This is a genomic window from Achromobacter sp. ACRQX (assembly GCF_022346505.1).
GTDB classification, from domain to species: Bacteria; Pseudomonadota; Gammaproteobacteria; order Burkholderiales; family Burkholderiaceae_B; genus Achromobacter; species Achromobacter animicus.
This window is the reverse complement of record NZ_JAKRML010000011.1, coordinates 1-164,471: the sequence shown is the minus strand read 5'-3', so window position 1 is coordinate 164,471 and position 164,471 is coordinate 1. Positions and strand designations below refer to the sequence as shown.

The 164,471-nt window shown below is 66.3% G+C and carries 160 protein-coding genes and 1 tRNA gene; 78 read left to right on the top strand and 83 right to left on the bottom strand.

The window, feature by feature from the left end:
• The first annotated feature begins 2 nt into the window (after window positions 1–2).
• From MHZ91_RS12990 to ccmI, 13 genes are all read left to right on the top strand, one after another.
• Window positions 3–323, top strand: coding sequence for a chaperone NapD (locus MHZ91_RS12990; RefSeq protein WP_239213958.1), 321 nt, complete (start codon window positions 3–5; stop codon window positions 321–323).
• Window positions 307–2,802 carry a periplasmic nitrate reductase subunit alpha gene (gene napA, locus MHZ91_RS12985; RefSeq protein ID WP_175138464.1) on the top strand — a complete coding sequence of 832 codons (2,496 nt, stop codon included), beginning with the start codon at window positions 307–309 and terminating at the stop codon, window positions 2,800–2,802. The genes MHZ91_RS12990 and napA overlap by 17 nt, the downstream gene beginning before the upstream one ends.
• 19 nt (window positions 2,803–2,821) lie before the next feature.
• Window positions 2,822–3,298 carry a nitrate reductase cytochrome c-type subunit gene (locus MHZ91_RS12980; RefSeq protein WP_056569896.1) on the top strand — a complete coding sequence of 159 codons (477 nt, stop codon included), beginning with the start codon at window positions 2,822–2,824 and terminating at the stop codon, window positions 3,296–3,298.
• Window positions 3,299–3,314: 16 nt separating this feature from the next.
• The gene (locus MHZ91_RS12975; protein ID WP_056569895.1) at window positions 3,315–3,953 is read left to right on the top strand and encodes a cytochrome c3 family protein; all 639 of its coding nucleotides are present in this window, start codon (window positions 3,315–3,317) and stop codon (window positions 3,951–3,953) included.
• A complete protein-coding gene (gene ccmA / locus MHZ91_RS12970; protein ID WP_239213956.1) occupies window positions 3,940–4,614 on the top strand; it encodes a heme ABC exporter ATP-binding protein CcmA in 675 nt (224 codons plus the stop codon). The genes MHZ91_RS12975 and ccmA overlap by 14 nt, the downstream gene beginning before the upstream one ends.
• Window positions 4,580–5,245, top strand: coding sequence for a heme exporter protein CcmB (gene ccmB / locus MHZ91_RS12965; protein WP_239213978.1), 666 nt, complete (start codon window positions 4,580–4,582; stop codon window positions 5,243–5,245). The genes ccmA and ccmB overlap by 35 nt, the downstream gene beginning before the upstream one ends.
• 7 nt (window positions 5,246–5,252) lie before the next feature.
• Window positions 5,253–6,077, top strand: coding sequence for a heme ABC transporter permease CcmC (gene ccmC, locus MHZ91_RS12960; protein WP_239213955.1), 825 nt, complete (start codon window positions 5,253–5,255; stop codon window positions 6,075–6,077).
• Window positions 6,074–6,256: a heme exporter protein CcmD gene (gene ccmD, locus MHZ91_RS12955; RefSeq protein WP_239213954.1), complete on the top strand. Its 183-nt coding sequence runs from the start codon at window positions 6,074–6,076 to the stop codon at window positions 6,254–6,256. Before ccmC ends, ccmD begins: the two co-directional genes overlap by 4 nt.
• Window positions 6,253–6,711: a cytochrome c maturation protein CcmE gene (ccmE, locus tag MHZ91_RS12950; RefSeq protein WP_218343432.1), complete on the top strand. Its 459-nt coding sequence runs from the start codon at window positions 6,253–6,255 to the stop codon at window positions 6,709–6,711. Before ccmD ends, ccmE begins: the two co-directional genes overlap by 4 nt.
• Window positions 6,708–8,720, top strand: coding sequence for a heme lyase CcmF/NrfE family subunit (locus MHZ91_RS12945; RefSeq protein WP_239213953.1), 2,013 nt, complete (start codon window positions 6,708–6,710; stop codon window positions 8,718–8,720). Before ccmE ends, MHZ91_RS12945 begins: the two co-directional genes overlap by 4 nt.
• The gene (locus MHZ91_RS12940; protein ID WP_175124117.1) at window positions 8,720–9,241 is read left to right on the top strand and encodes a DsbE family thiol:disulfide interchange protein; all 522 of its coding nucleotides are present in this window, start codon (window positions 8,720–8,722) and stop codon (window positions 9,239–9,241) included. Before MHZ91_RS12945 ends, MHZ91_RS12940 begins: the two co-directional genes overlap by 1 nt.
• A gap of 83 nt (window positions 9,242–9,324) precedes the next feature.
• A complete protein-coding gene (locus MHZ91_RS12935; protein ID WP_255809549.1) occupies window positions 9,325–9,783 on the top strand; it encodes a cytochrome c-type biogenesis protein in 459 nt (152 codons plus the stop codon).
• Window positions 9,780–11,096 carry a c-type cytochrome biogenesis protein CcmI gene (gene ccmI / locus MHZ91_RS12930; protein WP_239213951.1) on the top strand — a complete coding sequence of 439 codons (1,317 nt, stop codon included), beginning with the start codon at window positions 9,780–9,782 and terminating at the stop codon, window positions 11,094–11,096. The genes MHZ91_RS12935 and ccmI overlap by 4 nt, the downstream gene beginning before the upstream one ends.
• 36 nt (window positions 11,097–11,132) lie before the next feature.
• Here ccmI and MHZ91_RS12925 read toward each other — a convergent pair whose 3' ends face one another.
• The 4 genes from MHZ91_RS12925 to MHZ91_RS12910 all read right to left on the bottom strand — a co-directional run bounded on the left by MHZ91_RS12925 (window position 11,133) and on the right by MHZ91_RS12910 (window position 16,931).
• Entirely contained in the window at window positions 11,133–14,333 is a 3,201-nt protein-coding gene (locus MHZ91_RS12925) for a tetrathionate reductase subunit A (RefSeq protein WP_239213976.1), read from the bottom strand.
• A gap of 36 nt (window positions 14,334–14,369) precedes the next feature.
• On the bottom strand, window positions 14,370–15,404 hold the full coding sequence (gene nrfD / locus MHZ91_RS12920) for an NrfD/PsrC family molybdoenzyme membrane anchor subunit (protein ID WP_239213949.1): 1,035 nt from the start codon (window positions 15,402–15,404) through the stop codon (window positions 14,370–14,372).
• 19 nt (window positions 15,405–15,423) lie between these two features.
• Complete coding sequence (gene dsrO / locus MHZ91_RS12915; RefSeq protein ID WP_175124114.1) at window positions 15,424–16,197, bottom strand: sulfate reduction electron transfer complex DsrMKJOP subunit DsrO; 774 nt, start codon at window positions 16,195–16,197, stop codon at window positions 15,424–15,426.
• A gap of 185 nt (window positions 16,198–16,382) precedes the next feature.
• Window positions 16,383–16,931: a DNA-deoxyinosine glycosylase gene (locus tag MHZ91_RS12910; RefSeq protein WP_255809542.1), complete on the bottom strand. Its 549-nt coding sequence runs from the start codon at window positions 16,929–16,931 to the stop codon at window positions 16,383–16,385.
• A 171-nt stretch (window positions 16,932–17,102) separates the two neighbouring features.
• Between MHZ91_RS12910 and MHZ91_RS12905 the strand changes: the two genes are divergently transcribed.
• Complete coding sequence (locus MHZ91_RS12905; RefSeq protein ID WP_239213948.1) at window positions 17,103–17,966, top strand: pirin family protein; 864 nt, start codon at window positions 17,103–17,105, stop codon at window positions 17,964–17,966.
• 189 nt (window positions 17,967–18,155) lie between these two features.
• Window positions 18,156–19,130, top strand: coding sequence for a hypothetical protein (locus tag MHZ91_RS12900; protein ID WP_239213946.1), 975 nt, complete (start codon window positions 18,156–18,158; stop codon window positions 19,128–19,130).
• Window positions 19,131–19,308: 178 nt separating this feature from the next.
• On the opposite strand, the gene MHZ91_RS12895 is transcribed toward MHZ91_RS12900, so the two are convergent.
• Complete coding sequence (locus MHZ91_RS12895; protein ID WP_239213944.1) at window positions 19,309–19,692, bottom strand: cytochrome c; 384 nt, start codon at window positions 19,690–19,692, stop codon at window positions 19,309–19,311.
• 407 nt (window positions 19,693–20,099) lie between these two features.
• Here MHZ91_RS12895 and MHZ91_RS12890 point away from each other — a divergent pair, with 407 nt between their 5' ends.
• Entirely contained in the window at window positions 20,100–20,456 is a 357-nt protein-coding gene (locus MHZ91_RS12890; protein ID WP_239213941.1) for a hypothetical protein, read from the top strand.
• On the opposite strand, the gene MHZ91_RS12885 is transcribed toward MHZ91_RS12890, so the two are convergent.
• Entirely contained in the window at window positions 20,395–21,639 is a 1,245-nt protein-coding gene (locus tag MHZ91_RS12885; protein WP_239213938.1) for a GGDEF domain-containing protein, read from the bottom strand. The two genes, MHZ91_RS12890 and MHZ91_RS12885, sit on opposite strands and share 62 nt — an antisense overlap.
• 325 nt (window positions 21,640–21,964) lie before the next feature.
• Here MHZ91_RS12885 and MHZ91_RS12880 point away from each other — a divergent pair, with 325 nt between their 5' ends.
• On the top strand, window positions 21,965–22,483 hold the full coding sequence (locus MHZ91_RS12880) for an O-acetyl-ADP-ribose deacetylase (protein WP_239213935.1): 519 nt from the start codon (window positions 21,965–21,967) through the stop codon (window positions 22,481–22,483).
• Between the two features lie 90 nt (window positions 22,484–22,573).
• Here MHZ91_RS12880 and MHZ91_RS12875 read toward each other — a convergent pair whose 3' ends face one another.
• Together MHZ91_RS12875 and MHZ91_RS12870 are read right to left on the bottom strand one after the other, a co-directional pair.
• On the bottom strand, window positions 22,574–23,203 hold the full coding sequence (locus MHZ91_RS12875) for a class I SAM-dependent methyltransferase (RefSeq protein WP_239213971.1): 630 nt from the start codon (window positions 23,201–23,203) through the stop codon (window positions 22,574–22,576).
• A gap of 50 nt (window positions 23,204–23,253) precedes the next feature.
• A complete protein-coding gene (locus tag MHZ91_RS12870) occupies window positions 23,254–24,159 on the bottom strand; it encodes a LysR family transcriptional regulator (RefSeq protein ID WP_239213932.1) in 906 nt (301 codons plus the stop codon).
• A 108-nt stretch (window positions 24,160–24,267) separates the two neighbouring features.
• Between MHZ91_RS12870 and MHZ91_RS12865 the strand changes: the two genes are divergently transcribed.
• Complete coding sequence (locus MHZ91_RS12865) at window positions 24,268–25,146, top strand: aldo/keto reductase family oxidoreductase (RefSeq protein ID WP_239213929.1); 879 nt, start codon at window positions 24,268–24,270, stop codon at window positions 25,144–25,146.
• Between the two features lie 117 nt (window positions 25,147–25,263).
• Here MHZ91_RS12865 and MHZ91_RS12860 read toward each other — a convergent pair whose 3' ends face one another.
• Together MHZ91_RS12860 and MHZ91_RS12855 are read right to left on the bottom strand one after the other, a co-directional pair.
• A complete protein-coding gene (locus MHZ91_RS12860) occupies window positions 25,264–27,120 on the bottom strand; it encodes a phosphoenolpyruvate carboxykinase (GTP) (protein WP_175124104.1) in 1,857 nt (618 codons plus the stop codon).
• Window positions 27,121–27,261: 141 nt separating this feature from the next.
• The gene (locus MHZ91_RS12855) at window positions 27,262–28,899 is read right to left on the bottom strand and encodes an acyl-CoA synthetase (RefSeq protein WP_239213926.1); all 1,638 of its coding nucleotides are present in this window, start codon (window positions 28,897–28,899) and stop codon (window positions 27,262–27,264) included.
• A 154-nt stretch (window positions 28,900–29,053) separates the two neighbouring features.
• Here MHZ91_RS12855 and MHZ91_RS12850 point away from each other — a divergent pair, with 154 nt between their 5' ends.
• A complete protein-coding gene (locus MHZ91_RS12850) occupies window positions 29,054–29,785 on the top strand; it encodes a TetR/AcrR family transcriptional regulator (protein ID WP_239213923.1) in 732 nt (243 codons plus the stop codon).
• On the opposite strand, the gene MHZ91_RS12845 is transcribed toward MHZ91_RS12850, so the two are convergent.
• Complete coding sequence (locus MHZ91_RS12845) at window positions 29,749–30,660, bottom strand: SDR family oxidoreductase (protein ID WP_239213921.1); 912 nt, start codon at window positions 30,658–30,660, stop codon at window positions 29,749–29,751. The two genes, MHZ91_RS12850 and MHZ91_RS12845, sit on opposite strands and share 37 nt — an antisense overlap.
• A gap of 140 nt (window positions 30,661–30,800) precedes the next feature.
• Here MHZ91_RS12845 and MHZ91_RS12840 point away from each other — a divergent pair, with 140 nt between their 5' ends.
• The 5 genes from MHZ91_RS12840 (at window position 30,801) to MHZ91_RS12820 (ending at window position 35,702) form a co-directional block, all read left to right on the top strand.
• Window positions 30,801–31,595, top strand: a complete 795-nt coding sequence (locus tag MHZ91_RS12840; protein WP_239213918.1) for an enoyl-CoA hydratase/isomerase family protein — start codon at window positions 30,801–30,803, stop codon at window positions 31,593–31,595.
• 62 nt (window positions 31,596–31,657) lie between these two features.
• A complete protein-coding gene (locus MHZ91_RS12835; RefSeq protein WP_239213915.1) occupies window positions 31,658–32,935 on the top strand; it encodes a Zn-dependent hydrolase in 1,278 nt (425 codons plus the stop codon).
• A gap of 8 nt (window positions 32,936–32,943) precedes the next feature.
• On the top strand, window positions 32,944–33,279 hold the full coding sequence (locus MHZ91_RS12830; RefSeq protein ID WP_175124098.1) for a co-chaperone YbbN: 336 nt from the start codon (window positions 32,944–32,946) through the stop codon (window positions 33,277–33,279).
• 2 nt (window positions 33,280–33,281) lie between these two features.
• Entirely contained in the window at window positions 33,282–34,247 is a 966-nt protein-coding gene (locus tag MHZ91_RS12825; protein ID WP_239213968.1) for a DMT family transporter, read from the top strand.
• Window positions 34,248–34,349: 102 nt separating this feature from the next.
• The gene (locus MHZ91_RS12820; RefSeq protein WP_239213913.1) at window positions 34,350–35,702 is read left to right on the top strand and encodes a carotenoid oxygenase family protein; all 1,353 of its coding nucleotides are present in this window, start codon (window positions 34,350–34,352) and stop codon (window positions 35,700–35,702) included.
• Window positions 35,703–35,748: 46 nt separating this feature from the next.
• Here the strand turns inward: MHZ91_RS12820 and MHZ91_RS12815 are convergent, their stop codons facing one another.
• A complete protein-coding gene (locus MHZ91_RS12815) occupies window positions 35,749–36,633 on the bottom strand; it encodes a DMT family transporter (RefSeq protein ID WP_239213912.1) in 885 nt (294 codons plus the stop codon).
• Window positions 36,624–37,376 carry a GNAT family N-acetyltransferase gene (locus tag MHZ91_RS12810; RefSeq protein ID WP_239213910.1) on the bottom strand — a complete coding sequence of 251 codons (753 nt, stop codon included), beginning with the start codon at window positions 37,374–37,376 and terminating at the stop codon, window positions 36,624–36,626. The genes MHZ91_RS12815 and MHZ91_RS12810 overlap by 10 nt, the downstream gene beginning before the upstream one ends.
• Before the next feature lie 125 nt (window positions 37,377–37,501).
• Here MHZ91_RS12810 and MHZ91_RS12805 point away from each other — a divergent pair, with 125 nt between their 5' ends.
• The gene (locus tag MHZ91_RS12805; protein ID WP_239213908.1) at window positions 37,502–38,995 is read left to right on the top strand and encodes a PLP-dependent aminotransferase family protein; all 1,494 of its coding nucleotides are present in this window, start codon (window positions 37,502–37,504) and stop codon (window positions 38,993–38,995) included.
• Window positions 38,996–39,001: 6 nt separating this feature from the next.
• Here MHZ91_RS12805 and MHZ91_RS12800 read toward each other — a convergent pair whose 3' ends face one another.
• Both MHZ91_RS12800 and MHZ91_RS12795 read right to left on the bottom strand, forming a co-directional pair.
• Complete coding sequence (locus MHZ91_RS12800) at window positions 39,002–39,298, bottom strand: hypothetical protein (protein WP_175124093.1); 297 nt, start codon at window positions 39,296–39,298, stop codon at window positions 39,002–39,004.
• Window positions 39,298–39,930, bottom strand: coding sequence for a LysE family translocator (locus tag MHZ91_RS12795; protein ID WP_056569853.1), 633 nt, complete (start codon window positions 39,928–39,930; stop codon window positions 39,298–39,300). Before MHZ91_RS12795 ends, MHZ91_RS12800 begins: the two co-directional genes overlap by 1 nt.
• Window positions 39,931–40,083: 153 nt before the next feature.
• Between MHZ91_RS12795 and MHZ91_RS12790 the strand changes: the two genes are divergently transcribed.
• Complete coding sequence (locus tag MHZ91_RS12790) at window positions 40,084–40,905, top strand: DUF72 domain-containing protein (RefSeq protein ID WP_239213906.1); 822 nt, start codon at window positions 40,084–40,086, stop codon at window positions 40,903–40,905.
• A gap of 57 nt (window positions 40,906–40,962) precedes the next feature.
• Here MHZ91_RS12790 and gorA read toward each other — a convergent pair whose 3' ends face one another.
• Window positions 40,963–42,321, bottom strand: coding sequence for a glutathione-disulfide reductase (gorA, locus tag MHZ91_RS12785; RefSeq protein WP_239213904.1), 1,359 nt, complete (start codon window positions 42,319–42,321; stop codon window positions 40,963–40,965).
• A gap of 126 nt (window positions 42,322–42,447) precedes the next feature.
• On the opposite strand from gorA, the gene MHZ91_RS12780 reads away from it, so the two are divergent.
• Entirely contained in the window at window positions 42,448–43,071 is a 624-nt protein-coding gene (locus tag MHZ91_RS12780; protein WP_175124089.1) for a LysE family translocator, read from the top strand.
• A gap of 73 nt (window positions 43,072–43,144) precedes the next feature.
• Here MHZ91_RS12780 and MHZ91_RS12775 read toward each other — a convergent pair whose 3' ends face one another.
• Window positions 43,145–43,471 (bottom strand): c-type cytochrome, encoded by a 327-nt coding sequence (locus tag MHZ91_RS12775; protein WP_218343409.1) that lies wholly within the window; start codon window positions 43,469–43,471, stop codon window positions 43,145–43,147.
• Between the two features lie 71 nt (window positions 43,472–43,542).
• Window positions 43,543–44,625, bottom strand: coding sequence for a copper-containing nitrite reductase (gene nirK, locus MHZ91_RS12770; RefSeq protein WP_175124087.1), 1,083 nt, complete (start codon window positions 44,623–44,625; stop codon window positions 43,543–43,545).
• A gap of 191 nt (window positions 44,626–44,816) precedes the next feature.
• Between nirK and MHZ91_RS12765 the strand changes: the two genes are divergently transcribed.
• Window positions 44,817–45,566: a Crp/Fnr family transcriptional regulator gene (locus tag MHZ91_RS12765; protein WP_175138490.1), complete on the top strand. Its 750-nt coding sequence runs from the start codon at window positions 44,817–44,819 to the stop codon at window positions 45,564–45,566.
• Here MHZ91_RS12765 and MHZ91_RS12760 read toward each other — a convergent pair.
• The gene (locus tag MHZ91_RS12760; RefSeq protein WP_239213902.1) at window positions 45,563–46,402 is read right to left on the bottom strand and encodes an SUMF1/EgtB/PvdO family nonheme iron enzyme; all 840 of its coding nucleotides are present in this window, start codon (window positions 46,400–46,402) and stop codon (window positions 45,563–45,565) included. The two genes, MHZ91_RS12765 and MHZ91_RS12760, sit on opposite strands and share 4 nt — an antisense overlap.
• Window positions 46,403–46,513: 111 nt before the next feature.
• The gene (locus tag MHZ91_RS12755) at window positions 46,514–48,799 is read right to left on the bottom strand and encodes a nitric-oxide reductase large subunit (protein ID WP_191577076.1); all 2,286 of its coding nucleotides are present in this window, start codon (window positions 48,797–48,799) and stop codon (window positions 46,514–46,516) included.
• Between the two features lie 255 nt (window positions 48,800–49,054).
• Between MHZ91_RS12755 and MHZ91_RS12750 the strand changes: the two genes are divergently transcribed.
• The gene (locus tag MHZ91_RS12750; protein WP_239213899.1) at window positions 49,055–49,762 is read left to right on the top strand and encodes an aspartate/glutamate racemase family protein; all 708 of its coding nucleotides are present in this window, start codon (window positions 49,055–49,057) and stop codon (window positions 49,760–49,762) included.
• Window positions 49,763–49,796: 34 nt separating this feature from the next.
• On the opposite strand, the gene MHZ91_RS12745 is transcribed toward MHZ91_RS12750, so the two are convergent.
• Window positions 49,797–50,507 (bottom strand): Crp/Fnr family transcriptional regulator, encoded by a 711-nt coding sequence (locus MHZ91_RS12745; RefSeq protein WP_175124084.1) that lies wholly within the window; start codon window positions 50,505–50,507, stop codon window positions 49,797–49,799.
• Window positions 50,508–50,667: 160 nt separating this feature from the next.
• Between MHZ91_RS12745 and MHZ91_RS12740 the strand changes: the two genes are divergently transcribed.
• Window positions 50,668–52,323 carry an acyl-CoA synthetase gene (locus MHZ91_RS12740; RefSeq protein WP_175138493.1) on the top strand — a complete coding sequence of 552 codons (1,656 nt, stop codon included), beginning with the start codon at window positions 50,668–50,670 and terminating at the stop codon, window positions 52,321–52,323.
• 34 nt (window positions 52,324–52,357) lie between these two features.
• Window positions 52,358–54,127: an acyl-CoA dehydrogenase gene (locus tag MHZ91_RS12735; protein WP_239213896.1), complete on the top strand. Its 1,770-nt coding sequence runs from the start codon at window positions 52,358–52,360 to the stop codon at window positions 54,125–54,127.
• A gap of 33 nt (window positions 54,128–54,160) precedes the next feature.
• On the opposite strand, the gene MHZ91_RS12730 is transcribed toward MHZ91_RS12735, so the two are convergent.
• Entirely contained in the window at window positions 54,161–55,057 is an 897-nt protein-coding gene (locus MHZ91_RS12730; protein ID WP_175138495.1) for a LysR substrate-binding domain-containing protein, read from the bottom strand.
• Between the two features lie 125 nt (window positions 55,058–55,182).
• Between MHZ91_RS12730 and MHZ91_RS12725 the strand changes: the two genes are divergently transcribed.
• From MHZ91_RS12725 to MHZ91_RS12700, 6 genes are all read left to right on the top strand, one after another.
• Window positions 55,183–55,932, top strand: coding sequence for an SDR family NAD(P)-dependent oxidoreductase (locus MHZ91_RS12725; protein ID WP_218343403.1), 750 nt, complete (start codon window positions 55,183–55,185; stop codon window positions 55,930–55,932).
• A gap of 35 nt (window positions 55,933–55,967) precedes the next feature.
• The gene (locus tag MHZ91_RS12720; RefSeq protein WP_175138497.1) at window positions 55,968–56,957 is read left to right on the top strand and encodes a TRAP transporter substrate-binding protein; all 990 of its coding nucleotides are present in this window, start codon (window positions 55,968–55,970) and stop codon (window positions 56,955–56,957) included.
• 74 nt (window positions 56,958–57,031) lie between these two features.
• Window positions 57,032–57,562, top strand: coding sequence for a TRAP transporter small permease (locus MHZ91_RS12715; RefSeq protein WP_239213894.1), 531 nt, complete (start codon window positions 57,032–57,034; stop codon window positions 57,560–57,562).
• 13 nt (window positions 57,563–57,575) lie between these two features.
• On the top strand, window positions 57,576–58,835 hold the full coding sequence (locus MHZ91_RS12710) for a TRAP transporter large permease (RefSeq protein ID WP_218343401.1): 1,260 nt from the start codon (window positions 57,576–57,578) through the stop codon (window positions 58,833–58,835).
• A 28-nt stretch (window positions 58,836–58,863) separates the two neighbouring features.
• A complete protein-coding gene (locus tag MHZ91_RS12705) occupies window positions 58,864–59,727 on the top strand; it encodes a transketolase (RefSeq protein WP_239213891.1) in 864 nt (287 codons plus the stop codon).
• Window positions 59,724–60,734 carry a transketolase family protein gene (locus MHZ91_RS12700; RefSeq protein WP_175124075.1) on the top strand — a complete coding sequence of 337 codons (1,011 nt, stop codon included), beginning with the start codon at window positions 59,724–59,726 and terminating at the stop codon, window positions 60,732–60,734. Before MHZ91_RS12705 ends, MHZ91_RS12700 begins: the two co-directional genes overlap by 4 nt.
• A gap of 24 nt (window positions 60,735–60,758) precedes the next feature.
• On the opposite strand, the gene MHZ91_RS12695 is transcribed toward MHZ91_RS12700, so the two are convergent.
• Window positions 60,759–62,006 (bottom strand): MFS transporter, encoded by a 1,248-nt coding sequence (locus tag MHZ91_RS12695; protein ID WP_239213888.1) that lies wholly within the window; start codon window positions 62,004–62,006, stop codon window positions 60,759–60,761.
• 92 nt (window positions 62,007–62,098) lie between these two features.
• Between MHZ91_RS12695 and MHZ91_RS12690 the strand changes: the two genes are divergently transcribed.
• Complete coding sequence (locus tag MHZ91_RS12690; protein ID WP_218343399.1) at window positions 62,099–62,551, top strand: helix-turn-helix domain-containing protein; 453 nt, start codon at window positions 62,099–62,101, stop codon at window positions 62,549–62,551.
• A gap of 2 nt (window positions 62,552–62,553) precedes the next feature.
• Here the strand turns inward: MHZ91_RS12690 and MHZ91_RS12685 are convergent, their stop codons facing one another.
• The 4 genes from MHZ91_RS12685 to MHZ91_RS12670 all read right to left on the bottom strand — a co-directional run bounded on the left by MHZ91_RS12685 (window position 62,554) and on the right by MHZ91_RS12670 (window position 66,112).
• Window positions 62,554–63,504, bottom strand: a complete 951-nt coding sequence (locus tag MHZ91_RS12685) for a pyridoxamine 5'-phosphate oxidase family protein (protein WP_239213885.1) — start codon at window positions 63,502–63,504, stop codon at window positions 62,554–62,556.
• A 29-nt stretch (window positions 63,505–63,533) separates the two neighbouring features.
• On the bottom strand, window positions 63,534–64,187 hold the full coding sequence (locus tag MHZ91_RS12680; RefSeq protein WP_239213883.1) for a glutathione S-transferase family protein: 654 nt from the start codon (window positions 64,185–64,187) through the stop codon (window positions 63,534–63,536).
• A gap of 105 nt (window positions 64,188–64,292) precedes the next feature.
• Complete coding sequence (locus tag MHZ91_RS12675) at window positions 64,293–65,198, bottom strand: LysR family transcriptional regulator (RefSeq protein ID WP_239213880.1); 906 nt, start codon at window positions 65,196–65,198, stop codon at window positions 64,293–64,295.
• Complete coding sequence (locus MHZ91_RS12670; protein ID WP_239213877.1) at window positions 65,195–66,112, bottom strand: LysR substrate-binding domain-containing protein; 918 nt, start codon at window positions 66,110–66,112, stop codon at window positions 65,195–65,197. Before MHZ91_RS12670 ends, MHZ91_RS12675 begins: the two co-directional genes overlap by 4 nt.
• A 104-nt stretch (window positions 66,113–66,216) precedes the next feature.
• On the opposite strand from MHZ91_RS12670, the gene MHZ91_RS12665 reads away from it, so the two are divergent.
• Complete coding sequence (locus MHZ91_RS12665) at window positions 66,217–67,515, top strand: MFS transporter (protein ID WP_239213876.1); 1,299 nt, start codon at window positions 66,217–66,219, stop codon at window positions 67,513–67,515.
• Here MHZ91_RS12665 and MHZ91_RS12660 read toward each other — a convergent pair.
• Window positions 67,472–68,356, bottom strand: coding sequence for a LysR substrate-binding domain-containing protein (locus MHZ91_RS12660; protein ID WP_239213875.1), 885 nt, complete (start codon window positions 68,354–68,356; stop codon window positions 67,472–67,474). The two genes, MHZ91_RS12665 and MHZ91_RS12660, sit on opposite strands and share 44 nt — an antisense overlap.
• A 117-nt stretch (window positions 68,357–68,473) precedes the next feature.
• Here MHZ91_RS12660 and MHZ91_RS12655 point away from each other — a divergent pair, with 117 nt between their 5' ends.
• Window positions 68,474–69,148, top strand: a complete 675-nt coding sequence (locus MHZ91_RS12655; protein ID WP_239213874.1) for a flavodoxin family protein — start codon at window positions 68,474–68,476, stop codon at window positions 69,146–69,148.
• Here the strand turns inward: MHZ91_RS12655 and MHZ91_RS12650 are convergent.
• From MHZ91_RS12650 to hmpA, 6 genes are all read right to left on the bottom strand, one after another.
• Complete coding sequence (locus MHZ91_RS12650; protein WP_239213873.1) at window positions 69,088–69,909, bottom strand: AraC family transcriptional regulator; 822 nt, start codon at window positions 69,907–69,909, stop codon at window positions 69,088–69,090. The genes MHZ91_RS12655 and MHZ91_RS12650 overlap by 61 nt on opposite strands.
• Before the next feature lie 20 nt (window positions 69,910–69,929).
• Window positions 69,930–70,889: a proline dehydrogenase family protein gene (locus MHZ91_RS12645; RefSeq protein WP_239213872.1), complete on the bottom strand. Its 960-nt coding sequence runs from the start codon at window positions 70,887–70,889 to the stop codon at window positions 69,930–69,932.
• A 132-nt stretch (window positions 70,890–71,021) separates the two neighbouring features.
• The gene (locus MHZ91_RS12640; protein ID WP_239213871.1) at window positions 71,022–71,930 is read right to left on the bottom strand and encodes a DMT family transporter; all 909 of its coding nucleotides are present in this window, start codon (window positions 71,928–71,930) and stop codon (window positions 71,022–71,024) included.
• Window positions 71,931–72,136: 206 nt separating this feature from the next.
• Window positions 72,137–73,384 (bottom strand): D-amino acid dehydrogenase, encoded by a 1,248-nt coding sequence (locus tag MHZ91_RS12635; RefSeq protein WP_239213870.1) that lies wholly within the window; start codon window positions 73,382–73,384, stop codon window positions 72,137–72,139.
• A gap of 107 nt (window positions 73,385–73,491) precedes the next feature.
• Window positions 73,492–73,929 (bottom strand): Rrf2 family transcriptional regulator, encoded by a 438-nt coding sequence (locus MHZ91_RS12630; RefSeq protein WP_175185039.1) that lies wholly within the window; start codon window positions 73,927–73,929, stop codon window positions 73,492–73,494.
• A 59-nt stretch (window positions 73,930–73,988) separates the two neighbouring features.
• Window positions 73,989–75,206: an NO-inducible flavohemoprotein gene (gene hmpA, locus MHZ91_RS12625; RefSeq protein ID WP_239213868.1), complete on the bottom strand. Its 1,218-nt coding sequence runs from the start codon at window positions 75,204–75,206 to the stop codon at window positions 73,989–73,991.
• A 149-nt stretch (window positions 75,207–75,355) separates the two neighbouring features.
• Between hmpA and MHZ91_RS12620 the strand changes: the two genes are divergently transcribed.
• Entirely contained in the window at window positions 75,356–75,814 is a 459-nt protein-coding gene (locus tag MHZ91_RS12620) for a GatB/YqeY domain-containing protein (RefSeq protein WP_056569773.1), read from the top strand.
• A 111-nt stretch (window positions 75,815–75,925) separates the two neighbouring features.
• Here MHZ91_RS12620 and dinB read toward each other — a convergent pair whose 3' ends face one another.
• Entirely contained in the window at window positions 75,926–77,023 is a 1,098-nt protein-coding gene (gene dinB, locus MHZ91_RS12615; protein WP_175124061.1) for a DNA polymerase IV, read from the bottom strand.
• 75 nt (window positions 77,024–77,098) lie between these two features.
• On the opposite strand from dinB, the gene MHZ91_RS12610 reads away from it, so the two are divergent.
• Window positions 77,099–77,521: a PaaI family thioesterase gene (locus tag MHZ91_RS12610; protein ID WP_175138512.1), complete on the top strand. Its 423-nt coding sequence runs from the start codon at window positions 77,099–77,101 to the stop codon at window positions 77,519–77,521.
• 17 nt (window positions 77,522–77,538) lie between these two features.
• On the opposite strand, the gene MHZ91_RS12605 is transcribed toward MHZ91_RS12610, so the two are convergent.
• Window positions 77,539–77,994 carry a BPTD_2524 family lipoprotein gene (locus tag MHZ91_RS12605; protein WP_239213866.1) on the bottom strand — a complete coding sequence of 152 codons (456 nt, stop codon included), beginning with the start codon at window positions 77,992–77,994 and terminating at the stop codon, window positions 77,539–77,541.
• Between the two features lie 155 nt (window positions 77,995–78,149).
• On the opposite strand from MHZ91_RS12605, the gene MHZ91_RS12600 reads away from it, so the two are divergent.
• Window positions 78,150–80,066 (top strand): S9 family peptidase, encoded by a 1,917-nt coding sequence (locus MHZ91_RS12600; protein ID WP_175124058.1) that lies wholly within the window; start codon window positions 78,150–78,152, stop codon window positions 80,064–80,066.
• Here the strand turns inward: MHZ91_RS12600 and MHZ91_RS12595 are convergent.
• Window positions 80,056–81,285, bottom strand: a complete 1,230-nt coding sequence (locus MHZ91_RS12595) for a GGDEF domain-containing protein (protein WP_239213863.1) — start codon at window positions 81,283–81,285, stop codon at window positions 80,056–80,058. The genes MHZ91_RS12600 and MHZ91_RS12595 overlap by 11 nt on opposite strands.
• 613 nt (window positions 81,286–81,898) lie before the next feature.
• Here MHZ91_RS12595 and pgaA point away from each other — a divergent pair.
• From pgaA to pgaD, 4 genes are read left to right on the top strand one after another with little or no spacing between them, the layout of a single operon-like run.
• The gene (pgaA, locus tag MHZ91_RS12590) at window positions 81,899–84,301 is read left to right on the top strand and encodes a poly-beta-1,6 N-acetyl-D-glucosamine export porin PgaA (RefSeq protein ID WP_239213860.1); all 2,403 of its coding nucleotides are present in this window, start codon (window positions 81,899–81,901) and stop codon (window positions 84,299–84,301) included.
• Between the two features lie 21 nt (window positions 84,302–84,322).
• A complete protein-coding gene (gene pgaB, locus MHZ91_RS12585; RefSeq protein WP_239213857.1) occupies window positions 84,323–86,356 on the top strand; it encodes a poly-beta-1,6-N-acetyl-D-glucosamine N-deacetylase PgaB in 2,034 nt (677 codons plus the stop codon).
• Entirely contained in the window at window positions 86,353–87,690 is a 1,338-nt protein-coding gene (pgaC, locus tag MHZ91_RS12580) for a poly-beta-1,6-N-acetyl-D-glucosamine synthase (RefSeq protein ID WP_175138516.1), read from the top strand. The genes pgaB and pgaC overlap by 4 nt, the downstream gene beginning before the upstream one ends.
• On the top strand, window positions 87,687–88,133 hold the full coding sequence (gene pgaD, locus MHZ91_RS12575) for a poly-beta-1,6-N-acetyl-D-glucosamine biosynthesis protein PgaD (RefSeq protein ID WP_175124053.1): 447 nt from the start codon (window positions 87,687–87,689) through the stop codon (window positions 88,131–88,133). The genes pgaC and pgaD overlap by 4 nt, the downstream gene beginning before the upstream one ends.
• A 13-nt stretch (window positions 88,134–88,146) precedes the next feature.
• Here pgaD and MHZ91_RS12570 read toward each other — a convergent pair whose 3' ends face one another.
• Entirely contained in the window at window positions 88,147–89,397 is a 1,251-nt protein-coding gene (locus MHZ91_RS12570; RefSeq protein WP_239213854.1) for an MFS transporter, read from the bottom strand.
• Window positions 89,398–89,581: 184 nt separating this feature from the next.
• Here MHZ91_RS12570 and MHZ91_RS12565 point away from each other — a divergent pair, with 184 nt between their 5' ends.
• Entirely contained in the window at window positions 89,582–90,397 is an 816-nt protein-coding gene (locus MHZ91_RS12565; protein WP_239213851.1) for a helix-turn-helix domain-containing protein, read from the top strand.
• A gap of 97 nt (window positions 90,398–90,494) precedes the next feature.
• Window positions 90,495–93,113: a penicillin-binding protein 1A gene (locus MHZ91_RS12560; RefSeq protein ID WP_239213848.1), complete on the top strand. Its 2,619-nt coding sequence runs from the start codon at window positions 90,495–90,497 to the stop codon at window positions 93,111–93,113.
• Between the two features lie 56 nt (window positions 93,114–93,169).
• On the opposite strand, the gene MHZ91_RS12555 is transcribed toward MHZ91_RS12560, so the two are convergent.
• Window positions 93,170–93,883: a metallophosphoesterase gene (locus tag MHZ91_RS12555; RefSeq protein WP_175124049.1), complete on the bottom strand. Its 714-nt coding sequence runs from the start codon at window positions 93,881–93,883 to the stop codon at window positions 93,170–93,172.
• 191 nt (window positions 93,884–94,074) lie between these two features.
• Here MHZ91_RS12555 and MHZ91_RS12550 point away from each other — a divergent pair, with 191 nt between their 5' ends.
• On the top strand, window positions 94,075–95,247 hold the full coding sequence (locus tag MHZ91_RS12550) for a PepSY domain-containing protein (RefSeq protein ID WP_239213845.1): 1,173 nt from the start codon (window positions 94,075–94,077) through the stop codon (window positions 95,245–95,247).
• Window positions 95,244–95,441 (top strand): hypothetical protein, encoded by a 198-nt coding sequence (locus MHZ91_RS12545; RefSeq protein ID WP_175124047.1) that lies wholly within the window; start codon window positions 95,244–95,246, stop codon window positions 95,439–95,441. The genes MHZ91_RS12550 and MHZ91_RS12545 overlap by 4 nt, the downstream gene beginning before the upstream one ends.
• 168 nt (window positions 95,442–95,609) lie before the next feature.
• On the opposite strand, the gene MHZ91_RS12540 is transcribed toward MHZ91_RS12545, so the two are convergent.
• Window positions 95,610–96,434, bottom strand: a complete 825-nt coding sequence (locus MHZ91_RS12540) for an aldo/keto reductase (RefSeq protein WP_175185026.1) — start codon at window positions 96,432–96,434, stop codon at window positions 95,610–95,612.
• Between the two features lie 270 nt (window positions 96,435–96,704).
• Between MHZ91_RS12540 and MHZ91_RS12535 the strand changes: the two genes are divergently transcribed.
• On the top strand, window positions 96,705–98,510 hold the full coding sequence (locus MHZ91_RS12535) for an ABC transporter ATP-binding protein/permease (RefSeq protein WP_218343363.1): 1,806 nt from the start codon (window positions 96,705–96,707) through the stop codon (window positions 98,508–98,510).
• Between the two features lie 51 nt (window positions 98,511–98,561).
• Window positions 98,562–98,948, top strand: coding sequence for a Rieske 2Fe-2S domain-containing protein (locus MHZ91_RS12530; protein ID WP_175124044.1), 387 nt, complete (start codon window positions 98,562–98,564; stop codon window positions 98,946–98,948).
• A 78-nt stretch (window positions 98,949–99,026) separates the two neighbouring features.
• On the opposite strand, the gene MHZ91_RS12525 is transcribed toward MHZ91_RS12530, so the two are convergent.
• Window positions 99,027–100,010, bottom strand: a complete 984-nt coding sequence (locus MHZ91_RS12525) for a bile acid:sodium symporter family protein (protein ID WP_239213842.1) — start codon at window positions 100,008–100,010, stop codon at window positions 99,027–99,029.
• A 111-nt stretch (window positions 100,011–100,121) separates the two neighbouring features.
• On the opposite strand from MHZ91_RS12525, the gene MHZ91_RS12520 reads away from it, so the two are divergent.
• Complete coding sequence (locus MHZ91_RS12520; RefSeq protein ID WP_175124042.1) at window positions 100,122–100,964, top strand: LysR substrate-binding domain-containing protein; 843 nt, start codon at window positions 100,122–100,124, stop codon at window positions 100,962–100,964.
• A 7-nt stretch (window positions 100,965–100,971) separates the two neighbouring features.
• On the opposite strand, the gene MHZ91_RS12515 is transcribed toward MHZ91_RS12520, so the two are convergent.
• The 8 genes from MHZ91_RS12515 to MHZ91_RS12480 all read right to left on the bottom strand — a co-directional run bounded on the left by MHZ91_RS12515 (window position 100,972) and on the right by MHZ91_RS12480 (window position 108,297).
• Window positions 100,972–101,505 (bottom strand): OsmC family protein, encoded by a 534-nt coding sequence (locus tag MHZ91_RS12515; protein WP_239213839.1) that lies wholly within the window; start codon window positions 101,503–101,505, stop codon window positions 100,972–100,974.
• A 47-nt stretch (window positions 101,506–101,552) separates the two neighbouring features.
• A complete protein-coding gene (locus tag MHZ91_RS12510) occupies window positions 101,553–102,965 on the bottom strand; it encodes a cytochrome c (protein WP_239213836.1) in 1,413 nt (470 codons plus the stop codon).
• A gap of 17 nt (window positions 102,966–102,982) precedes the next feature.
• The gene (locus tag MHZ91_RS12505) at window positions 102,983–103,786 is read right to left on the bottom strand and encodes an ABC transporter ATP-binding protein (RefSeq protein ID WP_239213833.1); all 804 of its coding nucleotides are present in this window, start codon (window positions 103,784–103,786) and stop codon (window positions 102,983–102,985) included.
• A complete protein-coding gene (locus MHZ91_RS12500; protein ID WP_175138528.1) occupies window positions 103,780–104,796 on the bottom strand; it encodes an ABC transporter permease in 1,017 nt (338 codons plus the stop codon). Before MHZ91_RS12500 ends, MHZ91_RS12505 begins: the two co-directional genes overlap by 7 nt.
• Window positions 104,783–105,814 carry an ABC transporter substrate-binding protein gene (locus MHZ91_RS12495; RefSeq protein WP_239213830.1) on the bottom strand — a complete coding sequence of 344 codons (1,032 nt, stop codon included), beginning with the start codon at window positions 105,812–105,814 and terminating at the stop codon, window positions 104,783–104,785. Before MHZ91_RS12495 ends, MHZ91_RS12500 begins: the two co-directional genes overlap by 14 nt.
• Window positions 105,815–105,977: 163 nt before the next feature.
• Entirely contained in the window at window positions 105,978–106,304 is a 327-nt protein-coding gene (locus tag MHZ91_RS12490) for a hypothetical protein (protein ID WP_175138530.1), read from the bottom strand.
• Window positions 106,305–106,426: 122 nt separating this feature from the next.
• Window positions 106,427–107,305, bottom strand: a complete 879-nt coding sequence (locus MHZ91_RS12485) for an N-formylglutamate amidohydrolase (RefSeq protein WP_175124040.1) — start codon at window positions 107,303–107,305, stop codon at window positions 106,427–106,429.
• Window positions 107,306–107,307: 2 nt separating this feature from the next.
• Entirely contained in the window at window positions 107,308–108,297 is a 990-nt protein-coding gene (locus MHZ91_RS12480) for a tripartite tricarboxylate transporter substrate binding protein (RefSeq protein ID WP_218343361.1), read from the bottom strand.
• A gap of 105 nt (window positions 108,298–108,402) precedes the next feature.
• Here MHZ91_RS12480 and MHZ91_RS12475 point away from each other — a divergent pair, with 105 nt between their 5' ends.
• A complete protein-coding gene (locus tag MHZ91_RS12475) occupies window positions 108,403–109,338 on the top strand; it encodes a LysR substrate-binding domain-containing protein (protein WP_218343360.1) in 936 nt (311 codons plus the stop codon).
• Window positions 109,339–109,458: 120 nt separating this feature from the next.
• Here the strand turns inward: MHZ91_RS12475 and MHZ91_RS28355 are convergent, their stop codons facing one another.
• From MHZ91_RS28355 to MHZ91_RS12450, 6 genes are all read right to left on the bottom strand, one after another.
• On the bottom strand, window positions 109,459–109,674 hold the full coding sequence (locus tag MHZ91_RS28355; RefSeq protein ID WP_006388022.1) for a hypothetical protein: 216 nt from the start codon (window positions 109,672–109,674) through the stop codon (window positions 109,459–109,461).
• Between the two features lie 99 nt (window positions 109,675–109,773).
• On the bottom strand, window positions 109,774–110,880 hold the full coding sequence (locus MHZ91_RS12470) for an AGE family epimerase/isomerase (RefSeq protein WP_239213964.1): 1,107 nt from the start codon (window positions 110,878–110,880) through the stop codon (window positions 109,774–109,776).
• Window positions 110,881–111,027: 147 nt separating this feature from the next.
• On the bottom strand, window positions 111,028–111,240 hold the full coding sequence (locus MHZ91_RS12465; protein ID WP_006218759.1) for a hypothetical protein: 213 nt from the start codon (window positions 111,238–111,240) through the stop codon (window positions 111,028–111,030).
• Between the two features lie 327 nt (window positions 111,241–111,567).
• Window positions 111,568–111,792: a hypothetical protein gene (locus tag MHZ91_RS12460; RefSeq protein ID WP_175124037.1), complete on the bottom strand. Its 225-nt coding sequence runs from the start codon at window positions 111,790–111,792 to the stop codon at window positions 111,568–111,570.
• Between the two features lie 72 nt (window positions 111,793–111,864).
• Window positions 111,865–112,611: a sulfite exporter TauE/SafE family protein gene (locus tag MHZ91_RS12455; protein ID WP_239213827.1), complete on the bottom strand. Its 747-nt coding sequence runs from the start codon at window positions 112,609–112,611 to the stop codon at window positions 111,865–111,867.
• A 63-nt stretch (window positions 112,612–112,674) separates the two neighbouring features.
• Window positions 112,675–113,586, bottom strand: coding sequence for a DMT family transporter (locus MHZ91_RS12450; RefSeq protein WP_239213824.1), 912 nt, complete (start codon window positions 113,584–113,586; stop codon window positions 112,675–112,677).
• 160 nt (window positions 113,587–113,746) lie between these two features.
• On the opposite strand from MHZ91_RS12450, the gene MHZ91_RS12445 reads away from it, so the two are divergent.
• Together MHZ91_RS12445 and MHZ91_RS12440 are read left to right on the top strand one after the other, a co-directional pair.
• A complete protein-coding gene (locus MHZ91_RS12445; RefSeq protein ID WP_006226939.1) occupies window positions 113,747–114,217 on the top strand; it encodes an Lrp/AsnC family transcriptional regulator in 471 nt (156 codons plus the stop codon).
• Window positions 114,218–114,342: 125 nt separating this feature from the next.
• A complete protein-coding gene (locus MHZ91_RS12440; RefSeq protein ID WP_175124034.1) occupies window positions 114,343–114,576 on the top strand; it encodes a hypothetical protein in 234 nt (77 codons plus the stop codon).
• Window positions 114,577–114,672: 96 nt separating this feature from the next.
• Here MHZ91_RS12440 and MHZ91_RS12435 read toward each other — a convergent pair whose 3' ends face one another.
• Window positions 114,673–115,269: a YSC84-related protein gene (locus MHZ91_RS12435; RefSeq protein WP_175124033.1), complete on the bottom strand. Its 597-nt coding sequence runs from the start codon at window positions 115,267–115,269 to the stop codon at window positions 114,673–114,675.
• A 100-nt stretch (window positions 115,270–115,369) separates the two neighbouring features.
• Window positions 115,370–115,570, bottom strand: coding sequence for a hypothetical protein (locus tag MHZ91_RS12430; RefSeq protein WP_224776782.1), 201 nt, complete (start codon window positions 115,568–115,570; stop codon window positions 115,370–115,372).
• Between the two features lie 242 nt (window positions 115,571–115,812).
• Between MHZ91_RS12430 and MHZ91_RS12425 the strand changes: the two genes are divergently transcribed.
• Window positions 115,813–116,766 carry a succinylglutamate desuccinylase/aspartoacylase family protein gene (locus tag MHZ91_RS12425; protein WP_239213822.1) on the top strand — a complete coding sequence of 318 codons (954 nt, stop codon included), beginning with the start codon at window positions 115,813–115,815 and terminating at the stop codon, window positions 116,764–116,766.
• Window positions 116,767–116,805: 39 nt separating this feature from the next.
• On the opposite strand, the gene MHZ91_RS12420 is transcribed toward MHZ91_RS12425, so the two are convergent.
• Both MHZ91_RS12420 and MHZ91_RS12415 read right to left on the bottom strand, forming a co-directional pair.
• A complete protein-coding gene (locus MHZ91_RS12420; protein WP_239213821.1) occupies window positions 116,806–117,240 on the bottom strand; it encodes a GNAT family acetyltransferase in 435 nt (144 codons plus the stop codon).
• A gap of 259 nt (window positions 117,241–117,499) precedes the next feature.
• A complete protein-coding gene (locus tag MHZ91_RS12415; RefSeq protein ID WP_239213820.1) occupies window positions 117,500–118,414 on the bottom strand; it encodes a PhzF family phenazine biosynthesis protein in 915 nt (304 codons plus the stop codon).
• Window positions 118,415–118,664: 250 nt separating this feature from the next.
• On the opposite strand from MHZ91_RS12415, the gene MHZ91_RS12410 reads away from it, so the two are divergent.
• The 4 genes from MHZ91_RS12410 (at window position 118,665) to MHZ91_RS12395 (ending at window position 121,509) form a co-directional block, all read left to right on the top strand.
• Window positions 118,665–118,907 (top strand): CrpP-related protein, encoded by a 243-nt coding sequence (locus MHZ91_RS12410; RefSeq protein WP_239213819.1) that lies wholly within the window; start codon window positions 118,665–118,667, stop codon window positions 118,905–118,907.
• A 165-nt stretch (window positions 118,908–119,072) separates the two neighbouring features.
• Window positions 119,073–119,297, top strand: coding sequence for a CrpP-related protein (locus tag MHZ91_RS12405; RefSeq protein WP_239213818.1), 225 nt, complete (start codon window positions 119,073–119,075; stop codon window positions 119,295–119,297).
• A 247-nt stretch (window positions 119,298–119,544) separates the two neighbouring features.
• Window positions 119,545–120,066, top strand: coding sequence for an anti-virulence regulator CigR family protein (locus tag MHZ91_RS12400; RefSeq protein ID WP_239213817.1), 522 nt, complete (start codon window positions 119,545–119,547; stop codon window positions 120,064–120,066).
• Between the two features lie 171 nt (window positions 120,067–120,237).
• Window positions 120,238–121,509, top strand: coding sequence for a putative Na+/H+ antiporter (locus MHZ91_RS12395; protein ID WP_239213816.1), 1,272 nt, complete (start codon window positions 120,238–120,240; stop codon window positions 121,507–121,509).
• Window positions 121,510–121,677: 168 nt separating this feature from the next.
• On the opposite strand, the gene MHZ91_RS12390 is transcribed toward MHZ91_RS12395, so the two are convergent.
• From MHZ91_RS12390 to MHZ91_RS12350, 9 genes are all read right to left on the bottom strand, one after another.
• A tRNA-Pro gene (locus MHZ91_RS12390) sits at window positions 121,678–121,754 on the bottom strand.
• A gap of 243 nt (window positions 121,755–121,997) precedes the next feature.
• A complete protein-coding gene (locus tag MHZ91_RS12385) occupies window positions 121,998–122,423 on the bottom strand; it encodes a MerR family transcriptional regulator (protein WP_239213814.1) in 426 nt (141 codons plus the stop codon).
• 58 nt (window positions 122,424–122,481) lie between these two features.
• A complete protein-coding gene (locus tag MHZ91_RS12380; RefSeq protein WP_082579019.1) occupies window positions 122,482–122,820 on the bottom strand; it encodes an integration host factor subunit alpha in 339 nt (112 codons plus the stop codon).
• A 2-nt stretch (window positions 122,821–122,822) separates the two neighbouring features.
• Window positions 122,823–125,240: a phenylalanine--tRNA ligase subunit beta gene (pheT, locus tag MHZ91_RS12375; RefSeq protein WP_239213813.1), complete on the bottom strand. Its 2,418-nt coding sequence runs from the start codon at window positions 125,238–125,240 to the stop codon at window positions 122,823–122,825.
• A gap of 13 nt (window positions 125,241–125,253) precedes the next feature.
• Window positions 125,254–126,276 carry a phenylalanine--tRNA ligase subunit alpha gene (gene pheS, locus MHZ91_RS12370; protein WP_239213812.1) on the bottom strand — a complete coding sequence of 341 codons (1,023 nt, stop codon included), beginning with the start codon at window positions 126,274–126,276 and terminating at the stop codon, window positions 125,254–125,256.
• A gap of 77 nt (window positions 126,277–126,353) precedes the next feature.
• Entirely contained in the window at window positions 126,354–126,713 is a 360-nt protein-coding gene (gene rplT, locus MHZ91_RS12365) for a 50S ribosomal protein L20 (RefSeq protein ID WP_006218741.1), read from the bottom strand.
• A 17-nt stretch (window positions 126,714–126,730) separates the two neighbouring features.
• Entirely contained in the window at window positions 126,731–126,928 is a 198-nt protein-coding gene (gene rpmI / locus MHZ91_RS12360; protein WP_008159912.1) for a 50S ribosomal protein L35, read from the bottom strand.
• Between the two features lie 263 nt (window positions 126,929–127,191).
• Window positions 127,192–128,922, bottom strand: a complete 1,731-nt coding sequence (locus tag MHZ91_RS12355) for a YifB family Mg chelatase-like AAA ATPase (RefSeq protein ID WP_239213810.1) — start codon at window positions 128,920–128,922, stop codon at window positions 127,192–127,194.
• Window positions 128,923–129,039: 117 nt separating this feature from the next.
• On the bottom strand, window positions 129,040–129,315 hold the full coding sequence (locus MHZ91_RS12350; protein ID WP_239213808.1) for an accessory factor UbiK family protein: 276 nt from the start codon (window positions 129,313–129,315) through the stop codon (window positions 129,040–129,042).
• 674 nt (window positions 129,316–129,989) lie between these two features.
• On the opposite strand from MHZ91_RS12350, the gene MHZ91_RS12345 reads away from it, so the two are divergent.
• Together MHZ91_RS12345 and amt are read left to right on the top strand one after the other, a co-directional pair.
• Window positions 129,990–130,328: a P-II family nitrogen regulator gene (locus tag MHZ91_RS12345; RefSeq protein WP_006218735.1), complete on the top strand. Its 339-nt coding sequence runs from the start codon at window positions 129,990–129,992 to the stop codon at window positions 130,326–130,328.
• Window positions 130,329–130,356: 28 nt separating this feature from the next.
• On the top strand, window positions 130,357–131,595 hold the full coding sequence (gene amt, locus MHZ91_RS12340; RefSeq protein ID WP_175124021.1) for an ammonium transporter: 1,239 nt from the start codon (window positions 130,357–130,359) through the stop codon (window positions 131,593–131,595).
• Between the two features lie 194 nt (window positions 131,596–131,789).
• On the opposite strand, the gene ptsP is transcribed toward amt, so the two are convergent.
• The 6 genes from ptsP to thrS all read right to left on the bottom strand — a co-directional run bounded on the left by ptsP (window position 131,790) and on the right by thrS (window position 138,099).
• Entirely contained in the window at window positions 131,790–133,691 is a 1,902-nt protein-coding gene (gene ptsP / locus MHZ91_RS12335) for a phosphoenolpyruvate--protein phosphotransferase (protein WP_370647804.1), read from the bottom strand.
• Complete coding sequence (locus MHZ91_RS12330) at window positions 133,627–133,896, bottom strand: HPr family phosphocarrier protein (RefSeq protein WP_006387993.1); 270 nt, start codon at window positions 133,894–133,896, stop codon at window positions 133,627–133,629. The genes ptsP and MHZ91_RS12330 overlap by 65 nt, the downstream gene beginning before the upstream one ends.
• 108 nt (window positions 133,897–134,004) lie before the next feature.
• On the bottom strand, window positions 134,005–134,406 hold the full coding sequence (locus MHZ91_RS12325; RefSeq protein WP_056569684.1) for a PTS sugar transporter subunit IIA: 402 nt from the start codon (window positions 134,404–134,406) through the stop codon (window positions 134,005–134,007).
• A gap of 15 nt (window positions 134,407–134,421) precedes the next feature.
• Window positions 134,422–135,408 carry a glutathione synthase gene (gshB, locus tag MHZ91_RS12320; RefSeq protein WP_218343342.1) on the bottom strand — a complete coding sequence of 329 codons (987 nt, stop codon included), beginning with the start codon at window positions 135,406–135,408 and terminating at the stop codon, window positions 134,422–134,424.
• 166 nt (window positions 135,409–135,574) lie between these two features.
• A complete protein-coding gene (gene infC, locus MHZ91_RS12315; protein WP_076812461.1) occupies window positions 135,575–136,126 on the bottom strand; it encodes a translation initiation factor IF-3 in 552 nt (183 codons plus the stop codon).
• Window positions 136,127–136,146: 20 nt separating this feature from the next.
• On the bottom strand, window positions 136,147–138,099 hold the full coding sequence (gene thrS, locus MHZ91_RS12310; RefSeq protein ID WP_175124019.1) for a threonine--tRNA ligase: 1,953 nt from the start codon (window positions 138,097–138,099) through the stop codon (window positions 136,147–136,149).
• 562 nt (window positions 138,100–138,661) lie between these two features.
• On the opposite strand from thrS, the gene MHZ91_RS12305 reads away from it, so the two are divergent.
• The gene (locus MHZ91_RS12305) at window positions 138,662–139,375 is read left to right on the top strand and encodes a response regulator transcription factor (protein ID WP_175124188.1); all 714 of its coding nucleotides are present in this window, start codon (window positions 138,662–138,664) and stop codon (window positions 139,373–139,375) included.
• A gap of 29 nt (window positions 139,376–139,404) precedes the next feature.
• Here the strand turns inward: MHZ91_RS12305 and hemN are convergent, their stop codons facing one another.
• Window positions 139,405–140,835: an oxygen-independent coproporphyrinogen III oxidase gene (hemN, locus tag MHZ91_RS12300; RefSeq protein ID WP_239213806.1), complete on the bottom strand. Its 1,431-nt coding sequence runs from the start codon at window positions 140,833–140,835 to the stop codon at window positions 139,405–139,407.
• A 235-nt stretch (window positions 140,836–141,070) separates the two neighbouring features.
• On the opposite strand from hemN, the gene MHZ91_RS12295 reads away from it, so the two are divergent.
• The 10 genes from MHZ91_RS12295 to MHZ91_RS12250 all read left to right on the top strand — a co-directional run bounded on the left by MHZ91_RS12295 (window position 141,071) and on the right by MHZ91_RS12250 (window position 151,367).
• The gene (locus tag MHZ91_RS12295) at window positions 141,071–141,337 is read left to right on the top strand and encodes a hypothetical protein (protein ID WP_175124017.1); all 267 of its coding nucleotides are present in this window, start codon (window positions 141,071–141,073) and stop codon (window positions 141,335–141,337) included.
• 173 nt (window positions 141,338–141,510) lie between these two features.
• On the top strand, window positions 141,511–142,251 hold the full coding sequence (locus MHZ91_RS12290; protein WP_239213804.1) for a FadR/GntR family transcriptional regulator: 741 nt from the start codon (window positions 141,511–141,513) through the stop codon (window positions 142,249–142,251).
• Window positions 142,248–143,504 (top strand): Zn-dependent hydrolase, encoded by a 1,257-nt coding sequence (locus MHZ91_RS12285; RefSeq protein WP_239213802.1) that lies wholly within the window; start codon window positions 142,248–142,250, stop codon window positions 143,502–143,504. The genes MHZ91_RS12290 and MHZ91_RS12285 overlap by 4 nt, the downstream gene beginning before the upstream one ends.
• A gap of 307 nt (window positions 143,505–143,811) precedes the next feature.
• Complete coding sequence (locus tag MHZ91_RS12280) at window positions 143,812–145,389, top strand: ABC transporter substrate-binding protein (protein WP_175124014.1); 1,578 nt, start codon at window positions 143,812–143,814, stop codon at window positions 145,387–145,389.
• A gap of 100 nt (window positions 145,390–145,489) precedes the next feature.
• Window positions 145,490–146,497, top strand: a complete 1,008-nt coding sequence (locus tag MHZ91_RS12275) for an ABC transporter permease (protein WP_239213800.1) — start codon at window positions 145,490–145,492, stop codon at window positions 146,495–146,497.
• Window positions 146,494–147,333, top strand: a complete 840-nt coding sequence (locus MHZ91_RS12270; protein ID WP_056569649.1) for an ABC transporter permease — start codon at window positions 146,494–146,496, stop codon at window positions 147,331–147,333. Before MHZ91_RS12275 ends, MHZ91_RS12270 begins: the two co-directional genes overlap by 4 nt.
• A 9-nt stretch (window positions 147,334–147,342) precedes the next feature.
• Entirely contained in the window at window positions 147,343–148,983 is a 1,641-nt protein-coding gene (locus tag MHZ91_RS12265; RefSeq protein WP_239213798.1) for an ABC transporter ATP-binding protein, read from the top strand.
• A gap of 36 nt (window positions 148,984–149,019) precedes the next feature.
• Complete coding sequence (locus MHZ91_RS12260; RefSeq protein WP_056569641.1) at window positions 149,020–149,310, top strand: cupin domain-containing protein; 291 nt, start codon at window positions 149,020–149,022, stop codon at window positions 149,308–149,310.
• Between the two features lie 47 nt (window positions 149,311–149,357).
• Window positions 149,358–150,422: a histone deacetylase family protein gene (locus MHZ91_RS12255; RefSeq protein ID WP_239213795.1), complete on the top strand. Its 1,065-nt coding sequence runs from the start codon at window positions 149,358–149,360 to the stop codon at window positions 150,420–150,422.
• A gap of 45 nt (window positions 150,423–150,467) precedes the next feature.
• Window positions 150,468–151,367, top strand: a complete 900-nt coding sequence (locus MHZ91_RS12250; RefSeq protein ID WP_175138553.1) for a DMT family transporter — start codon at window positions 150,468–150,470, stop codon at window positions 151,365–151,367.
• Here the strand turns inward: MHZ91_RS12250 and MHZ91_RS12245 are convergent.
• From MHZ91_RS12245 to MHZ91_RS12215, 7 genes are all read right to left on the bottom strand, one after another.
• Window positions 151,339–153,555, bottom strand: coding sequence for a TonB-dependent siderophore receptor (locus tag MHZ91_RS12245; RefSeq protein ID WP_239213792.1), 2,217 nt, complete (start codon window positions 153,553–153,555; stop codon window positions 151,339–151,341). The genes MHZ91_RS12250 and MHZ91_RS12245 overlap by 29 nt on opposite strands.
• Window positions 153,556–153,655: 100 nt before the next feature.
• Window positions 153,656–154,669: a siderophore ABC transporter substrate-binding protein gene (locus MHZ91_RS12240; RefSeq protein WP_239213789.1), complete on the bottom strand. Its 1,014-nt coding sequence runs from the start codon at window positions 154,667–154,669 to the stop codon at window positions 153,656–153,658.
• On the bottom strand, window positions 154,666–155,442 hold the full coding sequence (locus MHZ91_RS12235) for an ABC transporter ATP-binding protein (protein ID WP_239213787.1): 777 nt from the start codon (window positions 155,440–155,442) through the stop codon (window positions 154,666–154,668). Before MHZ91_RS12235 ends, MHZ91_RS12240 begins: the two co-directional genes overlap by 4 nt.
• Entirely contained in the window at window positions 155,439–156,386 is a 948-nt protein-coding gene (locus MHZ91_RS12230; RefSeq protein ID WP_239213960.1) for an iron chelate uptake ABC transporter family permease subunit, read from the bottom strand. Before MHZ91_RS12230 ends, MHZ91_RS12235 begins: the two co-directional genes overlap by 4 nt.
• Window positions 156,386–157,327 (bottom strand): ABC transporter permease, encoded by a 942-nt coding sequence (locus tag MHZ91_RS12225; RefSeq protein WP_239213785.1) that lies wholly within the window; start codon window positions 157,325–157,327, stop codon window positions 156,386–156,388. Before MHZ91_RS12225 ends, MHZ91_RS12230 begins: the two co-directional genes overlap by 1 nt.
• Complete coding sequence (locus tag MHZ91_RS12220) at window positions 157,327–159,081, bottom strand: ABC transporter ATP-binding protein (RefSeq protein ID WP_239213783.1); 1,755 nt, start codon at window positions 159,079–159,081, stop codon at window positions 157,327–157,329. The genes MHZ91_RS12225 and MHZ91_RS12220 overlap by 1 nt, the downstream gene beginning before the upstream one ends.
• Window positions 159,075–160,862 (bottom strand): ABC transporter ATP-binding protein, encoded by a 1,788-nt coding sequence (locus MHZ91_RS12215; RefSeq protein ID WP_239213781.1) that lies wholly within the window; start codon window positions 160,860–160,862, stop codon window positions 159,075–159,077. Before MHZ91_RS12215 ends, MHZ91_RS12220 begins: the two co-directional genes overlap by 7 nt.
• A gap of 139 nt (window positions 160,863–161,001) precedes the next feature.
• Here MHZ91_RS12215 and MHZ91_RS12210 point away from each other — a divergent pair, with 139 nt between their 5' ends.
• Window positions 161,002–161,610, top strand: coding sequence for a TetR/AcrR family transcriptional regulator (locus tag MHZ91_RS12210; RefSeq protein WP_175184992.1), 609 nt, complete (start codon window positions 161,002–161,004; stop codon window positions 161,608–161,610).
• Here the strand turns inward: MHZ91_RS12210 and MHZ91_RS12205 are convergent.
• The gene (locus MHZ91_RS12205) at window positions 161,607–162,632 is read right to left on the bottom strand and encodes a LacI family DNA-binding transcriptional regulator (RefSeq protein WP_239213779.1); all 1,026 of its coding nucleotides are present in this window, start codon (window positions 162,630–162,632) and stop codon (window positions 161,607–161,609) included. The genes MHZ91_RS12210 and MHZ91_RS12205 overlap by 4 nt on opposite strands.
• Window positions 162,633–162,763: 131 nt before the next feature.
• On the opposite strand from MHZ91_RS12205, the gene MHZ91_RS12200 reads away from it, so the two are divergent.
• The gene (locus MHZ91_RS12200) at window positions 162,764–163,321 is read left to right on the top strand and encodes a TRAP transporter small permease (RefSeq protein WP_175138561.1); all 558 of its coding nucleotides are present in this window, start codon (window positions 162,764–162,766) and stop codon (window positions 163,319–163,321) included.
• 43 nt (window positions 163,322–163,364) lie between these two features.
• A partial coding sequence (locus tag MHZ91_RS12195) for a TRAP transporter large permease (protein ID WP_239213778.1) occupies window positions 163,365–164,471 on the top strand: 1,107 nt, incomplete at its 3' end.

Sequence of the window (164,471 nt, the reverse complement as noted above, 5' to 3'; positions counted from 1 at the left end):
CCATTCCCCCCAATCAGCCCGCCTCCGCGCCCTGTAGCGCGCCGCCCGAGCTGCACATCGCCAGCATGGTGGTGCATGCCGCCCCACGCCGGCTGGCGGACGTGCGCGGCGCGATCCTCGCGATCGGCGGCGCGGAAATCCACGGCGCTTCCGAGACCGGCAAGCTGGTCGTCACCCTGGAAGCCCCCTCTACCGAAGACATGCTTGCGCAGATAGCGCAGATCCAGCGGCTGGACGGCGTGCTGGCGTCGGCGCTGGTCTATCAGCATTCCGACACGCTTGCCGCGATGAATGAGGAGATTGACGATGTCCATGGCTCGTAGAGAGTTCATCAAGCAATCTGCCGCCGCCGCTGCCGCCACGGTAGCCGGCATCCCCATCGTGGGCTACACGCAGAACATCGTGACGGAATCGGAAGCCGCCAAGCTGAAGTGGTCCAAGGCGCCCTGTAGGTTCTGCGGGACCGGCTGCGGCGTGAACGTCGCGGTGAAGGACAACCAGGTCGTGGCGACGCACGGGGACTTCAACGCCGAGGTCAACCGCGGCCTGAACTGCGTGAAGGGCTATTTCCTGTCCAAGATCATGTACGGCAACGATCGGCTGACGACGCCGCTGCTGCGCATGAAGGACGGCAAGTACGCCAAGGATGGCGAGCTGGCGCCCGTGTCGTGGGACCAGGCGTTCGACGTCATGGCCGAACAGTTCAAGCGCGTGCTCAAGGACAAGGGCCCGGAAGCCGTCGGCATGTTCGGCTCGGGCCAGTGGACGATCTGGGAAGGCTACGCGGCGCTCAAGCTGATGAAGGCGGGGTTTCGGACCAACAACCTCGATCCGAACGCGCGCCACTGCATGGCGTCGGCGGCGGTGGGCTTCATCCGCACCTTTGGCGCCGACGAGCCCATGGGCTGCTATGACGACATCGAGAACGCCGACGCCTTCGTGCTGTGGGGCGCGAACATGGCGGAAATGCACCCCATCCTGTGGACGCGGGTGACCGACAGGCGGTTGAGCAAGCCCAATACCAAGGTGGTGGTGCTGTCCACGTTCGAGAACCGGTCGTATGAACTGGCCGACATCTCGCTGACCTTCACGCCGCAAACCGACTTGGCGATCCTAAACTACATCGCCAACCACATCATCAAGACCAAGCGCGTCAACCGGGAATTCATCGACGAACACACCCGGTTCCTGGAAGGCAACACCGACATCGGCTACGGCCTGCGTCCCGAGCACCCGCTGCAAAAGGCCGCCAAGAACGCCAACAACGCCGGCGGCTCGCGCCCGATCACTTACGACGAATACGCGAAGTTCGTCTCCAAGTACGACCTCGACTACACCGCCAAGCTGACCGGCGTGCCCAAGCGGAATCTGGAAGCCCTGGCCGAGCTGTACGCCGATCCGAAGATCCGTGTCATGTCGTTCTGGACCATGGGGTTCAACCAGCACACGCGCGGCGTGTGGGCGAACAATCTGGTCTACAACATCCATTTGCTGACGGGCAAGATTTCCACGCCGGGCAACAGCCCGTTCTCGTTGACGGGCCAGCCGTCCGCCTGCGGCACCGCGCGCGAAGTAGGTACGTTCTCGCATCGCCTGCCCGCGGACCTGGTCGTGACCAACCCGAAGCACCGGGCCCGCGCCGAGGAGGTCTGGGGGCTGCCCGACGGCACCATCCCCGAAAAGGTGGGCGCGCACGCGGTCTTGCAGAATCGCATGCTGAAGGACGGCACCATCAACGCCTACTGGGTGATGGTCAACAACAACATGCAGGCCGCGGCCAACATGTTGAACGAGGGCTATCCCGGCTACCGCAATCCGGCGAACTTTATCGTGGTGTCCGACGCCTACCCGACCGTGACCACGATCTCGGCCGACCTGGTGCTGCCCACCGCCATGTGGGTGGAAAAGGAAGGCGCCTACGGCAACGCCGAGCGCCGCACGCAGTTCTGGCACCAGTTGGTCAACGCGCCCAGCGGCGCGCGGTCGGATCTGTGGCAGTTGATGGAGTTTTCCAAGCGCTTCACCACGGACGAAGTCTGGCCGGCGGACCTGCTGGCCAAGAAGCCCGAGCTGCGGGGCAAGACGCTCTTTCAGGTGCTGTACGAAAACGGCAAGGTCAACAAGTTTCCGAACACGGAACTGGACCCGGAATACGCCAACGACGAGGCCAAGGCGTTCGGCTTCTACGTGCAGAAGGGCCTGTTCGAGGAATATGCGGAATTCGGCCGCGGTCATGGCCACGACCTGGCGCCGTTTGACACCTATCACCAGGTGCGCGGCCTGCGCTGGCCCGTGGTGGACGGAGTCGAGACGCGCTGGCGCTATCGCGAGAAGGCGGATCCCTACGTGAAGGTGGGCTCCGGCTTCAACTTCTATGGCAACCCCGACGGCAAGGCCAACATCTATGCCCTGCCCTATGAGCCTCCCCCCGAGGTGCCGGACGAGGAATACCCCTTCTGGCTGTCGACCGGCCGCGTGCTGGAGCATTGGCATTCGGGGTCGATGACGCGGCGTGTGCCCGAGCTGTACCGCGCCTTTCCCGATGCGGTGTGCTTCATGCACCCGGACGACGCGCAGGCCATGGGCCTGCGGCGCGGCGTACTGGTGGAGATTGCGTCGCGGCGCGGCAAGATGCAGACCCGGCTGGAAACGCGCGGACGCAACAAGCCGCCGCGCGGCCTGGTGTTCGTGCCCTGGTTCGATGCCGGCCAACTGATCAACAAGGTCACGCTCGACGCCACCGATCCGATCTCGTTCCAGACCGACTTCAAGAAGTGCGCGGTCAAGATCACCAAGGCTTGACGGCCCGACGGAGACGCTCATGAACATTCGCGCCACTTCGATCGCCCTGGTCTTTCTGATCGGCGCCAACGCCTGGGCCGCGCCGACCGATCCGATGATCGATCCCATGCGGGGCCCGACGCCCCTGACCGAGTCGGCCACGCCGCCGCTGATGCCCCCGGTGGAAAACCGCGACGTGCGGCGCATGCGCACGTACTCGATGCAGCCGCCCACCATTCCGCACAAGATCGACGGCTACCAGATCGACAAGAACTTCAACCGCTGCCTGGCCTGTCACGCCCGCGTGAACACCGAGCAGACACAGGCGGTGCCGCTGAGCGTGACGCACTACATGGACCGCGACAGCAACGTGCTGGCCGAAGTGTCCCCGCGCCGGTACTTCTGTCTGCAATGCCACGTGCCGCAAACGGAGGCCAAGCCGCTGGTCCCGAACAATTTCCAGGACATCGACGTGATCCTCAAGCGCCTATCTGCTCCGGCGCCCGACAAGAAGTAAGGGACAGGAGCCCGTCATGGTCAAGCTCATCAAGCGTTACTGGAACATCATCCGCCGGCCCAGCGTGCACTTCAGCCTGGGCTTTCTGACGGTGGGCGGGTTCATCGGCGGCATCCTGTTCTGGGGCGCGTTCAACACCGCCATGGAACTGACGAACACCGAGAAGTTCTGCACCGGCTGCCATGAAATGCGCGACAACGTGTACTCGGAGCTGAAGGGCACGATCCACTTCACCAATCGTTCCGGCGTGCGGGCGCTGTGCTCGGACTGCCACGTTCCGCACAACTGGACCGACAAGATCGCCCGCAAGATGCAGGCGTCCAAGGAGGTCTGGGGCAAGATCTTCGGCACCATCGACACGCGCGAGAAGTTCGTCGACAAGCGGCTGGAACTGGCGCAGCACGAATGGGCGCGCTTCAAGGCGAACGACTCGCTGGAATGCCGCAACTGCCACAACTACGAATACATGGACTTCACCCGGCAGAGCGTGCGGGCGCAGAACATGCACTCGACCTATCTCGCGGACCGGTCCAAGACCTGCATCGACTGCCACAAGGGCATCGCCCACACGCTGCCGCACATTCCGCCTGGCCAGACCTCCGAAGCGACGCCGCCGGCCAGGGCGTCCAACGAGGTGGCCAATGCGGCCCGCTGACGCGCCGCTGCCGGTGCTGAGCGCGCGCGGACTGGTCAGCCGGCGCGGCGGCCCCGGCGCGCTGGATTTTGATCTGCACGCCGGGCAGCTATTGAACGTGCAAGGCGCCAACGGCAGCGGCAAGACCAGCCTCTTGCGCATGCTGGCCGGCCTGCTGCGCCCTTTGGACGGCGGCATCTTCGACCCGGACGGCGACATCCGCCGTGATCCGTCGGCGCACTTTGCGCGCACGGCGTATCTGGGGCACGGCAACGGCCTGTCGGGCGACCTGACCGCGCTGGAAAACCTACGGTGCAGCCTGCATGTGGCCGGCACGCCGCGGCGCGACGACGCGATCGCCGCCTGCCTTGACGACTGGCGTCTGGGCGCCTGCCTGCACACGCCCGCCGCGCGCCTGTCGCAGGGCCAGGGCCGCCGGCTGGCGCTGGCCGCCGTGGTGCTGGGCGCCAAGCCGCTATGGCTGCTGGACGAGCCCGACGCGGGCTTGGACGCGGCCAGCCTGGAACAACTGGCGCAGGCGCTTCGCGCGCATCTGGCCACAGGCGGCGCCGCCGTCGTCGCCTCGCATCGCGCCCCCGGCACGCCTGCCCATCACACCCAAACCCTGAACATGGATGACTACGCGGATGCTGGCAACGCTGTCTCAGTTGGCATTGCGTGAAGTCCGGCTGGCCTGGCGTCGACCGGCGGACACGCTGGGCGCGACGCTGTTCTTCATCGTCACGGGTTCGCTGTTTCCGCTGGCGGTGGGTCCCGATCCCGTGCTGCTGCTGGCGATCGGGCCCGGGGTCTTGTGGGTCTGCGCCCTGCTCGGCATTTTGCTGAGCCTGCATCGTCCCTTCGCGCAGGACTACGACAACGGCGCGCTGGAGCAACTGCTGGTGTCGCCGCATCCGCTGCCGCTGCTGGTGGGCGTGAAGCTGGGCGCGCACTGGTTCAGCACCTGCGTGCCGCTGATTCTTGCCAGCCCGGTGCTGGCGCTGCAGTTTGGCCTGTCGCCGAACGCCATCGGCATCCTGGTGCTGTCTCTGCTGCTGGGCACGCCGACGCTGGCGCTGGTGGGCGGCCTGGGCGCGGCGCTGACGCTGGGCCTGCGCGGCGGCGCGCTGCTGCCGCTGGTGGTGCTGCCGCTGTACGTGCCGGTGCTGATCTTCGGCGCGGGCGCCGTGTCGGCCACGCATGCCGGCCTGGGCGCGGGGCCGCAGCTTTCGCTGCTGGGCGCCGGCCTGTGCCTGGCGATCCTGCTTTGCCCCTGGAGCGCGTCGGCGGCGCTGCGCGTGGCGCTGGACTGAGGTATCCATGCACAATCCCTCCACCTTCGACTCCCCTCGCGCCGCCCCCGCGCGATCCAGCTGGATGCGCTACGCGTCCCCGGCGCTGTTCTACCCGCTGGCCGGGCGGATGATTCCCTATCTGGGCGCGGGCGCTGCCCTCTTCGCGGCGGCCGGGCTGTACACGGGGCTGGTGGTCGCGCCTGTCGACAGCCAGCAGGGCGAGGTCTATCGCATCCTGTTCATCCACGTGGCCGCGGCCTGGATGTCGATGTTCCTGTACCTGGTGATGGCGGGCTATGCCGCGCTGGGGCTCATCTTCAACACCCGCCTGTCGTTCATGATGATGCGCGCACTGGCGCCCACCGGCGCGATCTTCACGTTCCTGACGCTGTGGACGGGCGCGCTGTGGGGCAAGCCGACGTGGGGCACGTGGTGGGTCTGGGACGCGCGGCTCACGTCCGAGCTGATCCTGCTGTTCCTGTACCTGGGCTTCATGGCGCTGCAGGCCGCCACCGACGATACGCAGCGCGCGGACCGGGGCGGCGCGATCCTGCTGCTGGCGGGCGTGGTCAACGTGCCGATCATCTACTTCTCGGTGCAGTGGTGGAGCACGCTGCATCAGGGCGCGTCGATCAACCTGACAACCGCCCCGAGCATGGCGCGCATCATGGTGACCGCAATGCTGCTGATGGTGGCGGCGTTCTGGCTGTACAGCGCAGCGGTCGCGCTGGCGCGCGTGCGCGGGATCATTGCAGCGCGCGAGCCGGGCGCCATTCAGAAGATCGCCGGACAGATGGGCGGCGGACAGCCGGGCGCATCGGCAAGCAGCGCCCGGACGGAGGCGCCATGAGCTGGGACACCCTCTTTTCGCTACAAGGCCATGGGCCGTACATCCTGGGCGCCTACGGCGTCACGTTCGCGTTGATGGCGTGGGAAGTGCTGGCGCTGTGGCGGCGCGCGCGTCGAAGCGGCCGGCGGCAGGAGGATGTTGGCAGCCCCGCCCGTGACGCAGGAAGGACGCGCCGATGAGCCCGCGCAAACGCCGCGCGTTCGCCATCGTGGGCGGCCTTGCCCTGCTGGGCCTGGCCACCGCGCTGGTGCTCAACGCCCTGCAATCGAATCTGGTGTTCTTCTTCAGCCCGACGCAGGTCATCGCGCACGAGGCGCCCGCCAGCGGCAGCTATCGCGTCGGGGGCCTGGTCGAACAAGGCTCGCTGCAACGGGAGGCCGACGGCCTGACGCTGCGCTTTGCCGTGACCGACACCGCCCACGCCGTGCCCGTCACCTATCAGGGCTTGCTGCCGGACCTGTTCCGCGAGGGCAAGGGCGTGGTGGTGGCCGGCAAGATGGGCGCGGACGGCGTGTTCCGAGCCACCGAAGTGCTGGCCAAGCACGACGAAAACTACATGCCGCCCGAAGCCGCCGACGCGATCAAGAAGGCGGAGCAACGAGCCGCCTCCACCCTGCAGGCGGAGGCAAAATGATCCCGGAAATCGGCCTTTTCGCCCTGATCCTTGCGCTGCTGGTGGCGCTGGCGCAGGGCATCCTGCCGCTCATCGGCGCTGCCACCGGCTGGCAGGCGGGACTGCGCGTGGCGCGGCCTGCGGCCATCGGGCAGTTCGGCCTGACGACGCTCGCCTTCGCCTGCCTGGCGTGGGCCTTCGTGCACAACGACTTTTCGGTCCTGTACGTGGCAGCAAATTCCCATGCAGACCTGCCGGCCGGCTACCGCTTCGCGGCGGTCTGGGGCGGGCATGAAGGGTCGCTGCTGCTGTGGCAGCTCCTGCTGACGGCGTGGACGCTGGCCGTGGCGCTGTGCAGCAAGCGGCTGCCCTTGGCTTTCGTGGGCCGCGTGCTGGGGGTAATGGGCTGGATCAGTGTCGGCCTGCTGCTGTTCATGCTGTTCCTGTCCAATCCGTTCGAGCGCCTGATTCCGGCCGCGATGGCCGGCCGCGACCTGAACCCGCTGTTGCAGGACCCGGGCATGATCGTGCATCCGCCCATGCTGTACATGGGTTACGTCGGCTTTTCGGTGGCGTTCGCCTTTGCCATCGCGGCGCTGCTGTCGGGCGAGCTGGACGCGATGTGGGCGCGCTGGGTGCGGCCGTGGACGCTGGCCGCGTGGACGTTCCTGACCATCGGCATCCTGCTGGGCAGCGCATGGGCGTACTACGTGCTGGGCTGGGGCGGCTGGTGGTTCTGGGATCCGGTCGAGAACGCCTCCTTCATGCCGTGGCTGGCAGGCACCGCGCTGATTCATTCGCTGATCGTCACCGAGCGGCGCGGCGCCTTCCGCAGCTGGACGGTGCTGCTGGCCATCTGCACCTTTTCGCTCAGCATCCTGGGCACGTTCCTGGTCCGCTCGGGCGTGCTGACCTCGGTCCATGCCTTTGCCGTGGATCCCGGCCGCGGCTTGTACATCCTGGCGTTCATGACGGTGATCGTCGGCGGTTCGCTCGCCCTGTACGCCTGGCGCGCGCCCACGGTCGGGCTGGGCGGCGGCTTTTCGCTGCTGTCGCGTGAATCGCTGCTGCTGTCCAACAACGTCGTGCTGACGGTCGCGGCGGGCTCCGTGCTGCTGGGCACGTTGTATCCGGTGGTGCTGGACGTGCTGGAGTGGGGCAAGATCTCCATCGGACCGCCCTACTTCGAAGCCGTGTTCGTGCCGCTGATGACGCCTGCGATCTTCCTGATGGGAGTGGGACCGGTCGCCCGCTGGAAACAGGCAGAGCTTCCCGACCTGGGCAAACGCCTGCGCGTGGCCTTTGCGGTCAGCGTGCTGACGGCGGTGCTTGTGCCGCTGGCGATGCCCGGCGCTTCGCGCTTTGGTTCCCCGATGATCGTGCTGGGCCTGTGGCTGGCCGCCTGGTCGGTCGCCAGCGCCGCGGCGCATGCCTGGCAGCGCCTGACCGATGGCGACGGCGAGTTGCGGCGGCGGCTGACCCGCCAGCCGCGCTCGTGGTACGGCATGCTGCTGGCGCACGCGGGTATCGGCGTCTTCATCGCGGGCGTCACGCTGGCCAACGGCTACGAGGTCAAACGCGAGCTTCGTGTCGACGTGGGCGCCACGCAGGAAGCCGGCGGCTACCAGTTCACGTTTGCCGGCATCGGCCCGGCCACCGGCCCCAACTACACCGCGCAGCGCGCCGTTTTCCAAGTGGTGCGCGATGGCAAACCCGTGGTCACGCTGTATCCGGAAAAGCGCCACTACACCGTGCAGGACATGGCGCTCAGCCAGGCTGACATCGACAGCGGCTTCACCCGCGACCTGTTTGTGGCGCTGGGCGAACCCGTGGCCGACAACGCCTGGACCGTGCGCATCCAGGTCAAGCCCTTCATGACGTGGATCTGGACCGGCTGCATCCTGATGGCGCTGGGTGGGCTGCTGGCCGCGGGCGACGGACGTTACCGCCGCGCGCGCGAGGCGCAGGCGCGCAAGGACGCGCACGCCGCCCTACCCGAGACCGCGGGCGCGGCACGGGAGGGCTATTGATGCTGCGCTATCTGCTGCCGCTTGCCGTATTCCTGGCCATGGCCGTGTTCCTGGCGAAGGGACTGTCGCGCGATCCGCGCGCGGTGCCGTCGGCCATGATCGACAAGCCCGCGCCCGCCATCGGCCTGCCGGATCTGCTGGAGCCCGGCAAGACACTGGACGTGGAATCGCAGCGGGGCAAGGTCTGGCTGCTGAATGTGTGGGCGTCTTGGTGCGGGCCGTGCAAGGACGAGCTGCCCGTATTGCGCGAGGCCGCGCAGCGCCATGGCATCGCGCTGTATGGGCTGAACTACAAGGACAAACCCGACGAGGCGCGGCAGTGGCTGGCGCGCAACGGCAATCCGTATCTGGCGTCGGCCAGCGACGTCGACGGGCGCGTTGGCATCGAATACGGCGTGTATGGCGTGCCCGAGACGTTCGTGATCGACGGCGACGGCCGCATCCGGTACAAGCATTTGGGGCTGATCACGCCGGAGCTATGGCGTACCCGCTTGCAGCCGGTCATCGAGGCGCTGCAATGAGGGCCCGGCGTGTGCAACGCCGTCCGTTGACGCCGTGGCATCGGCTGCCCCGCAAGCTGCTGACGGTCGCCATGCAGGTCGCCATGCAGGCCGTCCTGGTGACCGGCCTGCTGGTCACATTCCTGACCCCGACGCCCCTTCGCGCCGCGCCGGCTCCCTCACCCGTGCTGTCACCCGAACAGGAACAGCGCGCCGACAAGCTCGCGCACGGCCTGCGCTGCCTCGTCTGCCAGAACCAGACCCTGGCCGAATCCAACGCGCCCCTCGCCCTGGACATGCGCAAGCTCATCCGCGGCCAACTTGCCGAAGGCAAGACCGACACGGAAATCATGCGCTTCTTCGAAGAGCGCTACGGCGACTTCGTGCGCTACGACCCGCCCTTCAAGCCGATTACCTGGCTGCTGTGGGTGGGCCCATTCGCGCTGCTGGCCGTGGGCTTCCTGGTGCTGGTGCGCACGCTGAAACGGCGCGCCGGCACGCGCGCACCGCTGACCGCGGACGAACGCGCCCGCGCCGCCCGCTTCCTGGATTCCGGCTCATGACCACGCTTTGGCTCATCGTCCTGGCCCTGCTGCTGGCCACCCTGTTTTGCCTCGTGCCGCCGCTGCTGCGCCGCACGCCGGCCGCGGAGACCGCGTCGGACGCCAGCGTGCGCGCCTTCTATCTGGCGCAGCGGGAGCAACTGCAGCGCGATCTGGCTAACGGCGCGCTCAGCCCGCAGGCGCACGCCCGCGCCGACGAAGAGCTGCAACGCGATCTGCTGCAGGACCTGGCGATGCGCCGTGATCCCCGCGCACGGCTGGGCGGACAGCGCGCCGGCATTGCCGCGGCGTGCGTGCTGACGGTGGCCGTCCCGGTGGCCGCCGTGCTGTTGTACGGGCAGTTGGGCAATCCGCGCGCGGCGGCCACGATCGCCATGGCGCAAACGCCTGAACCCCATGCGCAGGAGGCGGACAACGACATGGCGCTGGCGATCAACGCGCTGGCCCAGCGCCTGCGCGCCTCGCCCGATGATGCCGATGGCTGGTACATGCTGGGCCGATCCTACGAAACGCTGGGCCGCTACAACGACGCCATTGCCGCGTATCGGGAGGTGCTGCGGCTGGTGCCCGGCCAGCCCGTGGTGCTGGCCGATCTGGCCGACGCGCTGCTGTCGACGCGGCAGGGCCAGCCCGACGAAGACTCCATCGCGGCCGTCGCGCAGGCGCTGCAGGCCGAGCCGGATCAGCCCAAGGCGTTGGCGCTGGCCGGCATGATGGCGCTGCGCCGCGGCGACGCCGCCGAGGCGCTGACGCACTGGGAACGGTTGCAAAAGCTGCTGCCGGCAGAGTCGGAGGCGGCACGGCAGATCCAGACGAATATCGCGCAGGCGCGCGCCATGGCGACGGGTGGGGCTGGGGGAGCGTCGGTGGCGGCTGCGTCGGGTAACTCGTCCGCATCGCCTGCGGTGGCGGGGTCGACGCCGGCTGCTTCCGCAACGCCCGCCGCTCCGGCCGCCACGCCCTCCGCGCCCGCCCGCCTCACCGGTCAGGCCCGCATCGCCGACACGCTGCGCGGCCAGGTCGCGCCAAACGACACCGTCTTCATCCTGGCGCGCCCCATGGAGGGATCCCGCATGCCGGTCGCCATCCTGAAGATGCAGGTTGCGGACCTGCCGCGGGCGTTCGTGCTGGACGACAGCACGTCCATGTCGCCGGATGCCACGCTGTCCAAAGCCGGCAAGGTTCGCGTGGAGATCCGCGTCAGCCGCTCGGGCAATGCTGCCGCCCAGGCCGGCGACCTGAGCGGCGTGCTGACGGACGTAGGGCCGCGCGCCGACGGGCTGGAACTGGTGGCTGACACCGTCGTGCGCTGACCGCTTCCGCCGTCAGCGCTTTCGGCTCACACCCGTTCAAACCCGCTCGATCCGCGCCGGCAAACCCTGCCGCACCGCCGCGCCCGATACCCAATCGATCCAGACGTTGGCATGCTGGCCGCGCGTCGCGTCCCCAAAGCCCAGATCGTTCAGATTGACCCCCGCCGCCAGCGCCGGATCGTGCGGCATCGGCTTGCCGTCGACGACATGCGCGCGCGCGCCCAGCTCGGTATGCCCGTAACCGTGCTCGATGCCCACCGCGCCCGGCTGAACCCCATCGCGCAGCAGGGCCAGCCCCGTCACCGACCCGCCCGGCGTCACGATGCGGACCGTATCGCCGTTGCGGATGCCCAGCCGTTCGCCGTCCTGCCGGCTGATCGACACGGGGTTGTGCGGATGCACCTGCCGCAGACGGTTCACGCCGATCGACAGCGAGCTCATCAGGTTGGACTTGAACGAGCTCAGCAGGAAGGGCCAGTCCTCGCGCGGGTATTCATCCCGCATATCGCGCCCGTCTGCCAGGCGCGTCGGATACCAGGTGGGACAGCCGCTGTAGCGCTCGCCCGTCATCGCGTGGCGGAACCCCGCCAATTCCTCGCTCCAGACATGCAGCGGCTTGGCGTAGGCCACGCGCGTGCGGCGCGGCTGTTCGCCGGCTTGCGTCCACGCGTCTTCCATCCGGTCGAAGCGCCCGCCCCGGCTCATCAGCATCGCAACCTGCCGCCATTCGCCCGGCTTGAGCTTGGTCTGCAACAGGTCGCGGTAGCGGTCGACGCCGGTCAGCGCCATGTCGTCGTCGCTGGCCTCCGGCACCGGACGTCCCGCCGCAAACGCGATGTTGGCCATGCCGCGCAGGAAGAAATCCTCGGGCGTGTCCAGCGCGTACTTGCCGCCGTCCTTGTCCGAGATGGCGCCCTCGCCAAACCCCGGCATGCCCAGGCGCTTGGCGCACGCGATCAGGAAGGTCTCCAGGCACACCGGCTCGTTCGTGGCGGTGCGCGACACGCGCGGCTGCACCGCAGGCCAGCGCACGGTCGAGGCCTTGGCCACCACGTCGGCCCACGGCGCGGACACGCCCCAGCTTTCGTACGTGACGGTGTCCGGCACGATGTAGTCGGCCAGCGCGTTGGTCTCGTTGATGAACGGGTTGATCGACACCGCCAGCGGCAGGATGCGCGGATCCTTCAGTTTTTCCAGCGCCACGTGGCGGAACCCGGCAATACCGTACACCGGGTTGCTCATGTGGTTGAACCAGACCTTGGCGCGATACGGATAGCCCGCCAGCGCCGACGCCAGCATCTCCGAACTGAGTCCGCCGGTGGCCGGATACCAGGGCGCCGCAGCCGGGTACGCTGGTTGGCCCGCGGCCTTCTTGCGCTTGAACTCGCTGGACTTCTCGTACGGAAAGCGGTTGCGCGACAGCGACACGCCTTTGGGCGAGGCCTTGTTGGCAAAGCCGGCGATGTTGTAGCGCGGCCCCATGCCGTAAGGCGGAAATGGCCCGGCATCCAGCACCAGTCCGCCCTCGACGTTCAGGTTGCCTACCAGCGTGTTCAGCATGGCGATGGCGTAGGCGGTGTAGAAGCCCGACCCGCTCATCGTGCCGCCGTGCGCATCGGCCACGGCGCGCTTGCCGTGGCTGGTGAAGCGTTCGGCCAGCGACGCGATCTTGGCCGCCGGCACCCCGCAAAGCGCGGCGTACTCGTCCAGCGTCTTGCGGCGCGACTCCTCGCGCAGCAGGGACAGCGAGGTCCGCACCCGCAGCGCCTCCGGGCTACCTGCCATGCCGGGCGCGGCGATGGTGTCGTCCACAAACAGTTCCGCCGACGACGCCGTCGTGTGCGGCGCCAGCGTGCCGTCGGCCAGACGCACGACATACACGTCCTCCCATTTCTCGTCCGCATCGGCCGGGCGCGCCCAGCCCATGTCGGCGCCACGCAGAAACGCGCCCAGGCGAGGATGGTCCGGTTCGGCCACCACCAGATGCGTCGCGTTGGTCCACGCCGCCTCGCCCGCCGCCTTCATGGCGTTCGGGCCGGGTTGCGACAGCATGCGCGCGTCGAAACGTTCGTTGTCCAGAATCCAGCGGATCAGGCCCATCGCCAGCGCAAGGTCGCTGGCCGGATTGACCGGCACCCATTCATTGCCCGATCCCGCCGACAGGCTGGACGAGGCCGGCAGCACGGGCGACACCACCACGTAGGTGAACGCGGCTTCCCCGGGCCGCACCCGCGCCTCGGCCAATTGGCGGGCCTGGCGCTGAAACGGATTGCCGGCCTGCGCCGGCGCCGCACCGATGAACAGCCCGAAGCGCGCGTTGTCCCAATCCGGCTTGCCGTGCGGCATGCCTTTCAGGTCGCCAAGCGCCGCGCCCGCGCCCACCCGGAAGCTCTGGCCGCAGTACGAGCCGTGATTGCTGAAGTTGACCGTGCCAAACGACTGCCCGGCAAAGCGCTGGATCAGCGGCGTGCGCCCTTCGTTGGACGCGTCGGTAAAGAGGAACTGGTTGACCTTCGCGCCGTACTCCGGATTGTCCGGGTCCAGCGGCGTCTCGCGGTCGAAGATCGCGCGCAGGCCGTCCACGTGGCCTTCGCCGAACAGGTCGCCGCCTTCACAGACTTCCTGCACCAGTTGCTCGAAGCTGATCGTCTGCCATTTGCCGTCGCCGCGCTTGCCGGCGCGCTTCATCGGCTGCAATACCCGGTACGGGCTGTCCATCTGCTCCAGCATGGCCGAACCGCGCGCACACGACGTGGCGCGCCCTTCGAGCCCGCTATCGCCGCCCAGTTGCGCATAGACATCGCGCACGGGCGTGTCCATCGCGGCGGGCCGCGTCGTGGCCAGCGGGTGGTACGGGTTGCCGGCCACGCGCAGGATGCGGTTCTCAGCGGTATCCACGCGCAGCCGCACACCGCATTGCGTCCAGCAGCCCAGGCAGCTCGACGGGCTGACGATCTGGCCCGGCTGGGCGCTCAGCGCACCGGTCAGCGGATCGATGCGGAACTCCGGCGTCAGCGAATTGCCCCGCACGGCGTGCGTCGTCGGCACGCCCGCGGTGCCCTGCGCCAGGCCCTTCACCGCCTTGACGACGGTGTCGCCATAGCCCGCCGCAAACGCCGCCATACCGCCGGCCACCATGCCGCCGCGCATCATCAGCTTGCGCCGTGCCTCGTCGCGCGGCTGGTCCGGGCCATCGTCAGCGCCGCGACGTTTGTGATCTTCGTGTTGCTTGTCCATTGCTTTCTTATCCATGTGCTTATCGTCTCGGCGCGCTCAGGCGGCCACGGCGCGTGCGCGCGCGGGGAAGATGTCCAGGGCCCAGGTGACGGCGGTGATCAGCGCCACGCACAGCCCCAACACGCCCACCATGCCGAGCAGCCCGTCGCTGCCCCACGGCATGTCGTACAGGTAGAGTCCTGCGCCGTACTTGGGCACGCCCTGCACGCTCATGAAAACCACCCAGCGGAAGATCCACGCCGCGCCCAGCATCGTCAGCGCCAACGCGGCCGACGGCAGCGGCGCCGCCAGCGTGCGCGCCGGCCGTTGCAACAGCCCGACGATGCAGAAGGCCGTGATCACGGCGCCCGCCAGGCTCAGGCGCCAGATCGGAAAGCCTGCGAACAGCCGCAGCGCCGCCTCGAAGGACGGATCCAGTCCCAGCAGGCCCAGCAGCACCCACGCCCCCGCGCCCAGCGCCATCATCACGACGGCGGTCACGCTCAGCCGGCGCAACATCTCCACCGGCAACGCGCGCAATCCGCCGGGCAGCCAGCGGCCCACCAGGAACATTGCACCCAACGCGCCCAGCCAGGCGGTCAGCGCAAAGTTCACCGGCAGGAACACGGTGTGCCATAACGGCCGCGAACGCAGCACCATTACCTCGGCCCCGGTGTAGACCAGGATGGACAGCGCCGACAGCGCCAGGGCCGCCGCCACCACCCGCAGCCACCCGATCCGCCCCCACCACCACGCCGCGCAGAACAGCAGCGCCAGCGTCACGAAGACCGGCAGCAGCAACGCCCCCAGCCACATCCACGACCATGGCGTGATGTGCGCATAGAAGTGCCAGAAACGGCCGGGCTGATGCAGGTCGGCCAGCAACGACACCGGCGCGGCGATGGCGCTGACCAGCAGCACCGTCACCGCGGCCGGCAGCAAGCGGCGCGGGGCGGAATCCGCCCGCCCGAACGTCGCAAAGGCGGCGGTCAGCGCGGTGGTCGCGCTGATGCCGATCAGAAAGAAATACTGCACGGCCCAGGGCAACCAGGCCGCGTCGTATACCGGCGTGAGCAATTCAGAAATTCGCATGAGAGTCTCCCCTTCCGTGTCAGTGACCGCCCGCCAGGCGCACGCCGGCCTGGCCGTCGACCTGATGCACGAACGCATCGGGCAGGCCGATGTAAAAGACGTGGGGATCGGTCTTCATCTCGGGCTTGAGCACCTTGATGTCGGCCTTGTGTTCGGCCAGCAGCCGGGATATCGCGCTGTCCGGATCGTTCATGTCGCCGATCACGCGCGCGCCGCCCACACAGCTTTCCACGCAGGCCGGCAGCAGTCCGGCTTCCAGCCGGTGCTCGCAGAACGTGCATTTGTCCGCAGTCTGGGTCTCGTGATTGATGAAGCGGGCGTCATAGGGACAGGCCTGCACGCAATAGCCGCAACCCACGCAGCGCGCGTTGTCGACCAGCACGATGCCGTCCTCGCGCTGGAACGTGGCCTGCACCGGGCAGACCGGCACACAGGGCGGCTTGTCGCAGTGGTTGCACAGGCGCGGCAGCATCACCATCGAACAGGGGCCGCCGGTGTCGGGCGTGACTTCGTACTGCAGGACGGTGGTGCGGAACTGTCCGATGGGCGGTACGTTTTCCAGCGAACAGCTCACCGTACAGGACTGGCAGCCGATGCACTTGCGCATGTCGACGACCATGCCGTAGCGCTTGCCGGCCATGCCAGGCCGGCGCGGCGGTTGGCCATTAAGACCCGGCGCGGCCTCGGCGTGGATGGGAATGACCGAGGCGGCGGCGCCCAGGCCTAGGAGCCCTTTCAGGAAACCGCGTTTGCCCGGGAGCGGCGTTTCCGGGGGGCTATGGGGGGTGTGCATCGTTAAACTCCGAAACGTTTAAGTGTTACGGAAATTAACTTATCACCTGTAGTTATATAGAGCCTTGATATCTGTCAATTGGGGGACGGAGTCGAGGCGGCGGTTGGGGGTTGCGCAGGCGCGGCTTGCGAAAGGGCTGCGCAGCGAATAGTCGGGGTTATGCCGCCTGACCGTGGCTTGCTGATTCAGCGCGTCGGGAATTTCAATGCCGGCGCCCACGCCGTCAGTTTCTGCTCGAAACTGGCCGCCGCGTGGGCGGGACTCGTCGAGGGCAGCTCGTAAATGTCGAGCCCGGGCGCCTGCAACGTCGGCAGCACATGCCGCCGGAACATTGCCGCGGCCTTCGCACCGTTGAAGCAGATGCGCCCGATGGACGGGTGAAGGCTCAAAAATGCCTGGAAATCGTTCGGCACCAGCGTATCGCCCCGGATGTCGGCATCCAGACTGCCCGGCCGTTCACAGGCCTGCAACACATCCCACAGCGCCACGCCGTTAGCCTGCAACGCACGCAAGCGCTCGTCGTAGGCCACGCCCGGATCAAACCCGAAGATCCGCGCTGCCAGGGGCCAGAACGCATTGCGCGGATGCGCGTAGTACTGCACCTGCCGCAGCGAGGCCACGCCGGGCATGGAGCCCAGCACCAGCACGCGCGCACCCTCCCCCACGACCGGGGCAAATCCCGTCACCACCGTCTCGCACCGCGCCGCCGCGGTTTCGTCCCTGATCTTGTCCATGCCCGGAAGGATACCTGCCCGGCGCGGGCGTGGCCTGCCGCCGCGCGATGATCGTTCGCCGCATGGAACAGTGCTTATCAGCCACGGGCACTACCGATATCGGCATTCCGCCCTTATCTTCTTGCCTATGACGAACGGCCCCGAAGGGGCCGCGCAACAGGAAACCTCACCATGAAGAAGATCCTCGGCGTGCACGCCAGCCCCCGTCCCCACTGGGTGGGCGACGGATTTCCGGTGCGCTCCATGTTCTCGTACAACGACAAGGGCCGCGACACCAGCCCGTTTCTGCTGCTGGACTACGCCGGCCCCGCCGAATTCGGCCCGGCCAACCAGCCCCGCGGCGTCGGCCAGCACCCGCATCGCGGCTTCGAAACCGTGACCATCGTCTACAGCGGCGAAGTCGAACACCGCGACTCCACCGGCAACGGCGGCGTCATCGGCCCCGGCGACGTCCAGTGGATGACGGCGGCTTCCGGCATCCTGCACGAGGAATTCCATTCCCACGCCTTCACCCGCACGGGCGGAAAACTGGAAATGGTGCAGCTCTGGGTCAACCTGCCGGCCAAGGACAAGAAGGCGCCGGCCGGTTATCAGGGGATTCTCAATGCGGACATCCCGGTCGTGGCGCTGCCGGATGACTCGGGTTCGCTGCGCGTGATCGCGGGCAGCTACGGAGGCCAGACGGGTCCGGCGCGGACTTTCACGCCGATGGATGTCTGGGATGTGAAGCTGGCCGCGGGTAAGACGGCGACCTTCCCGATTCCGGCGGGCCGCAACAGCATGCTCGTCATGCTGCGCGGCACGGTGCTGGTCAACGGCGAAGCTGTCGCGCGGGATGCGCAACTGACGCTCTTCTCGAAAGAGGGGGAAGACATCACGGTCGAAGCGAATAACGACGCCGTGTTCCTGATCCTGAGCGGCGAGCCGATCGATGAGCCGGTCGTTGGCTACGGGCCCTTCGTGATGAACTCGCAAGCGGAAATCGTGGAGGCGATCCAGGACTTCAACGCTGGGAAGTACGGGCAGATGCATTGAGGCGAACGCTCCGCCAGTGACCCCGCGCCCGCATGCCAGTTACCGGCATGCGGGCGCGGTCGCGTTTGGGGACCATGCAGATCATGAGGCGGCGCATCGCGGCGCGGTATGTCGTTCTGCGGCAGCGCCGTGCTATGGTCGATCCCTAATTCTTCCGCCGCTGTCTCTGGCCACTTCCGCACAACGTCGATGACCGCTCCCGCCCGCTCCCCCTGCTCTCTCGCTTTGCGCCTGGCATTGACAGTCGTCATCGTGCGCGTGGCCTACGCCGCGCTGCTGCAAGGCTACACGTTGATCGGATTGCCCGAATCCGCGCAACTGCGCGAGACGTTCAGCCTTCCGCAGTACCTGGTGCCATTTTTGGCAAACATCGCGGCCTCTTCCATTTTTGTCGGCTTGACCGTATGGAGCGCCACGCATCGCTGGCTGCGGCAGCAAAATACGCACGCTGTGAACGCGCCGGGAAAGCTTTTCGGCATCGTCATCATCTTGACGCTGGTGTTCTCGCTGGCCGTGTCGGCCCTCATGATCTATCTGCAAAGCGTGCTGGTCCTGTACGCCGCGCAACACGCTGGCACGGCCAACAAATTCTTGACGCTAGGCCTGTTCCTCGGTGCCCTGGCCGTTGCCTTGGAAGTCCTGGGCGCATATCTCGCCGTGCGCATCGCCGCGCGAACCGTGCAGCCTGCGGACCAAGCCGGTGGTCCAGCGTATGAACAACGCCACGCGGCCTGGAATGCCGGTTTGATGATCCTGGGCTGGCAACTGAGCGTGTGCATCGCCATGGGCAGCTACCTGAACGCGCAATCGCTCACCGTCGGCTGGCTGCAATACGCGCTCGGCTTCCTGATCCTGCCAGTTCTGCTTCTGGCGCTGTGCACCGTCGTCTGCCTGAGGATTCTGCCGCACCCGATCGGTGACGCGCGCCAAGGACGGGCAGTCGTCCTCGGTACGCTGGCGTTCTGGCTGGCACAGGTGCTGGGGGTTGGACTGGGCTTTCTGGCGATTCGGGCGATGACGTGGGACCAACTGATACGCGCCGCGGATTCCAATGTGGTGGCGGTGGTGATGCTCGTGGTTTATGCGGTGCTCTTGGTGCTGGGATGCAAGGTTGGGAAAATGACGCTTTATGGCGCTTCAAGAAGGCTAGTACCGGCTGGCTAAGCGCATTGGGCGAAAAATGCCGAAGTCGCTCAGTTTTGCCAGTACTCTAGTCTGAAAAGAAACGGCCTAAAAATCCATCGATGGCGGGAAAAGACCGGGATGACGATCGCGCATGTCCGCGAGCCGCCGCTGGTGACGGGCGGCTTCCACCCGTAGCAGTCAAACGGGCAACACATCATCACCGGCTCTTGGAAATCACATCGCTCATGTACTTGTTCAAATCTCGAAAATCCTGAACGGTCCAGGAGTGCGGTGCCAGCTTTACGCCGTTCTCCTTCAAAGTTCTCGGAATCAGGTCTCCGTTCGGACGAAGTATTACCGAAGAGACGATGACTCCCGGATAATCATTGAGTCGCTTTTTGAATGCAGCAGTCGTGAGGTCAGGCGTGGGAGGAGTGCTTTTCTTGGCCAACGGCCCCGTGCCTTTGATATCTGCACCGTGGCACATCGCGCATCTCTGCGTATAGAGATTCTTGCCGTTGATGTTCTGTGCGACGGATGATGTTGGTTGAGTCACCACCAACACTCCCAGCGCGGCGATGAGAAATTTTTTCGACTTCATTCGGTCCTATCGTTTCAAGAAGCCTGGTGGGGCGCCGAGTATAGACTCGTATGTACGGAATGGCTCGTCTTGGCCGATAGCCGACGTCGGATGGTATGCGAATGTCCGGATTCACATCCTTGCCCACGCTCCATCCCCAGCAGCGCCAGCACAAAGAGTCCGATCGTAGGCGGCCGCGCCCGCGGCGCCGCTGCCCGGGCAACGGCCGTGGCCGGGGTGGCTGGCGAGCGTGGGCAACTGCAAGCAAGGCACAGGGCTGCGACACGGCGAGGTCAACAGCCCTTGTGCACTGCGTTATCAGCCATAATCGGTTCAACCTCGCCCCGCGCGAAGGCAGGAGTTCCGCTTTCGCCCCCACATGAACCGGTAGCGGGTGGGCCGTAGCGTACTCAGTGCGGAGTATCTCGATGATGACACCGGAAACGCCAGACGAGGATTTGGTACGGCCCCGCAGCCACAGGTCACGCGACCTGCCCCAGGGCTTTCGGGCTGGATTGATTACGGCCATCACCGTATTTCTGGGCTTTTCGCTGGGTTTCCTGCGTTTCTGGGGCTTCGACGCGCCGGGCGATTGGAGCGTGTTATCCGTGCTGCCGGGCGTGTTCTTATTGGTCGCGATCCTGCTGCAGATCATTGCGCTTTGCCGCGCCTTGCGTTTGGAAGATGAAGCCGAGGATGAATACCGGAAAACCGTGCGATGGTTTATCTCGTCCGCGATACTGCTGTTGCTGGGTCTGACAGCGGCATTGTGGGAGGCGGCGTAACTCCGGCAATCGCCCTTTCGCCGTCACTACCGCCCACTTCCACCCGATTCCGCCCCCGAGCCTTCCCCCGATAAAGCGCCCCATCCGCCTCCCGGAGCGCCTCCTCCAAACCATCCGCTCCATGAAAGCGCGCTGACACGCCAATCGTGACCGTGCAGCGCAGCGGCTCATCGCCGCCGGTGACATGGATTGCCTGGCTTTCGATGCTGGCGCGCAGCCGTTCCGCAAGAACCATCACATCCGCCACTTCCGATTCAAGAAGCACGGCGACGAACTCCTCTCCGCCGGTGCGGCCGGTCAGATCTCCTCGCCGTACGCCGGCACGGAGCAGCCCCGCCACATGGCAGATCACCTCATCGCCCGCTTGATGGCCGTAGCTGTCATTGATCCGTTTGAAATGGTCGACGTCCACCATCAGCAAATAGGCGGGGACCGCATTACGGCCGTTGAAATACTGGGTCAGTGCGTCTGACAATCCCCTGCGATTGAGCAGATCCGTCATCGGATCGCGCGCCGCCATATTGCGCAAACTATCCGTCAGCCGGCGCAGCACGAGCCAGACAATGGAAGGCGGCACGATGGTGGCAAGCGTCGACATATAGATGTAGAAAATCATCTGAAACCGGCTGTCCATATGCAGCGCGTCCAGGCCGCCCTCCGTGATCTTCAGGAACTTCAGCGCGTTCAGCACACAGATTCCGCCGATCAGGCACGCGAAGAAGATCATCTCTGCGCGCAAGTCCTTGGCGAAGGTGCGCGTGCCGCACAGCACCGTAACGGTCATGGCGAAGAAGAGAAGCGTCGCCGACGCGGCCAGCATGGCGTATCGGGCTTCCGATCCGAGCTGCCATTGCACCAGCCACTGCAATAACCCATACACCAGGCAAAACACCGCCAGCGGCAACCACAGGCGCACCTGGCGTCCGAAGAATCGCATGGCGCCAAGCAGGTACGCGATTGGCGCGGCCAGGGTCAGGCAGTGATTGACGACGCTCATCAGGCTCCAGGCGGGACCGCCTTCGACCAGTTGCAGGATGTAGGCCGCCGCGAGCAGCAGATTGCCGACGGCGAAGACGTCCATCCCCATCCTGTTTTCTGGCAGGCGACGGCTGATAAGCAGGAACATGCCGGAAAAGCACAGCAGGTGTGCGCACAGCATGCCAACGAGCGTGGAGGCAACCATGAAAGGGACGTCGAGAGGGAAAGCGGATTTCCTGCGCCGGCGCCACTGGGCGGTGGTCAGCGATGGACACCCAGCGACCTGCGTGGGCGGCGCTCATTGTAGTCGGCGGGTATTGATCCCAGGAATTCGGCCGAGGGCGCCTGGAAATGGCGATAAAGTAGCCATCAAACACGCTCGGAATCGGCGATAAAGCAGCCGTCAGACACGCTCGGAATTGGCGATAAAGTGGCCGTCCGACACGTCGATGCGGCAGATGAGCCGGCGGTTGACCAGTTGAATGACGCGGGGATAATGCCGCTGCATTCCCGTCACGAGGAGAATTCAAATGCCCACCACACTGCGAGCCATCCGCTCAGACATCACCAAGCTTCAGGTGGACGCCATCGTCAATGCCGCCAATTCCTCATTGCTGGGCGGCGGCGGCGTGGATGGCGCGATTCATCGTGCCGCGGGACCTGATCTGGTGCATGAGTGCCGGCTGCTGGGCGGATGCCAGACGGGCGATGCGAAGGTGACCGGCGGATATCGGCTGCCCGCGCGCTTCATCATTCACACGGTGGGCCCGGTTTGGCGCGGGGGGAATAACCGGGAGCCGGCACTCCTGGCAAGCTGCTATCAACGCTGCATTGCGCTGGCGGAGGAAAAAGGCGTAGCTTCGATTGCGTTCCCCAGCATCAGTACCGGCATCTATGGCTATCCCATTGATTTGGCGGCGCAGATTGCGGTCGATACCGTTCGTGTAAGCCTGTCGAGGGATTCGTCAATTCAAGAGGTCATCTTCTGCTGCTTTTCGGACGCTGACCTGAGTCACTACGAGCGAGTGTTGAACCGGCCACCTGAATGACGCGACGCGAGGAGGCGGCCGCTCTGCCGTCTGCCCCCGGTTGCCTGGCCACGGGATCGCCGCTCATCGACCCCTTTCAGCTCCGCCCCGCTAATCCCGCCGGCGCCACACACTAGCCAGCCACGGCTGCTGCTCGCGCGGCAGTCCGTCGGGCCGGTAGTAATGCTCTAGCTCGTCGAATCCGGCGGCCTCCATCAGCGCACGCCAGCCGTCGAGATCGTGGTACGCCCCGTAGCGCCCGCGATTCCAGCCTTCCTGGTTGCCGCCCCGGGGATTGGAACTGAACAGCACGCCGCCTGGCCGCAGCGTTGCCCGCAGTTCCTTGAGCACGCGCGGCAGTTCCTGCCCCGGCACGTGAAAAAGCACGGCGTTGGCGAAGATGCCGTCAAAGCGCGCCGCGGGCAGTTGGAGCCGCAGGAAGTCCTGCTCCCAGACCTCGCACCCGCTTGCCGCACGCGCCATTTCCACGAAACGCGGCGTGCCGTCCAGGCCCACGGGCCGGTGTCCCATCGCGAGGAAGGTCTTCAGGTCGCGCCCCGGTCCGCATCCCAGATCCAGGATGTCATAGGGCGGCTGGCCGTCAATGTGCCGCAGCAAGGCGGCGATGTTCTGGCTGACGTCGTGGTCCCGCGTGCCGGCCTGGAAGGAATCTGCGTTCTCTTCGTAATGGGCGAGCGTCAGGGACGTGATCTTGGCGAGGTCTTCGGGATCCAGGTGCATCAGGCGATTGTGCATCAAACGGCGCGGGGCGGCGAGGCGGTGCGCGCCGCTCAACGAAACGGCCGCGCCTTGATGAAGTCGATCAGCGCCTTCAGCGGCGACGGCACCAGGCGGCGTCCCGAGTAGTACAGAAATGGCCCCGAAAACTGCGGCCACCACGGCTCCAGCACGGGCTCCAGCGCCCCGCTTTCAAAGTGCGGCCGCAGCCAGTCTTCGAACAGATACATGACGCCCGCCCCCGCGATGGCGACGTCGACGGCAAGATCGACCGCGCCGCCAATCTGCACGACCAACGGTCCGGACGCATCGATACGCACGGTCTCTCCGCCCCGCTCAAAATCCCACGCAGGCATCGCCCCGCTGGGAAAGCGGCCGCGCAGGCAGGCGTGCTGCATCAGGTCTTCGGGATGCGCGGGCCGCCCGCGCCGGTTCAGGTAGTCGGGCGAGGCGCCGGCTGCAAAGCGCTGCACGCGCGGGCCGATGGGCACGGCGATCATATCCTGCTCCAGCCGGTCGTCGTAGCGGATGCCTGCGTCGCAGCCGGCAGCCAGCACGTCGACAAAGCTTTCCTCGGCAACGACCTCCAGTCGGATATCGGGATAGGCCGCCAGAAAGCCGGGGACGATGGACGGCAGCACCAGCTTGGCGGCGCTGAGCGGCACGTTGAGCCGCAAGGTGCCCGCCGGCTTGTCGCGGAACCCGTTGACGGCGTCCAGCGCCGCCTCGACCTCGGTCAGCGCGGGCGCCAGCCGGGCCAGCAATTCCTGGCCGGCCTGGGTCAGCGCCACGGAGCGCGTCGTTCGGTTGAAAAGCCGCACGCCAAGCTGCGCCTCCAGGCGGCGCACGGTGTCGCTCAGGCGCGACGCGCTGGTGCCCGCCGTCCGGGCCGCTTCGCGGAATCCTCGCGCGCGCGCGACGGCGACGAAGGCATGGAGGTGATCGAGGTCAGTCGCCATTGTGCATTTTTCCGTACAAGCCGTGCGGATTGTATTGGCTTATCAGCCAGTGGCGAAAGCTCTATCGTTTGCCCATCCCCACTCCTTCACTGAAACAAGGAACCCGACATGACCCAACTCGCAGACAGCGGCACCTACTCCCTCGGCGCACGCCAGGTCTATCGGCTTGGCTATGGCGCCATGCAGCTCGCCGGCCCGGGCGTCTTTGGTCCGCCGAAGGACCGTGATGCCGCGCTTGCCGTGCTGCGCGACGCGGTTGCCGCCGGTGTGAACCACATCGACACCAGCGATTTCTACGGCCCGCACATCACCAACCAACTGATCCGGGAAGCGCTGGCCCCCTATTCCGACGATCTGGTGACCGTGACGAAGGTGGGCGCGGTGCGCGGCGACGATGCCTCGTGGAATCCCGCGTTCTCTGCCGAGCAGTTGACCCGGGCGGTGCACGACAACCTGCGCAACCTGGGCCGCGACGTGCTGGACGTGGTAAACCTGCGCGCCATGTTCGACGTCCATGGCCCGGCGGAGGGGTCCATCGAAGCGCCGCTGTCCGTGCTGGCCGGCCTGCAGCAACAAGGGCTGATCCGCCACATCGGGTTGAGCAACGTGACTGCCACGCAGGTGAAAGAAGGCCGCGGCATCTGCGACATCGTCTGCGTGCAGAACCAGTACAACGTCGCCCACCGGGCCGACGATGCCCTGATCGACGACCTGGCCCGCGAAGGGATCGCCTACGTACCGTTCTTTCCGCTGGGCGGGTTCAGCCCGTTGCAGTCGTCCATCCTGAACGACGCGGCTGCGCGGATCGGCGCCACGCCGATGCAGACGGCGCTGGCGTGGCTGCTGCGCCGCTCGCCGAACATCCTGCTGATTCCCGGCACGTCTTCGCAGAAACATCTGAAGGAAAACCTGGCCGCGGCGTCGCTGCAGTTGCCGGACGACGTGGCCAAGGCGCTGGACGGCATCGCGGCGAGCCAAACGGTTTAAGCCCGGCCTGGCAACCCTGAACACCGAGCGGACGCGCCTGCGGATTCCGCGGCCGGCAATAAAAAACCGCCTGCGTAAACGCAGGCGGGTTCGATCAACCGGTAACCATCAATGGCATCAAGCCGCCAGACGGCCCTCGATCTCGGTCTTGGTGGTGCGCAGTTCGTCGGGCAGGCCTTGCGACAGCTGACCGAAGAGCTCATGGTGCAGCGCCAGTTCCTCGCGCCAGGCGTTCTCGTCGACCGACATGACCTGCTCGAACTTGTCCGGGCTGAATTCCAGGCCGGTCCAGTCGATGTCCTGGTAGCTGGGGGACACGCCAAACACCTGATCCACGCCCTTGGACTGGCCGTCGATGCGGCCCAGCATCCAGCGCAGCACGCGCATGTTGTCGCCAAAGCCGGGCCAGACGAACTTGCCGTCCGGACCCTTGCGGAACCAGTTCACGCAGTAGATGCGCGGCAGGGTCGCGCCGGCGGCTTCGAGCTGCTTGCCCAGCTTCAACCAGTGGCCGAAGTAGTCGCTCATGTTGTAGCCGCAGAACGGCAGCATGGCGAACGGGTCGCGGCGCACCACGCCTTGCTGGCCAGCGGCCGCGGCGGTGGTTTCCGAGCCCATCGTGGCGGCCATGTAGACGCCTTCGACCCAGTTGCGCGCTTCGGTGACGAGCGGCACGGTGGTGGAGCGGCGGCCGCCGAAGATGAAGGCGTCGATGACCACGCCCTTGGGGTTTTCCCATTCGGGGTCGATGGACGGGCACTGCGCGGCCGGCGCGGTGAAGCGCGCGTTCGGGTGCGCGGCCTTGCGGCCGGTTTCGCGCGCGATTTCAGGCGTCCAGTCCTTGCCCTGCCAGTCCACCAGATGTGCCGGCGGCGTGCTGGTCATGCCCTCCCACCAGACGTCGCCGTCGTCGGTCAGCGCGACGTTGGTGAAGATGACGTTGGCCTTGAGCGTGGCCATGGCGTTGAAGTTGGTCTGCTCGCTGGTGCCCGGGGCCACGCCGAAATAGCCGGCTTCGGGGTTGATGGCGTGCAGGCGGCCGTCGGGGCCGGGCTTGATCCAGGCGATGTCGTCGCCGATGGTGGTGACCTTCCAGCCGTCCATGCCTTGCGGCGGGATCAGCATGGCAAAGTTGGTCTTGCCGCATGCCGACGGGAAGGCGGCGGCGACGTGGTACTTGCGGCCCTTGGGCGAGGTAACGCCCAGGATCAGCATGTGTTCGGCCAGCCAGCCCTGGTCGCGACCCATGGTGGACGCGATGCGCAGCGCGAAGCACTTCTTGCCCAGCAGCGCGTTGCCGCCGTAACCCGAGCCGTAGCTCCAGATTTCGCGGGTCTTGGGGAAGTGGACGATGTACTTGGTGGGGTTGCAGGGCCAGGCCACGTCGGCTTCGCCTTCGGCCAGCGGCTTGCCGACCGAGTGCAGGCACGGCACGAAGTCGCCGTCGGTGCCCAGCACGTCATAGACCTGCTTGCCCATGCGCGTCATGATGCGCATGTTCACGGCCACGTACGGGCTGTCGGACAGTTCGACGCCGATGTGGGCGATGTCCGACCCCAGCGGGCCCATCGAGAACGGCACCACGTACAGCGTGCGGCCGCGCATGGCGCCATCGAACAGACCGTTGAGCGTGTCGCGCATTTCAGCGGGATCGGCCCAGTTGTTGGTGGGGCCGGCGTCTTCGGCGCGGTCGGAACAGATGAAGGTGCGGTCTTCAACCCGGGCCACGTCGGACGGATCGGACCACGCGAGATAGGAATTGGGGCGCTTGGCGGGGTTGAGCCGGCGCATGGTGCCGGCCTGCACCATCTGCTCGCACAGGCGGTCGTACTCTTCCTGCGAGCCGTCGCACCACACCACGCGATCAGGCTTGGCCAGCGCGACGAAACTGGCGACCCAGTCGATCAGTCCGCGATGCTTGACGTACGCGGGCACGTTCAAGGCTGCCAATCCCCCGTCCAAAGGCTTATTCATTGGGGCTATCTCCATACTTTGGCTAAAGGTGATACGGCCCCAATTGAGAGGGGCCGTATCCAGTTTGCGCAATCATACTTGCAGCGCCGGGCAGCCAGTCAACCCATCCACATGGGCGAGATTGTCACCGGGTGAGTCCGCTTATGCGGGGTATCCGGCACGCAACTCCCTGCGAATGATCTTGCCGGTCGCGGTCGTGGGCAAACTGGTTACAAAGCGGATCGCGCGCGGATATTCGTGGGCGGCCAGCCGGGTGCGGACGTGCGCCTGCAGCGCCTTGACCAGCGCTTCGTCGCCCACCACACCCTCGTTCAGCACCACGAACGCCACCACGATTTCCGTACGCTCAGCATCCGGCATGCCCACCACCGCCGCCATGCGCACCGCGGGGTGACCGATGAGGCAGTCTTCGATGGGTCCCGGGCCGATCCGGTAGCCGGCGCTGGTGATGACGTCGTCGTTGCGGCCCACGAAGCGGATGAAGCCTTCCGGATCGCGCACGCCGATGTCGCCGGTCAGGAGGTAATCGCCGGCAAATTTTTCCGCCGTTGCCTCCGTGTTTTTCCAGTACCCCAGGAACATGACGGGATCCGGGCGCAGTACGCCGATGTTGCCCTCCTGTCCATCGGCCACTTCGGCCCCCCTGTCATCCACAATAGCGACCTGATGCCCGGGCGCGGCGCGGCCGATGGCGCCGATGCAGGGGTCGAACAGCGACGAGCACGAGGACACGATCATGTTGCATTCGGTCTGGCCGTAGAACTCGTTGATGGTCACGCCCAGCACGCGGCGGCCCCAGTCGATGAGTTCGGCCCCAAGCGATTCGCCGCCGCTGGCCACCGAGCGCAGCGCGCGCGGCCCGGCGTGGTCCGGCCAGTCGCAGCCGCGCATCATCTTCAGCGCGGTCGGCGGCAGGAAGGTGTGCGTCACGCCGTGGCGCGCCATCAGTTCCAGCGCCGAGGCGCCATCGAATTTTTCGAACCGCCGCGCCAGCACCGGCACACCGTGGTGCCACGACGGCAACAGCACGTCCAGCAGCCCGCCGATCCAGGCCCAGTCAGCGGGCGTCCACATCAGCACGGCGTTCTCGGGAAAGAACTCGTGCGACATCTCCACGCCTGGCAGATGGCCGAGCAGCACGCGGTGCGCATGCAGCGCGCCCTTGGGCTTGCCGGTGGTGCCCGAGGTGTAGATGATGACGGCCGGGTCGTCGGCGGCGGTCTCGACCGGGTCGAAGGCGTCGGATTCGAGCGCCAGGCTTTGGTGGAACGGCAGCGCGCCTACCGTAACCCCCGCGGCCCCCGCGTCCCCATCGATGCAATAAATCACTTTCAGGTCGGGCAGGCTGTCGCGGATTTCCAGCAGCTTGCGACAGCCTTCCGCGTCCGTGACGAGGGCCGACGCCCCGCTGTTGGCCAGCCGGAACTGGATGGCGTCCACGCCAAACAGCGTGAACAGCGGCACCGCCACCGCGCCCATCTTGTAAGCGGCGACGTGGGCGATGGCGGTTTCGGGCGCCTGCGGCAGGTAGATGGCGATGCGGTCGCCGCGCCGGATGCCATAGCGAGCCAGGCTGTTGGCGAACTGGTTGGACTGCGCCTTGATCTGATCGAACGTATAGCGCGTCTGCGCCCCGTCGCTCTTTTCATAGATCAGGGCCAGCCGGCCGCTGCCGTCGGCCCATTTGTCGCACACGTCGACGCCGATGTTGTAGGACGCGGGCACCTGCCACTGGAATGCGGACACGACTTGCGCGTAGGAATCTGCTCTGTGCAGCATGGTTGTCTCTTGATCGTTATGGTTGTTGCCATGAAAGGCCCGCTGCGGCGGCGGGTTGCCCCCCGCCTTGCCACGAAGTTGACCGTCGCTCAATAATAGGCCCTCGCGCGGACGGCCAGACAGGCCGCCCGCCCCTTTTTCGCCTGTAGCCTGCATGGAAAAAAGCCCAGCCGTCCCGATGCGCCGCCCGCCGGCCAGCGCCAAGTCCGAACAACGCATCCGCGACATCCTGCGGGTCGCGCGCCAGGTGTTCTCCGAAGCGGGCTTTCACGCGGCCACCACCACCGAGATCGCGCAGCGGCTGGGCGTCTCGGAAGCCACCGTCTTCACCTACTTCGGCGGCAAGCGCGAACTCTGCGTGCGCGTCATCAGCGACTGGTACGACGAAATCATCGCGCGGGTGGAGGACCACCTGCCGCATATCCACGGGGCGCGCGCCCAGTTGCATTACCTGGTCCACACGCATCTGCGCCATCTGCTGGCCGAAGGTCCGGGCCTGTGCGCCTTCATACTTTCCGAAGGCCGCGCGCGCAACGACGACTTCGGCGACATCTACGCCGACCTGCAGCGCCGCTACACCGCGCCGCTGATGCGCATCCTGGCGCAAGGCCAGGCCGACGGCGACATCCGCCAGGACATGCCGCTGCGGTTGCTGCGCTCGGCGGTGTACGGGCCGATGGAGCATGTGCTGTGGGACGCGATGCGGCGCGGCGCGGAGGTCAATGTCGATGTGGCCGCCACGGCCGACCAGCTGGTCGGTTTTCTGTGGCAGGCCCTGCAGCCGCCGCGCCAGGACGCCCTGGCGCTGGCGCAATTCCGGGGCGAAGTCCAGAACGCGCTGCATCGGCTTCAGTCTTCCGAAAACAGAGACGGCGGCACGTACTGAGGAAAGCCGTTGTAGGTCTCGCCGCGCTCGGCCGGCTGCAGGTTCCATGAATGGCGCGCGTTCGGCACGCCGCCGTCCACCCGGATCACGGTGCCATTGATGAACGCGGCCGCGGGCGACAGCAGAAAGACCACGGCGGCGGCCAGTTCGGCTTCGGTGCCAAAGCGCTGTAGCGGCACCTTGGTTTTCAGCTCGCGCAGCACGCCGCGGTAGTGCTCGTCGTAGCTGTCCATGCCGCTGGATGCAATCCAGCCCGGCGCCACGGCGTTGACGCGCACGCCGGCATACGCCCATTCGCAGGCGGCGGTCTCCGTCAGGTTCCACACCCCCGCGCGCGCCGCGCCCGAATGTCCCATGCCCGGCATGCCGCCCCAGATGTCGGCCAGCATGTTGACGATGGTGCCGCCGTGCTGGCGCATGTGCTGCGTATAGACCTCGCGCGACACAAGAAAGGTGCCGTGCAGATTGTTCTGCACGACGGCGTTCCAGCCATTGAGGCTGATGCGGTCCAACGGCGCGGGAAACTGGCCGCCTGCGCAATTGAAAACGCCGTTGATGCGGCCGTGCGCGGTCAGCGCGTCGGTGACGGCGCCGCGTACGCCGGCTTCGTCCCGGATGTCGCAGGGGTGCTGACTGATCCGATCGGCGGCCTCGGGATAGACGCGGACGATTTCCTCGGCCGCCGTGCGCAGTTTGTCCGGGTTGCGTCCGACCAGCGCCAAGCGCGCGCCGAGTGCCGCCAGCTCATGCGCGGTGCAACGGCCCAAGCCGCTGCCGCCGCCGGTGACCATGACCGTCTTGCCGTCAAACAATCCTGGCCGGAATACCGATGCGTAACGCTGATCGGCGGCGCCACTCCCCGCAGGCTGATTCATGTCTGTCTCCGAAAAATTTTTGTTGAGGATAACTCAATCCACCGAAAACAATCATCGCAACGCCGCGCTTTTGCCCATAGAATCAACCGAATCGATCGGAACACCTATTGAGCCATCATCAACAACACCGGAGACCGCGCATGACGCTGACCGAACCGCTGGACCTGACCATAGAAGGCCCCCTCGCCCGCCTGACGCTGAACCGGCCGGACATGCGCAACGCGTTCGACGAGACGCTGATCGCCGCGCTGACCGCCGCGATCCAGACTGCGGTCGATGATCCCCAGGTGCGGGTCCTGCTGCTGACGGGCGCGGGCAAGGCATTTTGCGCCGGCGGCGACCTGAACTGGATGCGCAAAATGGGCACGCTGACCGATGCGGACAACCGCAAGGACGCCACGCGGCTGGCGGACATGCTGCACGCGGTCTGGACCTGCCCGAAACCCATCGTCGCCTGCGTGAACGGCGACGCCTACGCGGGCGGGCTGGGGCTGGTGGCCGCGTGCGACATCGCGGTTGCGGCAGACAGCGCGCACTTCTGCCTGTCCGAAACCCGCCTGGGCCTGCTGCCCGCCACCATCAGCCCCTACGTGATCCGCGCCCTGGGCGAGCGCGCGTCCAACCGCTATTTCCTGACCGCCGAACGTTTCGACGCCGCGACCGCGCTGCGGCTGGGGCTGGTGCACGAGGTCGTCCCGGCGGCCCAGGCGCTTGAGGCCGCCGAAGCGCTCTGCCGCACACTGTGCGCAAATGGTCCGGGCGCCGTGCAGGCCAGCAAGCGGCTGGTGCGCGACTTTGCCGGCCGGCCGCTGGACGCCACCCTGATCGCCGACTCGGTCGAACGCATTGCGGCTATCCGTAGCACCGAGGAAGCGCGCGAGGGCGTGACGGCCTTTCTGGAAAAACGTGAACCGTCCTGGCGCGGCACGACGTAAGCGGCGGACAAGGACGCCGCGCCATTGATGCCATAATCCAGGGCGGATCTTCTGGAAGTCTCATGCCGCAAGCCACACCGCCCGCTTTTCCCCCGCTGAACGCCGAACGCCTTTGGTCGCGCGTCAACACTCTGTCCAAATTCACCCTGCCCGACGTCCCCTGGACGCGCCGCGCTTTTTCGCCGCTGTTCGATGACGCGCGCGCCTGGCTGCGTAGCGAGTTCGAAGCCGCGAGCCTGACCACGCGCCTGGACGCGGGCGGCAATCTGGTCGGCACGCGAAAGGGGCGCGATGCCTCGCGCAAACCGATTTCCACCGGCTCGCACTGCGACACCGTCATGGCCGGCGGCCGCTTCGACGGCATCATCGGCGTACTGGCCGGCATCGAAGTCGCGCACACGATGCAGGAACACGGCATCACGCTCGACCATCCTTTCGAAGTCATCGACTTCCTGTCCGAAGAACCCAGCGACTACGGCATTTCCTGTGTCGGCAGCCGCGCGCTGTGCGGCCAGCTCAGCGCCGACATGCTGGACGCGCGCAATCCGCAGGGCGAGACGCTGGCGCAGGGTATTGCCCGCATCGGCGGCGACCCGTCCGCACTCAACGCCCCGCTGCGCCGCGCGGGCGAAACCGCCGCCTTCGTCGAACTGCACATCGAACAAGGCCCCGTGCTGGAAAGCCGCCAGTTGCCGATCGGCGTCGTCACCAACATCGTCGGCATCCGCCGCGTGCAGATCGTGGTCGAGGGCCAACCTGACCACGCGGGCACCACGCCCATGGACATCCGGCGCGACGCGCTGGTGGGCGCGGCCCGCATCATCGACGCCGCCAACCGGCAGGCCAGCGCGGCCAGCGGCAATCCGCATTACGTCGTCGCCACCGTCGGCCGGCTGACCATGACGCCCAATGCGGCCAACGCGGTGCCGGGCCGGGTCGAGATGACGCTGGAAATGCGCAGCGACAGCAACGCCGTGCTGGACGCCTTTCCCGAAACCCTGATGGCGGGCGTGGCCGACGACCTGAAGGCGCTGCGCCTGACCGCCGGCTTCACGCAGCTCAGCCGCGCGCAGCCCACGGACTGTTCGCCGCTGGTCATGGACGCGGTCAAGGCGGCCGCCGACCAGCTTGGCTACGCGTCGATGCGGCTGCCCAGCGGCGCCGGCCACGACGCCGTGTACATGGCCCCCACCGGCCCCATCGGCATGATCTTCATCCCCTGCCTGAACGGCCGCAGCCACTGCCCCGAAGAATGGATCGAACCCGCGCAACTGCTGGACGGCACGCGCGTGCTGTACCAGTCGGTGCTGGAACTGGACCGCGTGCTGCGCGGCGCTTGAGACACACGATGGAACAGATAGAACTCAACGACAGCACCGCCGACCGCTTTCTGCTGGACGCGCGCGGCCTGTCCCTCATCGTCTTTCACAGCCGCACCTGCGGCACCTGCCGCGTGGCGCGGGAGCAGCTTCCGGGCGTGGAACTGCCGGTCGAGCGCATCTGCTGGATCGACGCCGGCGACAACCGCGGCCTGGTCGAGCGCTACGAGGTCTTCCACCTGCCCGCCATGTTCGTCGCCCGCGACGGCGCCTTTTATGGCCCGGTGCAAGCCTCGCTGGCCGAATGGGACCTGCGCCAGCAGATCGGCCTGGCGCTGGACAGCTATCCCGCCGAACTGCCGTGAGCATCACCGCCGCCAAGCCGCTGCGCCTGCCGCTGGACACGCTGGCCACCGGCGCCATGCTGGCGCTGTGCGTGTGCTGGGGCTTCCAGCAGATCGCCATCAAGCTGGTTGCGGACGACATCGCGCCCATCATGCAGATCGGGCTGCGCTCCACCTTCGCGGCCCTGGTGCTGGCCGTCGTGGTGTGGCGCGCCGAAGGGCAGCGCGCGTTCACCGACGGCACGTTCCTGCCTGGATTGATCGTGGGGCTGCTGTTTGCGGGCGAATTCCTGTTCGTCGCGCAAGGGCTGGTCTACACCACGGCCTCGCACATGTCGGTGTTCCTGTACACCGCGCCGATCTTCGCGGCGCTGGGCCTGCACTGGCTGCTACCCGAAGAGCGTCTGAAGCCGCTGCAATGGGCGGGCGTCGCGCTGGCCTTCTGCGGTATCGCGGTGGCGTTCCTGGTCAAGGGCGGCCAGCCGTTGGCGCACGACGGCGCGCGCAATATGCTGCTGGGCGACGCGATGGGACTGCTGGCCGGGCTGCTGTGGGGCGCCACGACGGTGGCGATCCGCAAGACGTCGTTGTCCGAAGCCGCCCCGGCCAAGACGCTTTTCTATCAGATGGCCGTGGCCTCGGTAGGCCTGTTGGCCTTTGCAGTCGCCACCGGCCATCATGGCATCCGCTATACCCCGGCCGCCGTGCTCAGCGTCGTGTTCCAGTCGGTCGTCGTCGCGCTGACCAGCTATCTGGCCTGGTTCTGGCTCCTGCGCCGGTATCTGGCGTCCCGCCTGTCGATCCTGTCGTTCATGACGCCACTGTTCGGCGTGAGCTTCGGCGTGCTGATCCTGGATGAACCGCTGGATGCGGGCTTCGTGATCGGCGCGGTGATGGTGCTGGCGGGAATCACGCTGGTCAGCGGGGCCGAAATGGTGCGGGAACGGCTGCGCAAGCGTCAGGCGCGGCGCAATTCCCATCATGGTTAACTCGGCTTTTTCCCGACGGCCCGGGCGGATATAACGGACTTTTGCCGCCCCCGGGCTCGCGGTGTCATCCAGCCCGGTGCGCGGCCTCGGCCTGGAGGTCACATGCAACCCTGGCACAGCGACAACCCCGCCCTGACCCGCGCGTTCGCGCCGGTCTTCGACGAACGCGACGACGCGGACCTGCCCATTGAAGGCGCCCTGCCCCCCGGCCTGTCCGGCGTCTTCATGCGCAACGGCCCCAATCCGCAATTCGAGCCCGGCCCGGGCTATTCCTATCCCTTCGACGGCACGGGCATGATCCACGCGATCTACCTGGACGGCGGCCGCGCGCGCTATCGCAACCGCTGGGTGCTGACTGCCGAACTGCAGGAAGAACGGGACGCCGGCCATCGCATCTACAACCCGACGTTCGGTCCGCCCCCCTACGCGAACCTGGCCAACACCAACGTGTTGCGGCACGCCGGCCGCATCCACGCGCTGTACGAAGGCGGCTGCCCGTACGAACTGGACGACGCACTGGGCACGGTCGGCGCCAACACATTCCAGGGCAAGCTCGCCGGCGCGTTCTCCGCGCACCCCAAGGTCGACCCGCTGACCGGGGAAATGCTGGCGATCAATTACGACCTCATGGCGGGCACGCTTGAATACATGCGGCTGGACAGCACGGGGCGGGTGGACCGCCAGGTCGCATTTGCATCGCCCTGGCCCGCGCTGGTTCACGACATCGGCCTGACCGCCACCGACGTGGTGGCGTTTGTGTGTCCGCTGGTGTTCGACTTCAGCCGCGGACCGGCGGCGCCCGGGTGGGAGCCGCAGCGCGGCACGCAGGTGCTGCTGGTGCCGCGCGACTGCACCGACGCGGCGCAGATCCGGTGGATCGAGGCCGACCCCTTCTTCAATTGGCACGTCGCCAATGCCTACGTGGACGGCAACGTGATCGAGGCGGTGCTGCCCTGGCACGATGGCTACGGGCCCACGTCGCGCAAGCGGCTGGAAATGCACCGGCTGCGCATCGACATGGCCAGCGGACGCGTGGACGACCAGACGCTGGACGACCAGCCCTGCGAGTTCGGCCGGGTCAACGACGCGTGGCTGGGGCGGCTCACACGGTTCTGTTATGCCGGCCTGCGGGATCCGCGTCCGGGCGAAACGCCGCAGCCGGGCGCCTTCGAGGCATTTGCACGCTATGACGTCGAGACGGGTGCGAAGACCGTGTACCGCCTGCCCGCCGGGCAGACCGCGTGCGAACCGGTGTTTGCCGCCGATCCGGCCGGCGCGGGTGAAGCGGACGGCTACCTCCTGAGCTTCGTGCACACGGAAGACGACGCGGGCGGCCGGTTCATCGTGCTGGACGCGCGCGACCTGGCTGCCGGGCCGGTCGCGCAGGTGCGCCTGCCGCGCCGCGTGCCCGCCGGGCTGCACGGATCCTGGATGCCCTCGCCCGCAGCCGCTTAGCCTCGGGTGCGTCGCTGACTTGGGTCAGATGCGCCACTGATCCAGGTCAGGCGCGCCGCTGACCCAGGTTCAACACGATCAGCCCCGCCCCGGCCATCACGAACGCAAACCCCCACCAGTCCGCCGGGGCCGGCCGGTCGCCCACCAGCGCCATCGCGCCCAGCACGCCCACGACCGGCACCATCAGCGTGGTCAGCGCGGCGACGGTTGCGCTGACACGCTCGCTCAGCACGAACCACAGCCAGTACGCGACCGCAGTGCCCAGGATGATGTGAAACGAGAGCGCCCCCGCGACGCTGGCGGTCCAGCCGTGCGTGGGAAAGGATTCGCCGGCGATCAGCGCGCCGGCCAGGGCGCAACCGGCGCCAACGACAAGCTGCCACGCCGTGATGACGATGCGATCGCCCGCGACGGGCCAGCGCTTCAGATACACCGTGCCGGCTGCCCACCCGAACGCGGCCACCAGCGGAAACACCAGCCCCTTGGCGGCGGCCACGTCGTTGCCGCCGAACACCGCCTGCAGCACCGGCCAGGCCAGCACCGCGACGCCGCACGCGCCCAGCAGCAGCGCCAGGCCGCGGCGGCGGTCCAGCCGTTCGCCCAGCACCAGCCACGCCAACAGCGCGGACATCATCGGCATGGTGAAAGTCAGCACTGCCGCGCGCGACGTGCTGGTGCTGAGCTGCGCCCAGGCCACGGCCAGATTGAAGACGGCCACCGCCAGGACGCCGCCCACCGCGATGCCGGGCCACGCGCTGCGTGGCGGCAAGAGCGGCAGCCGCTTGGCGCCCGCCAGCATCAACAGCAGCAGCGCGCCGCTGCCCAGTCCCAGCACGCGCAAGGTGAACGGCGGGAAGATCGACAGAATGATCTTCACCGCCGGCCAGTTCAGGCCCCAGAACAGGGCCAATGCCACCGGGATCAGGCGCACGCCGCGTGGTCTCCCCCAGCGTTGCTACCCCGCTCAGTGGCGATCAGCGATGCCAATCCCTGGCGCTGGTTGCCTTCGGCATCGAAGTTGTCCGGGCTGAGCCAGCGCTCGTACGCGGCGCGCAGCGCGGGCCATTCGCTGTCGATGATCGAGAACCACGCCGTGTCGCGGCTGCGGCCCTTGTAGACCGTGGCCTGCCGGAAGATGCCCTCAAAGCTGAAGCCCAGGCGCAGCGCCGCGGCGCGCGACGGCGCGTTCAGGCTATCGCACTTCCATTCGTAGCGGCGGTAGCCCAGTTCGTCGAAGGCACGGCGCATCAGCAGGTACTGCGCTTCCGTGGCGATGCGCGTGCGCTTGAGCTGACGCGAATAGGACACGAAGCCGACCTCGATGACGCCGTTGGGCGCGTCGATGCGCATCAGCGCCAGCGTGCCGACGGCGCGGCCCGTCGCAAGGTCGATGATGGCGTGGTGCATCGGGTCCGGGCTGGCCTGCGCGGCCTCGGCGAACGTCCGGTAGGCGGCCTCGTCGGCAAACGGCCCGACGCCCATGTACGTCCAGTCGCTATCGTCAGGCGCCTGGCTGAACGCCTGGTACAGATCTGCCGCGTGGCGCTCGGCCGACAGCGGCTCCAGGCGGCAATAGCGGCCCAGCGCGGGGTCGAGGGGCGGGCGCGGACGCGTGGTCCAGCCGGGCAGCGCCGGGCCGATGGGTTGCTGCAAATCGTTGGTGCGGGGTTGCATGCGGACGATGCCTCGGGAATCGGTTCAGGGCGCGCCGCCGACGGTGGGGCGCAACACCCAGGGCCTCACAATATCGGAACCGTGGCATCATAAAAAGCGCCACGAACCCGGAATTTAATAGGGCCATGATAGACACTCCCTTGCGCGATGCCACCGCTGCCCCGCTGCTGTCCAGTCCGCTTGCGCGTGGTCCGGGTTCGCTGCCACGCCAACGCCAGCTTATCCAGCGCCTCAAACAGGCCATTCTTGCCGGCCAGCTTCCCGCGGGCGGCAAGCTGCCGTCGTCCCGCGCGCTGTCCGAAGAATTGGATATCTCGCGCAATACGGTGCTGATCGCCTACGAGCAATTGACGGCCGAGGGCTACGTGATTGCCGACCGCCAGGGCACCCGCGTGGCGCCGCTGTCGGCCGCCGCCCGCAGCGCCGCGCGCGAGGCGGCCCCTCTCCCCGCGGAGCCGCCAGCCACCGCGCAGCGCCTCTCCCGCATCGTCTCCACGCGCTATACCCACGACGGTACGCTGCCGATGACGCCCGGCACGCCCGCGCTGACGCAATTCCCCGTGAACGCGTGGCGCCGCGCGCAGGACCGCGCCCTGCAGGCGGCGCCGGCCACCGCGCTGGGCTACGGTCATCCGGCCGGCGAACCTGCACTGCGCGAAGCCATCGCCCAATACCTGCGCGTGTCGCGCGGCGTGCATTGCGACGCCTCGCGCATCGTCATCACCGAAGGCGCACAGGGCGGGCTGGCGCTGTGCGTGCAACTGCTGACCAACCCTGGCGATACCGCCTGGCTGGAAGACCCCGGCTACCGCGGCGCCAAGTCCGCCTTCCATGCCGGCGACCTGAATGTGGTGGCCATGCGCGTCGACGCCGACGGCATTGTCATCCCGGAAAGCGCCTGGACCCGCCAGCCGCCTCGTTTGATCCAGACGACGCCGTCGCACCAGTACCCGACCGGTGCGGTGCTGTCGCTGACCCGCCGGCTCGATCTGCTGGAACGCGCGCGACGCGCCGGCGCGTGGATCATCGAAGACGACTACGACAGCGAATTCCGCCACCAGGGCGAACCGATCGCCGCGATGCAGGGGCTGCTGCCGGACGCGCCGGTGCTGTACGTGGGCACGTTCAGCAAGACGATGTTCCCGGCCCTGCGCCTGGGCTTTCTGGTGCTGCCCGAGGCCATCGCCCGCGAGGCCATGCCGTCCATCATCGAGATGCAGCGCGGCGGCCACCGGCTGGAACAGCTCGCCATGGCCGCGTTCATTGAAAACGGCCAGTTCTCGCGACATCTGGGCCGCATGCGGCGCCTGTACCGCGAACGGCAGGCGGCGCTGCGCGAGGCGCTGGCCGTGCATCTGGGCATCGAGCACGAGGTCTTGGGCGGGCACTGCGGCCTGCACCTGACCGTGCGGCTGCCGCCGGCCTATCCCGACACGGCGATCGTGGCCGAGGCGCGCAAGCTGGGCATGAATCCCGGCGCGCTGTCATCGTTTGCGCTGACGCCGCGCATTGAAGACAACGGCCTGGTGATCGGCTACGGCAACACGGGTGCGGAGCGGTTTCCGGCGCTGGTGCGCCGGCTGCGGGACGTGGCGCTGGCGGTGGCGAAAGCGGCTTAGGACGCGCTAGTCGACCAGCCCGCCCAGCACCAGCAGCGTCATGAACGCCCAGAACAGAAAACCCAGGATGGATCGCCGCAGCAGCGCCTTGATCGCGCCCCACAGGAACATCAGGCCCAGCGCCAGCAACACCAGATTGAAGATCGACGGGCTCATGCCCATCGCGCCGGCCAGCCCGCCATAGAAATCGGCCAGCGCGCCGCCCAGCCCGCCGAGCAGCCATTTGATCCCTGCAACGATGGCGCGCAGGCCCTCGCCAAGCATGCCGCCCAGCGTCGCGAAAAATCCGTCGTCGGCCGGCATCAGCGGCGCGTATCCACAAGCATGCGCACGGCCAGGCCGGCCAGCACGGTGCCCATCAGCCAGCGCTGCACCACCATCCACAGCGGACGGCCCGCCAGGAACCCGGCAATGGAGCCGGCCATGATGGCGATCAGGGCGTTCACCGACAAGCTGATCACGACCTGCGTCATGCCCAGCGCCAGCGACTGGGTGAAGACGCTGCCGTGGTCGGGCTGGATGAATTGCGGCAGCAGCGACACGTACATGACGGCGATCTTGGGATTGAGCAGATTGGTGAGCAGACCCATCGTGAACAATTGCCGCGGGCTGCTCTTGGGCAGGTCATGCACCTGGAACGGCGAGCGGCCGCCCGGACGGATCGCCTGCCACGCCATGTAGAGCAGGTAGAGCGCCCCGCCGATGCGCAGCGCGTCGTAGGCATAGGGCACAGCCATCAGCAAGGCAGTGATGCCGAACGCCGCACAGGCCACGTAGAAGATGAATCCCACCGCCACCCCGCCCAGCGAAATCAGGCCGGCCTGCGGCCCTTGCGAGATGGAGCGCGACACCAGGTAGATCATGTTGGGCCCGGGCGTGAGCACCATGCCCAGCGCTACCAGGGCGAAAGTCAGCAGATGTGTCAGGTCAGGCATGGAGTGCCGGCGCGCGCCGGTCAGAAGTCGGGTCGTGACTGCACACCTTAGCCGAAAACTGTATCGGAACAGCGGAATTTTCGGGCGGGGTTGGCGGCTCGTCGCGCCGGCGATACAGTGGACCGCTCGACCCCTTCCTGTGGAGCGCAGCCCATGCCGAAACGTCATCCGTCCCCGGCAGACAGCCCCGCCGCGATCCGAGTCGGCATCGGCGGCTGGACCTTCGAACCGTGGCGCGGCGTCTTCTATCCCGACGACCTGCCCCATGCGCGCGAGCTGGAATACGCCAGCCGGCAGGTCACGGCCATCGAGATCAACGGCACCTACTACGGCACCCAGAAGCCCGCCACCTTCGCCAAGTGGCGCGATGAAACGCCCGACGACTTCGTCTTTTCGCTGAAGGCATCGCGGTATTCGACCAACCGGCGAGAACTGGCGGGCGCCAAGGACTCGATTGCCAAGTTCGTGAACAGCGGCATCGCCGAACTGGGACCGAAGCTGGGGCCCATCGTGTGGCAGTTCGCGCCGACCAAACAGTTCGACCCGCAGGATTTTGGCGCCTTCCTGGAATTGCTGCCGGACAAGGTGGACGGATTGCCGTTGCGGCACGCGCTGGACGTGCGCCATCCCAGCTTTGCCTGCGAGGAATACGTGGCCCTTGCGCGCCGCCATCGCGTGGCGACCGTGTACACCGATAGCGACGAGTTTCCCGCCATCGCAGACCGGACGGCGGACTTTGTCTACGCGCGGCTGATGCGCGCCAGCACGGCCTACAAGGCCGGTTACGCGCCCAAGGCGCTGGACGCCTGGGCGGAGCGATTCCGGATCTGGTCACGCGGCGCGGACCCGGACGACCTGCCGCTTATCGGCAAAGCGGCCTCCGGGAAAAAATCGCAGGACGTCTTCGCGTACTTCATCAATGGCGCAAAAGAACGCGCGCCGGCAGCGGCGCGCGCGATGCTTCAACGCCTGTAGCGCCGGCGCACGCCGCTCGTGCCATCTGGCGCTTGCGGCCTCGCCGGTTCACAGGCGCTATTCCGCGACGGGCGTGCGCATCGTCACGAACTCTTCGGCTGCCGTGGGATGGATGCCGATGGTGTCGTCGAACACCGCCTTGGTCGCCCCCGCCTTCAGCGCCACAGCCAGTCCCTGCACGATCTCGCCTGCCTCCGGACCCACCATGTGCACGCCCAGCACGCGATCGGTCTGCGCGTCGACGATCACCTTCATCAGCGTGCGTTCCTGCGATTCGGTCAGCGTCAGCTTCATGGGGCGGAAGCGGCTTTCGAACAGCCGGACCTCGTAGCCGGCTTCGCGCGCCTCTTCGGTGGTCAGGCCCACCGTGCCGATGTTGGGCAGGCTGAACACCGCAGTGGGGATCAGCTTGTAGTCGACCTTGCGGTATTCGTGCGGGCGGAACAGGCGCCGCGCCACCGCCATGCCTTCGGCCAGCGCCACGGGCGTCAGCGGCACGCGGCCGATCACGTCGCCGATGGCCAGGATGGACGGCTCCGCGGTGCCGTACTCGTCATCGACCTCGATGAAGCCATCTTCGCGCAGCTTCACGCCGGTGTTTTCCAGCCCCAGGTTGTCCAGCATGGGACGGCGGCCCGTGGCGTAGAACACGCAATCGGTCTCGATGACGGAACCATCCTTGCAGGTGGCGGCCAGCGATCCGTCGGCGCGCTTGTCGATGCGCGCGACCTCGGTGTTCATGCGCAGGTCGATGCCCTTCTTGACCAGTTCGTCGCGCAGGTGCTCGCGCACGCCCAGGTCAAATCCGCGCAGGAAGAGCGGGCCGCGATACGACTGGACGGTCTGTGCGCCCATGCCGTTGAAGATAGACGCGAACTCCACGGCGATGTAGCCGCCGCCCACGACCAGCACGCGGCGCGGCAGGTCCTTCAGGAAGAAGGCCTCGTTGGAGGTGATGGCGAGTTCCTTGCCGGGAATGTCGGGCACCTGCGGCCAGCCGCCCGTGGCCACCAGAATGTGTTCGGCGCTATAGGTCTTGCCGTTGATTTCGACCTTGTGCGGATCGACGATGCGCGCGTGGCCTTCAAGCAGCGTCACGCCGCTGTTGACCAGCAGGTTGCGGTAGATGCCGTTCAGGCGCTCGATCTCGCGGTTCTTGTTGGCGATCAACGTGGCCCAGTCGAATTTGGGCGCGTCCGCGCTCCAGCCAAAACCGTGCGCCTGCTCGAAGTCTTCGCTGTAGTGCGCGCCATACACCAGCAGTTTCTTGGGCACGCAGCCCACGTTCACACACGTGCCTCCCAGGTAGCGGCTTTCCGCCACCGCCACGCGCGCACCGAAACTGGCGGAAAAGCGGGCCGCGCGTACGCCGCCCGAGCCCGCGCCGATCACAAACAGGTCAAAGTCAAATGCCATGGGGTTTCCTTCGCGCGGCCAGGGGGCCGGCGTTCACTGTCCGGGAAAGCTGTATTTAACACCACGGTTGGAATACATTGGCCGCAGCCGGCCCCGCGCGCTGGCCCTTCCTACGGAGTTCCTTCCATGTCGCTCGAAACCTGGCTGGCCTTCCTGGGCGCTTCCGCCCTGCTCGTCATGCTGCCCGGCCCTACCATTCTTACCGTCATCAGCTATTCGCTTACGCACGGCAAGCGCGCCCGCCTGCCGCTGGTGCTGGCCGTGGCGCTCGGCGATTCCACCGCCTTGGTGCTGTCGCTGCTGGGCCTGGGCGCGCTGCTTGCCGCATCCGCGTTCTGGTTCACCGTGGTCAAGACCATTGGCGGCCTGTACCTGCTGTATCTCGGCTACCGGCTGCTGCGCGCCGGGGTGTCTCCCGCCACGCTGCCCGTTGCGACGGCGGCGGGTTCGCGTTGGAAGCTGTTTGCCAACACTTACCTGGTGACCGCGCTGAATCCGAAGGGCATGATCTTCTTCGTGGCCTTCCTGCCGCAGTTCATCGATCCGGCACGAGACGTGACGCAGCAGCTGTGGGTGTTGTCGGCGACGTTTGTCGCCTGCGCCGGCATCAATGCCGCGGCCTATGCGATCTTTGCCGGCTCGGCCCGGCGCATGCTGGCGTCGCCGCGCGCGCAGCGCGGCTTCAACCTGGGTGGCGGCGCGCTGCTGTCGGCCGCCGGCGTGTGGGCCTTGCTGGCCCGCCGCGCGTAGCGTGGCGAAAAGCACGGCGAAACGCGCGGCCGGCATCCCGCGCGTTTCAATCCGCGCCGCGCCAGGTTACGCGTTACTTTGCCGCAGCCATCATGTATTCCACCGCGGCACGTAGCGTGGCGTCGTCAGCGGCCGAACCGCCGCGCGGCGGCATGGCGCCCTTGCCTTTCAGCACGGTAAGCATCAGCGCGTCCGTGCCCTGCGCCAGGAAAGGCGTCCAGGCCTGCTTGTCGCCCAGCTTGGGGGCATTGGCCACGCCGCTGGCATGGCAGACGACACAGGCGGACTTGTAGAGTTTTTCGCCGGCGGGATTGACGGCGGTAACGGTGTCAGCCGCGGCATGCTGGACGGGCAGGCCCGTCAGCGCAAGGGCAAAAAAGAGTCGAGCAAATTTGGGCATGGCGGAGAGTCCAGGCTTTAGAAGGGGAACAACCCGGCAAGACGCGCCGCGCGCGCCTTGCCGGCCGGCCATTACTGCGGGATGGGACCCGGCGCCTTGATCTGCTTCATCAGGTCGTCGTTCCACTTGCCCTCGACCTTGATGTGCCCGGCCGCGCCCAGTTCAAAGGCTTCGATCAGGTTGTGGTTCAGGTAGGCGTACACGCCGGGCTGCTTGAACGTGTACAGCGCCGCCCCGGCGGAACCGCCGCGAATGAACCAGGTTTCCAGGTCCTTTTCGGGCGGGTTGTTGAATTTGCCGGTTTCCCAGACCCAGTCGCCGTGGCCGCCGATCAGGTGCGGGCGCGTGTCGCGGTTGGCTTGCGAATGGATCAGCAGCACGGTTTCGCCGACCTTGGCGGTGAGGGCGTTGTCGCCCGTCAGTGCGCCGACCTTGCCGTTGAAGACGATGTGCGACGGGGTCAGCTTGCGCATGACTTCCACCGTGTCGCCGTAGCTTTCGGCGAGGGTCGCGTAGTCTTTGTACTTGCCGTTGGCGTCCTTGGGGATGTAGAGGTCGAACTCGCCGATCGTGTAGACGCGGTCGTACTTCAGCGACTTGCCCTGCGGATCCTTCAGGCCATCGCGCGGCAGCACCATGATCGTGCCGCTCATGCCGGCCACGACGTGCCACGGCACCATGCCTTCAGGGGCACAGTGATAGACGAAGGTGCCGGCGCGGTCGGCCTTGAAGCGCAGCGTGGCCTGTTCGCCGGGGTTCACGTTGGTGAGCTTGGCGCCGCCCAGCGCGCCCGTCGCGGCGTGGAAGTCGACGTTGTGCGGCATGGCGTTGGTCTTGGGATTGACCAGGGTCAGCTCCACGTAGTCGCCCTCGTGCACGACCATCGTGGGGCCGGGCATGGATCCATTGAAAGTCATGGCCTGCAGCGTGGTGCCCTTACCGTCGATGACCATTTTCTTTTCTTCGATGGTCATGGTGAATTCGACAACCTTGGGTCCCGACTTGGCCACCTGCTCATGCGGATGGACCATCGGCGGGGCAACCAGCGTGACCTTGGCGCGCGGCAGCGTGTCCGCATTCTGGGCGGAAGCCAGACCGCCTGCCATCGAGAACATCAGGGCGGCGGCAAGCAAGGTGGGGCGCAACGCGTTCATGTGCTACTCCTCTTTCGGTTTCTTCAAAGCCGAGTCTGTCGGCACCTCCATTGAAGAACCGCGAGCGATCGCGTTCTTTGCTGTAGCGCAAATTCGGGATAACCCTGCGAGCGCCCACACGTTGTCAGGGTGACCCCCAGGTGTCACCATCGACGCGTGGAAAATTTCACCACGCCCATAAGCGGACCGCCATGCCATCGCCCTTATGCCATGCCTTGCTGCGCAACCTGGACCTGTTCAGGCCGTTGTCCGATACGCAGCTTGATGCCGCACTGAAAGACGCCGTTCCATGCCGTCTTGAAGCCGGCGAAGCCGCCTACCGCCAAGGTGCGGAAGGCGCCCATTTCTTCGTGCTGCTGCACGGCTGCCTCAAGGTCACACAAATTACATCGGAAGGCGACCAAGTTGTCGTGAGATATGTCAATCCGGGTGATATGTTTGGCCTGGCTTGCGCCATGCGGCAGTCCTGTTACCCGGCCAGCGTGCTGGCCGTGCAGGAAAGCGTCTGCCTGGCGTGGCCCGCAGAAGCCTGGGAAAGCTTCATGGCCAGCCACCCGCAATTGGGTGCGATCGCGCTGCAGACCATGGGGCAACGCCTGCAGGACGCGCACATCCGCATCCAGGAATTGTCCACCGACGAAGTCGAGCAACGCGTCGCGCGCGCCATCCTGCGGCTGGTCCAGCAATCCGGCCAGCCCACGCACGACGGCATCGGGATCAGCTTTCCCATCACGCGCCAGGACGTGGCCGAGATGACCGGCACCACGCTGCATACGGTCAGCCGCCTGCTCAGCGACTGGAAGCAGCGCGGCATCGTCAGCAGCGGCCGCAAGCGCATCGTGCTGCGGTCGCCCGCGGCGCTGACCCGCCTGTCCGAAAACGCGCAGCCCGCCATGGACTGCGCGTCGTGCCTGTCTTGCCGCAGCGGCTCGCCGGCCTAGCCCTCTTCGAGCACCAGCCGCACCCCCAGGTTCGCGGGCGGCACGCCGACTGAACAGGCGCCGCTCTTGGGGTCGCGGATGAAATCCGGCAGATACGCGATGTGCCGCCCCGCCGCGACGCGGATGCCGCAGTTGCGGCTCAGGTCGGCGTCTTCCGGCGACTCCGCCCCCGTTCCCGCGTCCAGCACGCGGCGTGAGTGACAGTCCGAAGTCCAATCCCACACGCTGCCCGCCATGTCCTTGACGCCCGCCGCGTTGGCGCCGTACTGGCCGAACGGCCGCACCGCGGTTTCGGCGCCCTGCCCGCTGCGGCGGCTTTCCTGTTCGTATTCCGCCAGCCAGCGCTGTGCGGGGTCGTTGGGATCCTGGTTGGTGTCCTGCAAGGCCGCGGGCGGTGTTTCTTCGCGATACGCCTCGCCCGCCGCATAGATCCATTCCGCGTAGCGCGGCAAGCGATAGCGCTGACCCGTCGACCCGGACAACCACGCCGCGTAGGCCGAGGCGTCCGACCAGCTGATGCCGGTGGCGGGCAGATCCGGAGAATTGTCCTTGCGGTGTTCCGCGTCCAGCGGTTTGCAGGCGCCGGCGGCCACGCACGCCGCGTATTCCGCCTGGCTGACCTGACGCGTCATGATGGCGACACCGCGTGAATGCCGCGTGGTGACCGGCGCGGGCGTGACGGGATAACCGTTACGCAGGGCATCACCGGGCGGCTGGTGGGTGACTTCGCCGGGCGGCAGCCGCGTCAGTTCCGGCAATGCAAAGCGGGCCCGGTCTGCGGGCCCGCAAGCGGTCAACAACAATGAAAGGGCGGCGGCGATCGGCAGGAAGCGCATGCGGAGTTTCTCCGAAGCGCCCGCGCCGAACCGGCGCAGGCTTGGCTTCCATTGGACCGGGAGGCCGCCTTCGCAACGTTGCGCTGGCGCAAAGTCGCGAAGGCGCCGGGATCAGCCGCGCGCGGCCTTGGGCGTGAGCCGCGGTTCGACCAGCGCAGGCTTGCTGCTGAGCAGGCCCAGGATCACCTGCATCACCATCGCCAGCGCGCCCAGCAGGAACACCACGTCGCCGAACGTGCGGCCCCAGCGCAGGGTCTTGAGCAGGTCCTGCTGCATGAAGGCTTCGCTGCGGGCGTACCACATGCCTTCGCTGACGCTGGCATGGAACTGGATCAGGCCCACCGGCAACAAGCTGGTGAAGATCATCAGCACGAGGCCGATGTTCATGCCCCAGAACGCCAGCTTCATGAGGCCCGGGTTCAACGCATACTGCGGACGGATGTAGCGCAGCACCAGCAGCGTGAAGCCCAGCGCCAGGAAGCCGTACACCCCGAACAGCGCGGCGTGCGCGTGCACCGGCGTGGTGTTCAGGCCCTGGATGTAATACAGCGAGATCGGCGGGTTGATCATGAAGCCGAAGACGCCGGCGCCCAGCATGTTCCAGAACGCCACGGCCACAAAGCACATCAGCGGCCACTTCAGGTTGTCCATCCACGCGGCGCGGGTCTTCAGGCGCCAGTTTTCCCAGGCTTCGTATCCCAGCACGATCAGCGGCACGACTTCCAGCGCCGAGAAGCTTGCGCCGACGGCCATCACGGGCGTGGTCGTGCCCGCGAAATACAGGTGGTGGAACGTGCCGGGAATGCCGCCCAGCATGAAGAGCGAGGCCGAGGCCAGGCTGGCGGTGGTGGCCATGCGGCGCGACACCAGACCCAGGGTGGAGAAGATGAAGGCCAGCGCCGTGGTGGCGAACACTTCAAAGAAGCCTTCGACCCACAGGTGGACGATCCACCAGCGCCAGTACTCCATGATGGTCAGGTGGGTGCGTTCGCCGTAGAAGAAGCCGGCGCCGTAGAAGAGACCAATGGCGCCGACGGAGGCCGTCAGCAGCGCCAGCAGGTTCTTGTCGCCGCCCGGCGTGCGCAGCGCGGGCACGATGCCGCGCAGCATCAGCACCAGCCAGAAGCAGATGCCGGCAAACTTGCCGATCTGCCACAGACGGCCCAGGTCGACGTATTCATAGCCTTGGTGACCCAGCCAGAAATTCAGCTCGGGCGGCATGATCTGCGCAATGGCCAGGTAGTTGCCGGCGAACGAGCCGACCACGACCAGCACCAGCGCCCAGAACAGGATGTCGACGCCGACCTTCTGGAACTTGGGATCGCGTCCGCCGTTGATCAGCGGGGCCAGGAACAGGCCGGCGGCCAGGAAGCCCGTTGCGATCCAGAACAGGGCGCTCTGGATGTGCCAGGTGCGCACCAGCGAATACGGGAACCACTGCGAGACGTCGATGCCATAGAACTTCTGCCCTTCAACGGTGTAGTGCGCGGTGAAACCGCCCAGCAGCACCTGGAAGCCGAACAGCGCCACGACCAGGAACAGATACTTGCCCAGGGCGCGCTGCGAGGGCGTCAGGGCAAAGGCGGTGAGCGGATCGCGCGCGGGCGCTTGCGGCTCTTCTTCTTCCTGGCCACGCATGAAGGCCCAGGCCCAGACCAGGAAGCCGATGCCCGCCAGCAGCACAACCACGCTGATGATGGACCACATGACGTTTTCAGCGCTGGGCTGGTTGCCGATCAGCGGTTCATGCGGCCAGTTGTTGGTGTAGGTGACCGGCATGCCTTCGCGTTCGGTGGCGGCCGCCCAGGCCGTCCAGAAGAAGAAATGCGTCAGCTGCGTGCGGCGCTTGGCGTCGGGCAGCGTGTTTTCCTTCATGGCGAAGCTCTCGCGGCTGCCTTGCAGGGCGGGCGCGTCGGAGAACAGCTGGTCGTAGTAGGCCGCCGTCTGTTCGATGGCCTTCGCGCGGCGCGGCGTGATGGTCAGCGTGTCGGTGGCTGCGTCGCTGCGATTGGCGCGGTACTCGGCCTTGAGCGCTTCGCGCAGCGCGGCCTGCTGCGGCGCGGGAAGTTGGGCGTAGGCCTGGCCGTGCTCGTCGCGCGCGGCCAGGTCCAGCCAGGCGGTCAGTTCGCGATGCAGCCAGTCGGCCGTCCAGTCAGGCGCCTGGTACGCGCCGTGGCCCCAGATCGAGCCAAGCTGCATGCCGCCGACGGATTGCCAGGCGGTCTGCCCGTCCAGAATGTCTTCGCGGCCGAACAGCGCGCGGCCATCGGACGTCACCACCTGCCCGGGAATGGGCGGCGCCTGGCGGTAGACCTCGCCGCCGTAGAAGCCTAGCAGCGCAAATGTGATCGCCACCACGGCGATCAACGTGAACCATAATTTCCGATACGGACCCATGATGGGAACGCCCTCCTGTGTTGCGGTTGGTTGGGTACGTGTCCTCATGCGAAATCCGTGCCAGAAAAAAACCACGCCGAATCAACAGCTTGGATTCGGCGTGGTGTTTTTTACTGTTGGCCGGACGGGTATTAATCACCGCCACAGGGTGAATTTAACCCTGCAATACCCTAACGGCCGCCACCCCTACAATCGATCACGCCCGACCTGTTCCCTGCCGTCCGGCTACCGGGCCCTGAAGAAGGAATCGACTGGATGAACGCCACGCCGCTGCACATCGGCATCGTCGCCTGCTCCGCCGAGGGCGCCGCGCTCTGCTACCGCACCTTGTGCGCCGAAGGCGCGCAGCGCATGGGCCCGCACGCCCATCCCGAGATTTCGCTACACACCCATTCGCTGGCGGATTACGTCGCCTGCCTGGACGCCCGCGACCTAGACGGCGTTGCCGCCCTGATGTTGTCGTCGGCGAACAAGCTGGCCCGCGCCGGCGCGGATTTCCTGATCTGCCCGGACAACACCATCCACCAGGCGATGGACCGCGTCGTGGCGGACTCGCCGCGGCCGTGGCTGCACATCGCGCAGGAGGTCGCCGCTGTGGCGGCGGCGCGCGATTACCGGCGGATCGGCATCTTGGGCACGCACTGGCTGGTGGACAGCGACGTCTACCCCGCGGCCTTGGCGGCACGTGCCCTGGACTACGCGCGGCCGCCGCAGGACGACCGCCTGCTGCTGGGCCGCATCATCATGGACGAGCTGGTCTACGGTGTGATCAAGCCCGCGTCGGTTGCGCAGTTGCAAGGCATCGTCGAACGCCTGAAAGACGACGGCTGCGACGCCGTCGTGCTGGGCTGCACCGAACTGCCGCTGGTGCTGAACGACGGCAATTGCGCCCTGCCCACGCTCGACTCGACCCGCCTGCTGGCGCGCGCCGCGCTGGACCGTGCGCTAGCCTCCCGCCTTTGACGTTGCGCGGGGCGGCACGGCGCCCTGATTCCCGTCAGAGCTGATCCAGCCCGTACTGCCGCAACCGGCCCAGGTCCAGCACCTTGATCTGGTTGTACGCCAGCGCCAGCATCCCTTGGTCGGCCAGCGTCTGCAGCGCCTGGTTGACCCGCTGGCGCGACAGGCCGGTCAGATATCCCAATTCTTCCTGCGATATGGCCAGGGTCAGGTCGGTGGACGGATATAGCTGCGGATTGAACAACTGAGCCAGCGACTGCGCCACGCGCGCATCGGCATCGAGCAAACGGTGGTTCTGGATGGACGCGATGAACTCGCCCATGCGGTCATTCAACTGGCCGATGACAAAGTGCGAAAACGGCAGGCTCGCCGACAACAGCGCATGGAAGGTTGCGGCGGGCACCAGCATCACCAGCGACGGCTGGATGGCGACCACGTCGTACTTGCGCAGCTCGCGCTTGATGACGCTGCCCTCTCCGAACCAGCCGCCCGGCGGCACACCGGAAAACGTGCAACTGCGGCCGGACTCGTTGTAGATCGCCAGCTTGAGCAGCCCGCGGCTCACCCCCAGCCAGTAGTCCGACGGCGCATTACGCCGCGCAATCCACGCCCCGCTGCCGACGAGTTCCGCGCGCGAGGTCGCCAGCACCAGGTCCTGGTGCCGTGCCTCCAGCGCACCGAACCACGGACAGGCCCGGAACAGCGCCGGCAGTTCGTCGGGGGAAACTGTGTTTGAAACATCGGACATGGGAAGAACCGTGTAAAACTTGGGGATTGCGCCGCCGGCCGGGGGTCTGTCATGCAGGCGACAGACGCCATTTTCCGGCCGGCCATAAGCTAGGGCAAGCGACGGGGATCAAACCCCGCAGACCTGGATAAGGGGCCACCCTGCCCCATTGGAGACAAGCATGACCGGCATGTTCGATCACGGCCTCGCGCGCCGCGAAGCCAATCACGAAGCCCTGACCCCGGTGGATTTCATCGCCCGCGCGGCGCAGGTCTATGGCCAGAAGCTGGCCGTCGTCCACGGCAAGATCCGCCGCACCTGGGCGCAAACGTATGAACGCGCCCAGCGCCTGGCCGGCGCGCTGGCGCAGGCGGGCATCCAGCGCGGTGACACGGTTGCCGTCATGCTGCCCAACATCCCCGCCATGGTGGAAGCGCACTTCGGCGTGCCCATGCTGGGCGCCGTGCTGAACACGTTGAACACGCGGCTGGACGCGCCCAGCGTGCTGTTCATGCTGGGCCACGGCGAGGCCCGCGCGCTCATCATCGACACCGAATACGCCGACGTCGCGCAGCGCGCGCGTGCGGAATTCCCGCACCTGAAAATCATCTCGGTGCACGACCTGGAAGGCGCCGCCGCCACGTTACCGGGAGCCGCCGACTACGAGGATTTCCTGGCCGCCGCGCCCGCCACCTTCGACTGGAAGCCGCCCGCGGACGAATGGGACGCCATCGCGCTGAACTACACGTCCGGCACCACGGGCGACCCGAAGGGCGTGGTCTATCACTACCGTGGCGCCTACCTGAACGCGGTCAGCAACATCCTCGAATGGGACATGCCCAAGCATCCCGTCTACCTGTGGACGCTGCCGCTCTTTCATTGCAACGGCTGGTGCTTCGCCTGGACCATCGCGGCGCGTGCGGGCGTGAACGTGTGCCTGCGCAAGTTCGATCCCAAGACGGTGTTCGACCTGATCCGCGACGAAGGCGTCACCCACTACTGCGGCGCGCCCATCGTGCAGAGCGCGCTGGCCAACGCGCCGGCCGAGCTGCGCGCGGGCATCACGCACACAGTGCGCACCATGGTGGCGGGCGCCGCGCCCGCGCCAGCCGTCATCGACAAGATGCGGGAGATCGGCTTTGAGCTGACCCACGTGTATGGCCTGACCGAAGTCTACGGACCGGCCGCCGTCTGCGCGCACCAGGACGCCTGGGACGCGCTGGACCCCGAGCGCCGCGCGCTGCTGACCGCGCGCCAGGGCGTGCGCTATCACCTGCAGGCCGGCGTGTCGGTGCGCAACCCGGAAACGATGGCCGAAGTGCCGCGCGATGAGGAAACCATCGGCGAGGTCATGTTCCGCGGCAACATCTGCATGAAGGGTTACCTGAAGAACGCGCGCGCGACCGAGGACGCCTTTGCCGGGGGCTGGTTCCACACCGGCGACCTGGGCGTGATGACGGCCGACGGCTATGTCCGCATCAAGGACCGCAGCAAGGACATCATCATCTCGGGCGGCGAGAACATCTCCAGCATCGAAGTCGAGGACGCGCTGTACCGGCATCCCGCCGTGGCGGCGGTAGCCGTGGTGGCCATGCCCGATCCCAAATGGGGCGAAACGCCCTGCGCCTTCGTCGAGCTCAAGCCCGGCTGCACCGCCACCGCCGAAGAGATCATCGCGCACTGCAAGCTGCTGTTGTCCGGCTTCAAGGTGCCGCGCGCGGTACGCTTCGGTGACCTGCCCAAGACTTCCACCGGCAAGATCCAGAAATTCGAGCTGCGCGCCGCGGTCGGCGCCACGTCGGCCATCGACGTGGCCGACCCCGGCAAGCCGGCCTGATCCGCTTAACCATAAAACCAGGAGCGCCTACGCCATGACGTACCAAGCCCCCGTGAAAGACATGCTGTTCGTGTTGAACCATCTGGCCGGTCTGCAGCAGGTGGCCGCCCTGCCCGGTTTCGAGGAGGCCACGCCCGACACCGCGCAAGCCGTGCTGGAAGAATCCGCCCACTTCGCCGCCGAAGTCCTGGCGCCGTTGAACCACCCGGCGGACAAGGCGCCCAGCACCTGGCAGGACGGCGCGGTGACCACCGCCCCCGGCTTCAAGCAGGCCTTCCGCCAATATGCAGACGCCGGTTGGCAGGGCCTGTCCCACCCTGCCGAATACGGCGGCCAGGGGCTGCCCGGGCTGATCGGCTCGCCGTGCTCTGAAATGCTGAACGCCGCGAACCTGTCGTTCGCGCTGTGCCCGCTGCTGACCAACGGCGCCATCGAAGCCCTGATGACGGCTGGCTCGCCCGAGCTGCGCGATCGCTTCATCGGCCCCATGATCTCCGGCCGATGGACCGGCACCATGAACCTGACCGAGCCGCAGGCCGGCTCGGACCTTGCCATGGTCCGCACGCGCGCCCAGCCGGTGGGCGACGGCACCTACCGCCTGTCCGGCACCAAGATCTTCATCACCTATGGCGAGCACGACCTTGCCGAGAACATCCTGCATCTGGTGCTGGCCCGCCTGCCTGATGCGCCCGAGGGCGTGAAGGGCATTTCGCTCTTTTTGGTGCCCAAGTTCCTGGTCAATGAAGACGGCTCGCTGGGCGCGCGCAACGATGTGACCTGCGTGTCCATCGAGCACAAGCTGGGCATCAAGGCCAGCCCCACCTGCACGCTGCAGTTCGGCGACGCCGGCGGCGCGCTGGGTTACCTGGTCGGCCAGGAAAACCGTGGCCTGGACGCCATGTTCATCATGATGAACGCCGCCCGCTACGCGGTGGGCGTTCAGGGCATCGCCATCGCCGACCGCGCCTACCAGCACGCGTTGGCCTATGCCGCCGAGCGCGTGCAGAGCCGCCCGGTGGACGGCTCGTCGCGCGACGCCGTGCCCATCATCCAGCACCCGGACGTGCGCCGCATGCTGGGCACGATGCGCGCCCTGACCGAAGCGGGCCGCGCGCTGGCCTACGTGACCGCCGGCCATGCCGACCTGGCCCACGCCAGTCCCGACGCCGACACGCGCAAGCGCCACCTGGCGATCCAGGAATACCTGGTGCCGATCGTCAAGGGCTGGTGCACCGAGATGTCGATCGATGTCGCGAGCCTGGGCGTGCAGGTCCATGGCGGCATGGGCTTCATCGAAGAGACCGGCGCCGCGCAGTTCTACCGCGACGCCCGCATCCTGACCATCTACGAAGGCACGACCGCCATCCAGGCCAACGACCTCGTTGGCCGCAAGACGCTGCGCGACGGCGGCGCCGTGGCGCGCGCGCTGCTGGACGCGGTGCGCCAGACCGAGGCCGACCTTCAGGCCCGCACCGAGCCGGCCGCCGGCCGCATGCTCAAGCCGCTGCGCGAGGCCCGCGAAGCGCTGGCCAGCGCGGTCGGGTTCATTCTTGCCAACGCGGCCGGCAATCCCAATGCGGTCTTTGGCGCCGCGGTGCCTTACCTGCTGCTGGCGGGCACGACGTTCGCCGGCTGGCAGATGGCCCGCGCCCTGCTTGCCAGCCTGGACCTGCAGGCTGAAGACCCGGACTTCCACAACGCCAAGATCGCCACCGCGCAAGCCTTTGCGCTGCACAAGCTGACGCAGGCGCCGGGCCTGGCGGCGGTCGTGCTGGGCACGGCCGAGTACGACGTGCAGCCCTGACGCATTGTCCCGGCCTGCTTGGGCGGGCCGGGCTCAGCGTGTGATCGCCGTCGCGGCCGCCTCGGCGTGGATCCAGGCAAGAAAAGCCTCCACGGAAGGACGCTTGGCGTGCCGCGCCGGGTAGACGGCAAAGTGCGCCTTCACCGCAATGGCCTTGGCCATTCCGAATACCGGCTGCAGGCTGCCCTGCGCCAGATGCATGCCGGCAATGGTGGCGCTTTCCAGCGCCACGCCCAATCCCTGCGCCGCCGCGTCCAGCGACATCTGCGCGCGGTCGAAGCGGATCGTGAAGTGATCCGGCGCACGCCGCTCCGAATAGCGGCCGAACCAGTCGGACCACTGAATGACGCTGACGTTGCTCTGGATCAGCGGCACGTCCAGCAACTGGTCGATGCGCTTGATGCCGTGTTCGCGAATGAACGCCGCGCTGGCCAGCGGCAGTATCCGTTCTTCGAACAGCGGCTCCACCACCACATCATCCCAATGCGGTACGCCGTAGCGGATGTCGATGTCCGACTGCCCCAGCGCGAAATCACTGTGCGAATGCGCGGCCGACAGGTTCAGCGCCACGTGCGGATGCGCCTCGGCAAACCGCCGCAGCCGCGGCATCAGCCACAAGCTGGCGATGCTGGGCGCGGAGTGCACATACAGGCTGTTGCTGACGCCCTGGCGCAGGTCTTCGGTGGCCGATGAGATCGCCGCAAGCGCCCCGCCGATTCGCACCAGATATTGTTCGCCCGCGCTGCTCAGCCGCACGCCGTGCGCGCTGCGCTCGAACAGGCGCACGCCCAGGTCCGATTCCAGCCGCGAAATCTGGTGGCTGACCGCCGAAGCAGTCAGGTGCAATTCGGTAGCGGCGATGGCAAAGCTGCGGCGGCGCGCCACGGCTTCGAACGCCAGCAGGTTGACGATGGGCGGCAGCGCAGGCATGGGGTTGTCCCTGACTTCAGATGACGATTCGTCATCTTAGACTGATGACACATCGTTTGTCTTAATGCTAGACGGCCTCCAGAATGGTCCGCATCGATTCCATAACAAGGACAGGAGGAAGACAGATGTTGCTCAAGGACAAGGTGGCCGTGATTTCCGGCGGCGCAGGAATCAACGGACTGGGATTTGCCACCGCCCGCCAGATGGCTGCGCACGGCGCGCGCGTGGTGATCCTGGACCTGGAACGCGCCGAGCCCGCCCGCGCCGCCGCCCGGCTGGGCGACGGCCATCTGGGGCTGGTGGCGGACGTGACCGACAAGACGGCCTGCATCGCGGCCATCGAACAGGCCGTCAAGACGTTCGGCAGGATCGACATCCTGGTGAACAACGCCGGCATTACGCAGCCGGTCAAGACGCTGGAGATCACCGGCGCCGACTACGACCGCATCCTGGACGTGAGCCTGCGCGGCACGCTCTACCTGTCGCAGGCCGTCCTGCCCGCCATGCAGGCGCAACGTTCGGGGTCCATCGTCTGCATCTCGTCGGTATCGGCCCAACGCGGCGGCGGCATCTTTGGCGGACCGCACTACTCCGCCGCGAAGGCAGGCGTGCTGGGCCTGGCGCGGGCCATGGCGCGCGAGTTCGGCGGCGACGGCATCCGGATCAACTGCATCACACCCGGCCTGATCGAAACCGACATCACGCAAGGCAAGCTGTCCGCCGAGCGCAAGGCCGACATCGAAGGCACCATCCCGCTGGCACGCCTGGGCCGGGCGGACGACGTGGCGGGCGCGTGCGTGTTCCTGGCGAGCGACCTGTCGGCGTACTGCACGGGCATCACGCTGGACGTCAACGGAGGCATGTTGATTCACTGATCCGCAGCACCCCACAAAAAATTGGAGGAGACATCATGAAAAGCAGAAAAATGCTTCAGGCGGGCCTGGTCCTGGCCGCCGCCACCCTGCTGCCGCTGGCGGCGCAGGCGCAAAACCTCAAGCTGACGCTGGGCCACGGCGCAGCCGTCGGCAATCCCCGCCACGACGCCTCGGTGAAGTTTGCCGAGGTGCTGAAGGCAAAGACAGGCGGGCGCATCGAAGTCCAGGTCGCGCCGTCCGCGCAGTTGGGCGACGACGCCGCCATGGTCACTGCGCTGCGCACGGGCGCCCTGGACATGAGCGCCAACTCCCAGGGCGCCGTCGCCGCCGCCGTGCCGGAGTACGCCGCCTTCGGCATGCCATTCCTGTTCCCGGACGCCAGCGCGGCATTCAAGCTGCTGGACGGGCCGCTGGGCAAGGAGCTGGCCGAAAAATCGGCCGCCAAGAACCTGATCCTGCTGGGAACCTGGGACAACGGCATCCGCCAGATGACCAACAGCAAGCATCCCATCAACAAGGTCGAGGACATGAAGGGCCTGAAGATGCGGGTGCCGCCCGACGCGACGCTGGTCGACATCATGAACGCCCTGGGCGCGCAGGCGCAGCAGATCAAGTTCGCGGAACTGTATGTGGCGTTGCAGCAGGGCGTGGTGGACGGCCAGGAGAATCCGCTGGTGAACTTCGAGGCCAGCAAGCTGTACGAAGTGCAGAAGCACCTGGCGATGACCAATCACCAGTTCCAGATGACGCCCTTCCTGATGAGCAAGCGCACCTGGGACCGGCTGAGCGACGCCGACCGCAAGGCCGTGCGTGAAGCCGCCGACGAAGCGTCGGCCTTTCAGCGCAAGCTGAGCCGGGACGCCGACACGCGGCTGCTGGCCGATCTGAAAGCCAAGGGCGTGCAGGTCACGACGCCGGACACCGCCGCATTCGCCAAGGCCACCGCGCCGGTCGACGAAAAATGGCTGGCCGGTCCCATCGGCCCGTACGTGAAGAAGGTTCTGGCCGCGGCGCGCGGCAACTGATATGTCCTTTCGGCCGCCCCGTCCCGTCCCTCGCGACGGCACGGCGGCGGACCGGCCACAAGGCAGGAGACAACATGAATACCGATCGACACGGACTGGTCGGCAAGGTCATCGACGGCATATGCCGCGTGATCCTGTGGCTGTCCACCACGGTGATCTTCGTGATCCTCGTCGTCAACACCGCACTGCGATACGCAACCGGTTCAAGCCTGGAATGGGCCAACGAGATCCCCGAACTGCTTTTTCCCTGGCTCGTCATGTCAGGGGTTGTGCTGGCCGCGCTGCACAACGCGCATATCGCCACCACGTTCCTGATGGACGCCTTGCCGGCTCATGCCCGCCGCGTGGTCGCGGCCGCGGCCTGGAGCGTGGTCGCCGTCCTGTACGCCACGCTGTCCTGGGCGACGTTCAACATGATCGAGATCGTCCACGACGAAAAATCCCCCATCCTGCAAATGCCCGGCTCGCTCACCTACGGGTGCGTGATGGGCGGGATGCTGCTGCTCGCCGTGCTGGCGGGGCAGTCGGCGTGGCAGAGCTGGCATTGCCGCGACGCCGCGGCGCAGCCCGACGGCGAGCCGCAGGCGCCCGCCGTGCACTGGTGACGGGAGAACAGCCATGAGTGCATTGATTCTGATCGTCTTCATGGGCGCCGCCGTTGCGGCCATGCCCATCGCCCACGCCTTGCTCGTCGCCGCCATGGCGGCCGTCGCCAGCACGGACCGCGTGCCGCTGGACGTGGTGGTCCAGCAGATGGTCTCGCAGGTGCAGAGCTTTCCCCTGATCGCCATTCCGTTCTTCATGCTGACCGGGTCGCTGATGATGGGCGGCAAGCTCGGCGAAGCGCTGGTGGGCGTGCTGTCCGCGCTGATCGGCCGCTATCACGGCGGACCCGCGCAGGTCGGCGTGCTGTCGTCCACGCTGTTCGGCGGCGTGTCGGGCTCGGCGGTGGCGGATGCGTCGGCCATCGGCTCGCTGATGATTCCGTGGCACAAGCGGCTGGGCTACCCGGCCGCCTTCTCGGCCGCCACGCTGGCCGCCGCCGCCACCATCGACATCCTGATTCCGCCGTCGATCCCGCTGATCCTGTTTGCCCTTGCCGCCAATGCGTCGATCGCGTCGCTGTTCGTTGCGGGGATTCTGCCCGGCCTGCTGCTGTGCGGCGGCTTCATGCTGGCCTGCTGGTGGGTGGGCCGCCGCCGCAACTTTCCCCGCGACACGTCGCCCTTCAACGGCGCGGCGTTCCGCCGGCACCTGTTGTATGCCTTGCCCGCCGTCGTTCTGCCGCTGCTGATCATCGTGTTCCTGCGGTTCGGCATTGCCACCCCGACCGAGGTCGCGGTCCTGTCCACGTTCTACGCGGGCCTGGTGTCGGCCGTGATGTACCGCGATCTGTCGTGGTCGCGGCTCAATGCCGCCATCGTCCACGCGGGGCTGGCGACCGGCGTGGTCCTGCTGGTGATCATGGCGTCCTCGGCCATCGGCTGGCTGCTGACCTTCGACCAGACGCCGCAGGGCATCGCGCATTGGGTCCAGGAAAACGTCCACGCCAAATGGCTGGTCATCCTGCTGATGAACCTGATGATGCTGTTTCTGGGCATGTTCATCGACCTGCCCGCCGCCGTGCTGCTGCTGGCGCCGGTGTTCGTGCCGCTGGCGCAGAGCATCGGCATGGACATGACGCAGCTGGGCGTGATGATGGTCGTGAACCTGGCCATCGGCCTGTATACGCCACCCGTCGGCACCACGCTTTTCATCACCAGTGCACTGGCCAAAGTGAAGGTCGGCCAGACCGTGCGCGAGCTGGCGCCCTTCTATCTGGTCGCCTTTGCGGTGCTGGGACTGGTGTCCTACGTGCCCGCCAGCATCCTGAAATGAACCCCACACCATGAATAGGGAGCTTCGAATGGAGCAGTCCAAATCTTTGAGCGACCTGGCGTCCGCCGCCTGGCGCATCCGCCACTACGCGGTCCGCATGGGCGAAGTCCAGGGCCAGGGCTACATCGGCCAGGCGCTCGGCTGGGCCGACGTGCTGGCAGTCGCCTACCGCCACGCCATGAACGTACAGCCGGGCGACGCGCAATGGGAAGGCCGCGACCGCTTTCTCCTGTCGCATGGCCACTACGCCATTGCCCACTACGCGGCGCTGATCGAGGCCGGCATCATCCCGGAAAGCGAACTCGACACCTATGGCAGCGACGACAGCCGTCTGCCCATGTCCGGCATGGCGACCTACACGCCGGGCATGGAGATCTCGGGCGGATCGCTGGGCCAGGGCCTGTCCATCGGCGTCGGCATCGCGCTGGGGCTCAAGCACAAGCGCAATCCGGCCTTCGTCTACAACTCCATGTCGGACGGCGAGCTGGACGAGGGCTCGACCTGGGAAGCGGCAATGGGCGCCGCACACCACGAACTGGACAACCTCATCTGCCTGGTCGACATCAACAACCAGCAGGCGGACGGCCCGTCGGGCAAGGTGATGGGATTCGAGCCGCTGGCTGACAAGTGGGCAGCCTTTGGCTGGCACGTGCAGCGCGTGGACGGCAACGACCTGCCCGCCGTCGTGCAGGCGTTCGATACCGCGCGCGCGCTGCCCGACGCCAAGCCGCGCGTCATCCTGTTTGATACCCGGATGGGCAAGGGCATCCCGTTTCTTGAGCAACGCGAGAAAAACCACTTCATCCGCGTCGACCCGCCGGAATGGCAACAGGCGCTCGACATCCTGGACCAGAACCGCCCCACCCCCACGACCGAAGGAGCCTGGTCATGAGCAGCGCCAGCACCCAGCAAAAGCCCCGCCTCACCACGTCCGCGATGATCGCGTCGATTGCCTCGGAGGGGCAGCGCGTCCGCGCGGCGCCCTTCGGCAAGGCGCTGGTCGCGTACGCGGAATCGCGTCCGGACGTCGTGGGCCTGACGGCCGACCTGGCCAAATACACCGACCTGCACCTGTTCGCGCAGGCGTATCCCGAGCGCTTCTACCAGATGGGCATGGCCGAGCAGCTGCTGATGGGCGCGGCGGGCGGCATGGCCAAGGAGGGCCTGGTGCCGTTCGCCACGACTTATGCGGTGTTCGGCACGCGGCGCGCCTACGATTTCATCCATCAGGTCATCGCCGAGGAAAACCTCAACGTCAAGATCTGCTGCGCGCTGCCCGGGCTGACGACCGGCTACGGCCCCAGCCACCAGGCCACCGAAGACCTGGCGATGATGCGCGGCATTCCGGGCCTGACCATCGTCGATCCGTGCGACGCGCTGGACATCGAACAGGCCGTGCCGCAGATCGCCGAGCACCAGGGCCCGGTGTACATGCGCCTGCTGCGCGGCCAGGTGCCGCTGGTGCTCGACGAGATCGAGGGCTACCGGTTCGAGCTGGGCAAGGCAAAGATGCTGCGCGAAGGCAGCGACGTGCTCATCATTGCCAGCGGCATCATGACGATGCGCGCGCTGGAAGCCGCCGAGGACCTGGCGCGCGACAACATCGGCGTGGCGGTGATGCACAGCCCGACCATCAAGCCGCTGGACGAAGCCAGCCTGGTCGAGGCGGTGCGCTACAAGCACCGGCTGGTGGTCGTGGCCGAGAACCATTCGGTGATCGGCGGGCTGGGCGAAGCGGTGGCCAGCGCATTGCTGCGGCACCGCGTGCAGCCGGCCGGGTTCCAGCTGGCCGGGCTGCCGGACGCGTTCCTGGATGCCGGCGCCCTGCCTACCCTGCATGACCGCTACGGCATCAGCCGCGAAGCGCTGGCCGGCCGCATCAAGCGCTGGCTGGCGTGATCGGAAAACGGCGGGCGCGCGCGGCTAGATGCGCGCCTGTCCGTCAGCGGGACACACCGCGCGCGCCCCGCGCGGCACCGTCGCCGCCCAGAACCCCAACGCCGCCACGCTGATGCCCGCGCCCAGCACACACACGCCCAGCCAGCCCGCGCGGGCGTACACGGCGGTCGCGGCAATCGACCCCAGGCCGCTGCCCACCGCGTAGAACATCATGTAGCCGGCCACCAGCCGGCTGTGCGCCTGCGCGCTGATGCTGAAGATCATCGCCTGATTGGTCACGTGCAGCGCCTGCAGCGCCAGGTCCAGCGCCAGCACGCCCAGCGCCAGCAGCCACAGGCTGTGGTCCAGCAAGGCGATCGGCGCCCACGCCATGCACAGCAGCGCCAGGCCGATGGCGGTGGTGCGCTGGCCATGCCCGGCGTCGGCCTGACGGCCGGCGCGCGCCGCCATCAGCACGCCCACCACCCCGACCAGTCCGAACGCCCCCACCGCCGTGTGCGACAGCGAATGCGGCGGCGCGCTCAGCGGCAGCACCAGCGCGGTCCAGAACGCGCTGAATGCGGCGAACATCAACAGCGCGATCATGCCGCGCACGCGCAGCACGCGTTCCGTGACCAGCAACGTGAAGACGGAACGCAGCAGCCCGCCGTAGCCCAGCCCGGCCACCGGCAGCTGCCGCCGCGGCAGCCAGCGGACCAGCACCAGCGCCAGCACCGCCGACAGAATGGCCGACGCCACATACACCGCGCGCCAGCCCCACAAGTCCGCCAGCGCGCCGGCCAAGGTGCGCGCCAGCAACAGGCCGATGACCACCCCGCCCTGCGCCGCGCCTACGACACGTCCGCGCTCAGCCGGCGCCGCCAGCGCCGCGGACAGCGCAAGCAGGCCCTGCGTCATCGCCGTGCCCAGCAATCCCAACGCCACCATTCCAGCCAGCAGCCACGGCGCGTTCGCAGACGCCGCCACCGCGGCCAAGGCCAGCACCAGAAGTCCCAACTGCCCCAGCAACAGCCGCCGCCGATCCAGGAGGTCGCCCAACGGCACCACGAAGAACAGCGCCAGCGCGCAGCCCAGTTGGGTGGCGGTGATAACGATGCCCACGGCCGCCTGGTCCAGGCGGAATTCGCGGCCGATGGCGTCGAGCAACGGCTGCGCGTAATAGACGTTGGCGACGCTGAGCGCGCACGCCGCTGCCAGCAGGAAAACCAGCGCGGGCGGCATCGAGGGGGTCGCATCGCCTTCGGGCGGGTCGGATCGGGCGGTCGGGTTCATGATTAATCTGGTTTTATTACAAAACCAGAATGCTAGACCTCCAGGTTTTATAATGCAACCAACTTCGTTCTGAAAAACCGCAAGGAGCCCGCATGGTCAAACGCACCAGCCTTGAAGGCGCCGCCTGCCCGGTCGCGCGCTCGCTCGACGCCATCGGCGACTGGTGGTCACTGCTTATCGTGAGGGATGCCTTTGACGGCCTGCGCCGGTTTGGTGAATTCCAGAAAAGCCTGGGCATGGCCAAGAACATCCTGAGCGACCGGCTGCGCACGCTGGTCGCGCACGGCATTCTTGCCGTCGCGCCGGCGTCCGACGGCAGCGCCTACCAGGAATACGTGCTCACGGATAAAGGCAAGGCGCTGTTTCCGGTGATCGTCGGACTGCGCCAGTGGGGCGAGGACCACTACTACGGCCCCGATGAGGCGCATTCCACCCTGATCGACCGCCAGCGCGGGCAGCCGGTGCAACGGATGGAGATCCGCGCGCAGGACGGCCGCCTGCTGCACCCCGACGACACGGTCGTGCGCAAGGTGGCGGACGCCTGAGACTATGCGGCTGCCGGCCACCGCCCGGTCGCCAGTGCAGTGGGCGACCACGCATCGAAGCGCCAGCGCAGGGCCAGCGCACCCGGCCGGCGGACCACGCGGCGCACGTGCACGCGCCACAGGCGTTCGGCGCCCTCGAACACGGCGATTTCGGGGCTGTCCAGAATCACCTCGGCGCGCCCCGTCAGTTGCAGCAGGTCGCCGCGTTCAAAGTCGATGAACAGCAGACCGGCAACGGGATTCGCGGCCAGGTTGCCCAGGGTGTTGAAAAAGCGGTTGCCGGAAAAGTCCGGAATGGTCAGCACGTCGCCATCCACCCGCACGAAGCCGGGCTTGCCGCCCCGGTGCGACACGTCGACGGCGTGCCCGGCATAGCTGGCGACAAAGAAGGTGTCGGACGCCGAGATCAGCGCGCGCGCCGCGTCATCCAGTCCGGCGCGCTCCGGCAATGCGGCGGCAAAGCGCATCGACGGCGAGCGCGAGAAGAAGAAGTCGCGCGACTGGATGTACTGCGGACAATTGCCGAAGGATTGCGCCACCGCCACGTCGAAGCGCTTGCCATCCCAGGCGGCGATGCGGCCGTTCATGCGGTTGCGCCGGCGCGTGTGCAGCTCGATGCCCAGCAAGCCGACGGGCTGGCCCAATTCCAACCCGGCGCGCAGCGGATCGTCCTCGTCCGGCATGGCCGCGATGCGCAGCGTATGCGGGTCCGGCGACACGGCAAAGCCCGGCTGCCCTTCCAGAATGCCGGCCCACGGGTCGCCCTGCGGGTCCACGGCGCCGGCCACCACGAACGGCAACTGCGCGAAGAATTCGCGATGCTGATCCGGCATGTAGTCGCGGATGACCTTGCGGCCCACCATGTCCATGCGCGCGGCCACGCCGGCGTGCTCCTGCAGGTGCAGTTCGCCCGCATGCCAGGGAGACGGTGCGGTGTGTTCGGGCAGATTCATGACGGTGTCCTTGCAGGGTGCGCGGGTCTTCAGGCGGCCAGCAGGCCCACGGGCGACGAAGCCATGGGAACGAACCGCGGCAGGTTTTCGATGCGCGTGAGCCACGCACGGATGCGCGGGTAATCGGCCAGCGACACGTTGCCTTCGGGCGCATGCGCCACATAGGCGTAGCAGGCGACGTCGGCGATGGTCGGCGCACTGCCGGCCAGGAACTCGCGGTGCGTGAGTTCTCCCTCCATCACCCCAAGCAGCGCATGGGCCCGCGTCAACGTGGCGTCCACATCGAGGGGCGCGCCGAACAGCGTCACCAGCCGCGCCGACGCGGGCCCGCCGGCCAGCGGCCCCGATGCCACCGACAGCCAGCGCTGCACGGCGGCCGCGCCAACCGGATCGTCCGGCAGCCAGGCGCGGCCGCCGTATTGCTTGGCCAGGTACACCAGGATGGCGGTCGAGTCGGCCACCACGACGCCGTTGTCGTCGATGACGGGCACCTGGCCGAAAGCATTGAGCGCCAGGAAATCAGGCCGCTTTTGTTCGCGCTGTCGCAGGTCGACGTCGATGCGTTCGTGCGCGACATCCAGCAGTGACAGCATCAGCGCGACCCGATGCGCGTGGCCGGACAGCGGGAAACTGTAGAACTTCAGCGGAGCGGCAGCCTGCGCCGGGGCGGGGTTGGTTTGCATCGGGGATCTCCCTGGTGGATTCGAGACTCCATGTTGGGACCCGCGACGCAAATCCGGAACGGCCGGCGCCGGCAAGACACTCTTGCGGTAAATGAAATAAACCCGTCAGGCGGGCAGCGCCGCCAGATCCGCGCGTAGCGCATCCACGCAGAAATCCACAAAGCTGCGCACCTTGGCCGAGCTTTTGCGCCCTTCCGGATACACCAGATGCACGGGCACGGGCGGCATCTCGAAGCCGCGCAGCACCACCTGCAAGGCGCCGCTGGCCAGGTGCGGCGCCACCTGATAGGACATTACCTGCGTCAGGCCCCAGCCTTCGCGCGCGGCCGCCACCGCCGCCTGGAACGACGTCACGGTCAACTGCGATTGCAGGTTCAGGCGCACGGTCTGGCCGGCCTGCGCAAAACGCCACTGCGGCGCGCGGCCTTCCATGGCAGCCGTGATGGTGCAGAAGCGATGCAGCGACTCGGGGTCGGCCGGCTCGCCATGGTCGCGCAGAAAGCCGGGCGCGGCGCACACCACGCGGCGCACGTGTCCCACGGGCACCGCCGTCAACGAGGAATCGGGCAGCGCGCCGATCCGCACCGCGACATCGATGTCCTCGTCCACCAGATTGACGACGCGATCCACCAGAAGCGCCCGCACCGACACCTGGCGATGGGCGCGCAAGTATCCCAGCACTGCCGGCATCACATGCAGCTCGCCAAACAGCGCGGGCGCGGTGATCGCCAGCGCGCCGCGCGGCACCGCCATAGCACCGGCGGCGGCGTCGTCGGCGCGTTCAACGTCTTCCAGGATGCGGCGGCAATCGGCGGCATAGCGCTGGCCGGCTTCGGTCAGGCGCAGACTGCGCGTGGTGCGCACCAGCAGCAAGGCGCCCAGACGACGTTCCAGCGCCGCCACACTGCGCGTGACGGTGGGCGCGGACATTTCCAGGCGCCGGGCCCCGCCGGAAAAACTGCCCGCGTCCGCCACGGCTAGGAATACCGTCATTTCATGAAATTGGTTCACAGCGAGGCCCGCTCCTGAAAACGCGTGGCCGCCAACGCGGCGACGCTGTCATTGACGCATTGCACCAGGATTTCGTCCAGCGCGGCGCAGACCGGATCGGGCTGCGCCTGCGCGCGGTACAGCGACAACGCGATGACCGGCAAGTCGGGCAACCTGTGTTCGCCCGGCTTCATCACGCGAACGGTGGACGGCAGGCCAAGGGGCGTGCGCACGGCCACTCCCAGCCCCGCGGAAACTGCCGCCCACAGGCCGGAAAGACTCGGGCTGGTGAAGGCGGCCAGCCAGGCGATGCCGGCGCGGTCCAGCGCGTCGGTGGCGCAGCCGCGGAACAGGCAGGGCGACTCGAAGGCCGCCAGCGGCAGCGCGCCGTCCGCATCCGGCACCGGCGCAGGGTGCGCGGGCCCGATCCAGCACATCGGCAGCTCGGCCAGCCGCTGTGCCTGCGGCTGGCGGGCGTCGTGGTCCCAGGCCAGCGCCAAATCAAGCTGGCCCAGCGCGACGCGTTCCAGAAGGTCCGGGTTGCGGGCGACGCGCGCTTCGATCCGGACCTTGGGATGGGCGCGCGCAAAGCGGCCGAGCACGCGCGGCAGCAGCATCTCGGCAAAATCCTCTTGCAGGCCGAGACGCACGCGGCCGTGCAATTGCGTGCCGCGCACGGCGCGCGCGGCCTGATCGTTCAGATCTAGCAGCCGGCGCGCGTAGGCCAACATGGTCTCGCCGGCATCGGTCAGCGCCAAGCCCCGCCCGTCCTTGCGCAGCAGCGGCACGCCGGCCTGCTCCTCCAGCTTTTTGAGCTGCGCGCTGACGGCCGACGTCGACCGGCCCAGGCGATCGGCCGCGCGCCCGAAGCTGCCCAGGTCGACGCCCGCGACGAAGCTGCGCAGCACCTCCAGGTCGAACGTGCTCGGTCTCATTCGATAATCCCGATTTTCAAAAGCATTGGTACAAAACTTCCTGATTTTCAGAAGCATGCTAGGCGCGCACACTGGCGCCGTCAATGTTTCTGCAGGCGCCTGCCATGTCCGATCGCCCTACCTTTGTCCGCCCACCTCACCGCTGGAAGGTGCTGGCCGTGGGCGTCGCCGCCAACACCGCGTTTTCCGCCGTGGCGGCCGGCCTGCCCACCACCGCTGTCTTCATGCGCGCGGGCTACCGTCTCGATACCGATCAATTGGCGCTGGCGCTGGGCTTGTTGGGGTTGGGCGTGGCGCTCTTTGAGCTGCCTTGGGGATTGCTGACCGATCGGTGGGGCGACCGTCCCGTGCTGCTCGGCGGTTTGGGTTCGACCGCGGCAGCGCTGGCCTGGATGAGCGGCTGGGTGGCGCCGGTGGACGGCTTCGTGCCCAGCCTCTGGCTGCTGGCCGTGGGGCTGGTGCTGGTCGGCATGCTGGGCGGCAGCGTCAATGGCGCCAGCGGCCGCGCCGTGATGGCGTGGTTCGACGACGGCGAGCGCGGACTGGCAATGAGCATCCGCCAGACCGCCGTGCCGCTGGGCGGTGGCCTGGGCGCACTGCTGTTGCCTTGGCTGGCGGCCAATGCCGGGTTCGGGGCGGTGTTTGGCGTGCTGGCGGTGATGTGCGGCACGGCCGCGTTGCTTGCGGCGTGCTGGCTGCGGGAGCCTGGCGAGCCGAAAGTTTCTTATGCACCCGCCCCGGCTCGCCCAGCCGGCAGCAGCCCCATGACCGACACCCGCGTCTGGCGCGCGGCGTTCGCCATCGGCATCATGTGCGGCCCGCAGTTCGCGGTTTTGACCTTTGCCGCCGTCTTCCTGCACGATGCCCTGCATGCGGGGATCGGCGTGCTCACGGCGGTGATGGTGGCCGTTCAACTGGGCGCCATGGCCGCGCGCATCGCGAGCGGACGATGGACCGATCGCCGCGGCAACCGGCGCGCTTACCTGCGCGGCTGCGCGCTGCTGAGCTTTGCGTTGTACGCGGCGCTGGCAGGCGCGGCATGGGCGGCGGGCGCCAGCCCCAACGGATGGCAGGTATTCGCCCTGGCCGTGCTGCTGGCCGCCGCCGGCATTTGCGCGTCGGCCTGGCATGGCGTCGCCTACACCGAACTTGCCACGCTGGCGGGCGCCTCGCGCGCGGGCACGGCGCTCGGCATGGCCAATAGCTGCGTCTATCTGGTGCTGTTTGCCACGCCGCTGGCTATCGCGCATATCGTCGCCGCGAGCTCGTGGCCCGTCGCCTGGCTGATCGCGGGATCCTGCATGCTGGCCGCCCTGCCGCTGCTGCCGCGCGCCGCCGCACATCCGGCCACGGATGCCGCTACGCGCGGAATTCCTTGCGCAGCCACGACAGGAAAGCCTTGACCGGCGGGTGGCGTTCGCGCCCCGGCGCGCACAGCGCCGTGTAGGCCGACCCCGCGACGCGTATCTCCGGCCGGAAGGAAACCAGCGTTCCCGCGGCCACGCTGTCCGACACCATGACCGAACTGGCCAGCACCAGGCCTTGGCCTGCAATGGCGGCCTGCAGCGCGTAGTGTTCCTCGGTGTAGGCATGTTCGGCCGCAGGCCGCCGCCAGGCTGGCAGGCCGGCGGCCGCGCACCATGCCTGCCAGCCTTCGTCATACAGTTCCGAATCGCGCCAGCGCACCGTCACCAGCGCGGGCGCACGGCGGCCGGCGTGCGCGATCTGCGCGGGCGCGCCATACACCCCAAACCACTCGGGCAGCGTGCAGGCCGCGTGCAAGCCGGGATAGCGCCGGCGGCTGTAGCGGATGGCGACATCCACGCTGGCGTCCTGCAACAGGTCCACGGGGTCGGGCGACGCGTCCAGGCGCAACTGGTACTGCGGATAGACCTCGTGAAAGCGCCCCAGCCGCGGCACCAGCCACAAAGCGGCAAAGGAATGGGTGGTGGACACGGTCAGCGCGCCGGACTCGGGCGCGGGCCGCAAGGCGTCCAGCGTCTGCGCGACGTCCAGCAACGCGCCATGTACGCCGGCAAACAGACGCGCCCCCTTGTCGGTCAGCCGCACGCCGCGCGGCACACGCTCGAACAGCGCGCAGCCCATATGCCGCTCCAGTGCCTTGACCTGGTGCGACACCGCGGTGGGCGTGACCGACAACTCGGCCGCGGCCAGCTTGAAACTGCGCAACCGCGCCGCGGCCTCGAACGTACGCAGCGCTGTGACGGGAAGCGTGGCAAACATGGGCGCGAATCCTGGGATGAATTGCGTTCATCTTAGTGAAGGAATGATCAGTTGTCGCTTCTTGTCTGATGACGCCACCATTCGGCTTCAGATCGTTATCTTTGATAGGAGCCAGGCATGAATTCAACTCATCGAGTCAAACGCTTGTTGATCTTGGTCGGCAGTCCCCGCCGCGATGGCAATAGCGCCGCGCTGGCCGCATCCGCCCGCCAGGGCGCGGAAACGGCCGGCACGTTGGCGTCGGTGCATTTCCTGGACGACTACATCCAGGGTCTGCTGCCGGACTTGCGCCACGCCAAGCCGCCCGCCGACCGTTACGCCGAACTCTTCCTTGAACACTTCCTGCCCGCCGATGGCGTGCTGTTCTGCACGCCCATCTACTGGTATGGCATGTCCGCGCAGACCAAGGCGTTCTTCGACCGGTCATTCAGCCATTACGCGGGATCCGGGCCAGAACCGGAACGCGTCAAGGCCGGCATGGCCGGCAAGCGGCTGGGGTTGGCGGTGGCCTCGGAAGAAACCTATCCCGGCGCGGCGCTGGGCATCGTGCATCAGGTGCAGGAATATGCGCGGTATACGCATTCGGATTTCGTGGGCTACGTGCATGGCGCCGGCAACCGGCGCGGCGAGGTGGCGCTCGATCCGCGGCGGCCGCTTGCCGCGGCGCAGTCGCTGGGCGCGGAATTCTTCACGCGGAAATACTCGGACTACCGGCTTGAGACGCCCCGCAGTCACAACGTGTGGGAGCCGCCCGCGCCGGCCTTGAGCAGCACGCCCGGCGGGCTGCCGTAGACTTGCTTGAACACCCGCGTCAGATGCGCCTGGTCGGCAAACCCGACGGCCTGTGCCGCATCGGCCAACGGCAGGCCGCCGCGCAACAGCACCCGTGCGCGCGCCACCCGCCAATTGCGAAGCCACGCCTGGGGCGGCAATCCATAGCGCCGGGCAAACTGCTTGACCAGCGTCGTGCGATGGCGGTTTTGCGCTTGCGCCAAGGCGTCCAGGTCGGGTGCGCAGGCGGGATCCGCCGCCATGCGCTCGCGCAGCAAGGCGCATACGTCGGCGAGGCCGGCGACTGGCGCAGCACCGCCCTCCACCGCCTCTCCATGCGCGGCCAGCGTCCCGAACAGGGCCGCCGAAATGCGTGCGCTGCGCTCAGCCGGCGCGATCTCGCCGGGCGCCAGCGCGTCCAGCCATTGCGCGCAAAGCGCGGCATCCGCGATCACCGGCCCCGCCAGCCGCGCACCGTGCGCGTGCACCGTCCGTTCATGGTCCCGGAACCACGCGGGATCGATGTAGACCATCCGATAGGCGAGCGCCCCCGCCGCTGTGCCGCCGGTATGCACCTGCCCGGGCGCGATGACCACCAGCTCACCCGCGCTGGCGGCATGGGCCACGCCCTGCACGGTGAAGTCGCAGCGGCCGTGTTCAATGGCGCCGATGGACCAGGCGTCGTGGAAATGCGGCGCGTAGCGATACGCGCGCAGATCCGCGATCAGTACGTCGCCGGGCAGTCCCGCGCCGCAATGCCAGATATGTTGAGAAACCGCCATGAATTGCCAGCCATTCGCGGCTACCCGAAGTAATGCCCGTCCACTTTCAGCGAACGGGCCAGCAGCCACGCGTTGCGAGGATTTTCCCCCACGCGGCGGATGGCATACGGCCACCAGTCCGCGCCAAACGGGAGATAGACCCTGACGTTATAGCCCAACCGGCGCAGCGCGATCTGCCAGTCCGGCCGCACGCCGTAAAGCATCTCAAATTCGAAACTGCCGGCAGGCCAGCCGCGCTCGCGCGCCAGGTCGATGATGGCGCCAGCCAGCCGGTCGTCGTGCGTGCCGAAGACCGGGTAAAAGCCAGAGTCCCGCGCCTCGCGCGACAGCATGATGGACGCCGCGTCCAGATAGGCCTGGTCGATGCGCGCGCGCCCGGCGTGGTCAAGCTCACGCTCGGGGAACGCACCCTTTACCAGCCGCAGCGAGGTGCGCTGCCGGATCGCCCAGGCCAGGTCCTCCGGCGTGCGGCGCCGCCGCGCCTGCAGCGTGAGGCCGGCGGGGATGCCCGCTTCCAACAGCGTGCGATGCAGCGTGCAGGTGCGGTCGCGGATGCTGGAATCTTCCATGTCCAGCACCAGCCAGTCGCAGCCTTGGCCGCCAAAGCGCTGCACCGCCGTGCCGATGCGCCGCGCGTTTTCCTCGCCCAGCGTGTCATCGCGCATGTAGCCGATGGCAGTCGGATCGACGGAGACGTGCACGTCCAGGCCGGCCGCGGCCAGCGCCCGGCATGCGTCGACGGCCTGATTGACGTTATGGTCGATTGCAGCGCGGTCCGCCACGTATTCGCCCAGATAGAAGAGCGAGGCGCGGATGCCGTGCGCCTCGCGCAGCTTCACGGCGGTCCGCACGGCCTCGTCCACATCGGCGCCGCCGACGAAACGGCGCGCCAGCGACGTCCGGGCGGCCATCGCCCGCATCATGTGGCCGACCGCCGGGCTGCGGGCCAGCGCAATCGTGGTCTTCTGGAAAATGCTCATTGCCTCACCGCGCAAAGCGGCCACTATGCGGCGGCTGCGGGCGCCTGTCTTGAACGCCCGTGAATGCGTGGCCAGGCATTACCCCCTCCGGCGCAAGGCCAGCGCCGGACGTGAGCACCCGTGAATGCCCGGCTAGGCCTTGCCTGCCGCCAGCGCGCGTCCGGCGCCGAACAGCGGCCGCTGCACGGTCTGCGCCAGCAGCACGCCCGCCAGGGTGACCGCGCCACCCAGCAGGTGATAGCTGTGCAGGCGTTCGCGCAGCATCACGAAGGCGGCCAGCGCTGTGAAGAGCGGCAGCAGGTTGATGAAAATGCTGCAGCGGTTGGGCCCCAAGCGCTGCACGCCTTCGATCCACAGATACGACAGCAACACCGACGAGAAGATGCCGGCATACAGAATGAGCGGCACCGTATTGACGTCCAGCGCCGCTTGCGCTGCCGGCACGCGCAGGTAGAGCGGGAACATGTAGATCAGCGCGAAGATGGACTGCACGAAGGTGGACTGCCAGGCGGGCACCGGCACTCTCCAGTGGCGCAGCAGCACGCCGTACAGCGCATACGACAAGGCGGCCAGCAGCATCAGGCCGTCGCCCACGTGCACGCCATGCTGGAACACGCTGAGCATGTCGCCCTGCCCCACCAGATACAAAAGGCCCAGGAACGACAACGCGCCGCCGGCGGCCATGCCGAGCGTCAGCGGATCGCGCAGGATCACCACGCTGAGCAACATGCTGAGCAGCGGAATCAGCGCCGTCAGGATGGCCATGTTGGTGGCGGTGGTGGTCTCTGCCGCCCGGTAGGACAGCGCCTGGAACACAGCCGCCGACAGCGCGCCGTACAGCGCCAGCTTGGGCCAGTGGCGCAGAATGACCCGCCGGTTGCGCCACGCCGGACGGGCGGTGAACAGCCCCATCAGGAACAGCGCCAGCAGCAGGCGGTAGAAGGTGATGGCGGTAGGCGAAATGGCGCTGGCGGCCATCTTGGAGACGATGACGTTGCCCGCCCAGAACAGGATGGCGAACAACGGAAAGAGAAAGGGCATGGCGATGAACTCGAAGGATGGATCGGCTCCTTCACTGCCGCCGATTGCGGCGACGTGCAAAGGATGATCGCTATCCTATTGAGCCGGCGTCAGCCCGTCTGCCGATGAAATGGCATCGGCTATTGCGAAATGGACATTGCCTGTTGCGGCGCGCGAGGGGACAGAGGCAGGGCTCAGGCGCCAGGCTCCAGGTTCGGGCTTAGCGGTCAGGGCTTGAACGGCGCCGGGTCCAGCGGCAACTCCATTCCCCCCATCTGCGCGGTCAGCAACGCCGCGCTGCCGCAGGACAAGGTGAAGCCCAACGCCCCCTGCCCCACGTTCAACCACAGATTGTCCGCCGCGGGGCTGCGGCCGATCAGCGGCTTGCCGGTCGGCGTGGCCGGGCGCAGACCCGCCCACGGAATGGCCTGACGCAGGTCGAGCTGCGGGAAAGCTTCGAGCACCTGCTGCTTGAGCAGACTGATGCGCGCCGGGTCGATGTCGGCGTTGTTGCTGCCGATGTCCACCATGGCCGCGATCCGCAGCACGCCGCCCACGCGGGCGTAGACGATGCGCCGTTCGTAATCGGTGACGCTGATGCGAGGCGCCACGGTGTCGTCCGGCGCCAGCGGCACGGTCAGGCTGTAGCCCTTCAAGGGATAGAGCGGCACGTCGTGGCCCAGCGGACCGAGCAACGCCCGCGTGCCGATGCCGGTGGCCAGCACCACGGCATCCGCGCCGATGTCGCCGTCGCGCGTATTGACCGCGACGATGCGGCGGCCTTCGCGCTGCAGGCCGGAGACGGGGTTGGACATGGCGCACTGCACGTTACCCATCGTTTGCAGGCGGTCGAACAGCGCTTCGGTGAACTGCCGGCAGTCGCCGGCTTCTTCGCTGGGGGTGTAGATGGCGCCCGCCAGGCTGGCGCCCATGCCGGCCAGCGCGGGTTCGCGCGCCACGGCCTGCGCGGCGTCCAGCACCTGCTGGTCTGCGCCGTGCGCCGCCTGATAGGCCACCAGCGCGCGCGCCTTTTCCAGCAGATCGGGGCTGCGGTACGCAATGAGCTTGCCGTTCTTCAGGTGGCCGAACGCCAGGTCTTCCTGTTCCAGCAGCGAATGCATGACATCGCGGCTAAGGTAGGACAGCGTCAGCATCTGCGCGGTGGACGCCTTGGCCACCGATGCGCGGCAGGCCAGTGCGAACTGCAGGCACCAGCGCCATTGGTGCGGGTCCAGCCGGGGCCGGAATCGCAGTGGCGAGTCGTGGCGCAGCAGCCATCCCGGCACGCTGGGCAGCACGCCGGGTCCGGCAAGCGGCGCCACATAGCTGTAGCTGAGCTGGCCGCCGTTGGCATAGCTGGAGACTTCCGCCGGGCGGGGCTGGCTGTCGACCAGCACCACCTCATGACCCTGGCGCGCCAGGAAATAGGCCGACGTCACACCGACCACGCCGGCGCCGATCACACAAACGCGCATACCGTTATCCAAGAAGACCGCGAACGGGCCCATTCTGTAACGGCCGCCCCCGCGCCGGCAAATGCCAAACGCCGCAGGGGCCATAACCAAACATCATGCCCGGGGCTTCAGGCCACCCGATGCAGCTTGATGATGGCGGCGGCGGTGGGTTCGCGGACCAGATCGGCCAGCGTGTAGCCATTGAGCGTGTCGTAGAACGCCTGCAGCGTCTTCGCCAGCACGCCGGACAGCCGGCACACGCCATCCAGGGCACAGGGCGGTTCTCGGCAATCGATCAGGGGGCCCTGCTGTTCGAGTTCCCGCACCAGATCGCCCACCCGGTACTCCGTGGCGGGACGGGCGAGGCTGAGTCCGCCGCCCTTGCCGCGCGTGGTGCTGACCCAGCCGCGCTGCGACATGAAGTGCACCACCTTCACCAGATGATTGCGGGACAAGCCGAAGCGATCCGCGATCTCGGGAATCGTGACGGCGACGGGCCGGTCGCGGCATTGCGTCAGATACATCAGGACGCGCAGGCCGAAGTCGGTGAATCGGTTCAGTTGCATGATGGGTGGGGAGCGTGGCCCGGGCGGCCCGGAAACATCAGGCCGCCAGGATACACCGCTCAGGCGCCGGGGCCGCCAGTCCCGAACGCCTCGGCGTGGATGCGGTCTTCGGCCACACCCAGCCCCAGCAACGCTTCACGTTGGGCACGCATGAAGGCCGCCGGTCCACACAGGTAGTAATCGGCGCCGGGAACGATGGCTTCATCGCGAATGGCGCGCAGGTCGACGCGCCCCGTGTGGTCGTAGTCGCGGCCGGCCTGGTCGCCGTGGCCCACCTCTTCGTAGAACACCGCCTTGCGCACGTTGGCGCGCGACGCCGTAATGTCGTTCACGTGCTCGCGCATGGCGTGGACCGCGCGGTTGCGGCAGCCGTGCACGAAGCGGATCTGGCGTTCGTCGTTGGCGCGCACCAGGTGGTTCAGGATCGACACCATGGGCGTCAGGCCCACGCCACCGCTCAGCAGCACGACGGGGGCATCGCCGTCTTCGCGCAGATGAAAATCACCTTGCGGCGGCGCCACGTCCAGCACGCCGCCCTCTTCCAGACGGTCGTGCAGCGCGTTGGACACGCGGCCCGCCGGCGTCTGATCGCCGGCCGGCTCGCGCTTGACCGAGATGCGCAGGCGATCGTGGCCCGGTGCGTCCGACAGGCTGTATTGGCGCGGTTGCATCAAGCCCAGTTCCGGCACGAATACGCGCACGGACACGTATTGACCCGGCCGGTACGCCGGCACGGTGCCGCCGTCTGCAGGGGCCAGGTAGAAAGAAGTGATTTCGGCGCTTTCGGGCTGCTTGCCCACGACACGGAACGCGCGCCAGCCCGTCCAGCCGCCCGGCTTGTTGGCCGATTCCGCATACAGGCGCGCCTCTTCGGCGATCAGCAGGTCCGCCAGTTGGCCATAGGCCGCGCCCCAGGCATCGACGAGCTCGTCGGTGGCGGCATCGCCCAGCACTTCACGGATGGAAGCCAGCAGATGCTTGCCCACGATGGCGTAGTGTTCCGGCCGGATGCCCAGGCTGACGTGCTTGTGCACGATGCGCGTCACCACCGGCATCAGCACCGAGGGATCGTCGATGTGCTCGGCATACGCGGTCACCGCGCCGGCCAGCGCATGCTGCTGCGCGCCGCCCGCCTGGTGGGCCTGGTTGAACACGTGCTTGAGTTCCGGATTGTGCTGGAACATGCGCGCGTAGAAATGCTTGGTCAGGGCGACGCCATGAACTTTCAGGACAGGGGCCGTGGCCTTGACCAGCTCGCGGATTTGGGGGCTCAACATCAACTGCTCCTTGAATGGCGAACGGGCTCGCCTTTTAAACATATATTTATAATACATCTTTAAATCCGAACGGCGAAATCGGCTTGGCGACGTCGTGCCCCGGCCCGGTTTACACTTCCCGGTTACCGCAACACCACAAAGGTTTACCGATGAGCACTGCTACGCTCAAGACCCGCCTGTCCGACGCCGTCAAGGACGCGATGCGCGCCAAGGCCAGCGAGCGACTGACCACGCTGCGTTTCCTGCTGGCTGCCGTCAAGCAGAAGGAAGTTGACGAACGCCGCGACCTGTCCGACGCCGAAATCACCGCCATCATCGAAAAGCAGGTCAAGCAGCGCCGCGAGTCGATCGCCGCGTTCGAGCAGGCCGGCCGCACGGAAACCGCCGAGCAGGAAAAGGGCGAACTGGCCGTGCTGCAGGAATTCCTGCCCCAGGCAGCCACCCCCGAGGAAGTGGCCGCCGCCATCGACGCCGCGCTGGCTGAAGTCGCCGCGCAAGGCGTGACGGGCGCGCCCGCGATGGGCAAGGTGATGGCTATCCTGAAGCAGAAGCTGGCCGGCCGCGCCGACATGACGGCGCTGTCGCAACAAGTGAAGGCCCGCCTGTAAAAAGGTTGACGCCCCCACGCCGCGCACGCTTCGCGCGCTAGCTGCCCCCCGAGGGGGCTGTCTCGCCTTGGGGCGGCCCGGCGGCGAGACCTAGAACGCCCCTGGCGAGACCTAGAACGCCCCTCCAAACAGATCCGGCTGGCGCGACTGCTCGCCCGGATCTGCGAAGTTGCTCATCCCCACCCCCGCCAGCCGGTACAGCGTGTCCGGCGGCAGTTCCACGCGTTCGCACAGTAGCCGCGCCAGCGCGGCCAGCTCCATGGCCGACGTTGGCGGCTGGGCGCAGGTCTGGCTGCGCGTCAGGATGCGGAAGCGGTCGGTCTTCAGCTTGAGCACCACCGTGCGTCCCAAGGCGCCCTTCTTCAGCGCCTGATCCCACACCTTTTCCGCCATGCGGTCCAGCGCGTCGCCCACGGCCTCCAGCCGGACGTCGTTGGAAAACGTGGTTTCGGCCGACACCTGTTGCAACGGCTGGTCGGTCTGGACCTCGCGTTCGTCGATGCCGCGCGCCAGCTCGTACAGCCGCCGGCCATAGCGGCCAAAGTAGTGCTCCAGCTCCTGCGCGCTGTGCGTGGCCAGGTCGCCCACGGTCTGGATGCCAAGCTGCTCCAGGCGCGCCTGCGTGACCTTGCCCACGCCCGGCACCTTGCGCACGGGCAAGGGCTCCAGGAATGCCAGCACCTTGCTGGGCCGCACCACAAAAATGCCGTCGGGCTTGTTCCAGTCCGACGCGATCTTGGCCAGGAATTTGTTCGGGGCCACACCGGCCGACGCGGTCAGTCCGGTTTCCTCGCGGATCTGCTGGCGAATCACCTGCGCCACCTCGGTGGCCGATGGCAGCCCGCATTTGTTGACCGTCACGTCCAGGTAGGCCTCGTCGAGCGACAAGGGTTCGATCAGGTCGGTATGTCGGGCGAAGATCTGCCGCACCTGTCGCGACACGTCGCGGTAGCGGTTGAAATCGGGCGGCACGTAGATCGCGTGCGGACAGAGGCGTTCGGCCTTGATGGCCGACATGGCGGAATGGATGCCGTAGCGCCGCGCTTCGTAGGACGCCGCGCACACGACCGAGCGCGGTCCGGTCCAGGCCACCACCACCGGCTTGCCGCGCAGGTCGGGATTGTCGCGCTGCTCCACGGACGCGTAAAACGCATCCATGTCCACATGCACGATTTTGCGCGCAGACTGCGCCGACGCCTGCCCCGTCATGACCTCAATCCCGTGGCAAAAACATATATTATGACCGGCGGCAATCCGCTATCCCTTCTCGCCCACGACGGTTCCATGACTGCACCCGCCTCCGCCAAAACCGACTACTTCGGCCTGACCATTCCCTTCATGAATTTCATCGGCCTGGTGCCGGAAAGCATCGCGCCCGCCTATGCCCGCACGACGCTGCCGTGGCGCGAAGACCTGACCAACAGCCGCGGCGACGTGCACGGCGGCACGTTGATGAGCGTACTGGACTTCACCTTGAGCGCCGCCGCGCGCGGCTCCGCGGACGCCACCGAGGGCATGGCCACCATCGACATGAACACCACGTTCCTGTCTCCCGGCACGGGCGATCTGGTCATCGAAGCGCGCTGCCTGCGCCGCGGCGCGTCCATCGCCTTCTGTGAGGGCGACATCCGCCGCGCCGACGGTGAACTGGTGGCGCGCGCCACCGCCACCTTCAAGATCATCCGCCGCCGTCCGGGCGGCGACTGATCTTTTTTCGTCCTGCCTTACTTCGGCAGATCGCGCGTCGGCTTGACGGGCGGGCGCGGATCCAGCGGCATGTACGTGCTGCACGACACCAACCCGTAATACACCGCGTCCTGCATCGCGCGCATGGCAGCGGGGTCCCACGTGCCCTTGCCCCACATCACGATGCGCACGTCCGTGGCCTTCGGCCCCTCGGACTTCAGGTCAACGCGCGACATCTCGCGATCGGAATACGGCGCCAGCACGCGCACCACACCGGATTGCGCGCTTTCGTTCAGGTCGGAAACGACGCGGTAGGCGTTGTCGGTGCTGCGCAGGCACGCGTTGGACTGGCGGATGACCGCATCGTAGGCGTCCTTGAAGGCCACCGGCGCCTTGAATTCGCTGTGCGGCGACGCGCTGTCCGGCGAAATGCCGAGCGAGCAGCCGGCCAGCCCCAGGGCCAGCGCCGAGGCCGCGACCAGATTCCTGTACATGTAAATCTCCAGAAGAAGTGCCGCGATTATCCCGCAAACCGCCTGGCGGCATAAGTGGCGCCGGATCGGCGGGGCGGGTTCGACACCCCTTGCGCGGCTATGGCATTATCGACCAGCCTATTTGCAACGCGGATCGACATCACGGAGGTTTCCCCTTGTTCTCATTTCTGCGCACCGTCCTGGCTGCCGGCATCGTCGGCGCCTCCCTGGGTGCCTGCGCCACGCAGCCGCCTCCCCGCGCCTATCCCCTGAAAGATTTCTTCCGCAATCCTGAGCGCGGCTATTTCCGGCTGTCCGACGACGGCCAGACGCTATCGTTCATGCAGCCCACCAGCGTGGACGGCAACCCCGCACGCATGAACATCTACGTGCAGCCGCTGCAAGGCAGCCAGCTCGTGGGCGAGCCGCGCCAGCTGACCAGCGAGACCGCGCGCGACATCAGCGGCTATTTCTGGAAAGGCCCGGACGTGGTGCTGTACCAGAAGGACTTTGGCGGCGACGAAAACTTCCACGTCCTGGCCGTCAACGCCAAAACCGGCAAGATCACGGACCTGACCCCGTACGAGGGCGTGCGCGCCGGCATCGAGGACGACCTCGAAGACGACCCCGACCACGTGCTGATCAGCCACAACCAGCGCAACCCCGAGGTCTTCGACGTCTACCGCGTCAACGTCCACACCGGCGCGGCCGTGCTGGTGGCGCAGAATCCGGGCAACATCGTCGGCTGGCAGACCGACCACGCGGGCAAGGTGCGCGCCGCCGTCGCCAGCGACGGGCTGAACACCACCCTGCTCTACCGCGACGACGAAGCGTCCGACTTCCGCCCGCTCATCACCACCGACTACCGCACCAGCGTCAGCCCCGCATTCTTCACGTTCGACGACAAGAAGTTCTACGCGCTGAGCAACCGCAATCGCGACAAGCTCTCGCTGGTCGTCATCGACCCGGCCACGCCGGACGCCGAGGATGTCATCTTCACGCCCGAGGCCGTCGACCTGGACGGCGCCGCGTTCTCGCGCAAGCGCCGCGTGCTGACCGTGGCGTCCTACCAGACCGACAAGCCGCAATACAAGTTCTTCGATGCGGAAACCGAAGCGCTGTACAAGACGCTTGCCGATCTCCTGCCGGGTTACGACGTCGTCATCCAGGGCGGCAACCGCGACGAGAACAAGTTCATCGTGGCGGCCTACAACGACCGCACGCCCGGCGCGCGCTACATCTACGACGCCGTGGCCGGCACGCTGACCAAGCTGGCGGACCTGAACCCGGCCATCCCCGAGGCTGACATGTCGCGGGTGCAGCCCATCAGCTATCAGAGCCGCGACGGCCGGACCATCCACGGTTACCTCACGCTGCCCGCCGGCCGCGAACCCAAGAACCTGGCCTGCGTCGTCAATCCGCACGGCGGCCCGTGGGCCCGCGACGGCTGGGGCTACAACCCCGAAGTGCAATTCCTGGCCAACCGCGGTTTCTGCGTGCTGCAGATGAATTTCCGCGGCTCCACCGGTTACGGCCGCGACTTCTGGGAAGCCGGCTTCGGGGAATGGGGCCTGAAGATGCAGGACGACATCACCGACGGCGTGCAATGGCTGGTCGAGCAAGGCATCGCCGACCCCAAGCGCATCGGCATCTATGGCGCCAGCTACGGCGGCTACGCCACGCTGGCCGGCGTGGCCTTCACGCCGGACCTGTACGCCGCGGCCGTGGACTACGTGGGCGTATCGAACCTCTTCACGTTCATGAAGTCCATTCCGCCTTACTGGAAACCCATGCTGGACAAAATGCAGGACATGGTGGGCGACCCGGTGCGCGACCGCGACCGCCTGACCGCGACTTCACCGGCGCTGCACGCGGACAAGATCAAGACGCCGCTGTTCGTCGCGCAGGGCGCCAAGGATCCACGCGTGAACAAGGACGAGAGCGACCAGATGGTCTCGGCGCTCAAGGCCCGCGGGGTGGACGTGGAATACATGGTCAAGGACAACGAAGGCCATGGCTTTCACAACGACGAGAACAAGTTCGAGTTCTACGAGGCCATGGAGAAGTTCCTGACGGAACACCTCAAGCCGTAGTCCCTGCGGTTTCCGCTTCCAGGGCATTCGCGGCGGCCGGCAGGCCGCCGCTTGTCTTGACGACGCCGCGGCCGCTCCAGGCCATTTCCACGCGGTCCCGCCCCTGCTCCTTGGCCCGGTACAACGCCACGTCGGCCCGCGCCAGGATGACGTCGGCGCTGTCGCCCGGCTGGTAGGACGCCAGCCCGCCGCTGGTGGTCAGCTGCACTTCCAGCCCCTGCAGATAGAGCGGCATGTCGCGCAACGCGTCGCAGACGCGCTGCGCCTGCACCAGCGCGCTCGCCGGATCGCAGTCGTACATCAGCAGCACGAACTCCTCGCCGCCCAGGCGGCCGAAGCGATCGCTCGAACGGACCGCATTCTGCACCACGCGCGCGAAGTGACGCAGCGCGGTGTCGCCGCCCGCATGGCCGTAGCGGTCGTTGATGGATTTGAAGTGATCGATGTCCAGCACCAGCACCGCCAGCTTGCCGCCCGTGCGCTCACAGCGCAGCAGCTCGTGTTCAAGCTCGTCCATGATGCTGCGCCGCGAATAGGCTTGCGTCAGGCTGTCGAACGTCAGCGCGGCCTGCATCTTTTCCGCCTGGCTGGTCTGGATCATGAAGAGCAGCGCCAGGAAGAGTCCGGGCACCGTGACCGAGCCGCACACAATGAAAAATAGGCTCCAGGCCGACGGCTGCAGCAGCGACACCGGCGTCTCCACGCCCGCGCCGTAGACATATCCGCGCAGCGCGTGCAACGCCACCACCCCAAAAAATGCCACCAGCAGATACAGCACGACGCCTTTTGTCTTGATGCGCCTGCGCTGCCGGAAGATGACGGCGCCGGTCGCTGCCATCAGCACGCAGGTGTAGACGGAATACAGCACCATGCGCCACACCAGGCTGTCGCTGCGGTACAGCAGCAGGGCAAAGCCGAAGGTGCAGAGCGAGCACAACAAGGTGGTGCGCAGGATATGCGGATGCATGCCGAAGAACTGGCGCACGCCGATGTACACCAGCGCGGCGGAACAGGCCCAGGCGGCGTTGGACACCATCACATAGGCGGCGGGCGGGATCATCTCGGCCGACGCGTAGGCCAGCAGGGACAGCACGGCCAGCGCATTGGCCGCCATGAACGCAGGCACGCCTTCAACGCCGCGGACGTGAAAGGGCAGCAGCAACGGCAACGCCAGCGCCGTGGCCAGGCCCCACATCAGGAAAAACAAGCTAGTCGTCATGGTTCGCTCGGGCTCAGGCTCGTCGGCCCGCCCCGCCGTTGGGACTGCAGTTGCACTGGGTTCGCGCAAGCAAAGCGCGTTACACGTCAGCATTCTTGATGCTTTTTGTTACGAGAATGGCGAAAGGACGCGCATGACGTTTGCCCTGCTGGGCAACGCGCGTCCGTACGACCAGAACCTTTACCGCCGCGCCAAGACGATTGCACGGCCTGCGACGAGAGAATACGCCAAGGCGCCTTCGCCGTGACGCCCCCTTTGCAGTAATTGACAGTTAACCACGGCAATTTTCCGTAAAGTTCCATCCGTCGACGGCGCAGCATAAGCGCCGCGATCACGCCCCACGGGCGTGGCGCGTACTAGCCATGCACTCCGATAGCGCGAGTGCGAAGGTCCCCGTAGCGGGCGCCGCGCAAGTCCCAATCAAACGTTCATTTCCGCGCTGCAGGCGCCTGGTTCGCCTGTGGCCGCCCTTGCCGGGTGCTCGCGCCCGTCCGGCGTGGCGGAGCCATGGACGCCCCGAATTGCCACTGCGGATGTCATACAGATGCCAATCGAACGAACCAGGCGGTCAAACGCCGTTGGACCCAGACTGAACTTGATGGCGGCCAGCGCAATGCTCGCGCCCGTGCTGACGCTGGCCGCCCCGTCAAGCCACTACGACGCGCTGATCGAGCGCGCTCGCGCCGGCGACTACGAACCTGCGTTGGAAATGCTGCGCGCGCAGGGCAGCGCCGCGGGCGTGCGGCCCGTTTACGACCGGATCGTCATCGCCGGCTGGGCGGGCAAGCCTGACGAAGCCATCGTCGCGTACGAGACGCTGCCGGCCGGCGCCGTGCCGCCGGCCAACGTCCAATTGGCCGTGGCGCGGGCTTACCGCGACCAGCAGCGCTGGCCGCAGGCGCTCGACGCCTACCGCCAGGGGATGCGCCGCCATCCGGGCGAAGCCGCCTTCGCGGCGGGCGAGATCATGACGCTGGCGGACGCCGGGCAATTCCCAGCCGCGATCGCCGCAGGCGAGAAACGCATCGCCCGCCAGCCGCGCGACGCCGACGCCCGGCTGGCGCTCAGTTACGTCTACGCACGGCAGTCCCAACCATTTGAAGCCCTGCATCAGGCCGACCAGGCACAGGCGCTGGCGCCCGCCACGCCCTACGTGCTGCGCGAATACATCCGGGCGCTTCAGGGCGCCCGCATGGCCGACGTGGCGCTGGACTGGGCGCGTCGCCATGAAACGCTGTTTACCCCCGCCCAGATGCGCGCCCTGCAGGCCGACGCACTGGCGCAGGAGGCGCGGCTGGCGGCCATGCCCGCGCGCGGCGAGGCCGAACGGTTTGCCATCGCCGACCGCGCGCTGGCCGGCTACGACGCCGCGATTGCCGAGTGGCGCAAACTGGGCGAAGACGCCCGCGCCGACGTGCTGCGCGCCCGCATCGACCGCCTGCACGCCCTGCACGCCCGGGTGCAGATGCAGGCGCTGATCCAGGAATACGAGGCGCTGCTGGCCGAAGGCGTCGACGTGCCGCGCTACGCGCTGAGCGACGTGGCCTCCGCCTATCTGTACCTGCGCCAGCCCGAGCGCGCCCGCGACCTGTACCGGCAGGTGGCCGCCAGCGACAGCGCGCCCGGCGACGATCCGGCGCAGCGTCTGGCCACGCAGACCGGCCTGTACTACGCGCTGGCCGAAGGCGAACAATTCGACGAAACGCCCCCGATCACGGACGCCGTCCAGGCCGGCTACGCCCCCTGGCTTTACTACAAGGGCCAGGCCACGCGCATGCCCAACGACCTGAACCTGGAAAGCCGCCAGACGCTGGCCGCCACGCACCTTCAGGCCGACGACACCATCGAGGCCCACCAGCGCCTGGCGCAGATGGTGCAGCAGGCGCCCAACAATTCCGCGCTGCGCAGCGATCTGGCCACCGTCCACCGCGCCCGCTCGCAGCCCCGCGCGTCGGAAATCGAATTAAAGCTGGCCGAAACGCTGGCGCCGCGCGACCTGGCGGTGGAGAACGGCCAGGGCTTCACGGCGATGGACCTGCAGGAATGGCGACAGGCCGAAGCGCTATCCGCCGACACCCTGGCTCGCTCGCCCGAAAATCTGACCAGCCGGCGGCTGGCCCGCGAGTGGGAGGTCCACCGCAAGGCCGAGCTGCGCATCACCGGCTACCGCGGCCTGGCCTCGGACAGTCCGGTCACCGGCAACGGCGATTTCGGCATCGACGCCGTGTTGTATTCCCCGCCCATGGGCTACGACTGGCGGGTCTTTGGCGGCGGCGGCTACGCATCGGGTGACTTCGAGGAAGGCCGCGGCATCTACCGCTGGCTGCGCACCGGCGTGGAATGGCGCGTGCGCGATCTGACCGTGGAAGGCGAAGTCTCCACCAACGACTACGGCCACGGCGTCAAGCCCGGCGCGCGGCTGTCCGCCGCCTACGACCTGAACGACCACTGGCAGGTGGGCGGCTCGGCCGAAATCCTGTCGCGCGACACGCCGCTGCGCGCGCTGACCAACGACGTCTCGTCCAACGGCCTGTCGATGTACGTGCGCTGGCGCGCCGACGAGCGGCGCGAATGGACCCTGTCGGCCGCCCCGTCCCGTTTCAGCGACGGCAACACCCGTTGGGCATTCGGACTGACTGGCCGCGAGCGCGTCTACACCGCGCCGCACCTGAAGGCCGACCTGGAGTTGGGCCTGTCCACCCAGCACAACAACCGCGACGACGCGCCCTACTTCAACCCCAGCGCCGATTTCCTGACCCTGCCCGGCGTGCGGCTGACGCACACGCTGCACCGCCGCTACGAAACCGCATGGGAGCAGATCGGCACGCTGGGCGCCGGCACTTACAGCCAGCAGGGCTACGGCACGGGCGGCGTCGTCGCGCTGGGCTACGGCCAGCGCTACCGCGCGAACGACGTTCTGGACATGGGCTTCATGGTCACCGGCACCAGCCGGCCCTATGACGGCGAGCGCGAGCGTGAACTGCGCGTCGTCTTCGATCTTGCCTACCGCTTCTGACCTGGTTTTTCCGGAAACGACATGATGCTCAAACTGCATACCCGGCTGCTCCTGGCCGGCATCCTGTTCCTCATGATTCTGGCGCTGACCGCCTGCGCCAAGGACATCCCCGTCTACACGCCGCCCGCCGAACGCCCGGTCGCGGCCATCGACAAACCGTGGGTCAATGGCCAGTTCCTGGCCCTGGCCTATCACGACGTTGAAGACGACGACCCCGATCAGGCCTTTCTCAGCGTGCGCACGGACCGGCTTGCTGAACAGCTGGCCTGGCTGCGCGCCAACGGCTATGAGGCCGTGTCGGTGGATCAGATCCTGGCCGCCCGGCAAGGCGGCAAGCCGCTGCCCGACCGCGCCGTCCTGCTGTCGTTCGACGACGGCTATCGCAGCTTCCATACCCGCGTGCTGCCCATCCTGAAAGCCTACGGATGGCCGGCGCTGCTGGCGCCCGTGGGCGTCTGGATGGATACCCCGTCCGACCGTCCGGTGGATTTCGGCGGCACGCCCGAGGCCCGCAACCGCTTTTTGAACTGGGATGAGATCCGCGAGATCTCGCGCTCCGGGCTTGTGGAAATCGCCGCGCACACGGACGCCTCGCACTACGGCGCGCTGGCCAATCCGCAGGGCAACACCGAGCCGGCCGCCGCCATCCGCGCCTTTGATGCGCGCACCGGCCAGTACGAGACCGAGGCGCAGTTTGACGCCCGCATGGGCCGCGACGTGGCCGCCATCACGGAAAAGATCCGCGCGGCCACCGGCAAGAAGCCGCGCGTGTGGGTCTGGCCGTATGGCGCGGAAGGCGGCTCCACGCTGCGCATCACCGCCGAGAACGGCTACGAGATGGCGCTGACACTGGAAGACGGACCCGGGCGCCTGTCCCGCCTGATGTCCACGCCGCGCATGCTGCTGGCCAGCGATCCGGCGCTCAAGTCCTTTGCCAACAGCGTGGTGGGCATGGAGGCCGACCCTTTCATGCGCGTCGCGCACATCGACCTGGACTACGTCTACGACCCGGACCCGGAACAGACCGACCGCAACCTGGGCGTGCTGGTGCAGCGCATCCTGGACATGCAGATCAACACGGTGTTCCTGCAGGCCTATTCCGACCCGCAGGGCGATGGGCTGGTGAAGTCGCTGTACTTCCCGAACCGCTGGCTGCCGATGCGCGCAGACCTCTTCAACCGTGCCGCCTGGCAACTGCACAACCGCGCCAACGTGATGGTCTACGCCTGGATGCCCGTGCTGGCCTTCGACATGGACCCGGCCTTGCCGCGCGTCGAGCGCTGGGATCCGGACACCGGACAGGTGGCGCCCGACCCGGACCAGTACCGCCGCCTGTCGCCCTTTGACGCCACCGTGCGCGCGCGCATCGGCGATCTGTACGAAGACCTGGCGCGCCAGGCGATCTTCGACGGCATCCTGTTCCACGACGACGCGCTGCTCTCGGACTTCGAGGACGCCAGCCCCGGCGCGCTGGCCGCGTACCGCGCGGCGGGGTTGCCGGGTAGCATCGCGGAACTTCGTGCGGATCCGGACACGATGCAGCGCTGGACCCGCTACAAGAGCCGCCATCTGGTGGACTTCACCATGACGCTCGCCGAGAAGGTGCGCGCCGTGCGTGGACCACAGATCAAGACGGCCCGCAACATCTACGCGCAGCCCATCCTGAATCCGGAAAGCGAAACCTGGTTCGCGCAGAACCTGGACGACTTTCTGGCCGCCTACGACTGGACCGCGCCGATGGCGATGCCGCTGATGGAAAACGTGGCGCCCGGCAAGGAAAACGCGTGGCTGGACGCGCTGGTCGACACCGTCGCCCGCCGGCCCGGCGCGCTGTCCAGGACCGTGTTCGAACTGCAAAGCCGCGACTGGCGCACCGGCCCCGATCGGCCCGACGCCACACCGGTGGACACCGACGTGCTGGCCGGCTGGATGCGCCGCCTGCAACTGCGCGGCGCCCGCAGCTTCGGCTACTACCCCGACGACTTCTCGCAAGACCAGCCCCGGTTGCAAGGCATCCGGCCCGCCATCTCCGAAGCCTGGTATCCCCTCCAATGACTGATCGATTGATTGCCCTGCTGATTCTCTGCGCGGTGCTCGGCGCGCCGTTTGGATTCACCCTGATGCTGACCGGCGAAGCGCTGCTGGGCTTCGTGTTCTTCTATCCGCTGTTCATGTCCGGCATGTGGATGGCGGGCGGCATCTACTTCTGGTGGCACTGGGAGCGCCACTGGGCATGGGGGGCCGAACGCACCCCGCCCGAACTGGCCGGCTCGCCGCTGGTGTCGATTCTGGTGCCGTGCTTCAACGAAGCCGACAACGGCGAAGAAACCCTGCTTGCGGCGCTGAACCAGAACTATCCGCACATCGAGGTCATCGCCATCAACGACGGGTCGACCGACGGCACGGCCGCGCTGCTGGACCGCATGGCCGCCGAACACCCGCGCCTGCGCGTCGTGCATCTGGCGCAGAACCAGGGCAAGGCCATGGCGCTGCGCATGGGCGCGCTGGCGGCCCGCAGCGAATACCTGGTGTGCATCGACGGCGACGCCCTGCTCGATCCCGATGCCGCCGCCTATCTGGTGGCGCCGCTGATCGACAACCCGCGCGTCGGCGCCGTCACCGGCAACCCCCGCATCCGCACCCGCTCCACGCTGATCGGGCGCATCCAGGTTGGCGAGTTCTCTTCGATCATCGGACTCATCAAGCGCACGCAGCGCGTGTACGGGCAGGTCTTCACGGTGTCAGGGGTCGTCGCCGCGTTCCGCCGCGTTGCGCTGGACCGCGCGGGCTACTGGAGCCTGGACATGATCACCGAAGACATCGACATCAGCTGGAAGCTGCAGCGCGACCATTGGTCCATCTTCTACGAACCGCGCGGCCTGTGCTGGATTCTGATGCCCGAGACCCTGCGCGGGTTGTGGAAGCAGCGGCTGCGCTGGGCGCAGGGCGGCGCGGAGGTGTTCCTGAAGAACCTGCGTTCGATCTGGAACTGGCGCCACCGCCGGCTGTGGCCGCTGATGGCCGAGTTCTGCCTGTCGACCGCCTGGGCATTTGCGTTCGGGTTGTCGGTGGTGCTGTGGCTGGTCAGCCAGGTCGTCGCGCTGCCCAACAACATGCAGATCGCCAGCCTGCTGCCGCCGGCCTTTACCGGCATGATGCTGGCGGTCGTGTGCCTGCTGCAGTTCGCCGTCAGCATCCTGATCGACCGCCGCTATGAGCCGGGCCTGGCGCGCGCGCTCTACTGGGTCATCTGGTATCCGCTGGCCTACTGGATGGTGAGTCTCTTCACCACGCTGGTCAGTTTCCCCAAGGTCATGCTGCGCAAGCAGGCCCAGCGCGCCCGCTGGACCAGTCCCGACCGCGGCATCAAATCACCGGAGGCATCATGATCATCACCACGCAACGCTCGCGCGCGGGCTATCTGTTCGACTTCGCGCTGACCGCCTTTGGCTGGTTCGCGTTCGTCTACCTGTTTGGCGCCGGCATCCTGGCCATTCTGCGCGGGGCCGCCAGCGGTCCGGACGCGCCGCTGCTGCCCGTCTTTCTGCCGACGGTGCAGACCTTGTGGGGCTACGCCGTGCTGGCCGTGGTCAACGCGGCGGTGCTGGTGGCATGGGCGGTGTACAACCACCGCCGCTTCGGCGGCAAGGACCGCCGCAAGCCGATCCGCCCGCTGACCGACCAGCGCCTGGCCAAGAGCTTTGAAGTCAGCGCTGACCAGTTGACGCAACTGCGCGCCACCCGCGTCGCCGTGATCCACCACGGCAGCGCGGGGCAGATCGACGGCATCGAGCACCGCCTGCCGCGCCTGCAATCGCTGCGGGCGGGCTGACGGAACGGCGGGCCTACACCCGCCGCATCTTCGGCAACAGAATCGCCACCACGCCCAGCAGCGGCAGATACGCACACAACTGATAGACGTAGCCGATGCTGGTGGCATCGGCCACCCTGCCCAGCACCGCAGCGCCCAGGCCGCCCATGCCGAAGGCAAAGCCGAAGAACAGGCCCGCGATCATGCCCACCTTGCCCGGAACCAGCTCCTGGGCATAGACCACGATCGCGGAGAAGGCCGACGCCAGCACCACGCCGATGATGACGACGAGCACGCCCGTCCAGAAGAGATTGGCGTGCGGCAGCATCAGCGTGAAAGGCGCCACGCCCAGGATCGACACCCAGATCACGATCTTGCGGCCGATTCGGTCGCCGACCGGTCCGCCCACCACGGTGCCCACCGCCACGGCGGCCAGGAACAGGAAGAGATACAGCTGCGCCTCGCGCACCGACAGCGCGAACTTGTCGATCAGGTAGAAGGTGAAATAGCTGTTCAGGCTGGCCAGATAGAAATACTTCGAGAACACCAGGACGCCCAGCACGCCCAACGCGCCCAGCACCTGATTGCGCGTCAACCCGTTGCCCGCACCCTCGCGCCGCGCACGCGGTTTGAGCAGCACGCGGTTGGCGCCATACCAGCGCCCGATCCACATCAGCACCACGATGCCGAACAGCGCCGCCAGCGAGAACCACGCCACGCTGCCCTGCCCGTGCGGAATGATGAACAGCGCGGCCAACAGCGGCCCCAGCGCCGACCCCACATTGCCGCCCACCTGGAACAGCGACTGCGCCAGCCCGTGCCGCCCGCCCGACGCCATGCGCGCCACGCGCGACGATTCCGGGTGGAACACCGACGAGCCCGTGCCCACCAACACTGCCGCCACCAGCAGCCAGCCAAACGACGGCGCCATCGACAGCATCAACAGGCCCACCAGCGTGAAGCCCATGCCCACGGGCAGCGAGTACGGCTTGGGGTTCCGGTCGGTATAGAAACCGATGAATGGCTGAAGCAGCGACGCGGCAAGCTGGTAGACCAGCGTGATCAGCCCGATCTGCGTGAACGTCAGGCTGAACGAGTCCTTGAGCATGGGATAGATGGCGAGCAGGATCGACTGGATCATGTCGTTCATCAGATGCGCCACGCTGATCGCGCCCAGCACCTTGAAGGCGGTGGAGGGATCGGAGGCGGCGGGCGATCCCGCAACGGCGGGTGCGGCAGAGGTTGAGGCAGACAGGCCGGCAGCGGGATTCTGGGCGGAGTTCATGAGTCGCACGAAGAAAATGGACAAGCCGGCCACACGCCGGAACCAGACATCAGTGTAGAAATCCGGCGCCGGCGTGATCTGCCATTTTTCGTCGAGAAAGTGACAACCGCTATGCCAACCCAATGGCAGAATAGGCGCCATGCGCTTCCGGGCGCCTCCTCATCCTTTTGTCGGAAGTGACACCATGGTCGTCCGCCCTCCCCCCGATCCCGCCCGCAGCATCAACGCGCAGGACTACCAGCATCGTCCGCGCGTCGTCACGGCGATGGCCAAGGAATTTTCCCCCGGCGCGCAGACCGGTCCCCATACGCATCCGCGCGCCCAGCTCATCTATGCCGTCGAAGGCGTGATGCGCGTCACCACGCCCAGCGGCTTCTGGGCCTTGCCGCCGCTGCGCGCGCTATGGGTGCCGGCGGGCGTGCCGCACGGCGTCGACATGGTTGGCACGGTCTCGATGCGTTCCCTTTACATTCAGGCCGACGCGGCCCGGGACTACTGGCCCGAGTGCCAGGTGATCGAGGTCAGCGGCCTGCTGCGGGAATTGATTCTGGCGTTGACGGCCGAGCCCATCGACTACCCGCTCGGGGGACGGGTCGAGCAGATCGCGGGGTTGATCCTGGCTGAGCTGGCCGCCGCGCGCATCGTGCCCATTCAGATCCCGTGGCCGCGCGACCGGCGCCTGCAAGCCATCTGCGCGGCCATTCTGGACCAGCCCGGCCTGCAACGCGGCATCGAGGACTGGGGAAGCGAAGTCGGCGCCAGTGCGCGCACGCTGATCCGATTGTTTCAATCCGAACTAGGACTGAATTACAGACAGTGGGTGCAGCAGGTGCGGCTGGCTGATGCGGTGTGCCGGCTGTCGATGGGCGTGCCGGTGGCGCGCATTGCGGCGGACCTCGGTTACCGCAGCGCCAGCGCCTTCTCCGCCATGTTTCATCGGGCACTCGGCGCCCCGCCCCAGCGTTATCTGCAATCCGTCCCCGGGGCCTCGCCAACCTGAACTAAAGCTGAATATCCGCTCACATGGGCAGATTTCGTTACCGAAACCTTATTGCGCCCTGGGCGGTCTATAGCGTTCTGCCCTAGAATCGCCTGCAATGAGCAATCCCCAGCAATCCTCCGCCAACCCGGGCGGCAAATCGGGCCTCCCCTGGAAACCTCTCCTGGTCAAAGCGGGCATCGCCGCCGCCGGCGCAGCCGTGTGCGGCGCCGTCGTGCTTGGCCTCGCACTGGCCCTGGCGTGGCCCAGCCTGCCCGACCTGCACGCGATGACCGATTACCGGCCACGCGTGCCCCTGCGCATCTACACCGCGGACAAGGTGCTCATCGGCGAATACGGCGAAGAGCACCGCAACGTGCTGCGTTTCGACGAAATCCCTCCGGTAATGCGGCAGGCCGTTCTGGCGGCCGAGGACGACCGTTTCTACAGCCACGGCGGCGTCGACTGGATGGGCGTCGCGCGCGCCGTGCTGACCAACATCGTCAAGGGTTCCAAGTCCCAGGGCGGCAGCACGATCACCATGCAGGTCGCGCGCAATTTCTATCTGTCGTCGGAAAAGACGTATTCGCGCAAGTTCTATGAACTGCTGCTGACGTTCAAGATCGAATCCGAGCTCACCAAGGACCAGATCCTCGAGCTCTACATGAACCAGATCTACCTGGGCCATCGCGCCTATGGTTTCGCCGCCGCCTCGCGCACGTATCTGGGCAAGCCGCTGTCCGAAGTCACGCCCGCCGAAGCCGCCATGCTGGCCGGCATTCCGAAGGCGCCCTCGCGTTTCAATCCGATCACCAATTACCCGCGCGCCGAGATCCGCCAGCATTACGTGCTGGGCCGCATGAAGACGCTGGGCTACCTGACGCCGGAGCAGACCGACGAAGCCCTGCAACAGCGCATCACGATCCGCGGCGCGGACGGCAGCAGCACGCGCGGCTTTGCGGTGCACGGCGACTATCCGGCAGAACTGGCCCGCCAGCTGATGTATGGCGTGTTCCAGGAGAACACCTACTCGTCGGGCATCGACGTCTACACCACGATCGATTCCAAGGCGCAGGAAGCGGCTTACCGCGCCGTGCGCGACGGCATCATCGACTACACCCGCCGCGCCGTCTACCCGGGCCCGGAAGACCAGGTCGAACTGCCCGACGGTGTGGAACAGGACCCCCAGGCGCTCGACGAAATCCTGGACGGCGTGCAGGAAAAGTCGCCCGACAGCGAAGACCTGCTTGCCGCCGTCGTGCTGGCCGCCAGCCCCACCGAAGTCACCGTGGCGCGCAGCGGCCGCGACATCATCACCATTTCGGACAAGAAGGCCCTGGCGGTCGTCGCCCGCGCGCTCAATCCCAAGGCCAGCGACACCCAGCGCATCCGGCGCGGTTCGGTGGTCTACATCCACAAGAACGGCGACAACTGGGAAATCATCAACATGCCGGCGCTGCAGGCTGCGCTGGTGTCGATGGTGCCGCAGGATGGCGCCATCCGCGCCATGATCGGCGGCTTCGACTTCAACCGCGGCCACTTCAACCGCGTCACGCAGGCATGGCGCCAGCCGGGCTCGAACATCAAGCCGTTCGTCTATGCGGCTGCGCTGGAACGGGGCCTGACGCCCGCCACGCAGATCTCCGATCAGCCCTTCATGCTGACGGCCGAACAGACCGGTTCCAAGGCCTGGCAGCCCAAGAACGACGGCAACAAGTACGAACCCATGCTGACCCTGCGCCAGGGGTTGATGCGCTCCAAGAACATGGTGTCGATCCGCATCCTGCAGGCGATTTCACCGCAGTACGCACAGGACTACCTGACGCGCTTCGGCTTCGATAAATCACGCTGGCCGGCCGTGTTGCCGCTTGCGCTGGGCGCGGGTGGCGCCACGCCGCTGCAGGTCGTCAATGGCTACAGCGTGTTTGCCAACGGCGGCTACCGCGTCACGCCCTACCTCATCGACCACGTCACGGACCGTTCCGGCAACGTGCTGATGAAGACGCAGCCCGTCGTGGCCGGCGACGCGCAGGCGCGCGCCATCGACCCGCGCACCGCCTGGGTCATGGACGACATCCTGCGCGATGTCACGGTCAACGGCACCGCCGCCCGTGCGCATCAGGTGCTCAAGCGCAACGACATCGGCGGCAAGACCGGCACCACGAACGACGCCGTCGACGTCTGGTTCTCGGGCTTCACGCAGACGCTGGCCACCACCGTCTGGATGGGCTTTGACCAGCCCAAGTCGCTCGGCACCAACGAGTTCGGCAGCGGCCTGGCGCTCTCCACCTGGCTGGACTACATGCAGCCCGTCCTGAAGGACGTGCCGCAAGCCAAGCCGGCGCCGCGACCCGACGGCCTGCTGGTGGACAACGGCGAATACTATTTCTCCGAATTCCCGCCGGGCCAGGCGGTGGCCTCGCTGGACCTGTCTTCCGGCGACGCGCTGACCGACTTCCTGAACAACAACCGCTCGACCGACGGCGTCGACACCTCGGTCAAGCCGCTGCCTCCCGGCGGCGCCGCGGCTCCCGATGGCAGTCCGATCCAGCCGCCGCTGATGCCGATCCCCGTGCCCCGTGCGGACGCCGCCCCCGTTTCGCAGGCGCAGGCCATGCCCGCTGCGGGCGGCGTGCAGACGCCAGCCGTCCCTGCCGCAGCCGCGCCAGCCGATTCGGCCGGCGTAAGCGCCAGCGCCGTGACCGCCCCCGGCGCTGTGACCGCCCGGCCGCTGTAAAAGCTGCGCATCTCGCAAAAACGGGCGCCTCGGCGCCCGTTTTGCTTTGTTCCGTCCTACTCGGCGGCCGCGGCCTCGGTCACGACCTCGCGGGGCCACGCCTGCAGGGATTCAAGATTCAGGAACGTGAAATAGCCGCCGTTCCAGCCTTCGGTATCGATGTGATACACGTTGCCCAGCGCGAGCGGCGACGCCACCGGGGTGTGCCCCGCCACCACCGCCCGCACGCCCAGAATGCCGGTTCGGTCCATCTGGCGCAGACGGTCGCGCGACCACTGGCACGCCGCGCTGGTGCGCTTGTAGCGGTCCTGCAACGCGGACTCCAGCCGGGGCCAGAACAACACCGGGCAGTCGGCATGCAGCAGTCCGACCGCGCCCGACGACGTTTCCACTTCGATGGCAATCGGCAGCTGGGTAAAGGCTTCGGCAAACACCTGCTGCCGCTCGGCGGGCAGATCCAGAAACCAGCCACCGCCATAACCGCGCCAGTTCGTCACATCCACCTTGCCGGTGCGCACGTGCCGAATCGCGTAGTCCTCGTGATTGCCTTGCACCGCGTAGAACCAGGGCTTGGCCAGCCAGTCCAGCGCAGCCTCGTTCTCGGGTCCACGGTCAACCAGATCGCCCACGGAAAAAAGCCGGTCGCGGGTGGGGTCGAACCCCAATTCATCCAGCGCCTGTTGCAGGCGCGAAAAATGTCCATGCACATCGCCTACCGCAAAATCGCGGCCGGATTCGTTGCGCGGAACCTTGAGAAAACGCTGCTCCATGATGATTCGGGAATACCGCAAGGAAAAATCTGACCCTTCTTTTTAACCCGCTTTGGTCCGTCCCCACGGCCAGCCTCGTTACCGAAAGGGTCAAATAGCGTTACGAGAATCGAACTTGTTCGTGATAATGTTTTCTCCTTTCCCGTACTGCCCTGAAAAGGAGTGGCGCCAAGCCGCTTCCCGCCGTCGCCATGACCGCCGCGTCCACCATCAAAACCTGGTATCTCGTCCACAAGTGGACCAGCCTGGTTTGCACGATCTTCCTGCTCATCATCTGTCTGACCGGTTTGCCGCTCGTGTTTCATCACGAGATCGAGCATTGGCTCGACGACGGCAAGCCCTTGTCTGCGGTGCCTGCGGACACCCCGCCCGCCAACCTCGACAAGCTCGTGGCCAACGCGCGAGCCATGTACCCGAACGAAGTCGTCGACTACCTGTCGTTCGACCCGGACGAGCCGCAGGTCTTCGTCGGCATGGCGAAGATGCCCGGCGACGGACTGGCCTCGGGCCACGCGATCCGCATGGATGCCCGCACGGGCGATGTGCTGCTCGATGGCCCGCTTTATACCGAAGACAAGTTTTCGTTCATGGGCATCATGCTGGCGCTGCACGTGGACCTGTTCGCGGGCCTGACCGGCGAGCTGTTCCTGGGATTCATGGGCCTGCTGTTCTGCGTGGCCATCGTGTCCGGCGTCGTGCTGTACGGCCCCTTCATGAAGAAGCTGGAATTCGGCACCGTGCGCGCCACGCGCTCGACGCGCCTGAAATGGCTGGACCTGCACAACCTGCTGGGCATCGTGACGCTGGTGTGGGCGCTGGTGGTGGGCTTGACCGGCGTCATCAACGAACTGTCCACGCCGCTCTTCCGTCTGTGGCAATCCACCGAACTGCCGCGCGTGCTGGAACCCTACAAGGGTCAGCCCATCCCCACGCAGCTCGCGTCGGCGCAGTTGGTGGCCGACACCGCGCGCAAGGCCATGCCGGGTAATGAAGTGTCGTTCATCTCCTTCCCCGGCAACGCCTTCGGCAGCCCGCAGCACTTCATTGCGTGGATGCGTGGCGACTCGCCCCTGACGTCCAAGCTGAACACGCCCGTGCTGATCGACGGGCGGACCGGTGCGCTGACGACCGTGGCGAAAATGCCGTGGTATCTGACCGCGCTGGAAGTTTCGCGGCCGCTGCACTTCGGCGACTACGGCGGCCTGCCACTCAAGATCATCTGGGCGCTGCTGGATATCGTCACCATCGTCGTGCTGGTGAGCGGACTGTACCTGTGGCTGGCCCGGCGCCGCGCCACCGAAGCGCGCATCAACGAACTCATCAAGAAACACCAGGCTGCCACCCCGCAAAGGACGCCCGCATGAGCCGCTCAACGAGTAAAGGCAGCCGGGGCTTCCTGTTCGTGTGGGGCGTGCCGATCCTGCTGGGCGTGCTCAGCATCTTTGGCTTGCTGGCGGCCCTGCTGGGCACCGGCGCCTGGCATTGGGCGTCCTGGACCGCGCTGAGCATCCTGCTCGTGGTCATCGTGCGGTACTGGGTGTTCCCGCTCAAGCACTAGCCGAACAGGTTGGGCGGACGGCAGTCGCGCAGACCGTCGCCCGGCCGATGGCGGCCCCGTCTATCGCGGCTCGGCCAATGACGGCCCCGCCGATCAAGGCCGGACAGTTACCCCGGCCGGCTGCGCGGTCCCGCTCGCCGCGCGCCACCCGCCGGGGCTGCGTCTCCCCTACGCGAACTTCTCGGGATCCGGGCCCAGGCGCGGACCTTCCTTGATGCCGTCGATGGCCGCCATGTCCGCCGCCGACAGCTCGAAGTCGAACACGTCGATGTTCTCGCGGATGCGCGCCGGCGTGACGGACTTCGGTATCACGACCAGGTTGTGCTGAAGATGCCAGCGCAGCGTCACCTGCGCGGGCGACTTGCCGTGCTTTTGCGCCAGGTCCAGGATCACCTTTTCCTTCGTGATGTTGCCTTGTGCCAGCGGACTCCAGGACTCGGTCACGATGCCATGCCGCGCATGAAAGGCCCGCAGCGCATTCTGCGTGAACCCCGGATGCAGCTCGATCTGGTTGACGGCGGGGGTGACGCCGGACGCGTCGATCAGGCGTTCCAGATTGGCTTGCGTGAAGTTCGACACGCCGATCGCGCGCGCGCGGCCGTCTTCCTTCATCTCGATCATGGCGCGCCAGGCGTCCAGGAACTTCTCGCTGCCCGCGACCGGCCAGTGGATGAGGTACAGGTCCACGTACGCCAGCCCCAGCTTCTCCAGGCTTTCGTCCATCGCCTTGTGCGCGTCGTCGTAGCCGTGCTTGTCGTTCCAGAGCTTGGTGGTGATGAACAGGTCCTTGCGCGCCACGCCGGCCGACCGCAGGCCCGCGCCCACGCCTGCCTCGTTGCCGTAGATCGCCGCCGTGTCCACCGACCGGTAACCTGCCGCCAGCGCTTCCTTCACGCTGGAGGCTGCCTGATCGTCCGGCACCTGCCAGACTCCCAAGCCCAACTGCGGAATCTTGCCTCCGTCGTTCAATTTCACTGCGGGTACCTTCGCCATAAGACCCTCCGTAGCAAGCGACGCGACCCAGGCGCGGCGAAAACGCGCCCGGTCGCGCAACCAGGGGAGCAGCCGGCCGGACCCCCGGTTGGAAGAGAAAGAAACGGGCCCGACGTGCTGCGCCCGTGTCGCAATACAGCCTTCAATCCCCCGATGCTGGTGCTTCCGTACCAGGGGTTATCCCTCAAATAGTACCGCTGGTGCCTCATAATGCCCTGCAAACGGCCTAACTCCCCGGTCGGAGGCGGCCCCAAACCCAGCATCCCGATCATGAATTCTCCTGAAACGCGGCCCGGCAAGGGCGGCGGACTTGCCACGCTTCGCACGCTGTTTCCCTACCTGTGGCCGCCCGGCAAGACCGGCCTGAAGGTCCGCGTCGTGGCGGCGCTGCTGTGCCTGTTCGCCGCCAAGGCCGCAACCGTCTACGTGCCGCTGCTGTACAAGCAGGCGGTCGACGAACTGGGCAAGGGCGCGCCCGGCACGGTGACGGTGCCGCTCGGCCTGATCCTCGCCTACGGCACCGCCCGCGTGCTGTCGCTGCTGTTCTCGGAACTGCGCGATGCCATCTTCGCGCGCGTCGGCCAACATGCGATCCGCTCGGTCGGCCTGCAGATCTTCCGCCACCTGCACGGTCTGGCGCTGCGCTTTCACCTGGCGCGTCAGACCGGCGGGCTGAACCGCGCCATCGAACGCGGCACCAAGGGCATCCAGACACTGCTGTCGTTCCTGCTGTTCAACATCCTGCCCACGTTCTTCGAGATCAGCCTGGTCTGCATCGTGCTGTGGAAGATGTTCGACGGCTGGCTGGCGCTGGCCACTGGCGCCACCGTCGTGCTGTACATGGCCTACACGCTTGCCGTGACGGAATGGCGCGCCAAGTTCCGGCGCCAGATGAACGAAACCGACTCCGAGGCCAACACCAAGGCCATCGAGAGCCTGCTGAACTACGAGACCGTCAAGTATTTCGGCAACGAAGAACACGAGGCCCGGCGCTACGACGCCTCGCTCACCCGCTACGAACGCGCCGCCGTGCGCAGCCAGGTCAGCCTGTCGATCCTGAACGTCGGCCAGGCCCTCATCATTTCCACGGGACTGACGCTGGTGATGTGGATGGCGGCCAACGGCATCGCCGAGGGCCGCTACACGCTGGGCGATTTCGTGCTGGTCAACACGTATCTCTTGCAGCTCTACACGCCGCTCAGCTTCTTCGGCTTCATCTACCGCGAGATCAAGCAGGCGCTGATCGACATGGAGCGCATGTTCGAGCTGCTGGGCCAGGATCGCGAAGTGGCGGACCGTCCCGGCGCCGCGCCGCTGCAGGTATCGGGCGGCGCGGTGGAGTTCCGCGACGTGCACTTCGGCTATGACCCGCGCCGCGCCATCCTGAAAGGTGTCAGCTTCTCGATTCCCGCCGGCAAGACGGTGGCCGTGGTGGGCACCTCCGGCGCAGGAAAATCCACCATCGCGCGGCTGCTGTTCCGCTTTTATGACACCGACAGCGGCGCCATCCTGATCGACGGCCAGGACGTGCGCGACGTCACGCAGGCCAGCGTGCGCGCGGCCATCGGCGTGGTGCCGCAGGACACGGTGCTGTTCAACGACACCATCCGCTACAACATCGGCTACGGCCGGCCGGGCGCCACGGACGCTGAAATCGAGGCCGCCGCGCGCCTTGCTCACATCCACGACCTGATCCTGACCATGCCGGACGGCTACGGCACGATGGTGGGCGAACGCGGCCTGAAGCTGTCGGGCGGCGAAAAGCAGCGCGTGGCGATTGCCCGCACCATCCTCAAGAATCCGGCCATATTCCTGTTCGACGAGGCCACCAGCGCGCTGGACACCCACACGGAACGCGAGATCCAGGCCAACCTGCGCGAAGTCAGCCAGGGCCGTAGTACGCTGATCATCGCGCACCGCCTGTCCACGGTGGCGGACGCGGACGAGATCATCGTGCTGGCCGATGGCCGCATCGTCGAACGCGGCCGCCATCCGCAGTTGCTGGCCCAGGCCGGCATCTACGCCGGCATGTGGGCCCGCCAGCAGGAAAGCGCCCGGGCGGCGCCGGCGGATTGACAAGCCGCGCCCCCTGTCCGAACATCGCACCCTTTGATTGCCAGGCCTCCCATGCAGGATTCCCCCACCCTCCCTGAAGTCCGCGTCTGCGCCGCCGGCGATCTGGTCAACGGCGGCCTCGGCGTGAAGGTGCCCGTGACCGATGGCGCGGGCCGCACCACCGCCTTCTTCGTGCGCTACCAGGACCGGGTGCATGGCTACCTGAACCGCTGCGCCCACGTCGGCGTCGAACTGGACTGGGAAGGCAGCTTCTTCACCCGCGCCGGCGACCTCATCATGTGCGCCCGCCACGGCGCCACCTACCAGCCGGACACGGGCCTGTGCGTGGGCGGCCCCTGTCGAAATGGCCGCCTGACCGCGCTGGACGTGTCCGAGCGCGACGGCAGCGTCTACTGGCAGCCGGCGGGCAAGATCCTTCCTGCGGACGCGGCCGCCTGATCGATTTCGGGGCGGCGCAATGGTTCGGAATCGCGCCCGGCTTTTCGCCCGGGATTGCGCCCCGATTTGCGCCCAGCTTTACGCCCGCGCCGCCACCGCCTGCACCGGCTCCGCCCGCTCGGCATAACGCCGCGCCAGCACCGCGCAGACCATGAGCTGCATCTGGTGAAAGATCATCAGCGGCAACACCACCACGCCCATCTGCGACGTGCCGAACAGCACGGTCGCAAGCGGAATTCCGGACGCCAGCGACTTCTTCGATCCGCAGAACACCAGCGTGATCTCGTTCTCCTTGCTCAGCCCCAGCTTGCGGCTGCCCCACGTCGTGATCAACAGCACGGATCCCAGCAACAAGGCATTCACCAGCACCATCGTGGCAAGGTCGATGGCCGGGAAAGCATGCCAGATGCCCTGGGCGACCGCTTCGCTGAACGCGGTATAGACCGCCAGCAGGATCGAGCTGCGATCCACCTTGGACAGCGTGCGGCTATTACGCAGCGCCCACGCCCCGATCCACGGCCGCAGCAGGCTGCCCACCGCGAACGGCAGCAGCAGCTGCAGCAGGATGCGGCCAGCGTCGGCCAGGCCATGCCCGCCGCCCTGCCGATGCAGCAGCACCGCCACCAGCAGCGGCGTCAGCACGGTGCCCAGCAGATTGGAGGCCGTCGCCGCGCAGATCGCACCCGGTACGTTGCCGCGCGCCATCGACGTGAAGGCAATCGACGACTGCACCGTGGACGACAGCGTGCAGACGAACAGTACGCCGATCCACAGCGACGGCGTCAGCAACCCGGGAAACAACGCGCGCAGGCCCAGACCCAGCGCGGGAAACAGCAAGAAGGTGCAGGCCAGGATCAGCCCATGCAGGCGCACGTCCTTCACGCCGGACACGATGGCATCCGTGGACAGCCGCGCGCCATGCAGGAAGAACAGCAGCGAGATCGCCACGTTGCTCGCCACCATCATGAACGTCGCGCCCTTGCCCACGGCCGGGAAGAAGCTGGCGAACGCCACCGTGGCGATCAGGATGAGGGTGAATTGGTCTGGCAGGAAGCGGCGCATGGCAAAGGCGTGTTCAGAAAGTTGCGCCCACTATAGGCGCGGCCCTTGCCATCGTGAAGGCCACTGGGTACTTTAACTGTCATTTGAAATCCCTATGACCGCATCCCGCCCATGCTGAACCCGCTCTGGCTCAAGACCTTCGCCGCCGCCGCAGGCGCGCCCAGCTTCACCGAAGCCGCGCGCCGGCTGGGCCTGACCCAGCCCACCGTCAGCGAGCACATCCGCCAACTCGAACAGGCCGTGAATCGCCGCCTGTTCCAGCGCGACACCCACTCACTCGCACTGACCAGCGACGGCCGCAGCCTGCTCGTGCATGCCGAGATCATCCTGGCCGCGCATGAAAAGGCCGAGCGCCTCTTCGATGCGCCCCGCCTGCGCGGACGGATCCGGCTGGGCACTTCCGACGATCTGGCGATGGGTCCCCTGCCCGATGTGCTGGCGGCGTTTCGCCTGGCGCATCCCGAAGTCGAGCTGGACCTGACCATCGGTGTCACCACCGACCTCTACAAGCTGCTGGACGACAACCGCCTGGACGTGATGATCGGCAAGCGCAGGCGCGGCGACCGGCGCGGCCAGACGTTGCACAAGGAGGCGCTGCTGTGGCGCGCGAAGGAAGGTCTGCGCGTGGATCCCGACGAGCCCCTTCCGTTGATCCTGTTGCGCGAGCCCAGCGTGACGCGCACGCTGGCGCTTGACGCGTTGGCCCGCGCAGGCCGGAGCTGGCAGATCGTCTGCACCAGCACCAGTTACGCGGGCTGCCAGGCAGCAGCCCGCGCGGGACTGGGCATCACCGTGCAGCCCTCGCACCTGTCCACCGCAGGCCTGTCGGCGCCCGCGGGCGCCGCCAACCTGCCCACGCTGCCGCCCGTGGAATTCATCGTCATCTCAGCCCCGTCGCCCGGCAAACCCACGCGCGCGCTGACCGAGATCCTGATGCGCAGCACCCTGACCTGACCGACCCTTATTGCGGTGCCGACCGCGTGTGCTCGACGCTGCCGTGCAGCGCCTGCGGCTGCTTGAGCAGGTTCAGGATCGGGCACCACGCCTCCACCGCCTCGTGCACGGCGCGAACCGCGTGCTCGTCCGCCGGCGACACGATGTGCGCGGTATAGCGGATGTTGTGCGGAAAAAATGGCACCGCTTCATAGCCCGGCTTGCCGCCGCGCGGGTCCAGGTCGCCTTCAATCGTCACCTCCAGCGATTCCAGCGGCAGTTCCAGCTCCGCCGCCTTGATGAGAAAGATGTGGGTCAGGCAACTGCCCAGCGACCCCAGCAGCAGCTCGGGCGAACTCGGCCCCAGGTCGTAGCCCGCAAAATCGGCCGGGCTGTCGCTCACCACCTGATGATCGCGAATGCGGATGCGCCGCACGCCGCTGCGCCCTTCCGCGCTGACGTGTGCACGCAGCTTCACCGGCTCGACGGTCTTCGGGTCGCGCCCGTTGCGCAGCAATACGGCGGCGCGCTTCTGGTCCAGATACTCGTTCAACGTACTCATCTTGCAGACCTCGCTTGGAAGAAAAACGTGCGAAGGACGCGCGGCATTCAGTTGCGCCGCAGGTCGGTCATGGCAATGGGTGCACGGTCCATCGCCAGCAGAATCTCGCCCAGGCCGCGCGCGTTGCTGGCCTCCATGCGCCCGCCCGGCCCGCAGACGTCGTCGGCGCTGGTCCACGCCGGCGCGGCATGCGGCAGCAGGCGCGCCCGCAGCCAGCCGCGGCGGTCCACCAGGAACTGCGCGCCCGCCAGGTCGTCCGGCGGCACGCCGGCGGCCAAGGCATAGGCGTCCCACGCCGCGGGATCCGCCGCCACGCAATCGGCATCCGATGCGCCCGCACGGCCGCGCGTCAGCGCCACCGTCAACAGGCGCGGATCCTGCGGTTCAGCCGGCGCGCCTGCCGCGTGCGCCACGACGCGCACGGGCAATCCGCGCAGGCCGGTGAGCCGGCTCGCGCGGCCATCCCTGCAGGTCAGCGCCACCCCTGGCGCGGGGATTGCCGGCATGCCTGCCCCGCCGCTCGTCCCGTAGGCGTGCAGGCGCAGGAAGTCCAGCACCTGCCATATCTCGTCCGGCCGCAGCGCGGCGTCCGGGCCAGGCATGGTGCGTCCGGCGGACGCGTGTCCGCCGTGGGCCAGCCGCCAATACAGCTCGCCTTCCAGCCGGTTGTCGAACAGCGCGGCGCCCAGAACGCTCGGCCACACCGGCAGACCGGCCGCCAGCGGCCCACGTCCGTCCGCCGCCGCGCCGTGGCACGACGCGCAATGCTGCGCATACAGCCGGCCGCCTTGCAGCACGTTCGTGTCCGAAAACGCCAGCGGCGAACGTTGATAAGAAGTGTCCCGCGCCTCGGTCAGCAGCAGGCGCGGCTGGGGCCAGCTCGTCGCCAGCACCAGCGCAGCGGCAACCGCCAGCAGCGCAAGCCGCCATCGCCGCACAAACACGGCGGCCACCAATAGACCCAATGCCACCGCACTCTGCGCCAGCGCCAGCCACAGCCGGTTCCACGTATACGGACTGACGGGCAGGGCCGGGTCATACCGCCACGCAAACGGCCACGACACCAGCGCCAGCGCGTCCGCAGGCTGGCGCCAGATCGACAGAGCAAGCAGCAAGACCAACAGCCCCAGTGCGCCCAGCGCCGCCGCGACGCCGCGCCGCCACGCCGGTCTGGCGGCGGCTGCCACCTCCCCCGCGCGGCTGTGCAGCCATGCCGCGGCCAGGCTGGCCACGAGCAGGAGGGCCGTCAGCCCCAGCGCCAGATGCCCCACACGAGATCCCAGCAATCCGGGCAGGCCCGGCACCGCTTGCCATGCCAACGCCAGCAGCACGGCGCACGCCGCGAGCGCCCCCGCCGCGACCCACGGCAGGCTTCGTTCCGCACCTCGCCCCGCCGCTCCCGCATTGCCCGCCACCGCCGACCACGCCATCAATGCACCGCCCGCCCCTGCGGCAGCCAAGGCAAGCCCCGCCGCGTTCACCACGTCGCATCCAGCCCCAAGAGCGCCAGCGCGCGATGCCGCAACGCCGCCAACCGCGGATCGCCACGATGGCGCGGGTATGGCAGGTCATTGACGATCTCGTCCTTGATGCGCGCGGGCCGTTCGCTCAGCACCACGATGCGCGACGCCATGAACAAGGCCTCCTCGACGTCGTGCGTGACCAGCAAGGCGGTAAAGCCCGTGCGCTGCCACAGCTCCACCAGCTCCGACTGCATGGCGATGCGCGTCAGCGAGTCCAGCTTGCCCAGAGGCTCGTCCAGGATCAGGATGCGCGGATCGTTGACCAGCGCGCGCGCCAGCGCCGCGCGCTGCGCCATGCCGCCCGAGAGCTGATGCGGATAGGCCTGGCTGAACGCCGTCAGCCCCACGCGTTGCAAGGCATCGTCCACGCGGTGCCGCTGCGTCTTCAACAGGCCCCGCGCCTGCAGCCCCAGCGCCACGTTGTTCCAGACCGTGCGCCACGGGTACAGCGTCGGATCCTGAAAGACAACGATGCGCGACGGCGACGGGCCTTCAATCGCCGCGCCGTCGGCCAGCAGATCGCCTTGCGCGGGCGATTCCAGCCCGGCCACCAGCCGCAGCAGCGTCGACTTGCCGCACCCGCTGGGCCCCAGCAACGCGACGAACTCGCCGGGTTTGACCTCCAGGTCGATGTCGTCAAGGACGGGCAGCGCCGCGCCATCCAGATCGAAATGATGATTCACGCCGCGCACCGCCAGCGCGGCCCCGCGCGCGCCGGCAGATTGGGCGCTGGCGTGCGCCGTTACAGTCGCTACCATTTCACGACTCCCTTCTGCCAGGCCAGCAGACGGTCACGGCCCAGGAACAGCAACGTGATCAGCCCGGAAAACACCAACGCCATCACGATCAGCGCCCCGTACATGTTGGCGTACGAGGCCCAGCCCTGCGCCCACGACAGATACCATCCCAATCCCGATTTCACACCCATCATCTCGGCCGCCACCAGCACCGAGAACGACGCGCCCAGCCCCATGAAGAGGCCCACAAACACCTGCGGCAAGGCGGCCGGAATCGCCACACGCAGCACCAGGAACCATTCATTGGCGCCCATCGTGCGCGCCACATCGTAGTACGCGCGGTTCACGCCCGCCACGCCCGACCACGTCAGCACGGTCACTGGAAACCACGTCGCCAGCGCGATCAGGAACACCGCTGCGGACCAGCTGGAGGGAAAGAAGAAGAACGCCATCGGCAGCAGCGCCGTCGACGGCACGGGTCCCAGAAACCGCAGCACCGGATGCACCCAGTACCCCAGCCCGCGCGACCAGCCGATCGCGACTCCGGTCAGAAACCCGGCCGCCGCGCCCAGCACGAAGCCGTTCGCCAGCAGCCACAGCGAATTGACGAGGCTGTCGGCCAGGCGCTTGTAGTCCGACACATAGACCTCGATTAGCGACTGTGGCGGCGCGAAGAACGGGCTGGGCAGCAGTGCAAGCTTAGCCGTCGCGACCTCCCATGCGCCCACCGCCACCGCCAGCGCCAGCAGCCACGGCCCGGCCCGATGCAGCGCACGGATCGGCCGCAGCCGCTCCGCCCCCGACACAGCCGCCAGCAGCAGCAAGATGGCCAGCGCCAGGGCCGCCACGCCGAACTCGCGCGTGTATCCCCACGACGTGAAGCCGACTTCCACGTTGGGCCACGCGAGCGTGATGCCGCCCACGGCCCCCCACAGCGCCGCGGCGGCCACGCCCGTCTTCCATAGCCGCCAACCAACCGCGCCGGGCGCATGGCCCGCGGCCCCCACCGTCAACGCATCAGCCGAGGACATTGGGCACCACCGCTTGCGCATACTTGTTGATGTCCAGGCTGGCGCTCAGGACCTTGATGGTCTTCAGGTCCTTGGCGTATCCCACGATCTCCTCGCGCAGTGCCGCGCCGGTCGAGGCGTGGCCGTGACTGTGGCTGCGCAGGATCGCGGCCACGCGCTCGGGCGGCACCTTGCCGGGCACGTAGGTTGCAAAGATGCGCGCAGTCTCGTCGGGATTCGACGCCGTCCAGCGCTGCGCATCGATCACCGCACGCGTGATCGCCGCCGCCGACTCGGGATCCTTGCGGACCAGGTCCCCGCGCAGGCCCAGCACGCAGCAGGTGCGGTTCTCGTAATCTCCCTCGATGTTGGTGGCGATCTCGCGCAGCTTATTGTCCTCGCGCAGCGTGTAGATCAGCGGATCATCGCCCGCGATCGCATCGACCTCGCCCTTTCTCAGCACCTCGCCAAACAGGTCCTGCGGATACTGGCGCCAATCCACCGACTCCGGATCAATCCCCAGTTGCGCCACGCGGATCGCAAAGAAATTCTTCACGGGGCTGGCCTGATCGGACACGGCCACGCGGCGTCCCTTCAGATCGTTCACGGACTTGATGGGCGAATCCTCTGCCGTCAGCAACCGCATGCAGCCGCCGTGCGTGCCCACCGCCAGCTTCACGTCAAAGCCCTGCTCCAGCGGCTTGAGCCAGCGCAGCGCCATGCCGATGCCGCCATCGGCGTGACCCGTCGCGATCGCTTCCAGCAACTGGTCCGTGGACCCGCTGAAATTGATGCGTTCGACCTTGAGGTTGTATTTATCGAAGAAGCCGCGCTCCAGCGCCACCGACACCGGCGACTGGCACACCGCGGTCTGGCTCCACGCGATCTTGAACGTGCGCGGCGCGGCATTGGCCGCCAGCACGCGCGAGCCCAGCATGCCCAGCGGCGCGGCCAAGCCCGCAGCACCGGCCGCGCGCAACAGCGCGCGGCGAGAAATCCCGTGCGCCGAAGCGGCGCCCGAATGGACTTTCGTATTCATCAACCTTCCTTTTGAGAGACCCAGAATGGCGACGATTGCCAGGGGGCATCATCGGCCTGGGCTCAGGCGTTAGACAAATACAAAGTCGGGATAACAATATGGGAGCGGGCTCCCGGCGCGTGCAAATTGGCTCGTGCAACGACGCGAGAAACGCCCCGTGCAGCTACTCCGGCAACGGCTCCGGAACGCCGTCCGCATCAACGGATTTCACGCGGTCCAGCGCGTTGCGTGCAGCCGACATCGCTTCGATCGTGCTGCGAAAACGCCGGCTCACGAAAATCTCGAACGCCAGGCTTTCGGGTTCCGGCGCAGCCTGCTCCGCGGTGGGATCCGCGTCTTCGGCGGTCGTCGCAGTTACGGAAGTGTTCGCAGGCGCGGCGGCTTTTACAGGCAGACGCCGCGTCTCCAGAAACGCACGCGGCGGGATGCGCCCCTCGGGCTGGGTCGCATACGCGACCACTGAAAATCCATTGATGATTTTCTCGGACATTGCGGTTTCCTTGAGCGCATTCATGCAAGCGCACCGACACGTTGCACAACGGCCTGCGGCAAGGAAACTTAAGGGCGCCACGTCCGCAAAATGCCGGTCCGCGCGCCGTTATGCAAGCGACTCTATTTTGTCGACGCGATCGCCTGTGCGCGTACCCGTACGAAGGCCGCCACCTGTTCCAGCACGTGCGACAGATCGGCGCGCAGCAAATCGAAGCCGGCATTGCGTTCGCGCGTCGCCTCGTCCATGTAAAGCGGACGCCGGATCTCGACTTGCAGGCTGTGCCGGTTCAACGCTGGCTGGCCGATCTGCGCGATGAGTTGCACGCCCTTGTACGGATCGTTGCGCGCCACGGTATAGCCTTTGTCGCGCAGCGCCGTCTCAATCAATGCAATGAACTCCGGCTCGCACGTCGTGCCGTCCCGATCGCCCAGCACGAAGTCCGCAAGGGGATGCTCGCTGTGACGTCCAAGCCGTTCGTAGGCATCGTTCGGCATCGAATGCAGATTGAGGTGCCACACGGCGCCAAAACGTTCCTCGACGTGCCGGATCGCCTTGGCCAGCGCCGCGTGATAAGGCTCGTAGTACGCCTGGATCCGATGGCGCACCTGCGCCAGCGTCAGCTTGCGGTCATAGATCGGCGTGGCCTTGTCCATGCGCCGCCAGATCAGGCCCTTGCCCAACCGCGTCTTCTCGCCGGGATCCAGCGGCTCGGGCCAGGGCTCGGCCAGCAGTTCCGGATCCAGATCCTGCAACGTGCGATTCGGGTCGATGTAGACGCGCGGAAAATTGGCAGCCACCAGCGTGGCGCCCAGTGCGGGCGCCGCCGACCACAACGCGTCCACGTGCGTGTCCTCGCCCTGGCGCAATTGCGCCAGCGTGGCCGAGGCCCCGAAATCGTCGGGATAACGCTCGCCGCTATGCGGCGAATCACAGACCAACGGCAACGCGGGCCCGATGGGTTCATGAACGGAAACAGCGGGGAAGTCGGCGGTCGTCATCGTCAATCAGCCTGGATGTTGGCGGTCTTGGCCACTTTTGCATAACGGGCCAAAGCCTGGTCGATCTGCACCTGGAATTCTTGCGGCGTCGTGGGCATCAGCGTACCACCCACGTCTTCGGCCTTCTTGCGGAATTCCGGGTTTTCCATCGCCACGCGAACGGCCTTGTTCAGACGCTCCACCACCGCTTGCGGAGTGCCGGCGGGCGCCACCAGACCAAACCAGCCGCCCGTGCCCATGTCGGGATAGCCAAGTTCGATATACGTGGGCACGTCGGGCAGCAAGGGCGAACGTTCGGCGCCTAGCACGGCCAGCGGACGCAGCTTGCCGCCCAGCACCTGCGGCAACGTCGACGACAGATTGTCCGTGATCGCATCCACTTGCCCGCCCATCACGTCGTTCAACGCCGGACCCGCGCCCCGATAAGGCACGTGCAGCAACTTGATGCCGGACAGCATCATGAAATTCTCGATGTTCACGTGTCCCAGCGAGCCCACGCCCGGCGACGCGAAGCTGTAGCGCTCGGGCGCGCCTTTGGACAGCGCCACGAATTCGGCCATGTTCCTGGCCGGAATGTTCGGATTGATCGCAAAGATGCTGGGCACGGCCAGCACATTGGCCACCGGCACGAAGTCCTTGACGGGGTCATAGTTCATCTTGCGGAACACGGCCGGATTGGACCCGTGCGTGCTCATGGTCGCCATGCCGATGGTGTACCCGTCCGGTGTCGACCGCGCCACCTGTTCCATGCCCAGCGATCCGCCAGCGCCAGCCTTGTTCTCCACCACGATGGTCTGCTTCAGATCCCGCCCTGCGTACTCAGCCACCAGGCGGGCCACGATGTCCGTCGAACCGCCCGCCGCGAACGGCACCACCAGCTTGATCGGACGCGCGGGATAGTCGGCGGCATGCGTGACGCCGCAGAAGGACAACGTGGCAAACATGCCGGCGAGCGCAAAGCGCGCGGACCGGCCAAAAAGACGGCGGGACATGAGGCGACTCCTGGGTTGTTGTTCTGAAGGCCGCCAGTGTCCAAACTTTACGATCCCCTTTCAAACGACTATATTGCACTCCTTCATTACCAAAGGTCATGCTAGATGCGTCTGCATTCGCCGTCGATGTCCGAGCTGCATGCCTTCGTGACGGCGGCCAGGCTGGGCAGCTTCACTCAGGCTGCGCAAGTGCTGTGCGTCACGCAGGGTGCCATCAGCCGTGCCATCTCGCGCCTGGAGGCGCACTTCGGCCAGCCTCTCATGCACAGGAATGCGCACGGCCTCACGCTGACCGACACCGGCCGCAAGCTCTACGATGGCGCGCGGGCGCCGCTGCAGGCGATCGAAACGCTCAGCACGGAGTTACGCGCCGACGACCGGCGGCTGCGCTTGACGCTTTCTTCTGTTCCCACGTTAGCCAGCGCGTGGCTTGTGCCGCGCCTGCCGGACTTCCACCAGCGCCACCCCGACATCCAGCTCGGCTTTTCGGCTTACCGCCGCAGCGAAGACTTTTCCGGCGCCACGCCGGATGCCAGCATCCTGTCTGGCACGCCGGCGCAGTGGCCCAACTGGCACGCGGACTACGTCATCGGTCGCGAGATGGTGGTGATCTGCCATCCGGAGCGACTGGCGAAACGTCACGCCCAAGGTCTGTGGAGCACGCCGCAGGGGTTGCTCGGCGAGCCGCTGCTGTTTCATACCAACGGCCAGGAAAACTGGTCGCAATGGTTCAGCGCGGCTGGCGTGGCGCGCGGCAGCGTCGCGCTGTCGAACGGGTTTGATCAGGTATCGATCCTGATACGCGCGGTGATGGCCGACATGGGCATCGCGGTGCTGCAACGCTGCCTGGTCCGGGACGAACTGCAGGCGGGCCGGGTCGCCGCGCCCTTTCCGGAACTGGTCATCCGCATCGACCGCGGTTATCACCTGTGCGCTCCCGCACAGCGGCGCGATCACTACGCCCTCGCCTGTTTCCGCCAATGGCTGCTGGAAACCGCCAGCCGCGATCCCGATGTCATGGCGGCACGCGCCCCTTGCTGAACGCCCCGCGCATCGCGCCGCGCCGGCTATCGTCCTCACTTTTCCGCACGCCGAATTCCGCCCCAAAAGCAACGGGCCCCATAAAGGGGCCCGTGTCGTACGAGTGCCGGTGAAATCCGATCAAGGCGCGAGCTTGAAGCCCAGGTCCACGCCCCATTTGTCGGTCTCGCGCAGCCATTTCGCGCCGCAATTCAGGCAGCGGAAGTGGTCTTCGCGGCTTTCCTCCCGGCCTTTCTGCGTTGGGTTGGTAAATCCTTGATGTCCCAGGTGCGAATGCGGCGCTACGCCTGCAAGTCCTGGATTAATGCGTTGGCAAGCCAAACACATAACGCTCATTGATGCTTCCCCACAAACAGTGTTAGCAAATTGTAAGGGATTTCACCAATGTCTTTCTATTAAATCGCCTTCATAGGGGGAACTAAATTGTTAACGTGATTAGCAAACAACGTTTTGTAACGCCGTCAAACATGTTGCCAGGTGATAGGGGGATGTGGAGGGCATATCGGGCCGCGTCACGTTTCCGTTTGTATCCAGGCATTCGTACCAGCCTGTGGGGTGCAGGAAGCGGCTGCGGAAATTTGCCAGCGCCGGTTGCAGCGCGGGTAGATCGCCCATCACCGCCAACGCCCTGAGGTACTCCGTCTGGGCCCAGATTCGGCGGGTATCGTCCGCAACCTTGCCGGACTCGTCCAGCGAGGCGATCACGCCCGCGGCATCGACGCCATGATCACGCGACCACTGCACGGCGCGCGGCAGGGACTCTACAAGGTCCAGACCTTCGAACACCTGCGCCGATTCGTGCACGAGAGACAGCCATTCGAATTGATGGCCGGGCTCCAGCCGGTTTGCAGCACTGCCCTGCAACGCCTCTGATACGCATTGCGTCGGCGCATGCACGAAGAACTGGCTGATGCCTTGCGCAAGTTCGCGCAGATGCTGCGCAAACCAGGCGGGTTCGGCAACCTGCGCCGCCGCCAGATAGGCTTCGGTCAGATGCATCATCGGATTTTGCGCCGGCGGTTTCAGCGGCTGTGCGAAGTCCGCGCTGAGCGCCGCGTGATACAGCGAATCTGTGGTCTTGAAACGCGCCTCGATCGTGCGCGCCGTGGCCAGCATCAGCTTGCGCGCCTGCGCGTTGCGGCTACGCCGGAAATAGGCGGAAGCGGCCAGCACGATGAACGCGTGCGTGTAGAGGTCCTGCGTATCGTCCAGCGGCTGACCCGCTGCATCGACGCTGTATCGCCAACCGCCGTGCTCGTCCTGGAACACGCGGCGCAGGGATTCGAACAACCGGTCCGCATGCTGCGCGGCCGCCTCGCCCGGCGCCTGCGCAAAAACATACAACTGGCGCGCACAAGCCATCGCGCGATAACGCGTTGCTGGCAACGGTTCGCCGTTGGCGGAATTCAGAGATTCGTAAGGCAGGCCGAGCGTTTCGTTGAAACCGCGGCCCAACCACATGGGCAACACGACCGAATCAAAATGCGCCCGCAGCGCGCGGATATCATCCGCTAGAAAGGAATTGGTCTGTGCGGCAGTCATCTTGGAACGACGCATACCCGACGAGGGCCCCAGGTTTTGGAGCAGCAACGATAACCGAAATCGTCGTCGCCATCTCGAAGGTATGCGCCACGTGCTCATGCACACACAGACCGGTCGTGCCGATCAGCTCCGTCCAGGGTGCAAGCCCTATCGGAAGATATTTTCCTCTACCCAGTTTTGCGCGAAGATTTCCGCGCGATCACGTGCTTCGTCCAACGAAGCGCAGTTGCCCAAGTGGGAAAACGCGGCATCCACTTCGGTGCCGCCCTCAGCCGTAACCGTCAGCAATACGCCATATCCGCCGGTATCCATGGCCGCTGTGGAAACGTCGATCAGTACTTCCTGGTCACGATGCTGCATGTGCTACCTCCCAGTCGGTTACCTAAACGCGCGAACCACGCGTGACGTGCGACAGGACAAAATTACCCGCGCAAAACAATAGACCTGCATCCGTCACGCAAAGTTCATCTTACTGGTCGGACGCAGGGTGGAATACGTCCGAAAGATGTCAATTCCCACATTCCGTCTCAGGATATGCCTTGCCGCACTGTAGGGATGGCATCCAGCACGAAATACTGCGAAAACATTCGCAACCATGCAGTACTTTGCCTGCGGCTGTTCAAATGACGGATATGGTGAACTGCGTAATCGGGCGATTGTCTTACCGCCGCGAAGACCGCAAATGGCTTAGCGCAAATGGATGGCGCCCGGCTCTTCCATGCGCAGCGAGAGCCTGCCCTTGTCGGTGATGACCCAGCGGCCATCGGCGCCGGATGCAATGCAGCGCAAGGTTTCCAGCGCCTGGGCGACGTGCGCGGGCACTTCGGTCTGGACCGCGCCGGGCTCGTTGTTGTCGGCCACGACGCGTAGCCAATGTCCCAGTTCGCCCTTTTCGAAACGATGCAATGCCATGCCTGATTCTCTCTTGAATTTGTCAACGATAGCACGGCCGTCAAGCCCTTTCCGCCCCTCAGGCGGAGGCACTCAGGCAAGCAGGCGGGGCACTGACGACGCAAGCAACGCGATGCCGGATATCGTCAACAAGCCCAGCACCACCCGGCGAAACGCGACATCGCTGATGCCTACATAGACGCGCGTGCCCCAGATCGTCGGCACCAGCATTGCGGGCACGATCAATGCAAACAGCGGCAACATGTCGCGCGTGACGACACCGGCCAGCACATAACTGGCCATCGTCACCGCCAGCATCGACAGGTTGAAGTTCTGGATCACCGCACGCTGCACGTCGCGATCAAAGCCGCGCAAGGTGCACCACAACGTGGGAATCACGCCGGTGAATCCGCCCAGCCCGCCCATGACGCCGCCGATTGCGCCGGCCACGCCATCGGCCACCTTGCCCCCCACCGTGATGCGCGGCATGCGCGCGGCAAACAGCATGATCGGACACCAGATGGCGAGCAGTCCGCCGATGAAGGCCTTGAACACCACGGGGTCCAGATGCGGCAGCACTTTCACGCCGAGCGGAATGCCGAGCAATCCGCCGACAACGAACGGCAGCAGATGCGCCATGGCAAAGCCGCGGCGCACGGTGAAAGCCGCCAGCAACTGCCCGGACAATGCGCCGAACACGGCCATCGCCGCAGCAAGCCGCGGGTCTACGGTCCAGGCCCAGAACGACATGGCGACCATGCCGAAGCCAAAGCCCGACAGGCCTTGCACAAAGCCCGCGGCCATCGCCCCCAACACGACCACTACGTATAACGAGTCCATATCTGCAGCGCGTTCCGCATCACCGGCCGGGACCATTTCCGGCGCACGCCATTCTAGTGCGTTCTAGGACGGACGCAGCGCGAGCGGCCGCCGCAGGCGCGTGGCCAACGCGGAAGCCGCGACGCTGGCAGCGATCAGCGCAAGTCCGAGCGCCAGGTCTGCCGAGATGCGTTCGTGGAACACGACGGACGACACGATCAAACCGATCACCGGCACGCACAGCATCGCGATGGACGTCGCGGCAGGCGGCAGTTTCTGCGTCATGCCCAGCACGACGATGAACGTCAGCGCCGTGGCAAGCGGTCCGGTGTACAGGATCAGCGGCCAGGCCTGCGCATCGCCCAGAAAGGTCGGCGCGCCGTCGCGCAGCCATGCCAGCGCGGCCAACGGGATCGTGGCCATCGCGGTTTGCCAGGGAATCATGTCGGCGCCCAGCCGCACATGGCGATTGGCGCGCAACTGGATGATGTTGCAGGCCCAGGCAAACGACGCGCCCAACAGCATCACCAGACCGATGACGGTATGCGCCTGCCACGGGCTGAATGCGGGCGCGACGATGACGCCGATGCCAGCGTAGCTGAGCGCGGTCGCCAGCCATTGGCCCATCGAGAGGCGTTCCTTCAAGATCATCGATGACAAGGGAATCACCCAGATGGATGTCGCATAGGCAATGACCGAGGCGCGGCCAGGCGCCACGTATTGCAGGGCCCAAAGCGCCAACGCCGTGAATGCGCCCATCTGCAGCAAGGCCACGCCCGCCACCAGCGGCCATTCCTGACGCGAGGGCAAACGCAAGCGACCCAGCGCCGCTAGCACCAGCACGCTGATCAGCGCGGCGGAGCCGAACCGGCTGGCGGCAAGCCACAACGGACTCATGTGCGCCAGGCCCAGCTTCATGACGGGCCAGTTTCCGCCCCAAATGGCGACCGCACCCGCGAGCGGGAGGAACTTGCGAAGACTGCCGTGCTGACTCATTACCACCCTGCTCTGCCGCTGATTATTCTGCATTTCGGCCCTATGACCGAAGGACGGAACAGTCTATAGGGTAAACCCCAGCATTTTTGACCGCTTTCTGCGCCAATAACCGGCATACTCAGCACAGATGCAATGCCAACCCGCCGCTTGAAGGTCACTTATGCCGGAAATCAACCTGGATGCCACCGACATCCGCATCCTGAATGAACTTCAACGCGACGCCCGGCTCACCAACGTTGAGCTGGCCGCGCGCGTCAATCTGTCCGCTTCGCCGTGCCTGGCGCGCGTGCGGCGACTGGAAACCGAAGGCCTCATCGATCGGCGCGTCACGCTGCTGAATGCGCGCAAATTGGGTCTGAAGGTCAACGTCTTCATCCAGATCTCGCTGGACAAGCAGCGCAAGGCCGCACTCGACGTGTTTGAACGCGAGATCGCGGTGCTGCCCGAAATCATGGAGTGCTACCTGATGTCCGGCGACGCCGACTACCTGATCCGAGCGCTCGTGCCGGATGTCGATGCGCTGGAACGTTTGATCGTCGAACACATCACACGCATCCCCGGCGTGGCAAGCATCCGTTCCAGCTTTGCCCTCAAGCAGGTGCTCTACACCACCGCCGTGCCGCTTGCCTGACGCCGCATTTCGTATCCATCCGGCGCTTGCGGGATTGCGGGGGCCGGCCCACAATGAAAACGCATGACGCCGGCTTTTCCTTATCGGCGTCAGCATCCCTCCCATCGCTTAGCAAGGAGCAAACCATGCCCGAAACCGAATGGTTCCCCGGCAATTCGCTACCCGATCGTCAGGGTTACTTTGAAGTGGAGTTCGCCAGCGGCGAAACCGAAATCACGCGCTATGGCATGTTGGGCTGGGAGCCCGAAGAAGAGCGCGGCCACATCCTGCGCTGGCGCGGGCTGGATCCGCACATCGAGCAAGCCGAGATCGAGCGCGAAGCAGCCCTGCGCAACAACAGCGACAACGTGATCGGCTGAACGGCCGGCACACCTCGCGGGGCGGGTCCAACCTTCCCCGCATAAAACAAAACGCCGCGGAAGAATCCGCGGCGTTTTGACTGGGCGCTTGCCCGATCAGCGATCGAGCTTCGAGATCTTCGTGCCCGCGAGCGACACGCCCGCCATCAGGCCACCGTTGTTCATCACGAAGCCCACCACCGGCTGCTGAGCCGTGTTGGTGTCGATGCGGCCATTGGCGCCGATGTTGACCACTGCCACCGTGGCGTCCGCGCCAACGGTCCAGCCGCTGCTGTTGCGGAACTTGTTCAAGGCGTCATCCGTCATGAACAGCAGGATCATCGCCTTCGATTGCGCGCCGGCCTGGAAGCCGATCGAGCCCGCGGTCGTGCTGTAGTAGCCGGCATTCTGCCCGCCCACGCGCAGCACGCCCTTGCCATGTTCGGCGCCCACGATGAAGCTGCCGCTCAGCACGTCCGGAAACACCAGCACGCCCTTGGCGCGCGCCACCAGATCCTTGGACTGGGGAGCGGCTTCATAAAGCTTGGCGAGGGTCGCGTTGGCCGCGCTGTTCATCGACTGCCGCTGCTCGGACGTCGAGGCGGCCGGCGACTTGCTGGGCGTGGTCGTCGTGCAACCCGCAAAAACGAGACCGGCGGCGCCAATCGCGATCGCCATGCCGGTGCGGCGCAGAACAGGAAAAGTGTCGAACATGGAGCTCTCCTTTTGTTGTCATACAGGGACAACTGTACCGGGCAATCCAGATCCGACAAGTCAGACGAATGTGATAAACGAAACAAAACACTAGCGAGCGCTAGAGAATTCCGTAGCGAGGTTCACCGGTGTACTCGTCCACGGACAGGATGCCGGAGAGCACCAGTTCGGCATGGCGCCGTGCACTGACGGGGTCGTTGAAGGTCACGAAGCGAGGCAGTGACCAGCGCCGCGCAACGGTTTCGTTGCCGTTGCGGCTCACAAGTATTTCAATAGCCAACACGCCGGTATTCAAGTCCACGACTTCGCACTGCACTTGAAAACCATTGATATGACGCTGTGGCCACCCACTCATGCTGCACCTATGAATTCCGACTGCCCGGCCGCAATATGCCCCAAAGAAAAAGGCTTGGAAAGCGAACTTTTTTAGGGGTAAAAACGTACTAATCCTCCTAGTGCTGAGGCATCTTGAAGATCGCAAAAATGCGATCAAAAACGCTGTTTTCTGGCCTTGTCTTCAACATCCACCTTCAACCAACTCTCATGACCACACCTGCCTTCGAACCTGATACCGCTCCGCTGGAAGTCCTGCCGCGTGACCTCTCTGCCTACCGCGAGGGCAACACCGGCATTCCGTATGTACACCGCTTTGAATCCGGCAAGCCTGGGCCGCACGTGCTCATCAACGCCATCACGCACGGCAACGAGATCTGTGGCATGGTGGCCGCCACCCATCTGCTGGACACGTGCGTGCGCCCGAAGATCGGCACATTGACGGTCAGCTTTGCCCACGTCGAGGCCTACGAGGCCTTCGACATCGACCGGCCTTACGACAACCGCCAGCTCGTCCACAACCTGAATCGCATCTGGTCCGCCGCCATGCTCGACGGCGCGGAGGACAGCCCCGAACTGCGCCGTGCCCGCGAAATGCGCCCCATCCTGGATGCCGCCGACTTCGTGCTGGACATCCATTCCACGCGCGCGCCCGTGCAACCGTTCTGGGTCTACAACGAGATGGACCGCAACACCGCGCTGGCCGCGGCTGTCGGATCACCGCAGGTCCATCTGGTCATGCCGCAAGACAAGTTTCCGGGAACCGGTGTCATGGGCTACGGCCATCACGGTGACCCGCTGTCGAACAGTGGCGGCGCGCTCGTCGTCGAATGCGGCCAGCATTTCGCCCGCTCCGCCGCCGACCTCGCCACCGACGTCACCCTGCGCTTTCTGGCGCATCTGGGTCTCATCGACACCCCGGCCGGCACGCCGCCCCCGCCCACCCCGCAACGCTATCGCCTGCTGGAGGTCCACATGGTGAAGTCCGAAGACTTCACCTTCACGCGACCCGTGATCGGCTTCGAGACCTTCGACAAGGGCGAGCTGATTGCCATGAACGGCACGGAAGAAATCCGCTCCCCGTGCGATGCGTGCACGATCTTCATGCCCACGCGCATGCCGATCGTCGGACGTGAAGCCGTGTATTTGACGCAGGCGATTTAAGACCGATGATTCGAGGCGGGTATTTCGTACCCGCCATCTTCAAAGATCCGGAATCAGGCGCTTGCCCATGCTGATCACCGCGTCCTCCTGAAACCCCAGGCTGTCGTAAAAGCGCTTTACCGCGATGTTGTCCGAACGGATCAGCAGATTGATTTTCGGACACCCCATCTCCAGCAGCTTGCGCTCCACAGCCCGCATCAGCGCCGTGGCGAACTGACGCCGCCGATGCTCGGGCGACACGGCCAGATAGTTGATCCAGCCGCGGTGACCGTCGTATCCGCCCATCAGCGTCGCCACGATCTCGCCGTCCAGCACGCCCACCAGAAACAGATCAGACTGCACCGTCAACTTGCGCGCGATGTCCTTGCGCGGATCGTTCCACGGACGCGTCAGCCCGCAGGCGTGCCACAGCGCGATAAGCGCCGTCTCGTCGGTCGGATGAAAAGGCCGGATGGCGAGGTCTTGATGAGACATGCTTCATTCCTTGTGATGAAAGAATGAAGGCCTTGCGACACGCCTCGGCGGGGGAAATACGGCAAACAAAAAAGCCACGAGGGGTATCGTGGCCTTCTGAAATAAGCGCCAGAAAATCGGCGCCCGAACACGGCTGGCCACTCAACGTAGACGTCGAGTGATTCGTCGGAAATCTGCGCGCGTTGCGGCAGCGATATGCGAAGTGTTCATGCGCAGCAGCATACACGAGGCCGTCTTCCGCCAGCAACGCGCATCGCCGTCAGTCCGCCGCGGGTGCAGGCAGCGTGCCTTCCATCACCACGACGGCCTGCCCCGCCACGCTGGCCCATACGCCGTCCTCGCGCGGTTCGGCATGCGCCAGCAGCAAGCTTGCGCGCCCCATGTCCACGCCCTGCCCTACCCGTAACCGCAGAACGCCCTTGCCCGCCAGCGATGCCCGCAGCGCCGTGACCGCGGCTGTCGCGCTACCCGTGGCGGGATCCTCGGTCATCCGGCCGGTGAGCATGCGCGCCTGGATATCGGTGGGCGCGTCCATCGCCTCGCCCGCCGTGTCGGTGGTGTAGACGTAGATGGACTTTGCGCCAAGCTGCGGCATCAGGGCCGCGTAACCGCCCAAGTCCGGCACCGCGCGCCGCAACGCGTCGCGGTTGGCAAGCTGCACCACCAGAAACGGCAGGCCCACCGACGCCACCATCGGTGCGTGCGTCGACACGTCAATGTCCGCAACATCCAGCCGCAGCGCGCTTGCCACCGCATCCAACGCCGCCTCGCGGCCGCACGACAACGGCTGCGGCGCGCGCAGCTCCGCGCCCTGCAGCCCGTCTTCGCCGTACGCCAACGCAATCCGCACCAGGCCGGCTTCTTCTTCAAATTCGAACGCTTGCGGCGCAGACAGCCCTGCCGCGATCTGCTCGCGCGCCAGCACGACGGCCGTGCCGACATTCGGGTGACCGGCAAACGGCACCTCGCGGTCCGGCGTGAAGATGCGTACACGCGCCGTGTGGGCGCGGTCTTGCGGCGGCATCACGAAGCTGGTTTCCGAATAATTGAATTCGCGCGCAATCAACTGCATCTGGCGGGTGTCCAGCCCCTGCGCGTCCAATACAACAGCCAGCGGATTGCCTTGATAGGCGTGGCCGGTGAACACATCGGCGGTGACGTAGCGGTAGCGCATCCAAGCATCCTCAAGATCCGCCTGAAGCCGGCGGGAAGCGGAAATTGTGCGTGCCGCAAGGCGGTCGCGAAAGGCACAGAGCCGCGAAATTGCGCGCATAACAGACGAGGCGCGGGGTGTCCGTGGTCTATCACGTGCGCGGCCCGCATGACACCCGCACCGCCTCGGTTGATGCGCCCAGACTATTGAAAATCGCAGATGCCTGCGGAATACTTTGCGTCCCGTGCATCTACTTTTGGAGAGTATTGCCATGCAACGCGAAGACATCCAAAAGCTGGGCGCTCAAGCGGCCCGCGACGGATTGAGCTTGTGGGACTGCCCGTATTACCGTGCCGCCGCCATGCCGGGTCACACCGGCGAATCGATTTCGCAATGGCGCGGCAAGGTCGAGGCCTGGGAAGCCGGATGGATGGAAGCCACCGGCGGCGGCCAGGCCCCACCCGGCATCCGGACACGTTTTGTGCCGCGCGCCATATCGCTGCTGGTCATTTGATAAAGTGAAAAGGCGCCCCGGGAAACGGGGCGCTTTGCATTGGGGATGCGGGGACGTTGGCGCATGCCTGATCCATCCCGCTATATCTTCGCGTAACTTTTCTGGACACGAATCCTGATCGCGCTCATCTTTCGGCTTAGGACCTTTCCCTGCAGGAGGCGCAAAATGGATGACCCCGTCCACAAAGCCGGCCAGGAAGCCGCCCGATATGGCGTGCCGCTTTCCGCTTGCCCCCTCATGAAAGAAACCAACATGCCAGGCCATACGGGCGAATCGCTACCGATATGGCGCGCCAGGCTGGCCTCCTGGGAAGCAGGCTGGCGCGAAGAAACTGAAGCCCGCCTCGCTGAACTGCACCGCCGCCGGTTGATACAGCAGTCGTTCGATTAAAGACGTGGCCGCGGGCAGTGCGTCCGCCGTCGTCGGGAACGCGGTTTGCTACGGAACTGACACCGCAGCGGCGTGATTGTCTTTCGATCAAGCAGAGGGCGGTTACGCACACTCCCTCCCTCTCGCCGCTGCGGCCCCTTCCCCCCTGCGCACGCAGTCGCTTACAAATGATCAGGTCCGCAAACCCTAAAAATGTTTGCCCGCCCTAGAATCAGCCTGCTAGCCTCAGGCTGAGTAGGAGCGAGTCATGACATTCAGGGCCAAGCCGGTATTTATTGCAGCCATTTCCTGTATTTTTTTGAACACCGGCGCATTCGCCGCGCCGCCAGAGGGCAAAGGCAAACCTGACAACCCAGGCCAGAGTCAGGGGCAGGGCCAAAACAAGGGCGGCGGAAAAAACAATAACAACGGCAACGGCGCTGGAAAAGGCTATTCCGGTAGCGGCGGCGGATCAAACGGCAAAACCGGCAATTCCGATAGTTCCAGCGTCACCCTGCGCTTTGCAGGCATCACGGTCTCAACCGCCAGAACCTACGCACATGAGTACGGTCTGTCGGGCTACAGCCAACTGCCGCCCGGCATCCGCAAAAACCTTGCACGCGGAAAGCCCCTGCCTCCAGGTATCGCCAAAAAAATGGTCCCCGGACCAATGCTCGCTCGCCTCCCCGCCTATCCCGGGTACGAATGGCGAATCGCCGGCTCGGATCTTGTACTTGTTGCCATTGCGACGGCTGTAGTCGCGGATGTGCTGATTGATGTGTTCAATTGATTGAGTACGGCGGCGGTCGGACTGGAGGTCCGTGAGGTTCAATATCGCCCCCTCGAATTGCACGGTCCGGTCCCTTCAGTTTGATACACTGCCTGACTGGGTGTCAGGCGTCTTCCTTCGCGCTGGCAGGTCAAAGCGCTGGTCGGGCCGCCGCGCGGAACCCCCACGTCCATGCAGACCAGCACCACCCATGCCCTCGACATTGCAGCCGCCATCATTTTTGCGCTGGCGCTGATCCACACTTTCACCGTCAAGCAGTTCGAGCGGCTATCGCACTGCTACCCTCGCCACGCCGGTTTGTTCCATCTTCTGGGCGAAGTCGAAATCGTCTTCGGCTTCTGGGCATTTGTGCTGCTGATCGTCATGGCGATGGCCGCCGGCGGCACAGAAGCGCTCGCGTACGCCGAGTCTCGCAATTACACCGAACCGCTGTTTGTATTTGTCGTCATGGTAGTGGCGGCGTCCCGCCCGGTACTCCAGACTGTCATGGCCGCAGTCCACCTTATCGCCAGGAAGGTGCCCTTTCACACCTCCGTCGCGACAGCGTGGTTAGGCCTGGCCGCGGTTCCGCTGATGGGATCGCTGATCACGGAACCGGCCGCCATGACCATCGCTGCCCTGATGCTGGCGCCGCAACTGTTCCGGCCAGCAATCCCGGCTGTTCCCAAGTACTTCGCGCTTGGCGTGCTGTTCGTCAACATCTCGATCGGAGGAACCTTGACGGCCTATGCCGCCCCTCCCGTCTTGATGGTTGCCGCAACCTGGCAATGGGATTCGGCATTCATGCTGGCAACCTTCGGCTGGAAAGCCGCGATTGCCGTCATCGTGAACGCGACCGTTGCGACACTCATGATGCGCAAGTATCTGCTGCAATTGCCGACTGAAAGCGTAGGCCGGTCGGAAAGGCCTCCCGTGCCGCTCTCGGTTGTTCTGGTCCATCTGGCCGTGCTGGCGGCGGTCGTGGCACTGGCGCACCACCCTGTCGCGTTCATCGGCCTCTTCCTGCTGTTCCTGGGTTACACCCAAGCGTACGAACGGCATCAGAATCCGCTGATCATCAAAGAAGCGTTGCTCGTTGGGTTCTTCCTGGCTGGGCTGGTCATCCTGGGAGGCATGCAGGGCTGGTGGCTGCAACCCATCGTCTCGAGTCTGGAACCGCTAGCGTTGTTTTTCGGATCTCTGTCGCTCACCGCGATCACCGACAATGCCGCGTTGACCTACCTGGGTTCGCTGATTGAGGGCATATCCGACGAATCGAAGTACATGCTCGTGTCGGGCGCGGTTGCGGGCGGCGGCTTGACGGTTATCGCGAACGCACCGAACCCTGCGGGCGTGGCGCTGCTGAAACGCGGATTCTCGGACGAGACGATCAGCGTTGGCGGATTATTGCTGGGTGCGTTGGGGCCCACAGCCGTTGCGGCTGGCGCATTGCTGTTTTTATAGGCTGTGTAGAAAGGGCCAGCACGAAATGTACGTGCATCGCGAGACGCGCATACACCACGAAACGCGCGTACACCACGCCATTTAGGGCACCTGGCTAGACGCAGGAATCTTAAGGCCCGCAAATGAGAAAGGCCGTTAGTGATTTCTCACTAACGGCCTTGGAACTACTGGTCGGGACGGCGGGATTCGAACTCGCGACCCCTTGCACCCCATGCAAGTGCGCTACCAGGCTGCGCTACGCCCCGAAAGAAAAAGAGTATAGCAGAACTAAAAAATGTTTGCACGCATTGGTGCAAAAAAAGTGCTGAATACTCGAAAAAATTTTTGCGCTTTGCGTGCGCCCTTCACAAGACTGCATGTGATGAGCCGACGCGCACAAAGCGCAAGGCACTACGTTGTGCAGAGCGCGCGGCCATGAAGGCCATCGCGCGCTGCGGGTACTGATATCAAGCTTTGGATTTCAAGCGAAGAACCGCGGTGACAGCGGCTCAGGCGGCAGGCGCCGTGTGCGTCGTGCTGCTGGCAGCGGGCGCAGTGCCCAATGCTTCGGCGAGCATCGCGGACACGTTGCCGAGTTCATTGCGCAACGACTGCATTTCGGTGCCCGACAGGCGCACGGCGGCATCTTGATCGTGCGGCACATCGCGCGCGTCGCCCAAGCGATTGCGCGCGCCGCTGATGGTGAAGCCTTGTTCGTAGAGCAACGAACGGATGCGGCGGATGAGCAGCACTTCGTGATGCTGGTAGTAGCGGCGGTTGCCGCGGCGCTTCACGGGCTTGAGCTGCGTGAATTCCTGTTCCCAGTACCGCAAGACATGAGGCTTGACGCCACACAGGTCGCTGACTTCGCCGATGGTGAAGTAACGCTTGGCGGGAATGGGCGGTAGGGTAACGGTGGATTCAGTACGTGTCATAAGCGGATTTTATGCGCGCGATGCGTGGGGCGCCGATAACAATTACCGACAAAGCGTATCACTCCGCGGCCTCCGGTGCTGCGGGAACGGCCTGCTCCACCACGCTCTTGAGTTTCTGGCTGGCGTGGAACGTGACCACGCGCCGCGCCGCGATGGGAATGGTTTCTCCGGTCTTGGGATTGCGGCCAGGGCGCGGCGGTTTGTCGCGCACCTGGAAGTTGCCGAAACCCGAGAGCTTGACGGAATCACCGCGCGCCAGGGCGTCGCGGATTTCCTCGAAGAACGTATCGACGATGTCCTTGGCTTCGCGCTTGTTCAGGCCGACCCGCTCGAAGAGCAGTTCGGCCAGCTCGGCCTTGGTGAGGGTGCGTTGCTCGGCAAGCATACTGGTCCCCATGTTCAGCCACGTTGGCGCGCGCCGTGCGCGGCAACCAGGGCTTCCTTGATGCGCGCAAGGCAATCCGCCACGCGGGCTTCGTCCAAAGTGACCTCAGTGTCCTGTAGCCAGAAACGGAACGCAAGGCTTTTCTCGGCGACGGGTTCGCTGCCTTGCGCCTTGTCACGCCACACGTCGAACACGCGCGCATCCTGCACGACGGCCAGTTGCGCATCGGCCTTGACGGCGGCGGCAACGGTGTCGAGCATGGACTGTACGGTCACGTCCTCATCGACCCACAGCGCCAGGTCGCGCACGACCACGGGCTGACGCGAGAGCTCGCGCACCTGCGGCAATTCGCCTTCGGACAATGCGTCCACGTCCAGCTCAAACACCACCGGTGCATGCGCCAGGTCGGCCTGCTGCGCCCAGCGCGGATGCAGTTCGCCGATCCAGCCGACCTGCTTGCCGTCGAGCATGACGCGCGCGCCACGGCCGGGATGCAGGGCAGGATGCGCCGCTGCCTCGAAACGCAGGCGGCGGCCGCGGGCGCCGAACAGCGACTCGACGTCCATCTTCACGTCGAAGAAATCGACGTGGCGCGTGGGCACGCCCCACTGCTCTTCCACTGCCGGGCCCCATGCGGCGCCCGCGAGCTTCATGGGCTGGCGCACGCCGGCCACTTGCAGCGGACCGTCTTCGGCCGAGGCATCGCGGAAAAACACGCGGCCCAGTTCGAACAGGCGCACGCGCGACTGCTTGCGGTTGGCGTTGTGACGGATGTTGGCGACCAGACCGCCGATCAGGCTGGAACGCATGACCGACAGATGGCTGGCGATCGGGTTCACGAGGCGCACGGGGTTGTCGTTGCCCGCGAAATCGCGTTCCCAGTCGGCTTCGACGAAGCTGTAGTTCACGACTTCCTGGTAGTCCTGGGCAGCCGTCAGACGGCGCAGCGCATGCGCGCCGCGGCGCACTTCGGGCTGCGAAAACATCTTGGCGCGCGCCATCGGCGGCACGTCGGGAATGCTTTCGAAGCCGTAGATGCGAGCCACTTCCTCGATCAGGTCTTCTTCGATTTCCAGATCGAAACGGAACGACGGCGGGTTGACGATGAAGTCGTCGCCTTCGACCGAGTAGTCCAGGCCCAGGCTGCCGAAGATCGTGGCGACCTGCTCGCGTGTGACCGGCACGCCCAGCACGCGATGGCAGCGCGCCAGGCGCATGCGCACCGGCGGACGCTGGGGCAGATTGACGATCTGGTCGTCGATGGGGCCGACCTGACCGCCGCAGATGTCGACGATGAGGCGGGTGATGAATTCAATGTGCTCGGGAATGCTGGCGTAGTCGACGCCGCGTTCGAAGCGGTGGCTGGCTTCGGAGCTGAACTTGAAGCGGCGCGCGCGGCCGGCAATGGCTTGCGGCCACCAGAACGCGGCTTCGAGGTAGATGTTCTGCGTGTCGAGCGTCACCGAGGTGGCTTCGCCGCCCATGATGCCGGCCAGGCTTTCGACCTGCTCGCCAGCGACGACCACGCCGACCTTCGGATCCAGCGTGACGGTCTGGCCGTTCAGCAGTTCAAGGGTTTCGCCTTCACGCGCCCAGCGCACGGCGATGTCGCCGCCGATCTTGTCCAGATCGAAGACGTGCGACGGGCGGCCCAGTTCGAGCATGACGTAGTTGGAGATGTCGACCAGCGCGGACAGCGAGCGTTGGCCGGCGCGCTCGAGGCGCGTCTTCATCCATTCGGGCGTCGCCGCGCGGGCGTTCACGCCGCGGATGACGCGGCCGCCGAAACGGCCGCAGAGGTCAGACGCCTCGATCTTGACGGGAAGGCGCTCGTCGAGCGTGACAGGCACGGCGGCCGCGGTGGGCACCGACAGCGGCGCGCCGGTCAACGCGGCCACTTCACGCGCCACGCCCAGGATCGACAGGCAGTCGGCGCGGTTGGGCGTCAGTTTGAGCGTGAACAGCGTGTCGTCCAGGTCCAGCGCTTCACGGATGGACTGGCCGGGGACCATGTCGGCGGGCAGCTCGAGGAGCCCCGCATGGTCTTGCGACAGACCCAGTTCGCGGGCCGAGCACAGCATGCCGGAGGACTGCACGCCGCGCATCTTGGCGACGCCGATCTTCATGCCGCCGGGCAGTTCTGCGCCCACGCGGGCGAGCGGCACTTTCAGGCCGGCAGCAGCGTTGGGTGCGCCGCAGACGATCTGCAGGCGTTCGCCGGAGCCGTCGTCGACCTGGCAGACGCGCAGCTTGTCGGCGTCAGGGTGCGGCGCGATCTCGACGATGTGCGCGACGACCACGCCGGTGAATGCCGGTGCAGCGGGCTCGGTTTCTTCGACTTCCAGGCCGGCCATCGTGAGCCGGTGCGCGAGTTCATCGGTTGCGATCGGAGGATTGACCAGCGTACGCAGCCAGGATTCGGGAAATTGCATGATCAGCCGTCTGTTATTCGTTGAACTGGCGCAGGAAGCGCAAATCGCCTTCGTAGAACTGGCGCAGATCGTTGACGCCGTAGCGCAACATGGTCAGGCGCTCGAGCCCGGAGCCGAAGGCAAAGCCGATGTAGCGCTCGGGATCCAGCCCGAAGTTGCGCACCACCTGCGGATGCACCTGGCCGGATCCGGAGATTTCGAGCCAGCGGCCGCGGTTGGGACCCGAGGTGAACATCATGTCGATCTCGGCGGACGGTTCCGTGAACGGGAAGAACGACGGACGGAAACGCACGACCAGATCGTCGCTTTCAAAGAAGCAACGCAGGAAATCGGTGTACACGCCCTTCAGGTCGGCAAACGAGATGTCCTCGGCGATCCAGAGCCCTTCCACCTGGTGGAACATGGGCGAGTGCGTGGCGTCGCTGTCGACGCGGTAGGTGCGCCCCGGCGCGATGACCTTGATGGGCGGCTTGTTCATGCGGGCGTAACGCACCTGCATGGGGCTGGTGTGCGTGCGCAGCAGCAGCGGCAGGCCGTCCGCGTCGTTCATGTCGACGTAGAACGTGTCCTGCATGGAACGCGCCGGATGGTCCAGCGGGTTGTTCAAAGCGGTGAAATTGGTCCAGTCGTTTTCCACTTCGGGGCCGTCGGCCACGTCGAAGCCAATGGAACGGAAGATCTCTTCCACACGTTCCCAGGTCCGGATCACCGGATGGATGCCGCCCGGCGCGCGACCGCGGCCCGGCAGGGTGACGTCAATGGTTTCGGATGCCAGACGGGCATCCAGCTCCGCCTGCGCCAGTTGGGCGCGGCGCGAGTTCAGAAGCTCTTCGATCTTCTGCTTGGCCTGGTTGATTCGCGCGCCCGCTTCTCGCTTCTGCTCGGGATCGAGCTTGCCCAGGCCTTTGAGCAGCACCGTCAAGGCGCCTTCCTTGCCCAGGAAGCGAGCTTTTGCGTTCTCAAGTGCGGCGGCGTCCGAGGCCGCGGCGAACCGTTCTTGCGCCTGGTCTACCAGGTCGTCAACCAATCGAGTCATGAAATCCAGCCTTCAAAACGCAAACGGGGCTATTACAGCCCCGTTTGCAGCGATGCGCGATGAGTTAAAGCGCGCGATCAGGCAGCCAAGGCAGCCTTGGCTTGCTGCACGATGGCGGCAAAGCCGGCCTTGTCGCGCACGGCCAGATCGGCCAGGACCTTACGGTCGAGTTCGATCGAAGCCTTCTTCAGGCCAGCGATGAACACGCTGTAGCTGACGCCATGCTCGCGGACGGCCGCGTTGATACGCGTGATCCACAGAGCGCGGAACGTGCGCTTCTTGTTACGACGGTCGCGGTAGGCGTATTGGCCAGCGCGCATGACTGCTTGCTTGGCAATACGGAACACATTACCGCGGCGGCCACGGTAACCCTTGGCGGCGGCAATGACTTTCTTGTGACGTGCGCGGGCAGTTACGCCGCGTTTGACGCGAGGCATAGTAGATCTCCCTTAGATCAAGCGAAAGGCATCATGGCCTTGACGGAGGCCACGTTGGAGTCATGAACCGCTGCAGAGCCGCGCAGTTGACGCTTGGCCTTGGTGGTCTTCTTGGTCAGGATGTGACGCTTGAACGCCTGACCACGCTTGATGGAGCCGCTGCCGCGCACCTTAAAGCGCTTGGAAGCGCTTTTCTTGGTTTTCATCTTGGGCATGATGATTCCCTAAACTAAAACACGCATTGTTGATTTACATGACGCCAGGTGCTTGACGCCAAAGACGCCAAAACTTGTAGACCTGTTGCCACTTCTGGGGGTCGCAACCAACGATTTTTGAACTGCAACGTTGATTCGCGGATCTTTCCCGAAGGCGGACAAATAGCTACCCACATCCGGAAAAGCCTTTGATTATATGGTGATTTCCTGGACTTTGTCGAGTCGGAGAGTGCTCCGCGAACAACGGGGACAGGAGGCGGGGATCATACGGCTGTTCGCCGGTACTGCACCGCCTGGGCGACGTGACTGGCCGCGAGCACGGCCTGGCCGTCCAGGTCCGCGATCGTGCGGGCCACACGGAGCGCCCGGTGCATGGCCCGGGCGGAGCCAGTCAGGCGCCGCATGGCTTGATGCAACAGCGCCTGCGCGTCGGCGTCCATGACGCAGAACTCGTCCAGCTCGGCCCCGGCCAGCGCGGCGTTGATCTTGCCCTGCCGGGCAAGCTGACGCTCGCGGCAACGGACGACGCGCTCCCGGACAGCCTGAGACGCTTCGCCCGGCGGCGCGGCCATCCAGGCGGGATCGGAGGGAGGAAGGGCAACATGCAGGTCGATCCGGTCAAGCAGCGGCCCCGAGATTTTGCCCGCGTAGCGCGCCACCTGATCCGGCGTGCAGGTGCACGCCCGCGCCGGATGGCCCCGCCAGCCGCAGGGACACGGATTCATCGCCGCGACGAGCTGAAAACGCGCGGGAAACTGCGCCGCGTGCAGCGCCCGGGAGATGACCACCCTACCCGCTTCCAGGGGCTCTCGCAGCGCCTCGAGCGAGCGGCGGCTGAACTCGGGCAGTTCGTCCAGGAAGAGGACGCCGTGATGCGCCAGGCTGATTTCGCCGGGACGCGGCCGCCCGCCCCCACCCACCAGCGCCGCCACCGACGCCGAATGATGCGGCGCCCGGAAAGGCGGCTGGCCGGTCAGCGCGTCGGGCATGCCGGCCATTGCCGCCACCGCCGCCGCTTCCAGCGCCTGGCTCCGCTCGAGCGGCGGCAGCAGGCCCGGCAGGCGCGCGGCCAGCATGCTCTTGCCCGCGCCGGGCGGCCCCAGCATCAGCAGGCTGTGCCCGCCTGCCGCCGCGACTTCCAGCGCGCGCCGCGCGCCGGGCTGGCCGCGCACGTCGGACAGGCACGGGACGGGCGCAACCGGAGGCCACGGTGCGGGCACGGCATCGGGCAGCAGCGACGCGCCCGCAGCATGGGCCGCCACGTCCGCCAGGCAACGCGCCGACAGGACGCGCAACCCCGGGACCCAGGCGGCCTGCTCGGCGCTGCCTGCCGGCAGGATCAGCGTGGCATCGGGCGCGTCGCGGGCGACGCTCAAGGCGATCACCAGCGGCGCGGCGACCGGCACGAGCGCGCCGGTGAGGGACAGTTCGCCGGCGAGCACCAGGCGGGAGAGCGCGGGATCGGGCGCACGAGGCTGATCTGCGTGACGCTCGCCGGCAGGTCCCGCGGCATGTGCGCCGAGGCTGTCGCCGGCAGGTTCGTTGGAAGTGCCGTCGGGATCTTTACCGGGATGCTCACCGGGACGTTCGCCAGGAAGTTCGCCGGAGCGGCCCGCGCAGCGGTCTACGGACTGTTCGCCCGAATCCCCACCGGAACGTCCGCCCCGCTGCCGGCCCGCCTGCGCGCCATCTTGGGCAGGCGCGGCCAATTGACCGGACGCTAGCAGCACGCCCAGCGCGATCGGCAGATCGAAGCGGCCGGACTCCTTGGGCATGTCTGCCGGCGACAGATTGACGGTGATGCGCCCCGCCGGAAACTCGAAACCGCTATTGATGATGGCGGCCCTGACCCGCTCGCGGCTTTCCCGGACCTCGGTATCAACCAGCCCGACCACGTTGAATCCCGGCAAGCCGGGGCCGAGGTGTGTTTCGACGCGGACCGCATGGGCGTGCATGCCGCTGAGGGCCCTGCTGGCGAGTACGGCAAGCGTCACGGGGGTCTCCGGATGAGTTCGGGACGCCAGTATCCGCAAAAACAAACGGCCGCGGAGAGCGGCCGTGACAAAACGATCTCGCGCTGGACCCGCGCGTGGCGGGTGCGCGGCGCTTGCTTACTTGTCCAGGCCCGTCGCCGGACCCTTGTCCAGACCCGTCAGGCGCTGTTCCATCTGCTGCACCTGGGCGGCCAGCTGATCGACCCGGGCGCGCGTACGTGCGAGCAAGTCGGCCTGCACGTCGAACTCTTCGCGGGTGACCAGATCGAGCTTGGAAAACGCCTGCATCATCATGGCGCGCACATTGCGCTCGACGTCCGCCGCGGGACTGCGCGCGATCAGGTCGGAAATATTCTTCTGAAGGTCTTCCATCCACTGGGTGCGATTGTTCATATGGGCCTCTCGATGTTCTTGATGGCTCAAGTGTAGTGCGTCGGCCAGATTGTTTCAGGCGGGGCCGGTTGCGCCGCCGCAAAAAAAAGGGCGGGCCGCATGCGGTGACCGCCCTTCAAAGCACAGGAGAAAACCGGGCTGCCTGACGGCAACCCCCTACCAACACCACTAACCTTGCCGCCGGTCTATCCGACCGCGCAGTGCATCGTCCATATGGCGGATGCACGTCCTGAGTCCGATTCAACTCGAGCCCACACCGGTCAACAAGCCGACCCGTGTAAACCCTCGTATCACGGTCGCGCCCCAATTTGGACGGGTCCCAACGAATTCCAGCTGGGGTGGAAAGGCCGTCGGCGGGCAAAGAACCGCAGCCCGCAAGGCTGAGCGCCGGACGACACGCTTTGTTGACGCGACTACGCACAAGTGTCGGCACACATCCGCACCCCAACCGCTCGCATTAAATGGCTACAAATCCCTCTTGCGGATCACATGTGGTTGCATGTGACTGCTACGCGTTGTTGCGCACCAAATTGAGGCCGGCCTGCGGTGCATAGCGCACCACAACGGTGCCGTTTTGCACAACTTTTGCGCCGTTCCCGGGCATCGCCAGCGCTGGCCAACATGGCATGGATATTGCTTTAACCACTGAGCGTGCAACCAAGAGAGGAAATGCCATGAAACTCATCATCGCCATCATCAAGCCCTTCAAGCTCGACGAAGTGCGGGTGGCTCTATCCGGAATCGGGGTCCAGGGCCTGACCGTCACCGAAGTCAAAGGCTTTGGCCGCCAAAAAGGCCACACCGAACTCTATCGCGGGGCGGAATACGCCGTTGACTTCCTGCCCAAGCTGCGCGTCGAGGCCGCCGTGCCCGACCACCTTGTGGACCAGGTCATCGAAGCGATCGAACAAGCCGCCCGCACCGGCAAGATCGGCGACGGCAAGATCTTTGCCGCCCCCCTTGAACAAGTCATCCGTATCAGAACTGGCGAAGCCGGCGAAGCTGCGCTGTAAATAAATAAAGACTCAATGGAGCCTGAAAATGGATAAAGCAGATATTTCCTGGTTGCTCGTCTCTACCCTGCTTGTATTGATGATGGCCGTACCCGGCCTGGCCATGTTCTACGCCGGCCTGGTGCGCAGCAAAAACGTGCTGTCCGTCTTGCTGCAAGTGTTGTGCACGTTCGTGCTGGGCCTGGTTCTCTGGTTCATCTATGGATATTCCCTGGCGTTCACCGAGGGCAATGCCTTCTTCGGCGGCCTCTCGCGCGCTTTCTTCTCTGGCATGTTCAATCCCGCCGACGGCACGTACGCCATGTCGAACTCCCTGACCGAGCTGCTGTTTGCCTCGTTCCAGGCCACGTTCGCTGGCATCACCTGCGCCCTGGTGGTCGGCAGCTTTGCCGAACGCGCCCGGTTTTCGGCCGTGCTGGTGTTCACGGTGATCTGGTTCACGTTCGCCTACATCCCCATCGCGCACATGGTGTGGTTCGCCTCTGAAACGGCGCCTGGCCTCTTGAACGCACAAGGCGCGCTGGACTTTGCCGGCGGCACCGTGGTGCACATCAACGCCGGCGTGGCCGGTCTGGTGGGCGCCTATGTGGTTGGCAAGCGCGTGGGCTATGGCCGTGAAGCCATGCAGCCGCACAACCTGCCGATGACCTTCGTGGGCGCCGCCCTGCTGTGGGTGGGCTGGTTCGGCTTCAACGCAGGTTCGGCCCTGGCCGCCAACGAGAACGCCACGCTGGCCTTCTTCAACACCATGATCGCCACGGCGGGCGCCGTCCTGGCCTGGTTGTTCACGGAATGGGCCATCAAGGGCAAGCCCTCGATGCTGGGCGCCGCTTCGGGTGCCGTCGCCGGCCTGGTCGGCATCACCCCCGCCGCGGGCCTGGTCGGTCCGGTGGGCGCACTGATCATCGGCGTGGTTGCCGGCGTGGTCTGCGTCTGGGGCGTGAACGGCCTGAAGCGCATGCTGCGTGCCGACGATGCGCTGGACGTGTTCGGCATCCACGGCGTGGGCGGCATTGTGGGCGCCCTGCTCACCGGCGTGTTCAATGCGCAGGTCTTCGGCGGCCCCGGCCTGGCCGAGCCCTCCATGATTGCTCACCAACTGTGGGTCCAGCTGGAAGGCGTGCTGCTGACCATCGTCTGGTCCGGCGTGGTGGCATGGATTGCCTACAAGATCGCCAATGCTCTGTGCGGCCTGCGTGTGCCGGAAGACCAGGAGCGCGAAGGCCTGGACGTCACCAGCCACGGCGAATCCGCGTATCACAGCTAAGGTGCAGCGATGCTCCCGCCGCGACCCGCGGCGGGGTGGATCGGAAAATGAAAGAGCCCTTCATCATGAAGGGCTCTTTTTTATGTCTGCTTGCTTGGGACGGTGTCAGACACCCGGCAGGGATGATCGTCAGCTTGTGGCAGCGACTCGACGGGTGTCAGACACCTGGTTCAGCCATCGCCGCGAAGGACGAATCAGACCGGGCCGAGCGCGTCCAGGTCGACGGGCAAGGCGCGGTTCAGCGCCGACGCCACCTTGATGCGAAGCGCATTGGAGTGCGCCCGGCGGACCTCACGCTTGACGTCCAGCAGTTGCTGCGGGTGCATGGAGAACTCGGTCAGACCCAGCCCGAGCAGCAGGCGGGTCATGCGCGAATCGCCTGCCATTTCACCGCAGACGGCCACCGGCTTGCCCGCGCGCTCGCCGGCATTGATGGTGTTGGCGACCAGGCGCAGCACCGCCGGGTGCAGCGGATCGTAAAGCGACGCCACATCGTGGTCGCCGCGGTCGATGGCAAGCGTGTACTGGATCAGGTCGTTGGTGCCGATGGACAGGAAGTCCAGCGCCTGGGCAAAGGGTTCGATGGCGATGGCGATGGCGGGAACTTCAACCATCGCGCCCACTTCCATGTGCGGCGCGTAGGCCTGGCCACGGGCATCGAGTTCGCGCCGGGCGGCCTCGATGGCGGCCTTGGTCGCGACGACCTCGTGCATATGCGCGATCATCGGGATCAGCAAGCGCACCGGTCCGTGGGCGGAGGCCCTCAGGATGGCACGCAACTGAGTCGCGAACATCTCGGGGCGCGCCAGGCAGTAGCGGATCGCGCGCTGCCCCAGGGCGGGATTGGTGGCTACGGTGGCCTCGCCGTCCAGCGTCTTGTCAGAGCCGATGTCCAGCGTGCGGATCGTGACCGGACGGCCGGCCATCACCTTGACGACCGAAGCATAGGCCTCGTACTGCTCTTCTTCGCCGGGCAGATCGGGCCGGCCCATGAAGAGGAATTCGCTGCGGAACAGCCCGATACCGTGCGCACCGGAAGCCAGCGCCAGCGCGGCCTCGTCCGGCAGCTCGATATTGGCGTGCAGCACGATGTCGATGCCATCCAGGGTGACGGACGGTTCGTCGCGCAGGAGGCTGAGTTCGGCGCGCTCGTCGGCGTAGGCGGCCTGGCGACGACGGTATTCCTGGAGGATGCGTTCGGACGGATTGACCACCACGACGCCAACCGAGCCGTCGATGATCAGCATGTCGCCGTCGCGGACCAGTTCGCGCACATTGCCCATTGCCACCACCGCGGGCACGCCCATGCTGCGCGCCACGATCGCGGTGTGCGAGGTCGGTCCGCCCAGGTCAGTGACAAAGGCGGCAAAACGTCCGCCGCGCAAGCGCAGCATATCGGCGGGCGAGATATCGTGCGCCACCACGACCAGGGCGTCGTCGCCGCCCATGTGGGACATGTCGGGCAGGATCGCCGACGTGCCGGCCAGGACGTGCAGCACGCGCTCGATCACCTGGCGCACATCCGCCCCGCGCTCGCGCAGGTATTCGTCTTCCATGGCGTCGAACTGCTGGCCCAGAATCTGGCCCTGCGTCGTCAGCGCCCATTCGGCGTTGTAATGGCGCTCGGCGATCAAGGCGAGCGTCTGTTCGGCCAGGAGCGGATCGCCCAGTAGCAGACTGTGTACGTTGAGCATCGCGCCCAGCTCGCGCGGCGCGTCGGCCGGCAGCGTGTCGGCCAGTTGCAGCAGTTCCTGCTGAGCTGACGCCAGGGCCTCGGTCAGGCGGGCGCTTTCCGCGGGCACGTCTTCCGGCGAAATCCGGTAGTGCGCGACTTCAAGGGCGGCAGCCCCCATGACGACGGCGCGGCCGATGGCGTAGCCCTTGGCGACACCCTTGCCATAGAGGCACACAACGGGGCCGGCAGAACCAGCCGCTTGAGGTGCGCTGGTCGCGGGCGCGCCGGTCGTGGGCACGCCGGTTGCCGCTACGGGCGAACCGGCCCGAGCCGGGCCGGTTGCTTCAGGAGAGGGTCTATTCCTGCTCACCGAATTTGCTGTCGAACAGAGTTTCGATTTCGGAAAGCGCTTGCTCGGCATCGCTGCCGGAGGCCTCCAGCTTGACGGTGACGCCCAGTCCGGCTGCCAGCATCATGACGCCCATGATGCTCTTGGCGTTCACGCGTTGCGCACCGCGCGAAATGAAGATCTCGCTGGAAAACTTGCTGGCCAGCTGCGTCAGCTTGGCGGCGGCCCTGGCGTGCAATCCCAGTTTGTTGCTGATGACAATGTCAGTATTAGGCATAGGAAAGGTGGTGACCGCGGGCTATGCCGCAGTGTTGATCGCAGCCAATCGTCGTACCGATCGTCGGCTTGAAATAATAGCCGACATAATAGGGCAATTTTCCGCCCGTCAGTCTACCCGCAAGACGCCCTGCACCCCGCCAGCAAGCGCCTTTTCGCGGGTTTCGGCCAGCGGCAGGTTGCGGTAGGTCAACGCGCGCAACAGCATCGGCGTGTTGAGACCCGCGAGCACACAGCACTGGATGCCCTGTGCCTGCGCATCGGCGACCGCGCGCTTGGAGATGTTGGCGGGCGTGGCGCCGATCAGGTCGGTCAGCACCAGGACGCCCGCGCCGTGGTCCTGCTCGAGGATGTCTTTCAGGACATCCGGCGCCAGGTCATCCGGCAGGTCTTCAGGCAGGATGTCATGAATTGCCAGCATGCCGTCCAGATCGCCCATGACGTGGCTCGCGCATTCGCGCATTGCCGCGCCCAGAGGCGCGTGCACGACGATCACAATACCCGTGGTCATGTCGGTTCCGAAAAATCAGGCAGCGACGGAGGCGGCGCTGGCGGCCTTGGCCGCCACGGCCTTTTCGAGCGCCTGGACGAACATGCCGGCCACGTCGAAGCCGGTCTGTTCGGCGATTTCCACGAAACAGGTGGGGCTGGTGACGTTGACTTCGGTAACGAAGTCGCCAATGACGTCCAGGCCAACCAGCAGCAGACCGCGGGCCGCCAGCTTGGGCGCCACGGCTTCGGCGATTTCGCGGTCGCGGGCAGACAGTTCCTGCGCGACGCCACGGCCGCCGGCGGCCAGATTGCCGCGCGTTTCGCCGGCCAGGGGAATGCGGGCCAGGGAATACGGCACGGGTTCGCCGCCAATCAGCAGGATGCGCTTGTCGCCCTTGACGATGTCGGGGATGAAGCGCTGCGCCATGATGGTGCGCGCGCCATTGTCGGTGAGCGTTTCCAGGATGGCGTTCAGGTTGGGGTCTTTGGGCTGCAGGCGGAACACGCCCGTGCCGCCCATGCCGTCCAGCGGCTTGACGATGACATCCTGGTGCTTGTCGTGGAACGCCTTGAGACGCGCCATGTTGCGGGTGACCAGCGTGGGCGCGGTGAACTCGCTGATTTCGGTGATTGCCAGCTTTTCCGGGTGGTTCCGGATGGCCGCACCGCCGTTGAACACGCAGGCGCCCTGCGCCTCGGCGTATTCGAGCAGATGCGTGGAATACACGTATTCCATGTCGAACGGGGGGTCCTTGCGCATCACGACCGCGCCAAAATCCGCCAGCGGCAGATCCTGGGAAGCGGATTCGCGCCACCAGTCGTGACCGTGCAGGTCGGCATCCGCCACCAGCTCGATCGGCGTGGTCTGCGCCTTGACGACGCCCGCCTCGATGTAGAGGTCGCCCTGCATGGCCACGCTGAGCGTGTGACCGCGCGCCACGAGGGCACGCATCATGGCGACCGAACTATCCTTGTACGCCTTGAGCAGCGGCAAGGGATCCAAAACGAACAAAACGTGCATCGCGACACCCTGAACGGACGCCGCCTCCCCTGGTGGGAAGGCGGCTATGCTTTGTGACATCGTAGCGTAGAGCCGGTCAATAAGCGAACCCGCCGGTCACGAGACGGACACGGCGGGTTGCAGGACCGCAAGGCGGAGCCTTGCATGAACCGGATACGGCGGGCGCTCAGGCTGCCGATTCGGGCTTGCCTGCAGGCACAGCCTTTTTCTTCGGCGCCAGCACCATGACCATCTGACGGCCTTCGAGCTTGGGCATGGCTTCGACCTGGGCAAGCTCCAGGAGATCGTCGCGCACGCGCTCAAGGACGCGCATGCCAAGTTCCTGGTGAGCCATTTCACGGCCACGGAAACGCAACGTCACCTTGGCCTTGTCGCCCTCTTCGAGGAAGCGGCGCAGGTTGCGCAGCTTGACCTGATAGTCGCCCTCGTCGGTCGCCGGACGGAATTTGACTTCCTTGACCTGGATGACCTTCTGCTTGGAGCGGGCTTCGGCTTGGCGCTTTTGCTCTTGGTACTTGAACTTGCCGTAGTCCATCAGACGGCAGACCGGCGGCTCGGCGTTCGGCGCGATTTCCACCAGATCCACGTCGTTTTGCTCGGAAAGACGGAACGCGTCGGCAATCTTGACGATGCCCAGCTGTTCTCCGTCCAGACCTATCAGGCGCACCTCGGGGACGCGGATTTCACCGTTGATGCGATTGGCTTTTTCAGTGGCGATGTTGAAAGCTCCTAGAAATGTTAAGCAGCGCTGCTATCGGGTTGATTGACGTCGCGACGGGTGGCGACGTCTTCGGACAACCGGGACACAAAGTCGTTGAACGGGATGGCGCCAAGGTCCAGGCCGCCCAATCCACGTACCGCGACAGTGCCGTTTTGCTTTTCCTTGTCGCCGACGACAAGAATGTACGGCACCTTTTGCAGGCTGTGTTCCCGAATTTTACGAGTGATTTTTTCACCGCGCAAATCGGACTCTACTCTAAAGCCTTGTTTTTTCAGGCTTTGCGTGATTTCGGCAGCATAATCGGCCGAAGGTTCGGAAATGCAGCATACAACTGCTTGCACGGGCGCCAGCCAAGGCGGCATGGCGCCAGCGTGGTTTTCGATCAACATGCCGATGAAGCGCTCGAGCGAACCGAGGATCGCGCGGTGCAGCATGACCGGCGGGCGGCGCTGGTCGTTCTGGTCCACGTACTCGGCGCCCAGGCGCACGGGCATGGAGAAATCGACCTGGATCGTGCCGCACTGCCAGTGACGGCCGATGGCGTCCTTGAGCGTGTATTCGACCTTCGGACCGTAGAAGGCGCCCTCGCCCGGCGAGATTTCGAATTCGCAACCCGTGCGGCGCAGGCTTTCCATCAGGGCGGCTTCGGCCGTATCCCAGACTTCGTCCGTGCCGATACGCTTTTCAGGACGCGTGGCGACCTTGTACAGGACTTCGGTAAAGCCGAAGTCGCGATAGACCTTCTGCAAGAGCGCCGTGAAATCGGCGCATTCGTCCTGGAGCTGGTCTTCGGTACAGAAGATGTGGCCGTCGTCCTGCGTGAAGCCGCGCACGCGCATCATGCCGTGCAGCGAACCGGAGGGCTCGTTGCGGTGGCATTGGCCGAATTCGCCGTAGCGCAGGGGCAGTTCGCGGTAGGAATGCAGGCCGGCGTTGAAGATCTGCACGTGGCCCGGGCAGTTCATGGGCTTGAGGCCATAGACGCGGTTTTCGGACTCGGTCGTGAACATGTTTTCACGGTAGTTGTCCCAGTGGCCGGTCTTTTTCCAGAGCGAAATGTCCAGGATCTGCGGCGCCTTGACTTCCTGGTAGCCGTTGTCGCGGTACACGCTGCGCATGTATTGCTCCACTTGCTGCCACAGGGCCCAGCCCTTGGGATGCCAGAAGATCAGGCCCGGGGCCTCGTCCTGGAAGTGGAACAGGTCGAGTTCGCGGCCGATCTTGCGGTGGTCGCGGCGCTCGGCCTCTTCGAGCATGTGCAGGTAGGCTTCCTGCTCTTCTTTCGTTGCCCAGGCGGTGCCGTAGATGCGCTGGAGCATCTCGTTCTTGCTGTCGCCGCGCCAGTAGGCGCCTGCCACCTTCATCAGCTTGAAAACCTTGAGCTTGCCCGTGGACGGCACGTGCGGGCCGCGGCACAGGTCGATGAAGTCGCCTTCGCGGTACAGGCTCAGCGTCTCGTTGGACGGGATCGAGGCGATGATTTCCGCCTTGTACTTTTCGCCGATGCCCTTGAAGAATTCGACGGCGTCGTCGCGGGACCATTCTTCGCGCGTGACGACTTCGTCCTTCTTGGCCAGTTCGGCCATCTTCTTTTCGATGGCGGCCAGATCTTCCGGCGTGAAGGGGCGCTTGTACGAGAAGTCGTAGTAGAAGCCGTTGTCGATCACAGGGCCGATGGTGACCTGGGCATCAGGGAAGAGCTCCTTGACGGCATAGGCCAGCAGGTGGGCGGTCGAGTGGCGGATCAGATCCAGGCCGTCCGCATCCTTGGCCGTCACGATGGCCAGACGGGCGTCTTCTGCGATGCGAAAACTGGTGTCGACGAGCTTGGATTCCGCGCCGTCGAACGTCACGCGGCCGCCCAGGGCAGCCTTCGCCAGGCCCGTACCGATCGATTGCGCCACTTCGGCAACCGTTACCGGTTCCGGATATTGGCGCTGCGAACCATCGGGCAATGTGATCTGTACCATCGGGAGTGCTTCCTGGGGTTCTTGGAACTGAAAAACAAAAACAGAAACGAAAAACGCGGCCTGGTAGCCGCGTTCATTTGATTGTCTTGATGAGTCCTACCGCTGACCTGACACGGTGAAACCCGACGCACGAAAAAACTAACGCGACATGGGGCGAAAGTTCCGGGTCGTAGTTCGTGCGGGCGGGAAAAACATGTTTGGGCCTGTTGGTGCGCGCACTGCGGGGCGCGAATCAAGGTGCAGCAAAACAAATGCAGCCGAAATAGCTGCATGGATCGTTGCCGATTGTAGCACCGTTTGCGGGCTTTCCGTGGCGAAAACGCCACGGAGGATTGCAGTGAGCGCACCGGGGACGCAGCGAGATGTTTAGTGCCGACGGATCGGTCTGATTTTGGCCCGTTTGGTAACTCAAACGCGCGCCGAACACGTAATCTGCCCACGAATTTCAGGGCCGCGCACGGAAATGCGTCAGCGACCGCCGCGTCGTGGCCGCGCGGATTGCCCTGGCCCCCCATCCGATCGTGGAGCAACGATGAATCGCGTTTCAGAGACTGCAAGCCAGATGACCGGCGGCTCGCTTCACGGCCCGCTTATCGCGCCGGCGGACGGCTTAGAGGCCCGCAAGCACCTGCTGCTGTCGCGGCCGCCGCCGGTGATCCGGGTCGCGGTCCTGGACGACCATCCCGTCGTCGCGCTGGGCATTGGCGCCTTTCTGGAAAGCCGCCCTGGGTTTCACGTGGTGCACCGCGAGACCTCCGCGCGCTCCTTGCTGGAGAAACTGGCCAAGCAGCCGTGCGACGTCGCGCTGATCGACTTCTATCTGCCCCTGGAACCCTTCGATGGCGTCAACTACCTGCGGCGGGTGCGCCGCTATCACCCCAACATGGCGGTCATCACCTTTTCCGCAGGCAATCGCCAAGAGACCGAGTACGCCGCCTTTCGGGCCGGCGCCGCCGGTTACCTGGCAAAACAATGGGGTCTGGTCCTGCTGCCGGACATGATCCGCGGCGTGGTCGAGGCCAATACGCCGTTCCTGACGGTCGAAGACGGACAGATCTGCAGCATGGAGCCGACGGCGCCGCATGCGCTGCTGACGACGTCGGAAGTGGAGGTGCTGCGCCACATCAGGCAGGGCCTGTCAGTGACACAGATTGCCCGCAGGCTGGTGCGCAGCAAGAAGACAGTCAGCACCCACAAGCGCCGCGCCATGCGCAAGCTGGGGCTGTCGGATGATTTGTCGCTGGCGCTGTACTTGCGCGACAAGTTTGCCGAATGAAACGCGCGGCCGGTTGGCCGCGCGAGAGTTCAGATGATGCGGGAGTACGTGGCGGTGGGAATGGCCGATCGCAGGTATTTGTCGAAGGCCATGGCCACGGCCCGCACGAAGTACCAGCCCAGGCCGGTGACCCGCAATTCGCCCAGGTGCAGATTCACAAGGCCCAGTTCGGCCAGGCTGGCCACCTGCGAGAGCTCGCGGCTGAAGTAGTCGCCGAATTGCAGGCCATGCTTGGCCTCGATGCGGGCGAAGTCCACGCGGCCCTGGCACATGATGTCCATGATGATTTCGCGGCGGACCAGATCATCGGGGCTAAGGGCCAGACCGCGTTCGACGGCGAACTTCTCGGATTCGATGGCCGCGTAGTATTCGTCGAGGATCTTCGCGTTCTGGCTGTAGGTGTCGCCGATGCGTCCGATGGCCGACACGCCCAGCGCGATGAGGTCGCGATCCGGCTGTGTGCTGTAACCCTGGAAATTGCGGTGAAGCTCGCCGCGTTGCTTGGCAATGGCCAGTGCGTCGGTGTTCAACGCGAAATGGTCCATGCCGATATACGTGTAGCCCTGCTTCAGAAAGCCCTGGATGGCGGAGCTGAGCAGGCCGACTCGCGTGGCGCGGTCCGGCAGGTCGGATTCTTGAATGCGGCGCTGCGGCTTGAAGCGTTCGGGCAGATGCGCGTAGGCATAGAGCGCGATGCGGTCGGGACGCAGCGAGATGACCTGCTCGATGGTGCGGGCGAAGGATTCGGTGGTTTGCAGCGGCAGCCCATAGATGAGGTCAACGTTGACCGACGCATAGCCCAAGGCCCTCGCGCTATGCATCAGCGCGGCGACGTCTTCGTACGATTGGACCCGGTGCACCGCGACCTGTACGCGTTCGTCGAAATCCTGGACGCCGAAGCTCAAGCGGTTAAAGCCCAGTTGCTGCAGGAAGGCCAGGCGTTCGGGGGTAGCGGTGCGAGGATCGACTTCGACGGAAATTTCGGCATCGGGCTCAAAGCGGAAGGCGCCGCGCAGATCGCCCATCAGCCGCGCCAGTTCCTCGTTGGACAGGAACGTGGGGGTGCCGCCCCCGAAATGCAGTTGCGATACCGGCACGCCCGGACCCAGTTCCTGCACATGCAGCGCGATTTCGCTGGACAGCGCATCCAGATAGCGGGCAGCGCGGTCGTGGTGGCGGGTCACCACCTTGTTACAGGCGCAGTAATAACAGACCGATTCACAGAAAGGAATGTGCACGTAGAGAGACAGTGGCTCGGCCGGGCTGGTTGCGCGCCGCCGCTGCAGGGCGAGGCGGTAGTCTTGCTCGCCGAAGCTTCCGTGATAACGGTCTGCCGTGGGATACGAGGTGTATCGCGGCCCGTTCTTGTCCAACCGGGCCAGCAGTTGGGGAGGAAAAAACGGCTCGGCGGTGGCGGGCGCCGGCGATTCCGAAGATTGAGGGCGTAGAGCGGCTTGCATAACCCGGATTATTCGCCTGCCCGCCCCCCGGCACTTTGATCTTGCGCAAACGGCGAGCACCGCGTCTGCCGCGGGGCAAGCTTTGCCACGGCGAGCGAGCGCCATCCTGCTGCGCCGCCCTGCCCCGTAAAATGCCGCGACACACCGGGCAAGACGTGCATGCCGAGAATCGCGCAGCCCGATTCCCGCCACGGACTCCCGCCGCGAGATTCCCGCAGCAAACAAGGATCAATCAATGGAAACCGAACTGGAAGGCCGCCTGCTGGCCATGCGCCAAGCACTGGCGATTGCGATCGCCCTGTCGACCCGCAGCAGCCCCCAGGCCACCGACATGGCGCTGGAACTCCTGGGCGACCTGAAGGCCAATCTGGACAACACGCCGGCCGACAGCCCGTTCGGCAAGCCGGAATGGGTGGTGGGCGCCCATGACGAACTCGACGGCATCGCCCGCCTGGTCCGAGCGTTTACGCAAACGCCGGAACCGGACGACGACGGGCAGTAGACACGCGTCGAACTCAGGCCGATAACCTCCAACTGGCCTGACCACCAGACGAACAGCAGTGGATTCCCTCACATCGTTTTCCCTGAAAGCGGCGGTTTCCCCTTTTGTTTCAAGGGCGAGGTGCCTATATTGGTGGCCTGACCACCAGGCCAACCCTTTGCGCAGACCGCCCGATGAGCACCTTTCAAGCCGTCGCTGTCACTCGTCTGTATCGCATGATCGCCGACCAGATCGCTGGACGCATCCGGGCCGGCGACTTTCCGCGCGGCCGGCGGTTGCCATCAGAGCGGGATCTGGCCGAACAATTGCAGGTCAGCCGCGCGTCGATCCGCGAAGCGCTGATCGCACTTGAAATCGAGGGCTACGTCGAGGTCCGCGTCGGCACCGGTGTTTTCGTGGCGGACAAGGAAGGCGGCGGCGCGGCGTGGGGCGCCGGGCCGAACGCCAGTGCGGCGCAGAGCACCGACGACATCGGCCCGTTCGACCTGCTGGAAGCCCGCCTCCTGATCGAACCCGAATGCGCCGGCATGGCGGCCCAGCACGCCACGCCCGCCCAGCTTGCGGCGATCCGCGAAGCCCATGAGGGCATGTCGCTAACGGATTACCCCGGTCGGCACGACCGCGAATTCCACGGCGCGATCGCTGCCGCCTGCGGCAACGCCGCGCTGGCCGCCGCGGTGGGCCACCTGTGGAACCTGACCCAGTCCAGCTCGGTGTACCGCCGGATGCAGGACTACTTCGTCGATGCCAAGGTGTGGGCCGTCGCCCATGCCGAACACCAGCGCATCCTGACTGCGATCGTGGCGCGCGACCCCATGCGGGCGCGCCACGCCATGCACGCACACCTGCTTGGCATCCTGGCGCGATTGCGCGAGGACTTTGGCGACGTTTCCAACCCCCGAGGCGATCTATGACGACACCCACCCTGTCCATCAACGGCAACCGGCTGTGGCAATCCTTGATGGATCTTGCGCAGATCGGCGCGACGCCCAAGGGCGGCAACTGCCGCCTGGCGCTCACCGCGCTCGATGGCCAGGGGCGCGATCTGGTGACTGGCTGGATGCGCGATGCCGGCATGACGGTGCGCGTGGATCAGGTGGGCAACATCTTTGCCCGGCGCGCGGGCCGCGACGGCAGCCTGCCGCCTGTCATGACGGGCAGCCACATCGACACGCAGCCCACGGGCGGCAAGTTCGACGGCTGTTATGGCGTGCTGGCCGGGCTTGAAGTCATCCGCACCCTGAACGACGCGGGCGTGCAGACCGACGCCCCGCTGGAAGTGGCCATCTGGACCAACGAGGAAGGCTCGCGCTTTGTGCCGGTCATGATGGGATCGGGCGTATTCGCCGGCAAATTCCCGCTGGAAACCGCGCTGTCGGCCCGCGACGCGCAGGGCATCAGCGTGCGCGACGAGCTTGCCGCCATCGGGTACGCGGGCGCCGATCCCGTGGGCGGCCGCCCCGTCGACGCCTATTTCGAGGCGCATATCGAGCAGGGCCCGATCCTTAAGCACGAGGAAAAGACCGTCGGCGTGGTGACGGGGTCACTGGGGCTGCGCTGGTACGACGTCACGGTGACCGGCATGGAAATGCACGCCGGCCCGACACCGATGGCGATCCGCCGCGACGCGCTTTTTGCCACGAGCTTCCTGCTCCAGGCGGTCGTGAACATCGCCAACACCCATCAGCCGCATGGACGCGGCACGGTGGGCGAGATCCACGCATTTCCCGGATCGCGCAACGTGATCCCGGGCCAGGTGCGTTTCACCACCGACCTGCGCCACGAAGACGAGGCGACGCTGGACCGCATGGACCAGGATTGGCGGCGCGTCTGCGACGACATCGCCGTCGCGCATGGCGTGCGTGTCGAGGTGAAGGATGTGCAGTACTTTCCGCCGACGCCATTCGATCCCGATCTGGTCGACAAGGTGCGCAAGGGCGCCGCGAACCGTGGTCTGCCCGCGATGAACATCGTCACCGGCGCCGGACACGATGCCGTCTACATGGCCGCCGTCGCGCCCACCGCCATGATCTTCGTGCCGTGCAAGGACGGCATCAGCCACAACGAAATCGAAGACGCCCGGCCCGAGCATCTGGAGGCCGGGTGCAACGTCTTGCTCGACGCCATGGTGGCCCGGGCCAATGGCGCCAGTCAGCGCCCTGAATGATTTGCCCAAGCCGTAGCCAGCACGCCTGATTCGTCCAACAAAAAATGCAAAGGGGAAAAACTTGCAGCCGGACACTCACCGCACCGCAGCCGACGACCGCGCCGCCTTCGCCGCCCTGGCGAAGCACCATTGAATTCTCCGCATTGGTGCGCGGCGCCTTAACCAGCACCTGAACGAAGCATTGTTGCAGCAGCTCCACCCGCAGTACCCGAGAAACGCAGGTGGCATGAGGTTTGCTTGATTCGGCACGGCTATCGCCGCGTCCAGGCGGCCGCCTGTCCGACCCTTTCCAGCCCGGAGGCTCGCAGTGAAATCGAAAAACTGGTTTTCCCTAAGCATCGGCGCATTGGTCCTTGCGGCCGCGCTGCCCGCCACGCAGGCGTTCGCCCAGACCAAGGGCGGCACGCTGAACATGATCGTGCAGCCCGAACCGCCGGTCATCGTGACGGCCATCAATCAGCAGGGGCCAACGCAATTCGTTGCAGGCAAGATCTACGAAAGCCTGCTGACCTACTCCACCGACTTGAAGCCGCAACCTGGCCTGGCCAAGTCCTGGGAAGCCGCCGCTGACGGGCTGACCTACACCTTCCATCTGCAGGACAACGTGAAGTGGCATGACGGCAAACCGTTCACGTCCGAAGACGTGGTGTTCTCGCTGGCGGAGATGCTGCCCAAGACCCATGCGCGTGCCCGCGTCATCCTGAACAAGTTCGTCGATTCCGTGACGGCGCCGGATGCCAAGACCGTGGTCATCAAGCTGAAGACGCCGTTCCCCGCTTTCATGCTGATGTTCGAACCCGGCTTTGCGCCGATGATGCCCAAGCATCTGTACGCCGGCACGGACTACATGACCAACCCCGCCAACCAGAAGCCCGTGGGCACCGGCCCGTTCGTCTTCAAGGAATGGAAGCGCGGCGAATACATCAAGCTGGCGCGCAATCCCGACTACTGGAAGCCGGGCAAGCCCTATCTGGATGAGCTGGTGTTCAACGTGATTCCGGATGCGGCCTCGCGCGCCGTGGCCTTTGAGCGCGGCAGCGTGGATGTGCTGCGCGGCGGCGACGTGGACAACGTCGACATCAAGCGCCTGCGCGGCCTGCCCAACGTGGAATACACCACTGCCGGCTGGGAGATGTTCTCGCCGCAGGCCTACCTGATCTTCAACATGCGCAAGCCGCCCTTCGACAACCTGAAGGTGCGCCAGGCGGTGATGGCGGCCATGAACCGCAACATGGTTGTCAACAACATCTTCTTCGGCCTGGGCAAGGTGTCGACCAGCCCGTTCGTGACGACCGAGATGTTCTACGACAAGAACATGCCGCCGATGCCGTTCGACATGAAGAAGGCGCGCGCGCTGATCAAGGAATCAGGCATCAAGCCGGGCGACTACACGATCCGCCAGTTGAGTTTTCCGTATGGCTCGACCTGGGATCGCCTGGGTGAATACACCAAGCAGGCGCTGGAACAGCTTGGCTTCAAGGTGAATGTGGAATCGACCGACGCGGGCGGCTGGGCCAGCCGCACCGGCAACTGGGACTTCGACCTGACCACCACCTTCACCTACCAGTACGGCGACCCCGCGCTGGGCGTGCAGCGGCTGTACATCTCGTCGAACATCGTCAAGGGTTCGCCCTTCGCCAACGTGCAGGGATACAGCAATCCCGAGACCGACAAGCTGTGGGAGGCCGCCGCCTCCGAGGTCGATCCGGCCAAGCGCCAGGAGCTCTACACCAAGATCCAGACGACCCTCGTCAACGAGGTGGCCAACGGATTCCTGGTCGACATGGAGTTCCCCACCCTGTCTCGCGCCAACGTCAAGAACCTGGTCAAGACCGCCATCGGTCTGAACGAGTCGTTCGACGACGTCTACATCGAGAAGAAGTAAGCGCTGCCGAAGCGCCGCCGTGGGTTTGACCCGCGGCGGCGCCCCGCTGCGCGATGGGCCCGCTTGCCGCCGGCAAAGCCCGTCCTGAAAGGACCCGAGCATGAGATTCCTGTCTTTCCTGCTTTCCCGCATCGGCAAGGCCCTGGTGGTGGTGCTGGGCGTGGTGATCATCAATTTCTTCCTGATACGGCTGGCGCCCGGCGACCCCGCCGCCGTGCTCGCCGGCCAGGCCGGCGCGGGCGATGCCGCCTACGTGGACCAGCTGCGTGTCGCTTTCGGGCTGGACAAGCCGATCCTGACGCAGCTCCTGCTTTATCTGAAGGGCGTGGTGCAGCTGGACCTGGGGTTTTCGTACCGCAACCACGTGCCGGTGCTGGACTTGATCGTCGAGCGCCTGCCCGCCACGTTCCTCTTGATGTCGTGCGCGTTCGTGTTTTCCATCGTGCTGGGCGTGCTGCTGGGCGTGGTGGCGGCCAAGGCGCGCTACCGCAACAAGCGCCGCTGGATCGATAGCTCGGTGATGACCGGGGCCCTGCTCCTGTACGCCACGCCGCTCTTCTGGCTGTCGCTGATGGGCATTCTGCTGTTTTCGGTGGTGCTGGGCTGGCTGCCGGCGTTCGGCATGGAAACCGTGGGCGCCAGCCTGACCGGCTGGGCACGTGCGGGCGACATCGCGCTGCACCTCATCCTGCCGACCGTGACGCTGGGCTGCTTCTTCATGGCCGTCTATGTGCGGCTGACCCGCGCGTCGATGCTGGAAGTGATCGGCATGGACTTTGTGAAAACGGCCCGCGCCAAGGGCGTGAGCCCCAGCCGTGTGATCCGCGCGCACGTGCTGCGCAACGCGCTGCTGCCGGTCATCACGTTTGCCGGCATCCAGCTCGGGCAGATGGCGGGCGGCGCGGTCCTGACCGAAACCGTCTTCGCGTGGCCCGGCATCGGCCGTCTGATGTTTGACGCCCTGCTGCAACGCGACTACCAGCTTCTGCTGGGCATCTTCCTGGTCACGTCCATCATGGTCGTCGTCTTCAACCTGTTGACCGACGTGCTGTACCGCCTGATCGATCCGCGCATCGGCGCGGGTGCGCAGCAAGGAGCCTCCGCATGAAGTCATTCGCCCAACGTTACATGCGCAATTACGGGGCGGTGGCCGGCCTGGTCATCATGCTGATCGTGGTGGCCGTGGCTCTGGCGGCGCCGCTGCTGTACGAGGAATCGCCGTGGATGATGGTGGCCGATCCGCTGATCCCGCCGTTCACCAATGCGGACTATCCGTTCGGCACGGACATGCTGGGCCGCGACATCACGGCCGGCCTGGTGTGGGGCGCGCGCGTGTCGCTGATGGTCGGTTTGCTGTCGACCGCCGTGGCGCTGCTGTTCGGCATCCTGGTGGGTTCGGTGGCCGGTTATTGCGGCGGCCGCGTGGACGACGCGCTGATGCGCTTCACCGAGTTCTTCCAGACCATTCCGCAACTGGCAATGGCCGTGGTGCTGGTCGCCATCCTGAGCCCGTCGGTGTATTCGATCATGGGCGCGATCGCCGTGGTGTCCTGGCCGCCGGCCGCGCGGCTGGTGCGGTCGGAGTTCATGACGCTCAAGCAGCGCGAATTCGTGCAGGCGGCCATCGTGATTGGCCAGACGCCGGCGCGCATCGTGGGCACGCAGATCCTGCCCAATGCCATGTCGCCCATCATCGTGTCGGCCTCCTTCATGGTGGCGACCGCCATCCTGACGGAATCGTCGCTGTCGTTCCTGGGCCTGGGCGACCGCAACCTGATGAGCTGGGGCTTCATGATCGGCGCGGCGCGCACGATGATCCGCGAAGCGTGGTGGATGAGCGTGTGGCCGGGCGTCGCCATTTTGCTGACCGTGCTGGCCATCAACCTGATCGGCGAAGGCCTGAACGACGCCCTCAACCCGCAACTGCGCAAGCGCGGCGAATAGGAGGCCGGCATGAATCCAACCCCAGAATCGACGCCGCTGCTGTCCATCCAGAACCTGACCATCGCGCTGCCCAAGGGCGGTGACCGCCCCTACGCCGTACAGGACGTCTCGTACGACATCCGCGCCGGGGAAATCCTGTGCATCGTCGGCGAATCCGGATCGGGCAAGTCCATGAGCGCCAACGCCATCATGGGACTGCTGCCCGACTACCTGACGCCGCAGCAGGGCCGCATCCTGTTCCGCGGCCAGGACCTGCTGCAGCGGGACGAACCGGCGCTTCAGGCCATGCGCGGCAAGGACATGGCGATGATCTTCCAGGAGCCGCTGTCGGCCCTGAACCCGCTGATGACGGTGGGCGAGCAGATCAGCGAGGTGATGCGCGTGCATGACGCCTACCCAGGCGCCGAGCGCCTGAAGCGCACGCTGGAACTGCTGGAATTCGTGGGCCTGCCGGACCCGGCGACGCTCTATCACGTCTACCCATTCCGGCTGTCCGGCGGACAGCGCCAGCGCGTCATGATCGCGATGGCGCTGGCGCTGGAACCCGCGCTGCTGATCGCGGACGAGCCCACGACCGCGCTGGACGTGACGACGCAGGCGCAGATCCTGGCGCTGATCGCGCGGATCCAGAAAGAGAAAGGCATGGGCGTGATGTTCGTCACGCACGACTTCGGCGTGGTGGCCGAGATCGCCCATCGCGTGGCTGTCATGGAGAAAGGCATTCTGGTCGAGCAAGGCCCTGCCGACGAAGTGCTCAACCGTCCGCGCCATCCGTATACCCAGCGCCTGATCGCGGCGGTGCCTCACCGGCGCGGCGAGGAACGCGCCGGAATCGCGGACGACAGACCGGTGCTGGAAGTGAAGGACCTGAAGAAGACCTACGTGATCGGCCACGGCTGGCTGGGCAACAAGCGCGAGGTGCGCGCGGTGGACGGCGTGAGCTTTGCCGTGCGGCGCGGCGAGACGCTGGGCATCGTGGGCGAATCGGGGTCCGGCAAGTCCACGATCGGCAAATGCCTGCTCAAGCTTGTCGGCATCAATGGCGGCCAGTTGCTGTTCAACGGGCAGGACATCGCCACGCTGCCCGAGTCCCGCTTTCGGCCGATGCGGCACGAAATCCAGATGATCTTCCAGGACCCGTTTGCCTCGCTCAACCCCCGGCACACCGTGGGCCGCATCATCAGCGACGGCCCGGTCGCCAACGGCGTGGCGCGGGCGCAGGCCGAGGCCCGGGCGCGCGAACTGCTGTCGCTGGTGGGCATGGATCCGTCTGCCTTCGATCGCTATCCCAACCAGTTTTCGGGCGGCCAGCGCCAACGCATCGGCATCGCGCGCGCCCTGGCGCTGGAACCCAAGGTGCTGGTGGCCGACGAATCGGTCTCCGCGCTGGACGTGTCGGTGCAGGCGCAGGTGCTGCAACTGCTGCACGACCTGCAGCAGCGGCTGAAGATTGCGCTGGTGTTCATCACCCACGACCTGCGCGTAGCGGCGCAGATCTGCAATTCGGTCCTGGTCATGCATCGCGGCAAGGTGGTCGAGTACGGGTCGCCTGCCCAGATCTTCGACAACCCGCAGCATGCGTACACGCGCCAGCTGATCGCCGCGGTGCCGGGCCAGCATTGGGACCCGACCAAGGCGCAGGCCGCCTGACCGCCATTCCGTCATCGTCATTCAGGAGAACCGCTTATGCAACGCCCCGCCGCTATCCCCACCGTGCAGATCGACAACGAGCAGGTCACCGTCACCGAGTGGCGCTTCCCGCCGGGTGGCGAGACGGGCTGGCACCGCCATGGCATGAACTACGTGGTGGTGCCGCAGACCACCGGCCCGCTGCTGCTGGACACGCCCACCGGCCAGGTCACCAGCCAGCTCACCACCGGCGTGGCGTACTACCGGCCGGTCGGCGTGGAGCACAACGTCATCAATCCCAGCGACACGGAATTCGTGTTCGTCGAGATCGAACTGAAGCGGGCATGAGCCCCGCGCATCTGGCATTGACCCGGACGGTCTGAGCGAGGATATCCATGAAGGCCTTTTTTTCCGAAGAACAGCTGCTGCATTCGCCCCGCCAATTCATGCGGCTGGGCCGCATCAGCGCCCCGACCGACCTGCCGTCGCGCGCCGAGAACCTGCAGCAGGCGCTGGCCGCCCGCGGCATCAAGGTCGAAGCGCCGGCCGACTATGGACGCAAGCCGCTCGAACACGTCCACAGCGCGGATTATCTGGATTATCTGGAAACGGCCTTTGCGCGCTGGCAGGCGTTGAAGGCGCCGGGGGTCGATCCCGGGCCGGAGGTTCTGCCGAATCTCTCGCCGTACTACAACGGCCGCATCGATACCGCCGGGCGCGGCCCCTGCCCCTCGCCGTCCATCGTGGCGCAGACCGGGTATTACCTGAGCGACCTGTCCTGCCCCATCGGGCCGCAGACGTGGCGTTCGGCGCTGCGGTCCACCCATAGCGCGCTGGCGGCGGCGGATCATGTTGCGGGCGGTGGCGGGGTGGCGTATGCGCTGTGCCGGCCGTCCGGCCACCACGCCCATCGCGATCGCGCGGGCGGCTTCTGTTACCTGAACAGCAGCGCCGCCGCGGCCAGCCGGCTGCTGCAGACGTGGTCCAAGGTGGCGGTGCTGGACGTGGACGCGCATCACGGCGACGGCACGCAGAACATCTTCTACCAGCGGCCGGATGTGATGACGGTGTCGCTTCATGCCGACCCGGCGGGCTATTACCCCTTCTACACCGGCTACGCGCACGAACGCGGCCACGGGGCGGGCGAAGGCTACAACCTGAACCTGCCGCTGGCGCACGGCTGCGGCAACGCGGAATTCCTGCAGGCGCTGGACACGGCGCTGGACGCCTTGGCGGGCTATGCGCCCGAGGCGCTGGTTTTGCCGCTGGGGTTCGACACGTACAAGGACGATCCCATCAGCGTGCTCCGGTTGGACATCGACGCCTACCGCGACATCGGCGCGCGCGTCGCCGGTCTGGGCGTGCCGACCGTGGTGGTGCAGGAAGGCGGCTACATGGTCGAGGCGATCGGACCGGCGCTGGACGCGTTTCTTGAAGGATTCGACCGTGGCGGCAAGTGACCATGCCCGGGGGTGCGCAAAGGCGTGCATGAGCACGTGCGCCGGATGAGCGCCCTGACCGGATCAACGCCCGCGCGCCAGACCGGCATCCTGCTGTTCTTTGCGGCGCTGGTGGCGTTTGCCACCTTCGACGCGGGCGCCAAGCAGTTGCTGGAACGCTACCCCGCGCCCTTCCTGAACGTGATGCGCTACCTGGCGGTGGTGACGCTGGCGATGGGCATGCTGTGGCGCCATGGGCGCGGCCTGCGCCTGCGCGACGCGCCGGAAAAGCCGCTGCTGGTGCTGCGCGGCGTCATGCTGGCCACGGTGGCCACTTGCTTCATGACCGCGCTGATCTGGATGCCGCTGTCCGAAGCCACCGCCATCTACTTCACGGCCCCGCTCATCATGGTGGCGCTGTCGCCCTGGATGCTGGGCGAACGCGTCCGCGCGGCGCAATGGGGCGCCGTGGCTGCGGGGTTTGGCGGCATGCTGCTGATCGTGCGGCCCGGCGGCGACCTGCCTCTGCTGGGCACGTTGCTGATGGCGGTGTCCGCCGTCAGTTACGCGATCTTCCAGGTGCTGACGCGAAAGCTGTCGAACAAGGTGCCGGGGCCGGTGCAGTATGCGTACACCGCGTTCATCTGCCTCATCGTGACGGCGCTGCCGGCGCCCTTCTTCCTGCCCGATCCCTGGCCGGGACCGGCGGACACCGCCATCATTCTTGCGCTGGGCGCGTGCAGCGGACTGGCGCAGATCCTGCTGATCGCCGCCTTCCAGCGCGTCCCGGCCGCGACGCTGGCGCCGCTGAACTACTTCCAGTTGCTGCTGGCGCTGGGCTTCAGCACATTCTGGTTCCAGCGCCCGCCAGACGCGCTGGCGCTGGCGGGCATGGGGCTCATCATGGCGGCCGGGGTGTTTCTGGCGCTGCGCCCCCTTAAAAGTCCATCGACGCCGACAGCATGAACGTGCGCGGCGCGCCCAGTGCCAGGCTGGAGAGCTGCGGCATGCCCCAATAGGCCTTGTTCGTCAGATTATTGATGGCGGCGCGCAGCACCACCTGGCGGTCCGCCACCTTCGTGGCGTAGCGCGCGCCGATGTCGTACGTGGTGCGCCCGCCCACCGACAGCGAGTTGTCCGCGCTGATGTACTGCTTGGACACCGTGGTCGCGTTGGCCGTCAACGTCAGCCCCTGCACCGCCGGCACGTCCCATTCCACGCCAAGTTTCCCCTGTAGCCTCGGGATGCCGGTGGCCTGCTTGCCCTCGTTGGCCGCGACGGCGGCTTTCGTCACCTTGGGATCGATATAGGCGACGCCGCCGATCAGGCGCACGCCACGCAGCGGTTCGCCGAAGAAGCCCCATTCCACGCCCTGGTTGCGCTGCTCGCCGCCGAACGAGAACACGTTTGTGACCGGATCGGTGTAGCTGCTGGGGCGCTCGATTTCAAACAGCGCCAGCGTATGGGTGAAGTCGCCCAGGTCGACCTTCAGGCCGATCTCCTTCTGCTTGGTCTTGAAGGGCGCAAAGAGCTCGCCTGCGTTGGCCGCGGTGGCGGGCGCGGACTGACCCTTGGAGAGGCCCTCGATGTAGTTCGCGTACACGGAAATGTTGTCCGTCGCCTTGACGAGCAGCGCGGCGGCGGGCGTCGTGGCGTGGGCGTCATAGCGGCTGGTGCGCGCGCCGGTGGCGACGCTGAAGCTGTCGGTGCGGACCTCCTGGCGGCGCGCGCCCAGCGTCAGTTGCACGCGGTCCTCCGCAAAGGACAAGGTGTCGGCCAGGCCATAGCTGATCATGCGCGTCTTGCTGTGCATGATGGGGGGAAAAACGCCGGCGGGCGCCGGACCCCAGACGGGGTTGTAGATGTTGGTGACCCAGTCCGCGCCGGGCACCGAGCGGCGGCCGTAATCGTGTTGATCATCGGAGTAGTACGTGGCGTTCAGCACCCACTGATGCTTGATCGCGCCGGTCTGCAGTTTGCCGCGCAGGCCCGCGTCGCCGGAGGTTTTGTCCACCTCCATGTTGAGTTGCCCCATCGACGTGCGGAAGTCGCCGGCATCGTTGAACACCTGCGCCGACATGGCGCCGCTGTAGGTGTATTCGGAACGGCTGGTGCCGATGGCCGCGTACGCCATCAGCTTGTCGGTGACGTCGAATTCGCCGCGGACCATGGCGCCGCGATCCTGGTTCTTCACGTAGGCCCAATCCGGGTTCAACAGGGTTTCGGGTTTGGGCGGCTTGGGCACGCCGATGCCGGGCGCCAGGTTGATGCCGCGCGTCACGCCGTCGATGCGCTCATCGGTGTCGTACAGATCGGCGGAGATGCGGACCCGCTCGCCGCGCCAGTCCAGGCCCAGCGACGCCAGTTGCGCGCGCTTTTTCTGGTCGTCGACGGGACCGTCGCCGTTGCGGTACATGCCGTTGAACCGGATGCCGAACTGCTGGTTCTCGCCGAAGCGCCGCCCCATGTCCAGGTGCCCGCCGAACTGCGCGTCCGACATGTAGGTGGCGGTCAGGCGCGTCAGCGGCTCGGCGCCGGCGCGCTTGGACACCAGGTTGACCGTGCCGCCGACCGAACCGCCGGGAGGCATGCCGTTCAGCAAGGCGGACGGGCCCTTCAAGACCTCGATCCGCTCGAACATCTCGGGCGACGTCCGGTAGTAAGGCGCCATGCCGGCCAGCCCGTTGAACGTCATGTCGGTGGTGGCGGACGAGAAGCCACGGATCGAGTAGTTTTCGCTCCACGCGCCCGACACGCCGTTGCTGAACACCGACGGGTCGGTGCGGGCGATGACATCGGTGATGTCCTTGGCCTGCAGGTCCTCGATGTACTTTTCCGTGTAGTTGATGACGGAGAACGGCGTGTCCATGAAGTCCTTGTCGCCCAGGAAGCCTACACGGCCGCCGTACGTGACCTGGCCACCGGCGTAGGGCGTTGACGGCGCTTCCTGCGCATCGGCCTGGCCCGTAACGGTCACCGTGGGCAGGGTCTTCACACCCGTCTCCTGCTGCGCCCACGCCGGCGTCGCAACCGCGGCGCCCAGCGTAAGGCCGAACACGGCGGCGACGAAAGGGTTCAAGGAAAAGGCGGGCTTTGCCTGCCCGGCTAGCGGCGAAGGACGTGCGACGCGGCCGCTATGGCGACGTTTGCTCATGGAATGCTCCGTTCAGTTGAGCTGGGAACGCCCGGCAATCCGGGCGACTGGGAATCATTTACGTTTGGATCGGCAATGACGCGCGGGGCGTCTTGAGAAATCAGTTCCGGTAAGGCCTCTTGACTTCGTCGATCATGAGATGCAGCGACTTCACGCTGGCGGCAGTGACATACCAGGCCTCGGCGTCGGCAAAGACCACGCGGCCGTCTTGCCACGCGGCCGTCTGACGCAGCAGCGGGTTGCCCAGCGTCTCAGCGTTCAGGGCCGGCCGGCGTTCCATCACGGCCGTGCGGTCGACCACGTAGACGATGCCCGGGTTCGCCTGCTGGATGAATTCGCTGGAGATCGGCTGGCCATGCAGGCCGCCATCGGCCAAGGGACTGGCCGGTTTCACGCCCAGCGCCTTGAAGATGAAGCCGTAACGGGAATGCACGCCGAACGAACTGAAGGCGCCGTTGTTGTGCAGCACGACGAGCGCCGTTTCCGGACGATCGCGGATGAGCGCGCGGGCCGCCTCAACCTTGGCGTCCAGATCAGCCGCCTTCCTGCGGGCAAGGTCCTCCTTGCCGAAAATGCGCCCCAGCGTCAGCAGATGGTCCTTGACGATCTCGATGTGGTCGGCCTGACTGTCGCGGTAGTCCACGTCGAAGTGGATGGTCGGCGCGATCTGGCTCAGCTCCTTGTAGTGGTTCGCCTGCAGCGAGGTGATCAGGATGAGATCCGGCTTTGCCGCGTGCACGCGCTCCAGATTCGGCTGGACGATGGCGCCCATGTCCTGCACGTCGGGCGCGTCGCGGTAGCGGACCAGGAAGTGCGGCACGAAGTCCTTGGGCATGCCCACGACGGGGACGCCCAGCTCGTCCAGAAAATCGACTTCGTTCATGTCCAGGGCCACCACGCGCTGCGGCAGCCGGTCGATCACGGTCTCGCCCAGCTTGTGTTTGACGGTGATCGGGACATAAGCATTCTGCGACGGCGCGTCCGCGGCGGCCGCGGCGGCCGTTGCCGCGGCGGCCTTGGACGTGTCCGTGGCTTGGCCGCAGCCATGCAGCGCCGCTGTTGCGGCCAATGCCGCGGCTAGCAGCATCGCCCTCGGCCAGTGCGACAGGATCATTTCAGTTCTCCAGGGGGATTGAAGTAGTTGCACAGACGACCGCGATCGCCCTGCGTGATCTCGAAATCCAGTCCATACAGGTCGCGCAGCCGGTCTTCGGTCATGACCTCATGCACCGCGCCCGCGCAATGCACCACCCCGCCCTTCAGCGCGACGACATGGTCCGAATAGCTGGCCGCGAAGTTGATGTCGTGCACGACCAGGATCACGGTGCGGCCGTGGTCGTCGCTCAGGCGGCGCAGCGCACGCATGATCTGGACTGCGTGCCGGATGTCCAGGTTGTTCAGCGGCTCGTCCAGCAGCAGGCAATCGGTCTGCTGCGCGATGGTCATGGCCATGAACGCCATCTGCCGCTGGCCGCCGCTCAGTTCGTCCAGGTAGGCGCGGCGCAGCGGCTCCAGCGATAGAAATGTGATGGCCTCGTCGATCGCCTGCATGTCCTGCGGCGTCAAGGCGCCGCGGCTGTAGGGAAAGCGCCCGAATGCCACCAGGTCTTCCACCGTGAGCCGCAGGTTGAAGTCGGGAGACTGGCGCAAGGTGGCGACGCGCCGCGCGTAATCGGCGCGGCGCATGTCCGCCACGTTGCGGTCGCCGATGAAGACGTCGCCCTGCGTCGGTTCCATCAACCGCGACATCATCATCAAAAGCGTGGTCTTGCCCGCGCCGTTCGGACCGATCAGCGACGTCAGCCGGCCCTCGGGGAACTGCAGGTTCACGTCGCGCAGGACGGCCTTCGCGCCGTGGCTTTTTGAGAGATTTCTGGTCGTGATCATGCGGTGCCCCGCGTGCGCGCCATCAGCGCAAGAAACCAGCCGCCGCAGACCAGATTGACCAGGATGCCGACGGTGGTCTTGTAGTTGAAGATATGTTCGACCGCGAGCTGGGCCAGGATGAACATGCCGACAGCGATGGCGCAGCCGGTGGGCAACGTGATGCCGTGCCGGCGTGTACGCGCCAGCGCATACGCGGTGTTGGCCACAAAGATGCCCATGAACGCCGTGGGCCCCAGCAGGCTGGTGGAGACCGCGACCAGCACCGCGATCAACGCCAGGTGCAGTTGCACGGCGCGCGGATGATCCACGCCCAGCGACATGGCCTGGTCACGCCCCAGCGACAGGACGTCCAGCGTCGGCAATTGCCTGCGTCCGGCCAGGCATACCACGGCAACAACGGCGGCGGATGCCAGCAACTGCGCCGGCTCGGCCTTGCCGAACGAGGCCTGGGTAAATCCCAGCAGGATCGAGAACTCGCCCGGACTGGTCTTCAGTTGCACGAACTGCGTGAAAGTGCCGATCACCATGGTCAGCACCAGCCCCACCAGCAGCAGGAAATACACGTTCTGCCTGCCGCGGTGGAACAGCCAGCGATGCAGGATCCACGAATACGCCAGCATCACCAGGACCGAGACCAGGAAGTTGCCGTTCGGCCCCAGCAGCACCAGGCTTTGCGTGCCCAGCGCCAGGATCAACACGGACTGCAGCAGCAGGTACACCGCCTCGTAGCCCATGATGGCGGGCGTGAGGATCCGGTTGCCGGTCAGGGTCTGGAACACGATCGACGACCACGCGATGCAGACGCCGCCGATCACCATGGCCGCCAGCCGCGCGAGGCGTTTGGGGATGATGTAGTCGAAGTCCAGGCCCGACCGGAAAAACAGGAACACCACGGCCAACGCGATGACCGCCATCCAGACCGCGTTCCGGGAAGCTGCGCGCATCATCGGTGCTTCCAGAGAATCAGCGCCAGGAACAGGACGCCGCCCACGCCCCCCGCCGTCAGGCCAATGGGCACTTCGAACGGATAGATCAGCACGCGCCCCAGGATGTCGCAGACCAGCAGCAGCGACGCGCCGCCCAAGGCGACGACGGGCAGCGTGCGGCCCAGGTTGTCGCCGTAGTGGAGCGCGACCAGATTGGGCACCACCAAACCCACGAACGGAATCGCGCCCACCGTGATGACTGTGGCCGACACCGTGACCGCCACCAGCATCAGGCCCAGCGCGACGGTGGCCGGATAATTCAGCCCCAGGCTTACGGCCATGTCCTCGCCCATGCCGGCCACCGTGAAGCGGTGCGCATACAGGTACGTCAGCACGACGATCGGTAGGATGAGATAGATGATCTCGTAATTGCCCTGCACGATCTTTGAGAAGTCGCCCAGCAGCCAGCCCTGCATGCTTTGCAGGATGTTGTTGCGATAGGCATGGAATTCGGCCAGCGCGCTCAGCACGCCGCCGAACATCAGCCCCATCACGGGCACCAGCACCGTGTTCTTGAACCGGATGCGGCGCACGATCATGACGAAGGCCAGGCTGGCCGCAAAGCAGAATGCCAGCGCAAACGCCATCCGCCCGCCCGGCCCCATCGACGGCGCCACCGTCAGCGCAACCAGGATGCCCAGCTTGGCGGCGTCCAGCCCGCCGCAGGTGGCGGGTTCGACGAACTTGTTGCGCACGATGTGCTGCAGGATCACGCCGCACACCGACAGGCCGACGCCCGTCAGCACCAGCGCGGCCAGCCGCGGCAGGCGGCTGGCGGTCAGCGTCAGCCACGCGTCGCCGGATAACGTAAACAGCTGCGTCCAGGCCAACTGCCGCGCCCCGACCAGGAGGGACGCGCCGCACAGCACGACGAACAGCACCGACAGCCCGGCACGCATCAGACGCGGTCTCCGGCGATGCGCCAACCCTTGGCGGCCTCGCGCTGCGTCAGGAATTGCGCGTACCGTCCGCCGCTCGCGCGCAGCGCCGCCGGCGCGCCCGCTTCGACGATCCGGCCGTCCTCCACCACAGCGATCTCATCGGCCATCGCCACCGTCGACAACTGATGCGCAATGACCACCAGCGTCCGCTTGCCGCGCAGGCGCGCCAGCGTGCTGGCGATGACGGCCTGATTGCCCGCGTCCAGCGCCGCAGTGGCCTCGTCCACCAGCAGGATGGGCGCGTTGCTGATCAGCGCGCGGGCGATGGCGATGCGCTGGCGCTCGCCGCCCGACAGCCGCGCGCCGCCCTCGCCCACCGGCGTGTCCATGCCTTGCGGCAGGCGGGCGGCAATCTCGTCCACGCCCGCTTCCCGCGCGGCGTGCAGGACATCGGCATCATCACTGTCCGGCCGGCCAGCGCGGATGTTGTCGGCAATGGTGCCGGTAAAGAGATAGGTGTCCTGGAATATCTGGCTGATGTGGCCGGCCAGTTGCGTGCTGGCGATCTGCCGCACGTCGACGCCGCCGATGAGCACGCTGCCTTGCGTCACGTCGAAGAATCGCGCGATCAGCCGCACCAGCGTGGTCTTGCCGGATCCCGATGCGCCGATCAGGGCGACCATGCTGCCCGGCGCGATGCGCAGGTTCAGGCCGTGCAGCACGTCGGGCGTGTCCTGCGCGTAGCGAAAGCGCACGTCGCGCAATTCGATGGACGCGTCGCGCGGCGTCTGCGGTGCGGCGGGCTCCGGCAAGGGCGCCGCCGCAAAAAGCGCGTCGATCTCATCAAGCTGGGCGCGCGCGCCGCGCAGCACCTCGCCGTAGCCGGCAACCTCGAGCAAGCCGTCGATGTAGCGCACCGCCAGCAGCATCGCGACAACGGCGGCCACCAATTCCCCGGTAGCGGCGCCGGCGGCGAGCAATCCGTTGAGCCACAGAGCCGCCGCGATCAGCAGGGCGGCAAAGACGGCCTGGACCGCCCAGACGTTGAGGACGGCCGCGGCCGCCGACCGCCAGATCAGGCGCGTGCCCGATCGGCGCTGCGCGTCGAGGGATTGCTCGATGTGCCGCATGCCGCCGCCTTCCGCGCTGAAGGCGCGCAGCACCGACTGCGCCTGCGCAAACTCCACCACGCGCTGGCTGGTTTCGGCAAAGCGCCGATGAAACTCGGCGTCGGCGCGCCCCGCCAACCGCGCGGTCAGCGCCAGCACGCCCGCCAGCAGCGGCAGCGCCGCCAGTGCGATCAGCCCCAGCAGCCAATGCTGCGCAAACAGCGCCGCCACCAGCACGAGGGGCGCCGCCACACCTGCGACGAGCGGCGTGAAGACGTGCGCGGGCAACTGGGCCACGGTCATCATGCCCTGCGTGACGACATGGCTGAGACGCGCGGTGTTCTGCGGCGTGAACCAGCCGACAGGCAGGCGCGCCACATGGTCGCCCAGCCGATGGCGGCCAGCCTGCAGGATGGCGACGCCCACACGCACGCCGGCCCGTTCGACCGGCAGGCGTAGCGCCCCGCAGCACACCACCCCGGCGAGCAGCGCAGCCAGCCACGCAGCGGCCAGCCGCGTGTCGCCGGCCAGCAGATGCGTAAGCAGCGGCGCCGTGGCTGCCATGGTCAGCCCGCAGGCCAGCCCATAGGCGGCGGCCAGCCACCCGTAGCGGCGCAGGAAGGCAACGTCGTTGCCAAGCAGGCGCACAAGGGTCGTCAGCATGCCGGCTCCTCTTGCGCCGTCGCCATCGCATGACCGTCCTGCGCCCACAGCCGCGCATAGCAGCCGCCTTGCGCCAGCAGCGCGTCGTGCCGCCCCTGTTCGGTGATGGCCCCGTCTTCCAGGACCAGGATGTGATCGGCATGCACCACCGTGTCCAGCCGGTGCGCGATCACCAGCAGCGTGCGACCACGGGCAAAGCGCGACAGCGCCTCCTGGACGGCCGCTTCGTTGCCGGCATCGGCTGCGGCCGTGGCCTCGTCCAGCACCAGCACGGGCGGATCCAGCAGGACGGCGCGCGCGATGCTCACGCGTTGGCGTTCCCCGCCCGAGAGCTGCGCGTCTTCGCCGATCACGGCGTCGTAGCCGCGCGGCAGGGCCAGGATGCGTTCGTGGATGTTTGCGGCGCGCGCGGCGGCTTCGATCTCTTGCTGGGTGGCGCCCGGCCGGCCCAGCGCAATGTTGTCGCGCACGCTGGCGTGGATCAGCCGCACCTCCTGCAGCACGAAGCCGATGCGCCGGTAGATCTGCGCGCTCTCGATCTGGCGCAGGTCCGCGCCGCCGAGTGTGATGCGCCCTTGCGCCGGGTCGAAGAAGCGCACCAGCAGGCGGGCGAGCGTGGATTTGCCGGCGCCGGACGGGCCGACAATGGCGGTCACCGTGCCGGGCGCCAGCGTGAACGTGATGCCGGACACGGCCTCGTGACCATCGCCGTAGCGGTAGCTGACATCCTCGAACCGCACTTCATGCCCTTTAGGAATCTGGCCGTGGCCGGCCGCCGGCGCCTTCAGCACGGGCGTATTCATCAGCGCCAGCACCCGTTGCGCCGCGCCCGTGGCGCTGCCCAGATCGTGCAACAGCGTGTGCAGCAACAGCATCGGCGCGCAGATGCCCGGCGCCACCAATGCGAAAGGCAGCACGTCCACCGGCGCCATCCACTCCAGCGCCACGAACAGCGCGCCCGCGCCCAGCACCACGCCCAGAACCGTGACCGGCGCGATCAGCGCGTGGGCCCGCGCCATCGCGGCGACCAATGGCCGGGTGAAGTCGGCAAAAGCCGCGGCAAAGCCGTCCACCGCGTCCCGGTAGCCGCGATGCGCCTTGCCGGCATCGCCAAACGCCTTGACCACGGGTATGCCATTGACGAATTCGACGGTCGCGCCGTTGAGGCGGCCAAGGCGTTCCATGAACACCGGCATGTTCGCGCCGCCCGCCTTCATGGCCCGCCGCAGAAAGAGGAAGAAGCCCGGAAACGGCAGCAACGCCGCGATGGCAAGGCGCCAGTCCTGCGCAAACAGGTAGACCGCCGACGCCGCGATGGCGCCGCCGGCGCGTCCCACCGCCGTGAAGAAATGCGCGGTGAGGCTGTGCAGCGTCGCCATGTCGTCCTGCAATGCCTGTTTGACCTCGCCGGAGGCCCGGTCCGTGAACCAGCCCAGCGGCACTTGCACCAACCGCCTCGCGCCGGCCAGACGCAGATGATGCGTGATCCGGTTGTCGGCCAGGTGGGCGGTCAGTTCGGCAGCCGACACCAGCGCCATGCCCGTGAACAGGCACGCGACGGCAGCGGCGACAGTCCACCAAAGCTCGGGAGCCGTTGGTTCGGGACCTTCCAGGAAGAGGCGAGCAATGTGTGCGATGGCGGCGAGCGGCGCCAGCGTGAGCATGGTGCCAACTGCGGCAAGCGCGGCTGCGGCAATGAGTCGCCCGCGAATCGGGGTCAACACCAGGCTGAGCGGGCCGGGGTGTTTAGCGTGGGCCGGCGCGGCTCCGGAAGTGCTCATGAACGAAGTACCAGGACGAAGTTGATAATTATTTGCATCACTATAAACTAAATCTTGAAATAGTTGCATAGCAATAAACTAAATAATTGCGGGACGGGTTAAAGTGCGGGAACGCCGACGCCAACACCAGGGATCAGACATGCAGCCGCCAGAGCGCCGCCCCGCACGGGGACGCCCTCCCACCATCACCCGCGAGCGGATCGCCGATGCCGGCATCGCCGTGGGCCTGCCCAACATCACGTTCGTCGGCGTCGCAGCGGCGCTGGGCGTCAGCCACATGGCGCTGTACAAGCACGTGCCCAGCCTGGAAGAGCTCAAGCGTCTGGTCGCCGAGGAGATCTTCAATCGGTGGCAGATTCCGCAGGCCTGTAGCCACGATCGCGGCGATCTCAAGGACTACCTGACGGTGTTCGCGACATCCGTGCGCGAGTTCGTCAAGGCGCATCCGGGCGTGACGCCCTACGTCATCCGGCGGCTGGCCGCGACGCCGTCCATGCTGGCGAAGATCGACGGGCATCAGCGCCACATCGCCGACGCCTATGGCATCTCAAAGGAACAATCGCGCATCCTGCTGGCGACCGTGGCGTTTCACGGCCTTGCGGTGGCGGACACGGTGTATTCGGTTGCCGGGCTGGAGCCGGTTGTCGACGCCGCGCGCACGGCGGAAGAATCCGAGATGGAAGTGGAACTGGATCAGGGCATGCAGGCGCTGATCATCGGATTGATGGCGATGCTGGAGGGCGCTTAGCTGGTTTCGCGCTGGACCAGTTCGAAACCCAGATCCACGTGCCGCTCGGGCACGGGTTCGCCCGCCAGATGCTGCATGAGCAATCGCGCGGCGGATAGCCCGATCTGATAGCGCGGCGTGGCGATGGTAGACAGCGGCGGCGTGGTCCAGGCCGTGCCCGCCAGGTCATGAAACCCGACGATCGCCATTTGCGCCGGCACCTGCAACCCATCGCGGCCGCATTGGAACACCGCGCCCTGCGCCAGGTCGTCGTTGCAGAAGAACACGGCGTCGCAATCCGGGTGGCGCGCGTGCAGGTCCTGCATCAACGCGGCCCCCAGGCTGATCGACGATTTCTCCGGCGTCATGATTTCCAGCGCCGCGTCATACAAGCCTGCATCGCGTAGCGCCTGCCGGCACCCCTCGCAACGGCGCAGCGACCGCGGATCCAACTGCGCGCCGATGATGCCGATGCGGCGGTAGCCGCGTTCCACCAGATGACGGCCGGCCGCGTAGCCCGAGTCGAATTGCGAGAACCCGACGCTCATGTCGTCGTTGCCTTCCAGCGTTTCGATCGTGTGCACCGTGGGAATCGCCTGCGCGCGCAGCAGTTCCCAGACGCCCGGATTGTGATCGATGCCGGTCAGCACCAACCCGTCGGGCGAGTGCTGCAGATACTTGCGCAGCAGCGCCTCTTCTTCGTCCGGCGAGTAGCCCGTGACGCCAATCAGCATGTGGTAGCCGTGCTGGTCCAGCACGTCCTTGATGCCCGTGATGATGTCCACGAAGACCACGTTGCTCAGCGACGGAATCAGCACCACGATGGTCTGCGACCGCGCCGACGCAAGCGCGCTGGCGGCGTGGTTGGGCACGTAGCCAAGTTCCTGGCACACCCGCGCGATGTGCTGGCGCAGGTCTTCCCCCACCTTGTCCGGCGTGCGCAGCGCCCGCGAGACCGTGATGGCGCTGACGCCGACGCGCCGCGCGACGTCCTGCATGGTGACGCGGCCGGCGCGCGAGCTTCGGGGTTTGCGGATGGACATGGACCCTCGCGGTGAATGCAAGCGCGTAGTCTGACGGAAAAAAAGAGGCTTGCCAAAGCAAAAATGTTAGCGCTAACATGATCTGCATCAAACGATTAAAAAAGCTCCGGAAGAACGGAGAGGAGACAACCATGCAAGCTTCCCCACTGGGGCGGCCGGGGCCATCGCGCCCGGGCCGGTCGCCGCTGGCCCGTGCCGCGGACTGGTGTTTTGTGCTGCAGACCTGGCTGATGGTGGCCTGTCTGATCGTGATGGTCGTGCTGCTGTTCGGCAACGTGGCGCTGCGCTATCTCTTCAACTCCGGCATCAACGTGTCCGATGAGGTCTCGCGCCTGGCCTTTGTCTGGATGATCTTCCTGGGCGCGGTGATCGCGCTGCGCGAACACCAGCACATCGGGGTCACCATGATGGTGGAACGCTTTGGCCCGGGCGCGCGCCGCGTGTCGCACATTGCCTGCCAGCTGATGATCCTTTGGGTGCTGTGGCTGATGGCCGAAGGCGGCTGGGTCCAGACGGTGATCGGCATGGACACCGTGCTGCCGGTCACCGGCATGCCGCTGGCCGTCTTTAACGCGGCCGGCCTGTATGCCGCAGTGGCGATGGGCATTCTGACCCTCATCGACCTGGTCCGCGTGATTGCGGGCGGCCCGCTGCCGGCGGAGTCCAGTCCGGAAGACCCGGCGGTCTGAACCCGCCCCTCCCCGCCCCCAATCATCTGCCCGGATATCCGCAATGATCCTGACCGTCTTCCTAGTCGTGCTGCTGGGGCTGATCGCCCTGGGCATGCCGATCGCCTTCGCGCTCATCATCAGCGCGATCGTCATGATGTTCCAGCTGGACTTCTACGACACCCAGCTCCTCGCCCAGAACATGCTGTCCGGCGCCAACAGCTTCACGCTGATGGCGGTGCCGCTTTTCATGCTGGCCGGCGAACTGATGAACGCCGGCGGCATCTCGCGGCGCATCGTGCATCTGGCCAACACGTTCGTGGGCCACATCCAGGGCGGCCTGGGATATGTGGCCATTTTCGCCAGCGTGCTGCTGGCGTCGCTGTCGGGCTCGGCCGTGGCAGACGCCGCGGCGCTGGGATCACTGCTCATCCCGATGCTGCGCGAAAAGGGTTATGAGGCCGGCCAGGCGTCGGGCCTGATCGCCGCCGGCGGCATCATCGCGCCCATCATTCCGCCGTCGATCTCGTTCATCATCTTCGGGGTCGCCACCAACGTGTCGATCACCAAGCTGTTCTTCGCCGGCATCGCACCGGGCCTCATGATGGGGCTGACGCTGGTGGCGGTGTGGGCCTGGGTGGCGCGCAAGCACGGCAGCATCAAGCCCGCGCCGCGTGAGCCCTGGCGCAACCGCCTGAAGGCGCTGCGCGGCTCACTATGGGCGCTGTTCCTGCCGGTCATCATCATCGGAGGCCTGCGGGGCGGCATCTTCACCCCCACGGAAGCGGCCGTCGTCGCCGCCGTGTATGCGTTGTTGGTCAGCCTCTTCGTCTACCGCGAAATCGGCTGGCGCGACCTGGGACCGCTCTTCATCAACGCGGCGCGCACCACCGCCGTCGTCATGTTTCTGGTGGCAGCCGCCATGGTCTCGTCCTACATGATCACGCTGGCGGACCTGCCGCAGGACCTGATCGCATTGCTTGAGCCGGTCATGGATCAGCCAAAGATGCTGATGTTCGCGCTGCTGATCCTGCTGACGCTGGTCGGCACGGTGATGGATCTGACGCCGACCATCCTGATCCTCGGGCCCGTACTCATGCCCGTCGTCATCAAGGCAGGGATCGACCCCGTCTACTTCGGCGTCAGCCCCATCATGAGGCCCGGTGCGATG

What these genes read in the sequence shown, in the direction of transcription:
- MHZ91_RS12690 (WP_218343399.1), top strand. Translation starts at nt 62,099, where the DNA reads ATGGTCAAACGCACCAGCCTTGAAGGCGCCGCCTGCCCGGTCGCGCGC.
- MHZ91_RS12905 (WP_239213948.1), top strand. Translation starts at nt 17,103, where the DNA reads ATGAAGAAGATCCTCGGCGTGCACGCCAGCCCCCGTCCCCACTGGGTG.
- MHZ91_RS12875 (WP_239213971.1), bottom strand. Translation starts at nt 23,203, where the DNA reads ATGCACCTGGATCCCGAAGACCTCGCCAAGATCACGTCCCTGACGCTC.
- MHZ91_RS12840 (WP_239213918.1), top strand. Translation starts at nt 30,801, where the DNA reads ATGACGCTGACCGAACCGCTGGACCTGACCATAGAAGGCCCCCTCGCC.
- gorA (WP_239213904.1), bottom strand. Translation starts at nt 42,321, where the DNA reads ATGGCATTTGACTTTGACCTGTTTGTGATCGGCGCGGGCTCGGGCGGC.
- MHZ91_RS12870 (WP_239213932.1), bottom strand. Translation starts at nt 24,159, where the DNA reads ATGGCGACTGACCTCGATCACCTCCATGCCTTCGTCGCCGTCGCGCGC.
- MHZ91_RS12330 (WP_006387993.1), bottom strand. Translation starts at nt 133,896, where the DNA reads ATGCCTAATACTGACATTGTCATCAGCAACAAACTGGGATTGCACGCC.
- gshB (WP_218343342.1), bottom strand. Translation starts at nt 135,408, where the DNA reads ATGCACGTTTTGTTCGTTTTGGATCCCTTGCCGCTGCTCAAGGCGTAC.
- MHZ91_RS12485 (WP_175124040.1), bottom strand. Translation starts at nt 107,305, where the DNA reads ATGACGACCGCCGACTTCCCCGCTGTTTCCGTTCATGAACCCATCGGG.
- pgaD (WP_175124053.1), top strand. Translation starts at nt 87,687, where the DNA reads ATGATCATCACCACGCAACGCTCGCGCGCGGGCTATCTGTTCGACTTC.
- napA (WP_175138464.1), top strand. Translation starts at nt 307, where the DNA reads ATGTCCATGGCTCGTAGAGAGTTCATCAAGCAATCTGCCGCCGCCGCT.
- MHZ91_RS12635 (WP_239213870.1), bottom strand. Translation starts at nt 73,384, where the DNA reads ATGCGCGTTTGTGTGATCGGCGCCGGCGTGGTCGGTGTGACGTCGGCC.
- MHZ91_RS12275 (WP_239213800.1), top strand. Translation starts at nt 145,490, where the DNA reads ATGAGATTCCTGTCTTTCCTGCTTTCCCGCATCGGCAAGGCCCTGGTG.
- MHZ91_RS12910 (WP_255809542.1), bottom strand. Translation starts at nt 16,931, where the DNA reads ATGGACAAGATCAGGGACGAAACCGCGGCGGCGCGGTGCGAGACGGTG.
- MHZ91_RS12425 (WP_239213822.1), top strand. Translation starts at nt 115,813, where the DNA reads ATGACCACACCTGCCTTCGAACCTGATACCGCTCCGCTGGAAGTCCTG.
- MHZ91_RS12515 (WP_239213839.1), bottom strand. Translation starts at nt 101,505, where the DNA reads ATGAGTACGTTGAACGAGTATCTGGACCAGAAGCGCGCCGCCGTATTG.
- MHZ91_RS12410 (WP_239213819.1), top strand. Translation starts at nt 118,665, where the DNA reads ATGCAACGCGAAGACATCCAAAAGCTGGGCGCTCAAGCGGCCCGCGAC.
- MHZ91_RS12775 (WP_218343409.1), bottom strand. Translation starts at nt 43,471, where the DNA reads ATGCCCAAATTTGCTCGACTCTTTTTTGCCCTTGCGCTGACGGGCCTG.
- MHZ91_RS12450 (WP_239213824.1), bottom strand. Translation starts at nt 113,586, where the DNA reads ATGAGTCAGCACGGCAGTCTTCGCAAGTTCCTCCCGCTCGCGGGTGCG.
- MHZ91_RS12835 (WP_239213915.1), top strand. Translation starts at nt 31,658, where the DNA reads ATGCCGCAAGCCACACCGCCCGCTTTTCCCCCGCTGAACGCCGAACGC.
- MHZ91_RS12455 (WP_239213827.1), bottom strand. Translation starts at nt 112,611, where the DNA reads ATGGACTCGTTATACGTAGTGGTCGTGTTGGGGGCGATGGCCGCGGGC.
- MHZ91_RS12735 (WP_239213896.1), top strand. Translation starts at nt 52,358, where the DNA reads ATGACGTACCAAGCCCCCGTGAAAGACATGCTGTTCGTGTTGAACCAT.
- MHZ91_RS12535 (WP_218343363.1), top strand. Translation starts at nt 96,705, where the DNA reads ATGAATTCTCCTGAAACGCGGCCCGGCAAGGGCGGCGGACTTGCCACG.
- MHZ91_RS12395 (WP_239213816.1), top strand. Translation starts at nt 120,238, where the DNA reads ATGCAGACCAGCACCACCCATGCCCTCGACATTGCAGCCGCCATCATT.
- MHZ91_RS12725 (WP_218343403.1), top strand. Translation starts at nt 55,183, where the DNA reads ATGTTGCTCAAGGACAAGGTGGCCGTGATTTCCGGCGGCGCAGGAATC.
- dsrO (WP_175124114.1), bottom strand. Translation starts at nt 16,197, where the DNA reads ATGCACACCCCCCATAGCCCCCCGGAAACGCCGCTCCCGGGCAAACGC.
- MHZ91_RS12730 (WP_175138495.1), bottom strand. Translation starts at nt 55,057, where the DNA reads ATGCCTGCGCTGCCGCCCATCGTCAACCTGCTGGCGTTCGAAGCCGTG.
- MHZ91_RS12385 (WP_239213814.1), bottom strand. Translation starts at nt 122,423, where the DNA reads ATGACACGTACTGAATCCACCGTTACCCTACCGCCCATTCCCGCCAAG.
- MHZ91_RS12540 (WP_175185026.1), bottom strand. Translation starts at nt 96,434, where the DNA reads ATGGCGAAGGTACCCGCAGTGAAATTGAACGACGGAGGCAAGATTCCG.
- dinB (WP_175124061.1), bottom strand. Translation starts at nt 77,023, where the DNA reads ATGACGGGGCAGGCGTCGGCGCAGTCTGCGCGCAAAATCGTGCATGTG.
- MHZ91_RS12405 (WP_239213818.1), top strand. Translation starts at nt 119,073, where the DNA reads ATGGATGACCCCGTCCACAAAGCCGGCCAGGAAGCCGCCCGATATGGC.
- MHZ91_RS12850 (WP_239213923.1), top strand. Translation starts at nt 29,054, where the DNA reads ATGGAAAAAAGCCCAGCCGTCCCGATGCGCCGCCCGCCGGCCAGCGCC.
- MHZ91_RS12895 (WP_239213944.1), bottom strand. Translation starts at nt 19,692, where the DNA reads ATGAAGTCGAAAAAATTTCTCATCGCCGCGCTGGGAGTGTTGGTGGTG.
- MHZ91_RS12345 (WP_006218735.1), top strand. Translation starts at nt 129,990, where the DNA reads ATGAAACTCATCATCGCCATCATCAAGCCCTTCAAGCTCGACGAAGTG.
- MHZ91_RS12755 (WP_191577076.1), bottom strand. Translation starts at nt 48,799, where the DNA reads ATGGGTCCGTATCGGAAATTATGGTTCACGTTGATCGCCGTGGTGGCG.
- MHZ91_RS12255 (WP_239213795.1), top strand. Translation starts at nt 149,358, where the DNA reads ATGAAGGCCTTTTTTTCCGAAGAACAGCTGCTGCATTCGCCCCGCCAA.
- MHZ91_RS12460 (WP_175124037.1), bottom strand. Translation starts at nt 111,792, where the DNA reads ATGGCATTGCATCGTTTCGAAAAGGGCGAACTGGGACATTGGCTACGC.
- MHZ91_RS12475 (WP_218343360.1), top strand. Translation starts at nt 108,403, where the DNA reads ATGCGTCTGCATTCGCCGTCGATGTCCGAGCTGCATGCCTTCGTGACG.
- MHZ91_RS12720 (WP_175138497.1), top strand. Translation starts at nt 55,968, where the DNA reads ATGAAAAGCAGAAAAATGCTTCAGGCGGGCCTGGTCCTGGCCGCCGCC.
- MHZ91_RS12235 (WP_239213787.1), bottom strand. Translation starts at nt 155,442, where the DNA reads ATGATCACGACCAGAAATCTCTCAAAAAGCCACGGCGCGAAGGCCGTC.
- MHZ91_RS12830 (WP_175124098.1), top strand. Translation starts at nt 32,944, where the DNA reads ATGGAACAGATAGAACTCAACGACAGCACCGCCGACCGCTTTCTGCTG.
- MHZ91_RS12325 (WP_056569684.1), bottom strand. Translation starts at nt 134,406, where the DNA reads ATGACCACGGGTATTGTGATCGTCGTGCACGCGCCTCTGGGCGCGGCA.
- MHZ91_RS12935 (WP_255809549.1), top strand. Translation starts at nt 9,325, where the DNA reads ATGCAGGCCGTCCTGGTGACCGGCCTGCTGGTCACATTCCTGACCCCG.
- MHZ91_RS12885 (WP_239213938.1), bottom strand. Translation starts at nt 21,639, where the DNA reads ATGGTTGCCTCCACGCTCGTTGGCATGCTGTGCGCACACCTGCTGTGC.
- MHZ91_RS12465 (WP_006218759.1), bottom strand. Translation starts at nt 111,240, where the DNA reads ATGCAGCATCGTGACCAGGAAGTACTGATCGACGTTTCCACAGCGGCC.
- MHZ91_RS12805 (WP_239213908.1), top strand. Translation starts at nt 37,502, where the DNA reads ATGATAGACACTCCCTTGCGCGATGCCACCGCTGCCCCGCTGCTGTCC.
- MHZ91_RS12605 (WP_239213866.1), bottom strand. Translation starts at nt 77,994, where the DNA reads ATGTACAGGAATCTGGTCGCGGCCTCGGCGCTGGCCCTGGGGCTGGCC.
- MHZ91_RS12295 (WP_175124017.1), top strand. Translation starts at nt 141,071, where the DNA reads ATGGAAACCGAACTGGAAGGCCGCCTGCTGGCCATGCGCCAAGCACTG.
- MHZ91_RS12525 (WP_239213842.1), bottom strand. Translation starts at nt 100,010, where the DNA reads ATGCGCCGCTTCCTGCCAGACCAATTCACCCTCATCCTGATCGCCACG.
- MHZ91_RS12250 (WP_175138553.1), top strand. Translation starts at nt 150,468, where the DNA reads ATGAGCGCCCTGACCGGATCAACGCCCGCGCGCCAGACCGGCATCCTG.
- MHZ91_RS12640 (WP_239213871.1), bottom strand. Translation starts at nt 71,930, where the DNA reads ATGCCCTTTCTCTTTCCGTTGTTCGCCATCCTGTTCTGGGCGGGCAAC.
- MHZ91_RS12745 (WP_175124084.1), bottom strand. Translation starts at nt 50,507, where the DNA reads ATGTCCGATGTTTCAAACACAGTTTCCCCCGACGAACTGCCGGCGCTG.
- MHZ91_RS12560 (WP_239213848.1), top strand. Translation starts at nt 90,495, where the DNA reads ATGAGCAATCCCCAGCAATCCTCCGCCAACCCGGGCGGCAAATCGGGC.
- MHZ91_RS12555 (WP_175124049.1), bottom strand. Translation starts at nt 93,883, where the DNA reads ATGGAGCAGCGTTTTCTCAAGGTTCCGCGCAACGAATCCGGCCGCGAT.
- MHZ91_RS12445 (WP_006226939.1), top strand. Translation starts at nt 113,747, where the DNA reads ATGCCGGAAATCAACCTGGATGCCACCGACATCCGCATCCTGAATGAA.
- MHZ91_RS12695 (WP_239213888.1), bottom strand. Translation starts at nt 62,006, where the DNA reads ATGAACCCGACCGCCCGATCCGACCCGCCCGAAGGCGATGCGACCCCC.
- ccmE (WP_218343432.1), top strand. Translation starts at nt 6,253, where the DNA reads ATGAGCCCGCGCAAACGCCGCGCGTTCGCCATCGTGGGCGGCCTTGCC.
- MHZ91_RS12550 (WP_239213845.1), top strand. Translation starts at nt 94,075, where the DNA reads ATGACCGCCGCGTCCACCATCAAAACCTGGTATCTCGTCCACAAGTGG.
- MHZ91_RS12705 (WP_239213891.1), top strand. Translation starts at nt 58,864, where the DNA reads ATGGAGCAGTCCAAATCTTTGAGCGACCTGGCGTCCGCCGCCTGGCGC.
- MHZ91_RS12205 (WP_239213779.1), bottom strand. Translation starts at nt 162,632, where the DNA reads ATGTCCATCCGCAAACCCCGAAGCTCGCGCGCCGGCCGCGTCACCATG.
- MHZ91_RS12290 (WP_239213804.1), top strand. Translation starts at nt 141,511, where the DNA reads ATGAGCACCTTTCAAGCCGTCGCTGTCACTCGTCTGTATCGCATGATC.
- MHZ91_RS12225 (WP_239213785.1), bottom strand. Translation starts at nt 157,327, where the DNA reads ATGCGTGCCGGGCTGTCGGTGCTGTTCGTCGTGCTGTGCGGCGCGTCC.
- pgaC (WP_175138516.1), top strand. Translation starts at nt 86,353, where the DNA reads ATGACTGATCGATTGATTGCCCTGCTGATTCTCTGCGCGGTGCTCGGC.
- MHZ91_RS12440 (WP_175124034.1), top strand. Translation starts at nt 114,343, where the DNA reads ATGCCCGAAACCGAATGGTTCCCCGGCAATTCGCTACCCGATCGTCAG.
- MHZ91_RS12685 (WP_239213885.1), bottom strand. Translation starts at nt 63,504, where the DNA reads ATGAATCTGCCCGAACACACCGCACCGTCTCCCTGGCATGCGGGCGAA.
- MHZ91_RS12680 (WP_239213883.1), bottom strand. Translation starts at nt 64,187, where the DNA reads ATGCAAACCAACCCCGCCCCGGCGCAGGCTGCCGCTCCGCTGAAGTTC.
- MHZ91_RS12865 (WP_239213929.1), top strand. Translation starts at nt 24,268, where the DNA reads ATGACCCAACTCGCAGACAGCGGCACCTACTCCCTCGGCGCACGCCAG.
- ccmI (WP_239213951.1), top strand. Translation starts at nt 9,780, where the DNA reads ATGACCACGCTTTGGCTCATCGTCCTGGCCCTGCTGCTGGCCACCCTG.
- MHZ91_RS12230 (WP_239213960.1), bottom strand. Translation starts at nt 156,386, where the DNA reads ATGCGCGCAGCTTCCCGGAACGCGGTCTGGATGGCGGTCATCGCGTTG.
- MHZ91_RS12520 (WP_175124042.1), top strand. Translation starts at nt 100,122, where the DNA reads ATGCTGAACCCGCTCTGGCTCAAGACCTTCGCCGCCGCCGCAGGCGCG.
- MHZ91_RS12880 (WP_239213935.1), top strand. Translation starts at nt 21,965, where the DNA reads ATGCCCACCACACTGCGAGCCATCCGCTCAGACATCACCAAGCTTCAG.
- MHZ91_RS12400 (WP_239213817.1), top strand. Translation starts at nt 119,545, where the DNA reads ATGACATTCAGGGCCAAGCCGGTATTTATTGCAGCCATTTCCTGTATT.
- pgaA (WP_239213860.1), top strand. Translation starts at nt 81,899, where the DNA reads ATGCTCGCGCCCGTGCTGACGCTGGCCGCCCCGTCAAGCCACTACGAC.
- MHZ91_RS12595 (WP_239213863.1), bottom strand. Translation starts at nt 81,285, where the DNA reads ATGACGACTAGCTTGTTTTTCCTGATGTGGGGCCTGGCCACGGCGCTG.
- MHZ91_RS12570 (WP_239213854.1), bottom strand. Translation starts at nt 89,397, where the DNA reads ATGAACTCCGCCCAGAATCCCGCTGCCGGCCTGTCTGCCTCAACCTCT.
- MHZ91_RS12700 (WP_175124075.1), top strand. Translation starts at nt 59,724, where the DNA reads ATGAGCAGCGCCAGCACCCAGCAAAAGCCCCGCCTCACCACGTCCGCG.
- MHZ91_RS12530 (WP_175124044.1), top strand. Translation starts at nt 98,562, where the DNA reads ATGCAGGATTCCCCCACCCTCCCTGAAGTCCGCGTCTGCGCCGCCGGC.
- MHZ91_RS12505 (WP_239213833.1), bottom strand. Translation starts at nt 103,786, where the DNA reads ATGGTAGCGACTGTAACGGCGCACGCCAGCGCCCAATCTGCCGGCGCG.
- MHZ91_RS12215 (WP_239213781.1), bottom strand. Translation starts at nt 160,862, where the DNA reads ATGAGCACTTCCGGAGCCGCGCCGGCCCACGCTAAACACCCCGGCCCG.
- ccmC (WP_239213955.1), top strand. Translation starts at nt 5,253, where the DNA reads ATGCACAATCCCTCCACCTTCGACTCCCCTCGCGCCGCCCCCGCGCGA.
- MHZ91_RS12760 (WP_239213902.1), bottom strand. Translation starts at nt 46,402, where the DNA reads ATGCGCTTCCTGCCGATCGCCGCCGCCCTTTCATTGTTGTTGACCGCT.
- ccmB (WP_239213978.1), top strand. Translation starts at nt 4,580, where the DNA reads ATGCTGGCAACGCTGTCTCAGTTGGCATTGCGTGAAGTCCGGCTGGCC.
- MHZ91_RS12740 (WP_175138493.1), top strand. Translation starts at nt 50,668, where the DNA reads ATGACCGGCATGTTCGATCACGGCCTCGCGCGCCGCGAAGCCAATCAC.
- MHZ91_RS12350 (WP_239213808.1), bottom strand. Translation starts at nt 129,315, where the DNA reads ATGAACAATCGCACCCAGTGGATGGAAGACCTTCAGAAGAATATTTCC.
- MHZ91_RS12500 (WP_175138528.1), bottom strand. Translation starts at nt 104,796, where the DNA reads ATGTCCTCGGCTGATGCGTTGACGGTGGGGGCCGCGGGCCATGCGCCC.
- MHZ91_RS12380 (WP_082579019.1), bottom strand. Translation starts at nt 122,820, where the DNA reads ATGGGGACCAGTATGCTTGCCGAGCAACGCACCCTCACCAAGGCCGAG.
- rplT (WP_006218741.1), bottom strand. Translation starts at nt 126,713, where the DNA reads ATGCCTCGCGTCAAACGCGGCGTAACTGCCCGCGCACGTCACAAGAAA.
- MHZ91_RS12780 (WP_175124089.1), top strand. Translation starts at nt 42,448, where the DNA reads ATGTCGCTCGAAACCTGGCTGGCCTTCCTGGGCGCTTCCGCCCTGCTC.
- MHZ91_RS12260 (WP_056569641.1), top strand. Translation starts at nt 149,020, where the DNA reads ATGCAACGCCCCGCCGCTATCCCCACCGTGCAGATCGACAACGAGCAG.
- nrfD (WP_239213949.1), bottom strand. Translation starts at nt 15,404, where the DNA reads ATGCGAATTTCTGAATTGCTCACGCCGGTATACGACGCGGCCTGGTTG.
- MHZ91_RS12750 (WP_239213899.1), top strand. Translation starts at nt 49,055, where the DNA reads ATGAACGCCACGCCGCTGCACATCGGCATCGTCGCCTGCTCCGCCGAG.
- MHZ91_RS12435 (WP_175124033.1), bottom strand. Translation starts at nt 115,269, where the DNA reads ATGTTCGACACTTTTCCTGTTCTGCGCCGCACCGGCATGGCGATCGCG.
- MHZ91_RS12650 (WP_239213873.1), bottom strand. Translation starts at nt 69,909, where the DNA reads ATGGCGGTTTCTCAACATATCTGGCATTGCGGCGCGGGACTGCCCGGC.
- MHZ91_RS12490 (WP_175138530.1), bottom strand. Translation starts at nt 106,304, where the DNA reads ATGTCCGAGAAAATCATCAATGGATTTTCAGTGGTCGCGTATGCGACC.
- MHZ91_RS12925 (WP_239213976.1), bottom strand. Translation starts at nt 14,333, where the DNA reads ATGGACAAGCAACACGAAGATCACAAACGTCGCGGCGCTGACGATGGC.
- MHZ91_RS12665 (WP_239213876.1), top strand. Translation starts at nt 66,217, where the DNA reads ATGTCCGATCGCCCTACCTTTGTCCGCCCACCTCACCGCTGGAAGGTG.
- MHZ91_RS12415 (WP_239213820.1), bottom strand. Translation starts at nt 118,414, where the DNA reads ATGCGCTACCGCTACGTCACCGCCGATGTGTTCACCGGCCACGCCTAT.
- MHZ91_RS12285 (WP_239213802.1), top strand. Translation starts at nt 142,248, where the DNA reads ATGACGACACCCACCCTGTCCATCAACGGCAACCGGCTGTGGCAATCC.
- MHZ91_RS12820 (WP_239213913.1), top strand. Translation starts at nt 34,350, where the DNA reads ATGCAACCCTGGCACAGCGACAACCCCGCCCTGACCCGCGCGTTCGCG.
- MHZ91_RS12265 (WP_239213798.1), top strand. Translation starts at nt 147,343, where the DNA reads ATGAATCCAACCCCAGAATCGACGCCGCTGCTGTCCATCCAGAACCTG.
- hemN (WP_239213806.1), bottom strand. Translation starts at nt 140,835, where the DNA reads ATGCAAGCCGCTCTACGCCCTCAATCTTCGGAATCGCCGGCGCCCGCC.
- MHZ91_RS12565 (WP_239213851.1), top strand. Translation starts at nt 89,582, where the DNA reads ATGGTCGTCCGCCCTCCCCCCGATCCCGCCCGCAGCATCAACGCGCAG.
- MHZ91_RS12845 (WP_239213921.1), bottom strand. Translation starts at nt 30,660, where the DNA reads ATGAATCAGCCTGCGGGGAGTGGCGCCGCCGATCAGCGTTACGCATCG.
- MHZ91_RS12545 (WP_175124047.1), top strand. Translation starts at nt 95,244, where the DNA reads ATGAGCCGCTCAACGAGTAAAGGCAGCCGGGGCTTCCTGTTCGTGTGG.
- MHZ91_RS12900 (WP_239213946.1), top strand. Translation starts at nt 18,156, where the DNA reads ATGACCGCTCCCGCCCGCTCCCCCTGCTCTCTCGCTTTGCGCCTGGCA.
- MHZ91_RS12645 (WP_239213872.1), bottom strand. Translation starts at nt 70,889, where the DNA reads ATGAGCATTTTCCAGAAGACCACGATTGCGCTGGCCCGCAGCCCGGCG.
- MHZ91_RS12860 (WP_175124104.1), bottom strand. Translation starts at nt 27,120, where the DNA reads ATGAATAAGCCTTTGGACGGGGGATTGGCAGCCTTGAACGTGCCCGCG.
- MHZ91_RS12495 (WP_239213830.1), bottom strand. Translation starts at nt 105,814, where the DNA reads ATGAATACGAAAGTCCATTCGGGCGCCGCTTCGGCGCACGGGATTTCT.
- MHZ91_RS12765 (WP_175138490.1), top strand. Translation starts at nt 44,817, where the DNA reads ATGCCATCGCCCTTATGCCATGCCTTGCTGCGCAACCTGGACCTGTTC.
- pheT (WP_239213813.1), bottom strand. Translation starts at nt 125,240, where the DNA reads ATGCAATTTCCCGAATCCTGGCTGCGTACGCTGGTCAATCCTCCGATC.
- MHZ91_RS12975 (WP_056569895.1), top strand. Translation starts at nt 3,315, where the DNA reads ATGGTCAAGCTCATCAAGCGTTACTGGAACATCATCCGCCGGCCCAGC.
- MHZ91_RS12480 (WP_218343361.1), bottom strand. Translation starts at nt 108,297, where the DNA reads ATGTCCCGCCGTCTTTTTGGCCGGTCCGCGCGCTTTGCGCTCGCCGGC.
- MHZ91_RS12630 (WP_175185039.1), bottom strand. Translation starts at nt 73,929, where the DNA reads ATGCAACTGAACCGATTCACCGACTTCGGCCTGCGCGTCCTGATGTAT.
- nirK (WP_175124087.1), bottom strand. Translation starts at nt 44,625, where the DNA reads ATGAACGCGTTGCGCCCCACCTTGCTTGCCGCCGCCCTGATGTTCTCG.
- MHZ91_RS12420 (WP_239213821.1), bottom strand. Translation starts at nt 117,240, where the DNA reads ATGTCTCATCAAGACCTCGCCATCCGGCCTTTTCATCCGACCGACGAG.
- MHZ91_RS12200 (WP_175138561.1), top strand. Translation starts at nt 162,764, where the DNA reads ATGCAAGCTTCCCCACTGGGGCGGCCGGGGCCATCGCGCCCGGGCCGG.
- MHZ91_RS12210 (WP_175184992.1), top strand. Translation starts at nt 161,002, where the DNA reads ATGCAGCCGCCAGAGCGCCGCCCCGCACGGGGACGCCCTCCCACCATC.
- rpmI (WP_008159912.1), bottom strand. Translation starts at nt 126,928, where the DNA reads ATGCCCAAGATGAAAACCAAGAAAAGCGCTTCCAAGCGCTTTAAGGTG.
- MHZ91_RS12980 (WP_056569896.1), top strand. Translation starts at nt 2,822, where the DNA reads ATGAACATTCGCGCCACTTCGATCGCCCTGGTCTTTCTGATCGGCGCC.
- MHZ91_RS12470 (WP_239213964.1), bottom strand. Translation starts at nt 110,880, where the DNA reads ATGACTGCCGCACAGACCAATTCCTTTCTAGCGGATGATATCCGCGCG.
- MHZ91_RS12810 (WP_239213910.1), bottom strand. Translation starts at nt 37,376, where the DNA reads ATGCAACCCCGCACCAACGATTTGCAGCAACCCATCGGCCCGGCGCTG.
- hmpA (WP_239213868.1), bottom strand. Translation starts at nt 75,206, where the DNA reads ATGTTGAGCCCCCAAATCCGCGAGCTGGTCAAGGCCACGGCCCCTGTC.
- thrS (WP_175124019.1), bottom strand. Translation starts at nt 138,099, where the DNA reads ATGGTACAGATCACATTGCCCGATGGTTCGCAGCGCCAATATCCGGAA.
- MHZ91_RS12270 (WP_056569649.1), top strand. Translation starts at nt 146,494, where the DNA reads ATGAAGTCATTCGCCCAACGTTACATGCGCAATTACGGGGCGGTGGCC.
- MHZ91_RS12240 (WP_239213789.1), bottom strand. Translation starts at nt 154,669, where the DNA reads ATGATCCTGTCGCACTGGCCGAGGGCGATGCTGCTAGCCGCGGCATTG.
- ccmA (WP_239213956.1), top strand. Translation starts at nt 3,940, where the DNA reads ATGCGGCCCGCTGACGCGCCGCTGCCGGTGCTGAGCGCGCGCGGACTG.
- MHZ91_RS12245 (WP_239213792.1), bottom strand. Translation starts at nt 153,555, where the DNA reads ATGAGCAAACGTCGCCATAGCGGCCGCGTCGCACGTCCTTCGCCGCTA.
- MHZ91_RS12660 (WP_239213875.1), bottom strand. Translation starts at nt 68,356, where the DNA reads ATGTTTGCCACGCTTCCCGTCACAGCGCTGCGTACGTTCGAGGCCGCG.
- MHZ91_RS12620 (WP_056569773.1), top strand. Translation starts at nt 75,356, where the DNA reads ATGAGCACTGCTACGCTCAAGACCCGCCTGTCCGACGCCGTCAAGGAC.
- MHZ91_RS12795 (WP_056569853.1), bottom strand. Translation starts at nt 39,930, where the DNA reads ATGCCTGACCTGACACATCTGCTGACTTTCGCCCTGGTAGCGCTGGGC.
- MHZ91_RS12670 (WP_239213877.1), bottom strand. Translation starts at nt 66,112, where the DNA reads ATGAGACCGAGCACGTTCGACCTGGAGGTGCTGCGCAGCTTCGTCGCG.
- MHZ91_RS12945 (WP_239213953.1), top strand. Translation starts at nt 6,708, where the DNA reads ATGATCCCGGAAATCGGCCTTTTCGCCCTGATCCTTGCGCTGCTGGTG.
- MHZ91_RS12655 (WP_239213874.1), top strand. Translation starts at nt 68,474, where the DNA reads ATGAATTCAACTCATCGAGTCAAACGCTTGTTGATCTTGGTCGGCAGT.
- MHZ91_RS12855 (WP_239213926.1), bottom strand. Translation starts at nt 28,899, where the DNA reads ATGCTGCACAGAGCAGATTCCTACGCGCAAGTCGTGTCCGCATTCCAG.
- MHZ91_RS12940 (WP_175124117.1), top strand. Translation starts at nt 8,720, where the DNA reads ATGCTGCGCTATCTGCTGCCGCTTGCCGTATTCCTGGCCATGGCCGTG.
- MHZ91_RS12715 (WP_239213894.1), top strand. Translation starts at nt 57,032, where the DNA reads ATGAATACCGATCGACACGGACTGGTCGGCAAGGTCATCGACGGCATA.
- ptsP (WP_370647804.1), bottom strand. Translation starts at nt 133,691, where the DNA reads ATGCCGAGCAAGCGCTTTCCGAAATCGAAACTCTGTTCGACAGCAAAT.
- ccmD (WP_239213954.1), top strand. Translation starts at nt 6,074, where the DNA reads ATGAGCTGGGACACCCTCTTTTCGCTACAAGGCCATGGGCCGTACATC.
- pgaB (WP_239213857.1), top strand. Translation starts at nt 84,323, where the DNA reads ATGATGCTCAAACTGCATACCCGGCTGCTCCTGGCCGGCATCCTGTTC.
- pheS (WP_239213812.1), bottom strand. Translation starts at nt 126,276, where the DNA reads ATGACTCGATTGGTTGACGACCTGGTAGACCAGGCGCAAGAACGGTTC.
- MHZ91_RS12220 (WP_239213783.1), bottom strand. Translation starts at nt 159,081, where the DNA reads ATGCTGACGACCCTTGTGCGCCTGCTTGGCAACGACGTTGCCTTCCTG.
- MHZ91_RS12710 (WP_218343401.1), top strand. Translation starts at nt 57,576, where the DNA reads ATGAGTGCATTGATTCTGATCGTCTTCATGGGCGCCGCCGTTGCGGCC.
- MHZ91_RS12790 (WP_239213906.1), top strand. Translation starts at nt 40,084, where the DNA reads ATGCCGAAACGTCATCCGTCCCCGGCAGACAGCCCCGCCGCGATCCGA.
- MHZ91_RS12610 (WP_175138512.1), top strand. Translation starts at nt 77,099, where the DNA reads ATGACTGCACCCGCCTCCGCCAAAACCGACTACTTCGGCCTGACCATT.
- MHZ91_RS12800 (WP_175124093.1), bottom strand. Translation starts at nt 39,298, where the DNA reads ATGCCGGCCGACGACGGATTTTTCGCGACGCTGGGCGGCATGCTTGGC.
- amt (WP_175124021.1), top strand. Translation starts at nt 130,357, where the DNA reads ATGGATAAAGCAGATATTTCCTGGTTGCTCGTCTCTACCCTGCTTGTA.
- MHZ91_RS28355 (WP_006388022.1), bottom strand. Translation starts at nt 109,674, where the DNA reads ATGAGCGTTATGTGTTTGGCTTGCCAACGCATTAATCCAGGACTTGCA.
- MHZ91_RS12890 (WP_239213941.1), top strand. Translation starts at nt 20,100, where the DNA reads ATGATGACACCGGAAACGCCAGACGAGGATTTGGTACGGCCCCGCAGC.
- MHZ91_RS12305 (WP_175124188.1), top strand. Translation starts at nt 138,662, where the DNA reads ATGACCGGCGGCTCGCTTCACGGCCCGCTTATCGCGCCGGCGGACGGC.